This is a genomic window from Flavobacterium johnsoniae UW101, assembly GCF_000016645.1.
Taxonomy (GTDB): domain Bacteria; phylum Bacteroidota; class Bacteroidia; order Flavobacteriales; family Flavobacteriaceae; genus Flavobacterium; species Flavobacterium johnsoniae.
Genome location: NC_009441.1, coordinates 1,267,584 through 1,498,269, shown reverse-complemented (window position 1 = coordinate 1,498,269; position 230,686 = coordinate 1,267,584). Strand labels below are relative to the sequence as shown.

At 33.6% G+C, this 230,686-nt stretch carries 190 protein-coding genes, 4 tRNA genes and 1 pseudogene (2 of these 195 only partly in view); 100 read left to right on the top strand and 95 right to left on the bottom strand.

What is annotated here, in order from left to right:
• On the bottom strand, window positions 1-3,636 hold the 5' portion of the coding sequence (dnaE, locus tag FJOH_RS06805; RefSeq protein WP_012023390.1) for a DNA polymerase III subunit alpha. Its footprint begins 897 nt before the window's first position; only the first 3,636 of its 4,533 coding nucleotides appear in the window; its start codon is at window positions 3,634-3,636; its stop codon lies beyond the left edge, outside the window.
• Window positions 3,637-4,105: 469 nt separating this feature from the next.
• On the opposite strand from dnaE, the gene FJOH_RS06800 reads away from it, so the two are divergent.
• The 6 genes from FJOH_RS06800 to leuB all read left to right on the top strand — a co-directional run bounded on the left by FJOH_RS06800 (window position 4,106) and on the right by leuB (window position 11,684).
• Window positions 4,106-4,909: an SDR family oxidoreductase gene (locus FJOH_RS06800; protein WP_012023389.1), complete on the top strand. Its 804-nt coding sequence runs from the start codon at window positions 4,106-4,108 to the stop codon at window positions 4,907-4,909.
• Between the two features lie 241 nt (window positions 4,910-5,150).
• The gene (locus FJOH_RS06795; protein WP_012023388.1) at window positions 5,151-6,071 is read left to right on the top strand and encodes a helix-turn-helix domain-containing protein; all 921 of its coding nucleotides are present in this window, start codon (window positions 5,151-5,153) and stop codon (window positions 6,069-6,071) included.
• A 519-nt stretch (window positions 6,072-6,590) separates the two neighbouring features.
• Window positions 6,591-7,985: a 3-isopropylmalate dehydratase large subunit gene (leuC, locus tag FJOH_RS06790; RefSeq protein ID WP_012023387.1), complete on the top strand. Its 1,395-nt coding sequence runs from the start codon at window positions 6,591-6,593 to the stop codon at window positions 7,983-7,985.
• Window positions 7,986-8,154: 169 nt separating this feature from the next.
• Window positions 8,155-8,751 (top strand): 3-isopropylmalate dehydratase small subunit, encoded by a 597-nt coding sequence (leuD, locus tag FJOH_RS06785; RefSeq protein WP_012023386.1) that lies wholly within the window; start codon window positions 8,155-8,157, stop codon window positions 8,749-8,751.
• 248 nt (window positions 8,752-8,999) lie between these two features.
• Entirely contained in the window at window positions 9,000-10,520 is a 1,521-nt protein-coding gene (locus FJOH_RS06780) for an alpha-isopropylmalate synthase regulatory domain-containing protein (RefSeq protein WP_012023385.1), read from the top strand.
• 108 nt (window positions 10,521-10,628) lie between these two features.
• Complete coding sequence (gene leuB, locus FJOH_RS06775) at window positions 10,629-11,684, top strand: 3-isopropylmalate dehydrogenase (RefSeq protein ID WP_008466229.1); 1,056 nt, start codon at window positions 10,629-10,631, stop codon at window positions 11,682-11,684.
• Window positions 11,685-11,841: 157 nt separating this feature from the next.
• Here leuB and FJOH_RS06770 read toward each other — a convergent pair whose 3' ends face one another.
• Both FJOH_RS06770 and FJOH_RS06765 read right to left on the bottom strand, forming a co-directional pair.
• The gene (locus tag FJOH_RS06770; protein ID WP_012023384.1) at window positions 11,842-12,186 is read right to left on the bottom strand and encodes an RNA recognition motif domain-containing protein; all 345 of its coding nucleotides are present in this window, start codon (window positions 12,184-12,186) and stop codon (window positions 11,842-11,844) included.
• A gap of 126 nt (window positions 12,187-12,312) precedes the next feature.
• On the bottom strand, window positions 12,313-12,804 hold the full coding sequence (locus FJOH_RS06765; RefSeq protein ID WP_012023383.1) for a DUF6252 family protein: 492 nt from the start codon (window positions 12,802-12,804) through the stop codon (window positions 12,313-12,315).
• 186 nt (window positions 12,805-12,990) lie between these two features.
• Between FJOH_RS06765 and FJOH_RS06760 the strand changes: the two genes are divergently transcribed.
• The 3 genes from FJOH_RS06760 (at window position 12,991) to FJOH_RS06750 (ending at window position 14,882) form a co-directional block, all read left to right on the top strand.
• Window positions 12,991-13,557, top strand: coding sequence for a 30S ribosomal protein S16 (locus tag FJOH_RS06760; protein WP_012023382.1), 567 nt, complete (start codon window positions 12,991-12,993; stop codon window positions 13,555-13,557).
• A 15-nt stretch (window positions 13,558-13,572) separates the two neighbouring features.
• Window positions 13,573-14,097 carry a ribosome maturation factor RimM gene (gene rimM, locus FJOH_RS06755; protein WP_012023381.1) on the top strand — a complete coding sequence of 175 codons (525 nt, stop codon included), beginning with the start codon at window positions 13,573-13,575 and terminating at the stop codon, window positions 14,095-14,097.
• A 77-nt stretch (window positions 14,098-14,174) separates the two neighbouring features.
• Window positions 14,175-14,882 carry a tRNA1(Val) (adenine(37)-N6)-methyltransferase gene (locus tag FJOH_RS06750; protein ID WP_012023380.1) on the top strand — a complete coding sequence of 236 codons (708 nt, stop codon included), beginning with the start codon at window positions 14,175-14,177 and terminating at the stop codon, window positions 14,880-14,882.
• Window positions 14,883-14,910: 28 nt separating this feature from the next.
• Here FJOH_RS06750 and FJOH_RS06745 read toward each other — a convergent pair whose 3' ends face one another.
• From FJOH_RS06745 to FJOH_RS06715, 6 genes are all read right to left on the bottom strand, one after another.
• Window positions 14,911-15,837, bottom strand: a complete 927-nt coding sequence (locus FJOH_RS06745) for a DUF6625 family protein (protein WP_012023379.1) — start codon at window positions 15,835-15,837, stop codon at window positions 14,911-14,913.
• A gap of 25 nt (window positions 15,838-15,862) precedes the next feature.
• On the bottom strand, window positions 15,863-17,158 hold the full coding sequence (locus FJOH_RS06740; RefSeq protein WP_012023378.1) for an HlyD family secretion protein: 1,296 nt from the start codon (window positions 17,156-17,158) through the stop codon (window positions 15,863-15,865).
• Between the two features lie 2 nt (window positions 17,159-17,160).
• Entirely contained in the window at window positions 17,161-19,353 is a 2,193-nt protein-coding gene (locus FJOH_RS06735) for a peptidase domain-containing ABC transporter (RefSeq protein ID WP_012023377.1), read from the bottom strand.
• Between the two features lie 219 nt (window positions 19,354-19,572).
• Window positions 19,573-19,764 carry a hypothetical protein gene (locus FJOH_RS06730; RefSeq protein ID WP_012023376.1) on the bottom strand — a complete coding sequence of 64 codons (192 nt, stop codon included), beginning with the start codon at window positions 19,762-19,764 and terminating at the stop codon, window positions 19,573-19,575.
• 612 nt (window positions 19,765-20,376) lie between these two features.
• Complete coding sequence (locus FJOH_RS26935) at window positions 20,377-20,553, bottom strand: hypothetical protein (protein ID WP_159436628.1); 177 nt, start codon at window positions 20,551-20,553, stop codon at window positions 20,377-20,379.
• A gap of 177 nt (window positions 20,554-20,730) precedes the next feature.
• Window positions 20,731-22,179, bottom strand: a complete 1,449-nt coding sequence (locus tag FJOH_RS06715) for a vitamin K epoxide reductase family protein (RefSeq protein ID WP_012023375.1) — start codon at window positions 22,177-22,179, stop codon at window positions 20,731-20,733.
• 260 nt (window positions 22,180-22,439) lie between these two features.
• Here FJOH_RS06715 and FJOH_RS26720 point away from each other — a divergent pair, with 260 nt between their 5' ends.
• Together FJOH_RS26720 and FJOH_RS26715 are read left to right on the top strand one after the other, a co-directional pair.
• Window positions 22,440-22,577: a hypothetical protein gene (locus FJOH_RS26720; protein WP_012023374.1), complete on the top strand. Its 138-nt coding sequence runs from the start codon at window positions 22,440-22,442 to the stop codon at window positions 22,575-22,577.
• A gap of 55 nt (window positions 22,578-22,632) precedes the next feature.
• Window positions 22,633-22,785, top strand: coding sequence for a hypothetical protein (locus tag FJOH_RS26715; protein WP_012023373.1), 153 nt, complete (start codon window positions 22,633-22,635; stop codon window positions 22,783-22,785).
• Window positions 22,786-22,795: 10 nt separating this feature from the next.
• On the opposite strand, the gene FJOH_RS06710 is transcribed toward FJOH_RS26715, so the two are convergent.
• Window positions 22,796-24,553, bottom strand: coding sequence for a helix-turn-helix domain-containing protein (locus FJOH_RS06710; RefSeq protein ID WP_012023372.1), 1,758 nt, complete (start codon window positions 24,551-24,553; stop codon window positions 22,796-22,798).
• Window positions 24,554-24,724: 171 nt separating this feature from the next.
• Here FJOH_RS06710 and FJOH_RS06705 point away from each other — a divergent pair, with 171 nt between their 5' ends.
• The 7 genes from FJOH_RS06705 to FJOH_RS06675 all read left to right on the top strand — a co-directional run bounded on the left by FJOH_RS06705 (window position 24,725) and on the right by FJOH_RS06675 (window position 30,849).
• Complete coding sequence (locus FJOH_RS06705; RefSeq protein ID WP_012023371.1) at window positions 24,725-25,906, top strand: acyl-CoA dehydrogenase family protein; 1,182 nt, start codon at window positions 24,725-24,727, stop codon at window positions 25,904-25,906.
• 85 nt (window positions 25,907-25,991) lie between these two features.
• Window positions 25,992-26,774 (top strand): DUF3050 domain-containing protein, encoded by a 783-nt coding sequence (locus FJOH_RS06700; protein WP_012023370.1) that lies wholly within the window; start codon window positions 25,992-25,994, stop codon window positions 26,772-26,774.
• 62 nt (window positions 26,775-26,836) lie between these two features.
• On the top strand, window positions 26,837-27,601 hold the full coding sequence (locus FJOH_RS06695) for an SGNH/GDSL hydrolase family protein (RefSeq protein ID WP_012023369.1): 765 nt from the start codon (window positions 26,837-26,839) through the stop codon (window positions 27,599-27,601).
• A 65-nt stretch (window positions 27,602-27,666) separates the two neighbouring features.
• Complete coding sequence (locus tag FJOH_RS06690; protein ID WP_012023368.1) at window positions 27,667-28,485, top strand: AraC family transcriptional regulator; 819 nt, start codon at window positions 27,667-27,669, stop codon at window positions 28,483-28,485.
• Window positions 28,486-28,560: 75 nt separating this feature from the next.
• On the top strand, window positions 28,561-29,526 hold the full coding sequence (locus FJOH_RS06685; protein ID WP_012023367.1) for a nitrilase family protein: 966 nt from the start codon (window positions 28,561-28,563) through the stop codon (window positions 29,524-29,526).
• Window positions 29,527-29,600: 74 nt separating this feature from the next.
• Window positions 29,601-30,107 (top strand): GNAT family N-acetyltransferase, encoded by a 507-nt coding sequence (locus FJOH_RS06680; protein ID WP_012023366.1) that lies wholly within the window; start codon window positions 29,601-29,603, stop codon window positions 30,105-30,107.
• A 358-nt stretch (window positions 30,108-30,465) separates the two neighbouring features.
• Entirely contained in the window at window positions 30,466-30,849 is a 384-nt protein-coding gene (locus FJOH_RS06675) for a helix-turn-helix domain-containing protein (RefSeq protein WP_012023365.1), read from the top strand.
• 87 nt (window positions 30,850-30,936) lie between these two features.
• On the opposite strand, the gene FJOH_RS06670 is transcribed toward FJOH_RS06675, so the two are convergent.
• The 3 genes from FJOH_RS06670 to FJOH_RS06660 form a co-directional block, all read right to left on the bottom strand.
• Window positions 30,937-31,431: a hypothetical protein gene (locus FJOH_RS06670; RefSeq protein ID WP_012023364.1), complete on the bottom strand. Its 495-nt coding sequence runs from the start codon at window positions 31,429-31,431 to the stop codon at window positions 30,937-30,939.
• Window positions 31,432-31,599: 168 nt separating this feature from the next.
• A tRNA-Ser gene (locus FJOH_RS06665) sits at window positions 31,600-31,686 on the bottom strand.
• 51 nt (window positions 31,687-31,737) lie between these two features.
• Window positions 31,738-32,619 (bottom strand): LysR substrate-binding domain-containing protein, encoded by an 882-nt coding sequence (locus tag FJOH_RS06660; protein WP_012023363.1) that lies wholly within the window; start codon window positions 32,617-32,619, stop codon window positions 31,738-31,740.
• Window positions 32,620-32,710: 91 nt separating this feature from the next.
• Here FJOH_RS06660 and FJOH_RS06655 point away from each other — a divergent pair, with 91 nt between their 5' ends.
• Complete coding sequence (locus tag FJOH_RS06655; protein ID WP_012023362.1) at window positions 32,711-33,952, top strand: MFS transporter; 1,242 nt, start codon at window positions 32,711-32,713, stop codon at window positions 33,950-33,952.
• A gap of 241 nt (window positions 33,953-34,193) precedes the next feature.
• Here the strand turns inward: FJOH_RS06655 and FJOH_RS06650 are convergent, their stop codons facing one another.
• The 6 genes from FJOH_RS06650 to FJOH_RS06625 all read right to left on the bottom strand — a co-directional run bounded on the left by FJOH_RS06650 (window position 34,194) and on the right by FJOH_RS06625 (window position 40,470).
• A complete protein-coding gene (locus tag FJOH_RS06650; RefSeq protein WP_012023361.1) occupies window positions 34,194-35,222 on the bottom strand; it encodes an asparaginase in 1,029 nt (342 codons plus the stop codon).
• The gene (locus FJOH_RS06645) at window positions 35,212-36,348 is read right to left on the bottom strand and encodes a 1-acyl-sn-glycerol-3-phosphate acyltransferase (RefSeq protein WP_012023360.1); all 1,137 of its coding nucleotides are present in this window, start codon (window positions 36,346-36,348) and stop codon (window positions 35,212-35,214) included. The genes FJOH_RS06650 and FJOH_RS06645 overlap by 11 nt, the downstream gene beginning before the upstream one ends.
• Window positions 36,349-36,412: 64 nt before the next feature.
• Window positions 36,413-37,192 carry a TatD family hydrolase gene (locus FJOH_RS06640; protein WP_012023359.1) on the bottom strand — a complete coding sequence of 260 codons (780 nt, stop codon included), beginning with the start codon at window positions 37,190-37,192 and terminating at the stop codon, window positions 36,413-36,415.
• 197 nt (window positions 37,193-37,389) lie between these two features.
• Complete coding sequence (locus tag FJOH_RS06635) at window positions 37,390-39,033, bottom strand: S41 family peptidase (RefSeq protein WP_012023358.1); 1,644 nt, start codon at window positions 39,031-39,033, stop codon at window positions 37,390-37,392.
• 127 nt (window positions 39,034-39,160) lie between these two features.
• On the bottom strand, window positions 39,161-39,883 hold the full coding sequence (locus FJOH_RS06630; RefSeq protein ID WP_012023357.1) for a tetratricopeptide repeat protein: 723 nt from the start codon (window positions 39,881-39,883) through the stop codon (window positions 39,161-39,163).
• A 2-nt stretch (window positions 39,884-39,885) separates the two neighbouring features.
• Window positions 39,886-40,470 carry an RNA polymerase sigma factor gene (locus tag FJOH_RS06625; protein WP_012023356.1) on the bottom strand — a complete coding sequence of 195 codons (585 nt, stop codon included), beginning with the start codon at window positions 40,468-40,470 and terminating at the stop codon, window positions 39,886-39,888.
• Between the two features lie 128 nt (window positions 40,471-40,598).
• On the opposite strand from FJOH_RS06625, the gene FJOH_RS06620 reads away from it, so the two are divergent.
• The 6 genes from FJOH_RS06620 (at window position 40,599) to FJOH_RS06595 (ending at window position 49,842) form a co-directional block, all read left to right on the top strand.
• Window positions 40,599-40,898 (top strand): hypothetical protein, encoded by a 300-nt coding sequence (locus FJOH_RS06620; RefSeq protein WP_012023355.1) that lies wholly within the window; start codon window positions 40,599-40,601, stop codon window positions 40,896-40,898.
• A gap of 78 nt (window positions 40,899-40,976) precedes the next feature.
• Entirely contained in the window at window positions 40,977-41,966 is a 990-nt protein-coding gene (locus FJOH_RS06615; protein ID WP_012023354.1) for a hypothetical protein, read from the top strand.
• Between the two features lie 111 nt (window positions 41,967-42,077).
• Entirely contained in the window at window positions 42,078-44,030 is a 1,953-nt protein-coding gene (locus FJOH_RS06610; RefSeq protein WP_012023353.1) for a PKD domain-containing protein, read from the top strand.
• Between the two features lie 92 nt (window positions 44,031-44,122).
• Window positions 44,123-46,777, top strand: a complete 2,655-nt coding sequence (locus tag FJOH_RS06605) for a CHAT domain-containing protein (RefSeq protein WP_012023352.1) — start codon at window positions 44,123-44,125, stop codon at window positions 46,775-46,777.
• The gene (locus FJOH_RS06600; protein ID WP_012023351.1) at window positions 46,729-47,166 is read left to right on the top strand and encodes a retropepsin-like aspartic protease; all 438 of its coding nucleotides are present in this window, start codon (window positions 46,729-46,731) and stop codon (window positions 47,164-47,166) included. Before FJOH_RS06605 ends, FJOH_RS06600 begins: the two co-directional genes overlap by 49 nt.
• Window positions 47,167-47,217: 51 nt before the next feature.
• A complete protein-coding gene (locus FJOH_RS06595; RefSeq protein ID WP_012023350.1) occupies window positions 47,218-49,842 on the top strand; it encodes a T9SS type A sorting domain-containing protein in 2,625 nt (874 codons plus the stop codon).
• Window positions 49,843-49,973: 131 nt separating this feature from the next.
• On the opposite strand, the gene FJOH_RS06590 is transcribed toward FJOH_RS06595, so the two are convergent.
• The 5 genes from FJOH_RS06590 to FJOH_RS06570 form a co-directional block, all read right to left on the bottom strand.
• Entirely contained in the window at window positions 49,974-53,150 is a 3,177-nt protein-coding gene (locus FJOH_RS06590) for an efflux RND transporter permease subunit (protein ID WP_012023349.1), read from the bottom strand.
• Window positions 53,151-53,242: 92 nt separating this feature from the next.
• A complete protein-coding gene (locus FJOH_RS06585) occupies window positions 53,243-54,310 on the bottom strand; it encodes an efflux RND transporter periplasmic adaptor subunit (RefSeq protein WP_012023348.1) in 1,068 nt (355 codons plus the stop codon).
• A gap of 9 nt (window positions 54,311-54,319) precedes the next feature.
• A complete protein-coding gene (locus tag FJOH_RS06580; RefSeq protein ID WP_012023347.1) occupies window positions 54,320-55,654 on the bottom strand; it encodes a TolC family protein in 1,335 nt (444 codons plus the stop codon).
• 88 nt (window positions 55,655-55,742) lie between these two features.
• Complete coding sequence (locus FJOH_RS06575) at window positions 55,743-56,342, bottom strand: TetR/AcrR family transcriptional regulator (RefSeq protein WP_012023346.1); 600 nt, start codon at window positions 56,340-56,342, stop codon at window positions 55,743-55,745.
• A 109-nt stretch (window positions 56,343-56,451) separates the two neighbouring features.
• Window positions 56,452-56,973, bottom strand: a complete 522-nt coding sequence (locus tag FJOH_RS06570) for a YceI family protein (protein WP_012023345.1) — start codon at window positions 56,971-56,973, stop codon at window positions 56,452-56,454.
• 266 nt (window positions 56,974-57,239) lie between these two features.
• Between FJOH_RS06570 and FJOH_RS06565 the strand changes: the two genes are divergently transcribed.
• On the top strand, window positions 57,240-58,214 hold the full coding sequence (locus FJOH_RS06565) for a polyprenyl synthetase family protein (protein WP_012023344.1): 975 nt from the start codon (window positions 57,240-57,242) through the stop codon (window positions 58,212-58,214).
• Between the two features lie 138 nt (window positions 58,215-58,352).
• On the opposite strand, the gene FJOH_RS06560 is transcribed toward FJOH_RS06565, so the two are convergent.
• The 3 genes from FJOH_RS06560 to FJOH_RS06550 form a co-directional block, all read right to left on the bottom strand.
• Window positions 58,353-60,218 (bottom strand): alpha,alpha-trehalase, encoded by a 1,866-nt coding sequence (locus tag FJOH_RS06560; protein WP_012023343.1) that lies wholly within the window; start codon window positions 60,216-60,218, stop codon window positions 58,353-58,355.
• Window positions 60,208-61,428, bottom strand: a complete 1,221-nt coding sequence (locus FJOH_RS06555) for an MFS transporter (RefSeq protein WP_012023342.1) — start codon at window positions 61,426-61,428, stop codon at window positions 60,208-60,210. The genes FJOH_RS06560 and FJOH_RS06555 overlap by 11 nt, the downstream gene beginning before the upstream one ends.
• Before the next feature lie 243 nt (window positions 61,429-61,671).
• The gene (locus FJOH_RS06550) at window positions 61,672-64,311 is read right to left on the bottom strand and encodes a TonB-dependent receptor (RefSeq protein WP_044047546.1); all 2,640 of its coding nucleotides are present in this window, start codon (window positions 64,309-64,311) and stop codon (window positions 61,672-61,674) included.
• 164 nt (window positions 64,312-64,475) lie between these two features.
• Between FJOH_RS06550 and FJOH_RS06545 the strand changes: the two genes are divergently transcribed.
• Complete coding sequence (locus FJOH_RS06545) at window positions 64,476-65,501, top strand: LacI family DNA-binding transcriptional regulator (RefSeq protein WP_012023340.1); 1,026 nt, start codon at window positions 64,476-64,478, stop codon at window positions 65,499-65,501.
• A gap of 41 nt (window positions 65,502-65,542) precedes the next feature.
• Complete coding sequence (locus FJOH_RS06540) at window positions 65,543-65,896, top strand: hypothetical protein (protein ID WP_012023339.1); 354 nt, start codon at window positions 65,543-65,545, stop codon at window positions 65,894-65,896.
• A 111-nt stretch (window positions 65,897-66,007) separates the two neighbouring features.
• Here FJOH_RS06540 and FJOH_RS06535 read toward each other — a convergent pair whose 3' ends face one another.
• Window positions 66,008-66,559, bottom strand: coding sequence for a hypothetical protein (locus FJOH_RS06535; protein WP_012023338.1), 552 nt, complete (start codon window positions 66,557-66,559; stop codon window positions 66,008-66,010).
• Between the two features lie 116 nt (window positions 66,560-66,675).
• Between FJOH_RS06535 and FJOH_RS06530 the strand changes: the two genes are divergently transcribed.
• The 6 genes from FJOH_RS06530 (at window position 66,676) to FJOH_RS06505 (ending at window position 74,384) form a co-directional block, all read left to right on the top strand.
• Window positions 66,676-69,450, top strand: a complete 2,775-nt coding sequence (locus tag FJOH_RS06530; RefSeq protein ID WP_012023337.1) for a 2-oxoglutarate dehydrogenase E1 component — start codon at window positions 66,676-66,678, stop codon at window positions 69,448-69,450.
• A gap of 83 nt (window positions 69,451-69,533) precedes the next feature.
• Window positions 69,534-70,781, top strand: a complete 1,248-nt coding sequence (odhB, locus tag FJOH_RS06525) for a 2-oxoglutarate dehydrogenase complex dihydrolipoyllysine-residue succinyltransferase (RefSeq protein WP_012023336.1) — start codon at window positions 69,534-69,536, stop codon at window positions 70,779-70,781.
• Between the two features lie 227 nt (window positions 70,782-71,008).
• Window positions 71,009-71,341, top strand: coding sequence for a hypothetical protein (locus FJOH_RS06520; protein ID WP_012023335.1), 333 nt, complete (start codon window positions 71,009-71,011; stop codon window positions 71,339-71,341).
• A gap of 14 nt (window positions 71,342-71,355) precedes the next feature.
• Window positions 71,356-71,655: a hypothetical protein gene (locus FJOH_RS06515; protein ID WP_012023334.1), complete on the top strand. Its 300-nt coding sequence runs from the start codon at window positions 71,356-71,358 to the stop codon at window positions 71,653-71,655.
• Window positions 71,656-71,660: 5 nt separating this feature from the next.
• Window positions 71,661-73,217 (top strand): PepSY-associated TM helix domain-containing protein, encoded by a 1,557-nt coding sequence (locus tag FJOH_RS06510; protein WP_012023333.1) that lies wholly within the window; start codon window positions 71,661-71,663, stop codon window positions 73,215-73,217.
• Window positions 73,218-73,274: 57 nt separating this feature from the next.
• Entirely contained in the window at window positions 73,275-74,384 is a 1,110-nt protein-coding gene (locus FJOH_RS06505; protein WP_012023332.1) for a PepSY-associated TM helix domain-containing protein, read from the top strand.
• A 47-nt stretch (window positions 74,385-74,431) separates the two neighbouring features.
• Here FJOH_RS06505 and FJOH_RS06500 read toward each other — a convergent pair whose 3' ends face one another.
• Window positions 74,432-74,779: a toxin-antitoxin system YwqK family antitoxin gene (locus tag FJOH_RS06500; RefSeq protein WP_012023331.1), complete on the bottom strand. Its 348-nt coding sequence runs from the start codon at window positions 74,777-74,779 to the stop codon at window positions 74,432-74,434.
• A gap of 210 nt (window positions 74,780-74,989) precedes the next feature.
• Window positions 74,990-75,985, bottom strand: a complete 996-nt coding sequence (locus FJOH_RS06495; protein ID WP_012023330.1) for a TlpA family protein disulfide reductase — start codon at window positions 75,983-75,985, stop codon at window positions 74,990-74,992.
• A 157-nt stretch (window positions 75,986-76,142) separates the two neighbouring features.
• Between FJOH_RS06495 and aspS the strand changes: the two genes are divergently transcribed.
• The 18 genes from aspS (at window position 76,143) to FJOH_RS06405 (ending at window position 96,150) form a co-directional block, all read left to right on the top strand.
• Window positions 76,143-77,894 carry an aspartate--tRNA ligase gene (gene aspS / locus FJOH_RS06490; protein ID WP_012023329.1) on the top strand — a complete coding sequence of 584 codons (1,752 nt, stop codon included), beginning with the start codon at window positions 76,143-76,145 and terminating at the stop codon, window positions 77,892-77,894.
• A gap of 305 nt (window positions 77,895-78,199) precedes the next feature.
• Window positions 78,200-78,394, top strand: coding sequence for a cold-shock protein (locus tag FJOH_RS06485; RefSeq protein ID WP_007137066.1), 195 nt, complete (start codon window positions 78,200-78,202; stop codon window positions 78,392-78,394).
• Window positions 78,395-78,635: 241 nt separating this feature from the next.
• Window positions 78,636-79,001 (top strand): NADH-quinone oxidoreductase subunit A, encoded by a 366-nt coding sequence (locus FJOH_RS06480; RefSeq protein ID WP_012023328.1) that lies wholly within the window; start codon window positions 78,636-78,638, stop codon window positions 78,999-79,001.
• 147 nt (window positions 79,002-79,148) lie between these two features.
• Entirely contained in the window at window positions 79,149-79,697 is a 549-nt protein-coding gene (locus FJOH_RS06475; protein WP_012023327.1) for an NADH-quinone oxidoreductase subunit B, read from the top strand.
• Window position 79,698: 1 nt separating this feature from the next.
• Window positions 79,699-80,220 carry an NADH-quinone oxidoreductase subunit C gene (locus FJOH_RS06470; RefSeq protein WP_012023326.1) on the top strand — a complete coding sequence of 174 codons (522 nt, stop codon included), beginning with the start codon at window positions 79,699-79,701 and terminating at the stop codon, window positions 80,218-80,220.
• Window positions 80,221-80,238: 18 nt separating this feature from the next.
• Window positions 80,239-81,477 carry an NADH-quinone oxidoreductase subunit D gene (locus FJOH_RS06465; RefSeq protein WP_012023325.1) on the top strand — a complete coding sequence of 413 codons (1,239 nt, stop codon included), beginning with the start codon at window positions 80,239-80,241 and terminating at the stop codon, window positions 81,475-81,477.
• 146 nt (window positions 81,478-81,623) lie between these two features.
• Window positions 81,624-82,154 carry a complex I 24 kDa subunit family protein gene (locus FJOH_RS06460; RefSeq protein WP_012023324.1) on the top strand — a complete coding sequence of 177 codons (531 nt, stop codon included), beginning with the start codon at window positions 81,624-81,626 and terminating at the stop codon, window positions 82,152-82,154.
• Between the two features lies 1 nt (window position 82,155).
• Window positions 82,156-83,526 (top strand): NADH-quinone oxidoreductase subunit NuoF, encoded by a 1,371-nt coding sequence (gene nuoF, locus FJOH_RS06455; RefSeq protein ID WP_012023323.1) that lies wholly within the window; start codon window positions 82,156-82,158, stop codon window positions 83,524-83,526.
• Between the two features lie 93 nt (window positions 83,527-83,619).
• Window positions 83,620-84,648 carry a 2Fe-2S iron-sulfur cluster-binding protein gene (locus tag FJOH_RS06450; RefSeq protein WP_012023322.1) on the top strand — a complete coding sequence of 343 codons (1,029 nt, stop codon included), beginning with the start codon at window positions 83,620-83,622 and terminating at the stop codon, window positions 84,646-84,648.
• Between the two features lie 6 nt (window positions 84,649-84,654).
• Complete coding sequence (gene nuoH / locus FJOH_RS06445) at window positions 84,655-85,707, top strand: NADH-quinone oxidoreductase subunit NuoH (protein ID WP_012023321.1); 1,053 nt, start codon at window positions 84,655-84,657, stop codon at window positions 85,705-85,707.
• Between the two features lie 85 nt (window positions 85,708-85,792).
• Window positions 85,793-86,338 (top strand): NuoI/complex I 23 kDa subunit family protein, encoded by a 546-nt coding sequence (locus FJOH_RS06440; RefSeq protein ID WP_012023320.1) that lies wholly within the window; start codon window positions 85,793-85,795, stop codon window positions 86,336-86,338.
• A complete protein-coding gene (locus FJOH_RS06435; protein ID WP_012023319.1) occupies window positions 86,338-86,877 on the top strand; it encodes an NADH-quinone oxidoreductase subunit J family protein in 540 nt (179 codons plus the stop codon). The genes FJOH_RS06440 and FJOH_RS06435 overlap by 1 nt, the downstream gene beginning before the upstream one ends.
• Window positions 86,877-87,197, top strand: coding sequence for an NADH-quinone oxidoreductase subunit NuoK (nuoK, locus tag FJOH_RS06430; protein WP_012023318.1), 321 nt, complete (start codon window positions 86,877-86,879; stop codon window positions 87,195-87,197). Before FJOH_RS06435 ends, nuoK begins: the two co-directional genes overlap by 1 nt.
• Window positions 87,198-87,204: 7 nt before the next feature.
• Complete coding sequence (nuoL, locus tag FJOH_RS06425; protein ID WP_012023317.1) at window positions 87,205-89,088, top strand: NADH-quinone oxidoreductase subunit L; 1,884 nt, start codon at window positions 87,205-87,207, stop codon at window positions 89,086-89,088.
• Between the two features lie 10 nt (window positions 89,089-89,098).
• Window positions 89,099-90,550 (top strand): complex I subunit 4 family protein, encoded by a 1,452-nt coding sequence (locus FJOH_RS06420; RefSeq protein ID WP_012023316.1) that lies wholly within the window; start codon window positions 89,099-89,101, stop codon window positions 90,548-90,550.
• A gap of 79 nt (window positions 90,551-90,629) precedes the next feature.
• The gene (locus tag FJOH_RS06415) at window positions 90,630-92,021 is read left to right on the top strand and encodes an NADH-quinone oxidoreductase subunit N (RefSeq protein WP_012023315.1); all 1,392 of its coding nucleotides are present in this window, start codon (window positions 90,630-90,632) and stop codon (window positions 92,019-92,021) included.
• 163 nt (window positions 92,022-92,184) lie between these two features.
• Entirely contained in the window at window positions 92,185-92,958 is a 774-nt protein-coding gene (locus tag FJOH_RS06410) for a Bax inhibitor-1/YccA family protein (protein ID WP_012023314.1), read from the top strand.
• A gap of 432 nt (window positions 92,959-93,390) precedes the next feature.
• Complete coding sequence (locus FJOH_RS06405; protein WP_012023313.1) at window positions 93,391-96,150, top strand: pectate lyase family protein; 2,760 nt, start codon at window positions 93,391-93,393, stop codon at window positions 96,148-96,150.
• Window positions 96,151-96,212: 62 nt separating this feature from the next.
• Here the strand turns inward: FJOH_RS06405 and FJOH_RS06400 are convergent, their stop codons facing one another.
• From FJOH_RS06400 to amaB, 6 genes are all read right to left on the bottom strand, one after another.
• Window positions 96,213-96,614, bottom strand: coding sequence for a hypothetical protein (locus tag FJOH_RS06400; protein ID WP_012023312.1), 402 nt, complete (start codon window positions 96,612-96,614; stop codon window positions 96,213-96,215).
• The gene (locus tag FJOH_RS06395) at window positions 96,598-97,161 is read right to left on the bottom strand and encodes a LemA family protein (protein ID WP_012023311.1); all 564 of its coding nucleotides are present in this window, start codon (window positions 97,159-97,161) and stop codon (window positions 96,598-96,600) included. The genes FJOH_RS06400 and FJOH_RS06395 overlap by 17 nt, the downstream gene beginning before the upstream one ends.
• Before the next feature lie 6 nt (window positions 97,162-97,167).
• Complete coding sequence (locus FJOH_RS06390) at window positions 97,168-98,211, bottom strand: hypothetical protein (protein ID WP_012023310.1); 1,044 nt, start codon at window positions 98,209-98,211, stop codon at window positions 97,168-97,170.
• A gap of 39 nt (window positions 98,212-98,250) precedes the next feature.
• Window positions 98,251-99,063 (bottom strand): leucine-rich repeat domain-containing protein, encoded by an 813-nt coding sequence (locus tag FJOH_RS26200; protein ID WP_012023309.1) that lies wholly within the window; start codon window positions 99,061-99,063, stop codon window positions 98,251-98,253.
• Window positions 99,064-99,073: 10 nt separating this feature from the next.
• Window positions 99,074-99,820 (bottom strand): hypothetical protein, encoded by a 747-nt coding sequence (locus FJOH_RS06380; RefSeq protein WP_012023308.1) that lies wholly within the window; start codon window positions 99,818-99,820, stop codon window positions 99,074-99,076.
• Window positions 99,821-99,923: 103 nt separating this feature from the next.
• Window positions 99,924-101,477, bottom strand: a complete 1,554-nt coding sequence (gene amaB, locus FJOH_RS06375) for an L-piperidine-6-carboxylate dehydrogenase (protein ID WP_012023307.1) — start codon at window positions 101,475-101,477, stop codon at window positions 99,924-99,926.
• Between the two features lie 182 nt (window positions 101,478-101,659).
• Here amaB and FJOH_RS06370 point away from each other — a divergent pair, with 182 nt between their 5' ends.
• A complete protein-coding gene (locus tag FJOH_RS06370) occupies window positions 101,660-102,619 on the top strand; it encodes an MBL fold metallo-hydrolase (RefSeq protein WP_012023306.1) in 960 nt (319 codons plus the stop codon).
• 407 nt (window positions 102,620-103,026) lie between these two features.
• Here the strand turns inward: FJOH_RS06370 and FJOH_RS06360 are convergent, their stop codons facing one another.
• The 3 genes from FJOH_RS06360 to FJOH_RS06350 all read right to left on the bottom strand — a co-directional run bounded on the left by FJOH_RS06360 (window position 103,027) and on the right by FJOH_RS06350 (window position 105,206).
• Window positions 103,027-103,338, bottom strand: coding sequence for a hypothetical protein (locus FJOH_RS06360; protein ID WP_012023304.1), 312 nt, complete (start codon window positions 103,336-103,338; stop codon window positions 103,027-103,029).
• 138 nt (window positions 103,339-103,476) lie between these two features.
• Window positions 103,477-104,016 carry a 3-hydroxyanthranilate 3,4-dioxygenase gene (locus FJOH_RS06355; RefSeq protein WP_012023303.1) on the bottom strand — a complete coding sequence of 180 codons (540 nt, stop codon included), beginning with the start codon at window positions 104,014-104,016 and terminating at the stop codon, window positions 103,477-103,479.
• 98 nt (window positions 104,017-104,114) lie between these two features.
• Window positions 104,115-105,206: an endonuclease/exonuclease/phosphatase family protein gene (locus FJOH_RS06350; protein ID WP_012023302.1), complete on the bottom strand. Its 1,092-nt coding sequence runs from the start codon at window positions 105,204-105,206 to the stop codon at window positions 104,115-104,117.
• A 139-nt stretch (window positions 105,207-105,345) separates the two neighbouring features.
• Here FJOH_RS06350 and FJOH_RS06345 point away from each other — a divergent pair, with 139 nt between their 5' ends.
• The 12 genes from FJOH_RS06345 (at window position 105,346) to FJOH_RS26195 (ending at window position 124,627) form a co-directional block, all read left to right on the top strand.
• Window positions 105,346-106,419: a serine hydrolase domain-containing protein gene (locus tag FJOH_RS06345; RefSeq protein WP_012023301.1), complete on the top strand. Its 1,074-nt coding sequence runs from the start codon at window positions 105,346-105,348 to the stop codon at window positions 106,417-106,419.
• Window positions 106,420-106,558: 139 nt separating this feature from the next.
• Window positions 106,559-107,458 carry a S66 peptidase family protein gene (locus tag FJOH_RS06340; RefSeq protein WP_012023300.1) on the top strand — a complete coding sequence of 300 codons (900 nt, stop codon included), beginning with the start codon at window positions 106,559-106,561 and terminating at the stop codon, window positions 107,456-107,458.
• A gap of 163 nt (window positions 107,459-107,621) precedes the next feature.
• Complete coding sequence (locus FJOH_RS06335; RefSeq protein ID WP_012023299.1) at window positions 107,622-107,993, top strand: YraN family protein; 372 nt, start codon at window positions 107,622-107,624, stop codon at window positions 107,991-107,993.
• Window positions 107,994-108,112: 119 nt separating this feature from the next.
• The gene (locus FJOH_RS06330; protein ID WP_012023298.1) at window positions 108,113-108,769 is read left to right on the top strand and encodes a hypothetical protein; all 657 of its coding nucleotides are present in this window, start codon (window positions 108,113-108,115) and stop codon (window positions 108,767-108,769) included.
• A gap of 387 nt (window positions 108,770-109,156) precedes the next feature.
• A complete protein-coding gene (locus tag FJOH_RS06325) occupies window positions 109,157-109,720 on the top strand; it encodes an RNA polymerase sigma factor (protein WP_012023297.1) in 564 nt (187 codons plus the stop codon).
• 555 nt (window positions 109,721-110,275) lie between these two features.
• Window positions 110,276-111,454 carry a FecR family protein gene (locus FJOH_RS06320; RefSeq protein WP_012023296.1) on the top strand — a complete coding sequence of 393 codons (1,179 nt, stop codon included), beginning with the start codon at window positions 110,276-110,278 and terminating at the stop codon, window positions 111,452-111,454.
• Between the two features lie 190 nt (window positions 111,455-111,644).
• Entirely contained in the window at window positions 111,645-114,857 is a 3,213-nt protein-coding gene (locus FJOH_RS06315; protein WP_235023001.1) for a TonB-dependent receptor, read from the top strand.
• Window positions 114,858-114,865: 8 nt separating this feature from the next.
• The gene (locus FJOH_RS06310; RefSeq protein ID WP_012023294.1) at window positions 114,866-116,374 is read left to right on the top strand and encodes a RagB/SusD family nutrient uptake outer membrane protein; all 1,509 of its coding nucleotides are present in this window, start codon (window positions 114,866-114,868) and stop codon (window positions 116,372-116,374) included.
• Between the two features lie 13 nt (window positions 116,375-116,387).
• The gene (locus FJOH_RS06305; RefSeq protein ID WP_012023293.1) at window positions 116,388-117,470 is read left to right on the top strand and encodes a SusE domain-containing protein; all 1,083 of its coding nucleotides are present in this window, start codon (window positions 116,388-116,390) and stop codon (window positions 117,468-117,470) included.
• A gap of 105 nt (window positions 117,471-117,575) precedes the next feature.
• Window positions 117,576-118,958: an alpha-amylase family glycosyl hydrolase gene (locus tag FJOH_RS06300; RefSeq protein ID WP_012023292.1), complete on the top strand. Its 1,383-nt coding sequence runs from the start codon at window positions 117,576-117,578 to the stop codon at window positions 118,956-118,958.
• Window positions 118,959-119,039: 81 nt separating this feature from the next.
• The gene (locus FJOH_RS06295) at window positions 119,040-121,187 is read left to right on the top strand and encodes a glycoside hydrolase family 97 protein (protein ID WP_012023291.1); all 2,148 of its coding nucleotides are present in this window, start codon (window positions 119,040-119,042) and stop codon (window positions 121,185-121,187) included.
• Window positions 121,188-121,510: 323 nt separating this feature from the next.
• A complete protein-coding gene (locus FJOH_RS26195; RefSeq protein WP_012023290.1) occupies window positions 121,511-124,627 on the top strand; it encodes an Ig-like domain-containing protein in 3,117 nt (1,038 codons plus the stop codon).
• A gap of 102 nt (window positions 124,628-124,729) precedes the next feature.
• Here FJOH_RS26195 and FJOH_RS06275 read toward each other — a convergent pair whose 3' ends face one another.
• From FJOH_RS06275 to FJOH_RS06245, 7 genes are all read right to left on the bottom strand, one after another.
• Window positions 124,730-125,284 (bottom strand): DUF5683 domain-containing protein, encoded by a 555-nt coding sequence (locus FJOH_RS06275; protein ID WP_012023289.1) that lies wholly within the window; start codon window positions 125,282-125,284, stop codon window positions 124,730-124,732.
• A gap of 166 nt (window positions 125,285-125,450) precedes the next feature.
• Window positions 125,451-125,918 carry a hypothetical protein gene (locus FJOH_RS06270; RefSeq protein WP_012023288.1) on the bottom strand — a complete coding sequence of 156 codons (468 nt, stop codon included), beginning with the start codon at window positions 125,916-125,918 and terminating at the stop codon, window positions 125,451-125,453.
• Window positions 125,919-125,944: 26 nt separating this feature from the next.
• Window positions 125,945-126,406, bottom strand: a complete 462-nt coding sequence (locus FJOH_RS06265; RefSeq protein WP_012023287.1) for a hypothetical protein — start codon at window positions 126,404-126,406, stop codon at window positions 125,945-125,947.
• A gap of 29 nt (window positions 126,407-126,435) precedes the next feature.
• Window positions 126,436-127,098: a hypothetical protein gene (locus FJOH_RS06260; protein ID WP_012023286.1), complete on the bottom strand. Its 663-nt coding sequence runs from the start codon at window positions 127,096-127,098 to the stop codon at window positions 126,436-126,438.
• 433 nt (window positions 127,099-127,531) lie between these two features.
• Window positions 127,532-128,140 (bottom strand): hypothetical protein, encoded by a 609-nt coding sequence (locus FJOH_RS06255; protein WP_044047542.1) that lies wholly within the window; start codon window positions 128,138-128,140, stop codon window positions 127,532-127,534.
• Window positions 128,141-128,299: 159 nt separating this feature from the next.
• Window positions 128,300-131,665 carry a transcription-repair coupling factor gene (mfd, locus tag FJOH_RS06250; protein ID WP_012023284.1) on the bottom strand — a complete coding sequence of 1,122 codons (3,366 nt, stop codon included), beginning with the start codon at window positions 131,663-131,665 and terminating at the stop codon, window positions 128,300-128,302.
• On the bottom strand, window positions 131,658-132,266 hold the full coding sequence (locus tag FJOH_RS06245) for a hypothetical protein (RefSeq protein WP_012023283.1): 609 nt from the start codon (window positions 132,264-132,266) through the stop codon (window positions 131,658-131,660). Before FJOH_RS06245 ends, mfd begins: the two co-directional genes overlap by 8 nt.
• Before the next feature lie 297 nt (window positions 132,267-132,563).
• On the opposite strand from FJOH_RS06245, the gene FJOH_RS06235 reads away from it, so the two are divergent.
• The 3 genes from FJOH_RS06235 to FJOH_RS06225 all read left to right on the top strand — a co-directional run bounded on the left by FJOH_RS06235 (window position 132,564) and on the right by FJOH_RS06225 (window position 136,223).
• The gene (locus tag FJOH_RS06235; RefSeq protein WP_012023282.1) at window positions 132,564-133,502 is read left to right on the top strand and encodes an L-threonine 3-dehydrogenase; all 939 of its coding nucleotides are present in this window, start codon (window positions 132,564-132,566) and stop codon (window positions 133,500-133,502) included.
• A gap of 176 nt (window positions 133,503-133,678) precedes the next feature.
• On the top strand, window positions 133,679-134,875 hold the full coding sequence (locus tag FJOH_RS06230) for a DUF418 domain-containing protein (RefSeq protein ID WP_012023281.1): 1,197 nt from the start codon (window positions 133,679-133,681) through the stop codon (window positions 134,873-134,875).
• A 148-nt stretch (window positions 134,876-135,023) separates the two neighbouring features.
• On the top strand, window positions 135,024-136,223 hold the full coding sequence (locus FJOH_RS06225) for a DUF418 domain-containing protein (protein WP_012023280.1): 1,200 nt from the start codon (window positions 135,024-135,026) through the stop codon (window positions 136,221-136,223).
• A gap of 236 nt (window positions 136,224-136,459) precedes the next feature.
• Here the strand turns inward: FJOH_RS06225 and FJOH_RS06220 are convergent, their stop codons facing one another.
• From FJOH_RS06220 to FJOH_RS06185, 8 genes are all read right to left on the bottom strand, one after another.
• On the bottom strand, window positions 136,460-137,371 hold the full coding sequence (locus FJOH_RS06220) for a hypothetical protein (RefSeq protein ID WP_044047540.1): 912 nt from the start codon (window positions 137,369-137,371) through the stop codon (window positions 136,460-136,462).
• A complete protein-coding gene (locus tag FJOH_RS06215) occupies window positions 137,356-137,622 on the bottom strand; it encodes a hypothetical protein (RefSeq protein WP_012023278.1) in 267 nt (88 codons plus the stop codon). Before FJOH_RS06215 ends, FJOH_RS06220 begins: the two co-directional genes overlap by 16 nt.
• Before the next feature lie 398 nt (window positions 137,623-138,020).
• A complete protein-coding gene (locus FJOH_RS06210; protein ID WP_012023277.1) occupies window positions 138,021-138,947 on the bottom strand; it encodes a hypothetical protein in 927 nt (308 codons plus the stop codon).
• A gap of 15 nt (window positions 138,948-138,962) precedes the next feature.
• Entirely contained in the window at window positions 138,963-143,006 is a 4,044-nt protein-coding gene (locus FJOH_RS26190; RefSeq protein ID WP_012023276.1) for a PAAR-like protein, read from the bottom strand.
• A 5-nt stretch (window positions 143,007-143,011) separates the two neighbouring features.
• The gene (locus FJOH_RS06200; protein WP_012023275.1) at window positions 143,012-143,857 is read right to left on the bottom strand and encodes a hypothetical protein; all 846 of its coding nucleotides are present in this window, start codon (window positions 143,855-143,857) and stop codon (window positions 143,012-143,014) included.
• A gap of 241 nt (window positions 143,858-144,098) precedes the next feature.
• Window positions 144,099-144,653, bottom strand: a complete 555-nt coding sequence (locus FJOH_RS06195) for a hypothetical protein (RefSeq protein ID WP_012023274.1) — start codon at window positions 144,651-144,653, stop codon at window positions 144,099-144,101.
• A 188-nt stretch (window positions 144,654-144,841) separates the two neighbouring features.
• Window positions 144,842-146,722, bottom strand: coding sequence for a M1 family metallopeptidase (locus FJOH_RS06190; protein ID WP_044047539.1), 1,881 nt, complete (start codon window positions 146,720-146,722; stop codon window positions 144,842-144,844).
• A gap of 64 nt (window positions 146,723-146,786) precedes the next feature.
• On the bottom strand, window positions 146,787-148,421 hold the full coding sequence (locus FJOH_RS06185; RefSeq protein ID WP_012023272.1) for a S8 family peptidase: 1,635 nt from the start codon (window positions 148,419-148,421) through the stop codon (window positions 146,787-146,789).
• A gap of 276 nt (window positions 148,422-148,697) precedes the next feature.
• Between FJOH_RS06185 and FJOH_RS06180 the strand changes: the two genes are divergently transcribed.
• Both FJOH_RS06180 and FJOH_RS26185 read left to right on the top strand, forming a co-directional pair.
• Window positions 148,698-153,737, top strand: coding sequence for an RCC1 domain-containing protein (locus FJOH_RS06180; RefSeq protein WP_012023271.1), 5,040 nt, complete (start codon window positions 148,698-148,700; stop codon window positions 153,735-153,737).
• 182 nt (window positions 153,738-153,919) lie between these two features.
• Entirely contained in the window at window positions 153,920-158,089 is a 4,170-nt protein-coding gene (locus tag FJOH_RS26185) for a T9SS type A sorting domain-containing protein (RefSeq protein ID WP_012023270.1), read from the top strand.
• 79 nt (window positions 158,090-158,168) lie between these two features.
• On the opposite strand, the gene FJOH_RS06170 is transcribed toward FJOH_RS26185, so the two are convergent.
• Window positions 158,169-159,026, bottom strand: a complete 858-nt coding sequence (locus FJOH_RS06170) for an MBL fold metallo-hydrolase (RefSeq protein WP_012023269.1) — start codon at window positions 159,024-159,026, stop codon at window positions 158,169-158,171.
• Between the two features lie 84 nt (window positions 159,027-159,110).
• Window positions 159,111-160,037, bottom strand: a complete 927-nt coding sequence (locus FJOH_RS06165; RefSeq protein ID WP_012023268.1) for a hypothetical protein — start codon at window positions 160,035-160,037, stop codon at window positions 159,111-159,113.
• A 375-nt stretch (window positions 160,038-160,412) separates the two neighbouring features.
• Here FJOH_RS06165 and FJOH_RS06160 point away from each other — a divergent pair, with 375 nt between their 5' ends.
• The 6 genes from FJOH_RS06160 to sufD all read left to right on the top strand — a co-directional run bounded on the left by FJOH_RS06160 (window position 160,413) and on the right by sufD (window position 165,377).
• Window positions 160,413-160,742 carry a HesB/IscA family protein gene (locus FJOH_RS06160; protein WP_012023267.1) on the top strand — a complete coding sequence of 110 codons (330 nt, stop codon included), beginning with the start codon at window positions 160,413-160,415 and terminating at the stop codon, window positions 160,740-160,742.
• A gap of 79 nt (window positions 160,743-160,821) precedes the next feature.
• Window positions 160,822-162,270 carry a Fe-S cluster assembly protein SufB gene (gene sufB, locus FJOH_RS06155; RefSeq protein WP_012023266.1) on the top strand — a complete coding sequence of 483 codons (1,449 nt, stop codon included), beginning with the start codon at window positions 160,822-160,824 and terminating at the stop codon, window positions 162,268-162,270.
• Between the two features lie 7 nt (window positions 162,271-162,277).
• On the top strand, window positions 162,278-162,766 hold the full coding sequence (locus FJOH_RS06150; protein ID WP_012023265.1) for a flavodoxin family protein: 489 nt from the start codon (window positions 162,278-162,280) through the stop codon (window positions 162,764-162,766).
• Between the two features lie 11 nt (window positions 162,767-162,777).
• Window positions 162,778-163,524 (top strand): Fe-S cluster assembly ATPase SufC, encoded by a 747-nt coding sequence (gene sufC, locus FJOH_RS06145; protein ID WP_008466070.1) that lies wholly within the window; start codon window positions 162,778-162,780, stop codon window positions 163,522-163,524.
• Window positions 163,525-163,574: 50 nt separating this feature from the next.
• Entirely contained in the window at window positions 163,575-163,943 is a 369-nt protein-coding gene (locus FJOH_RS06140; RefSeq protein ID WP_012023264.1) for a four helix bundle protein, read from the top strand.
• A gap of 117 nt (window positions 163,944-164,060) precedes the next feature.
• Window positions 164,061-165,377 carry a Fe-S cluster assembly protein SufD gene (gene sufD, locus FJOH_RS06135; RefSeq protein ID WP_012023263.1) on the top strand — a complete coding sequence of 439 codons (1,317 nt, stop codon included), beginning with the start codon at window positions 164,061-164,063 and terminating at the stop codon, window positions 165,375-165,377.
• Window positions 165,378-165,423: 46 nt separating this feature from the next.
• Here sufD and FJOH_RS06130 read toward each other — a convergent pair whose 3' ends face one another.
• Window positions 165,424-166,773, bottom strand: coding sequence for a serine hydrolase domain-containing protein (locus FJOH_RS06130; protein WP_012023262.1), 1,350 nt, complete (start codon window positions 166,771-166,773; stop codon window positions 165,424-165,426).
• Window positions 166,774-166,992: 219 nt separating this feature from the next.
• On the opposite strand from FJOH_RS06130, the gene FJOH_RS06125 reads away from it, so the two are divergent.
• From FJOH_RS06125 to FJOH_RS06100, 6 genes are all read left to right on the top strand, one after another.
• Window positions 166,993-168,207 (top strand): aminotransferase class V-fold PLP-dependent enzyme, encoded by a 1,215-nt coding sequence (locus FJOH_RS06125; protein WP_012023261.1) that lies wholly within the window; start codon window positions 166,993-166,995, stop codon window positions 168,205-168,207.
• A 13-nt stretch (window positions 168,208-168,220) separates the two neighbouring features.
• Window positions 168,221-168,646, top strand: coding sequence for a hypothetical protein (locus tag FJOH_RS06120; RefSeq protein ID WP_012023260.1), 426 nt, complete (start codon window positions 168,221-168,223; stop codon window positions 168,644-168,646).
• 2 nt (window positions 168,647-168,648) lie between these two features.
• Complete coding sequence (locus tag FJOH_RS06115; RefSeq protein WP_012023259.1) at window positions 168,649-169,074, top strand: SufE family protein; 426 nt, start codon at window positions 168,649-168,651, stop codon at window positions 169,072-169,074.
• Between the two features lie 168 nt (window positions 169,075-169,242).
• Complete coding sequence (locus FJOH_RS06110; RefSeq protein WP_012023258.1) at window positions 169,243-169,566, top strand: SUF system Fe-S cluster assembly protein; 324 nt, start codon at window positions 169,243-169,245, stop codon at window positions 169,564-169,566.
• A gap of 82 nt (window positions 169,567-169,648) precedes the next feature.
• Complete coding sequence (locus FJOH_RS06105; RefSeq protein WP_012023257.1) at window positions 169,649-170,158, top strand: DUF2480 family protein; 510 nt, start codon at window positions 169,649-169,651, stop codon at window positions 170,156-170,158.
• Window positions 170,159-170,235: 77 nt separating this feature from the next.
• Window positions 170,236-171,186 carry a DUF3078 domain-containing protein gene (locus tag FJOH_RS06100; protein ID WP_012023256.1) on the top strand — a complete coding sequence of 317 codons (951 nt, stop codon included), beginning with the start codon at window positions 170,236-170,238 and terminating at the stop codon, window positions 171,184-171,186.
• Between the two features lie 53 nt (window positions 171,187-171,239).
• On the opposite strand, the gene FJOH_RS26930 is transcribed toward FJOH_RS06100, so the two are convergent.
• The 14 genes and pseudogenes from FJOH_RS26930 to FJOH_RS06045 all read right to left on the bottom strand — a co-directional run bounded on the left by FJOH_RS26930 (window position 171,240) and on the right by FJOH_RS06045 (window position 187,216).
• A complete protein-coding gene (locus FJOH_RS26930) occupies window positions 171,240-171,395 on the bottom strand; it encodes a hypothetical protein (protein ID WP_165768436.1) in 156 nt (51 codons plus the stop codon).
• Window positions 171,382-171,966 (bottom strand): annotated as a pseudogene (locus FJOH_RS06095) (zeta toxin family protein). The gene FJOH_RS26930 and the pseudogene FJOH_RS06095 overlap by 14 nt, the downstream one beginning before the upstream one ends.
• A gap of 78 nt (window positions 171,967-172,044) precedes the next feature.
• Complete coding sequence (gene hflX, locus FJOH_RS06090; RefSeq protein ID WP_012023255.1) at window positions 172,045-173,274, bottom strand: GTPase HflX; 1,230 nt, start codon at window positions 173,272-173,274, stop codon at window positions 172,045-172,047.
• Window positions 173,275-173,421: 147 nt separating this feature from the next.
• Window positions 173,422-174,279: a hypothetical protein gene (locus FJOH_RS06085; protein WP_012023254.1), complete on the bottom strand. Its 858-nt coding sequence runs from the start codon at window positions 174,277-174,279 to the stop codon at window positions 173,422-173,424.
• A 126-nt stretch (window positions 174,280-174,405) separates the two neighbouring features.
• Window positions 174,406-175,755: a DUF5689 domain-containing protein gene (locus tag FJOH_RS06080; RefSeq protein WP_012023253.1), complete on the bottom strand. Its 1,350-nt coding sequence runs from the start codon at window positions 175,753-175,755 to the stop codon at window positions 174,406-174,408.
• Window positions 175,756-175,774: 19 nt separating this feature from the next.
• Window positions 175,775-178,594, bottom strand: a complete 2,820-nt coding sequence (locus FJOH_RS06075) for a carboxypeptidase-like regulatory domain-containing protein (protein WP_012023252.1) — start codon at window positions 178,592-178,594, stop codon at window positions 175,775-175,777.
• Between the two features lie 234 nt (window positions 178,595-178,828).
• Window positions 178,829-180,046 carry an MFS transporter gene (locus FJOH_RS06070; RefSeq protein ID WP_012023251.1) on the bottom strand — a complete coding sequence of 406 codons (1,218 nt, stop codon included), beginning with the start codon at window positions 180,044-180,046 and terminating at the stop codon, window positions 178,829-178,831.
• A gap of 307 nt (window positions 180,047-180,353) precedes the next feature.
• On the bottom strand, window positions 180,354-181,394 hold the full coding sequence (locus tag FJOH_RS06065) for a Gfo/Idh/MocA family oxidoreductase (RefSeq protein WP_012023250.1): 1,041 nt from the start codon (window positions 181,392-181,394) through the stop codon (window positions 180,354-180,356).
• A 187-nt stretch (window positions 181,395-181,581) separates the two neighbouring features.
• Complete coding sequence (locus FJOH_RS06060; RefSeq protein WP_012023249.1) at window positions 181,582-182,652, bottom strand: NADH:flavin oxidoreductase/NADH oxidase; 1,071 nt, start codon at window positions 182,650-182,652, stop codon at window positions 181,582-181,584.
• A gap of 116 nt (window positions 182,653-182,768) precedes the next feature.
• A complete protein-coding gene (locus tag FJOH_RS06055; RefSeq protein WP_012023248.1) occupies window positions 182,769-184,919 on the bottom strand; it encodes a peptidase domain-containing ABC transporter in 2,151 nt (716 codons plus the stop codon).
• A gap of 1 nt (window position 184,920) precedes the next feature.
• Entirely contained in the window at window positions 184,921-186,060 is a 1,140-nt protein-coding gene (locus tag FJOH_RS06050) for an HlyD family secretion protein (RefSeq protein ID WP_012023247.1), read from the bottom strand.
• 476 nt (window positions 186,061-186,536) lie between these two features.
• Window positions 186,537-186,701, bottom strand: coding sequence for a class IIb bacteriocin, lactobin A/cerein 7B family (locus tag FJOH_RS26515; protein WP_012023246.1), 165 nt, complete (start codon window positions 186,699-186,701; stop codon window positions 186,537-186,539).
• A 12-nt stretch (window positions 186,702-186,713) separates the two neighbouring features.
• Entirely contained in the window at window positions 186,714-186,866 is a 153-nt protein-coding gene (locus FJOH_RS26510) for a class IIb bacteriocin, lactobin A/cerein 7B family (RefSeq protein ID WP_012023245.1), read from the bottom strand.
• A gap of 65 nt (window positions 186,867-186,931) precedes the next feature.
• Window positions 186,932-187,216: a hypothetical protein gene (locus FJOH_RS06045; protein ID WP_123875669.1), complete on the bottom strand. Its 285-nt coding sequence runs from the start codon at window positions 187,214-187,216 to the stop codon at window positions 186,932-186,934.
• Window positions 187,217-187,592: 376 nt separating this feature from the next.
• On the opposite strand from FJOH_RS06045, the gene rseP reads away from it, so the two are divergent.
• The 5 genes from rseP (at window position 187,593) to FJOH_RS06015 (ending at window position 191,052) form a co-directional block, all read left to right on the top strand.
• The gene (rseP, locus tag FJOH_RS06040) at window positions 187,593-188,936 is read left to right on the top strand and encodes an RIP metalloprotease RseP (protein ID WP_012023243.1); all 1,344 of its coding nucleotides are present in this window, start codon (window positions 187,593-187,595) and stop codon (window positions 188,934-188,936) included.
• A gap of 83 nt (window positions 188,937-189,019) precedes the next feature.
• Window positions 189,020-189,093, top strand: a tRNA-Asn gene (locus FJOH_RS06035).
• 38 nt (window positions 189,094-189,131) lie between these two features.
• Window positions 189,132-189,205, top strand: a tRNA-Asn gene (locus FJOH_RS06030).
• A 1,070-nt stretch (window positions 189,206-190,275) separates the two neighbouring features.
• Window positions 190,276-190,557: a GIY-YIG nuclease family protein gene (locus FJOH_RS06020; RefSeq protein ID WP_012023242.1), complete on the top strand. Its 282-nt coding sequence runs from the start codon at window positions 190,276-190,278 to the stop codon at window positions 190,555-190,557.
• A gap of 168 nt (window positions 190,558-190,725) precedes the next feature.
• A complete protein-coding gene (locus tag FJOH_RS06015) occupies window positions 190,726-191,052 on the top strand; it encodes a DUF4870 domain-containing protein (RefSeq protein WP_012023241.1) in 327 nt (108 codons plus the stop codon).
• A gap of 71 nt (window positions 191,053-191,123) precedes the next feature.
• Here FJOH_RS06015 and FJOH_RS26180 read toward each other — a convergent pair whose 3' ends face one another.
• Complete coding sequence (locus tag FJOH_RS26180) at window positions 191,124-191,822, bottom strand: hypothetical protein (protein ID WP_012023240.1); 699 nt, start codon at window positions 191,820-191,822, stop codon at window positions 191,124-191,126.
• Window positions 191,823-192,103: 281 nt separating this feature from the next.
• On the opposite strand from FJOH_RS26180, the gene FJOH_RS06005 reads away from it, so the two are divergent.
• The 3 genes from FJOH_RS06005 to FJOH_RS05995 all read left to right on the top strand — a co-directional run bounded on the left by FJOH_RS06005 (window position 192,104) and on the right by FJOH_RS05995 (window position 195,542).
• The gene (locus FJOH_RS06005) at window positions 192,104-192,493 is read left to right on the top strand and encodes a helix-turn-helix domain-containing protein (protein ID WP_012023239.1); all 390 of its coding nucleotides are present in this window, start codon (window positions 192,104-192,106) and stop codon (window positions 192,491-192,493) included.
• Window positions 192,494-192,714: 221 nt separating this feature from the next.
• Window positions 192,715-193,794 carry a DUF4297 domain-containing protein gene (locus FJOH_RS06000; protein ID WP_012023238.1) on the top strand — a complete coding sequence of 360 codons (1,080 nt, stop codon included), beginning with the start codon at window positions 192,715-192,717 and terminating at the stop codon, window positions 193,792-193,794.
• A 47-nt stretch (window positions 193,795-193,841) separates the two neighbouring features.
• Window positions 193,842-195,542: a hypothetical protein gene (locus FJOH_RS05995; RefSeq protein ID WP_012023237.1), complete on the top strand. Its 1,701-nt coding sequence runs from the start codon at window positions 193,842-193,844 to the stop codon at window positions 195,540-195,542.
• A 187-nt stretch (window positions 195,543-195,729) separates the two neighbouring features.
• Here FJOH_RS05995 and FJOH_RS05990 read toward each other — a convergent pair whose 3' ends face one another.
• Window positions 195,730-196,926, bottom strand: coding sequence for a C1 family peptidase (locus FJOH_RS05990; RefSeq protein WP_012023236.1), 1,197 nt, complete (start codon window positions 196,924-196,926; stop codon window positions 195,730-195,732).
• Between the two features lie 244 nt (window positions 196,927-197,170).
• Here FJOH_RS05990 and FJOH_RS05985 point away from each other — a divergent pair, with 244 nt between their 5' ends.
• Window positions 197,171-197,968: an AraC family transcriptional regulator gene (locus FJOH_RS05985; protein ID WP_012023235.1), complete on the top strand. Its 798-nt coding sequence runs from the start codon at window positions 197,171-197,173 to the stop codon at window positions 197,966-197,968.
• 77 nt (window positions 197,969-198,045) lie between these two features.
• Window positions 198,046-198,906 carry a CPBP family intramembrane glutamic endopeptidase gene (locus FJOH_RS05980; RefSeq protein WP_012023234.1) on the top strand — a complete coding sequence of 287 codons (861 nt, stop codon included), beginning with the start codon at window positions 198,046-198,048 and terminating at the stop codon, window positions 198,904-198,906.
• A gap of 86 nt (window positions 198,907-198,992) precedes the next feature.
• Here FJOH_RS05980 and FJOH_RS05975 read toward each other — a convergent pair whose 3' ends face one another.
• From FJOH_RS05975 to FJOH_RS05915, 13 genes are all read right to left on the bottom strand, one after another.
• Window positions 198,993-200,180, bottom strand: coding sequence for a BamA/TamA family outer membrane protein (locus FJOH_RS05975; RefSeq protein WP_012023233.1), 1,188 nt, complete (start codon window positions 200,178-200,180; stop codon window positions 198,993-198,995).
• 55 nt (window positions 200,181-200,235) lie between these two features.
• Window positions 200,236-201,210, bottom strand: a complete 975-nt coding sequence (locus tag FJOH_RS05970) for a SphA family protein (protein WP_012023232.1) — start codon at window positions 201,208-201,210, stop codon at window positions 200,236-200,238.
• A gap of 53 nt (window positions 201,211-201,263) precedes the next feature.
• Window positions 201,264-202,457 carry a helix-turn-helix domain-containing protein gene (locus tag FJOH_RS05965; RefSeq protein WP_012023231.1) on the bottom strand — a complete coding sequence of 398 codons (1,194 nt, stop codon included), beginning with the start codon at window positions 202,455-202,457 and terminating at the stop codon, window positions 201,264-201,266.
• Between the two features lie 131 nt (window positions 202,458-202,588).
• Window positions 202,589-203,167 carry a DUF4136 domain-containing protein gene (locus tag FJOH_RS05960; RefSeq protein ID WP_012023230.1) on the bottom strand — a complete coding sequence of 193 codons (579 nt, stop codon included), beginning with the start codon at window positions 203,165-203,167 and terminating at the stop codon, window positions 202,589-202,591.
• Window positions 203,168-203,454: 287 nt separating this feature from the next.
• On the bottom strand, window positions 203,455-204,852 hold the full coding sequence (locus FJOH_RS05955; protein ID WP_012023229.1) for a DUF2252 domain-containing protein: 1,398 nt from the start codon (window positions 204,850-204,852) through the stop codon (window positions 203,455-203,457).
• A gap of 99 nt (window positions 204,853-204,951) precedes the next feature.
• Window positions 204,952-205,767, bottom strand: a complete 816-nt coding sequence (locus FJOH_RS05950; protein ID WP_012023228.1) for a hypothetical protein — start codon at window positions 205,765-205,767, stop codon at window positions 204,952-204,954.
• A gap of 93 nt (window positions 205,768-205,860) precedes the next feature.
• Complete coding sequence (locus FJOH_RS05945) at window positions 205,861-206,877, bottom strand: HAD family hydrolase (protein ID WP_012023227.1); 1,017 nt, start codon at window positions 206,875-206,877, stop codon at window positions 205,861-205,863.
• A gap of 67 nt (window positions 206,878-206,944) precedes the next feature.
• Entirely contained in the window at window positions 206,945-208,612 is a 1,668-nt protein-coding gene (locus tag FJOH_RS05940) for an arylsulfatase (RefSeq protein WP_012023226.1), read from the bottom strand.
• Between the two features lie 446 nt (window positions 208,613-209,058).
• Window positions 209,059-210,492: a pyruvate kinase gene (pyk, locus tag FJOH_RS05935; protein WP_012023225.1), complete on the bottom strand. Its 1,434-nt coding sequence runs from the start codon at window positions 210,490-210,492 to the stop codon at window positions 209,059-209,061.
• A 5-nt stretch (window positions 210,493-210,497) separates the two neighbouring features.
• On the bottom strand, window positions 210,498-210,986 hold the full coding sequence (locus tag FJOH_RS05930; protein ID WP_012023224.1) for an IPExxxVDY family protein: 489 nt from the start codon (window positions 210,984-210,986) through the stop codon (window positions 210,498-210,500).
• 125 nt (window positions 210,987-211,111) lie between these two features.
• Window positions 211,112-211,852 carry a ribonuclease III gene (rnc, locus tag FJOH_RS05925; protein ID WP_012023223.1) on the bottom strand — a complete coding sequence of 247 codons (741 nt, stop codon included), beginning with the start codon at window positions 211,850-211,852 and terminating at the stop codon, window positions 211,112-211,114.
• Window positions 211,853-211,861: 9 nt separating this feature from the next.
• On the bottom strand, window positions 211,862-213,115 hold the full coding sequence (fabF, locus tag FJOH_RS05920; protein ID WP_044047537.1) for a beta-ketoacyl-ACP synthase II: 1,254 nt from the start codon (window positions 213,113-213,115) through the stop codon (window positions 211,862-211,864).
• A 241-nt stretch (window positions 213,116-213,356) separates the two neighbouring features.
• Entirely contained in the window at window positions 213,357-213,593 is a 237-nt protein-coding gene (locus FJOH_RS05915) for an acyl carrier protein (protein WP_007137004.1), read from the bottom strand.
• 175 nt (window positions 213,594-213,768) lie between these two features.
• Between FJOH_RS05915 and purN the strand changes: the two genes are divergently transcribed.
• Window positions 213,769-214,338 carry a phosphoribosylglycinamide formyltransferase gene (gene purN, locus FJOH_RS05910; RefSeq protein WP_012023221.1) on the top strand — a complete coding sequence of 190 codons (570 nt, stop codon included), beginning with the start codon at window positions 213,769-213,771 and terminating at the stop codon, window positions 214,336-214,338.
• Window positions 214,339-214,406: 68 nt separating this feature from the next.
• Window positions 214,407-214,883 (top strand): ribonuclease HI, encoded by a 477-nt coding sequence (rnhA, locus tag FJOH_RS05905; protein WP_012023220.1) that lies wholly within the window; start codon window positions 214,407-214,409, stop codon window positions 214,881-214,883.
• Window positions 214,884-214,938: 55 nt separating this feature from the next.
• Here rnhA and FJOH_RS05900 read toward each other — a convergent pair whose 3' ends face one another.
• Entirely contained in the window at window positions 214,939-215,286 is a 348-nt protein-coding gene (locus tag FJOH_RS05900) for a DUF6249 domain-containing protein (protein WP_012023219.1), read from the bottom strand.
• A gap of 304 nt (window positions 215,287-215,590) precedes the next feature.
• On the opposite strand from FJOH_RS05900, the gene FJOH_RS05895 reads away from it, so the two are divergent.
• The 4 genes from FJOH_RS05895 (at window position 215,591) to FJOH_RS05880 (ending at window position 219,690) form a co-directional block, all read left to right on the top strand.
• Window positions 215,591-216,178 (top strand): RNA polymerase sigma factor, encoded by a 588-nt coding sequence (locus tag FJOH_RS05895; protein WP_012023218.1) that lies wholly within the window; start codon window positions 215,591-215,593, stop codon window positions 216,176-216,178.
• Window positions 216,162-216,566 (top strand): hypothetical protein, encoded by a 405-nt coding sequence (locus FJOH_RS05890; RefSeq protein WP_012023217.1) that lies wholly within the window; start codon window positions 216,162-216,164, stop codon window positions 216,564-216,566. Before FJOH_RS05895 ends, FJOH_RS05890 begins: the two co-directional genes overlap by 17 nt.
• A gap of 219 nt (window positions 216,567-216,785) precedes the next feature.
• On the top strand, window positions 216,786-217,709 hold the full coding sequence (locus FJOH_RS05885) for a PfkB family carbohydrate kinase (protein ID WP_012023216.1): 924 nt from the start codon (window positions 216,786-216,788) through the stop codon (window positions 217,707-217,709).
• Window positions 217,710-217,791: 82 nt separating this feature from the next.
• Window positions 217,792-219,690, top strand: coding sequence for an amidophosphoribosyltransferase (locus FJOH_RS05880; protein ID WP_012023215.1), 1,899 nt, complete (start codon window positions 217,792-217,794; stop codon window positions 219,688-219,690).
• An 845-nt stretch (window positions 219,691-220,535) separates the two neighbouring features.
• Here the strand turns inward: FJOH_RS05880 and FJOH_RS05875 are convergent.
• The 4 genes from FJOH_RS05875 to FJOH_RS05860 form a co-directional block, all read right to left on the bottom strand.
• Window positions 220,536-221,147, bottom strand: a complete 612-nt coding sequence (locus FJOH_RS05875; RefSeq protein WP_012023214.1) for a superoxide dismutase — start codon at window positions 221,145-221,147, stop codon at window positions 220,536-220,538.
• 140 nt (window positions 221,148-221,287) lie between these two features.
• A complete protein-coding gene (gene pth / locus FJOH_RS05870; RefSeq protein ID WP_012023213.1) occupies window positions 221,288-221,965 on the bottom strand; it encodes an aminoacyl-tRNA hydrolase in 678 nt (225 codons plus the stop codon).
• 310 nt (window positions 221,966-222,275) lie between these two features.
• A complete protein-coding gene (locus tag FJOH_RS05865) occupies window positions 222,276-222,887 on the bottom strand; it encodes a 50S ribosomal protein L25/general stress protein Ctc (protein WP_012023212.1) in 612 nt (203 codons plus the stop codon).
• A 119-nt stretch (window positions 222,888-223,006) separates the two neighbouring features.
• Entirely contained in the window at window positions 223,007-223,948 is a 942-nt protein-coding gene (locus FJOH_RS05860) for a ribose-phosphate pyrophosphokinase (RefSeq protein WP_012023211.1), read from the bottom strand.
• A gap of 288 nt (window positions 223,949-224,236) precedes the next feature.
• Between FJOH_RS05860 and FJOH_RS05855 the strand changes: the two genes are divergently transcribed.
• Together FJOH_RS05855 and FJOH_RS05850 are read left to right on the top strand one after the other, a co-directional pair.
• Window positions 224,237-224,316 (top strand) — tRNA-Leu (locus FJOH_RS05855).
• 169 nt (window positions 224,317-224,485) lie between these two features.
• Window positions 224,486-224,905, top strand: coding sequence for a helix-turn-helix domain-containing protein (locus tag FJOH_RS05850; protein WP_012023210.1), 420 nt, complete (start codon window positions 224,486-224,488; stop codon window positions 224,903-224,905).
• 62 nt (window positions 224,906-224,967) lie between these two features.
• Here FJOH_RS05850 and FJOH_RS05845 read toward each other — a convergent pair whose 3' ends face one another.
• From FJOH_RS05845 to araA, 4 genes are all read right to left on the bottom strand, one after another.
• Complete coding sequence (locus FJOH_RS05845; protein WP_012023209.1) at window positions 224,968-225,432, bottom strand: OsmC family protein; 465 nt, start codon at window positions 225,430-225,432, stop codon at window positions 224,968-224,970.
• 26 nt (window positions 225,433-225,458) lie between these two features.
• Window positions 225,459-228,752: a T9SS type B sorting domain-containing protein gene (locus tag FJOH_RS05840; RefSeq protein WP_012023208.1), complete on the bottom strand. Its 3,294-nt coding sequence runs from the start codon at window positions 228,750-228,752 to the stop codon at window positions 225,459-225,461.
• A gap of 188 nt (window positions 228,753-228,940) precedes the next feature.
• Window positions 228,941-230,119 (bottom strand): aldose epimerase family protein, encoded by a 1,179-nt coding sequence (locus FJOH_RS05835; RefSeq protein WP_012023207.1) that lies wholly within the window; start codon window positions 230,117-230,119, stop codon window positions 228,941-228,943.
• Window positions 230,120-230,226: 107 nt separating this feature from the next.
• On the bottom strand, window positions 230,227-230,686 hold the end of the coding sequence (gene araA, locus FJOH_RS05830; RefSeq protein ID WP_012023206.1) for an L-arabinose isomerase. The gene runs 1,049 nt beyond the window's last position; only the last 460 of its 1,509 coding nucleotides appear in the window; the start codon falls outside the window, past its right edge; its stop codon occupies window positions 230,227-230,229.

The window sequence follows — 230,686 nt, the reverse complement described above, 5'->3', positions numbered from 1 at the left end:
CGATCCATAACGCATCGCTTTTTCGTAGAATGTAATTCCGTCACCATCGTCGTGGAAATACTGCGCTCTGGTTGTTCCTTCAAATGAATCGAAACCTCCGGCAAGCGCTAAGTTTTCAATCGCTTTTTTATTGGCGGCACGCAAATCAATTCGTTTCGCCAAATCAAAAATCGATTTATATCTTCCGTCTTTTCTGTTTTCTACAATTGTTTCTACAGCTCCGGAACCCACACCTTTGATAGCTCCCATTCCGAAACGAACTGCGTAGTCATCGTTTACAGTAAATTTATAGTACGATTCGTTTACGTCAGGCCCAAGAACCTGTAATCCCATACGTTTACATTCTTCCATGAAGAAAGAAACTTGTTTGATATCGTTCATGTTATTCGAAAGTACCGCCGCCATATATTCAGCAGGGTAATGCGCTTTCAAATAAGCAGTTTGGTACGCAATCCAGGCATAACAAGTCGAGTGCGATTTGTTGAAGGCGTAACTCGCAAAGGCTTCCCAGTCTTTCCAGATTTTCTCCAAAATCTTGGCGTCATGTCCTTTTTGTGCTGCTTGTTCAACAAACTTGGGCTTCATTTTATCCAGTACGTCTTTTTGCTTTTTACCCATCGCTTTACGCAAGACGTCGGCCTCACCCTTTGTAAATCCTGCCAAAGACTGAGACAAAAGCATTACCTGCTCTTGGTAAACTGTAATTCCGTACGTTTCTGATAAATATTCGGCACAGGCATCTAAATCGTATTTGATTTCTTCATCACCGTTTTTTCTTCGAACGAAAGATGGAATATACTCCAAAGGTCCCGGACGATACAAGGCGTTCATGGCAATTAAATCTCCAAAAACCGTCGGCTTCAGATCTTTCATGTATTTCTGCATCCCGGGTGACTCATATTGGAAGATTCCAACAGTTTCACCTCTTTGGAAAAGCGCATACGTTTCTTCATCATCAATCGGGAAATTATCTGGATCGAGATCAATTCCTGTTCTGTATTTTACCAGTTTTACGGTATCTTTTATCAGCGTAAGGGTCTTCAGACCCAAGAAGTCCATTTTAAGCAATCCGGCACTTTCTGCAACCGAGTTATCGAACTGTGTTACATATAAATCTGAATCTTTTGCAGTTGTTACAGGTACGTAATTCGTAATATCCGACGGTGTAATGATTACCCCGCACGCGTGAATTCCCGTGTTACGCATCGATCCTTCCAGAATTTTTGCCTGCTGAATGGTTTCTCCTGCTAAATCATCTTCATTGGCAATCGCGATTAATTCTTTTACATTATCAAATTCGTCAGAACGAAGCGCTTTTTTAACTTCCTCTTCACTCTCCGAAATAAAACGCGCTAAATTCCATTTTGACGGCATCATTCCCGGAATCAGTTTCGCAATTCTATCGGCTTCAAATAAAGGTAAATCCAATACACGCGCCGTATCACGAATCGCCGATTTAGTCGCCATTTTACCATAAGTGATAATCTGTGCTACCTGTTTTTGACCGTATTTGTTGATTACATAATCCATTACACGTCCACGACCCTCGTCATCAAAGTCGATATCAATATCGGGCATCGATACACGGTCAGGATTTAGGAAACGCTCAAAAAGCAAATCGTACTTAATAGGGTCAATATTTGTAATCCCCAGACAGTAAGCAACGGCAGAACCCGCTGCAGATCCACGCCCAGGACCTACCGATACGTCCATTTTTCTTGCCTCGGCGATGAAATCCTGTACAATTAGGAAATAACCCGGATATCCTGAATTCGAAATCGTCATTAATTCAAAATCCAAACGCTCCTGAATTGATTCGGTAATTTCGCCGTATCTTCTTTTCGCACCTTCCATCGTAAGGTGTCGCAAGTATTTATTTTCCCCTCTTACACCACCATCTTCTTCATCTTCAGGAACCATAAATTCGTCAGGGATTTCGAATTTAGGAAGCAATACATCACGATAAAGTGAATACCCTTCAACCTTATCAATAACTTCCTGAATATTGATAATGGCTTCGGGTAAATCGGCGAAGAGCTTTTTCATCTCTGCTTCCGACTTGAAATAATATTCCTGATTTGGAAGTCCGTAGCGGTAACCGCGTCCACGTCCAATAGGTGTTGCCTGCTTTTCACCGTCTTTTACACAAAGTAAAATATCATGCGCATTTGCATCTTCTTTATTTAAGTAATACGTATTGTTTGTCGCAATTAATTTGACATTGTGTTTTTGCGAAAATTCAATCAGGGTTTTGTTGACACGATTTTCATCTTCCTGATTATGACGCATAACTTCCAGATAGAAGTCTTCGCCAAATTGTTCTTTCCACCAAATCAATGCTTCTTCGGCTTGGTTTTCACCGATGTTTAGGATTTTACTCGGAATTTCTCCGTATAAATTCCCAGACAAAACCATAATATCGCCTTTGTATTTTTCGACGATGTTTTTGTCGATTCTCGGTACATAATAAAATCCTTCAGTATAAGCAATCGAAGCCATTTTAGCTAAGTTGTGGTAACCCGCTTTGTTTTTGGCCAGTAATACAACCTGATAACCGTTGTCTTTTTTACTTTTATCTAAATGATTTTCGCAGATATTAAATTCACAGCCTACAATTGGTTTTATTTCGGTTTCTGTTGGTTCTTCTCCTGCTTCAACCAAAGCTTTGTTTTTTCCAGATGCTGCTTTGTTATGATTCATTACGGCACTCACAAAATGGAAAGCTCCCATCATGTTTCCAGTATCAGTCATCGCTACGGCAGGCATTCCGTTTTTAGCTGTTGCTGCTACAATATTTCCAATTCCGATAGTAGATTGAAGTACCGAAAACTGCGTATGATTGTGTAAATGCGCAAATTTTGCTGCTTTGAAATCAGCTTTATCTTCTTCTGAAACAACGGTCTGCTGCCCTTCTCCAGCTAAAGCTTTAAGCTGTTCCCTGATTTTATCTGAAGCAGCTTTTAAATTAATGTGTTTTAAACCAATTAACTTAAATGGCTCAGCATTTCTTTCTTGAAATTCTTTGAAATATTCCTTCGGAACGTCTAATTCTTCTTTTGTAAAAACCTCTCTTCTAACCAATTCCAAGAAACAACGCGTAGTTGCCTCAACGTCGGCAGTTGCATTGTGCGCTTCCGCGAAAGGCTGATCGAAAAGATAGCTGTGTAATTCGGTCAGAGTCGGCAATTTGAATTTTCCTCCACGACCTCCAGGAAGCTGTAATAACGAAGCCGTAACTTCGGTACAAGTATCCAAAACAGGCATTGAAGCCATTTGAGACTCCACTCCCATTCTATGGAATTCAGCTCCCATAATATTAACGTCGAAACCTAAATTTTGTCCAACGATAAATTTAGTTTTGCTTAAAGCAATATTGAATTTCTCCAGAACTTCGGCCAAAGTGATTCCATCGGCTTCAGCCAATTCAGTTGAGATTCCGTGAATACGCTCGGCATCATACGGAATATTAAATCCTTCTGGTTTTACCAAATAATCCTGATGCTCAATAAGCTGTCCCATTTCGTCATGAAGCTGCCACGCAATTTGTATACAGCGAGGCCAGTTATCAGAATCGGTTATCGGGGCATCCCAGCGTTTTGGTAATCCGGTTGTTTCGGTATCGAATATTAAATACATAGAGTTGTAAAAGTCAAATTTTAAAGCTCCAAATTCCAAATCACTCACATTGCAAAACATTGACAACATGAAACATAACAAAATGCGAAATGAAAAATCGGAGGAATTCAAATTTACGCTTTTTTTAGAGAAATAAAGAAGCGAAAGTTGTTAACAAAAACGTTAATTAAAACTCCTCGATTGCAATACTTAAAATTTTAAACACATAGAAACATAGATTTCAATTTTATAAAAAGAAGCCTAAAAAAAATCTAGATTTTTAACACATAGCTATATAAGTGAAACGTCTTTGTAGACAAAGAAAAACTATGTCTCTATGTGTTTAAAACAAATTACACTCAAAGTTTTTAATCCAAAAAACTTCGATTATTCATTTTGGATACTCATTGTACCAAAATGAACACTTTTAAGCTGTACTGTATTCTGAACTTTGCTTCATCAAATTATAACAATTAAAAAAACAATAATCATGAAAACAATTTTTATCACAGGCGCATCATCAGGTTTAGGAAAAGCAACAGCAAAATTATTCCACGAAAAAGGATGGAATGTAATTGCAACCATGAGAACTCCAGAAAAAGAAACAGAACTTTCTCAATTAAAAAATGTAACGCTTTTACCATTAGACGTCACCAATTACGATCAAATTCAAAACACAGTAAAAAAGGCATTGGAACTAAGCGATATCGACGTTGTTTTTAATAACGCGGGATATGGATTAATTGGGCCTTTGGAAAGTCTTTCTGACGATCAAATCACCAAACAATTAAACACTAACTTATTAGGAGTTATTCGAGTTACCAATGCTTTTATTCCATATTTCAGAGAAAGAAAAAGCGGTTTATTTATCTCAACAACTTCTATTGGCGGATTAATCGCTTTCCCTTTAGGATCTGTTTATCACGCAACGAAATGGGGATTGGAAGGTTGGAGTGAAAGCATGGCTTACGAATTAAATCCGTTTGGCGTACATATTAAAACGGTTTCTCCGGGTGGTATTAAAACAGAATTTCTTCACGGCTCTCTTGACACAGGAGCAAAACCAGAATACGAAGCTATGACCAACAGTATGTTTGCAAGTGTTGACACGATGTTTGAAATGGCATCAACTCCAGAACAAATTGCCGATGTGGTTTATGAAGCTGCAACTGACGGAAAAAATCAGCTAAGATATGTTGCTGGTGAAGATGCAAAAGCACTTTACAAACAAAGATTAGAATTAGGCGCAGAGACTTTCCGTACTGAATTTGGAAAACAGTTTCTTGGAGCATAATAACTCCTAATAAGTCTGTCCAAAAAGCTTCCAATATTCTTTTTTTAAGCTCCAGCGGAGCGAAATTATGTATAGAAATTCAATAATCCAGACACAAAAGAGCTCCAGCGGAGCAAAATATTTATCGCAATGAATATGTCGCTCCGCTGGAGCTTTGTTCTCAATAATAAACATGATTTCTATAAATATTTCGCTTCTCCGAAGCTGATTTTAGTCTCTCAAATTTTCATACTTTTATATCATGGAAAGAAAAAACAATAATCCGGAAAAAATCTCTTCTATATCGCAGTTTCATGACCTGCTTCGACTGCCAAAACCGCTTCATCCGATGGTCAGTTTGGTAGACAATACGCTATTGGTTATCAATGAAGATTTGGCAAATCATGCTTTTTTGCTTGATTTTTACAAGGTGTCTTATAAATTTTCCACTAATAGCAAAATGGGTTATGGACAAGGTTATTATGATTTTAACGAAGGCGGACTTATGTTTGCTTCTCCAAATCAGTTGATCTTTACTGAAAATGAGGAAGGTGCTGCATACGGTGGTTATACACTTCTATTTCATCCTGATTTCATTCGAAATTATCCTTTGGGAAAAAGCATCAAAAAATATGGTTTCTTTTCTTATGACACCAATGAAGCTCTGCATCTTTCAGACGGTGAAAAAACAATTATTATAGGATTATTACAAAGCATCGACAATGAACTCAATACGGCAATTGACGAAATGAGCCAGGATGTGATTGTTTCTTATATTGATGTTTTGCTGAATTACAGCAATCGTTTTTACAAACGCCAATTTATTACCAGAAAAACCATCAGTCACGATTTGTTATTAAAAGTCGAAGAAACTTTAGACAACTACATCAGCAATGCAGAAACCTTGAAAAAAGGATTACCAACAGTAGAATTTCTGGCTTCACAAATTAATGTTTCAAGTCATTATCTCAGCGACATGCTTCGTAACTTAACTGGATTAAATGCGCAACAGCACATTCATTCGAAATTAATTGAAAAATCAAAAGATTTCCTGATCACTACCAATCTTTCAGTAGCCGAAATTGCTTATCAATTGGGTTTTGAATATCCGCAGTCATTTAGTAAATTATTCAAAAAGAAAACGAGCCTTACTCCGTTAGAATTTAAAAACTCTTTGAATTAATTTTTAAAAATTATTGTCTTTAAAAAATCAGTTTCTGCCTCAAAAAATCATAAAATTTGATAAAAATACACTTCTTGGATGTCGTAGTATTTTGATGTTTTATTGAATCTAAATAACGTCTTAAAAACTCCTTTAAAAGCTTTCAAAAACCCAAAAAGCATTCTTTTTGCAAAAATTTCAAAACTAACAATTATTACTATTTTTATACATTTTGTTAGATTTTTTCAATCAAATTCTTATATTTTATAGTGATTATGAGATAAATTTGCAAACTATTAAAACAAAAAACAAACAAGAAAAATTAAAGCCGAAAAAGAAAAAGCAAATCAATTTCTTAATCATTTTTCTTTCAAATTTTAGTCTGCAAAAGCCGTTTGGCAATTTGTAATTTAGTTTGGGTATCGTATATAATGAAATATCGAAATTGACGCTTTTTTATCTTTTTTTACTTTTGTTTTGCTATTATAATGAACAGGAAATTGCTGTGGTTATAGAAATTACAATTAAAAAAAATAAAAAATGAGTAAGACATTATTTGACAAAGTATGGGATTCACATGTTGTGCGTAAAATTGAAGATGGACCAGATGTGTTTTTTATTGACCGCCATTTCATTCATGAAGTTACGAGTCCTGTTGCTTTTTTAGGATTAAAATCAAGAGGCGTTAACGTATTATATCCGGAACGTACTTTTGCAACTGCCGACCACAATACACCAACCATAAACCAACATTTACCAGTTCAGGATCCACTTTCTGCTAACCAGCTTCAAGCTCTTGAAGACAATGCTAACGAATACGGAATTTCGCACTGGGGATTAGGTCACCAAAAAAATGGAATTGTACACGTAGTAGGTCCTGAAAACGGAATTACTTTGCCAGGTGCTACTATTGTATGCGGGGATTCGCATACGTCTACTCACGGTGCTTTTGGAGCTATCGCTTTTGGTATCGGTACATCTGAGGTTGAGATGGTGCTTTCTACTCAATGTATTATGCAGCCTAAGCCAAAGAAAATGCGTATTAACGTAAACGGTAAATTAAGCAAAGGTGTTGGTCCAAAAGACGTTGCGCTTTATATTATTGCTCAGTTAACTACTTCTGGAGGAACAGGATATTTTGTTGAATATGCTGGTGATGTTTTCGAAAACATGACTATGGAAGGTCGTATGACAGTTTGTAATTTAAGTATCGAAATGGGTGCTCGCGGAGGAATGATTGCTCCTGACCAAACTACTTTTGATTTTCTTGAAGGAAGACTTTACGCTCCAAAAGGAGAAGCTTGGACAAAAGCTGTTGAATACTGGAAGACTCTTAAAACTGATGCTGATGCTGTGTTTGATGCTGAATTAAACATCAAAGCGGAAGACATCGAACCAATGATTACTTATGGTACTAACCCTGGAATGGGAATTGGTATCACAAAACATATCCCAAGTGCAAAAGAGGTTGAAGGCGGCGAGGAAACTTACAAAAAATCTTTGGCTTACATGGGCTTCAACGAAGACGATGTAATGATTGGAAAACAAATCGATTACGTTTTCTTAGGAAGCTGTACAAATGGACGTATTGAAGATTTTAGAGCTTTTGCTGAAATTGTAAAAGGAAGAAAAAAAGCAGAGAATGTTACCGCTTGGTTAGTTCCGGGTTCTCACGTTGTTGAAGCGCAGATTAAAGAAGAAGGTATTTTAGATATTTTGACTGAAGCTGGTTTTGTATTACGTCAGCCGGGTTGTTCAGCTTGTTTAGCAATGAACGATGATAAAGTTCCTGCAGGAAAATATGCAGTAAGTACTTCAAACAGAAACTTTGAAGGTCGTCAAGGTCCTGGTTCAAGAACGCTTTTAGCAAGTCCAATTATGGCTGCTGCTGCTGCTGTTACAGGAAAACTAACAGACCCAAGAGAGCTTTTTTAAAGATTTAGGAATGAAGATTAACGATTTTTGATTTCAGATTTCGATACGCTTCATTAAAAAATCTTCTAAAATTTCAATTTACATTTTACAAAAAACATTAACGATTACAATTTTAAGACACAACAACAAATCTAAAATCAGAAATCGTTAATCAAAAATCAAAAATCAAATGGCATACGATAAATTTAATATACTTACGAGCAGTGCAGTGCCACTGCCAATTGAGAACGTAGATACAGATCAAATCATTCCAGCTCGTTTCTTAAAAGCTACAAAACGTGAAGGCTTTGGAGATAATCTTTTTAGAGACTGGAGATATAATGGAGATGATACTCCAAAAGCAGATTTCGTTTTAAACAATCCAACTTACAGCGGAAAAATTTTAGTTGGAGGAAAAAACTTCGGTTCTGGATCTTCAAGAGAGCACGCTGCATGGGCAGTTTACGATTACGGATTTAGAGCTGTAGTTTCTAGTTTCTTTGCTGATATCTTCAAAGGAAACTGTTTAAATATTGGTGTTTTACCAGTACAAATCAGCCCAGAATTTTTAGCAAATATTTTCGAAGCTATCGAAGCTGATCCAAATACTGAATTAGAAATCAACCTTCCAAACCAAACGATTACTTTATTGTCAACTGGTGAGCAAGAATCATTCGCTATTAACGGTTACAAAAAAAATAACATGATTAATGGTTTTGACGATATTGATTATTTACAAAACATGAAGGAAGATATTAAGGCTTTCGCCGATAAACTTCCGTACTAATAGAAATATCATTCAGTCTATTAGACCCGGCAGGCTTTAAAAACCAGTCGGGTCTTTCTAGAATATAGAACGCGGATAAAACAGATTTACTATCGCAAAAGCACGGATTAACGCAGATTTTATTTCATTTAATAATAAAAAATCCGTTTTTATCAGCGTCTTCGCAAAGCGAATCCGTAAAATCAGCGTCAAAAATTAGAATACGTTTATCTGTTGCATTCAAACAGTTAGAAATTAGAAATATCAATATGGAAAAAAGAAAAATTGAAATAATGGATACGACACTCCGTGATGGCGAACAAACCTCAGGAGTATCTTTTTCTGCTGCAGAAAAATTAACCATTGCGCAATTGTTGTTGGAGGAATTAAATATTGATAGAATCGAAATTGCTTCTGCCCGCGTGAGCGAAGGAGAATTTCAGGCCGTAAAAGGCATTACTTCATGGGCCGAAGAAAAAGGATACATTGACAGAATTGAAGTTTTGACGTTTGTTGACGGAGGCGTTTCAATTGACTGGATGAAAAAAGCCGGTGCCAAAGTACAGAATTTATTGACCAAAGGTTCAATGAATCACTTAACACATCAATTAAAGAAAACTCCGGAACAGCATTTTTCTGAAATCGCTCAAATCATTGCTTTAGCTAAAGAAAACAATATAGAAACCAATGTTTATCTGGAAGACTGGAGCAACGGAATGCGAAATTCTCCAGATTATGTTTTTCAATTTCTAGATTTCTTAGCAACACAGCCAATCAAAAGAGTTTTACTCCCTGATACTTTAGGTGTTTTAATTCCATCTTTAACTTTTGAGTTTATTTCAAAAATCAGAGCAAAATATCCAAACATTCACTTTGATTTTCATGCACACAACGACTACGATTTAAGCGTTGCCAATGTTATGGAAGCGATAAAAGCGGGAATCAACGGACTTCACGTAACGGTAAACGGAATGGGAGAACGTGCTGGAAATGCACCTCTTGAAAGTACTGTTGCTGTAATCAACGATTATTTACCACAAGTAAAAATCAATGTAAAAGAAACTTCTCTGTATTCTGTAAGTAAACTTGTTGAGACTTTTACAGGCTACAGAATTCCTGCCAACAAACCAATTGTAGGCGATAACGTTTTTACACAAACAGCTGGAATTCATGCTGATGGAGACAACAAAAACAACTTGTATTTTAACGATCTTCTTCCAGAACGTTTTGGAAGAAAACGTAAATATGCTCTAGGAAAAACTTCTGGAAAAGCCAATATTGAAAAAAATCTTCAGGAATTAGGTTTAAAACTTAACAACGAAGATTTGAAATTGGTTACCCAAAGAATTATCGAACTAGGCGACAAAAAAGAAACCGTAACTAAGGAAGATCTTCCATACATTATTTCTGATGTTTTAGACAGCCATACTTACGAAGAAAGAATCACAATAAATTCTTATATGCTGGTTCATTCTAAAGGAATGCGCCCATCTACGACTTTATCTTTGAATTTAAACGGAGAAATAATCGAAGAAAATGCACAAGGAGACGGTCAGTTTGATGCTTTTATGAATGCTTTATCAAAGATTTACAAAAGCAAGAAACTTACGCTTCCAAAATTAATTGATTACGCAGTTAGAATCCCACCAGGAAGTAGTTCTGATGCATTGTGCGAAACCATTATTACATGGACAAACAACGGAAAAGAATTCAAAACCCGCGGATTAGATTCTGACCAGACCGTTGCTGCGATTATTGCGACACAAAAAATGCTTAACATTATAACTTAATAATAGGTACAAAGGTTCAAAGTGACAAAGCGACAAAGGTCTATACCTGCTTTTAAAACTTTGAACCTTTGCAACTTTGTCACTTTGAACCTTAATAACACATATAGAATGAAATTAAACATAGCCCTTTTAGCCGGCGACGGAATCGGACCAGAAGTAATAAATGAAGCTGTAAAAGTATCTGATGCTGTTGCAAAAAAATTCGGACATGAAATTACATGGAAACCGGCTTTAACTGGAGCAGCTGCAATTGATGCAGTTGGAGAACCTTATCCAGATGCAACACACGAAATTTGTAAAAATGCTGATGCGGTTCTTTTTGGAGCAATCGGCCACCCAAAATACGATAACGATCCTTCTGCACCAGTACGCCCAGAGCAAGGTTTATTAAAAATGCGTAAAGCTTTAGGTTTGTTCGCAAACGTAAGACCAACTTTTACATTCCCATCTTTATTAGATAAATCGCCGCTAAAAAGAGAAAGAATTGAAGGAACTGATTTAGTTTTCTTAAGAGAATTAACTGGAGGTATTTACTTTGGTGAAAAAGGAAGAAAAGACAACGGAGACACAGCTTACGACAACTGTGTTTACACAAGAGCCGAAGTACAGCGTTTAGCTAAAAAAGGTTTCGAATTAGCAATGACTCGTTCCAAAAAATTATGCTGCGTTGATAAAGCAAACGTTTTGGAAACTTCACGTTTATGGAGAGAAACGGTTCAGGCAATGGAAAAAGATTATCCAGAGGTTGAAGTCAGCTACGAATTTGTTGATGCGGTTGCAATGCGTTTGGTTCAATGGCCAAATTCTTATGACGTATTAATTACTGAAAACTTATTTGGAGATATCTTAACTGACGAAGCTTCTGTAATTTCTGGTTCAATGGGATTAATGCCTTCTGCTTCTATGGGAGCTGAAGTATCTTTATTCGAACCTATTCACGGATCTTATCCACAAGCTACAGGATTAAACATAGCAAACCCAATGGCTACTATTTTATCTGCTGCTATGATGTTCGAAAACTTCGGATTAATGGAAGAAGGGAAAGCAATGAGAGATGCTGTAAACAAGGCTTTAGAAGCTGGAGTAGTTACTGAAGATTTAGCTAACGGAGGTAAAGCATACGGCACTAAAGAAGTTGGTGACTGGTTAGCTGCGAATGTATAATTAGTTATTTTTGTTTGCTTCGCCCGTTCGGCTAAAGCCTCGGGTCAAGTTTAAGGTTTACCATTACAACAACCTGAAACTTAAAACCTGAAATAAAAACAACATAAAAAAAGGGATCAACTTTCGTTGATCCCTTTTATATTTTAGAAAAAAAACATTAATATTCTCTTCTGTTTCCGCGATCTCCGCCACGGTTGTTTCCGTAACCACCACGATCGTTTCCTCCGCGGTTGTTATTAAAACTTCTTCTTTCGCCTTCTGGTTTTGGCTCAGATTTATTTACAACGATTGTACGACCTGAAACAACAGCACCGTTCAATTCGTCGATAGCTTTCTGAGCTTCGCTATCATTTGGCATTTCAACAAAACCAAAGCCTTTACTTCTTCCAGTAAATTTATCAGTAATAATTTTAACAGAGTCAACTGTTCCATAAGCCTCAAAAGACTCTCTTAAATCTGCTTCCTCAATACTGAATGGAAGGCTTCCAACGAAAATATTCATAGATACTTTTTTATAATAACGACAAATGTAGTCTTATTTTTCTGTAATCTACTATATATTAGTTTATTTAAGTTTTTATTTAGATTTAAAAGCACTGATCAGTAAAATAAAGGGGCTGATAAAAAATTATAAATGAAGAACATAATCGTTCTCTTGAATTGGAACTTTATAAAAAACCCCTTCTGTAAAATTAATATTAGGATTTTCTATATCTGTTTCATCATTATTTAGTGCAGTAAATTTAAATGTCCCTGATATTGTATTATTGACTGCATTGTAGTCTGTAATTGTTATCTGTCCGTTACCAATATTAGTTCCGGTAGAAAATGAAGCCGCTTCAGAAGGAAGTGTATTTTCGTAAACAGCTTTAGAAACATCATTAACACCCAGGGCAAAAGTTTGTTTTTCTTTAGAAGCTGCCTGCAAAGCAACCTTTTCATATCCTAAAGAACCTTCAATTATAATGGCTCCCTGCATGCCTGCATAAGCTTTATAAGTTTGAGCCCTCCAAAAAACATTATTTTTTAAAGTTTGAAAAGCTGGATTATTAAATTTTACATCTTCTGTACAAGACCCCAAAACAAATAGAAGCGATAAAAAATAAAAGATTTTTTTCATAAAAGAAATTTGACACAAAAATATTGCATAAAAACATAGGGTGCTAAAAAATAAAAGTCAAAAAAATGCTAAAAAATGCTTCTCAAATATATTTAATGACTTTAAAACGAATTTTTGACAAAAAAATTATATCTTTGCGCCCTTAATTAACGGAGGTCGAGTACCTCAAAATTTAATCACTAGATTATGTCAGTAAAAATTAGATTACAAAGACACGGTAAAAAAGGAAAACCTTTTTACTGGGTAGTAGCTGCAGATGCACGCTCAAAAAGAGATGGTAAATACTTAGAAAAAATCGGTACTTACAATCCAAACACAAACCCAGCAACTGTTGAGTTAAACCTTGACAGCGCAGTTAAATGGTTACACAATGGTGCTCAGCCAACTGATACTGCAAGAGCTATCCTTTCTTATAAAGGTGCTTTATTGAAACACCACCTTGATGGAGGAGTTCGTAAAGGAGCTTTAACTCAAGAACAAGCTGATGCTAAATTAACTGCATGGTTAGAAGCTAAAGCTGGAAAAGTTGATGCTAAAAAAGATGGTTTATCAAAAGCACAAGCTGATGCTAAAGCTAAAGCTTTAAAAGCTGAAAAAGAAGTTAACGATAAGCGTATCGCTGCTGCTGCAAAAGCTGAAGCTGATGCTATCGCTGCTGCATCTGCAACTGAAGAAGCTGCGACTGAAGAAGTTGCTGAAGCTGCTGAAGAAGCACCTGCTGCTGAAGAGAATAACGAAACAACTGAAGCATAATTTTACTTAGCGATAATGCGTAAAGAAGAATGTTTTTATTTAGGTAAAATCGCTAAAAAATTTAGTTTCAAGGGTGAAGTTCTGATCTATTTAGATACAGACGAACCTGAGTTATACGAAAACCTGGAATCAGTGTTTGTTGAGCACAACAAACACTTGGTTCCTTTTTTTATTGAAACAAGTTCTTTACACAAAGGTGATTTTTTAAGAGTTCGCTTTGAAGATGTAAATACTGAAGAAGATGCCGACGCTATTGTTGGTAATTCTATCTATCTTCCTCTAACTATGCTGCCGAAACTTACCGGCAACAAATTTTATTTCCACGAAGTTATTGGTTTTGAAATCGAAGACAAACGTTTAGGTGTTTTCGGAAAAATAACTTCTATTAATGATTCTTCTGCTCAGCCTCTTTTTGAAGTTTTAAACGGCGAAGTAGAAATCTTAGTTCCAATGATCGATCATTTTCTTGTAAAAATCGATCGTGAAAACAAAAAAGTAATCATGGACCTTCCTGTAGGTCTTGTTGAGATGTACCTTTAATTTAGTGTTCAGTCTCAGTTTTAAGTGTTCAGTTTCTTATCTGAATTCAAAATCTTAATAATAAATTAGAATTTACTATGTTTCAGTTTAAGCAATTTTCTGTTAAACAAGACAAAACCGCTATGAAAGTTGGCACAGATGGTGTTTTGCTTGGTTCTTGGGCTCCTGTTTTTCATAATCCTTTCAGCATTTTAGATATTGGTGCAGGAACTGGAATAATCGCTTTAATGCTGGCACAAAGAACTCACGCAGAACAAATTGATGCTCTGGAAATTGACGAAGATGCTTATGAACAAGCTGTAGAAAATTTTGAAGCTTCTCCGTGGGGTGATAGATTATTTTGTTTTCATGCTGGTTTGGATGAATTTATAGAAGAACCTGAAGACGAATATGATTTGATTGTTTCGAATCCGCCTTTTTATGCCGAAGATTACAAAACGAATGATGAACAACGCGATTTAGCAAGATTTCAGGATGCAATGCCTTTTGAAGAGATTGTTGAAGCTGCTGATTTACTGCTTTCTGAAAACGGAATTTTAGCTGTCATTATTCCTTTTAAAGAAGAAGCAAAATTTACTGCTTTGGCTAAAGATTTTGAATTGTATCCAATAAAAATTACACGCGTCAAAGGCACTCCAAAATCAGAAATTAAACGCAGTTTATTAGCTTTCAGCCGAAACGAAGTTTCTGAAATTGAAATTGACGAATTAGTTATCGAAATTGACAGACATATTTATACACCAGAATATATTGACCTGACTAAAGAATTTTATTTAAAAATGTAAATTCTTAATCCGATTTTGTCTGAGATATTTATTCTGCAGTTTGAGGCTCTTTTTTTTGAATGAAATCTTTTAACTTTTCCCAGTTATCAAGAATTTTTGAATACAGCAATTTGAAAAAACTGTTTTTATTTATCCCTTTTATGTTAAAGTAAAAAACATCAGGAATTGGATAAACTGCTTTTTTATTTTCGCATTTTACTTTATACTCAATCATATCATAGAACATGCATTCGAATTGGTTTTTAAATAGTATTAAACCATTCTGCCATTTTATTTCATCTGAAACGCCTTGTGCTATTATATGATCAAAAAAGACTTTAAAATTACCCTCAAGCTCTCCTTTTACAGCTAAATACGTCATACTCTGAATACTATCCGGATAATCCAGAATAGAATTACCTAAAGCTAAGTCATTAAACAAAAAGCTGCATTCATCAAAAGAAAAATATTCTTCGTTTGTAAAAACATGTTTGTAATCTCTGCTTTGCATAAAAAGCGTATTCAATTTCTCTATATTTCGATACAAACAAAATGTCCCTGTTATAAAATCTACACGGCTATTTAAAATATCAAAATCTGCCAATAGTTCATTAGTCATAAATCCTCTAATGTCCCCGTAAACCATATCAATATCTCCGTGGCCCCAAAAATCATAAGAACCAAGAATTTCAGGAAATAAAAATCTGTAAGCAGGTTTAAAATCACATAATTTATACGGCTTATTTATAACGACTTCAAATCCCAGCTTTTGTGAGGCATTAATTTTAAAATCTTCTAGTGTTTTATATATAACTTTAATATTATCCGGTTTTTCAGGTATTACATTCGTATTGTCTGTAACGATAATAAAATCAATCGAAGGATTGTATTTACAGGATTTTACGAAATAAGGAAAGTACCACGGATAATCTCCATACCAACAGGTCATTATTGCAATTGAAGGCAAATCTTTCATATATAAAATATTTTATTTTGAAATTCTAAACCTGCTCAAAAATACTTTTAAACTGATATAAAATTCTTTCTATTAATCGAAGATCTTCTGTTACAATTTCTGCACTTCCTTTCATTTCCTGCTGAAAAGTAATTTGTCTATTGTATGATGTTTTTAAACCGTTTGGAAGAGCTACATCTATAAGAAGATTTCCATCTTTATCCGGAACCAGAGAAATATTTTGAATTTTTCCTTTTAAAACACCAAATTCCTTATCAGGAAAATTAGCCAGACGTATATTAACCCTCTGCCCTATTTTTATTTTTCCTGAGTTTAATGCAGGCGCTTTTACTTTTCCTATAAAACCATTTTTAGCATCGGGAATAATCGAAAAAACATTATCTCCGGAATTTATAGTTTGGTTTTCTGTCCAGATCTGCAAAAAGGTGACTTTTCCGCTGATTGAAGATTTTAAAGCATAAGCCAGTTCCCAGTCTTTTATAACTTTTTTAAGCTGAAAAAAGGACTGTGCCATATTCCTTCCTAAGTTAACTTCCTCTTTAGTGCTGTTTATATGCGAATTCTGACTTGATTTTGTATTATCAATAAGTGAGGACTTTAATTGGGAAATAGACGACAAAAGCCCTCTATAACTCTTTTGCGCCTGAAGAAAACCTAATTTCTTTGCTTCCATTTCCTGAGCCGAAATAATTCCTTTGTTGAACAAAACTTCAAAACGGGCAATCTCGTTTTTCTGAAGCTGTAATTCGCTTTCATTAATTACTTTTTGCTGTTCTAAAATTTCCAGCCTTTCTTTGATTTGAATTTTCTCTGAAACCTGAGCTCTGTTTTCTATAGCAAAAGGCTGCAGATCATGATTCAATTGCTGCGCCTGGTAATCTTTCTGAAAAACAGCATAAGCACTTTCTATTTCGCCTAACTGCGTGTTTTTTAACTTCGAAAACGGAAATTGGGCTTGCGGATCGTTAATATTGTAACTGTCGGTTATACTTTTCAGCAAAAAAACATCTTTATAATTTGCTGTATTTTCTATAACTGCAAGTGTTTTATTTTTAGACACTATTGCTTTATTTTTCACCAAAATTGCTTCAATTCTTCCAGATGATTTTGATACGATTTTCTCTGGCGGAATATTGGTTGTAATTATAATTTCAGTATTTACAACATCGGGATATTTAATAAACCATGAAACAAAAAAGAGTATGACAATAATCGCAAAAATCATAACTGTTCCCCAGCGTATCATCCAATGAGGCACTTTGGTGAGAATGTCCTGAACTTCTTCACTTCTTAATTCAAACGTATCGTTATTTTCTGCCATAATTAATTTCCTAACTGTAACTGATTTTTAACCAATTCAAAGTAATTTCCTTTTTGCTCTACTAAAGCGGTATGATTTCCTATTTCGATAATTTTCCCTTTGTCTAAAACCACAATCTGATCTGCATTTATCACTGTGCTTAGTCGGTGTGCAATTACGATTACGGTTTTATTTTTAAAGAAAATATCAAGTTTCTGCATAATTTCTTTTTCATTGTTTGCATCAAGAGCCGAAGTTGCTTCATCAAAAAATAAAATTTCAGGATTTTTATATACTGCTCTGGCAATTAACAAACGTTGTTTTTGTCCGGTGCTCATTCCTAATCCTTCTGCTCCAATTTTGGTATTATATCCTAATGGAAGTTCGCTGATATATTGTTTGATATTCGCTACATCCGATGCATAAACCAATCGTTCTTTGTCAACTTTATCTACTCCAAAAGCAATATTATTAGCAATCGTGTCGCTAAAAATAAATCCTTCCTGCATTACAGATCCAATAGAAGAACGCCAGGCCTTTTGTGAAATATTTTTAAGCTGAGAATTTCCAATAATAATCTCTCCTTTTTCGGGTTCATAAAACTTAAGAAGCAGTTTCATGAGTGTTGTTTTTCCGCTGCCGCTTACACCTACGATTGCCGTGACTTTATTGGCCGGAATTTGTAAACTCAAATTATCTAAAACAGGAATATCTGAACCTAAATACCTATAAGAGACATTTTTTAATTCAATATCTGAATCATACGGAACATCATGTGACTGATGTTCTTCTTGTTGTGTTTCATCTTCCTTTTCATGAATTTCAGACAATCTGGCCAATGAAATTTTAGCGTCCTGAAGTTCTCTCACAAACTGAATAAGCTGGGTAATTGGGCCATTTAAGCTCCCTACAATTGAATTAATGGCAAGCATCATCCCTAATGTTATTGAACCATCGATTACTAGTTTTGCAGACAAAAACGTAATAAAAATATTCTTCAACTCATTAATTACTGATGAGCCAATGGTTTGTGACTGTTCTAAAACCAATCCTTTTATCGAAACTCTAAAAAGTCTTGCCTGAACATATTCCCAGCCCCAGCGTTTTTGTTTTTCGGCATTATGAAGCTTTATTTCCTGCATTCCGTTAATAAGCTCCATAACTTTTCCCTGCTCATTAGAAACTTCTGCAAAACGTTTATAATCTAAAGTTTCTCTGCGTTTCAAGAACAATGTAATCCATCCAAAGTAAAGGAGGCTTCCGGCAAAAAACACTAAAAATATTTTGAGATTGAAATAAGCCAGCACAGCTCCCATCACAAACATATTAATAACCGAGAACAAAACATTTAAAGAGGACGTGGTTAGTATTTTTTCGATTCTGTGATGATCATTTATTCGCTGCATGATATCACCTGTCATTCTTACATCAAAGAAAGAAATAGGCAGATTCATTAATTTGATAAAGAAATCTGAAATTAATGAAATGTTGATACGTGTTGAAAGATGGAGCAGAATCCAGCTTCTTATAAGCTCTAAACCGGTTCTTCCTGCGAAAAGGAACAACTGGGCAAAAAGAATCAGATAAATAAAATGAATATTTTGATTTTGGATTCCAACATCAACAATACTTTGGGTTAAAAACGGAAATATCAGCTGTAATAAACTGCTCGCCAATAACCCGATACTTAACTGAAAAAGATATGATTTATAACGAAGTACATATTGCGATAATATGCCAAAACCAAATCCTTTGTTATCTTCTTTATCAAAATCGGTCTGATAAAATTTTGGTGTAGCTTCAATTAATAAAGCAACTCCTTCCTGAGTAAAATCGTCTGCATTGTTTCCTATCCAGAATTTTAAAAAATCTTGCTTATTATATTCAATTAAACCAAAAGCAGGGTCAGAAATATAATAAATACCTTTTTTGATTTTATAAAGTACAACGTAATGGTTTTTATTCCAATGCAGAATACAAGGCAGAGGAGCTTCTTCTAATCTTTCTAAATTTAATTTTACACCCAGAGTCCTAAAACCAACTTTCTCTGCAGCATCACTTAAAAAAAGCAAATTGCTTCCTTCACGAGTTGTTTCGCTGTTGTCTCGCAACTCCTGAATACTGATTGTTTTGCCGTAATGTTTGGCAATAATTTTTAAACATGTCGGGCCGCAATCTTTAAAATCTGCCTGCTTGTAATTTGTGAATTTTTTCAATTCTGTTATTTGGGTTTGTTTATAGCAATATTATACAAAAATTCTTAAAAAAATAAAAAATAGGCTTAAATTATATCAATTCAACTTTGTTATAATTAAATGTTTTAGTTTTTGTCAAACCTTTTGTTTTATACACTTTTTAGTATTTCAGGTTTATAAAAAGAAAAAAGCCTTGTTAAGTAAATAACAAAGCTTTCAACTATTATTTAATAATTTTTTTTAAGATTCTAATGGGCAGTTTTCTTCAATAACTGTGGCACAAGTTTCTCCTTCACCAGGATGTATTACACCAGCAAAAATTCCAGTTCCCGGACAATAACATGCTTCGATACCAGGTCCTCCGCCAATTATATTTTTTCTCTCATTAACGCTTAAAACTTCAACTCCTGCAAGGTTTTTTAATTTTTTCATAATTTGATTTTGTTTGATGTTAATATTTAAGAACGTGCATTAAATTAGTAGAAATTCATTTATAGTATTTTTACTACCCTTTTGTTTTGAGAAAAAAAAAGAGAGAAATTTAATCCTCTCTTATATTCAATATATTTTAGTAATACCAATTTCTCTAGGAGATGGCACTTGATCAGCCCTAACCAAATAAAACCGATCCAAGTGACCAATTATCCTGAGAATCCCGACACCAATCATCAATGTTGGGATAAATTGCTCAATGTTCCACGATCGAGCGCCTACAAATTAAAAAAAACATGACTAAATTTTAAAAAGGCTTTATTGTATATTACTTTAAATAATTTTCAAATTAAACTAGCAGCAAAGACGATTCGTATCGCAGATGCCTGCTTCTGTATTAACCGGACAAACTCCTCCGGCTGGTATTAACACACATCCTGCTTCTATTGCATAAATCCAACATTCAGGAATTCCTCCTTTTATGTTTTTTTGCTCGCTCTTGCTAATATGCTGTGCGTGTTCTAGATTTAAAATCTCTTTTATCATAATTATTATAATTCTTCTTGATCTCTTTAAATTAACTCGATCAAAATCTGTATATTAACGCAAGTTTTAATTTGCATTAGCATAGGTTAACTCTGGATAATATTCTGTACAATCTTCATATAGCATAGAGTTCCACGAATCACATTTTGATGTTATTTCTTTGACATTACTGCTAAGAATTGTTTTTTGTTCACTCGCACTTATTTCTTGTGATCCTTCTAGATTTAAAATATTTTTTAACATAACCATTGTTTTTAATTTTGGGGTATTCCTTTTTCTGAAATACTTACTTTAAATTATGTAAGTATTAGGCCGTCTTTTCTAGAACTGTTGTTTCTTTTTCTTCAACAAAATCATTCAAGAAATATTTCAATTCACTTAACTCATATTCATTTGGAAATAATTTTTCATTTACAATTTTTACTGGTGTGTATTAAAATCATTTTTAGAGCACCATTCGTATTGTTTATTTATTTCCTGATTAATCATAATGCTGACAGAATCAATTGACCATTTTTTAAGCCATTTTTTCAAACTCATTTTTTTAATATGCCAATCTGAAATTGCTTCAACAGTTTTTCCCGGAGTTGATCTGTTTATTATTAACAGACGCTCAACAACTGCTTTATAAGGATTATCTGCATTTTCTGGATTAATATTAAATAAAACGCTTAAAAATATTTTGTCAGGAAATTTTAAAACCAAATCAAAAGCTTCCTGAAATGTTTTATGACAATGTTCACAGCTTGGACTTATAATTATTGACAGTTTAACTACTGCGTTTCTGTTTCCAAAATTTAATCCTCTTAAATCTTCAAACCCATTCGTAACTGGTACTTTTTTAGATAAGAAGTTAAGTAATGAGTAATTTCTTTTAAATTTTTTAAGCTCTTTTAATGAGTATTCATTTTCTAATACATTTTTTGCCACAGATTTTATTACATACCATATTGGCACAAGAAGCACTAATGAAAATAAAAATGGAAACATCGTATTGAAACTAAAACTTAGTGTAAATAAGTCTGATGAAAACCATATTAAACTTTGGGTAAAAATCAAAAACGAAACCATTAAACACATAACACACCATTTTTGAAGTTCAAATTTTTGAATCCATATTGAAGACACAATAATAGGTATCGCCAATAAACTCAAAAACCCAACAAAAACAGAAGAACTTAATGGCTGAACTAGAACTGAAATAAAACTTGCTCCAAAAAACAACAGCGGCAAATCAGAGAAACTAACCCATTTGTTTTCATAATTCTCATTAAAATTAATTACTGAGTTACATGAAGAATTAGTGCTTAGACTGCAAAATTTTAAAATTATGCTGTTTTTAAAACCAAGTTTTTCCTGAGCAATTAAAATGCTCACAACTAACCCTAAAGAAGATGTTAGTAAAAATGTAAAACTAAAAAAGTCAAAAGAGTTATAGAAAAAAGATAAACCTCCTAAAAGTAAAAATGGAACAAGGTATTTTAACCAGCTCAATTCTACCTTTAAATTTTCTCTCGCTACAACATTGTTTGGTTCAATAGCAACAATAACACCATTCCAGTCTAAAAGAAACTTTTCGTATGATATTTTTTGCGAACCTTTTTTAATTGTATTAATTCGAACAAAATCTTTTGCTCTTTCTACCAATATCAATTCATCCTTAAAATAAGCAAGAAAGTTTGACGGTAAATCTACAATTTGTTCTTTTGGAACTCTTATTGCAGCATTCTCAATTGACAACAAATCTAACGAATCTGTTATCGCAAATAGACTTGGAAAATTTGGATGAGAAAGAAATAAATCTTTGAACTCATTTTTCACTTCCGAGTATCTATTTATTTGAAGAAATTTTTGAATAAGTTTTAACATTTTTGGGACTGTTTTAAATCGTATTTCCAGTACAAATATTGTTGTTTTTATTCAAAATATGATGCTCAACACAGACATTTTATTAATTATACTACATACAATTTATAAATTATAGTAGTTTGTATTAGTAATTTAATTTATTGATTTTCAGTTTTTTACATTTAAAAAAAAATCTCAAAAACCTCAAAAACCCAATTCTCGATCAAAGACTTCTCATTTTATTTAGTTTTGACATATCAGTAACCTTAACACATAAAAAGATGGGAAATATGAAATTAAAATTTGAGGATTTTGAATCAGAAAAATTATCAAAAAACGAGAAAAAAATGATTCGAGGAGGTGAGGAACCAGGACCTGATAAAGACCCTATTAGAACTGGAGGAGGTACAGTTGGATAAGAAAATAAATCAATTAAAATTTTAAACTCATACAAACAATTTAAAATATTAAATCATGACAAGTAAAAAATTAAATATAGAAAATTTTAAAGCTGAAAAAATAGATAGAAACCAACAGAAAGCAATTCGTGGAGGCGATGACCCGGTAACTCCTCCAATTGATGGTAACAAAGATCCTATTAAAGGAGGCGGAGGAACACTTGGATAAAAATAAAAACTTAAATATTATTCGCAAATTGAGCTGGAGAAACTCCAGTTCTTTTGCGAAATGATTTAGCAAACGACACAGCATTTTTAAAACCTACACTTTCTGCTATAGCCTGTGTTGAATATTTGCGATACATATGATTCGTAATCATTTCATTGATTACATAATTAATCTTAAGCTCATTAGAGTATTCACCAAAAGATTTGCCAAATCGTTTATTTACAACGTATGACAAATAAGTTGTATTGGTTTTGATTTTTTTGGCCACATAAGGCAGGGTGAAATCGGCATTTAAGTACTCTAATTTACTTTCCAGAGCTAATAACTTTTCGACAATTTTATTCTCTTTTGCTTCATCAATACTTAAAGCGACATTCTCTTTCTTAAGACTAATCTCTTCTAAATCCGGAACTTGCTCCATTTCTTCGATTTCAGAAGCTTCGGCAATACTTTTTTTCTCAAGATTTGCTTTAAACTCTTCAATCAAGGCATTCATTTTTTTATGTGCCTTATTTTTGTCTATTATATTTTTAATAAGCAAAAATACAATCCCTACTACCAGCAGTACATAAAATACCTTTAATGCCTTATTTAACAAAACATCATTTTCGTATTTCTTTTGAATGGTAACCATTTCGTCACTCAAATCGTCGGTACCAAGTTTATAATTTACTTCTAAAGCTTCATTATTTAATTTTGCTTCAGATTTTTCATAATTATCTAAGTATATCTTTGAATGCTTAAAGGCTTCCTGAGGTTCTTTATATATATTGTATATTTTGGCCTGATAGTAATTTGATTTTAAAAAACTTTCGTCTCTTAAATTATCTATTTCTGAAATCGAATCTACTTTCTTAAAAAATACAAGTGCTTTATCATATTTTTTGGTTTCATAATATAAATTCCCCAAATTGTAATTGGCAATCTTATATTCTCTTTTTAGATTATTTTGTTTGGCATAAAAAACAATATTATAATACGTCTTTTCGGCATTCTTATAATCATTTTTCATATAGTAAACATTCCCCAGGCTAATTTTTGCCTTAATATTATTTATGGGTAAGTTTTGAGAATACGAAACCGTCTTTTTATAAAAATATGCTGCAGAATCCAGCAGATACATTGGAGACTGGTTTTTCATATACCAGCCTTCATAAGATGCGGCTAAAGTTAAATTATTACTGCTTTTAACTGTATTAAACTGCTGTTTGGTAAAATAGCTTTCATTATTATCAATAAAAGTATTTAACTGTTTTAAATTTTTAATAGCTAATTGATAATTTCCTATGGCCTCGTTTATAAAAGCAATATTGCTTTTAAATTTTACAATTTGAATAATGTCTCCAATGTTAGTAGAGATCTTCATTCCTGTTTGATAATTTTCAAGGGCTTTACTATAGTTTCCTCTTGCCCCTTCTATTAATCCTCCATAATTATACAAATAAGCTTTGAGCTGATCTTTATCTTTTGAGTCCGGCATTTTCTCTAAGTATTTAAATGCCTGATCGTATTTTTCTTTAGATTTTGCGGTATTATCTTTTAACTGAAGTAAATAAGCTTGTGCGACATTTGCAAAAGCTAAGTGTTTATAATTACCGGATTTTGCCATTTCATTAGCATATACTGCAGCACTATCTCTGTTTGCATTCAAATTTAATCGAATCTTATCCTGCAAGAGTAAATATTCTTGTTCTGTTAATTCTTTAGTTTGTTGAGAAAAAGAGACGTTCACAACAAAAAAAAGTAAAAAAGAAATGATTAGCCTCATTCAATATATGTTTTTTTGGAATCTCAAAATTAGTTTATATATTATCAATAAACTAAAATTAATTCACCTTATTTGTGATTATTTTCTAACTGAGATATAAAAATATAACAATAATGCTTTGTTTTGTTATATTTTTATTGCGTAAATTTGTTTTGCAAAAAACTATCAAAAATGAAACCAGACTTATTTCAAGCTCCAGATTATTATAACCTTGACGATTTATTAACAGATGAACATAAATTAGTCCGCGAATCTGCACGTGCATGGGTTAAAAGAGAAGTTTCTCCTATCATAGAAGAATATGCTCAAAAAGCAGAATTTCCAAAACAAATTATAAAAGGTCTTGGAGAAATAGGCGGTTTCGGCCCTTATATTCCGGTAGAATATGGAGGTGCAGGTTTAGACCAGATTTCTTATGGATTGATTATGCAGGAAATCGAAAGAGGCGACTCAGGTGTAAGATCTACTTCATCTGTACAATCGTCTTTAGTAATGTATCCTATTTGGAAATACGGAAACGAAGAACAACGTATGAAATATTTACCAAAATTAGCCACTGGTGAATATATAGGATGTTTTGGTTTAACAGAACCCGATCACGGCTCTGATCCCGGAAGTATGATTACCAATTTTAAAGATATGGGAGATCATTATCTTTTAAATGGCGCTAAAATGTGGATTTCAAACGCTCCATTTGCAGATATTGCTGTAGTTTGGGCAAAAAATGAAGAAGGACGAATTCACGGTTTAATCGTAGAACGCGGTATGGAAGGTTTTACAACTCCAGAAACTCACAATAAATGGTCGCTTCGTGCTTCTGCAACCGGAGAATTAATTTTTGATAATGTAAAAGTTCCAAAAGAAAACTTTTTACCAAATAAATCAGGATTAGGCGCCCCGCTTGGCTGTTTAGATTCAGCAAGATACGGAATTGCATGGGGAGCAATTGGTGCTGCAATGGATTGTTATGACACGGCTTTGCGTTATGCTAAAGAAAGAATTCAGTTTGGAAAACCAATTGGAGGAACTCAGCTGCAACAGAAAAAATTAGCCGAAATGATTACAGAAATCACAAAAGCACAATTATTAACCTGGCGTTTAGGTGTTTTAAGAAACGAAGGAAAAGCAACAACGGCTCAAATTTCGATGGCAAAACGTAATAATGTTAACATGGCAATTGAAATTGCCCGCGAAGCCAGACAAATGTTAGGCGGAATGGGAATTACCGGAGAATACTCTATTATGCGCCACATGATGAACCTTGAAAGTGTAATAACTTATGAAGGAACTCATGACATTCATTTGTTGATTACCGGAATGGATGTAACTGGAATTCCAGCATTTAAATCATAAACATCTATTAAATTATATATAAAAACAATTTAAAAAGCTTCTTCTAACCGAGAAGCTTTTTATCTTTGCACCAAAATTTACATAAATGAATATTGAAACTATAAACAATAGCATTCAACCTCAAAAAGAACAGCTTTTAAAACACTCATTATACAACAAAATCCAAACCATTGATGATTTACACAGTTTTGTACAAAATCACGTTTTTGCCGTTTGGGATTTTATGTCTCTTTTAAAAGCACTACAAGCCAAACTTACCTGCACAACAACTCCTTGGTTTGCTACTAAAAACCCGGAAACAAGATATTTAATCAATGAAATTGTTCTTGCCGAAGAAACAGATTTGAGCATCGACGGAAGAAGACAAAGTCATTATGAAATGTATCTTGAAGCAATGGAAGACTGTGGTGCAGACACAACAGAAATCAACAAGTTTTTAGACTCTGTAAATTCTCTTCACAATATTTTTGTTGCCATCAAGCAAAGTTCACTTCATCCTGAAATTAAAGCTTTTTTAGACTTTACTTTTAGAGTGATTGAAGAAGGAAAACCGCATCAAATCGCAGCAGCTTTTACTTTTGGAAGAGAAGATTTAATTCCGAGTATGTTTTCTGAAATCCTGAAAAACTTTCAAAAAAACCTTCCGGATACTGATTTAAGCAAATTGGTTTACTATTTCGACCGACACATTGAATTAGATGCTGACGAACACGGACCAATGGCCATGCAGATGATTACAGATTTATGTGAAAATGATGCACAAAAATGGAAAGAAGTAGAAGAAGTTTCGATCTTGGCTTTAGAAAAAAGAATCGGGCTTTGGAATGCCATTGAAGAAGAAATTATAATGAAAACAGAAATGGTTTAAAAAACCAAAACAATACATTTAACGTAACTATTTGTTTAAACAAGCCAAAATTTAAACAAATTATGAAGCCTCAATTTAAACAAATAGTTACTGTTATTCTTTCCATATTCTTATTAAGCTGCAGTACTGACGAATCAAAGCCAGAAATTGCCGTAACTCCGCCAGTTGTTCTGCCGCCGGTAATACCAAATCCAGATAATTCTATTTCAAAATCTGTTAATTATCTCGCTTTAGGCGACAGTTATACTATTGGACAAAGTGTTTGCGAAACCTGCCGATTTCCGGAACAGCTCAAAACCAGTTTAAAAGCACTCTATCCCCAAACCAGTTTTTCTTTAAAAATAATTGCCACTACAGGCTGGACAACCTCTAACTTAATTTCGGCCATAAAAGAGCAGAATCCGGATTCAAATTATGATCTGGTAACACTTTTAATAGGCGTAAACAATCAATATAGAGGGCGGGATTTTTCAGTATATGAAAAAGAATTCCCTGAATTAGTCACCAAAGCAATTACTTTAGCCAAAGGCGATAAAAAAAATGTTGTCGTAGTTTCTATTCCTGATTATGCCTACACTTCTTTTGGAATGATGTATGGAACTGAAAATCAAAAGAAAATTTCAGAAGAAATAGACAAGTACAATGCTTTTGCTCAAAACTACTGTATAAACAAAGAAATAGCATTTGTTTCGATTACTGATATTTCACGTCAGGGACTTACAAATAAAAATCTGGTTGCTTCAGATGGTCTTCATCCTTCAGAAACTGCTTATAAAATGTTTGTAGAACGTATGATGCCAAAGGTAAAAACAGCGTTGCAGGATTAAACGATTTTCAGAAAAAATATAGCTAATTTTGCTAAAGCAGATTATCTTGAAAATCGATTAAATTCATGCAAGTTTCACCTTCAAAAGAGTTATCACATTATATTAAGCATTATCTGTTTTTAGATAATACCGAAACGGCTGTACAAAAATTTCGTCTGTTTTCTGATGGCAATACCGGACTAGTATTTTCGGTAAAAAGCAAACTCATTTCCGGAATTAATAAATATGAAATAAAAGAATATCTGCCTGCGTCATTTTTATACGGACAGCTTAATGGTTTTAAAGATCTTTATTCTGAAAATGAAATAGCGCTGATTATTGTAGTTTTTCAACCCAACGGAATTCACCAATTATTAGGAATCCCTGCCCAAGAATTTCACGATTCTATTATTCCCGTTGAAGATGTATTTGATAAAAAAATTACGGTGCTGCAGGAAAGGCTGTTTGACCAAAATAATCAAATACGAGCAGAACTGCTTAATTCTTTTTTTAGCTCCTTAATCGCCTCAAAAACAACCTCAAATCAATTTTTAGTAGATCATTCCTTAAGCTTCATAATCAAAAACAAAGGGCAATTCTCTATAAAACAATTAGTTGAGTATACAGGGTACACAGAAAGGCATCTGGAAAGAAAATTTAAAGAATGCATTGGACTGAATCCGAAGAAATTTGGAAACGTTGTGAGACTGCATCATTTCCTGAAATTATTAAAAGACAAACCAGAAGACACTAATCTAACAACAATTTGCTACGACGCCGGATTTTCAGACCAATCGCATTTAATAAAAGATTTTAAAAAACATACCGGAATAACTCCGACTGAATATGTACACAGCACTGGCAAATTAACCAATAATCTTATCAAAAGGTTTTCTGTTTCGTGATTTTAAAATGTCGGTTTTATACAATTTCTAAAATATTGATACCGCTATTTTTGACTAAAATTAATAGCATACAATATGAAAAATCTTAAAATAGCCACAGCTCAGTTTGAAAACAAAAGCGGCGATAAAAACTATAATTTATCTGTAATCGAAAAACTTTCTCAAAAAGCATCAATTGAAGGCTGTGATGTGATTTCGTTTCATGAATGTTCTATAACCGGATATACGTTTGCAAGAAGTTTATCAAGAGAACAGATGCTGGATCTTGCAGAATTGATTCCAAGTGGAGAAAGCATTTTAAAATTGACCGAAATTGCTAAAAAAAATGACATCGTAATTTTAGCAGGGCTTTTTGAAAAGGATGAAAATAATAATTTATTCAAAGCGCAGGTTTGTGTCGATAAAAATGGTTTAGTCGCCAAATACCGAAAACTGCATCCGTTTATAAATCCGTATTTAACAGCTGGAGATCGTTATTGTATTTTTGAAATTGAGGGCTGGAAATGCGGTATTTTAATTTGTTACGACAATAATATTATAGAAAACGTACGTGCCACAAAACTTTTGGGTGCCGATATTATTTTTATGCCTCACGTAACGATGTGTACGCCTTCTACGCGACCAGGCGCCGGCTTTGTAGCCCCGCAGCTTTGGGAAAACCGCGAAACAGATCCAACCTCATTACGATTAGAATTTGACGGAATGAAAGGCCGTGACTGGTTAATGAAATGGCTTCCGGCAAGGGCTTATGACAATGCCATTTATGCGATATTTTCGAACCCAATTGGTATGGACGACGACCAGTTAAAAAACGGCTGTTCTATGATTATTGATCCTTTTGGAGATATTCTGGCAGAATGCCGCACTTTTGATGATTCTTTTGCGACAGCTGTACTTACACCAGAAAAATGCATTCAGGCTGGAGGAAATCGCTACATAAAGGCTAGAAGACCAGAATTGTACAGAGATATTATTGGTCAAAATCACCAATCAGAGCAAAATGTTGTCTGGCTGAACTCTGATAAAAAAAGCATAAATTAATTGTTTCACCTCTGTAAAGCTGTTGAAAGATTTATCTTTGAAGATTCATTAATTTACAGAACAAAACCCCAATAATGGAATTTTTTAAAACTACAATTCAGGATATCGATGCTGTTTTCGATATTTATAACGAAGCTACATCTTACCAGAAAACAGTAAATAATAAAAGTTGGAGAGGTTTTGAAAGAGCATTAATAGAAAAAGAAATTGCTGAGAATCGTCATTTTATAATCAAAGAAGGAAACGAAGCTGCCTGTACATTTGTACTTACTTTTAACGATTTAATTATTTGGAAAGAAGCCAGCAAAGATCCTGCAGTTTATTTACATCGTATTGCTACAAACCCGAAATTCAGAGGACAATCTTATGTCAAAAAAATTGTAGAATGGGTTAAAGAATATGCCAAAGAAAATGGCAAAGAATACATTCGGCTTGATACACACAGCGGTAACGAAAGAATAAATAAATATTACACCAGCTGTGGTTTTGAGTACAAAGGAATAAGCACAATCGAGTGGACAAACGAATTACCGGAACATTATAAAGAAGGTTCTTTTAGTTTGTTTGAGATTAAGCTTTAAAACCAAAAACAGACTGTCTCAAAGAAACAGCTCTTTTTGTAAGCTTCAGAGAAGCGAAATATTTATAGCAAAGAATAAATGTTTACAACATAAAGCTCCGGAGGAGTGACATATATCTAGGCTGTAGAAAATCATGTCACTCCTCCGGAGCTTTTTTATTTGTCTTATTGTGGTTCTATAAATATTTTAACCCGCTGGGGTTTTACAGATAAAAAACATTGTTTTTGAAGATTGAGTTTTAATTAAATCTTTCAAAAACTGTATTTTTGTATAAAAAATGAAAACGGTATCTTACAAAAATCAGCTTGTTTTTTACTGAAATCTATTTTACTTTAAGATTTTTAAATACCTTTGATTTATGAGCACAGCAACAAAACCATATCATATAGGAAGAAAAATCAGCCGAATCCGTGAGCTGAAAGACATGAAACAAGAAGCTTTGGCACAAGCTTTAGGAATGAGTCAACAAAGTGTTTCAACTATGGAAAACAGTGAAACCATTGACGAAGAAAAACTTAAAGAAGTAGCAAAAGTACTTGGAATGACCGTTGAAGCCATTAAAAACTTTTCGGAAGAAGCTGTAATTAATTACTTTAATAACATTTATGATCAAGGAGTTTTTAACACTGGTAATTATTGTAATTTCAATCCTTTAGACAAAGTTATTGAACTTTACGAACGTTTGGTTCAGGCTGAAAAGGAGAAAAATGAGTATTTGGAGAAATTATTAAAAGAAAAGTAAGCCTTTTATAAAATATAATTTATTGTGAAAAGAGATTTCAAATTTGAAATCTCTTTTTTAATTTAAAAGGATTAAATCTTTTATAATCTACTTTTTATCTAGTGCAAACGAGGCAATAAAATTGGAACCGTACAATGCAAAAAATTTATTTGATTGTTCATTTTCAATTTCATTTGTTTTAAGCGTTATTTCCTCAAATAGTTTTTGAAAATCATCTTGACTTTTACACTTTAAAAGCTGGCTGTTACTATAATTAACTAAATTTTGAAATGAAATCCTGCCTTCTTCCCTCAGCTTCCATGTTTCAAAAATTTTAAATTGTAAAATAAGCGTTCCTGCTAATGATCCAAATAATGGAATGAGAACACTAATAAGCCTTGTTGTTTCTGTCCATGAATCTTTATCTTGATATGCTATAAAAATTGAAGTCAAAAAACCGCTTAATAATGAAATTAACTGGAGCGAATACCAAATTCTATAATTTAATCTGCATGTTTTAGCATACCAGATTTCATAGTTTTTATGAATTTCCTTTATAAATACTTTAAGTGAAGCTGAATCATTTGATACTGGCTCTGTCATAGTTATTATTTTTTAAGAGTTCACAACACAATCAACTGAAAAACAACGCAATGTATAATTTATTATCAAAGAACAATTAAGTAATAATACCTGTTTTTTTCTAAACCCAAAATGCTCAAAAACAAAAATCCCGCAATTTCAATTTTAGAAATTGCGGGATTATATTTGCAGAGAGGAAGGGATTCGAACCCTCGATATAGTTACCCATATACTAGCTTTCCAGGCTAGCTCCTTCAACCACTCGGACACCTCTCTATTTTGGTCTGCAAAGAACACAAAAAAAATCGAGTTTCACAACGTAAATCTTTAAGATTCGTTTATACTCTTGCTAAATGCTTCCATAAACAATTTTACGGCTTTCTTTTGGTAGCTTCCAATCGTGAGCATAAAAGATTCTCGTTTGGTTACTACTCCTGTAATTTGAATGGCTTTAAGGCTATGTTCCCAGCCTTTTAGTGCTTTTTCTGCCACAATGGTTGCCCAGTCGCTGTTTTCTACCATTTGCAATAAAGCATTAATAGAATTTAACTCTATAGAAATCTTTGGTTTCATATGATGTTTTACAAACAATATTTCTACATATTCTCTGGAATTCGATCCTTTTCCGGGAAGAATCAGCGGTACTTCTTCTATTTTTTTAAATGGCATTTTTTCTAAGGAAGCCAAAGAGTTTGTTTTGGCAACCGCCATTACCATATTTGATGTAAACAAAGGCACTTTTTGAATTGGAGGACCAATTTCATGTGATGAAATTACTAATACTAAATCTAGTTCATTATTAATCAATTTTTGTTCTAAGGCTTCAGTTGTGCCATAATCTACTATAATTTTTAAATTCTGATATCTTTTAGCAAATGCATTAACAACAGGGAGAACTAATAAACCAAAGATATATGTAACCCCTATTCGAAGTTCACCGCCAATCATTTCGTTTAAATCTTCAATTGCCTGTTTTCCATTTTCTACATTTTCTACTACTTTTTTGGCATGAATCAAAAAAACCGATCCCGCTTCTGTAAGCTGCACTTTCTTTCCAATTCGCTTAAACAAAGGCATACCGAGCTCTTCTTCCAGCTTTTTTATTTGCTGCGAAAGTCCGGATTGCGTTACAAAACACAATTCGGCTGCTTTTGTAAAATGCAATACCTCAGCTATTTTAATAAAATATTCGAGTTGATAGATTTCCATATTGATAAGTTTTACTACTTATTATCAGTAAAATTATTAATTTTTCTAATGAAATCATAATCCCGAACTTTGTAAAAAAATATTTCAGATTATGTTTAAAGCGTTAAAATCAAAAAACTTCAAGTTATTCTTTTACGGACAATCCGTTTCGGTTATTGGAACCTGGATGCAGAAAACAGCCGTAAGCTGGATGGTTTACAGCATAACAGGATCTGTATTTTTATTAGGATTGGCAACGTTTTTAAGCATGATTCCGTCCTTATTTTTAGCCCCGCTGGCCGGAAGTATTATTGGCCGTTACGACAGACACAAAACATTAGTTTTTCTTCAGTCTCTTGCCATGCTGCAAGCAGGAACTTTGGCTTTGCTGATTTATTTTAAAATATACAACATCAACTTTATTTTAGCATTAAGTTTAATTCAGGGAATTATCAATGCCTTTGATATGACCTGCCGTCAAACCATGATGATTGATATTGTTGACAATAAAGAGGATCTTCCAAATGCGGTTGCACTTAACTCAACAATGAACAACTTTGCCCGTATTGCCGGCCCTGCACTTGCGGGAATTATTCTGCACGAATATGGCGAAGATATTTGTTTCATTGGAAACTTCGTGAGTTATGTTCCCGTTTTGATTTCTTTAATGTTAATGAAAATCACACCTCATATTAAAGCCGAAAACAAACTAAATATGATTGACGATCTTATTGAAGGTCTTGATTATGTAAAGAAAGAAACCGAAATGGCAAGAATGCTTTTAATGCTTACCTGCAGCAGTCTATTTGTGATTTCGTTTAATACTCTTATGCCGGTTTTTGCCAAAGACATCTTTCACGGAAATGCCGAAACATTCAGCTGGTTTGAAAGTGCTGCCGGAATTGGTTCTGTTTTATCTGCTATTTATCTTGCCAATCTAAAATCTGCTGAAAATATGAGTAAGTTACTGATCGCAGCAAGTTTACTTTTGGGTTTAAGTGTTATTATTTTAGCTGTTTCAAACAGCATTACCGTCGCTTTGATCTGTATGACTTTAAGCGGAATTGGAATGATGGGACAAACCTCATCTATCAATATTTATATTCAGACACACAGTATTGTTAGTATGCGTTCCAGAAGCATCAGTTATTTTATGATGGCCTATCAGGGAATGATTCCTGTGGGAAGTTTAATTATTGGTTATGTTTCTCACTCACTTGGCGTAAGAGCTACTGTTGCTATTCAGGGAATTATCTGTATTCTTTCCGTTATTGTTTATGTGTATTACAAAAAACATAAAGCTTCTGATGAATTGGAGACTTGTCCCGTTGAGTATAGAAATTCGAAATTTTAATTCAAAAGAAAACATTCCGTAGGAATGTCTGCTTGGTAGAATTAAATTTGAATTACGGTTATACGTTCCGTAGGAACGTTTGATTAACGTGGCAGATGCACAAGTGTCCCTATGGGACACAATACAAAACGATATTATTATTTTTTTTCTACCAATGAGATATTCCTATGGAATATTCTCGTCGTGATGAATCTTCAACTTTGTCAAAGTTCTTTATTTCAAAATAGATTGTAATTTAAATTTAAGATATTTCCCCGCGAAGTGCCGTTTCAAAAATATCTTTAAACTCGTTTTGAGGAATATTATGACCCAGTAAATACATCAATTTTGTAATTGCGGCTTCTGTAGTAATGTCTTTTCCGGAAATAACACCTAAAGATTTTAAAGCAGTACTGGTTTCATACTGTCCCATATTCACGCTTCCGCCAGAACATTGTGTTACGTTTACGATATGCATTCCGGATTTAATGGCTTTTTCAATTAAATTTAAAAACCAATCTTCGGTTGGAGCATTTCCTGAACCGTAAGTTTCCAGAATAATTCCTCTTAAACCTTTAGTTGCCAGAATTGAAGCCAAAACAATTTCGCTCATTCCCGGAAACATTTTAATAATGGCTACGTGGTTGTCTAAGTTTTTATGAACGATTAATTTTGCATCCTTATTTACAGGAAGAAATAAATGTTTGTTCAATTTTAGATGAACTCCAGATTCTACCAATTCCGGATAATTTGGCGCTGTAAAAGCTCTAAAATGCTCCGCATTTACTTTTGAAGTTCGGTTTCCACGGTACAATTTGTATTCAAAATACAAACAGACTTCTGTAATAACCGGTTTTCCGTCTTCTAAAAGTGATGCAATCTGAATGGCTGTAATCAGGTTTTCTTTTGCATCGGTACGCAAGTCTCCAATTGGCAATTGCGAACCTGTAAATACAACTGGTTTTGCTAAATTCTCGAGCATAAAACTCAATGCCGAAGCCGAATACGACATCGTATCTGATCCGTGAAGAACAACAAATCCGTCGTAAGAAGCGTAATTTTTCTCAATAATTGTGGCAATTTTAGTCCACATTTGAGGATTCATATTCGAAGAATCAATTGGATGTTCAAATGAAATCGATTCGATTTCGCAGTCCAATTGTTTAATTTCTGGAATTTTCTGAATTAATTTACCAAAATTGAAGGCTTTAAGCGCTCCAGTTTCAAAGTCTTTGCTCATACCGATGGTTCCTCCGGTATAAATCAATAATATTTTTGCTTTAGATGACATCTTGGTATTTTAATTTATTGACAACAGGATTGGCATACATAGCCAAAAATCCTTGTCTGGTAACAGGATTATCGCTTCCAATTCTCATTTCTAAACGACGTTCAAAAAGCTGTTTTTCGCTTTCTTTGTATTTGTCTGCAAATCGGCTGGTGTCGTTTAAAATATCATAAGCAATAAAATTAGTCGGCCATAATTGATAGTTTTTCAAAACAACATCATCAATAGTCTGTGCCAAAGCCTGAACTTGTTTGTTTACATTGTCGTTTTCGGCTACAATCTGATCGATTTCTGTATCTAAAACATCACCAACAGAAATATGTATTCTTTTTTTAGTTCCCATGATACCGCTTAAAATGGTCATGAAATCTTCATTTTTGTCTTTTACGTAAACTTCGTTGTTTGCTTCTGCCATTAATTGCGGCATTTTCAATACATCAGTCGGATCATATTCATAAGAAATAGAAACCGGAACGATTTTTAGTTTCTTAAAATAATCCATTAAGTTTTGTTCGTCAGACCCCATTCCAATCATTTTTAAAACTCCCGGATTGGTTTCATCATTCCCGTCTTTTGTTCTTCCTTCTCTTTGAGCAATCCAAACCGAACGGTTTTCGCGAAGCAGTAACTGTCCCATATATTCTGAAAGCAGTTTAGAACTTTGCAGCATTTCACGAGGAGATAAACCTCTTAAAACCAAAAAGTTTCGGTTTAATTTTGCCAAAGTTGCCAAGAAAGCTTTCTTTACTAAATTATCTCCAATTGCCGAAGCGGTCATTACTAAACCATGTTCGAATAAACAAACATTTAATAATGTTGTATCTAAAAGAATATCTCTATGATTTGAGATAAACAAATAAGAAGTATTGGGTTCTAATTTTTCAAAGCCTGAAGTAGTTAAACCTTCTGAGCTTTTTTCAAGAACTTTTTGGATAGTATTATAAATAAAATTGCATTGAAAATCACGGATAGAGTGTGTTTTCTTTAACTGTTCCTTCCAAACCTCATCTTCTACATCCGGAAAAGTAAAGTTCATCATGGTTTTCATCATTGGGTGATTTACAACATCATGAAGTGCTTCATTTATTTCGGTATCATAAAAAGGTCGAATGGCATCAAATTTCTGCATTATTTATATAGGTTTTAAGTGGGCAAAAGAACAAAAAAAAAATTAAAGTTTTGTAAGGCACAGGTTAAATCCCAAAAACGTCTTTTGAGTTTTGTGTTGTGATTACTGCTATTTCTTCTGCAGAAACGCCATATACTTCGCTTAATTTAGCTATTACGTTGACTAGATAGCTGCTTTCGTTTCTTTTTCCTCTATACGGAATTGGTGCTAAATATGGAGAATCTGTTTCAAGAACGATGTGTTTTAAATCGATTTGATTTAAAAACTGATCAATTTTTCCGTTCTTAAAAGTCACAACACCGCCAATTCCTAATTTCATATTATAAGAAATGGCCTGCAATGCTTGTTCTAAAGTTCCGGAAAAACAATGAAAAATCCCAAATAAATCTTCAGATTTTTCTTCTTCTAAAATTTCGAATATTTCATCAAAAGCTTCGCGACAGTGAATTACGATTGGCAATTTGTATTGTTTTGCCAGGTGAATTTGTCTTTTAAAAGCAATTTGCTGCTCTTTTAAATGTGTTTTATCCCAATACAAATCGATTCCTATTTCGCCTACTGCATAGAATTTTCGCTTAGATAATTCGGTTTCAACATGGGCTAATTCTGCTTCATAATTATCCTTTACGTAGGTTGGATGCAATCCCATCATCAGGAAAATGTTATCAGGATAATTTTTCTCTAAATCGTACATCGATTGTGTCGCCGCTGCATCGATTGCTGGAATAAAAAAACGAGTAACTCCGGCATCAATGGCGCGTTGAATCATTTCGTTACGATCCTGATCAAATTCTTCAGAATATAAATGAGTGTGTGTATCGGTAATAATGGGTGTTGAATTCAAGGCTCTAATTTTAAAATGCCAAAATTACGACAATATTAAAAGAATAGCAATTTCGTGTGAAATGGCACACGGATAAAACGGATTTTTTTATTCTTTTTGTCAGACTGAGTGAAGTCAAAGTCAAATACAGATTATCGCTTATCTTAGTCGATTCAAAATGCAATGCTTCGACTTTTCTCATGAAGACAAACTAATGTTTACTTTCCTGTTTCAATAAACAGCAAAGCACGATCTAAGACCTCATCTTTTCCTTCCTGAATCCCTTTTATGGTTGGTTTTACTTCAATATCTGGTACAATTCCTATACGCTGGGCTTCTCTGCGGTCTGGATAATAAACCCCAAGTCCTGTATATCTGGTATGAAATCCTTTAAAATCAAGATCTACTGCATTTCCATCTGTTCCTGCTGTTTGACTGCCTATAATTGTTGTATTTCCTGCTGTTTGAAAACACATTGCTGTCCATTCTGACTGGCTTAGTGACTTTTCATTTAGCAGTACAATCGCTTTCCCTTTATAATTATCTTTATTATTAAATCCGCATTTTCGTCCATCTACCCATTTGTATTTTCCCGGGTAGTTTAAATAAGGTTCTGTATAATCGCAAAATTTCTTTTCCTCAGCATTTAAAAAATCCGAGATCTCTTTCCAGGTTCCATTTGGATAATTTCTCATATCAAAAACGATTGCCTTTGTAGATTTTAAGGCATCAATCATGTCTGGAATATTTTTAGGTTTTATAGCTCCCATATTTACGTAGCCGACATTATTATCCAAAAGCTTAAACTTTTCCTTTGGTTTTACAGCGCCTTTTTTAAATTCATTTCGATGAGAGTCATGATAATCATGCCAAATCATATTTTTTATTTCATACTTCCCATCTTTTAAAAATTCTACCGAAACATTATCCTGATCAGTACTCAAAATTCTATAAACTACTTTATCTAAAAGTTTAGCTTCGTTTGATGCACATACTAAATCTCTGTTTTGCTCGATTAATTCTTTTATGGTTTTACCATTTATTTTAGTAATTACAGTTCCTATTTTAATATTATCTGCTTCGGCAAGACTATCTCCTAAAATCTCGGTAATAACCAATTTATCATCGATTATTTTGCCTGCTGCAGGGAAATGATTTAATGAGCGATAAACAGTTGGGCCATAAATTGGAGTTTCGACGTGGCTGTCATTAAGTTTTGATGTTAGTTTTTTAAGTGCGAGATAAAAATCAGCTTCATTTTTAGCATCAGCGATAGATGGCAGTGACTGTTCTAAACTCAAATCCCATTTTTGATCCATGATATATTTATATGGAAAATAATATTCAATTAAATTCCAATAGGCAAAAAGCATTAATATTCTGGAATCTTTATTGTTATAATCAAGATCAAAATAGTTTTTTGTCATTTTTAAACCATCAAAACCATGTTCAAAATCTTCATTGCTTTGAAACCTGTTTTCTTCAATAAATTTTAATTTCTTCGAAAGTTTTTTAGAAAACAACTTATTATTAAACCAGGATAAATCGAAATTCTTATCAAAAAGCTCCACATCTTTTGGTGCAGGAATTGGTGCAATTTCTTTTACTGGTCCAAGATCGTCAATCCAGTTTTCAAGAAGCAGTGAAAACTCTTCTTTGGTTTGTGCTTTTTCTATTTTAGGAAGTTTTTCTAAAAGCTGCTTATCCCAATTGACTTCTCCACTGGCTGCTTTTGGATGATAATATTTTAAGAAACCCCAGACTTTGCAGGTTGCAAAGAGTTTTTCGGTTTCAGTAATTTTAGGAGCGCAGAATGTAATTTGTGAAAATGTAATAAAAAGAAATAAAGTAATTTTTTTCATTAATTGAGACTGGTTAGGTTTTGATTGTTTTTGGTTAATGCTGTAAAATAGAAAATCGAATTTAGAATTAAAATTCCAAATTCGATTGAGGTTTTCCGTAAAGGAGAAATATTTTATTAAGAATAATCTAATCCAGCTGATGTAATAGTTCTTCTACCTGATCATAACCTTCGTAATCTTCAGAGATGCTTTCAAGAATTTGTTTACAAGCCTCATAATCTTTTTGTTTCAACTTAGATAAAGCCAAATACCAAAGTGCTTTTTCTTTGTAAACAGAAGTTCCTGCATGTATTTCATTAAAAACAGCTTCGGCTTTTAAATAATGACTTTCTTCTAATAAAGAAACGCCGTAAAAAAACTGAATTTCTGCTGTTTTTTGTTTCTTTAAAACGGTTTCAAAAAGCGGAATGGCTTTATTATATCTTTTTGCGTTATAAGCTTCTTCTGCTTGTTTTAAAGACTCATTGACTGTTCCTCTTACTGTAAATGAGGCTTGTTCCGGATCGTTATAATCTGCAAAAGCCGGATTTTGATTATAGTTGAAAAAGAATAACCCGAATAGAACTGCAACCGAAGCTGCAACTGCTAAATACCATGGTTTTAAACCAATTACTTTTGTTTTGTTATCGAAATGTTTCTCTGATATCTGAGTCAGATTTTGTTTAAAAGCTTCTCGTTCCTGTTCAATTCCAAATTTATTGGCTAATTGAAATTGTACTTCTTTAAAAGTTTCAAATTCCGATGCAAATTCAGGATCTTCCAACAATTGTTTTTCAAAATCATTTTTAGCATCAGCAGTTAATTCGCCCTGAAGATATTGATCAAATAATATGTAACGTTCTTCGTTCATGACTAATTGTTTTTTAAAGATTTAAAGTTTTTTGCTTCCTGAATCCACTGTGTTAACTGACCAACGCATAATGATTTTTTCTTACGGACATAACCATACGTTACGTTTAGTTTTTCGGCCACTTCTTCCATCGATTTAATTTCAAAACTCAGTTTTAAAAGCTCTTTGCATTTGTCTCCCAGTTTCTCAAACATGGTGTCAAAAAGCTCTTGTTTTTCATCAAATTGTTCGGTTTGACCAATTAACTCATGCGCAGATTCATTGATAGATAAAACGTCTTCAATAATTGTTACCCCTTTATTAGATGTTTTTTTCAGTTCATTGAGCCATTTTCTTTTACACAATAAAAAGAAATAAGCATCAAAAGGGCAGGTTAGTTTTAACGAATTGGCTTTGGCCTGATTAAAAAGCAAAATCAATATTTCCTGAACTACATCCTGTGCCTGGTCTCTATCGCCGGAATTGTTCATAATAAACATAACGACTTTAGGAACAAACTTTTTATATATAGACTGAATTACCAGCGAATTATTTTCGGCAAGACCATCAATATATTTTTGGTCAGGATGTATTTTGTTTTTATCCATAAAAAAACTTTTAATCAGATAAAGTTAAAAAGAATCTCAATTAAATTTCAATCAAATGGGTAACAATTAACAATTTCAATTGATATAAGCAGACAGAAATCTTTTAAAACAGTTAAAATTAAGAGAAAATGGAAACGTATCAATTTACAGACGAAAAGACTTTAGATAAATTTTACAAAATGATTTCGGCCAAAACACGTAATGGTTTTGTAATCGTAGAACACAACGAGAAACTGCCGTATGTTGTTTTGTCTAAAGAAAAAAAAGCAGTTAAACATACCTTTCATTTACTGCTTACCTGTCTCACTTTCGGACTTTGGTCTGTTGTATGGATTTATTTAATCATTACGCTTTCGCGAAAGCAGAGCATTCTTGTGGCTGTTGACGAAGATGGAAATCTTTTTGAAGACAAATGTCTTTCGGCATAAATAAAAAATAAAAACAGGGGTAACAAAATATTTACCTCGAACATCTATCAATATAATAATCATTAAAAACCAGAAATTATGAATACAAATTTTAAAACAATCGGCCTTTTATTCCTTTTACTAATCTCTTTTGTAAGCTGTGATAACAGTGACGTAGAAAATGGCAGTGATCTTATTTTACCTCCAACTTCGGCAGCATTTAAAAGTATTAACGAAAAAGGTGTAAAAAGAAATACTCAAAATTTTACCATGACTGCAGGAAATGGTGTGGTAACTTTAACTTCGGCAAAAGGGGTAAAATTATATATCAACGGAGACTGTTTAACTAAAAACGGAAATCCTGTAACCGGACAAGTAGATATTGAATACATCGAGCTTTTTGACAAAGGAAACATGCTGGTAACCAATAAACCAACAATGGGAATTACTGCCGACGGAAAGAAAAACCTTTTAATTTCTGGTGGAGAATTTTTTATCAAAGCAACTCAAGGCGGTGTAGAACTTCAGACTTCCTGCACCATGAACATGATTGTTCCAACTGCTTTAACAGATGGCTATGATAATTTAATGACTTTATGGACTGGAGTAATTGACGATAAAGGAGAATTAGCCTGGAGAGAAGCAAAAGCAAATGCTGACGGAACCGGCGGAAAAGGCGGTGTTCAAGGTGAAGGAAACAATTACTATGTAACTTTTGGAAACTTTGGATGGACTAATGTTGACCGTTTTTACAGTGATCCAAGACCAAAAACAACTATTTTAGTAGATGTTCCGGATGGTTATAATAACACAAACAGTGCTGTTTATCTTTCTTATGACGGCGAAGGAACAAATGCTCTTGCAAAACTGGATACTTATACTGCCGAAGGATTGTTTAGTGAACATTATGGACAAATTCCTGTTGGATTAGCCTGCCACATCATTTTTGCCACAGAAGATAATGGCAGCTGGCGATATGCAATTAAGGGAGTAACAATAACTGCAAATACTACATATACCTTTACACAAGCCGAAACAACAGTCGGTACAGAAGCCCAGCTTGTTGCTGCAATTAATGCCATTCAGTAACTAACAAATGCTTTTTTAAGAAAAAGTGATGATTTGCTCATCACTTTTTTTTACATTTAATCTTGTTTTAAAATTGATTTTTAAGATTTTAGAACCCAAAACTATCTAGTTATGAAACCACAACTGTCTATTTTCTTTATTCTATTCTCGATTTTTTCAATAGGGCAAACCAAAGTAAAAGACACCATAACCCGAAGAGCTGTTATTGGTTTTATCCAAAATGGAAATGCTGTAAATTTTAAACCTGAAACACCGCCATTGATTCCAATTGCGGGTGCTCCAAAACCAAGTTATTCGTATTTATGGGAACTGGGCGACGGTCATTACAGCAAAGAAGCAGAACCTAAGCATGTTTATAAAAAGAAAGGAACTTACACGACAAGGCTTGCCGTAACAAACAATTACGACAACGGAAAACCGCCGGCAACACGTCCGAAAAAAGTCGCTGTAAACGATATTACCGATACTAGTTATAAAGACATTGCTTCTATAGCAGATCAAAACGGTTTTGCAATTTTAAAAAACTGCGATCCTATTCCGGAGCAGGAAATGGTAGTCGTTGTGAGTTATCAAAATCTGGAGAATTATGTTTCCAGCGGCAAGCTTTATTTATTTTATAATGAAAAACAATTCAAACACAATAACTTTGAATTAAGTGATTTTAGAACTTATGCTGACGAACGTGAAATTAAAGAAAACTTAACGGCATCTGTAAACGATCTTGACGATTCTAATAATTATCTGGCTTCTGCCGAAAACAGTTTCAAACTTAAAAAATATAGAAATACAGCTACTGAGGAAGATCTTGATGCTTCACTTTTAGAGGCTCATAAAATCTATCATAATGTTTCGGTTTTAGAATTTGATAATGCTGATCCGGGAGAAACACGAAATGTTTTTTACACATTTAAAACCACTCCCGAAATGATAAAAGATACCAGCGCAACGGTCACGATGCGCGGGATTTTTGTTCCTAATCGAAGCTATAAAAACCATAAGATTAAAAACCTTGAGATGGAAATTGTAACGTCTCACGATCCAAATAAAATGGGCTCGAACGGACGTTTTATGAATTATAGGCTGGTACGTTTTAAAAGGGTTAATTTTAAAACCCGTTTTCAAAATAATGGTGAAGGTCCGGCCCGAAAAATTCGTTTAGAAACTGATATTCCGGATATGTTCGACAAGAAAACTTTCCAGATAGAAAGTATGTATCCAGAATGTCCAATCTGCCCAAAAGGCGAAGAACCAACCGTGAGTTGTCTCGACACGATTATCAAACAAAAACAGATCATTTTTACATTTAAGAATATTTATCTGCCGGGAACTGAACAGAAAAATGTAAAGGAAAAAGACAGTACAAAAGGTTTTGTAAAATATTCTATGAAGTTTGGCGAGGACTTTCATAAAGTAAAAACCAAAAGCCGGACTTCGATTATATTCGACAAAAACGAACCTATAATTACGAACTACGCCACTACCCGATTTCTGCCCGGAATTTCTATTGGCGTAAAAGCCGGATATAATTTTTATCCTGATTTAGACAAATCGACGAGTTATTTTGTGGGCGCGACGCTTTCGCCTTTTAAATCGTATCGCTTTTACTGGCAGGTAGAATGGACAAATGCCTTAAATCAGTATAATCGTGCTGTAACAGTTACAGATCAATTGAATACTAATGCAAACGGAACAAGACAATTGGTACGCACGACAACCTCAACTGAAAACAAAAACATCAATTGGGAAGTTCCTGTTTTAATTCGGTATAACCTTAATAACTATATTGGCATTGGTGCCGGAATTCAGGCTAATATAAATGTTTCGCAAGAGCAGAATCAAAATATAAAAGTTGATACGTATGAAGGCGATAAAGAGAGCTTTTTAATTAATTCGAGTACAACAAGCAATCAAACAAAAACTTCTTTTGCCGATTTTAAAACCGGGCTTTTATTTGATTTAACTGCAGGTTTCGCCAGAATTGGTCCAAGTTTGGGAGCACGTTATGTAATTAATTTTGAACAGAATTTCAATTATTTTCAGGTTTATGGAATATGGAAGTTTTAAAGTTATTACACGAAGATTTTTGGAGAGATTTTCCACGAATCAATGCTGAAATAATTTGTGGAAATCCGTGAAATTCGTGGCAAAAAAATAATATGAACTTATACAACTTATATCGTTTAATCTTTCTTTTCCTAACTCTGAATGCTTTCGGGCAGAATCAGGAAGATAAAATTTACCATGCAATTGATGTTTTTACTGCTCACCCTTCTGCAAAAGCAATACAGGATTTATCAAATGCTGAAGCTGATTTTTGGAGAAATCCAAAACCAAAAACCAAAGATGAATTACTGGCAGTCGTGGTTTTAAACTGCAATAAAGCCTATTATGAAAACCAATTTGGGCAGACACAAAATGCCATTTCAAGTTATGAAAAAGCATGGCAGACTTACCAGAAACAAAAGCTCAGCAATTACGATATTATAGAATTCTGCTTAAAACCTTTAGGGAACTTATATACGATTCTGGGCGATTATGACAGCGCCGAAAACACTATAAAACAATATTATTTTATTGTAAATACTTCTAAAAATTATCCCGACGCACAAAACCAAAAATTTGCTGCAATTTTAAATTTATCTAATGTTTATCAAAGTTCCGGGAAAATTTCTTCGGCAATTGAAGTTTTAGAAAATACGCTGAAAACAGAAAAATTATCGAACTCTCAAAAAGGAATTTTACTCAATAATCTGGGAAATAATTATTGGTTAAATTCTAAACAATTCATTAAAAATGCTCCTCAAAATGCAGAAAAAGCATTCCTGTCTTCAATAGAATATTTGAAAAACGAAAAAGGCAAATCAGAAACTTTATCCAATTCTTATCGCAATTTAGCTTCAATGAACCGGCAATGGCAGCAATTTGACATTGCTGATTCTTATATGCAGAAGGCGGAAAAACTTCTTTTAGAAACAAAAAATCAACAGCCTAGAAAACGGGCCAAACTCTATTATGAAAAAGCTTGGCTGCTTTTTGATGAACAAAAACATGAGGAAAGCGCCAAACAGATTTCAGTCGTTTTTAAAACCCTGATTCCAAATTATAATTCAAAAGATATTCTTCCGAATAAAAATCAATTGTATGCTGAAACTGTTTTGGTTGATGCGCTCGATTTACAGGCAGAAATTCTAAAAATCAAAGATCCTAAAAATGCATTAAAGGCTTTTGAACTTTCGTTCTACATTGAAGATTTATTGATGAATAGTCTGGTTTATGAAAACTCAAAAATCCTGATGCAGCTGCGGTCCCGAAATCGTACCGAAAAATGTCTTTTTGTTTATGATGAATTGTTCAGTAAAGAAGGGAAAACGAAATATCTGGAAGAAGCTTTTCAATTATCAGAAAAAACAAAATCGGGTATTTTAAAAGGTTATCGTTCGAATATTAAAAATGCTTCCGCAGAAGAAAAACAGCTTTTGCAAGACCTGCAAAACCTAAATAATGCGATTTTAAAAGAACAGCAAAAAGGAGATTCGGCCAATATTTCAAAAATCAACACACTTATAAAACAGCAAAATGAAGTCATGATTTCGCTGAAAAAAGTACAGTCTGAAAATACAGATTATATTCCTGAAAAATGCGATGTCAAAGCGCTGCTTTCAAAATTAAAGAAAGATAAAGCGATGATGGTTTATTATTTTATGGGATCTGAAAAGCTGTATTTTTTTGTTTTACAAAACGATCAAATTGTTCTAAATCATATTAATATTGCTCATCTTGGTATTTCAAGAATTGTCCAGTTTATAGATTATTTTAACAGTCCGGATGCTATTACAAATGATATTTCCGACTATAATCATTATGGAAAAGATGTTTATGATTTATTAAAACTTCCTAATAATTCTGGTTACAAAAACCTTGTCATTGTTCCTGACGGAATTTTAAATTTTCTCCCTTTTGAAGCTTTAATTACTCAGGAATCTAATACAACGAATTTTGCTAAAATGCATTATTTACTTAATGATTTCAGGATTGCTTATACTACTTCGGCAAATATTTATCTGAATGCTAAACCTGTTTCAAAATCTAAAAAAACAGTTTTAGGTGTTTTTCCTGTTTTTGAAGGCACATCTTTCGAGCTTAGTTATTCAAAAAAAGAACTAGAATCTATTCGCCGTAATTTTAAAGGGAAATATTTAGAAAATTCGAATGCAGGTTTTGCTGATTTTAAAAATAATGCTTCAAATTATTCTATTCTTCATTTGAGTACGCACGCTTCTTCTGGCGATATTGAAACTCCGGCAAGTATTAAATTTTACGATCAGGAAATCCTGTATTCAGAATTGTATAATCTGCATATAAATCCTGATTTAGTTGTTTTAAGTGCCTGCGAAACCGGAATTGGAAAATTGTACAAAGCCGAAGGCGCGATGAGTATTGCAAGAGGTTTTCAGTTTGCCGGAGCACAGAATTTGTTGTTTTCTTTATGGAAAGTAAATGATTTTACGACTTCGGTTTTTATGTCTGATTTTTATAAAAATGTCAAAAATGATGTTTCTTATTTTGAAGCCAACACTAATGCAAAACGGGAATATTTGAACGATAAATCGATTCCGAATGCTAAGAAATCGCCTTATTATTGGAGTTCTTTTGTGTATTACGGCTCAATTTCGGCTGAAGAAAAATCAGGAAATTATATCTATTACGTGATTAGCTTTTTGATTGTAATTGGCTTATTTTTGGGTTTCAATCATTATCGAAAATGGAAAATCTTCACGAGATTCTCAAAAAAGAGAATTACAAAAAAATAAAGTTTAAAGTTACCAAAACACAGCATCTGCAGATAAAAGCCAAAATTAACGGCATTTCAGGAAATTTCATTTTAGATACGGGCGCTTCAAACACCTGCATTGGTTTTGAAAGCATTGAACGTTTTGAATTGTCTGCCAAAAAATCAAAAACAAAAGCTTCTGGCGCGGGCGGAACTGGAATGGCAACCCAAATTTCATCTCAAAATAAATTACAGTTAGGAAGCTGGAAAAACAAAGATTTCAGCATTGTTATTTTTGATCTTTCGCATGTAAACGAAGCTTTAGAATCGTACAAAGCTAAACCTGTTCACGGCATTATTGGCGCCGACGTTCTGCTTGAAGGAAAGGCGATTATAGATTATTTTAATCATTATTTGTATTTAAAGTAGGATTAAGTTTTTTCGTATATATTTGTTACTCCAATTAACAAACCTATACGTATGAAAAAAACTCTACTCTGTTTTCTTTTTCTGTTTACCAATTTTTTTTATGCTCAAGTCAATAATATTGAGCATTGTTTTGGAGATAATTACTTTGATTTAACGGTCAATAATTCTCTTTTACTTGGTAATTTAAATCCCGCAGAAACCGCTATTAGTTTTCATTTAAGTCAGGATGATGCGAATAATAATTTAAATCCTATTTCGCAGCCTGCGCAATATAACAGCTCTGCACCATCTAAAACAATTTATGCCAGAATTGATAATAACGGAACTGTTACCACAAATTATTTTGATTTAAAAATATATGGACAGTTAAGCATTACACCTCTTACAACGCCTGTTAATTGTAACGGAATGAACAATGGTCATATAACTGTTATTCCATCTGGCGGTAAAGCTCCTTATGCGTATCAAGTAAATGGAGGTCCCTTTACTGTTTATAACGGCGGCTTAAATCCTCTGCAATTAGATAATTTATCTCCGGGAATTTACGTTATTCAGGCAAAAGATGCATTAAATTGTTCTACTGCAGTTTATCCAGTACAAATAGAACAGCCTGCCCTTTTGAATGCCAATGTAATAGTTGATAATCAAAATGTAATTATTGTTAATGCCTCAGGAGGAAAACCAGAATATGAATATTCATTAAATGGTTTAGACTATCAAAAAAGTCAATATTTTACGAACCTGCTGCCAGGTACATATAATGTAACTGTGAGAGATGCTAACCACTGTATATTTCAAACTAATCCTATTATAATTAATCCTCCTCTTACGGTTGCAGCCCAGTCAGAACCTGTTACTTGTAATCATTTAGGTATGATTACAGTTATAGCCGCCGGAGGAATCCCTTCTTATGTTTATTCTATTAATGGAAGTGATTTTTCTTCTATAAATGTATTTCATGATTTACCAGCGGGAAACTATGTAATAAAAGTTCGTGATGTAAAAAATAATGAAATAACTATACCTGTAGTAGTTTCAACAATAAATCTGCCAACGGTTACGGCTGAAGTGCGAAATCTATTTTGCAAAGGATCTAATGATGGATCAATAACATTATTAGCATCTGGAGTTGGAGGCCAATATTTCTATTCTCTGGATTCAGTAAATTTTCAGGTTGATAATACTTTCTACAACTTAGCAGCCGGGACTTACACGGCGGTTGTTAAGGATAACTATGGCTGTACATCATATCCGTTAAATTTTACAATAACAGAGCCAGAAATGCTTACATCGACGGTGGCTGTAAACAATCAAAAAATTACTGTTACCGCAGGCGGAGGAACTGGCACGTACCAATATTCTGTTGATTTCTTAAATTATCAGGATAGTAACGTTTTCGAAAATCTGCCTAAAGGAACTTATTCTGTATATGTTAAAGATTCTAACGGCTGTGTGGTTTCAAAATCAGACATCGATATAAATCCAATATCACCGCTTACAGTACAAGCTACAGCAACTGCGATAAGCTGTATGCCTGGAATAATCACTATAACAGCAAATGGAGGAAGTGGTTCTTATGAATATTCATTTAACAATGGACAGACATTTACAAATTTGAATTTTTATTCTACCACATCTATTGGCAGTTATGCTATTATAGTTAGGGATTCTCAAAATAATACAGCGAATACTTCTGTAGAAGTACAGCAAACACCTTCTTTGGTAATTGTATCTGAACAGCAAAACGTACGATGCAAAGGAGACAATAGTGGATTTATTAAAGTTAATGCATCGGGAGGCCAGCCTTCTTATAAATATTCTATTAATGGCGGAGCATTTGCAGCAGTTGATACTTTTTATGATCTGAGTGCTGGCACATATAACATAATAGGAAGAGATATTGCTGGCTGTGAGGTAATGATAGTTGTTACAATATCTGAACCTGCTGCTCCTTTAGTAACAAACGTAATAGTCGAAGAGCAAACTATTAAAATTGAATCTCATGGCGGAACTGGTCAAGTTCTATATAGTATTTCTCCTAATTTTGCTGAATTTTCTACTAATAACATTTTTACGAATTTAGCACCTGGGAATTATCAAATTATTGCACAGGATGTAAATGGCTGCTTTAACTTATCAGAAGTAGTAATTGAAGCTCCTGCACCATTAATAGACGGAAAAAAAGAGATTATTTTCGAATTTAAACCGGGACAGACTTTAGGAGATATTATCGTTAATGGTCAAAATATCAAATGGTACAGCAGTAAAGGTTTTTCAACTAATAAAACAGGTAAAAAAGCAGTTGAGCCAACCTTACCGCTGACAACTGTTTTGGTAGATGGTGTAACGTATTATGCTTCGCAGACTGTAGACGGAGTTGAAAGCAGAGAACGCCTTGCTGTAACAGCAAAAGTAAATGGTTCTCTTTCTACAGATGATTTTGTTCTGCCGAATTTTAGATATTATCCAAATCCTGTTCAACATGTTTTAAATATCAGCAATGCATCTAATATTGATGAAGTTGAGGTAATTTCGGTTTCAGGAAAATCTATTTTGGTAAAACAAATTAACAACACACATTCTGAAATTGATTTATCAAGTGTTTCTTCCGGACTTTATTTCTTAAAAGTAAAATCAGAAGGACAGAGTAAAACCATTAAGATTGTGAAAAAATAACAGGAGCTAAATTTCAATAAAGAAATTCCAGCTAACATATAAATCAATCCTGAGAATTATCAGAATTGATTCCAATAAAAAATCCCAAATTCCTTTCGGAATTTGGGATTTTTCGTCTAAAATTAAATCAATTAATGGGTATGTTTAGGATTAAAACCGTCTTCGCTTAATTCTGTATGCTCATAATCGGCAACCATTTCAGCTTCGTAGTCAATTTTTTCTCCTTTAGAGAATCTTCTAATAATTTTCTCCATAATATCATAAATAACCGGTACTACAATCAAAGTCAGGAATAATGATGAAATCAAACCTCCAATGATTACCCATGCCAGTCCGTTTTTCCATTCTGCTCCTGCTCCTGCTGCTAATGCAATTGGGAACATACCAAATACCATCGCAATTGTTGTCATCAAGATTGGACGTAAACGAGCGTGGTTTGCCTGGATTAATGCTCTTCTAATCGATTCTCCGGCCGCTCTTCGCTGATTGGTATAATCGACAAGCATGATCGCATTCTTACACACCAGACCAATCAACATGATGACCCCTAAAATGGTAAAGATATTTAATGTATTGTTTGTTAATGCCAATGCAAATAAAACTCCAATGAACGAAAGCGGAATGGCAAATAATACAACAAACGGGTGAACGAAACTGTCATATAATCCAACCATTACAAGGTAAACCAAAATAATAGCGGCTAATAACGCAATTCCTAAAGTACCAAATCCTTCAGACTGGTTCTCCTGATCACCACCCCAGATGTAGTTAACTCCAACTGGTTTTTGCAATTTGTCTAATTTTGCCTGCCACTGCTGAACAATTGTTCCTGCCGGCACCCCAACATTCTGACCTTGTACGGTTACAGAAGCTGTTTTATCTCTACGCTCTAATTTACTTGGTCCAGAACCTTCTGTAATAGTAGCAAATTGGTTTAATTTAATCTGCTGACCTGCATTGTTGATGAAAATCAAATTACTAACGTCTGTGATGTTTTTTCTATCAAATTCGTTGTATTTGATGTTGATGTCGTATTCGTATTCACCAGCTCTAAATTTACCGTCAGTATTACCACTGTAAGCTGTCTGCATGGTTAAACCAACTGTTTGAAGAGTCAATCCTAAAGCAGCCATTTTATCTCTGTCAACCTGAACGTTAATCTCTGGGTTTCCATCTTCAACTGTTAATTTAATCTCAGTTGTTCCAGGAATAGTACGCAATTCAGCTTCAGCCATTTTAGCAAATTTCATAGCACTTTCTACGTTTGGACCTGTTACGATCAAACCTAAAGTTGCATCTTCTGCCGTTCCTAAGATACCTACAGGAACCGTTTTAACTTTGGCACCCACTAATACTTTTTCAAGTTTACGTTTTGTCTTAGCAGCATAAACGTTGGCATCATCTGTACGATCTTTTTGCTCGATCATTTTAACGTCAATCTCAGCTTTGTAAGCAGTTGCCTGAGCAGCTCCTAAACCTTCACTGGTTTGTCCTACTGTTGTAATCTGGCTTAAAACATATTTCTCTCCTTTTAAGAAAGCTTCAGCTTTTTGAGTCATAAAGTTAGTCTGCTCTAAAGAAGCATCTTTTGGCATCTCAATCTGCACTAAGAATTCACCACTATCAGATGCTGCAAAGAACTCTCCTCCAATATAACCGCCTCCCATTAACCAGAAGATTGATCCAAAGAACATTACCAGTACAATCGCCATAGTTTTAATATAGTGATCTAAACACCAGTTTAGTAAGTTTGATACCCAGTCAGTAAAACGAGTTAAATAGCTTTCGAATCCAAGAATAACTTTTCCGAAAAGATTTTTACCTTCAATATGCTCTAATTTTCCAAAACGTGAAGACAACCATGGAATAATAGTAAATGAAGCCAATAAAGAGAACATTGTTGATATAATTACCGTAACACAGAATTGTGTAATAATGTTTGATACCAATCCTGTACTCATTGCAATTGGCAGGAACACCACCACAATTACTAATGTAATCGAAGTTACAGTACCTCCAATTTCAGCAGTTCCGTCATAAGCGGCACGAATTCGGCTTTTACCCATCTCCATGTGTCGGTAAATATTCTCCAGTACAACGATCGCGTCATCCACAAGAATACCAACCACAAGAGATAAACCAAGTAAAGACATTAAGTTAAGTGTATAACCTAATAAATAAATTCCAATAAATGTAGCGATCAAAGAGGCAGGAATAGATACCATTACAATCAATGAGTTTCTAATACTGTGCAGGAAGAACAACATTACAAATGCTACCAGAATAACCGCAATTAATAAGTCATGTACAACAGAATCTGCTGCTTCAAGCGTAAATACAGTACTGTCTTTTGCAATTTCTAATTTTAATTGAGCCGATTTATAATCGCTCTCTAATGTCTTAATTGTTTTAACCAGCTGTTCACTTACCGCAACGGCATTTGCATCTGATTGTTTTACAATTTGAAGTACAATCGCACTTTTTTGATCTACACGCGCAATTTTCTCTGCGATTTTTTGTGTATCCTGAACATCAGCAATATCTCCTAAACGAACCTGGATTCCGTTTTGAGAAGAGACTACTAAGTTTCTTAATTCTTCAACATTTTTATATTTACCCGCTAAACGAATTAATATTTTTTGATTTCGAGTCTGGATATTACCCGTTGGGAAATCCAGATTTGAAGTTAAAATTGTCTGCTGTACCTGAGGAACAGAAAGTCCGTAACCCTGCATTTTTACAGCATCAAGATTTACCTGAATCTCACGTTCCTGACCACCAATAATGTTTACCTGCGCAACCCCTTGTACACGAGATAAAACTGGCGCAATCTTTTTATCGATCAAATCGTAAAACGCTGCTTCGTCCATTTTACCATTCGCTCCAAGTGTCATAATTGGTAAATCACTCAAAGAGAATTTAGTTAACGAAGGCGGATCAGCATCATCTGGCAAATCACTCAAAATCGCATTAATTTTACGCTGAGCATCGTTCATCGAAATATCAACATTCGCATTTGAAGTTAATGTAATCGATACTACAGATAAACTCTCATAAGATTTAGAGTCAATTTTCTTGATATTTTCAAGAGATGCAATCGCATCCTCTATTTTCTTTGTAACAGTATTTTCAACCTCACTTGGAGAAGCTCCCGGATAAACAGTTGAAACCGTAATAACGTTGGTTTCGAATTTTGGGATCAGCTCATAGCCTAACTGGCTGTAACTGAACAACCCACCTAGAGTCAGAATTGTAAACAATACAATTACTAACGACGGACGTTTTATGGATATTTCGGCTAATTTCATATATTTTGTTTTAGGCTGTAGGCTATACGCTGTAGGCTTTAGGCTTTTTTAAAAGGCTTAAAGCTTATTGCTTACGGCTTAAAGCGGTACAATTATTTAATAATTTCTACTGTATTTCCGTCTTGTAAGTTGATCTGACCTGTAATAATTACTACGTCTCCGTCATTTAAACCATTGATGATTTCAACTTTATCTCCTAAAATTCTTCCTGCAACAACTTTTTTCAATTTTGCTACATTATTTTCAACTACGAAAATTTCGTTACTGCTTACACTTCCAACAAATGCATTTCTAGGAACCACTTTTAAGTTTTGTTTTTGGTTGTTTGAACCAAAGTTTGCTGTTCCGTACATACCTGCTTTTAAGTCATTATTAGCATTGTTTGTAATTTCGATTTCAACAGGGAAGTTTAATGAAGCATCTGCTTTTGCAGCGATGAAAGTAATTTTTCCAGAGAATGTTTTATCAGGATAAACACTAGCAGTAATGCTCACTGAGTTTCCTAATTTTAAGCTTGCAACCTGGCTTTCGTTTACTGTAACAGTTAATTTTAATTTAGAAACGTTTACGATATCAAACAAAGCTGTTGCCGGCATTCCTGCTAAAATAGATCCCGGTTCAATATATTTTTTATTGATGTATCCGTTAATTGGAGCTTTTACTTTAGTATCTCCAACGTTGATATTAGCTTGTGTTAAGTTAGATTGTGCATTTGTCAAAGCTAATTTTGCCTGATCTAATTGTTGTTTTGTTACACCGCCTGTTTTAAAAGCGTTTTCATATCTTTCGTAATCAGATTTTGCATTTTGATAAACAGCCTGAGCCTGCTGAGCATTTACATTAATAACATCACCTCTTACTGTTAGTAATGTCTGTCCTACTCTTACATAATCACCTTCTTTGGCTAAAACACTGATTACTTTTCCAGATTTTTCAGCAGAGAAAGTTAATTCCTGAATTGGCACAAAGTTTCCATTTGCAGTAAAACCAAGATTAACATCTTCTGTTTTAACAGTGGCTACTTTTACAGATACTGCAGCATTTTTTTCGGCTACGATAGCAGTTTTACCTTCGTTTTCTGCTTTATTTTTATTTAAGATATAGCTTATCCCGAAAAAAGCTACGGCTATGATCACGATTGTTATAATTATTTTCTTCATTGTAATTTGTTATTTAGTAAGAGATTTAAGTTCGCCTTTTGATTTGATTAGAGATATTTCGGCAATTTTATAATTTAAAACTGCTCTTGTATAATTATTTTGAGCTTCAAGTGATGCATTTTCTGCGTCAAGCAAATCGGTTAAAGATGCTAAACCCTGAAGATAATTGTTTTTAGTATTACTTAAAATTTCAGTTGCTAAACGCATATTTTCTTTCTGATTTTCAATAGTTACCAAGTTATTCTCGATTTGAGCCATGGCATTTCTATAATCTAAATCAAGAGAAAGTTTTGTGTCTTTGATGTCTTCCTGAAGAGATCTGATTTCAACATCAGCTTGTCTTACTTTTGCACGAGTTCCAAAACCTGTAAAAATTGGTACGTGTAAGTTTAATCCAATTGCAGAGAAATCTGACCAGTAAACCCCTTTTTCTGGTTTTGCAAACCAAGGAAATTCAGGTCCCTGACCAATATAATTATAACCTGCAGTTAGAGAAAGTGTTGGATAATATCCTGCCTGAACAGCTTTTTTGTTAAGAACCAAAAGCTCTTCTTGTTTTTTCAAAAGCAGATATTCTGTTCTGTTTTCAATATTTGGCTCTTGAGTTAAGGCAGCCGGAACAACTTCAAATTCTTCTTTTGGCATATCGATTTGAGTTTCAATAGGCATACCCATGTAAAACTTCAATGCGTTTTCCTGTAAAGTAATTTGGTTTTTAATCTGCTGACGCTCTGTATCGATGTTCGACATTTTTACAATGATACGATCTAAGTCAATTTTTTTTGCTAAACCGTTATCAAACTGTCCTTGTACGATGTCACGAACTTTTGTAGTATTTACGTAATTGCTGTCTAATAAAGTTAATCTTTCTTTTTGTACGTAAACTGAATAGTAGTTATTTGCAACTCTTTCAATAACTTGTTCTTCTGTTAACTGATCGTTTATTTGATAAAACTCACGAGTAGATTTTGCAGCTCTTAATCCTGTAAAAACTGATTGGTCAAAAATTGCCTGAGTTAAAGAAACCCCTGCAGTTGATGTCCATTTTTGTCCAAATGCTGCCTGAATTGCAGTTCCCGGCGCACCAAATGCTGCTCCATCAATAACCGTAGTCTGAATAATTGGGTTATACGTTAAATTTCCGTTTGCAGAAATTTGAGGCAATGCTCTTGAACGTACTTCCTGAATTTTATATTCGCTGTTTTCAACCTGAAGTTTTGCCTTTTTTGCATCGGCTTTATTTTGAAGCGCGTAGTTAACGGCGTCTTTCAGAGTTAAAGTAGTGGTTTGTGCGGCGGCAGACAAGCCTATTGTACACAAAACTATAAGAAAGATTCTTTTCATAAGTGTTACTATTTATTTTTAAATTTGAGATGGGACCGTCATTTTTTCTTTACCCTCACAGAAAAATGACGATCAATTTTTGGAATGGTTAATTTTTAATTCGTTTTAATTGCTTTTCTAATTCCTCGACTCCTTTTTCAGTAGCCATTGCTCGAGTATGGTATTCTAATGCTTCTAATTCTATTCTTTGTGCTTCACTTTCTGAAACCGTATTTTCATTAATATGAAAAATTAGTGTGTAATAAAACTTCACATAAACCTCAACATTCAAATCACTTCTGTAAAGCCCTTCTCGAATTCCTTTATCAATATTATCTTTGAAACACTGTGTACATTGATCAATTTCGATTGAAAGGATATTTTGGTAAATCTCCGGATAATGCTTTTTCAACTGGTAAATTGGAGAAGTATCAATATTGTTTTTAAACATATCCCGAAACATTTCTCTAATCTCAAAATTTTCATGAATAGCATTATAATTCTTAGCTATAATAGTATCCATAATTTCGTGAACCTGACTATGAACCATTGAAGTGCTTTCTTCAATCAAAACTTCTTTATTACAGAAATATTTGTAAATCGTTTTTTTCGAAATACACATTTCTCCTGCAATATCATCCATCGTAACACTCTTAAAACCAAGCTTCAAAAAAAGTTCACTTGCTTTTGCTATTATTTTCTCTTTCATTTTAATTTTCCCAATTGCCTTACAAATATAACTAGGAAACTAAAATCTAAAAAAATAGTTTCCATGTTATTTGTAATAATTTTACATTAAATTAATAATCATGTAAGATTTATATGCTAAATTCTAAATTAGCGATTAGTTTAATGTCTTTTCCAAGCGCTAAACCTCCATTATGATGAAAAGAATTGTAGTCAAGACCAAAATCCTGACGTTTAATATCTCCTTTAATTTCAAAAGCAACTTTTTTCTCTCCGTTATATGTATTTACTCCAATAAATTCTGCATCAAGTTCTACAACTCTCGTAACATCTTTTATGGTTAAATCTCCTTTGAAAAAATTAATATTGTTATTTATCTTTTGAAATGAAGTCGATTTAAAACTGATAATCGGATGTTCATCTACATCAAAAAAGTCCTGAAGCTGTAAATTGGTATCAATCTGCTGAAAGCTTTCAGTTTTATTGTTAATATCCAGTGAAAACTCAACTGATGCATCTTCAATTTCATTATCTTCAATATTCACATAACCGCCAAATTTGTTTGTTGTTCCTCCCAAATAAGCAATTATCGAATGTCTCATTTTAATTAAAACATCTGATTGAGTAGAATCTAAGGTCCATGTTGTTTTCATAAATATTTGATTTAAATGAGTTTATAAACTATTAAAACTCTTATGGAAACTTTTACAGTGTTCTAAGTTTCCAAATAACGATGCAAATATAGACAGGAAACTCTAAATACCAAAAAAGTTTCCAAGTTTTTTCAAAATAATTTTAACACCTTAAGAATTAGTGGTTTTCGCAGAGATTTTGAATGGAAACTCATCATTTAAAATTTTAGGAAAGAATTAATTCATAATGAATCGTATCTTTGAGGCTCGTAAATTAGAATTTCATCATGCACGATATTAGCCAGTACCAGGATTTTTTTATTGATTATCTAAAAAATCAAAACATACACAAAGAACCCACAAATCTTTACGAACCCATTGAATATATTTTAGGACTTGGCGGAAAACGTATGCGTCCGGTACTTACCTTAATGGCTGCAGAAGTTTTTGATACTAACTATAAAACGGCTCTTCCGGCTGCAATGGCGGTTGAAGTTTTTCATAATTTTTCGCTTGTTCATGATGATATTATGGATGACGCGCCTTTAAGAAGAGGTCAAGTTACGGTTCATGAAAAATGGGATTTAAATACCGGAATTCTTTCTGGAGATGCCATGCTGATCCTGGCTTACCAGTATTTTGAACAATACGAGCCAGAGGTTTTTAGAGATTTAGCGAAACTTTTCAGCAAAACGGCTCTTGAAGTATGCGAAGGACAGCAGTGGGATGTTGATTTTGAACAAAGAAACAACGTTACGATCCCGGAATATTTAAAAATGATCGAATATAAAACCGCTGTTTTAGTTGCTGCTGCCATGAAAATGGGTGCAATTGTGGCTAAAACTTCTGAAAAAGAAGGCGATTTAATTTACGATTTCGGATTGAATTTAGGTCTCGCTTTCCAGTTACAAGATGATTATTTAGATGCTTTTGGTGATCCGGAAACTTTTGGAAAACAGGTTGGCGGTGATATTATCGAAAACAAAAAAACCTATTTATATCTAAAAGCTTTAGAATTTTCGACTCCGGAAAAAGCTTCAGAATTAGAAAAATTATTCAGTTTGCAATTAGAAGATAATTCAGAGAAAATAGAAACTGCAAAAGCTATTTTTAACGAATCAGGAGCTTCAAAATCAACTCAGGAAGCAATTGAAATGTACACTTTTAAAGCTTTTGAAACTTTAGAAAAAATGGATATTAACGCTGAAAAGAAAAATATTTTAAGAACTTTTGGCGAAAATTTAATGGGTAGAAAAGTTTAATTTATAAAGAGCTTCGACTTCGCTCAGCCTGACAAATGTTGTCATAAAATGAGTGTCATCCTGAGCGAAGTCGAAGGCTTATGAAACAGAAACCCGACAGGTTTTTAAAAACCTGTCGGGTTTCTCATTTTATGAACCTTAAAAAAGTTCATCAGGATCAACTAAATCTGATAATTTTTGTTTTAAATCGTCTTTTAAAATCGTTAAACCGAATTGATACGAAGCATTCATCCATCCAAAACCTTCCTCGGTTATATAATTAAATTCCGTTCCTACGTTTCCGTATTCGGCAAAGATTTTATGCGAGCTTATCGATAAATCAAACTTTTCCGGAATCGTTCCGTTGTAATCAACCGCGTTTCTGGTAATGAGCCAAAGCCAGCGATAGACCATTTCCTGCGCTTCTTCATTAAAATTATAATTCAGAAGTCCTTCCCATAAAAGCATTTGATGCGGCGCCCAGCCAAACGGATAATCCCATTGGCGTATTGGTGCATTTTCATCAACGCCGGCAATTGATTCTTTGGTACTTCCCGTAATTCCGCCTTTCATTTTAAACTTTGGAAGTGTCTTTTTCACCAAAATTTCAGCTTGTTCCGGAGTACTTATTTTTGCCCAAAGCGGATAAAAAGTTGTGGCTGCTTCAAAAACATGCTGTTTTTCATTCACAAAATCATAATCGAAATAAATTCCATTTTCAGAACTCCATAACAATTTGTTTATTTTTTCTTTTCTCGAAGATGCTTTTAACAGCCAATATTCACTTGAAAAGGATTTATCTTCAAAATATTGAAATTCATTTTTAAAGTATTTCTGAATCAAAAAAGCAATATCGGTTTCGTATTTATAAAGCAGACTATTGATCGCAACTGTATTTAAATTGGCACAAACTCCAACTAATCTATTGGTTGTGTCATGACCGCTTTCGCGCATGCTCCGATCGTGAATAAAGTATTTATCGAGTTCTTCATCAACCACTTCCCTTTCCAGATATTTCTTTTCGAATTCTCGCGTAGACAAGTTGTATTTTGGCGCATATTGTTCCAGAATATCATCAAAATGCCCTTCTTCTACCTCAAACGGAAGCCCGATTCCTTCTGCTTTATAACGATTTAAACCATTTGCTGTAAGTCTTTTTCCTTCTTCCATCCAAACGGTTAAATATTCTTTTATAGCCGTTTTTAAATGTCTTTCAATCCAAAAAATATCCGGATTTGACTTTTCTAAAACATCTATAATCAACGATGTATACAACGGAGGCTGTGTTCTGGTTAAATAATAACTTCTGTTAGCGTTTAGAATTTTTCCGTAATGATCTATTTGATATTTAAAGTTCTCGGCAATACCCAAAGCAAGGTCAATTTTATCATCAATTAAAAGTCCTTTAGCAATAAAATAACTGTCCCAGCCGTACATTTCGTTGAATCTTCCGCCGGGAACCACAAACGGAACGCCCGAAACTTCATTGTTTTTAATTTGAAGTGCCAAAGCCAGAATTCCCGGTTTTTTGTTCAGTGATAAAACATATTCAGGAGTAATATTTTTAGGCATCTGCACCACTTTTAATTTTGGTGTTGAGGCTTCTAATTTCTTGAAATAATCAAAAACAATTTCGTCGCCAAAAGGCACATATAAATAAGCAAATTCATTTTCGATTTTATCGTCTTCCAGAATTTTCTTTACGCCAATGGCATCGATTGTTCTGGTAAGGCCGTTCCAATACAAGTCTTTAATTTTTCTTGAAATTCTTTTGACAGGATCTTCGGTGATTTCGTTTAAATCTATCTCCGCTGATTCGACATTGTTTTTCTTAGCCAAGGCCAGTTCCTGCAATAAATTCGAGAGCTGGTAAGTTCCTTTAATAACTGCCGGATTTCCATCTTGATCATAAAGTAAAAAACTTTTTGGACCGTTGTCATCTATCGTAATTTTTTTATCGCCGTCAGTATCTTCCTGAGCCAATAATTTTTCGATGGTTTGGGTTATATGTAGTTTAAATTTCATCTTTTGCAGTTATTTTTTTAAGAATAAAAAAGGAGATCAGTAACAAAGTCATTGGAATGAGGGTAAAATAAAAAGCCTTTTCCGGACCTTCATTTTTAAAAAGCCAGCCTGTAATTCTGGACCCCAATGTGCCGCCAAGAGCCGAAAAAATGACAATTAATCCGGTCATGGAACTTTGCAGATTCTTTGGTAAAGCACTTAATACAATTGAATTTAACAATGGATAAATGGGCGCAATAAACAATCCGATTAAAGGAAATGCAAAACCAATTAATGGTATATCTGAAAGTGTATCAATATTTTTCACTTCTAATCCAACCGTTTTTGGAAGCACAAATGTTACCAAAAGCATGGCTGAAACAATGCAGAAACTTAAAACCCAAATCCAGTTTATTTTTTTAGTTACAATTCCTGCTATAAGTCTTCCAATTGCTAATGAAACTGCCAAAATACTGGCCATCATAATGCTGATGTTTTCAGGCAGATGCAGCACTTTTGTATTAAATGTAGGCAGCCAAGAAAGTATTCCCTGCTCGATCATTACAAATAAAAACACGCTGATGACAAAAATAACGGTCAGCAGTTTTGCCATTAATTTGAACATCTGCAAAAAATCATCTTTAAGGTTTGCTCCTGCTGCGACTTCTGTTTCTTCAAATTTTATAAAGAGTAAAAACAAAAACGATAAAAACGATAATCCTGCCAATAACCAATATACATTAAGCCATGAATTGGGATCATTTTCGTTATTAAAAGCCGGAAATAAAAAATAAGCCAGCGCAATTCCTACCATAAAAAAACCTTCGATACTGCTCATTAAAGCATTGTGCTCTTTTTTGGTTTCGGTTACGGTTCCTATTAACGAATAAACAGAAACTTTAATCAGAGCAAATGAAACTCCAACGGTTGCAAAAAGGATTTTAGCATTGTTAAATGAGTTTCCAAAATACATAGAAATACACGCCAAAGTAACCAAAGCCAATCCTGTTAACATCGCTTTTCTATAACCTATTCGGGGCAGAAAAGAAGCTATAAAAAAGGATACAATGGCAATTGGCATATCTTTAAAGGCTTCTAAAATACTCGCCTGAACCTCGTCGACTCCATAATTTTTCTGCGATTTTAAAATCACAATTCCTACGCTGTTTAATAAAATAGCAAAGACAAAATAATTGAGGTAAAGTGAGATTTTAATTCCTATATTTTTCATTTGTATTTTGTGGTTATGGAACGTAATACGTTTAGTTATGGTGCCGAGACACACAGCAGTGCGTCTCTACAATACCATATAAATTTTAACACATAGAAACATAGTTTAGTGTGTATTCAAAGGCGTTTCACTTGCATTAATCCACATAACTATGTGTGGAAATTAGTTTCTTATTTTGCTCTTTTTTTGAGTGATAAAAATCTATGTTTCTATGTGTTTAATTCTTTTTACTCTTATATAAATTTAGAAATTAATCGCTACCGAAAATCTAAAAGCACGTCCTAAAATAGGTCTTGCCATAAACACATCGCTCGCTGCAGATGTTGTTTGTCTTGGATCTCCTTCTGTTAAACCAATTTCGTTGAATAAGTTTGAAGCATCTACTGCAAAACGAAGATTGTTATACGTGTAATTTAAACCTGCTCCAACTTCTTTGTAAGCCGGTAAAACTTGTTTGTTATCCTGATTCGTGAATTTTTTATCGTAATAAGAAAACTGAACATAAGCTGTAAAATCTTTTGTAATATCAACTTCAGGTCTTAGGTTGCAGAAAAATTTAGGGATTCTTCGTGCAGTATTTCCATTAAAATCAAAAGTAGAACCGTCTGCATTTGTCCCTGTAAAGTTGTCGTATTCTGGTTTTTGAACTGTGAATGTAAAGTTCAGTTTCGCAAATTTATATCTTGCATTCGTTTCTACTTCAAGACCAATATTGTTTACATCGGCAAATTTATTTTCTGAAGATCCATCAGATAAAATATCCGTGAACGCCACATTTTTCAAATTCATGTGAAACAAATTCGCATTTACAGAGAAGAAAGAACTTGAATATTTATAACCCAGCTCAAACTGATTTACTTCTGTATTTTCCAATTTGCTTAAATTGGCTGCATTATCATAAAACGATTCTTCAATTGGAGATCTAAAACCGTGGCTGTAACGCACGTATGAAGCCATATTGTCGTTGAATTTGTAATTTCCCGCTGCAGTATACGACCATTCACTTACATCATATCTCCAATAAGTATAAGGATTTCCTTTTACTGTTGTTACTGCATCATCCGCCGTATTATTATCTAAAATTCCTAAGTTTTCGGCAAAAAATCTGGCGTTGTCTCTGTATCCGGAATATTTGTCTTTGTTGTATCTTAAACCTGCATTAAAGGTTAAATTGTCTGTCGCTTTAATTTCGGCATCAGCATAAATATCATTTAAAAGCCCTTTTGTCTGCGCGTCTCTTTCTAACCACGTAATTCTTTCTACACCATTCCATGTATGATCAACTCCTGTTGTATTATCTTTTACATTTAATAATCTCGGATTGTCTGAAACACTTACCAAATACGAATTCCAGTTCCAGTATTGATTTGATTTCCAGTTAGAATAGTAGTAACCCGCTGTTAGTTTCACCGGATCTAAATCAAAAGAAAAAGAGAAATTATTCGCAAAATTGCTCATTTTCTTCTCGATGTGCCAAAGATCTGCTCTCATAATTAAAGCGTTTGGATCAAGTGCTGCACCATTATCTACATACGTATAAGCAAGGTTTCCTGCTGTTGTATTTTGAACATCTGCTGCATAAGCATCTTGTGTCCAAGGTCCTCCATTAGGAAAAATAGCATTGTAATTTAAATCGATGCTTGTTTGTTTGAAAGCATTTTTGAAAGTAACTTTTTCAGAAATTTTCTTTTTAAATTCAGCTCCAATTGAGTTGATAATTGGATGTGAACCATCTTCTAAATCTGCGCTGAAAGTTCCGCCTCCGTATTGAGGTACATTTAAATGACTGAAATTTACTGAAGTCAATGTTCCGTAATTTGGATTAAAGCCTGGAATTCCTTCCACTTTTCCGTTGTTGCTTTTTAAAGGGATTGGTAAATAGAATGTATTTCTGTCATCAAGATGTTTGAAATTGATTCTTAAATAATCGTTGTCATCAAATTTATAAGTGATGTTTCCTTTTATTTGTCCACCCTTGTTGGCAGTAAAACCAGTATTTCTTACTCCATTGTCAGTTCTGTAAAATCCGCCGACATTAAAAAATAATTTATCCTGAATTAAAGCACCTGATAAATTAAGGTCGGTTCTAAACATTCCGTAATCTGAGGTTGTAAATTTTGCTCTTCCTTGAAAATCATTCTGACCTGTTTTTGAAATAAAGTTGATGATTCCTCCCGGAGCATTGTTGGCGAAAATTGAAGCAGAACCTCCACGAACAGCTTCCATTTTGCTTACTGTTTCGTCTAATCTGTAAAAAGTATCGGCATTGGCAAATTGCAAAGCTCCATCTTCAAAAACCGGTAATCCGTCTTCCTGAATCTGTACATATTCATACGCTCCCGCAGACGGAATTCCTCTTGCAAAAAGGTTGTTTCCAATTTCTCCTCCAGATGCTTCAACTACAAATCCCGGAATAGTCTGCAGCAACGCCGCCGTGCTCGATGGCGCTCGGTCTTCAATAGCTTTGGCTCCCATTGTGGTAATGGCAACGCTCGATTCAAGTTTAGATCTTGGAGCAGATGAACCTGTTACGACAACTTCTTTTAAACTTTGTGATTCGCCTTCAAGAAGTAAGCTTACCTCTATAGATTCTCCCTCTTTTAAGGCAATTTTTTTCTCGAAAGTTTTGTAACCCACATTTGTTGCCATAATAGTGTAGGTTCCTGCTTCGACGTTTGAGAAAGAATATCCTCCGTTTTCGTCTGTAACGGTGCTTTTTCCTGTTTCCTTAAGTGTTACGTTTGCTCCGGGAATTGTTACGCCGCTATCGTCGAGTACTTTTCCTGAAACTTTAGCTGTATTTTGAGCAAACAGATTATTTGGTAAAAAAAATAGGCAAAACATTAAAAATAATGTACCTAAATAATGGTGCAGCTTTTTCATTTTTTTGTTCGGTTAGTTAGTAATTATGGTTATCACTGTCAAACTTAAAAACAAATTATAAGGAATATAAGAATTAAAAATCGAAAACGTTTTCGAAATCACCTAAAACGTTTTCGGAAATTAATTTTTTATCAATGCAGTTTATTTTTTAGTACATTTATTTCATGAATGATACAAAATTAATAGATATAGCCTCGGCATTAGGAATATCGGTTACAACCGTTTCAAAGGCATTAAAAGGGTATACAGATATTAGTAAGTCGACACGCGCCAAAGTTATCGAAATGGCCGAAACGATGAACTATATGCCTAATTCTGTAGCAGTTAATTTAAGAACCAACGAAACCAAAACTATTGGCGTTATTATCCCTGCAACGGTTCATCACTTTTTTTCGAGTGTTTTAAACGGCATTTTAGAAGAAGCTGAAAAAAGAGGTTATCTGGTCATCATTCTGCAATCGAATGAAAAATATGAAATGGAGAAAAAACAGCTTGCTTTATTAATTCAAAAGCGGGTTGACGGCGTTCTAATGTCACTTTCCAATGAAACGGATGATTTCTCTCATATTAATGACGCCATTCGAAAAAATACTCCGGTTGTTTTATTTGATAAAATCGCCAAAAGAGTGGATTGCTCTAAAGTGGTTATTAACGATGCCAAAGCTGCTTTTGATGCAGTTTCGTATCTTATTAATAAAGGGTATAAAAAAATAGCGCATTTTAGAGGTTCATATGTTCCTCAAAATTCCATTGATCGCTTTCTGGGTTATAAACGCGCGCTCGAAGCTCATGGAATTGAATACGATTCGAAACTGGTTTATGTTTGTGATAACAATACTGACTTTGAAGACGGTTACGAAAATGCCCAAAAAATTATGGCTGAACATCCGGATATCGATGCTATTTTTGCTATTACCGATTTAGTCGCTATCGGGATTATAAAATATTTTAATGAGGCGGGAATAAAAACACCGGATCAGGTGGCGGTTTTTGGCTTTAGCAACTGGTTTATGAGTACCGTTATTTCGCCTAAATTAACGACAATTGACCAGCCTGGATTTGAAATGGGACACACCGCCGTTTCTATTTTAATTGATGAAATTGCCGACATAAAAGAACATCGTAAAGTCGAACATCAAATTATAGAACTTCCAACAAGAATCATAGAACGAGAATCGACTGTAAAATGATTTTTTAGTTTTAACTTTGCTCAAATTCTTAAAAAGCATTAATGTTTCCGATTCCTGAAAATACCGATTTTTTATTGGCTGATGCCGAAAAAGAAAATTTATATTTAAGTCTGATTGAGCAGATTAATAAAGACTTTAATCTGGCGAATGAAGGAATTGATTTTCCGCTTAGTATTTCTCCTGAAGAATTAAAAATTCAGCTTCACGAAAAAATCTACCGCATGATTCAGTACAAATTTGCTGAATATTTAAATCTGCTTTACATTATTGATGTTCCCGAAAATGAAATCAAACAACTAGATGGTTCTGATTTGGTAATTCTGGCTGAACAAGTTGCTTTTCTAATCTTAAAAAGAGAATGGCAGAAGGTTTGGTTTAGAAATCATTATAGATAAAGATGCAAAGGTACAGAGTTACAAAGCAACAGAGGTTTCCTCACTTTGCGAGTAATTTTAAGCCCAATAATAAAACCTTTGAACCTTTGCCCCTATGAATCTTTGAACCTGTTAGAAATAAACCCTCACAAAAGGCATAAATCCAGATCCGTAAAGACTTTTATCAGGATTGTATAATACGTCATAACGGGCGCCAATTGTAACATTTCCAGTTCTGTAACCTGCTCCAAGATATAGAGCCGTATTCCAGTAACTATCAGAAAAAGCTGGTCTGTTGATATTCGATTCATATCTTGTATCTACTCTTACCTGTTCCAATTCGGCCGATAATTGAACTTCCGGAATTGGGTTCACAAGCGTGATTAAACTTCCGCCGTAAACATAGGATTCGTAATAATTTTTTGAAGACAAATAGCCGAATTGTAATCCAACTCCAACGGCAAAAATTTCGTTAACATTGTAAATCGCACTTGGCATTACAGAGATATCCGTATAACCGGAACCAATTCCTAAACCAAGTCCGCCTCCAAACTGAACTTTATCCCAAAAATGGTTTTTGTTATCAATAACATAGGTTTGTTGTGCCTGTGCATAACTTGAGAATAAGACTGCCAAAATCACAAAAAAATATTTGCAATCGATTGAAAATTGAATTTTATTCATAGTTAACGTTTATTTTAACAAATTTTTACGTAAAAGTACGTAAAAAAAAGATTTAAATAAAGGCGATTGTTGTACTTTTGCCATTCTATTTAACAAAAAGTATATTCACTAATATTATGGATAGGTTTTCATTTTTAAATGCAGCGCATACCGAGTTTTTTGCACAATTATACGATCAATATTTAGTTAACCCAGACAGCGTAGAGCCTAGCTGGAGAAGTTTCTTTCAAGGTTTTGACTTTGGACAAACTACTTATAATGACGAAAATCCAGTGCAGACCATTGTTGAGTATGTGACTAGCCCAAACACAGATTACAGTCAGGTTTCAGACAAACTGCAAAAAGAATTTAACGTTCTAAAATTAATCGATGGTTACCGTACGCGCGGGCACTTGTTTACAAAAACAAACCCAGTTCGCGATCGCAGGCAGTCTTCTCCAACTTTAGATATCGAAAACTTTGGTTTATCAACAGCTGACCTTTCAACTGTTTTTGATGCTGCACAGACAATTGGAATGACACCTTCTTCTTTAGAAGCTATCGTAAATCGTCTTAAAGCTATTTACTGCCAGCATATTGGAATTGAATATATGTATATCAGAAATCCTGGTGTTGTAAAATGGATTCAGGATAAATTAGCTGTAAATGTTAATCAGCCTAATTTCTCTACAGAAGAAAAGAAAACAATCTTAAATAAATTAAACGAAGCTGTTTCTTTTGAAAACTTCCTTCATACTAAATATGTTGGACAAAAACGTTTCTCATTAGAAGGCGGGGAATCTATCATCCCGGCTCTTGACGCTTTGATCGAGCAGGCTGCAGAAAAAGGTGTTGAACAATTCGTAATGGGAATGGCTCACCGTGGTCGTTTGAACGTTTTAGCAAACATCTTCGGAAAATCTACTCAGGATATCTTTGGTGAGTTTGATGGAAAAGATTACGATCAGGAATATTTTGACGGTGACGTAAAATACCACTTAGGTCTTACGGCTGACAAAAAAACAAGATCTGGAAAAAGCATCAACATCAATTTAGCACCAAACCCTTCTCACTTAGAAACAGTTGGAGCTGTAATTGAAGGTATCACAAGAGCAAAACAAGATAAATATTACAATGACGATTTCTCTAAAGTATTACCAATCGCCGTTCACGGAGATGCTGCAATTGCAGGTCAGGGTATTCTTTACGAAATCATTCAAATGGCTCAATTAGACGGTTACAAAACCGGAGGAACAATCCATATTGTAATCAACAACCAGGTTGGTTTTACAACTAACTACTTAGACGCTCGTTCTTCTACTTACTGTACAGACGTTGCTAAAGTAACTTTATCGCCGGTATTACACGTAAATGCTGATGATGCTGAAGCTGTTGTACACGCTGTATCTTTTGCATTAGACTACAGAATGCAGTTTGGACGTGACGTATTTATCGATTTATTAGGATATAGAAAATACGGTCACAACGAAGGTGATGAGCCTCGTTTTACACAGCCCGTTTTATATAAAATCATTGCTAAACACAAAAACCCAAGAGACATCTACGCAGAGAAATTATTATCTGACGGTGTAATCGATGCTTCTTATGTAAACGGTTTAGAAAAACAATACAAATCTCAATTAGAAGAAAATTTAGAAGCTTCTCGTAAAAAAGATTTGACTATCATTACGCCATTCATGAAAAACGAATGGGAAGGATTTGTTCAGGTAACTGATACACAAATGCTTCAAAAAGTTGATACTACTTTTGCTAAAGAAGGTTTAGATTCTATCATCAAAACCATCTCTACTTTACCAGAAGACAAAAAATTCATTAACAAGATAACTAAAATTGTTACGGATAGAAAAGTTGGATACGACAACAATACTCTTGATTGGGGAACTGCAGAAGCACTTGCTTACGGATCTCTTTTAACAGAAGGATTTGATGTTCGTATTTCTGGTCAGGATGTTGAGCGTGGTACATTCTCTCACCGTCATGCTGTTGTTAAAGTAGAAGACTCAGAAGAAGAAGTAATTCTATTAGATGCAATTGAAAACAAAAAAGGAAAATTCGGCGTATTCAATTCACTTTTATCTGAATATGGTGTTCTAGGTTTTGATTATGGATATGCATTAGCAAACCCAAAAGCCTTAACAATCTGGGAAGCACAGTTTGGAGATTTCTCTAACGGAGCTCAAATCATGATTGACCAGTATATTTCATGTGGAGAAGACAAATGGAACAACCAAAACGGTATTGTTTTATTATTACCTCACGGATATGAAGGACAAGGTGCTGAGCACTCTTCTGCAAGAATGGAGCGTTATTTACAACTTTGCGCAAGACATAATATGTATGTTGCAGATTGTACAACACCGGCTAACTTCTTCCACTTATTGAGAAGACAAATGAAAACGAACTTCCGTAAACCATTGGTAGTTTTCTCTCCAAAAAGTTTACTTCGTGATCCAAGATGTGTATCAACTGTTGAAGAATTAGCAACTGGAAGTTTCCAGGAAACTATCGACGATACTACAGTAAACAAAAAAGATGTTAAAACTTTAGTTTTCTGTACAGGTAAATTCTACTATGATATTGTGGCAGAAAGAGAAAACAACGGAAGAAAAGACGTTGCAGTTGTTCGTATCGAGCAATTATTCCCTTTCCCAGTTGAGCAGATCAAAGAAATCATTGCAAAATATCCAAATGCAGATGATTATGTTTGGGCACAGGAAGAGCCTAAAAACATGGGAGCCTACAGCTTTATGTTAATGAACTTTGACCTTGTAAAATGGAGATTAGCTTCATTAAAAGCATACTCTGCTCCTGCATCAGGAAGTTACACACGTGCAAAACGTCGTCACGCAGATGCAATTAGAATGGTATTCGATAAAAATTTATTCAGATAATTAAAAAAATTGTTTCAAGTTTAAAGTTTCAAGTTATGCGAAACATGAAACTTTAAACTAACTAAACTTTAAACAAAAACAAGATGATTTTAGAAATGAAAGTCCCATCACCAGGGGAATCAATAAAAGAAGTTGAAATTGCAACTTGGTTAGTAAAAGACGGAGATTATGTAGAAAAAGATCAGGCTATTGCTGAAGTTGATTCAGATAAAGCTACTCTTGAATTACCTGCTGAAATGAGCGGTGTAATTACATTAAAAGCTGAAGAAGGTGATACAGTTGCTGTAGGCGCTGTAGTTTGTTTAATTGATACAGATGCTGCTAAACCAGCAGGAAGCGGATCTGCAGCTCCAGCAGCTGAAGCTCCAAAAGCAGAGGCACCTAAAGCTGAGGCTCCAAAGGCAGAAGTAAAAGCTGAAGCTCCAAAAGTAGCTCCGGCAGCCACAAGTTATGCAGCTGGAACCCCATCTCCTGCAGCAAGAAAAATATTAGACGAAAAAAATATTGCTCCGGCAGCAGTAACTGGAACTGGTAAAGGCGGCAGAATTACTAAAGATGATGCTGTAAATGCAGTACCGTCTATGGGAACTCCAACTGGAGGAAGCCGTGGAACTGAGCGTACAAAATTATCTATGTTACGTCGTAAAGTAGCAGAAAGATTAGTTTCAGCTAAAAACGAAACTGCTATGCTTACTACTTTCAACGAAGTAAACATGACGCCAATTAACCAAATTCGTAACGAATACAAAGATGCTTTCAAAGCTAAACATGGTGGTTTAGGTTTAGGTTTCATGTCATTCTTTACAAAAGCAGTTACAAGAGCTTTACAATTATATCCAGATGTTAACTCTATGATGGACGGTGATTACAAAATCGCTTACGATTTTGCTGATATCTCAATCGCAGTTTCTGGACCAAAAGGATTAATGGTTCCTGTTGTTCGTAATGCTGAATTATTAACCTTCCGAGGCATTGAAGCTGAAATCAAAAGATTAGCTTTAAGAGCTCGTGATGGTCAAATTACAGTTGATGATATGACTGGAGGAACTTTCACAATTACAAATGGCGGTGTTTTTGGAAGTATGTTATCTACTCCAATCATCAACCCTCCACAATCAGGTATTTTAGGAATGCACAACATTATCGAGCGTCCTATTGCTGTAAACGGAAAAGTTGAAATTCACCCAATGATGTACGTTGCACTTTCTTACGACCACAGAATCATTGACGGACGTGAGTCTGTTGGTTTCTTAGTTGCTGTGAAAGAAGCATTAGAAAACCCGGTAGAATTATTAATGAACGGTGATGCTAAACGTGCTTTAGAATTGTAATCATTATAATTTTCAATATATCTAAACCTGCTCATTTGAGCAGGTTTTTTTATTTTAAAGCTATTTTATAAGTGAACACTTATATTTTAAAAAATTAATTTAGAATGAATAAGAATAACTTGCTTTGTTTCGTCTGATACCTTAGATTTGCACAATCGAAAATAATTTTAAACTATTCTAAATCTATTTACAAAAAAAGAATAGTATCAATTTAATTCTGCAAAGACATGATAACAATAGCAAGCCTTATCGTTTTTTTAGCTTTTTACACACTTTATTATACCTCAAAAAGAGCGGTTTTATCGTATGATTTAGGTTTTGAAAAATGGATGAAAAAAAATCCGAAACAAACCAAAATCACTGGATTAGTGCTTCTTGTTTCAGCTTATGCAATCTGGCTTTTTACACAGTCTTTAGGCTGCGGTACTTTGATGTTTTTTATTCAGCTGATGACCATTGGAAGCCTTATTATCATTCTTGCACCATTAAAAAAGGTAAACAGTAAAGCACTTTTGGCACTCTTGGTTATCGCTGCCTTATTAGAACTTTATTACAACTAAATTATAACTGACCAATGCCAGCAAATCCAAAATATTTAAACCCATCTTTTTGGCCTCGTTTTTCTAAAATTACAGCAGCTATATTAGGCGGATACTTCGTTTCAGTAACTTTTCATCTTGCTATAGCTTCATGGTTTAACCGCCCCGAAGTACTAATGACAACAGCCTTTACTGGATTTATACTTTGGGTTGTATTAATGGTTCTTGCATTTTTGGCAAAAAGCGGCTGGAAAATCTGGGGCATTTATATTTTGCTCAGCTTAGTTTTTTTGCTTCTTATTTACCTTGGCCAAACTTATAACACTACCGCATAATCCTTATGAATAACCGTCATTATAATATCTATTTTCACACACATACTGTCAGCGGTATTGTGATCAGCGTTGTGCTTTTTGTAATTTTCTTTGCAGGATCTTTTTCTTTTTTTAGAGATGAAATCATCAATTGGGAAAGAAGTGAATCGACTGCAGTTACCAGAGAAATTAAACTAGATTACAACAAAGCTTTAGAAAATCTTGATAAAAAATACGTTTTACACGGGAGAAAGATAACTATATCAAAACCATCTATAGAAAATAGAGTTGCGGTTTACATGGAAGGTTCCAGAGACACTTTGGCACCTGCCAAACAAAAAGAAGGATCATTCTTTTATTTAGACAACAAAAACTTTAAATCCTATACTTACGAAGAATCTTATTCTTTAGGAGAACTTTTATACCGTTTACACTTTCTGGCACAAATTCCTTATCCGGTTGGCTATTACCTTTCCGGATTTACCGCCTTATTTTTCTTGTTTGCTATTGTAACCGGACTTTTATTGCACTGGAAAAAAATCGTATCTAATTTTTATGTTTTCCGTCCAAAGGAAAAACTAAAAACATTATGGACAGATGCTCATACTGCGCTGGGAATGATAGGACTTCCATTTCAGTTTGTTTATGCCGTAACCGGAGCTTTCTTTATGATTAAACTTTTAATCGTTGCCCCGGCTGTAATGGCATTGTACAAAGGAGATCAGGATAAACTTTACAAAGAATTAGAATACACAGATACCGATTATAAATTTGAGTACAAAAAATTAGCCAATCCGTTCGATGTAGAACAATTGATTAATAAAGCCAAAAGCAATTGGGCAGATTTTGAAATTACACGTGTTGTTATTCAAAACTATGGCGATGTCAATATGCACGTTTTAGTTGAAGGAGAACTGCCGAGCCATAAAAAATTTACCGGAATTGGAAAAGTCGTTTACCGCGTTTCTGACGGAAAGGAAATTGCCCGAAAAAATCCAATTACCCAAAACGGCTATCTTGATGTTGTGAAAAATGTTTTATACAGAATACATTTTGGCGACTATGGCGGTTATGCCTTAAAAATTGTGAGTTTCGTTTTAGGAATTATAACTTGTTTTGTCATCATTTCAGGAGTAATGATTTGGTTAGTAGCAAGACAAAAAAATAATCTGCCTGAAAAGAAAAGACGTTTCAACGCAGCTGTTGTTCGCATTTATCTGGCTATCTGCCTGAGTATGTATCCTATTACCGCTTTAGCATTTATTGGTTCAAAAATATTTTATCCTTTAAGCCAGTCTAACTTATTCCGTTTATATTTTGGCGGATGGTTATTGCTTGCAATATTCTTTATCATCAAAAAGAATGATGCATTTACAAATAGATTCTGCTTAATATCAGGAAGTATTTTAGGATTTTTAATTCCAATTACAAACGGAATTGGTTCTGGACAATGGTTCTGGACTTCATTTATGGAAAATAAAATTCAGATTTTCTTTATTGATGTTTTCTGGATTGTTTTGGCTTCAATAACACTTTATACAGCTTATCATTTAAAGCCTAAAAAAGAAGCCGCGAAAAATTAGCTTAAATAATTTGCCCTCTATTGATTTTGCTTATACTTTTACGGCTTTAATCAAAAAATGGGATTCAAAACGCAAATACGTTTTCTGCATAAATGGCTCGGATTAATTTCCGGGCTTATTGTTTTTATAGTCTGTATTACGGGTTGTATCTTTTGCTTTCATGATGAAATAAAAGACATTACCCGAAAAGAATGGCGTTTGGTTGAACCTCAAAACAAACCTTTTTTAATGCCTTCGGTTTTGCAGGAAAAGGCAAAAGAAATTGTTCCAAAGAATAAAATAAGCATGACGGCGTATTACGGAAAAAACCGTTCGGCTATTGTTTACACCTATTCTGATACTGAGAATTTATATCTGTACTTTAATCCTTATTCCGGTCAATATTTAAAAACAGAAAATCCCGAAACTGACTTTTTCATTATTGTCGAATATATTCACCTGTATTTGCTTCTGCCGGATTATATCGGAAAACATATTATTGGCGGAGCTACTATCATATTTATTCTTTTATTGATTTCGGGAATAATTCAATGGTGGCCAAAACGAAAAAGCGATATTAAAAGAAGTTTCACCGTAAAATGGTCGGCAAAATGGCGTCGTGTAAATTACGACTGGCATAACACGTCAGGATTTTATATTGCGCTTATTGCACTTACTCTTGCCATAACTGGTTTAACTTTTACTTACGAATGGGTTGGTGACGGTATTTACAAAACTTTCAATTTTGGAGGAGATAAAGCCGCAGAAACAAAAATACCTGTTATTGACACAACAAAATTCGAATCAAACTCGATTACCGCAGTCGATCGTGCTTTTATTCAAACCATGAAATTACAGCCAAAAGCCGAAATGTTCTTTGTAATGATTCCGCAGCAAAAAGGCGATATTATAAGTACTGGAGCATATCCGCATACATTGCGTTACGATCATCAAAGCAATTATTATTTTCATCCCAACGACGGAAAATTAATTCAAAGCGATCCGTATCATTCAAAAACTCTCGGTTTACAGGTTGTCGAAATGAATTACGGAATTCACACAGGACAAATTTTAGATCTGCCCGGAAAAATAATTGCATTTACAGTAAGTTTAATTGCTTCGGCTTTACCTGTAACTGGTTTTGTAATTTGGTTTGGAAGAAGAAAAAAATCTAAAAACAAGAAATAAAAAAACCGCCTTAATAAAAGCGGTTTCTTTATAATTGTCGAAATTTATTAATTTCTGTTTGCTAAAGCATTTTTCTGCAAATTTTTAACTGAACTTACTTTGTTATCTACATAAGCAACTTCACTTAAATTGTTTTCATTAAAGTAAATCCATTTTCCGGTTTTCACTCCTTCTGTGTATTCTCCAACAGCTTTTTTATTTCCTTTTTCGTCATAAGATACCCAGACACCATCTAATTTACCATCCTTAAAAAAGCCTTCTTGTTGTACTTTACCATTATCATAATAATAGGTAGCTTTTACTTTGTTTCCAACAGCTTCTAATTCAGGTTTTACTTCTTGTGCAGCTAATATTCCAGAGAACAATACTGCTGCTAAAATTACACTCTTTTTCATATCTTTAGGTATTAATATTAAGAAATCATTATCAAATATAGTTAATTGTTTACATAAAAAAAACTTTTACTTAACAATTTGGTAACATTGAATAAAAACTTAACATTGGAAATTTCCTAAAAACAAAAAAACCAGCGCTCAGGCACTGGTTTTACTGGTATTTTAGTTAAAAACTAAAATTACGATAACGTTATAAATTTCGTAAATAAATTAGTTCAATAAAGTGTTTAACTGATCCTGAAGCTTTGGATCAGAGGGTCTTGTAGCATCAGAACTTACAATGTTGCCATTTGGGTCTAAAAGAATAAATCTTGGAATTCCCATTACACCATAATTGACTACGAATTCAGATTCCCAGTCTTTATCTGCAAATAACTGAACGCCTCCTAATTTTTTATCAGTCACAAACTTTTTCCATTTTTCATTGTCTTTTGCTTTATCAATAGAAATACTCACGAACTCGATGTTTTTTCCGTGATACTTTTCTTCAATTTTTTGCAAATATGGAATCTCTGCTCTGCAAGGCGCGCACCAGGTTGCCCAAAGATCAATATAAACGTATTTTCCTTTTAGATCTGAAAGTTTTGTTTTTCCTCCTTTAAAGTTTTCGTAATCAAATTGAGGAGAAGGTTTTCCAACCATTTTTCTTGCATTTGCAGTTCTTTCATATTCCTGAACTGCATATTGATTAAAACTTTCAAAACTCATTTTTAAAGCAGTTTTAAATTCCGGATCAAGATCACTTTTTTCCAGATTCTCAAAATCAGTTTTTTTCTTGTTTTCTAAAAGCGATGTAAATTCAGCTGCTTCTTTAGCAAATGCTTCATTCTGAAATTTTTCATCTTTTAAAGATTGCTGTGCAAGGAAATTACTTTCGTTTACACCTTTACCTTTATAAACAATTGTTTCATCAAATTCTTTGGCATTCATCGTTAAATTAACTTCAGAATCTGGTTTTAAGTAAATGTTTGAAGATTCAGTTCCGTCAGAAAACATATAAAATCCTTTTGGAGCTTCAAAAGTTGCAGCAAAAATTCCCTTTTTGTCAATTGGAATAACTTGTTTAAAATTATTTCTTCCTTTAATAACTAAAGTATCGCTGTTTCTATTATCGATTTTAGCTGTAAATTTTATTTGATTTTTGGCTTGACCTATAACATTCAAAGCACTAAAAATCAACAGACCCGTAACAAAAAGTTTTTTCATACTATTTAAAGTTTGTTTTTAGTGATTCAAATCTAAAGAAATAACAGCTTCGAAATTTCAGAATTAACAAAATATTTAAAATTATACGTATCAAGTTTACCACTTTACTATATTATCTTGAATTTTGTATTTACTTTTGCAGTCTAAAATTGAGATTATGTATAGAAGTCATAATTGCGGCGAATTAAACGCTTCAAATATTAATACCGAAGTTACACTTGCGGGCTGGGTTCAAAAATCACGTGATAAAGGATTTATGAATTGGGTCGATTTACGCGACCGTTATGGAATTACACAACTTATTTTCGACGAAAGTCGTACTGATAAAACTGTTTTTGAATTAGCAAAAACACTTGGACGTGAATTTGTAATTCAGGTAAAAGGAACTGTTATTGAGCGTGAAGCTAAAAACAAAAACATCCCGACTGGTGAAATCGAAATTTTAGTTTCTGAATTAACGATTCTAAACACTGCTTTAACTCCTCCATTTACAATTGAAGATGAAACTGACGGAGGTGAAGATATCAGAATGAAATACCGTTATTTGGATATTCGTAGAAATCCTGTAAAAAACAGTTTATTGTTCCGTCACAAAGTGGCAATGGAAGTTCGTAAATATCTTTCTGATTTAGATTTCTGCGAAGTTGAAACACCTTATTTAATCAAATCAACTCCAGAAGGAGCAAGAGATTTCGTTGTACCAAGCCGTATGAACGAAGGACAATTTTATGCATTACCGCAATCGCCGCAAACTTTCAAACAGCTTTTGATGGTTGGTGGTATGGATAAATATTTCCAAATCGTGAAATGTTTCCGTGACGAAGATTTGCGTGCAGACCGTCAGCCTGAGTTTACTCAGATCGACTGCGAAATGGCATTTGTGGAGCAAGAAGACATTTTGAATGTTTTTGAAGGTTTGACAAGACATTTATTAAAAGAAATTAAAGGTATTGAAGTAGATAAATTCCCAAGAATTACTTACGACTATGCCATGAAAACATACGGAAATGACAAACCGGACATTCGTTTTGGGATGAAATTTGGTGAGTTAAACGAATTTGCGCAGCATAAAGAATTCCCTGTATTTAATGCAGCTGAATTAGTTGTCGGAATTGCTGTTCCAGGAGCAGGAAATTATACTCGTAAAGAAATCGACGGGTTAATTGACTGGGTAAAACGTCCTCAAGTTGGCGCATCTGGAATGGTTTATGTAAAATGCAACGAAGACGGAACATACAAATCATCTGTAGATAAATTCTACGATAATGATGATTTAGCAAAATGGGCAAAAGCTACAGAAGCAAATCCCGGCGACATGATTTTTGTACTTTCTGGTCCGGCAAACAAAACAAGAGCTCAGCTTTCTGCTTTACGTATGGAATTGGCAACTCGTTTAGGATTACGTAACCCAGAGGAATTTGCTCCATTATGGGTTGTAGATTTCCCATTATTAGAGCTTGACGAAGAAAGCGGTCGTTACCACGCAATGCACCACCCGTTTACTTCTCCAAAGCCAGAAGACATGGCATTGTTAGAAACAGAACCAGGAAAAGTTCGTGCAAACGCTTATGATATGGTTTTAAACGGAAACGAAATTGGCGGTGGTTCTATTCGTATTCACGATAAGGCAACGCAGCAATTAATGTTCAAATATTTAGGATTTACCGAAGAAGAAGCAAAAGCGCAATTTGGTTTCTTAATGGATGCTTTCCAGTTTGGAGCACCGCCTCATGGTGGTTTAGCATTTGGTTTAGATAGATTAGTTGCTATTTTAGGAGGTCAGGAAACTATTAGAGATTTTATTGCCTTCCCTAAAAACAATTCCGGACGTGATGTAATGATTGATGCACCTGCTGCAATCGACGATGCTCAATTGAAAGAATTACACATTAAAATTGATTCTATATAAATATTATAGAGTTTAGATACAAAAAAGCGGCTGAAAACATCAGCCGCTTTTCTATTTTGTTTAAAACTGTAAAAATAATCCTAAAACATTCATTTTTGGTTTTATCAAATTCCTACAATTTGCCTTTTTTTATATTCTTACAATTAATGATTCTCAAATATTGGTGTTTTATAAACAAATTGACGCAATAAACCACGTAAAAACACTGTAAATCAATAATTTTTACAAAATTTTAACAGGTATATGTCTTTTGTATGAATTTAAATATTACATTTGTTTTATTATAAATTATTATTACAATTACAATGCGTACAGGTACAGTAAAATTTTTCAATGAATCTAAAGGTTATGGATTCATTACAGACGAAGAAACAGGAAAGGACATCTTCGTTCACGCTTCAGGAATTAACGCGGAAGAATTACGCGAAGGAGACCGTGTAAGCTATGAAGAAGAAGAAGGAAGAAAAGGGAAAGTTGCTGCTAAAGTAGCAGTAATCTAAGAAAAATATAGCAATTTATTTTTTTTGCCTCTGAATGGTTTTAAAAACGTCCCGAAGTATCGGGGCGTTTTTTTTTGCCCAATTCTTAAAAAAATATTAAAAAAACCGAATGTTATTTATAATCAATAAAAATTACATATAAACGCGGTTTCATAGCCTACTTATATCCCCCTTTAGTTTGTGATTTACATCGTTGAAAGTTATCTTTGTGGCTTATTCTTTAAGTAAAAAAGTTAAGCTTATGCAATCTGATCAATACAGTTACATTCCTATCTTAATGCAGTTAATTCTTGCTGTTGGTTTTGTGGTAGGAACAATCATTATTTCTGGAAAATTAGGCCCAAAAAGAAACTCAGAGGTTAAAGATAAAAACTTCGAGTGCGGTATCGAATCTGTTGGTAATGCCCGTATTCCTTTTTCTGTAAAATATTTCCTTGTTGCAATCTTATTTGTGTTGTTTGATGTAGAGGTTATTTTCCTTTACCCATGGGCAGTAAACTTTAAAGATCTTGGTATAGAAGGAATGTTGAAAATGATTGTTTTTATGTCACTTCTTCTTGTAGGTTTCTTTTACATTATCAAAAAGAAAGCATTAGAGTGGGAATAAATTCGATTTTAAATTTTAGATTTCTGATTTTAGATTAAATCCGGAATTAAAATTTAATCTCACCAAATAAAACTGATTTAAAAAAATTGATTTTACTTTTTACGATTTTAAAAAATCTAAAATCTAAAATCAGAAATCTAAAATAAAATGAGCGATTCAAAAGTAAATATGGTGTCTCCTCCAGAAGGTCTTACTGGTGAAGGATTCTTCGCTACAAAACTTAATGATGTTGTAGGTTTGGCACGCGCGAATTCTCTTTGGCCTTTACCATTTGCAACTTCTTGCTGCGGAATTGAGTTTATGGCAACAATGGCAGCACATTACGATTTAGCACGATTTGGTTCTGAGCGTGTGAGTTTCTCTCCTCGTCAGGCAGACATGCTGCTGGTAATGGGAACCATTTCTAAAAAAATGGCGCCAATTTTAAGACAAGTTTACGAACAAATGTCTGAGCCACGCTGGGTAATTGCTGTAGGAGCTTGCGCTTCTTCAGGTGGTGTTTTCGACACTTACTCAGTTTTACAAGGAATTGATAAAGTTATTCCGGTTGACGTTTACGTTCCAGGATGCCCTCCTAGACCAGAGCAGATTGTTGACGGTGTAATGAGACTGCAAGAATTGGTAAAAAGCGAATCTGTTAGACGCAGAAGTTCACCAGAATACCAGGAATTATTAGCTTCCTATAACATTTCATAAGATGGCTTTAGAAAACACCCAGATTCAAAATAAACTTACGGAAACATTTAATAATGATGTTTTCAACTTTCACGAAGAAAGAGATATTTTTACTTTAGAAGCTTCTGCTGATAAAATTACAGCATTGATTCTATTCTTAAAAAACGATTCTGAACTGCAATTTCACTTTTTAACAGATTTATGCGGCATTCACTATCCTGATAACGAATCAGAACGTCAGTTTGCAGTTGTATATCATTTACACAATTGGTTCGAAAACAAACGTATTAGAATCAAAGTTTACCTAAACGGTGAAAAACCAGAGATCAAAACTATTTCAAATATTTTCTTAAGTTCAAACTGGATGGAAAGAGAAACGTATGATTTTTACGGAATCAATTTCGTTGGCCACCCGCAGTTAAAACGTATTTTAAATATGGATGAAATGGTGTCTTTCCCAATGAGAAAAGAATTCCCAATGGAAGACAGCGGAAGAACTGACAAAGACGACAGATTCTTCGGAAGAACAGTATCAAATTGCTAAATAATTCAACATTATAAAATGTCAGAACTATTACTACCACCAGAGCATCGTTATGCTAAAATAATTAAGGAGCGACACAATGAAGACGGAAGCGAGCTTTCAGTTCTGAATTTAGGTCCGACTCACCCTGCGACCCACGGTATTTTTCAAAATATCCTATTGATGGATGGTGAAAGAATTCTAGAAGCTGAACCAACCATTGGTTACATTCACAGAGCTTTCGAAAAAATCGCCGAAAATCGTCCTTTTTATCAAATTACACCTCTTACAGACCGTATGAACTATTGTTCCTCTCCTATTAATAATATGGGATGGTGGATGACATTAGAAAAACTATTAGGTATTGAAGTTCCAAAAAGAGCACAATATTTAAGAGTTATCGTTATGGAGCTGGCTCGTATTACAGACCATATTATCTGTAACTCGATCTTAGGTGTAGATACTGGTGCGTATACAGGTTTCTTGTACGTTTTTCAATTTAGAGAAAAAATCTACGAAATCTACGAAGAAATTTGTGGAGCTCGTTTGACTACAAATATGGGAAGAATTGGTGGTTTTGAAAGAGACTGGTCTCCAGAAGCTTTCAGAAAACTAGACAAATTCCTGGAAGAATTCCCACCTGCCTGGAAAGAATTCGAAAACTTATTCGAAAGAAACAGGATTTTCCTTGACAGAACTGTAAACGTAGGCGGAATTACAGCTGAAAAAGCAATGGCTTACGGATTTACAGGTCCAAACTTACGTGCAGCCGGAGTTGATTACGACGTTCGTGTAGCACATCCTTACTCATCTTACGAAGATTTTGATTTTATTGTTCCTGTTGGAAAATCAGGTGATACTTACGATCGTTTCTGTGTTCGTAATGCTGAAGTTTGGGAAAGTTTAAGCATCATTCGTCAGGCTTTAGAAAAAATGCCAGCCGGAAACGAATACCATGCAGAAGTTCCGGATTATTACCTTCCTCCAAAAGAAGATGTATATAATTCAATGGAATCTTTAATTTATCACTTTAAAATCGTTATGGGAGAAGTTCCTGTTCCGGTTTCAGAAATTTACCATGCTGTTGAAGGAGGAAATGGAGAACTTGGTTTCTACTTAGCTACAGACGGAAGCAGAACTCCATACAGATTACATTTCAGAAGACCTTGTTTTATTTACTATCAGGCATTCCCTGAAATGATCAAAGGAGCATTGCTTTCTGATGCGATTATCATTTTATCAAGTTTAAATGTAATTGCCGGAGAATTAGACGCGTAATAAAGATTGCAGATTTTAGAATACAGATTTGAGATTAACAAATCTAAATCTGAAATCAAAAATCTAAATTAATACAGATTGCAGAATATGGATTTAAAGACAACAGATTAAAATCTAAAATCTTAAATCTAAAATCTAAAATAAAAATGGAACGTAAACATTACAAACAAGAAATAAACATGACTGAGGCATTGATCGCACGTATCAATGAATTGATCAGTCATTATCCGGAAGGCAAACAAAAATCGGCTTTACTGCCTGTTTTGCACGAAGTGCAGGATGCGCATAACAACTGGCTCAGCATTGAATTGCAGGACAAGGTTGCCGAAATTCTTCAGATAAAACCAATTGAGGTTTATGAAGTGGTTACTTTTTATACCATGTTCAACCAAAAACCAATTGGAAAATATATGTTTGAATTCTGCCAGACGTCTTGTTGCTGCTTACGTGGTGCAGAGGATTTAATGGATTATACTTCTGAAAAACTAGGCATTAAAATGGGTGAAACTACTCCAGACGGAATGTTTACCATTGCTGGTGTAGAATGTTTAGGTGCATGCGGATACGCTCCGATGATGCAGCTGGGTGATTTCTACAAAGAAAAACTAACAGAAGAGAAAATCGATCAGATCATTGCTGATTGTAGAGATGATAAAATAATATTACACGATAAATAAGATGTCACAAAAAATATTATTAGATAAAATCAATGTTCCTGGAATTAAAACTTACGAAGTGTATCGCCAAAATGGTGGTTATGCTTCTGTAGAAAAAGCTTTAAAAACACTTACGCCGGACGAAGTTACTGAAGAAGTAAAAAAATCAGGATTACGTGGTCGTGGTGGTGCAGGTTTCCCTGCCGGAATGAAATGGAGCTTTATTGATAAAAAATCAGGAAGACCAAGACATTTAGTTTGTAATGCCGACGAATCTGAACCGGGAACTTTTAAAGACCGATTCTTGATGGAATACATTCCTCACTTGTTGATCGAGGGAATGATTACGTCTAGTTACGCTTTAGGAGCAAACCTTTCGTATATCTACATTCGTGGAGAATATATGTGGGTTTTCAAAATTTTAGAAAGAGCAATCGCCGAGGCTAAAGCTGCAGGCTGGTTAGGAAAAAATATATTAGGTTCAGGTTACGACCTTGAACTTCACGTACACTGTGGTGCCGGAGCTTATATCTGCGGAGAAGAAACTGCACTTATTGAATCTTTGGAAGGTAAAAGAGGAAATCCTCGTATTAAACCGCCTTTCCCAGCGGTTTCAGGACTTTGGGCAAATCCTACAGTGGTAAACAACGTTGAAACAATTGCAACGGTGCCTTGGATTGTAAACAATTCTGGTGACGATTATGCAAAAATTGGTATTGGACGTTCTACAGGAACTAAATTAATTTCTGCTTCTGGACACATTAAAAACCCTGGGGTTTACGAAATTGAATTAGGTTTAAGTGTTGACGAATTCATGAATTCTGATGAATACTTAGGAGGAATGTCTTCAAGCCGTCCATTAAAAGCATTTGTGCCAGGAGGTTCTTCTGTGCCAATTTTACCAGCTGAATTAATTTTCAAAACAGCAAACGGAGAAGATCGTTTAATGACTTACGAATCTTTAAGTGATGGTGGTTTTGCTACCGGATCTATGTTAGGTTCTGGAGGATTTATTGTTTATAACGATACAGCTTGTGTCGTAAGAAACACTTGGAACTTTGCTCGTTTCTACCACCACGAATCTTGCGGACAATGTACACCTTGCCGTGAAGGAACAGGATGGTTAGAAAAAATCTTATGGAGAATCGAAAACGGTCAAGGCCGTGAAGAAGATATCGAATTATTGTGGAGCATTCAAAGCAAAATTGAAGGAAACACAATTTGTCCTCTAGGAGACGCCGCTTCTTGGCCAGTAGCAGCTGCGATTCGTCACTTTAGAGATGAGTTCGAATACCACGTTCGTTTCCCTGAAAAAATCAAAAATAGAGATCACTTTGTTGCTGAACCTTTCTCACAAGTAAAGCATTTAGTAGGCGGTAAAGTAATCGTATAAAAATAAAAAGCAGAAAGTTATAAAGTTCATAATGTTAAAAAGGACAGCAATTCTTTTCAATATTTCGACTTTCAACATTCAAATCATATAGAGATGAAAGTAACGATAGACGGTCAAAGTATAGACGTAGAGCCAGGAACAACAATCCTGCAGGCTGCACGTATGATTGGTGGAGATTTGGTGCCGCCAGCCATGTGCTATTACTCAAAATTAAAAGGCAGCGGTGGAAAATGTCGTTGCTGTTTAGTTGAAGTTTCGAAAGGAAGCGAAGCTGATCCAAGACCAATGCCAAAATTAATGGCATCTTGTGTAACAGGATGTATGGACGGAATGGAAGTAAATAGTAAATCTTCTGCCAGAGTTATGGAAGCCCGTAAGTCTGTAACAGAATTTTTATTAATCAACCACCCATTAGACTGTCCTATTTGTGATCAGGCTGGTGAATGTGATCTTCAAAACCTAAGTTTTGAGCACGGAAACCCAAAATCACGTTACATTGAAGAAAAAAGAACATTTGAACCAGAAGATATTGGTCCAAATATTCAACTGCATATGAACCGTTGTATTTTATGTCAAAGATGTGTACAAGTGGCAGATCAATTGACAGACAACCGAGTTCACGGAGTATTAGATCGTGGAGACCACGCTAATATTTCAACCGGAATTTCTAAAGCAATCGACAATGAGTTTTCTGGAAACATGATTGACGTTTGTCCAGTTGGAGCTTTAACAGACAAAACTTTCCGTTTTAAATCAAGAGTTTGGTTTAACAAACCTTATAACGCACACAGAGAATGTACAACTCCTGGATGCTGCGGTAAAACTACCGTTTGGATGTTTGGAGGAGAAATTCAGCGTGTAACTGGTCGTAAAGACGAGTACCATGAAGTAGAAGAATTTATCTGCAACAGCTGTCGTTTTGATCACAAAGATGTGAATGACTGGGTAATTGAAGGTCCAAGAGAATTTGAAAAAGATTCTGTAATCAACCAAAATAATTACACTCAGAAATTAGAAAAAGTTCAAATCGATACTGAAAAGAACATTCTTTTAGGCCGTGATATTGACCGTAAAAAAATTAGTATGGCATCAATTCCATTAACTAATAAAGATAAAAAATAGTAAGAAATGGAAAGTGCATTTATTATAGAAAAAAGTGTTGTTATTGTTGTCGTTTTTGCGGTAACAATGATTATGGCAATGTATTCTACATGGGCAGAACGTAAAGTTGCTGCTTTCCTTCAGGATCGTGTTGGTCCAAACCGTGCCGGATGGGGAGGTTTATTACAACCGCTTGCCGATGGTATGAAATTATTCTCTAAAGAAGAGTTTTTTCCAAATACACCAAATAGATTTTTATTTGTTGTAGGTCCTGCAATTGCCATGAGTACAGCCTTAATGACAAGTGCTGTAATTCCGTGGGGAGACAGACTTCATCTTTTTGGAAAAGATATTATTCTTCAGGCAACTGATGTTAACATTGCTTTATTATACATTTTTGGAGTTCTTTCTGTAGGTGTTTACGGCATCATGATTGGTGGATGGGCTTCTAACAACAAGTTCTCATTAATGGGAGCTGTTCGTGCGGCTTCTCAAATGGTTTCTTACGAAATTGCAATGGGATTATCTATGATCGCTTTATTAATGATGACAGGAACAATGAGTTTAAAAGTTATTTCTGAGCAGCAAGCCGGAATGAACTGGAACGTTTTCTATCAGCCATTATCTTTCCTAATTTTCTTAATTTGCTCATTTGCAGAAACAAACAGAACTCCGTTTGACTTAGCAGAATGTGAAAACGAATTAATTGGAGGTTACCATACAGAATATTCATCTATGAAAATGGGATTCTATTTATTTGCTGAATATGCGAGTATGTTTATCTCTTCTACTATTATTTCTGTATTGTTCTTTGGAGGATATAACTATCCTGGAATGCAATGGATGGTTGATAATGTAGGTGTAAATACAGCTAACTTATTAGGAATCGCGGTATTGTTTGTAAAAATATGTTTCTTCATATTTTTCTACATGTGGGTGCGTTGGACAATTCCAAGATTTAGATATGACCAGTTAATGAACTTAGGCTGGAGAATTTTAATTCCGCTTTCGATTATTAACATTATGATTACAGGTGCAGTTATATTAAGACACGATATCGCAGCAGCTTTAGGATTCTAAAAAACTGTAATCAGCTTCAAATAAAAAACAAAATAGATTTGAATTTGAACCATCAAATTTTGAATCATAAATTATAATAGTAAAAATGTCAATAGAAACTATATCATTATCGGGTAGAAAAAAAGTGGTCTCTAATAAAGAGATGACTTTTATTGAGCGATTGTATCTTGTGGCGATTGTAAAAGGTTTGGCAATTACGCTTAAACACCTTTTTAGAAAAAAAATTACCATTCATTACCCAGAGCAGGTTCGTGAAATGAGCCCTGTTTATCGCGGACAACACATGTTGAAACGTGATGAACAAGGACGTGAGAACTGTACTGCCTGCGGATTATGTGCTTTATCATGCCCTGCAGAAGCTATCACAATGAAAGCTGCTGAACGTAAAGCAGATGAAAAACATTTATACAGAGAAGAAAAATATGCTGAAATCTATGAGATCAACATGCTTCGTTGTATTTTCTGCGGTTTATGTGAAGAAGCATGCCCGAAAGATGCGATCTATTTGACAACATCTAAAGTATTAGTTCCTGCTAATTATGACAGAGAAGATTTCATTTTTGGAAAAGATAAATTAGTGATGCCTTTAGAAATGGCAATTAAAAATACTCAACTTAATAACGCTAACTAATGATACACATTCCAGATCTTGCAAACGCAACTCCTGTAGGAGTGATATTTTGTATCTTAGCGTTAATTACGGTAATCACCGCTTTCCTGACTATTTTTAGCAGAAACCCTATTCACTCCGCTATTTACTTAGTGATTTGTTTCTTCTCTATTGCTGGTCATTATTTATTATTGAATTCTCAATTTTTAGCAGTCGTACATATTATAGTTTACTCTGGAGCAATCATGATTTTGTTCCTGTTTACGATTATGTTGATGAACCTTAACGAACAAAAAGACGTTCACAGGCCTAGAATTACACGTTTAGGAGCTATTGTATCTTTCTGTTTAATAGTTATTGTTTTAATCGCAATTTTCATCAACTCTAAACCTATTGTAGGTGATTACGATTCAACAGGAGAGGATTTCCAGTCTATTGAAGTATTGGGTAAAATATTATTGAACGAATATATGGTGCCGTTTGAATTTGCTTCAATCTTACTTTTAGTAGCAATGATTGGAACTGTATTATTGTCTAAAAAAGAAAAATTAAATAAGTAATGGGTAATATATTAAATCAAATAGGTATTGAAAATTACATCTTTTTAAGTGTTGTACTTTTTTGTATTGGTGTTTTTGGTGTATTGTACAGACGAAATTCAATTATCGTTTTCATGTCTATCGAAATTATGCTGAATGCAGTAAACCTTTTATTTGTGGCTTTTTCAACTTATCATCAGGATGCACAAGGACAAGTTTTTGTATTCTTCTCGATGGCTGTTGCTGCTGCCGAAGTTGCGGTAGGTTTAGCGATTTTAGTTTCTATTTTCAGAAACATCGGCTCAATTAGTATCGATAATTTAAAAAACTTAAAAGGATAAATAAAAAATGGATACCAATTTAGCTTTACTTTTAGTATTAACTCCTTTTTTAGGATTTTTAATTAATGTTTTCTTTGGGAAAAGCTTAGGAAAAACAGTTTCTGGATTTATCGGAACTGCTGCCGTAGCGATTTCTTTTATAGTTACTCTTGTACTTTTTAATCAAATAACTTCTACCGGAAAAGGAATTGAAGTTACTTTATTTGACTGGATTCAGATTAGTAACTTAACAATCAATCTTGGATTTTTATTAGATCAGTTATCTGTTCTTTGGTTATTGTTCGTAACCGGAATTGGATCTTTGATTCACTTATACTCTATCAGTTACATGCATGATGACGAAAACATGCACAAATTCTTCTCTTACCTGAATTTGTTCGTTTTCTTCATGATCACACTTGTAATTGGAAGCAACTTATTAGTATTATTTATCGGTTGGGAAGGTGTTGGACTTTGCTCTTATTTATTGATCGGGTTCTGGCATAAAAACCAGGATTACAACGATGCGGCAAAAAAGGCTTTCATCATGAACAGAATTGGAGATTTAGGTCTTTTAATCGGAATGTTCATCATCGGTTCAATGTTCTCTACTTTAGATTATGCAACTTTAAAAACAGCAATTGCCGGAGCTGCTAACTTAGATGTTTCATTACTTTCTTTAGCTGCTTTATGTTTGTTTATTGGAGCTTGTGGTAAATCTGCTCAAATTCCGTTATACACTTGGCTGCCAGATGCGATGGCGGGACCAACTCCTGTTTCAGCTTTGATTCACGCTGCAACGATGGTTACAGCTGGTATTTTCATGGTAACAAGATTAAACTTTGTTTTTGATTTAGCTGTTGACGTTCAAACTGTAATTGCAGTTATTGGCGCCATAACTTCTTTAGTTGCTGCTACGATTGGTTTAGTACAAAACGACATCAAAAAAGTATTAGCTTACTCTACAGTTTCTCAATTAGGTTTAATGTTTTTGGCATTAGGATTTGGAGCTTATGAAGTAGCGGTTTTCCACGTAATCACACATGCTTTCTTTAAAGCTTGTTTATTCTTAGGTTCTGGTTCTGTAATTCACGGATTACACGGAGAGCAGGATATGCGTAACATGGGTGGATTGCGTAAAGCAATGCCAATTACGTTTTGGACTATGCTGATTTCTTCATTGGCAATCTCAGGAGTTCCGTTTTTCTCTGGATTCTTTTCAAAAGATGAAATTTTATTGACTGCTTTCCACCACAGTATTCCATTATACGTTGTTGGATCTGTAGCTTCAATCATGACGGCTTTCTATATGTTTAGATTAATGTTCTTAACTTTCTTCAAAGAATTTAGAGGAACTGAAGAGCAAAAACATCATTTACACGAAAGCGGTTCATTAATTACTATTCCGCTTATCATCTTAGCTATTTTAGCAGCTTTTGGCGGATTAATCAGTTTACCTGGAAACAGCTGGTTAAATGAATATCTTGCTCCTCTTTTCACTAAAGCGGCTGGCGAAGAACATCATTTAGGTTCAACAGAATATACTTTAATGGGTGTAGCTGTATTAGGCGGATTGTTAGGTATTTTAATTGCTTACGTTAAATACTTTAAACAAGATAATGTTCCTGAAACAGATGAAAACATTACAGGCTTAACAAAAGTGTTGTATAACAAATATTATGTAGATGAAGCTTACGATGCGATTTTTGTTCGCCCGGTAAATGCATTATCAAGATTCTTTAGAGACTATATTGAAACGGGATTATCGGCAGTTGTTTTTGGATTAGGAAAAGCAGCAAACGAATTAGCGTTTCAGGGTAAAAAACTTCAAACCGGAAGTATCGGATTATATCTTTTCGCTTTCGTTTTAGGTCTTTGCGCCATTGTTTCTTATATATTTTTAGCTCAATAATTTTATAACTATGAACGTTTCTCTTATATTAATTATTCTTTTAGTTGGTGCATTTGTCACTTATTTCGCTGGTGATAAAATCGCTTCAAAAGTAGCTTTGTTCTTTAGTTTGGCAGCTTTAGGCTGTTCGGTTGTATTGTTAAACCATTTTAATGCTGGAGAAAACATCAGCCTTATTAATGCGTGGATCACTCAGCCTAAAATTTCTTTTGCGCTAAATGCTGACGGATTAGCTCTTGCCATGCTTTTATTGACAACAGCTTTAACTCCGATTATTATATTCTCTTCTTTTGGAAATGAATATAAAAATGCAAAAGCTTTTTATGCTCTAATTTTATTTATGGCGTTTGCAATGACAGGAACTTTCCTTGCTGCAGATGGTCTTTTATATTATATTTTCTGGGAGTTAGCTCTTATTCCTATTTACTTTATTGCTCTTATCTGGGGTAATGGAGATGCTGAAGAACGCAGAAAAGCAGTAGTTAAATTCTTTATCTACACACTTGCCGGTTCATTGTTCATGTTAACTGCTTTTATTTATCTATACCAAAAAGCAGGTTCTTTCTTAATTGAAGATTTATACAAAGTACAATTATCTGCCTGCGAACAGTTTTGGATTTTCCTGGCTTTCTTTCTTGCTTATGCTATCAAAATCCCAATTATTCCTTTCCACACATGGCAGGCAAATGTGTACCAAAAAGCACCAACTGTTGGAACTATGCTTTTATCTGGGATCATGTTAAAAATGGGATTGTACAGCGTTATCCGCTGGCAGTTACCAATCGCAGCTGATGCGGCAATAGAATTCAAAAATATCTTTATAGCTTTAGGAATTGCCGGAGTTATCTACGGTTCAATCGTAGCTTTAAGACAAAAAGATTTAAAGAAATTATTAGCGTATTCATCTCTTGCTCACGTTGGATTAATTGCAGCTGGAGCTTACACTTTAACTCTTGATGGTTTCCGCGGAGCTGTATTACAAATGATCGCTCACGGTTTTGTGGTTGTTGGATTATTCTATGCAGCAGAAATTATCTACAGAAGATTTGAAACTAGAAATATTAGTGAATTGGGCGGTATTCGTACACAATCTCCAAAGTTTACTTCAATGTTTTTAATTTTGGTTTTGGCATCTGTTGCTTTACCAACTACATTTAACTTTGTTGGAGAATTTACAGTATTATACAGCCTTTCTCAAATTAATATCTGGTTTGCAGTTTTAGGAGGTACAACTATTATTTTAGGAGCTTATTATATGTTGAAAATGTTCCAGAATGTAATGTTAGGTGAAACAAATTCAAAAATATTTGCTGACGTTTCTATAAACGAAGGAATTTCTATGGCCGCGATTATTGCTGTTTTAATATTCTTTGGATTTTATCCAAAACCAATTACAGATTTGATCACACCAAGTTTAGAAACTATATTAAGTGTTATTGAAAAAAAATATAGTACACTTTAAGTTGTAATACACAAAATAAAATATATTTTAAATAAAATAAATTAGGGCGTTTTAGATTTCCTAAATCAAAAAAACAAAAATGAATACATTAATAGCTATAACAGGATTGGGTATTTTCTGCCTATTGTTTGAAATTCTAAATTTTAGAAAAGGCATCGTTCCGTTTACCATTTTGGGTTTATTGGGTGTCTTAGCACTTAATTTCTATGAATTTGGAACAACAGCAAGTTATTACAATAATATGATTACAGTAAGCAAGTTCTCTACTGCATTCTCTTCATTATTTATTATTTTGACTATTTTCCTGGTAGCATTAAGCCATAATTTTTACGAAAATCATCAGACAAAAATCTCTGATTTTATTGCCATAAAAGTATTTTTATTGGCAGGAGCTGTTGCAATGGTTTCTTTTGGAAACTTAGCAATGTTTTTCCTTGGAATCGAAATTCTTTCTATAGCATTATATGTTCTTGCAGCGAGCGATCGTTTGAATATTAAAAGTAATGAGGCTGGTATGAAATATTTCTTAATGGGATCTTTCGCATCTGGAATTATCTTATTTGGGATTTGTTTGATTTACGGAGCTATGGGAACTTTTGATATTGCAGAAATTCACGAAAGTTCTTTATCTGCTGAGCTGCCAATCTGGTTTCCTATCGGTATGATTTTAATGACTATTGGAATGTTCTTTAAAATAGCGGCTGTACCATTTCACTTTTGGGCACCGGACGTTTACGAAGGTTCTCCAGCTTTAACAACTGCTTTAATGAGCACTTTGGCAAAAGTAGTAGCGATTGCAACTTTATTTAAATTAGTTTCAGGATTAAACTTAATTCCTTCTTTAGAAAATCAGGATCTTTCAAACACATTTACAAACGTTATCCTAACTATTTCAATTGCTTCTATGACAGTTGGTAATATAATGGCGTTACGTCAGGTAAACGTAAAACGTATGCTTGCATTTTCTGGAATTTCTCACGCAGGTTTCATGTTAATGACATTCTTAACCATCGCAACTTCTGCTGGTGTTCTTTTATATTACACTGCTGCTTATGCTTTAGCCGGAATTGCTGCATTTAGCGTTATTTTATACGTTTGTAAAAATCAGGATAACGAAGATATCACAAACTTTCACGGTTTAGGAAAAACAAATCCATTATTAGCTGCGATTTTGACTGGTTCATTATTGTCTATGGGTGGTATTCCAATCTTCTCAGGATTCTTTGCAAAATTATTCTTGTTTAATCAGGCGCTTCATGCCGGTTATGTAGCAATCGTAATTGCAGCAGTAATCAACTCTATCATTAGTGTTGGATATTATTTCAAATTAATTTTGGCAATGTATTCTAAAGAACCTAACGAAGAGCGTACAGGAAAACCATTTCTTATTTATGCTGTTGCTATAATTTCTATTGGTTTAAATATTGCTTTAGGCTTATTCCCTTCATTAGTTTTAGACTTATTGAATTAAAAATTCAAACTAAAAATATACAAATCCATCGAGAGTTTCTTTTGATGGATTTTTTGTTTTAAAGCTGTTTTTTCAAAAGAAAATTTCATGTTAAAAATTTCAGCTTAATCTTTAGACTTCGAAAAAACTCCATATATTTGGGTTCACTAAAAGCATAAAAACTATGGCCTTTAATTCAAAAAATCCATTTTTAAGTAACAAGCGTTTTTCATCAAATGCTGTTTCGAGAGCTGAAGAAGTACACGAAGCAAAGATTATTGACTACAATCAGGAAATGACCTTGTCTGGTACAATAAATAAAACAGCTATTTTATTTTTAATTTTATGCGGTTCTGCAATGGTAACATGGTGGATGGCATTTAACGGAATGAATATTATGATTCCTGCTATTGGAGGTGCAATTGTTGGATTTGTTTTAGTACTTATTTCTGCATTCAAACCACATTTATCACCATACTTGGCTCCTGGTTATGCCTTATTTGAAGGATTATTTATTGGGGGAATCTCAGCTATTTTTGAAGCTATGTACCCTGGAATTGTAATTAATGCAGTAGGCGCAACTTTGGTTACTTTCTTGGTATGTCTGGGATTATATAAATTTAGAATCGTAAAAGTTACAGAACAATTCAAATCGGTTGTTATTGCTGCTACACTGGCAATCGCTACTTATTATTTAATTTCATGGATTGTTTCTATGTTTATAAACTATCAGCCTGTTCATCACGGAAATTCAATGATGAGTATTGGAATCAGCATTTTTGTAATCGTAATTGCTGCTTTGAATTTATTCTTAGATTTTGATCAAATCGAAAAAGGAGTTGAACAAAGAATGCCAAAATTCATGGAATGGTACGGTGCAATGGGATTAATGGTAACATTAGTTTGGCTGTATATTGAATTTTTAAGATTACTATCTAAATTTGCAAGCAGAGATTAATTATTTCTCAACTAAAAATATAAAAGCCTTTTTGAAATTCAAAAAGGCTTTTTTTATGTTCAAAACTTTACTGCACAACAATTTGAATCATCTAAAGTGAATTGTTTTTTAATAAAACTGAAAATTTCACAAAAACATAAAAAAAAGACGTAAAAATAACATTTAAGAATTGTTCACTTTTTTGTAAGTAGAAAAGTCAGTAAAATCGATGCTTCAGAATAAAATCCGAATTATGTAATAAATTACAATTGATGCAATTTATTACATTTTAACCAAAATAAACAAATTATTTTTTTCATATACATTTTTTTATAGACATTAAACTGAGAATATGTAAATTTTACATAGCTTTGTGTAATCGATTACAATTAACTTGTGTCGACAATCACAAATAACCACAAAAACTATTATTAATGTCTAACTTAAACAATTATGAAAAAAAACCTACTTTTTCTGACTATGCTTCTAATTGCTTTTCAAACATGGTCACAGCAGATTAATGAAGCAAGCGGATGGCTTGAATCAGTATTTGTAAAATGGCAGCCCGTAAGCAATGCCCAAACCTATAATGTGTATTATACCGGTGGCGGACTTGTAGATCAAAAAATAGACAACGAACTTATTAGAAGTTACGGAACTTATTTTCGCGCGGACATTCCGGGTTTAAAAGCCGGATCTTATACAGTAAAAATTAAACCGGTTATTTCTGGTGTTGAAGGAACTGGAACCACAACAAGTTCTTTAACGGTTAAAGCTCATGACCGATCTGGATTTGCGTTTGCAAATTCACGCATTCCCGGCGCATACAATGCAGATGGAACGCCAAAAAGCAACGCAGTAATTCTTTACATTACACAGCAAACCAAAAACACAGTTTCTTTAACGGTGACTGGCGCATCAGCAAACCCATGTGTAGGATTACAAACAATTCTTGACGGTTATAAAAAAGGGAAAGACACAAGACCTTTAATTATTCGTCTGGTTGGTCAAATTACTGATTTATCGTATATGATGAATGGTGATCTTGTAATTGAGAACAACAATAATGCTGCAAGCTATATCACAATGGAAGGAATTGGAAACGATGCTACAGCAGAGGGATGGGGAATTAGGGTTAAAAACGCGTCAAACATAGAAATCCGAAACATCGGAATTATGAATGTAGACAGTGGCGAAGGCGACAATATTGGATTACAGCAGGACAACGATTATGTATGGGTTCACAATTGTGATTTCTTTTACGGAAAACCTGGAAGCGATGCTGACCAAATAAAAGGTGACGGAGCTTTAGACTGTAAAAAATCAACTTATGTAACCTTTTCATACAATCACTTTTGGGATAATGGAAAAAGCAATCTTTTGGGTTTAAGCGAAGGAACTACCGAAGGTTTATTTATAACTTATCACCACAACTGGTATGACCATTCAGATTCTCGTCATCCAAGAATTCGTTATTATTCAGCTCACGTTTATAATAATTATTACGATGGTAACTCTAAATACGGTGTAGGATCTACATTAGGTTCTTCGGTATTTGTAGAAGCAAACTTTTTTAGAAATTGTAAATATCCTATGCTGACTTCAATGCAGGGAACTGATGTTTACAATGGCGCAACAGGAACTTTTTCAAGTGAAGACGGCGGTACAATTAAAGCCTACAATAATACTATGAGCGGACAAAACCGTTTTGTTGGGTATAATGCTACAACGTATCCTGTAGAATTTGACGCTTATGTTGCGGCAACAAGAAATGAAACTATCAGCAGTACTATTAAATCAAAAAAAGGAGCAAAAACGTATAATAACTTTGATACCAATTCGAGTGTAATGTATACTTATACTCCTGAAAGTCCTGAAAATGCAAAAACAACAGTTATGCAATATGCAGGTCGTGTTTCTGGCGGTGATTTTCAATGGACATTTAACAATGCTGTAGATGATACTGCCGATGGCGTAAACATAGGTTTAAGAGATGCATTAAATGCTTACCAGACTAGTTTAGTTTCTATACAAGGCGGAACAAATCCTCCGGCCGGAAATCAAACTTTAACCTCAACTTCAAATAATAACCAAACTGTTACAAGCGGTACAGCAATTGGAACAATCGTTTTTACATGGGGAGGTGACGCAACAGATGCAACAGTGACAGGACTGCCAGCATCCGGATTATCATTTGTAAAAAATACAACAGCAAAAACAATCACAATTACAGGAACTCCAACTGCCGCAGTAACGTATTCTATTGCTACAACGGGTTCAGCTGGAACTCCGGCAACGGGAACTGGAACTATTACGGTTAATGCTGCGGGAACTCAAACGCTCACATCGACTAACAATAACAGCCAGACTGTTGCCAGCGGAACTGCAATAAATTCAATTGTATTTACTTGGGGAGGCACTGCTGCAGATGCTGCTGTAACTGGTTTGCCGGCTTCCGGCATCAGCTTTGTGAAAAATACTTCGGCTAAAACCATTACGATTACCGGAACACCTACGGCAACGGTTTCTTATTCTATTACAACAACCGGAACAGGAACTGCAGCAACAGGTTCAGGAACCATTACAGTAACTACCGGCAATCCTGCCGGAGATGAAATACACAATTTTACAACATCGGGCAAAACAAGTGATTTCTATACCATAACGGGTAATCTTTCTACCACTAAAGGAACTGTTACTTACAATGGTTTGACTCTTACACAATGTTTAAAAATAGAATCTGCTACAAGTATTACTTTTACAACGACTCAGGCCAGCACACTGACTTTAGTTTTTGTAGAAGCTGCAGGTACAATAAAAGTTGATAATGTAGATAAAACAGCTTCAAATGGAATTGTGACGGTATCACTTGCGGCAGGAAATCATACAATAGCCAAAAAAGATACTTCAAACCTATTCTACATGGTTACGGCTTACAATACTGCAACGCTTAAAACGGTTCACCCAGAATCTCTGGATACAGCAAGCTCTAAACCATTTTTATATCCAAATCCAGTATCTGGAACGTTATACTTATCTGATCAAAATCAGAAAGTTGAAAAGGTACAGATTTACAATGTTTTAGGAGTTTTAGTCAAAACATCTCAAAAAGGAAATGAATCTATCGATTTGGGCAGTTTAGCTTCTGGAACTTATCTAGCAAAAATATTTACTACAGATGGTTCGATCAGCCAGACAATTGTAAAAAAATAGTAATTAGAATATTTTCTAAAAAAAAGGCTTCCAATAATCTGGAAGCCTTTTCTATATTATATTTATCTTTTTCTATTTCTAAATTCCTGCTGTTCGGTCATTTTACCAAATTCTTTAAAAAAACTTTTAATAGTTTCAAGATTGAACATTACATACAAAACCATTCCGATAAAAATGGTAATCCAGCTGTACACGATTTTTACGCCCGAAATATCCAAAGCCACAACATACAAAATAATCGTAGGCAGAATTGATACTAAAAGTGTTAAACCCAAAGCCAGCATTAATGGATTAACAAAAAAACTGTTTATAGTATTTAAACCAATCTTTCTTAACAATACAGCAATAAACAATAACCCAAGAATACCAAAAATTATTCCGGCAAAACCATAAATCAAAACCTGATCTTTAAGTTCGTTTATTTGATTTTCGTAACCAAAAAAAGTATTAAAGCTGAATCCCATCGTATTTTTTTTCCTCTGGTGAAACGTCAAATAAACTTTGTGTTTTGTATCCGGCTATTTTGGCCAGAATAAAATTAGGAAACTCCTGAATTCCTACATTGTAAAGATTAACACTGTCGTTGAAAAACTCACGTCTGTCTGCAATTTTATCTTCCATCTGCGAAACTCTTTTTTGTAATTCCAAAAAATTAGCGTTAGAAGCAAGAGTTGGATAATTTTCAGAAACCGCAAAAAGATTTTTCATTGCTTTTGAAAACTCATTCGCATTTTCAATTTTTTCATCGACTGTTTTTGAGTTTAGAAAATCTGTTCTTAATTTAGTCAAACTAGTGAGCATTGCTGTTTCGTGCTCCATAAATTTAGAAACTATTTTTACCAACTCCGGTACTTCATCTGCTCTCTGCATCAAAATAACATCGATATTTCTAAAGGCTTTTTCGTAGTTGTTTTTCAGCATAACCAGCTTATTATAAATTCTGATAAATAAATTAAAAAATATAATCAGAAGCAGTATTCCGGCAATTAATGCAATATTTTGAACAGTCATAATTCTTTAATTTAAAATGATATAAATGAGTATAAGCGTTATAAAAAACAAGGTTGTTAAAAGAGAATCTAAAAGCGGTTTGTATTTATTTCTAAAAGAAATACTTCTGGGAAGCGCAATACCAAAAACAGAATCTGAATCGCCTTTTTTGATAAATACGTCTCCATTATCTGAAGAAGCATAACCAATAAGCAGCATATAATCGTTGGTTTTCAAATACGTTTCAGTATGCCTCGTTTTACCGCCCTGCTGGTTATCAATTCGGTCAAAATAATACTCCAGTCCTTCCCCATCCACAATTACAGATCCGGTTTCATCTTTTATTTTAAACCTGCCCGTTTTGCATTCAGTAAATATGGTGCTGTAAGTTGTTCTTCCATCATCATCCGGCTTGCTTTCTTTTTCAATTTTATAATAATAACCAATACATGGCTTGCTGAAATAAGGCGAAATAATAGGTTCTATTTCTTCTAAATCTCCTACAACTTCAACCTGTCCCATTGCTGCAGAAGCAATTTTTGAAGTCGGCAGAATAGATTGAAGCCTCATAAACTTACTCTTTTTACTTGGAAAAAAGATATTACTGATAATAATAAAACCAGGAATAATTAGAAATAAGAGTTTTAAATTACCACTTTGCGCCAAATAAAAGAAAGCACCGATAATGCAGGCACCAACCAAAAAACCAAGAAGTTTTTTATCTAAAGGTGTTTTTTGAATATTATGTTTAGTATTGAATTTTTCTCTTTCTTCCTTTTCTTGTTTACTGCTTCGAATGCCGGAATAAATCATTCCGATAATGGCAAATAAAAAAACAGAAGCAAATAAGAATAAAATAACCGCAAAAGGATAACTTTTATGAATCAGGAAACTGATTCCGACAAACAAAGGAGACACAATGAAAAAAAGCCAGTCCGGAAATTTTAGATTAAATAAACCTGAAAAAATAACCGTTTGAAAGAAGGCAATTCCCAAACTGAAAATCATCAGGAATATAACACCCGCTCCGTCTATTTCGTTTTGAGTAAGAAAATCCAAAAATTCATTCATCTTAAAAAAAGGTTACATTTAATTTTATTGCATTAATTTCTAAAATACAATTTCGACTTCGTTTGAAAGCAGTCTGCGGATCTTATTTCTTTCAGCATCAGAAATTGGGTTATGACTCAAATCAAGACCAATAAGCTTATGCAGTTTATTGATATCATTAGGAATTTCACTGATTTCATTATGACTCAAAATAAGAAATTTCAAGTTTTTAAATCCTAATATTTCTAAAGGAAACTGGTTCAGTTTTGATTTTGACAAATCCAGCTCTACAACTGATTCTGGTTTTAGTTTTGCTTCTTTTAGATTATAAAAAGTCGATTTTACTTTTTTAGTTTCTTCTTTATTTTTGTTTAAAAGCCCGAAACCTGCTAAAATAAGCGACGCTAAGAAAAAGATGCACAAGAAGGCAGGCCAAACTGGATCTTCATTTTTTTCTGTTGTAAAGAGTCTCTGGTACACATAATAAGCCATTCCGAAGAACAGAACCAGAAACAATCCTAAGACGATTAAATAAAACAAGTATTTAAAAAACGTGAAAATAAGATTTTTAACGCTGGCAGTATTTTTTGCAAATTTGAAATAGAGAACCAAAAGCAAAACTAAAAACCAAAAAACGCCAGTTCCTATTTTAGCAGCTGTGTTTCCGTTTTCAATAACAGAAAAAGTAATAAAAGTGGGAAACATTAAAATAAACCAAATAATGATTGCAGCAAAACCAATTGAAATACAACCTGGTTTACTCTCTTTTTTGTTTGATTTCAGCCAAAAATAGGCCAATATAAACGACAAAAGAAGTACTCCTATAAATCCGTATCCAAATGGGGTAAGTCCGGCTAAAAAGATTAAATTCATTTTTTATGGTTTACCAATCGGCATGCGGAAGTTTATTTAACACATTATCCGGATTGTCGTTTATAAAAAGCTGCTGTCTGTCGAGCTTAAATTTTTTCTTTTGAGTTGTACTCGGCATACTGTCAACCATTGTATTAATCAACTCTGCTTCTGCAACTCCGTTAATCAAATCATAGTCAACTCCTATCTGCGATCCCGCTCCCATATTAAAAGTATGAATCTTGGTAAGAACGAGCTCGTTATTTATGTATTTGTATTCTGTTTCTCTTGTTCCAACAGGTCCAATTCCCTGTAATGTAACACGAAGTATCCTGTCTTTATCAATATTAATATTTTCATAATCATAGGTTTTATAACCATCATACGAATATTCTGCATTCAATGCATGCCAGGAAGTTTCCTGCTGTACATAACCTCCTGTTTGTTGTTTGATAAGTACCAAAGCTGCACGGATATCTTTATTGTCGTTTTTGTTTTTTAAAACAATAACAATGTCTTTTAACTCATCATCATTTAAAAGACCTTCCGCTTCAAGTTGTATTTCATAAGGTTCTATAACGAAATCCTGAACTTTTTTTCCGGTTTTAGGAAAGACAGCAAGAACACCGCTGTCAAAAATTTCACCTTCTTCGCCATCAGATAACGAATCAGCAGCATTTTCTGTTGTTGGTTTTGCAGTTTCAGAAACTTTTACTGTTTCTTTTTTACAGCTTACGGCTAAAAATATAATTATAAAGGCAAGTAGAGTATGTTTCATTGATTTCGGTTTATTTACAAATCTAGATAAATTACTACAAATTTTGCATAAAAAAACCACTTCTTCTTAATAGAAAAAGTGGTTTTTGTGTTAAATTATGTTTTTACAAATCAAATTTAATCCCTTGTGCCAAAGGAAGATTTGTTGTATAATTGATTGTATTAGTCTGACGTCTCATATAGATTTTCCAAGCATCAGAGCCAGATTCACGTCCGCCTCCGGTTTCTTTTTCACCACCAAAAGCACCTCCAATTTCTGCTCCCGAAGTTCCGATATTTACGTTTGCAATTCCGCAGTCAGAACCTGTTACAGACAAAAATCTTTCAGCTTCACGTAAATTATTTGTCATAATTGCAGAAGATAACCCCTGTGCTACTCCATTTTGAAGTTCGATAGCATTATCAACATCTCCAGAATATTTAATTAAATATAAAACCGGAGCAAAAGTTTCATGCTGTACAATAGCAAAAGAATTTTCGGCTTCGGCAATAGCAGGTTTTACATAACAGCCGCTTTCATAACCTTCGCCAGAAAGCACGCCTCCTTCAACCAGAACTTTTCCGCCTTCTGCTACTACTCTGTTCAAAGCAACCGCATATTGTTCAACCGCATGCGTATCGATAAGCGGTCCAACGTGATTGTTTTCGTCTAGCGGATTCCCAATTCGTAATTGTTTGTAAGCGGCAACAAGCGCTTCTTTTACTTTATCGTAAATACTTTCGTGAATGATTAATCTTCGAGTTGAAGTACAACGCTGTCCTGCTGTTCCTACTGCTCCAAAAACAGCTCCAATAACGGTCATTTTAATATCAGCGTCCGGTGTTACAATAATGGCGTTGTTTCCTCCCAGCTCTAATAATGATTTTCCTAATCTTCCTGCCACTGTCTGCGCCACGATTTTCCCCATACGAGTAGATCCTGTTGCAGAAATTAACGGAATACGGGTATCTTTTGTCAACAACTCTCCTATTTGGTAATCTCCGTTTATCAAACATGAAATTCCTTCCGGAAGATTGTTTTCTTTAATAACCTGAGCGATTATATTTTGGCAGGCAATCCCGCAAAGAGGTGTTTTTTCAGAAGGTTTCCAAACACATACATCTCCAGAAATCCAGGCCAAAGCCGTGTTCCAAGACCAAACAGCAACTGGAAAATTAAAAGCAGAAATAATCCCAACAACTCCTAATGAATGATATTGCTCATACATTCTGTGTCCTGGTCTTTCTGAATGCATCGTTAATCCGTGTAACTGACGTGATAATCCAACAGCAAAATCGCAGATATCAATCATTTCCTGAACTTCGCCGTAACCTTCCTGTAATGATTTCCCCATTTCGTAAGAAACCAGTTTACCCAAAGCTTCTTTGTTTTGACGTAATTTTTCTCCAAACTGACGTACAATTTCACCACGCTGAGGCGCAGGAATCAATCTAAAGGTTTTAAAAGCTTCTGTCGCTGCACGCATTACTTTTTCGTAATCTTCAAGTGTAGATGTTTTTACCGATGCGATTAATTTTCCGTCTACAGGTGAAAAACTGTCTAGAATTTCGCCCGATGAAAAGTTCTCTGTTCCTGTTGAAGTTCCTTCATTAACCAGTTTAATTCCCAGTTGTTCCAAAGCTTCATTCATGCCAAATTGTGATGCTATTGTTGTCATTGTAACTTTTTTAGTTAAAATTGTTATATTTTTATGTAAAGATATTGTTTTAGAATTAATTTCAAATCGAATTGAAGTATTAAAAACAAAGTAAAATTAGTGTTATTATATAAGTATTAACGCAAATCAACGATGATTTATTCAGTAAATTTGATGAAATTTGCATTCCTAAAATTATAAATATGACCCATTTCAGCCGTCTTTTGCTTTGTTTTATATTGGTTTCGTTTAATTCTTTTTCTCAAAAAGAACATAAAGCATCTTTTCAGGTTGTGCCTCTTGGGATAAAAGGAGGAATCGACGAAAAAAATCTTTCGGCTTATTTATTAGCGCCTTCTAACTCAAAAGATTTTATTTGTTTGGATGCGGGAACCATAAATGCCGGAATTGAGAAAGCAATTGACAACAAAGTCTTTAAAGTTTCGACGAGCGAGGTTTTAAAAAAATACATAAAAGGGTATTTGATTTCGCATGCGCATTTGGATCACGTTTCGGGTTTAATCATCAATTCTCCAGCTGATTCTTCTAAAACGGTTTATGCGACTGAAAAATGTATGGAAATGATGGAAAACCATTATTTTAATGATCAGACTTGGGCTAATTTTGGAGATAAAGGACCAGGCTTTCCGTTGAAAAAATATCATTTTCAAACTTTAAATTTAAGTGAAGAAACACCGCTTTCAAATACAACAATGTCGGTTAAGGCTTTTCCTCTAAGCCATGTGAATCCGTTTGAGAGTACCGCTTTTTTAATCAAAAATGATAATGACTATGCTTTATATCTAGGTGATACTGGACCTGATTCTGTTGAAAAAAGTGATAAGTTAAAAACTTTATGGACTGCTGTTGCGCCTTTGGTTCAAAGCAGACAATTGAAAGGGATTTTTATTGAGGTTTCGTTTCCTAATGAACAGCCTGATAAATTTTTATTCGGACATTTAACTCCAAATCACTTAATGACTGAGCTTCATGTTTTAGAAGAATTAGCGGGAAAAGGTTCTCTAAATAATTTTAAAATTATTATAACCCATTTAAAACCTCCTGCAAAAAGTATTGCCAAAATTAAAGAACAGTTAAAAAATCAAAATAATTTAGGATTGAAGATCATTTATCCTGAACAGGGGAAAAAAATTGAGTTGTAGCTTTTTGTACAAGCCACAGATTAGACAGATTCAACGGATTTTATTAGCGAAGATTTGAATTGTAAATACAAACTATTTGTAAGTTAATTTTTATATTTTAGCCAAATAAATTTTTTATTAATGAAAATTGTTTGGTCTTCAAGGGCAACTTATACGTTTTATACAACAAGGAATTATCTAAAACAATTCCGAAATAATGAAATTGCACAAAAATTTGTAAATGAGGTTTTACATATTATTAGTTTAGTTGAAATAAATCCTCATTTAGGAAAATTTAGGCATGACTTAGAATGTAATGAAATATTAATTACAAAAAATATTTCTCTTTATTACATTCTAAATCGTGATTTTATTCATTTAATAGAATTTTACGACAATCGTCAAAAACCCTTGACAATCTTAAACTTTTAAATTATGTTTTTCTTTTTTAATTCAAGTAACATTTCCTCATGAGTCATAAAATTTCCTTCTTCATATTCACGTTTTGCATTTTCTATTTCTGCCTTTAATCGTATTTTAAAATCTTCTTCTGGTGAAAGTATTTTTGCAATAGACAATACTTCATCTGGAGTAAATGACTGGGTTTTTAATTTTCGATAAAATGTTGGACTTGAAATGCCTACTTTTTCAATAATATAGTTTTTTTTATAAGGAGATTTGTCCATTAAAGATTCAATATTATCTACTATATTCTTATATGCGATTATTTCTTGTATCATAATTGATCTTTTTTAATATCATATTTAATACAAATATATATCAAAAATGATACACGTGATTTTCTTTAACATAAAAATAAACCCGACAGGTTTTAAACCTGTCGGGTTACTATTCGATTCATATTCGAGATAAATAAATTATTTCTTAGCCGTAAATCTAGGGTCTGTTTCCATTACGGTGCCGCATTTATCGCAGGTTCTTAATTCTTCTGAATTATAGAAATGTTCGAAATGAGGAAGAAAGTCTTTTTCAATATTATGTAACTCAAAATACACTTCGTACAATTTATGATTGCAGTTATCGCAATGCCAAAGAAGCCCGTCGGTATATCCAAGTCCTGCACGTTTGCGCTCAATGACCAATCCTATTGAACCTTCGGAACGAACAGGCGAGTGCGGTACTTTTGCAGGATGTAAATACATATCTCCTGCATTTAATTCCATTTCCTTACGTTCGCCATCTTCCTGAATTACCACTTTAATACTGCCTTCTAACTGATAGAAAAGTTCTTCGGTTTCATTATAATGATAATCTTTTCGTGCGTTTGGTCCGGCAACAATCATTACAATATAATCGCCTGAATCAACATATAGATTTTTATTTCCAACTGGTGGTTTTAGTAATTGTCGGTTATCTTCAATCCATTTTGTTAGATTGAATGGTTTTGCTATAGCCATTTTTTTCAGAATTTATGAAAAGCTAAGGTAGTGAAAAGTATTCAGTATACAGTTGCGGTCACAGCATTCAGATGCAACCTTTGATCAAAAACTGTGACTTATTTTATTTCTCGTATTAAATAAATATAAACCGGAAAATGATCACTAAAACCTGCTTCTGTTAATGTATTTCGCAGCGGATAGCCTTTGTATTTTCCAGAAGCCTGAATAAGATAGGATCTGTTGAAAATACCTGCTTTCCAAAATTTAAAATTTGAAAAATCAGGTTCAATAAAAGATTTCGTCATTATGATCTGATCAAAAATATCCCAGGAATCACGAAAAGCGATGGTTCCTAATCCTCTTTCTGCCATTTCTTCAAATGGATTATAAACACCAAACTCCGGAACGTCAGCCTTTTTTGCTTTTGCTCCTAATTCTATTTTTACACTTTTATTAAAAGGGCCGTCGTTTAAATCTCCCATTGTTATAACTTTTGCCATTGGGTTTATCTGCTGTAAGGAATCAATTATTTTTCGGTTTAATCTTCCCGCAGCCTCACGAAACGGACTGCTGGCTTTTTCTCCTCCAGATCTTGAAGGCCAGTGATTGACAATAATATGAATTTCCTCATTTTCAAGAAACCCCGTAATCAAAAGCTGATCTCTGGTAAAAACCCTGTTTTTGGTGTCGATTTTGATCTCAACATCACCTAAATCTTCATTATTTGTTTCTTGCGTCACAGGTTTGTTTTTGTAAATCAATAATGGAATATTAGAGTAGGAAGTCGGTCTGAAATATTTCTTTTGATACAAAAGTGCCACATCAATTCCGCGTTGGTCAGGCGAATCAAAATGAATGATTCCGTAATCGTAATCAGCTATTTTTTCTTCTTTTATTAAATCTTCGAGAACACCTCGATTTTCAACTTCAGAACAGCCAATTAAGGTTGGAGCATTTGAGTTTTCCGGTTTTCCAATTTCTGAAATTACCCTCGAAAGATTTTTAAGTTTTTGTTCGTATTTTTCTTTTGTCCAATGCTGAGCGCCCGTTGGAGTCCATTCGTCATCATTTGTACTTGCATCATCATAAATATCAAAGAGATTTTCGAAATTGTAAAATGCAGCAGTATGTATACTATATTTTTTAGATTGTGCGTTTGAATTAAAAAGACAGAAAAGAATCAAATAAAAAGAAAAAATACGGCGCATATCTTTTAATGAATTAAAAAAAGCCAATTTATAAAATTTTATACATTTGTAAGAATTTTCTAAATATTTAATTTTTGCATTACTTTTTTTATTTTCAATTTCTCATGTAACTTGCCGGCTTAATTTGTCTCTTTTAAAGATGAAAAAAAATCATTTATTCTTATTGCTTTCTTTATTCTTCAGCTTCGCTTATTCGCAAAAGAACAATAGGTTTGTTGACAGTATTCGAATACAACATAACATTCCAGAAGTGGCTTATGCAGTGGTTTCAGCTGATTCTATTTTAGAAATAAGTGCACTGGGAAATAAGAAAATTGGAACTGATTTAAAAGCCGATTTGTCGGATAAATTCCGTTTGGGTTCTATCACCAAAACAGTAACAAGTTATATCGCGGCTGTTTTGGTTAAAGAAGGCAAAATAAATTGGGATACTAAGTTTTTTGACTTATATCCTGAATTGAAATCAAAAAGCAATGCTGATATTGATTTTACCTTAAAAGATTTTATAACTTTTAGAGCCCATATTCCAACTTGGTCTTATGGAAATGAAACTCCAACGCAAAAAGAAATAAAAGGAAACGACCAGCAGCAGCGTTATGAGTTTATGGCGTGGTTTTTTAAGCAGAATAAAATAATTTCTGAAAAACAGGAAGTATATTGGTCAAATCCCAGTTATGTTGCCGCAGGACTTATGCTCGAAAAAGCAACTGGCAAAAGTTATGAAACACTGGTAAAAGAATTGGGAAGGAATTTAAATATTGATTTCGGGTTTGGCCAGCCAAATGTAATGGATGTTAACCAGCCTTGGGGTCATGATGAAAACCTAAAGCCTGAAAAACCAGCCTTAAATTATAAATTAAACTGGCTTTCATCTGCAGGAAATATAAACGTCAGCCTGCCTGATTATTGTAAATTTACACAAATGCATTTACAGGGTTTATTAGGAAAATCAAAAGTATTTTCAGCTTCTGAATTTGATATGATACACAATGGTTTACCTGAATTTTCGTTTGGATGGTATTCTGAAACTGATAAAAAAACGGGCATAAATTATTCTTTTCATTATGGAAACCCGGGAACTTTTTTAACCAAAGTGTATATTTGTAAAGCATCCAACAGAGCTTTTATCATCTTTGCAAATGTACAATCTGAGGAGGCAGATAAAGGCTTAATGCTTATCTTAGATGAACTGAAAAGAAAATATAACGGCTGACTATTTAATAAAAATACAATTAAGCAATAGGACTATGACACTAAAACCATTACAAGACATAAAGAAACACTTTACTATTTGTAAACTGGCATTTCTTATTTTTGCTTTCCAATCATTCACCTGTCAATCTCAACAAATCATGATAACACCGCCTTATTTACAAAAAGGAGATACTGTCGCTCTTGTGGCAACAGCCAGAAAAAATATCGACGATAATTTAAAACCTACAATAGACCTGCTTAAAAGCTGGGGTATCGAAGCAGTAATTGGAAGTTCAATTGGACTCGATTATCACCAATTAGCAGGAACAGATGAACAGCGCGCTGCCGATTTCCAAAAGCAGTTAGACAATCCAAACATAAAAGCAATCTGGTGCGTTCGAGGCGGTTATGGAACCGTTCGAATGTTAGATTTATTAGATTTTACAAAATTCAAGCAACATCCAAAATGGGTCATTGGTTTTAGTGATGTTACGGTACTGCACAACCATTTAAATACCATGGGCTACAAATCAATTCATGGTGTTATGCCTGTTACGATTCCGCGTGCGACACCTGCTGCGATCAGCTCAATGAAATCGAGTTTGTTTGGTGAGCCGTTGTCTTATTCAATTCCTCCGCATGCAATGAACCGATTTGGTCAGGGAACGGGAGAAATTGTGGGCGGTAATCTTTCTATTTTGTATAGTTTATTAGGTTCTCCATCGGCAATTGATTGTAAAGATAAAATCTTATTTATCGAAGATCTGGATGAATATCTGTATCATATTGATCGTATGATGATGAATTTAAGACGTAACGGATGCATTGAAAACTTAAAAGGAATCATAATTGGCGGTATGACCAAAATGAAGGATAATGAAGTGCCTTGGGGCAAAAATGCATTAGAAATTATTGATGATGTTACCAAAAAATACAACATTCCGGTTATTTTCAATTTCCCGGCAGGACATATTCAGGACAATCGTGCCTTAATTATGGGAAGCACAATTTCTATTGATGTAAATGCATCCGGAAGTACGGTTACTTTTCAGAAATAACAGCATTATAAATTCAATTTAAGAAAGTCTCTTAAATACCACACATAAAAAATCTCACAGAGACGCAAAGTTGCAAAGTTTAATTCTTTGTGACTTTGCGTTTTCTATTTTAAATAATCTTATATCCATCAGAAGAAACTGAAAGACTGAAACTTTAAAAAATATGGCAGAACACAATGAATTAGGAAAACTTGGAGAAGATCTTGCCGCAGAACATCTTGAAAAAGAAAATTATAAAATTCTAGAGCGAAACTGGGTTTATAAAAATGCAGAAGTAGATATTCTTGCTCAAAAAGAAAACATTTTGGTAGTTGTAGAAGTCAAGACAAGATCGAGTTTAGATTTTGGTTCTCCGCAGGATTTTGTGAAACCAAAAAAAATTCAACTGCTTATTAAGGCAGTAAATGCCTACATAAACTATAGGGAAAAGGATTTTGAAGAAGATATAAATGTTCGTTTTGACATCGTTGCGATCCATAAAAACGGGGAATCATTTGCAATTGAACATCTTACTGATGCTTTTTATCATTTTTAACATAATTTTTTATTGTTATAATTGTAACAAATTGTTTTTTTATTTATCTTTGCAAAGATTTATAACATCAAATTAACTAAACCAACCCAATTAAGTTACAAAAAAAAAGAAAAAAAACTATGAAAACCGTTTCTTCAATCGTCGAAAATTACATCAAAACGAAACCATTTCTCTTAAACGCTTTATCTCTAGGGATTATCAACTTAACTTCTCTCTCTCGGAATATTATGACTGAGTTGGAAAATGAGTTTGGTAAAGAGGTAAAACAGGGTGCAGTTGTAATGTCTTTAAAAAGACTTACTGAAGAATTAGATTTTAAATTAAACCACAAAATCAACAAAGTAATTAAAAACATTGGTGAGATTACTGTTAGATCTGAATTGACAGATTACACTTTTGCAGCTTCTGAAACTGTTTTAAACAAACAAGCCGATTTAATTTCAGACATCAATGCTTTATCTGATATTTTCTACACCTCATCTCGCGGGGTAAACGAAACTAATATTGTGGTGAGCAGCAGTGTTAATCATTTAGTTGAAAAACACTTTATGAGAGAAAAACTAATTCAGAAATTAGATAATCTGGCTTCAATTACAGTAAAATTACCAAAAGAAAACATTGTTGTTCCTGGTATTTATTACTTCATTTTCCAGCGTTTGGCTTGGGAAGGAATCATCATCAACGAAGTAATTTCTACTTCAAACGAATTTACTATTTTAGTAGGTGAAGACCAGGTTGACGTTGCTTTTAAAGTAATCAAAGACCTAAAAAACTAATTAAAATACATCTAAATTTTAGATCTTATTAATATTTCAATTTCGAGAATCCTTTTGTCTTTTGATAAAAGGATTTTTTGTTACAACTATTTAGCAAACATTCCGTTCTGTTTTCTCTATAATAGGAATATTCTCAAAAATCGAATTGCAAAATAGTTAATTTTTAAAATTTCAGCCAAAAATTTACCAACTTCATAAAATGCAGATACTACCGTGTTTACTGAGATTTTAGAGATAATCACTCAAAAAAAACACAAATAAGTTTTTTTTACCACTTTTTTATGAGAATATTATTTTTATATATTTGTTAACCTCTCAAAGCATTAGAGTATCGATTTTTGATAGTATCGTAATATAATTAGATTAAAATAGAAACTAATTAATTTAATGTTGGAAGCCAAAGACTATAATGACAAATTATTGGTGAGCGAACTCAAAAATGGCAGCGAAAAGGCATTTCGTTTTCTTTTTGATTTGTATTATCAGGATATTTATGGTTACAGCATAAGTTTATTAAAATCGAGAGAGGCGGCAGAAGAAAATGTTCAGGATGTTTTTATGAAAGTGTGGCAGCATCGTGAAAACCTAAATTTAGAACAGTCTTTTAAAGCATATATTTTTACAATTGCCCGAAATCAGGCTTTTAATATATTAAATAAAGCTGCAAATGATCTGGCATTGAAAGAAGCTGTTTTTTATGAAAGCCAGAAATCGCATGAATACGGAGATTATGCGATTCGCGAAGAGGATTGCAAAAAACTCCGAAAACAAGCAATAAAACAACTGCCTCCAAAACGGAAGCAGATTTTTAAAATGTCACGAAAGAAAGGCATGAGTTACGAAGAAATAAGTCAGGAACTCGGCATTTCTATAAATACTGTCAGGAACCAAATGAGCAAAGCATTAGAATCTATGCGGGTCTTTTTTCAAGTTCATGATGAAATTATCTAACCAAAACCACATGTTAACCAATTAAAATCACTCCTTCCAGAGTGATTTTTTTTTGCTCATTCTGAAAATGATGGACCACAGATTGGACTGGTTGAAACAGATTTACACAGAGTTTTATTAACTTGCTCTTTATGCATATTTTTCTCCATTTAACGAAGAAAATTTACTCAAAAAATTCGTAATCATGATCAAACATAGCCCGTGGTTTCAACCACGGAAGCGCAATATATATATAATTCGTAGTATCCCCGCGGTTGAAACCACGGGCTATGTTTTAATATAATTGTGGAGATTCTGTGAAAATCTGTTTTTAAGATGAATCAAATGCAATTAAAACTCTGTGCAAAATCTGTTTTATCCATTAAATCTGTGGGCAAAAAACATCTCAAGTTATTTTTTTCAGAAAAAACTTCATTTAAAAACCTTCTCAAAAACAACCACTTAAAACGGTTTTCACTCTTTTAAATGTTAAAATTTAAAAATTTACAACGTTTGAGTAGTACTCAAATGCTTTTCAACTGTATTATACTAAAACCCCACCAAAAACAATTCGTAATGAATTCAAATTCTGAAATAAAAAGTCTTTTAGAAAAGTTTGTTTTAAACCAATGTACACCCGAACAAATAAACGAGGTCGTGGCTTATTACAAAAAAAATCAGCTTACAGATGATTTTCCAACTGTAGAAGATATTCAACAACTTCTTGGCGAAATGCCAAAAATGGATCAAAAGACTGCCGATGCTATTTTTATGAATATCCTTTCAGCTTCAAAAGAAGAAGAAACTGTGATTGAAATGCCTGAAAGAAAATCAAATTTCAGAAAATATATTTCAATTGCAGCCTCAATTGTGGTTTTACTTGGAATTGGCTTTTTCTATAAACAAAGCCTTGCTGATAAACCGGCTGAAAAAGAATTCGATTTCAAAAGTTCTGACATTGTACTTCAATTAGAAAATGGTGAAACCCAAATTTTATCTGAACACAATTCTGCTCAGGTAAAAGACGAAAAAGGAAACATTATTGGAAATCAAAACGGAGATAAAATCGTTTATGAGAATAGTTCAAATCCTGAAAAACTGGTTTACAATACACTTAAAATTCCGTACGGAAAAAAATTCCGCCTTCAGCTTTCAGACGGAACATTTGTACACTTAAACTCAGGAACAACTTTAAAATATCCGGTAAAGTTTATTGCTGGCGAAAACAGACAGGTTTATCTGGATGGAGAAGCTTATTTTGATGTTGCAAAAGATAAAAAACACCCTTTTATTGTAAATGCCGATGAGTTAAATGTACGTGTTTTAGGAACGCATTTTAATGTGTCAAACTATCCCGAAGATGCTTCTACAGATGTTGTTTTAGTTGAAGGATCAGTTGGAATGTATAAGGCAGATGAAGAATTTGATGCTTTAAAAAACACGATTTTAAAACCGGGTTTTAAAGGAACTTTCAATAAAGGAAATGCTGCAATTTCGACCAAAGCGGTTATCACAGATATTTATACTTCATGGATAAACGGCGGACTTACTTTTAGAAATATGACTTTTAAAAACATTATTACCAAGCTTGAAAGACGCTATAATGTTACAATTGTAAACAAAAACGAAAAACTGGCCAATGAAAAATTCAATGCAAGTTTTGGAGACGAATCTATTGATAAAGTGATGAGTTATTTCAACGACATTCACGGTATTAATTACACGATAAAAAACGATCAAATACTAATTAAATAACCACTAAAACCAATACAATATATGATGAAATAACATTACGGGAATAAAAAAATCGGAAAGAGCTGCGAACAATTTCCGATTAACTAAGTGATTGAATATAACGAATTAACTACAATCAATTAACAAAATTATGAAAAAAAAATCTAAGAATAATGGGTTTCTATACTCATTGTTCCAAAATGACCTAAAATTGAAACTAACTACTCTACTTCTTTTGGTCGCCATGTTTAATATTAGAGGGAATACTTATGCCCAAAAAACAAAAGTTACTCTTGAACTAAACAATTCAACAATCGAAAAGGTTATTGAGACCATTGAACAAAAAACTGACTTTAGATTTATTTACAAATTGAACGATATCGACTTAGATCGTACGGTTTCGATTTCTGTAAAAGATCAGTCTATATATGTCGTTTTAGACAAACTTTTTAAAGGAACGCTGACTGAATTTAAAATCAGGGATACTCAAATTATCCTCAAAAAACCGGAACTTAAAACTGAAGTTATTAAGTTTCAAAAACAAACCGTTACCGGAATTATTACCGATGAAAATGGTCTGCCTTTACCCGGCGCTTCTGTTATCGAAGAAGGAACAAAAAACGGAATGGTAACTGATTTTGACGGAAAATACAAACTTACTGTAGAAAGCAGCCAATCGGTTATTATTGTCTCTTTTGTGGGGTACAAAGAGAAAAAAGTAACGGCTAATCAAACGGTAATAAACATTCAGCTTTTTCCAGACGCTACAGATTTACAGGAAATTGTTGTTGTAGGTTACGGTACAGCTGCTAAAAAAGATGTAACGGGAGCGGTTTCTTCAATCGCTGCAAAAGACATGAATCAGGGTGCCATTGTAAATCCTCTGCAATTAATTTCTGGTAAAGCAGCCGGGGTTAATATTACGCAAATAGGCAGTGAACCGGGTTCTGGACCAAGTGTTCGTATTCGCGGTATTTCGTCTTTAATTGGGGGAAACGATCCTTTGGTGGTTGTAGATGGAATTCAGGGAAATATGGATTTGCTAAACCAGGTTCCGCCAAGTGAAATTGAAAGCATAGATGTTTTAAAAGATGCTTCGGCTACTGCTGTTTATGGATCAAGAGGAGCACCTGGAGTTATCATTGTTACAACTAAGAAAAACAAAGCAGGAAAAACTACAATAGAATATACTGGTTCTACATCTGTAGATTTTATCCCGAAAAAACTAGACATGCTTAATGCTGACCAATGGTGGCAGACTGCTCAAAGTGTAGGCGTTCCGGCATCTTCTAATCACGGTTCAAACACGAATTGGTATGGTCTTTTGACTGAAACCGGAATTACACAGACTCATACTTTGTCTTTTGGAGGCGGAACTGATAAATTTAATTACAGAGCTTCTATAACGGCTATTATGCAGGATGGTGTTGTAATTAATTCGAGTAACCAAAAATACATTGGACGCATTCAGGCGACACAATTGGCTTTAAATGATAAATTAAAACTAACCTTTAATTTAAACAGCGGTGTAAATAATATCACAAGCAGCATTGGAAGTATCGGAACAGTTGCTTATACATCAAACTTAATTACAAATGCGTTATTAGCAAGACCAACAGATCCTGTTTATAATACTGATGGAACGTATTTTACAGATCCAACTGTGTTTCATTATTTAAATCCTTATGCAGCTGCGCAAGAAGTAACAAATGAAAGACAAGAAGATAATTTATTTGGAAGCTTAAAAGCTGATTTGGATTTAGGAAAAGGTTTTTCAGCAAACTGGTTTGGAAGCTGGAGAAAAACAAACTATACAGCAGGTTATTATATGCCGGCAGAATCAACAGATTTTAATGCAGTTGAACAGCATGGTTTTGCCAATATAGATAATAAGAAACAAAACGAAAAATTAACCAATTTAAGTCTTACCTATAAAAAAACTTTCGGAATCCACAGCTTTAATGCTTTGGCTTTATACGAATGGCAAAGTCAGACTTATCAGGGAAATTATACACAGGCTAGAGGTTTTATAAGTGACGAAGCTACTTACAATGCGCTTCAGTTTGGCGATTTGTCTAAAGTAAGAACCGGAGATATCAGATCTTATAAAAATGACAGATCATTGGTTTCTTATTTAGGAAGATTAAACTACTCTTTATTAGATCGTTATTTACTTACAGCAAGTATCAGACGTGATGGTTCATCTGTATTTGGCACCAATAACAAATGGGGGAATTTCCCTTCTGTATCTGTGGCATGGCAGATTAACAAAGAGCCTTTTATGATGAATCAGACTTTATTCAGCGAATTAAAACTACGTGCAGGTTATGGTGAAACTGGTAATCAGCAGGGTCTTTATCCGCAGACTTCACTGCCGTTAGTAGACAGTGCCGGAAATATTTATTTTGGAGGATCTATTATTACAAATTTTGGTATTTCTCAAAATGCAAATGCTGATTTGAAATGGGAAACTAAAAAACAAACCAATATTGGACTTGATTTTGCTCTTTTAGATAATCGATTAAGAGGAAGCATCGATGTTTACGATTCGAGAACAGATAATCTTCTATTCGATTATACTGTACCTCAGCCTCCTTATCCGTACAATAAAATCAAAGCCAATGTAGGAAGCATTTCAAACAAAGGTTTAGAAGCAGCTCTTGCTTATGATGTTATTAGAACAGATAACAGCACACTGACATTAGCAGGAAATGTATCTTTTATGAAAAATGAAGTGCTTAATTTAAGCGGCAGTATTAACGGTATTCCTTTAAATACAAACTTCGTAAACTGGGGAGCGCCAAATTCTTTATTAGTACAGGGAAAACCAATTGGTTCCTTCTATATTTTAGAAAGTACCGGTACAAATGAAAATGGTGTCGAAACCGTAAAAGACCGCGATGGAGACGGTAAAATCGATCAGGGAGCTACAAGTCCGGATCGTTACTATGCAGGTTCTGCTCTCCCAACTTACACTTTTGCATTTAACCCATCTTACAGATACAAAAATTTTGATGCATCTATGTTAGTAAGAGGTTCCGGAGGAAATAAAATTTACAACAATCTTAACCAAAGATTGAGCATGCTGGAAAATACAGGTAGTTCAAACGTATTAGCCAGTGCTGTTGACAGAGGAATATTTTCTTCTCCTTATGGATCTGATGCATGGTTAGAAGACGGTTCATTCATTCGTTTAGAAAACGTAACTGCAGGATATACTTTCCGTTTTACTGATAAATATGTAGACTCAGTTCGACTTTCGCTTACTGGAAACAACTTACTGTTAATTACAGATTACACAGGTGTTGATCCTGAATTAAATATAAGCGGTAGCGGCGACCCTAATGATAATTTTGGAGGCGATAAAGGAATTTATCCTCGTACCAGAAGTGTTGCATTTGGTTTGACTGTAAAATTTAAATAGTAAAAGAGATGAAAATTAAAAATATAGTAGCAGCAGGAAGCGTATGTTTCCTAACACTTTTCAGCTGTACAGATATCAACGAAAATATATACGACAAATATCAGCCGGACAGTTTTTATGGAACACCGGAAGGAGCTAATATTGCTCTTGCGAGTGTTTATGCCGAAATTCCGGGAGACTTTGAACGTAAAGGCGTACCTGGTGTAGGTTATGCCGGAGCAGATAACGGCTGGTACGACATGAACTGTATGTCATCAGATGAGCAGGTAATTCCGCATAGAAATGACGGAAACTGGCAGCAGGATTTTGCGCGTTTGCACAAACACGAATGGCTGCCTTCTGAATTCATTATCAACAATACCTGGAACTGGTTATACAAATCTGTTTTCAATGCCAATTTAGCTGTCGAGCTATTAGAAAAATCAAATGCCGATCCTTCAAAAATTGCCGAAGCTAAAGTATTACGAGCTTTCTTTTATTATTTATTGATTGATGATTTTGGTAATGTACCTTTTTACACGGACAACAATATTACCGTTGATAAAATTCCACAGGCAAGCCGTAAGGAAGTTTTTGATTTTATAGTTAAAGAACTAACAGATAACGTAGAATTACTTTCGGTAACAAAAGGCGGTAATTATTATGGAAGATTCAACAAATGGGCAGGTTATACTTTATTAGCAAAAGTATATTTGAATGCTGAAGTATATACCGGAGAAGCAAAATGGACTGAATGTTTAGCGGCCTGCAACAAAGTGAGCGAAGGCGGTTTTACGCTGCATTCAGGTGAGGCAAACGATGCCAGTCCATTAAAGAATAAATATTATGAGTTATTTGGAGATGTGCTTCCAGATGATGAAACTATTCTTCCTATTTATGCTACGCTTGACGTTGTTTCTCGTAATGTTTATGCAGTTCGAAGTGTATACGGTCCGCAGGGTACAAATATGTTTGGATTAAGCGGCTGGAACGGAACTATTGTCCCAAAAGATTTCTACTTAAAATATGCAGCAAATGATATCCGAAGAAACCAATTTTTGGTTGGAGAACAGCCGGGAGGATTCAATTATACACTTGAGGTTGCTTCATTAGACAATCCGGGAGCTGCTCCTCAGGCGGGAGTTCGTAACGTTAAATTTTATCCTGCAGGGGTTAAAAGCGGTGGCGGCGCTTCAAATGATTTTCCTATTTATAGATATGCTGATGTAATTTTAATGATGGCTGAATGTAATGCGCGTTTAGGAAATCCTGCCGCTGCAAAACCTTTTATAGACCAAATCAGACAACGTGCAGGTTTAGACGCTCTAGACCACAATCCTACTCTTGATGATATCTACAACGAAAGAGGATTTGAATTAAACTGGGAAGGCCACAGAAGACAAGACATGATTCGTTTTGACAAATTTTTATTAGCAAACGAGTTTAGACCAGCATCTCCTGCTTACCGAAAATTGTTCCCAATTCCAACATCTGCTTTAGATGCTAATCGCGGACTTAAACAAAACCCAGGTTACTAAAAACAAAACTATCATGAAAAAATATATCAATAAATTATTCTTACTGGGAAGCCTGCTTTTTTTAGCAGCTTCCTGTGAAAGTGAAGGCGTAGTAACGACACTCCAATCTGTAAGTTTTCCTTCTGCAATTGAAGTATCATCGACTTCAATAGTTCTTAAAGAAGATACTTCAGATGATGCTGCCTTACTGGTGTCCTGGCCAAAAGTTACGTTTCCAATTGCAGCACCGGTTACTTATGCCGTACAATTTGATTTAACTACAGATATTAAAGGAAGTGAAGCATGGCTGCATGCCAAACGAATTGTTGTAGGCGAAGATGTTTTAAGCAAATCATTTACCGGAGCAGAATTAAATAAAATTGCCACCGATTTAGGTCTTAAAACAGATGTTTCGGGAGAATTAGTAATTCGTGTAGAAGCGGCTATGGATCATAAAGTGTACTCTGCTCCTATTACCATAAATGTTACTCCTTACCTGAAAACTGTTGTTATGGGCGAAATTTATATGCCGGGAAGTTATCAGGGAGAATGGGATGTAGAAACAGCCGCAACATTGAATGAAATTCAATTGGGAGTGTATCAAGGATATATGACTCTTGCACCAGACAGAGATCCTATTTTTAAATTTAATAAAGCCAGAAACTGGGCTCAATTCTACGGTGCGGGTAATACAAATTTTGATTTGAAAAACATGAGCGATGCCAACTTTGTACTTCCGGGAGCAGGCTCTTATCAAATAAAAGTAAATTTAAATACTTTAAAATGGAGCTCAACGCCTTATTCATGGGGAATTGTTGGAACTTCTCAAGCCGGAGGTTGGGACAACAGTACACCTATGAGTTACGACCATCAAACTAAAACATGGAAAATTACTGCCAATTTAGTAACAGGAGCATTAAAATTTAGACTAAACAATAGTTGGACTATCAATTATGGACCAGCAGATCCTTCAACAAACACAATTAACCTGGATAATGGAGGTGCTTATGACATCCCAGAAGCGGGAGTTTACGAAGTAACTTTCAAAATTGATGAAGTAGATCCTTTAAGCAATGGTTACCCAAAAACTGCAACTTGTACGATAGTTAAAAAATAATCTAACATTGTAATATAGCTAGATTAGTTTGAGTGATACCTGCCTTTTTTGAGCGAAAGGCAGGCTATCTAAAAGTCTAAGCGATTACAAAAAAATCAAAAAAACATGAAATCAAATATAAAGATCGTTTATATACTGCTGCTGGCATTGGCTTTTATTTCCTGCAGTTCTTCTGATGACGATAACAAAACGCCGGATTCTCCTTATACACAATATGGAGCGCCATTTGAAAAAATGCCCAAAAAAGAAGACGCCATAATCTATCAGGTAAACATTCGTGCTTTTAGTCAGGCAGGAACATTAAAAGGAGTTCAGGAAAGACTTTCTCAAATTCAGGAACTTGGTGCAAATGTGATTTACTTAATGCCCATTTATCCTGTTGGAAAAGAAAAAGCATCTGGCGAATTAGGGTCTCCTTATGCTGTTAAAGATTATAAAGCCGTAAATCCAGATTTTGGAACTTTACAGGACCTTCAGGCTTTAGTTGAAGAAGCACACAAGAAAAATATAGCTGTAGTTTTAGACTGGGTTGCCAATCATACTGCATGGGACAATGCCTGGATTACACAGCATAAAGACTGGTATCAGCAGGATGCGAGCGGCAATATCATTATTCCGCCGGGAACAAATTACAATGACGTAGCGCAGTTAAATTTCAATAATACTGAAATGAAAGATGCTATGATCGATGCCATGTCGTATTGGGTTTATAATGCCAATATTGACGGTTTTAGATGCGATTATGCAGATTTTGTTCCGAACAATTTCTGGGCAGATGCCATTTCAAAGCTTCGAAAAATCAAGAAGAACCAGACTATTTTAATGCTGGCTGAAGGTTCAAAATACAACCATTTTGCATCAGGTTTTGATTATACGTTTGGATTCAATTTCTTCAGCACTCTGGAAAAACTTTTCAAAGAAAACAAATCAGCTGTAACTATTCAGGAATCTAATACAACTGAATATGCCAACAATTACAATCCAGAAAACAGAGTCGTACGATACACAAGTAATCATGACGTTAACCTTTCTGACGGAACGCCGTTAGAACTTTTTGGAGGCAGAAACGGATCTATCGCGACGTTTGTTGTTGCTGCGTATTTAAAATCGGTTCCAATGATTTATAACGGACAGGAAATTGGATACAATAAAAGATTAAATTATTTTGCTAAAACACCAATCGACTGGACTACTGCTGATAATGAAATGCTGGCTGAATACAAAAAAATCATCGCCTTTAGAAACACAAGCAAAGCCATTAAATCAGGAGAATACACAGGTTACAGCAGTGATGCCGTAAGTGCTTTTACTATGGAAAAAGACACTGAAAAAGTTTTTGTGCTTTCTAATTTAACCAGTTCTGCAGTAAAACATCTTATTCCAAATACTTTAAAAGGAAACTGGAAAGATGCATTTACCGGAGCGTCTGTAACTGTGGGTGCAGATATAAATTTACAGCCTTTTCAATACATAATATTGAAAAATTAATACCAATGCAGCTTCTAATAAAACTAGATTTGCACAAAACTAAATAACATGAATTTTCAATCCCAAAAATCATTGCTTCAAATGCGTTTGAGCAAAAAAACAGCGTTTTTATTTTTTATATTCCTAAGTACATTTTGGCTTCAGGCACAAGAAATAACTTCGCCAGACAAAAATCTTTCTCTAAAATTTGAATTAAAAGAAGGCGGCATTCCGTCTTACCAATTATCATACAAACAGAAACCGGTTATTAAACCAAGTTCTTTAGGTTTAGAACTTCAAAACAACGCTTCGTTTATGGATGGTTTTACCATTACAAACACAGCTCAGTCTTCTGTTGATGAAAATTGGAATCCGGTTTTAGGAGAAGAAAAAACAATTCGCAATCATTACAACGAATTGGTTGTCACTTTAGCTCAGGCAAAAAACAACAATAGATTTATCCGCATTCGTTTCCGTTTATTCAACGACGGATTGGGATTTAGATATGAATTTCCTAAACAAAATGACCTGAATTATTTTGTAATTAAAGAAGAGCGCACCGAATTTCAATTGGCAGGAAATCATAAAATTTTCTGGATTCCGGGAGATTATGATACCAACGAATACGCTTATACAACTTCGAAGATTTCAGAAATTCCTTCGCTGATGAAAAAAGCAACAATTGAAATCAATGCACAGCAGCCAATCAAAGAATTGTCTGTACAAACACCATCAATGATGAAATCTGATGACGGTTTATACATCAACATTCACGAAGCAGGATTAATCAATTATCCGGCAATGTACCTTGAAGTTGATGCCAAAACCAACAAAATGACAAGTCATTTGGCACCAGATGCCGTTGGTGCAAAAGGATATATGCAGACTGATACTCAAACGCCTTGGAGAACCATTGTAGTAAGCGATAAAGCAGCCGATATTTTAGCTTCAAAACTAATTTTAAACCTTAACGAACCAACAAGTTACAAAGATGTTTCATGGATTAAACCTGTGAAATACATTGGAATTTGGTGGGAATATTTCGTGGCAGGAAGAAGTACTTGGGCTTTTGGAAAAGAAAACAACGTAAAAATGACGGATGATTTCACCAAACTTACTCCAAACGGAAAACACGGAGCTACAACAGAACGCGCAAAAGAATACATTGATTTTGCTTCTAAAAATGGCTTTGATGCAATTCTTATTGAAGGCTGGAACATTGGCTGGGAAGACTGGATTGGCAACTGGAAAGAAGACGTTTTTGATTTCGTAACCGCATATCCAGATTTTGATGTAAAAGCAGTTCATGTTTATGCAGCTTCAAAAGGTGTAAAAATTATCATGCACCATGAAACTTCAGGATCGGCAACCAATTACGAACGTCGTTTGGATCGTGCTTTTCAATTTATGAACGATAACGGTTATGATGCCGTAAAAACAGGTTACGTAGGACAAATTATTCCTCGCGGCGAACATCATGACGGACAATGGATGGTAAATCATTACATCAATGTTGCCAAACGTGCTGCCGATTATAAAATTATGATTAACAGTCACGAAGCCGTTCGTCCAACGGGATTAAACCGTACTTTTCCAAACTGGATTGCTCAGGAATCAGCGCGCGGTACTGAGTTCGAATCTATGGGTGGATTAGCTCCGGATCATACTACAATTTTACCATTTACCCGTTTAATGGGAGGTCCAATGGATTATACGCCTGGAATTTTCCAGACCGATCTTTCGTATTACGGAACAGGAAGTTCACAACGAGTAAACACAACTTTAGTAAAACAATTGGCTTATTATGTAACCATGTACAGTCCGCTGCAAATGGCTGCTGATATTCCGGGGAATTATGAGCGTTTTCCTGATGCATTTCAGTTCATTAAAGACGTTGCTGTAGATTGGGACAACAGTTATATTCTGGAAGCTGAACCTGGAGATTATATTACAATTGCACGTAAAGCAAAAAGCAAAAACGAATGGTTTATTGGCGGAATTACAGATGAAAATGCCAGAACAGCAAACATTTCATTTGATTATTTACCTGCAGGAAAAAATTTCGTTGCCACTATTTATGCCGATGCTAAAGATGCCAATTGGAATCAGAATCCACAGAAGTATACCGTTACTAAAGTTATTGTAAACTCAAAAAGCAAACTGAAGCAATATTTAGCTCCGGGCGGTGGTGCTGCCATCAGCATTAAAGAAGGAACTGCTTCAGATTTAAAAGGATTGAAAAAGTTATAATTCTTCGTTGAGCATAATTATTTTAACACATAGAAACATAGATTTTGTAAACTCCAAAAAAAGACATTTCATTTATTTAAAACGCACATAGCCATCTATGTGTGAAGAAATTTGTTTCTTTTTCTGAACCCTTTTACATCATAATATCTATGTTTCTATGTGTTAGATAAAATCGTTATGCAGTATACTCAACGATTATAATTAGATTAAAATTTTACTACTTGAAAACTATTAACCACAAAATGTTTGTCGAATTTAAAAACAATGCGAGTGAGAATGAATTTTAGTTAAAAATGCCGACAAGCATTCAAAAAACTATTATTATGAAAATCAAAATTACCACTAGATTATTTCATATTACCAAAGCATTAATTTGCTTCCTACTATTATTTGCAAGTTCAGTGTATGCGCAGGATCCTCCGCAATACGGAACACCATTTGCAGGAGTACCAGACACTAGAGACATCAATATGTATCAGGTGCATATTCGTCCGTTTAGTGCCAGCGGAAATTTAGCCGGAGTAACTGCCAGATTAGACAATATAAAAGCACTTGGCACCAACGTAATTTATTTAATGCCCATTTTCCCACACGGCACCGATTCCCGAAGTTCGGCTTCGCCCTATTGTATCAAAGACTTTAAAGCCGTCGGTTCTGAATACGGTTCACTGGCTGATTTAAGAACTTTGGTTGATGGCGCTCACAGCCGCGGTATGGCCGTTATTTTAGATATTGCCATCAACGGAACATCATGGGATCACGGATGGACCGTTTCACATCCTGAATATTACAAACGAACGGGAACCACAATTCAGCAGTTAGGAAACTTCTCTGATATTGCTGCGCTGGATCTTAATAATTCAGCTACCCGAAATGCCATAAAAGACGCTATGCGTTACTGGATTTTTGCAGCAAATATTGACGGTTACCGCTGCGATTATGCCAACAATCCCCCTTTAGATTTTTGGTCAGAAGTCAATTCAAACCTTCGAAGTATATCTTCTCATAATTTATTAATGTTAGCCGAAGGAGACCGACAAGAAAACTTTCAGGTTGGTTTTGACATGAATTATGGAGACAGATGGTTTCACAGCGGTTTGTACGATATTGCCAATGGCGGACCTGTTTCTCAAAGACTCCAGGATCAGTCTACTTATGAATATGCTAAAGCAACCGGAAATCAGCAGATCGTTAGATACACAGGAAACCATGACACGTATACCAATGATGATGGCGTGCGAAGACCATTTGTTGTCTTTAAAAATCACAACGGAATTGTTGCTAACTTTTTAGTTTCAGCATATATGAAAGGTGTTCCTTTTTTAATGAGTGGACAGGAAATTGACTACGAACCCAAAACAGACTGGCCTTGGACAAACTTTAAATTCAACTGGTCTCAAAATCCAACTGCTGCTGCAGACTTCGCTAAAATCTTAAATTTCAGAACTGCCAGTGCAGCGATCAGACGAGGCGATTTAACGACGTATGCTAATGATGACATCAGCATTTTCACCAAAACATTAGGTTCAGAAAAAGTTATTGTAATGTCGAATTTGAGAAATGCATCAAAATCGTATGTTATTCCCGCAGCTTTGGCAGGAACTTATGTAAATCCGTATAACAATAATGCTTCAGTAACTTTAACAGCAGGTTCTACACGCAATTTTGCTGCTTTCGAATATTTGGTTTTAACCAATACAAATGCTCCGGCTGTAGCCGTTACAGGAGTTTCAGTTAGTCCGGCAACGGCAACTGTTGGTTTAGGGACAACACAGCAGTTAAATGCAGCAATTGCTCCTGCAAATGCCACAAATCAAAATGTAACCTGGACATCAAGCAATACAGCTGTAGCAACCGTAAATGCTTCTGGATTGGTTACGGCAGTTGCAGCAGGAACAGCAGCCATTACGGTTAAAACGGTCGATGGAAATAAAACAGCTACATCTGCTATAACTGTTGCTGCAATTCCGGTTTCTTCTGCAGCAGTTTCTCCAGCTTCTGCAAGTTTGTATGCCGGAAACACACAACAGCTTTCTGTGACAATTTCACCTGCAAATGCAACAAACAAAAATGTAACCTGGTCTTCAAGCAACAGTGCAGTTGCAACTGTAAATTCAAGCGGACTTGTAACAGCTGTTTCTGCTGGAACAGTAACAATTACAGCAACAACACAAGACGGAAACAAAACAGCGTCGGCAGCAATTACAGTAAATCCAAATACGAATTTTACAGTTTATTTCTATAAACCATCAAATTGGGGAACTGGAATTAAAATTTACTATTGGAATGCTTTACCAACAGGAGTTTTGGCAAATGCGACATGGCCGGGTGTAAACATGACCGATTCTGGAAATGGCTGGTACAGCTATACGTTCACAAATGTAAACTCAACAAACTTAATTTTTAACGACGGAACCAATCAAACTGCCGATTTAAGCCGAAATAAAACAGGCTGGTATATGAACAGCACTTGGTACGATTCTAATCCGGGAACGGGTATTGCGGTAACCAGCGTTAGTTTAAGTCCAAGTTCAGCATCATTAAATGCTGGCGGAACACAACAATTGACTCCAACGGTTCTTCCTGCAAATGCGACTAATAAATCAGTAACCTATAGTTCAAACAATACGGCTGTGGCAACCGTAAACAGTTCTGGTTTAATTACCGCGGTTGCAAATGGAACTGCAACAATTACCGTTTCAACAGTTGATGGAAACAAAACAAGTACTTGTATTGTAACGGTTTCAACTACTTCTGGAGGAGGAAATTATTATACCATAAAAAACAGATGGACGGGCGCTTATTTATCTGATGCCGGAACAAACACAGGTTACGGAACAACCGTTTCTGGTAATAATTATAAATGGCAGAAAATCGCAATCGATGCCACTTATTTTGTTCTAAAAAATGTTGCTACAGGAGAATTAATGAATATTGAAGGTCAAACCGGAAGCGTTCAATGCAACATAACCGATACTACTTTCTGGAGTGCACAATGGTCAAGCGATTATATAGATGGAACCTGGGTTCGTTTAAGAAACAGATGGCAGACAGGAAATATTATTCATGTTGAAAACCAGACAGGTTCTGCACAATACGGAAATTCGCAGGACGGCTGGTACAGCGCGCAATGGCAATTAGAACCAACAACTGTTGGAACAGGAAAATCGGCTTTAAAAATTGATGCTGTTTCAGAAACTGAACAAGTAATCAGTATTTATCCAAACCCATCTGTAAACAATGAATTTAATGTTGTATTACCAGAATTGGAAAGCGGAGACATGGCTTCAATTTCTGTTTCAGATATAAACGGAAGAACTGTTTTAACCGAAAGACTTTCTTCTTCAGGAAAAATCGATCATCGTTTGGCTTCGGGAATATATATTGTAAATATTGTTTCTAAAGAGTATAAAACAACTAAAAAACTAATCGTTAAATAATCTCATTTAGTTTAAAAATTAAAAGGCGTATGAAAAAATCATACGCCTTTTTGTTTTTTTTACTTTGCTTGTTCGCTATTGTTCGATTCGCTGCGAAAAAACTTAAAATGAATAATTTAGAGCAACGCCAAAATTGTTATCTAATGTTATCTCATTTTTTATAACAGCAGGTTTAAACGCCAGTTTTTCATCTACATTAAATTGCGATAAAGCGGCATCTATATTGGCGTCAATAATATTTAGGACATAAAAACCAACCATAAATAAAGCCGATAAATCCCGGTTTCTTTGAAATCCTTTTTGAGCAGTAATTAATCTGCTGTTATCTAATCTAGCTAAACTTGGTGTTTCACTTGGATTTCCTGCTAATCTGTTTTTATATTCGTTTCGATACAAATTATATTTCTTTTGATTGTCAATATACAAATAAGTACTTGTTCCAATTGCTCCATAAACTAATGGAACTTTCCAGTATTTTTTATTGTAAACTTGTCCTAATCCCGGCAGGATTGCCGAATAAAACGATGCTTTTGCCGGACGAAGCGGATCAATAGCTTCTAAAGTAAGAGTGTCTTTTGATATGATTTTAGTCTTTTCCTGAGCAAAAATTGAAGTTAATCCAAAAAATAAGAATAGAAGAATGAGTTGATTCTGCATATAAAGCTGGCTTTGAAAATTTTGCTCAAAGAAAACTTTTTAGTTCTAAGATATTTCTTAAATAAAAGATAAAGAAAACTTAATTTTCAGTAGAACTAACTAACGCTTTCTATTTTGGGGATTTTCTTCATCTACAATCAAACAGCTTTATCGTGAAATATCACAATCATTTCAACGAATTAATATCATTATAAATAACTGTTATTTCTTTAGCATATTTTTTTGCATTTGGAATACGGATAGCGCGAACATATTTTTCAATCTCTAATGGATTCTCTTTTAATATCCAATATTCTAACAGATAACCAATAAGAAAGTTTTTGTAAAATGGAAGATTTACAACTTTATCATCTTCTTCTTTTTCAAGATTATAACCTTTTGGATATTCTTGTTCTGTATCATCGGCATATTTCCTGAGTTTTACTTCTACATAAACCGATATTGAATCCATATATAATTCGATTAGAGATTTCAAATCATCTGTATTAACGTTTGCTAAATTTAATTCTTCAATATACAAATCCCAAATAACAGAAGGACTATCATGATCAATTTCAATCTCAATTCTTGATCTAACATTTTCTAATAAAACATTATAATTTGTTGAGTTGACTAAATCTACTAAAGTTTCCATAGTATGTGTTTATTATCTTTCTATTTCTATTCAAACAAATTTTCAACTGCATCTGCGAGATCTTCTTTATAAAATCCTAACTTAATTAAATATTCAAAAAATAACATAAAACAGTCAATATTTTCATCAGTAGATTCACTATCATATTTTTTAAACAATAATCTAATAATGCGAAGATGTAATTGAGCATTATCATTTTTTTCAAAATCTCTTCTTTTGCTCAGATTGATAAACTCAAAATCAATTTCTGAAGTAGGATAATTTTCATTTGGTATAAATGCGTTCCAATATTGTTCAGCAATTAGAAGCTTATCTTGAAGAAAAGGACTCATTTTTTCTTTAAAACTCTCTACAAGCTTAATCCTGCAGAGCATCTGCTTTTGATAAAAATATTCACTGTTATTTTCAGTCATTTCATCTCTGCATTTTCCTAAAAGCAAATCTAAACGATCAGTTTCTGGTGGTCTATATTTACTCTGTCCAAACATAATAGTACTCTTTCAAATTGATGACCTGTTTATTGAACACCCTTTTTATATTCATATTCAATAATTGCTTTACCTTCTCCATAGTATAAGTCTACAGTTTCCTTTTTAGGATATTTTTTATTAACAGGCGTACTATAATTCGAAACATCAAATGGTTCAATAGAATGTGTTTTAATACTATTAAATGTTATTCTTTTTTGATTTCCATATTGGTAACCATGACCAGTAACAACCTGCCAGAAAATAACATTCCCTACTAAATTGTAAACATTAGCATATACGGTATCTTTTGGCGTACGCCTCTCCGTCATACAGCTTTCTTTTTCATAAATATCTCCATCTTTATCATATTCAAAACAAGATTCTTTTTCGAGTTCTATTCTTCCTATTTTATCTTTTTGAAGATTAATAGTAAGGGTATATTTTCTTTGAGATTGATTATTCTTTTCTATTCCAATTTTACTAATTATAATTCTGTTTGATAGATAACTAACCGTAGATTTAGTAATTCCGTATATACCTGATTCTCTAAAAGAAATAACCCGCCCTGACTGATCGTAAACGAGAGAATCGACTTCTGTTGCATCTATATGTAATTTTTTTAAACGATTATGATCGTCGTATGAAAAAAAATTGGAATCCTTGGTAACCTCATTTTTGTATACAATTGTCCGTTTTACTTTACTCAGCAAAAGAGGTGATTTTTCATTATTTTTAGATTCGTTTTTAGAGGAATTACAAGATACAACTGCTAGTATAAGAAACAGAAATAGATTTTTTTTCCATTTTGATTTTATTATGATTGTGAAAAAACTGATCTTTTAGCGCACATATCGAATACTCTAAAAAAAAACAAAAATATTTTAGTCCATAAGAAAAAACATCCTTTAAAAGTTTTAAAAACAAAAGTTTAAGACATTTTATAACATAAAAAAGGCTTCTGATTTTAAAGAGTCATTTAAAATGATTTTACTTTTTCCCTGAGCGAAAATCGAAGTAAATCCAAGAAGTAAAAAAAGAACAAGAAAGTGATTTTGCATAAAAGTTATCTTTGAAAATTTGACTCAAAGAAAACTTTTTAGTTCTAAGAATTTACTTAAACGAAAGATAAATAAACCTTAATTTTTAATAGAACTGTTTCACCGTTTCAATTTCACCCGTTTTCTCATCTACAAATAAATAAACTGCTCCATCATCATGAAAAATATCACAATTCTTAATTTCAAATTGACCTAAAAAGAAAAGAGGTTTATTATTTTTAATAATCCAATTTGGGCTTTGAATCCATTTTGGTGGTTTCGTTTGATATTTAAATAAAGCTGAAAATCGATCTTTCATCTCTTTTTTAAATTCTGATTTAGATTTATTTGCTTCTGCTGGTAAAATATACTTTTCAATAAAATCTAAATCTGTATTAATATATTTTGGTTGAGAATCTAATATAAGACCATAATCATCACTATATTTCTCATACTTTTTAAAACTAATTCCCTTTTTGGTCAAAAACAATTGTACAGCCCCTTGCGCATTCAATTGACCTCCTATACTTTGTATTTTTTGTTCAACTAAATATAAAAATATTGTCGAATTTCCTATATATGTATTTTGCAACTTTAAAGTATCATCTAAAAGCAGTTCTTGTAATTTTGTATTTTCAAACAGTACTTTTTCAAAATCTTTAGGAGTTATAATTCCCTCTACAAAATCTTTTAATATTTTAATCTCGTTTTCCATGTTATTACTAATCATTTAATAATGTTGCAAATGTACATTTCTCTAAAAGTAAAAACATCCTTTAAAAGTTTTAAAAACAAAAGTTTAAGACATTTTATAACAAAAAAAAAGGCTTCTGATTTTTAAAAACCAAAAGCCTTTTTCTTTTTTAATTTAAGTCTACTCCTCAAACAATTCCATTAACTCTAAAGCTCGTTTTATCGACTTCACATTTTCAAAAGTCAACAATAAACGTAATCCGTTTACAGTTTGTTTTTCTTTCATTTTGCAGAGCGAACTATGTTTTTGAACAAAGTTCAGGACGTTTCTAAACTTCACAGACTGATAATAATCTGACTGCTGATCGGATACGAAATAGCCAATCATTTTGCCTTGTTTCAAGACTAATTTCTCGATTCCGACTTTTGTTGCAATCCATTTTATTCTAATGCTGTTTAACAATGCTGTCGCTTGTTTTGGCAAAGGCCCGAAACGGTCAATTAGTTTTCTTTCAAATTCCTGTAATCCTGCTTCGTCTTTTATAGCGCCTAATTCGTTGTATAAAACCAAACGTTCTGAAACGTTATTGATATATTCATCCGGGAATAAAAGCTCAAAATCGGCATCGATTTGAATGTCTTTTACATATTCTTTGGTATCAATATCATTTTCTTCAGGATATAAATCTTTGAATTCGTTTTCCTTCAACTCTTCAATGGCTTCATTCATAATTTTCTGGTACGTATCAAAACCAATTTCATTAATGAAACCGCTTTGTTCTCCGCCCAATAAATCTCCCGCGCCTCGAATTTCAAGATCTTTCATCGCAATGTTGAAACCGCTTCCTAATTCACTGAATTGTTCCAACGCCTGAATGCGTTTTCTGGCATCTTCGGTCATTGATGAATACGGAGGACAGATGAAATAACAAAATGCTTTTTTATTGCTTCGCCCTACTCGGCCTCGCATTTGATGCAAATCTGATAATCCGAAATTATTAGCGTTGTTGATGAAAATCGTATTTGCATTTGGAACGTCCAAACCACTTTCGATAATTGTGGTTGCTACCAAAACATCAAAATCTCCGTTCATAAAACCTAACATCAATTCCTCAAGTTTGGCACCGTCCATTTGTCCGTGGCCAATTCCAACTCTTGCATTTGGAACCAAACGCTGAATCATTCCAGCCACTTCTTTTATGTTTTCAATTCTATTATTGATAAAGAAGACTTGCCCGTTTCTCTGAATTTCATATGAAATCGCGTCACGAATAATTTCTTCATTAAAACCAACCACATTGGTTTCAATTGGATAACGGTTTGGTGGAGGCGTTGTAATTACCGATAAATCCCGCGCAGCCATTAATGAAAACTGCAAAGTTCTCGGAATTGGCGTTGCAGTTAATGTCAGCGTATCCACATTTGCAGCAATGGTTTTCAGTTTATCTTTTACGTTAACTCCAAACTTTTGTTCCTCATCGACAATCAATAAACCTAAGTCTTTAAAAACTACATTTTTATTGACCAGTTGATGTGTTCCAATTACAATATCCAGTTTTCCTTCGGCTAAATCTTTTAGCGTTTGTGTTTTTTGTTTTGCCGTTCTAAATCGGTTTAAATAGCCAATTGAAACTGGCATGTCTTTTAAACGTTCAGAAAAAGTTCTGTAATGCTGATACGCCAAAATAGTTGTCGGTACCAAAACTGCCACTTGTTTACTGTTGTCAACGGCTTTAAAAGCTGCACGAATGGCAACCTCTGTTTTTCCGAAACCAACGTCACCGCAAACCAAACGATCCATTGGACGATCGCTTTCCATATCGGCTTTTACTTCCTGTGTCGATTTCATTTGATCCGGCGTATCTTCGTAAATAAACGAACTTTCTAATTCGTTTTGAAGATAACTGTCCGGCGCAAACTGAAACCCTTTTTCTAAACGACGTTTTGCATACAGCTGAATCAAATTGAATGCAATATGTTTGACGCGCGCTTTGGTTTTCTGTTTTAAAACCTTCCAGGCGTTCGATCCAAGTTTATAGATTTTCGGAGGCGTTCCGTCTTTTCCGTTGTATTTCGAAATTTTATGAAGCGAGTGAATGCTCACATACACAATATCATTATCGGCATAAACCAGTTTTATGGCTTCCTGGGTTTTGCCTTCAACCTGAATTTTCTGCAATCCGCCAAACTTTCCAATTCCATGGTCTATGTGTGTTACATAATCGCCGACAGAAAGTGCAGTTAATTCTTTAAGCGTGATATTCTGTTTTTTAGAATATCCGTTTTTAATGTTGAATTTATGATAACGCTCAAAAATCTGGTGATCGGTATAAGCGGTTATTTGATTTTCTTCATCAATAAAACCTTGATATAAAGGCAATACAATGGTATGATAATGCTTTCTAATATTTTCTGAATTGGCTTCGTCTAAGCTTTCAAAAATATCGTGAAAACGCTTTGCCTGCGTTTCATTCGAACAAAACAGATAATTGACATATCCGTTAAAATGATTATCGCTTAAATTATTCAGCAATAAATCAAATTGTTTGTTGAATGACGGCTGAGGCTGAATATGGAATTCGAATTTTTTAGTGGTTTTAAAAACTGGTCTTGAAGCCAATTCTACAACCGAGAAATCCAATGCTCGTTTTATAAACGAAGCCTGATTTAAAAACAACTGTTCTGGTGCAGCGTGTTTTATTTCTTTAGACAATTTCTCAAAAGCTTCTTCTGCCCTTGCAAATTGTTTGTCTAACTGACTGAAAAGTCCTTCGGTATTTTGAATAAAAAGAACTGTTTTTTCGGCAATATAATCTAAGAAACTTTCACGGTTTTCCTGAAATATCTTGTTTTCAACATTTGGGATAATCGTAATCTTTTTATGTGTTTCTACAGATAATTGTGTTTCTACATCAAAAGTTCTAATGCTGTCTACTTCATTTCCAAAAAACTCAATTCTGTAAGGATGGTCGTTTGAAAATGAGAATACATCGACAATTCCCCCGCGAACTGAAAATTCGCCGGGTTCTGTAATAAAATCGACTCTTTTAAATTCGTATTCAAATAAAACTTCGTTAATAAAATCAATCGAAATTTTATCGTTTAAAGAGACTTTTAAAGTGTTTTTATCTAATTGCTGGCGCGTTACTACTTTCTCAAAAAGTGCTTCAGGATAAGTAACAATTACAGCTGGTTTTTTTCTTGAATTGATTCGGTTTAAAACCTCAGCGCGAAGCAGAACATTGGCATTGTCTGTTTCGTCAACCTGATACGGACGGCGAAATGATACGGGATAAAACAAAACGTCCTGTTCGCCAATCATCTGCTCCAGATCGTTTAGGTAATATGCGGCTTCTTCTTTGTTGTCTAAAACAATCAAAAAAGGCAGTTCGGTTTTCTTAAAAACGGAACGAATTATAAATGAAACAGCAGATCCAAGTAATCCGCTGATATTCATTTTTATCTGATTCCCTTCTAATAAACCTGATGCAATCTGCTGTGCTTTTGGCAGATTATCGTATGTTGTATATAATACGTTTTTACTCAACTCTTGGTAAATTTGGATCTATTGGTACTGATGCGTTTGGAATAGCGCGTGTTGTGTCTAACATTTTAAGAAAATCTTCTTCTCCCTGTTCTTTTGGAACTTTACTTCTCTCTACAATTTTATCCATTTGTCTTTCTAAAGAGACAAGTTCTTTATTAATTTCGCCAATTAAAAAAGCAACTTTATCATCTGGAATCTGGCTTAAATGAATAAACAAATCCATCATTTTAATTTTGGTAATCAAAACTGAAATTCGGCTTTTAATTGCCGGCTGATTAAATTCGTTTGGAATGCTATTGTTTAAAGCCATTGCTTTTTTTGAAATAGCAGTAGATTTTTTCTGAAATGCCCCTATTGTTTTTCTGGGTTTATCTCCAATTTCTTTTATAAAATCGCGCCATTCTGTCCAGGTTTTTATATTTTGTTCTGAAACCTCATTAATAGGTTCATCAATAAAAATCCAGGCTTTATTTATATTGTTAAAAATCTTAGCATTTTTTTTAGCTTCTTTCGCATTTTCAGCAAGACGTTTTTGATTCTCATCCTGACAGGATTGAAGTGCAAAAATCAAAAGTAAAAACAGCGCTATTTTATATTTCATTTGATAATAATGTTAGACCGCAAAGTTACAAAGTAAATTTACAATTACGAATTGTGTTTTTTGCTAAAGATTCTATAAATCAAGGTTATTTTTTTGTCACAGATTTTAATGATTTAATGGATTATTTCTTCAAAAAAATCATTTTTAATCTGTATAAATTGCAGCTAAACTAAATACACACAGTCAGAGAATAATCTAAAAAACAATCTTTATTGTTGTTGATTTTATAATTTAATGTTATAAAAAACGTTGATATTTGCGAAAACGTTATATTTGCAAGACTAAAATCTAAACAAAATGAATCCAAAAATATTAATCATTGGTGCCTGTGGGCAGATTGGCACTGAGCTTACTCAAAAACTTCGCAAATTATACGGGACCGAAAATGTCATTGCATCTGATATTCGAAAATTAAATACGGATGTGGTTAATTCCGGACCTTTTGAAGTGGTAAATGCTTTAGATTTTAACCAGATTGAACATCTTGTTGAAGTTCATAAAATTACTGATGTTTATTTGATGGCTGCGCTTTTATCTGCAACTGCTGAAAAAAATCCGGCTTTTGCGTGGGACTTAAATATGAATTCGCTTTTTCATGTTTTGAATTTAGCGAAAGCCAAAAAAATTCAAAAGATTTTCTGGCCTTCGAGTATTGCGGTTTTTGGACCGACAACTCCAAAAGAAAATACGCCTCAATATACGATTATGGAGCCTTCTACGGTTTACGGAATCAGTAAACAATCTGGCGAAAGATGGTGCGAATACTATCATAATATTTATGGTGTTGATGTTCGAAGCATACGTTATCCTGGTTTAATAAGCTGGTCGACTCCTCCGGGCGGCGGTACTACAGATTATGCAGTTGATATTTTCTACAAAGCAATCGCAGATAAAAAATACGAATGCTTTTTGTCGTCTGAAACCAAAATGCCAATGATGTATATGGATGATGCAATCGATGCGACGATTAATATTATGAAAGCTCCTGTTGAGCAGATCAAAATACATTCTTCTTATAATTTAGCGGCAATGAGTTTTACTCCAACTGAAATTGCTGCCGAAATTAAAAAGCATATTCCTGAATTTGAAATTACCTACAATCCAGATTTCCGTCAGAAAATTGCAGACAGCTGGCCGGCAAGTATCGACGACAGTTCTGCAAGAGAAGACTGGGGATGGAATCATAAATTTGATCTGGAATCGATGACAAAAGATATGATTGAACATTTGAGTTAATCTAAAAACAATAAAATTTTAAAGCGTGTTATTCTGAGAGTAACACGCTTTTTTTGTAAAATTTATTTATAGAAAAAACTTTGGCTGTATAATTTATCTATTTTTGAATATGTTTAAACATTAATCAGGTTTATACTAAAATCATCAATAAAAATCACAACAAAAATATCAATCAAATGACAAATTCTTATTATCCTGTCGAGCAGAGCAAAAGAACTGCAATTGTTGACATACTTCGAGGCTGGGCTTTATTGGGTGTTGTTATTGGTAATTATTCTGGTTTTCTGCTCATTGGTGTACCGCACGAAACTAAGGATAGTATTTTGTCTGAGATATTATCTTACTTTGATCAGTATTTTTTAGCTGGAAAATCCTGGACTTTATTAACAGTGTTGTTTGGATATGGTTTTGCGATTTTAATTAATAATGTTGCGGCAAAGGGCAAAAATCCGGTTATCTTTTTTAGCTGGCGAATGATACTGCTTTTTGGTCTGGCTTTTATAGATTCTTGTTTTTGGTTTGGCGACATCTTAAAAGATTATGCTTTTTTAGGACTCATACTGCTGTTTTTTTACAAATCCTCAGCAAAAACATTAGCCTGTATTTGTACAGTAATTATCCTTGCCATTCCTTTTATAATGTCTTACATTAAAGGTCTTAATATAGAAAGAACAGCAATTACTACAAGTCCAGAATATTTAAAGTTATATTATTCAGGAAATTGGCTGGACTTTTTTAGGTTTAATTTATTGGCTTCTTTTTATCAGCAGGTTATTGTTCCCGGCTATGCGATTACGTCGCATCTTGTTATGCTGGCTTGTATGCTTTTTGGGGTTTGGCTGCAAAAAATAGATTTTTTCGACCGCTTAAACGAAATGAAAAAACGATTATTATATGTACTTGTAATCAGCTTAGTTATTGCTGTTATAATGGGTATTATTTTTTATTCTGCAATTGAAAGGAAAGCCGGGTTTCTTCAATTCTTCCATCCTTATTTCTGGTTCATTTTGAGTACAATGATTTTTATCGCATCTGGACTTAGTTTATTGTACAGTCATAAAAAACTAAAAACAGTATTCAACTATTTTAGAGCAGGCGGAAAAATGACATTAACCAATTACATCGCCCAAAATATTTTAGGTGCATTTATTTTCTCCGGAATTGGTTTGGGTATTGCTGATACAATGCCATATTGGTTTTACTTTTCGCTGGCGGTTGTCATTTTTGTTCTCCAGTTATTTATAAGCAAATGGTGGCTTTCAAAATACAATTACGGCCCCATTGAATGGTTATGGAGATCAGCTAGTTATCGAAGATTATTTCCTTTTAAGAAAACTGAAATCCATGTAGTTACAGAGATAAAAGCAATTTAATCTCTAAAAAACATAATACCTTAAGAACGTTTAAGGACTTTAATCAATAACACAGTCAAAACACAATTTCTACATTCTCTTATGCGTTAAAAAATTTCAAGTTTATTCATAAATCATCAATCAAAATCACAACAAAAACATCAATCAAATGACAAATTCTTATCATCCTGTCGAGCAGAGTAAAAGAACTGTAATTGTCGACATCCTTCGAGGCTGGGCTATACTGGGCGTAGCCATTGGCAATTATTTAGATTTTTTATACATCGGTATAGAAAAAGATATTAAGTACGATACTTTTTCGGAAGTACTTCAAACTATTAACCGCTATTTTTTTGCGGCAAAATCCTGGACATTACTGACTCTTTTATTTGGCTACGGATTTGCGATTTTAATTAATAATGTCGCTTCCAAAGGAAAAAATCCCGTTGCATTTTTTACCTGGCGAATGGCTTTACTATTTATTTTAGCCTTTATTAATTCTTCTTTCTGGTTAGGTGACATCTTAAAAGATTATGCCTTTCTAGGACTTGTATTATTGCTTTTTTACAGATGTTCTGCCAAAACTTTAGCCGTTATTTCTACTGTGATTGTACTTACAGTTCCTTTCTTAATGGCTTATATAAACGGATTGAAAATAGAACATACTGCAATTTCTTCAAATCCTGAATACTTAAAACTATATCATTCTGGAAACTGGATTGATTTTTTCAGATTTAATCTGCTGGCTTCATTGTATGAGCAGATTATCGTTCCGGGCTATGCGATTACGGCTCATTATGTAATGCTGGGATGTATGCTTTTTGGTTTTATGCTGCAAAAACTAAACTTTTTCAACCGCTTAATAGAATTGAAAAAACTGCTGCAATATGTTTGTATCATTAGTTTTCTGTGTGCTGTTGTTATTGGAATAGGATTTAATATTGCTATAATCTACAAAGCAGGATTTTTAAAATTTTTCCATCCGCTTTACTGGCTGGTTTTAAGCACGATGATTTTTATATCAACAGGAATCTGCCTCTTATATATTAATGGAAAATTAAAAACGATTTTTAGTTATTTTAGTGCAGGCGGAAAAATGACGCTGACCAATTATATAAGTCAAAATATATTGGCTGCCTTGATTTTCTCAGGAATTGGTTTGGGTATTGCTGATACAATGCCGTATTGGTTTTACTTTTCGGTGGCGGTTTTTATTTTTGTTGTCCAGTTATTTATCAGCAAATGGTGGCTTTCAAAATACAACTACGGCCCAATTGAATGGTTATGGAGATCTGCCAGTTACAGAGAATGGTTTCCTCTAAGAAAAATACAGCCGGAGGTTACTCCTGCTGATATAAAAACAATATAACCTTTACGATTTTGGAATAAACCTGAAAATAAAAAAAGCCCTTAAATTTAATTTTAAGGGCTTTAATACCACGAGATTTTCCATAGAAATAACTTAGTTGGTTGTAATCGACATGATAATGTCTTTGTTTGGCATCTTGTGACCCAATTTGAGCAGAATAAATTTCGCGTTTATCCTAAACATCAAGTCGATTTTTAGACTTAAAAACATTATTTTCATTTTATTTAAGACAATGATTATTCATCACATTTCTTCAAAATTATTTCTTGTTGATCCTTGCTTTTTTCTTGTTGAAATTCACACTCTACAAACTCTCTTTTTTGTTTTTTTTTATTAAAAAAACCGTACCAATAAAAATATAGGGTATTCTTATCAATTACTTTTACATATGCAATTGGTTTATTATTTAAATACTCATTCCAATTTAATTTTGCTCCAAAACTACCTCTATCTTCAGGTATTTCTTTTAATTTATATGCTATTCCGTTTTCTGAATTATATCTTTTTAATTCAACTAATTCTACATAAATTTGATTAAACATAACTTCTAAAAATGCAGTCTTATTAGTTATTGTCATACTTGCATTTCCATTTATGCAATTAATCTTCCAATAGCCATTAAGTCTTTGATTATCAAGTCTTATTTGTGGCTTAGCATCATCACAATTACCACATTCTTCACATGATTGTTTTATATGAGGAATCGTCTTTATAAAAGTACTATCAATATAAATTTTATCATTTATAGAAAAGTATTTACTATCAATCTTTTTAATGCTTAGTGTCGAAATGTTCTGAGTTGGATCAGTATTTTTTATTTTAAGCTGGTAGGTATCTTTATTCTTTGATATATTTAAAATCCTATATTTAAAATCACCATCTTGTGCACTTGTGTACAATAAAATTGAATCTTTTAAAAGATATTTTTTATTTGATGCGTCACAAGGCTCATAAATACTATTTACTGAATTAATTTTTTTTACTTCATAAAATGAATGATTTTTAATTTCTGTAAAATCATTTTTAATTTCTTGACAGCTTGAAAAAGTGCTAATTAATAATAGTAACTTAAATAATTTTTCCATCTTTAAAATTTCTTGCAATTTGTGTAACTGTAAATATATTATTGTCATTATTCCCTTTTCCATGAGCATTTGTATCCATCAATTAATTGAAATCTATAATCAGCTGATTCACCTCTTTTTGTGCCGACATCCCAATATAAATACGTGAGTGTTCCCTTATCACACTTTCTTCCAACAATTACTACATAGTGATCAGTTGTTGGATTGTCTTCTTCGTTATAATCTAGACCCAGCGTATGATTAATACCGGCTCTTAATGGATAACCTCTTTCTAAACATTCATCAACATATGCAATAGCTGCAATACCCAACATTTGCTAGATTCCTGATGTATCCAATGAACTGGTTTTGCATTATTATAATGAGTTTTTATCTTCAGATCCCTGATTGTTTTTTTAAGTAGTGTTTCAGTTTTTTTGGCTGGAATTTCTCTAATGTTTTTTGTATTACTTTTTTGTCTTAGTTACACTTACATGATAGAATGGACAACAATGAAATTATCGCGATAATACTTTTCATTAATTTAATATTTTAAGTTGTTTTTACTAATCCATGGGGCATTTTTCTCTTTACAATAAAGTAGCCATCCAAAATTATATTCCCCTATCAATGAAAAGAAAAAACATAGGTGTTATCTTTTTTACTGAATAAATACAACCTGTTTATCTATTTTTTAATTTAAAGGCTGTTTATAAAAGTTTTTTAGTAAATATTAATTTTTATCTAATAATAACCAACCTTTACGATTTTCAAAAGAATCGGATTGAATATAAAATTTTCCTCCATCTTCTTTTATAATATAACTTGGTTGTTTATTATCACCTTCAAAGAGTTCCAATTGATTATTTCTTTCTAATCCTTTATACTCGGATTCTATTGGTAATTCTGAATCACTCTTAAAAACTACTTTGTTACTTTCTATAATGAAATAGTAGACCCAACTACTATTACTACCATCATTAAACTTTTCGGTAAAATTTCTACTGAATTTTCCCTGCCATTTTTGAGATATTTTTATTTTATCTTCACTACTATTATTAGACGATTCGTTTGATTTTTTTACAATTGAATTTATATAATTTTCTCGCCAATTATTAAAGTTGCTTTCGTCCTTTTCATTATTTATATCAATTACATCAATCACGTCCCATCTTTTTAACTTTTCTTTATAAAAACAAACTTGTACTTTCCTTGGATTTACTGGAGAATAGGGAGAATCCATATCAGGGTTCCTTTTTAGAAATTTAACATCTACGTAAAATACCCAAATATTAAAATCTTTTTCTAAATTGGAAACTAAGCATTTATTAATTTGTTCAAGAATTTTATCTTCTTTTTTCCACACATCTTTAACAGAAAAATTGTTCATCTGTTTATTGTACCAATTTTCAGCTCCTCCTTTTGGTATTATTATAAAAAACATATGCCCCTTATCTGTAAATAATTCATCACAGTTTTTAAAAACCCCTTTATGTCCTTCCCAACATATCTCATCTAAAAAAGATAAAAAATTTATACTCGTTGTAGGTTTGTTCTCAATACTCTCTTTTATTTCATTATTCTTTTTTATTTCATTTTGCTTACATCCAGCAATTTGAAAAATAAATAGTAAAAATAAAAACAATACATTTTTCTTCATTTTCTCATTTTTAAATTATAATTCTTTTGAATAATTAGTAGGTCTGTAATATCCAAACCAATTTGAATGATTTACTAATGCTTTTCCTTTTCTTTGATATACAGCTGTCCTTGTACAACCTGTTTTTTGCCATCCTCCATTTGCATTATTAAAGCTATCATCTCTACTTCCACTACTTCCAATTGATTCAAGTATTGTTACTGTATCTTTTGTTTCATCATATTCATAAACGATACCAGTATGTCCTTGCCAACTTCCATTTTTAGCATAACCCCAAGCGAAAATATCTCCTCTTTGTGGTTTAAAACTTTCTTCTTTACTTCCTTTAACTAAATCAATATTATTATTTCCTATAATTTTCCTAAAGGAACTTTCACTGACCATATTAGCAGTTGTCATATAAATTGGTTTTGTCGTTATACCTAATTCAAATAGATAACGACTCACGAATTCTGAGCAATCCATTTTTTCCAGACCTTCAACAGTATTATCAGTTCGTAAATTATTAGTTTCTTGAGCATATTCATGATGTTCATCAGCGATTCTCTTCATTTTTGCCAAAACGCCTTCACCATATAAATTATCTTTATCTTTTCCTCCAATATTTCTGCAATCAAAAAGTTTAGTTTTATTTTTAAAACCTAAAACCTCTTTAACTTTTAATCTAGGATACAATTCTCCTCTACTAATTTCCTTATTTTTTTTACCACTTAAAACATTGTTTCCCTTTTCATTATAATACTCTCCATCAATACTTTTATTTGCATCATAAGGTTGTGTTGCTTTAGGATCTAATTCTCTTCTTTTTTTATCTTTTTCTTCACTATAACAAATAAATGAATCTTCTTTTCCAACGGCAGCTGGACACCAAATACACATATACATATCAAGGGCATTTCTAATAACCTTTTTAGAATCAATCCACATTTTAAAATATAACTCAACATATTCTAATTGTTCCAAAACAGTCATTTTTGACAATCTTTCTTTTGTTAATTTAGTCCCTTTATTGTACTTGTTATCCTTATTCATTCCATTAATTGCATCGCTTGTCCACTGCACTAATCCCGTAGCTCCGCCAGAACTATATCCTTCATAAGGCTTAAATGAGTCTGCTGTTTCCAATGCAATACAATTCATTAAATGATTTGCCATTTGTTTCTTATTTTCTTCTCCCCATAAATTTGAACATATTTGTACTACTTTTTTTCTTTCTTCACATGTAAATTTATTTCCCCATGCTAAATCATAATCTTTACAAACACAAGTTCCTGTTTTATTATTGGCATTACTCTCAGACTTCTTAACCAAAACAGCACTTTTATATTCCGCCAAACCAAGCAAAGCGCTTTTTTTAGTAATCGCAACCCCGCCATTAGCTGTTTTATTGCCATTATATAAAATCTTATCTTCACCATCTTGTACCACTGCATATACTGCGCGCGATGGCAATTTTTCGCTAATTCTATCCCATTGTAACTTTGCTTTTACAGCACCGCTTGTATCGACTGCAACATCAGTTACTTCAAATAACTTATTGCCTTTTTCGTAAATTGTGATTTTTAGTTTTTCTCCGGCTTTTATACCACGAGACTTTCCATAGAAATAACTTACTTGGTTGTAATCGACATGATAATGTCTTTGTTTGGCATCTTGTGATCCAATTTGAGCAGAATAAATTTCTCGTTTATCCTGAACATCCAGACGATTTTTAGATTTAAAAACACCTTCGGTATTGGCAAGTTTCAATTTTGGTGCACTAATTTTTACATACAGCATAGCCCAATCTCCTGCTTTATTTTTTACGTAGCTGTCTAATGTAAACGGGATAAGATTTCCGTCGTAACTTTTTACAGTAATTGCTTTGCAGTAATCATCTTTAAAAGCATCATTATCCCAAATTTCAATCGTGAGGTCTTCTCCTATAAGATGTTCCTGCTGTACCCAAATATTTACGGTTTGGTGCCAGCCCGACTTTTCGATCTCTATGCCATTGCTGTCGGTAAACATCATTCCCAGTACTTTTGCCTGTTTTACATCTATACTTAATGTTTTGCCCTGCTGCCTGTTTATACGGCATTTTACTATTTCTTTTCCAGCTTTAAGAGGCTTTATGGATATTGTTTTTTTATCTGTCGTTTTATGTGGTATTGCGGTATCCCAAATTACTGTTTCGTTTGCAGTCAAATCTGGAAACACTAAATGATCCGCTTCTAAAAAAGTGGTTTTACCTACTTTGGGAACTCCTGTATAACTAAAAGAAATAACATCATTTTCTTTTACTTCAAAATGCCAGTCGTCTTCTTCATGTTTGGCATTCTGCCCATAAGCATTTGCTAGTGTAACATAAGCTTCTACAACATATTTACCAAAATTCATTAATTCATGCCCTGGTATGGTTATACTTTTTCCGTTGCCAATCAGGCGTCCGTTTAGATTCCATTTTACAGCTTGCACTTCTTTAGCTACAGCTTCCTGCTCATCGGGGATATAAAGACTAAATGTGCTTTCTTTCACAGCAAAATTCATAGGGGTTCCTGGTCTTATTACTTCGGCATTATGCGTTATCTGAGAAACAGAATTGGTAATTGTTTCTGCTGAAAAACTTTGTTTCTGTACTTCCTCGGCAGATAATTTATATTGAGCAGTAATTGTATACTTTGCTTTTGTATTTACAGGAGTAAACGATATGGTATTTTCAATTCTAGTCGATTTTAAAACGCTTCCTGAAGCATCTGTAACATATATTTTCAAATTTTCAAGCTCCTCATCTGTAGGAGGCATTAAAAAATTGGCTTTAAAACTAGCAGGAAAGTTTTGTCTTAATCTCATTTTTCCTCCAATCATTTTGGTAAAATTACCACCGTCAATTGGCAGGAGTTCAGTTCCTTGCAGTTTGTTTAAAATCACTTCGATGTCCAGACAGCAGTCCGGATAACTTTTATATGCTGTTTCGGCTTCGGGATCGTCTTGTTTAGGTTTTCCGTAGCCTTCAATTCGGTACTTCCCAACTGTTAAAAATGTGTACGTAAAACGTGTTCCTATTTGTTCTTCTGTGTATAATCTCTTGTCTTTATCTCCGTCAAACCCCTCATAAATTACCCATGAAACAAAATCGACATTGCCTTTGCTTACTTTTGCTTCAAACGTACATTCCTGATTAGGGCGTATAACTATTTTCTCAACATTCTTTGTTTGTGTTGATGATACTGCTTTGAAATCAGGATCATTTTTTAAGCTTTTTAAAGCAATGCTTGAAACACTTGGATATGCTGTTTTTAAATTGGGCATTTTTACTGCCGGGTTAATTAATGCAAGCGCCGCCGGATTTGTTTTCTCGGCATGCTCTTTCATAACGGTATTGGTTTGTCCGTGTTTGGCAACTTCTATTTTTCCTCCAACAGTGCATTGCAGTGTTGAAATCTCTGTAAGTACTTTGTTGCCAAAAATACTTGTTTTATCGTAGACCTTTGTCCATTTTGGTGCGGGCGCCAGCGCACAAGGCTGATTACCACCTGAAGATGGTTTTAGGGTGCATTTACCAAAAGTCGCGGCGGCCGGATCGAAAGTTTTATCAATCTCGGTAGCAAAAAATTTTCCTGCCTCGGCATTTAGAATTACTTTATTGTGAGAAGTAACTAATAATTTGGCTGTCTGTTTTGGATTTTCTGCCTTATCACAAGAGCACAAACTTCCATGCACCACAAAATATTTATCGTTGTGTGCATTTTGGACAGTTTCTTTTTCTTGTTTTTCTTCCTGTTCTTTTTCTTCTTTCTGTTGTTTATGTTGTTCTTCTTTTACTTGTTCTTCCTTTTGTATTTCTGCTTCTTCGGCTTCATCAAGTTTAGCTCTTTTGGCATTTATTTCCTTTATTTTTTCTGGAGAAGGAGTCAGCAGTGTTTTCCCCTGAACTGGTTCCTGACCAATTCCATCATTTATTTCTGCGTTCATATTATGGTAATGACGCAAATCATAAGGATCTGTTATTCCAAGTTCTTTAGCAATACTTTCAAGTGTATCTTCTTTTTTTACTAAATAAGGTATTGAACTATTCATGGTGCTTATTTTTTATTAATGGCTGATATGTAAATGGTTTCTTTATAATCATAAAAATCATGTTTAATTTTTACGTTCATTTCAAAAAAATCAAAAAGAGATTTTTCTAAATCAAAATGTACTTCATGCTTTAATTCTGAATAGATCAGCTTTTCTCCTTCTATCTTATTTAACCAATATCCTTCTAATTTTGCGTACTTCTCAAATTGTTCAAAAAGTTCATTTCTATCTTTTATCTGCCCAATATATATTACACTATGAATATCATCTTCGGATATTTTTTTGCATTCCCACTTTATCTTCTCATTAAACGGGCTAAGGTTAAAAAGTAAGTCGTAACTTTCATAATCTCTTATCTCATTAAGACTAAAAAGTAAAAGTTCCATTATTCCTTTGGAACAGGAGTTCTCCAGAATATAATCATCAATTGCATTTCGCAAAAAGGCCCCTTTTATATCATCTATAACATGATGTCTGGTTATATTCTTAATTTTTGCGGTATCTTCATCAATAAGATATTTTGGATTGACCCTTAATTGATTATTTTTACTCTCCAGTCTTTTAATTATATCGCCTTTATTTTTTATAAAACAGGTATCTTCTTTTATATCTAACAAAACAGGAAAGAATACAGCATCATACTGTTCAATCATATTTCGAACAACAGGTGTTGCTTGATTCTTTGCATAATCTGTATATGAAAAATTACTTATTTCTACTGTAAATTCTTTTTCTCCTATTGTTTTAAATTGAATTTCATACGTATATACAATTTCATCTCTCTTTTGATTTAATCTATAGTGTATATTTCTAACAATCCTAAACTTGTAATCTCCATTAACCTGATCCATGTTCACTATTTTTTAATTAGAATTAAATTTTCTCTGTAATTACAATAAGAATTGCTGATTTTGATATTTGTTTCAGATAATTCAAAATCAAGCTGGGTGGTATTATACTGTGTTTCGTGAGTAATTGATGTAGTAATTACAGATTCCTGATCTGTAACTGTGTCGGGATATTGATATGCGTTACCAGCAGTTTTTATATGCTGAAAAAGTGCATCATTTTGATTATCTTCTCCTTTGTATTTTAGGGTATAGTTTGAGGGTCAAAACTTTTTTGGCCTTCCCAGAAAACATCATTGTCTAATAGCGGGATTTTCCAATTAAAATGGTAATTATTGTCGTTTTCGGGTTTTTCTACACAAAACAATAGTATTCTTATCAATTCAAAAGAATATATATACTCAGCCATGGCATAGCCGTCTTTTCCTGTTTTTTCAAAAAAATTATTTCGAATATATTCTAACCCTGGACCTTGATGTTTATATCTGAGCTCTTGATCTTTTTGAGCTATTCTTTCTGAAATACCATCAAAATTAGCAAGTAAAAATTTCCCATTTCGTACTTCAAACAAAACAGGAAACAGCGCATCATTATAAGCATGAGCTATTTTTTCAAACTTTGCTTCTGGATTATGATCGTTTATCTTAAAATTATGACGGTTTAATTCTAATCTAAAATTGTAGTTTTCAAATTTTTTAATTTCAATTTCATAAGCAGCAGCGGCTTCATGTTTTTTGTCAAATAGCTCATAATTTATTTTATGTTGAATTTTGAAATTATACTTTTCCTCTCCACTCATTTTTAAACAATTAAAAATATTAACGGCTAAAAATATGGATCAATTATTCTATATTTTATCCCTTAAACGGTATTTTTGCAGCATTATAAGACTAACTTATTTAGATAATTATATTATTCATTTGAGTATAAAACAAAAAAACCAACGCTGACAGCGTTGGTTTTTTTGTTGAAAAAATTGAGATTTTTTTATTTTACCTCAAAAACGTTATTTGTCTGTTTTACATCAGCCATTAATCCGCTTGGATCGATAGTGATTTTTTTGATTGACGCTTTGTTTTTGTCAATTGTAAAACTATAGTTTTGCTGTGCCCAGGCCCAGTCATCCAAAACAGTTCTTTTTTCGCTTGGATTTGGATTTGGTTTAATGAAATTCATCATTCTTAACGGAATATAGAAAGTTTCAGAAGTTCCGTCAGTATAATCAACTTTTAAATCGATAGGCATTGGCATTCTTCCTATTCTCTCTAAAGTTACAGTTGTTTTTCCTGCATTATCTGCTACATCTTTAATTCCGTAGTCAATTGTATTAGTTGTCTGAGCCCAGTCTGTTAAATACCAGTCTAATTCGGCACCAGAAACTCTTTCTGCACTTCTTTTAATATCGTTTGGAGTTGGATGTTTGAATTTAAAATCGTTGAAATATCTTTTTAAAGCAGCATCAACATTCTCTCTTCCAATTACGTATTCTAATTGTGATAAAAAGATACTTCCTTTTACATAAGATGAAATACTATATGGACGGTTTTCGTCATAACGATCTCCATGCGTTGTTTGCGGCTGTTCTTTTCCAGAATTTACTAAACTGTAATACGCTTTATAATTTCCTGTAAAAGGATTTACTTCTTTTTTGTCTCCTTTTAATTCATTCAAAGCACTATCTTCGATGTAAGTGGTAAAACCTTCATCCATCCAAGGGTGTTTTGATTCATTTGATGCTAAAATGTGCTGGAACCAAGAGTGTCCTAATTCGTGAGTTGCAGTTCCAAGAATTCCTTCAAGAGTTCCGTTTCCTAACATCAAAGTACACATTGCATATTCCATTCCGCCGTCGCCGCCTTGAATAAATGAATATTGTTTGTACGGATATTGTCCTACTCTATGGTTATAATAATCCATAACTTTTACCATTAATGGTTCTAACTGTTTCCAGTTTGCTGTAGTTTTTGGATTGTTTTTGTAGAAGAAATGCAAATCGACATCGTTTGGTCCTTTTACGATATCATGCGTGTATTCTTTGTCGGCTGCCCATGTAAAATCGTGGACATTTGGTGCGATAAAATGCCAAGTTAGAGTTTTTGTTTTTTTAGGATATGTAACCGTTACGCCTTCATCTTCATAACCATGTCCGATTGAATTTTTATCCTGCAGATATCCAGAACCTCCAATTGTATAGTCTTTATCAATTGTAATTTTAACATCAAAATTACCCCAAACACCGTGAAATTCTCTTGCAATGTATGGATCTGCATGCCATCCTTCGAAATCAAATTCGGCTAATTTTGGATACCACTGAGACATTGAAAGTTCAACTCCTTCAGAATTGTTTCTTCCTGAACGACGAATCTGAACCGGAACCTGACCATCAAAATCTAAAGTAAAAGTAGTTTTTGAATTTGGCAGGATTGGTTTTGCTAAAGTTACTTCTAAAATTGTTCCTGAAACTCGTGTCTGTGCAGTAACTCCGTCTTGTTTGAAATCAGAGATTTTTAAAAATCCAATTTCATTCGGCTTTAAAGTTTCTATTCGGCTTTGTTTAACCTCTTTTCCGTCGGCACCTTTTACTTTATTGACCATTCTTCCGTCAGGATCTTTGATAAAATGGAGACGTGCATCCATTTCACTTCCCGGCTGAAAGGCATTTGGGAATAAATGATAAAAAACTTTTTTCAGGGTATCAGGAGAATTATTGGTGTAAACCAGCTCTTGTTTTCCTTTGTACTGATAGTTTTTTACATCCATTGAAACCTCCATTTTATAATCGGCATGTTGCTGCCAATATGGAGCGCTTTGTGCAAATGTCGAGTTTATACCCAAACTCAGAAATGACAATAAGATAATTTTTCGCATGTTTATATGTAATAGAAAATGGAAGAGTGCGAACTCTTCCATTAGATTAATAGTGTATTATTCTTTATTTTTTAGACATTTTCTCTGCCATTAATAAAGCATTGTAAGCGTTTACCATTTTAGCTGTTTTTGATGATTCTGCAGAAGATACTGCTGCAGGTTTCTCACCTGGATTTTCACCTTTACCTAAAACAATTTGTGCAGGAAGTGCAACTCCTGAATCCATTAAAATATGTTTTACCTGAGACGCTTTTAATTTTGGATAGTAAGAACGAATCAATGCTGCAACACCTGCTGCATTTGGAGATGCCATTGATGTTCCTTGTAAAAACTTGTATTTGTTGTTTGGAACTGTTGCATAGATTTCTTCTCCCGGAGCAAAAACGTCAACGTTAATTTTTCCGAAGTTAGAAAATCCTGCTACAACATTTTCTCCGTATTGTTTATTAATTGCTCCAATTGTGATTACGTTATCAGCAAATTCTTTTACGTTATCTTCAGAGTCATTTGGATAGTTGATGTTTTTTGTTTCATCAATATTGTATCCGTCATTTCCTGCTGCGTGAACGATTAAAACATCTTTTTTTGCTGCATATTTGATAGCATCGTAAACCCATTGTTTGTGCGGAGAGAAGCTTTTTCCAAAACTACCGTTGATTACTTTTGCGCCGTTGTCAACTGCATAACGAATTGCTAAAGCGATATCTTTATCATATTCATCTCCATCCGGAACAGCTCTTACTGTTAAAATTTCAACATTATTTGTTACTCCGTCTCCTCCTAAATTATTACCGCGAATTTGCGCAATAATTCCGGCTACGTGTGTTCCGTGAAGTGCTTTTTCTTTGTCTGGACCAAAAACGATGTTATTTCCATAACGAGTGTTTTTAATATCTTCAGGATTATCGCCTACGATTTTTCTTCCGTCAAATTCTTTATTTAAATTGTAATTTAACTGATCGTAAACCTGCTCGCCATATTCTTTTAGTTCAGACTCAGGGTCAAAAGTTGAACCTGCGTTTGTAAAAATCTGCGTCATTACTTTTTTACTTTGCAGAACTTTTGGATCTGCCGAAGTAATGGTGCTTAAGTCTTCTAACTTATAAGTCGTTTTGTTAAGCTCTTTTTTGATTGTATTGTGCACATCAAGTAAAAAATCTACTTGTTGTTTATCCTGCAAAGCTTCTTCGTATTTTTCAGTATATTGAGCAAGGGCAGCTTTATATTGTGCTGAACCGTCGTCTCCTTTTTTAACGATACGTGTTAACTCCAGATTTTCGTGAACAGCATCTCCAAGAAAGTTCCAGCCGTTTACGTCATCAATAAATCCGTTTTTATCATCGTCAATTCCGTTACCAGGAATTTCTTTAGGATTTGTCCAGATCATTCCTTTTAGATCTTCGTGTTCGATATCAACACCAGAGTCTACAATTCCTACGATTACTTTTTGTCCTTTTTTTCCTTGTAGTAATTCAGCGTAAGCTTTATCAACACTCATCCCCGGAATAGAATCTTTTAATAAATCAAGGTGACTCCATCTTTTTAATTCATTTTCGCTTACAGGCGCTTTTTTAACAATCGCCGCAGGCGCTTTAATAAACTCTTTTTGAGTAGAAACTTGCGCTTGTACCGTAGCGCTGCATCCTGCTAAAACAAGCAATGCAAAAGCAGATAATTTAAGAGGTTTTATATGACTCATGTATCTAATTATAATTGTAAAGTTAAAAGATGGGTCTAAATTATGCTTTTTTGTTACAAAAAACTAACTGTTAACACTGTGTTATGAAATTTTGATTAAAAAATGATTTCTAAGCAGATTTTTCTTAAGCATTACGATGTTTAATTCTAACTAGCAGATTAACAAAGTTTAAAGGCTCGGCAGATAAAAAAATATTTCTTATTAATACGTCTTCCCGTAATAAGGTTTAGGATCTATATTGTATTATTGCACTGCCAAAAAACTAAAAAATACTTTATGAGAAAAACTTTACTTTTAATTTTAATCTTTTCTTTCATACAAATAAAGGCACAATGCTGGAAAACAGCAGCTGCCGGATACAGTCATACTGTTGCTGTAAGAAATGACGGCACTTTATGGACCTGGGGAAATAATGATGAGGGACAACTAGGCAACAGTACGCCTGCAGCAATAAATATTCCCACAAAAATGGGAACTGCCAATAACTGGAAAACAGCAGCAGCAGGCTGGGGACATACTGTAGCACTTAAAACTGACGGAACATTATGGGCATGGGGATATGGTCGTTTAGGACAGTTAGGAAACGGTAATTATAATACTAATTTTAATCTTCCTCAACAAATAGGAACAGAAAATGACTGGCAGACAATAGCCGCTGGGCATGGTCATACAGTCGCCTTAAAAAACGACGGCACTTTATGGGCCTGGGGGAATAATTTTTCTGGACAATTGGGTAATGGAACTTCTTTTGACAGAAACACTCCAACGAAAATAGGATCTGATTCTAACTGGCTGGCTATTTCCGCAGGTGGGCTTTATACAATTGCACTGAAAAAAGACGGAACTTTATGGGCTTGGGGGAAAAATACTTATGGCACATTGGGAGACGGCACTACAACAAATAATCGTGTACCAAAACAAATAGGAACAGATACTGATTGGAAAACAATAGCCGCAGGAAGTGATCATACTATTGCTATAAAAAATGATGGCAGTTTATGGATCTGGGGAAAAAATACTTATGGCGCATTAGGAGATAATACCACAATAGATAAAATTGTTCCAACAAAAATTGGAACAGATACAGATTGGAAATCTGCAGAAGGCGGTGTAGATTATACTGTTGCTATAAAAACAGACGGTACTTTGTGGGCATGGGGCTATAATGCTGACGGAGTATTTGGGAATGGTTCAAAAATTAACAGTTTAATCCCTGTACAAATAGGAACAGAAAAAAACTGGCAAATGGTTAGTGGCGGTTCAGTTCATACAGTTGCTGTAAAAACAGATGAAAGTTTATGGTCTTGGGGAAATAATTCTTATGGTCAATTAGGTGATGGTACATCTATTGAAAAAAATATTCCTACACTTTTAAATTGTGCAGGTTCATTGATAGTAACTGTATCTCAAACCAATGTACGTTGTGCTGGCAGTAATGAAGGCTCCGCTTCAATAACATCAGTTTCGGGCGGAACAACGCCATATACTTATCTTTGGTCTAATGGAAAAACAACTGCTTCGATTACAGAATTGGCTGCAGGTGATTATTCTTGTACTATAACAGATGCTTCTTCACTATCCATTACAAAAAACATTACTATTACACAGCCGCCAGCACTTTTTTCTACTGTAACAGTTATTAATACAAATTGTAACAACAATAATGGCAGCATTGAAATTATTGCAAATGGAGGAACATTACCATATCAGTACGAAATTTGGTCAAATGCAATTTACCAAGATTCTAATGTTTTTACCGGCCTGCCATCAGGAAATTATCAAGTAATAGTAAAGGACAGTAAGGGATGTTTAGTAAGCTCCTATGTAGTTATTGAAAAAGAAAGTACTCCTATTCCAACCGTAAGTGCACAAACGCTGAGTGCTTCTGCAACTGTTGCTGATTTAAAAGCTACCGGCAGTAATCTAAAATGGTTTACAACACTTACAGGAGGAAATGCTTTAGCGTCATCTGTTTCACTGCAAACAGGTAAATATTATGTTTCTCAAACAATTAACGGGTGCGAAAGTGTAAGAGCTGCTGTTGATATAACTATTCTACCTGCATCATATGGAGAAATACCAACAAATGGTTTGGTTGCTTATTACACATTTAATGGAAATGCAAATGATACAAGCGGAAATGGATTTAATGGAAATGCTGTAAGTACAAATCTGGCATCTGACCGATTTGGAAACAGCAATAGCGCCTATAGTTTTAATGGAGCCGGCAGTTATATTGATGCTCCTATTGCCAATATTCCTCAAGGCAATGCTGCAAGAACAATTTCTGGCTGGTTTAAAACAAATACTCCAAATCCAGGTGAAAATGGAGATGTATGTATTTTTAATTATGGCGCGTTATCAAGATTACAAAGATTTGGACTTACTGTTTATTCAAAAGGTTATCTTGAAACTTCAACCGGACCAAATGCCATAGGCGATGATTTTTATGTAAACAACTTTAATTACTTAAGTAATGACTGGTATTTTTTTACACTTACCTATAACGGAACCAAAGTATCTTTATATGTAAATGGTGTATTTGTTTCAGAAAAAAATGCTGCCTTAAATACTACGAACAATCTTTTTAGAATAGGAAAACGAATTTCAGGAGATACAACTAATGAGTATTTTAAAGGACAAATCGATGATATTGGTATCTGGAATCGTGTTTTGACTCCGGAAGAAATTGCGGCTATGTATACCCCTGGTGAGCAGCCTGCTTATACTTTAATTCCAGATCCGAGTTTTGAACAAAAATTGATCAATTTAGGAATTGATTCCGGAGTTGTAGATGGAAAAGTCCGTACTTCAGATATCGCTTCAGTGGAATCTCTTGATGTGTCTTCTTCTTCTATTTCAGATTTAACTGGAATACAAGACTTCATATCATTAACTAATTTGAATTGTGGTCAAAATAATCTGAAAGCATTAAACGTAAGTAATAATACTGCTTTGACAGTTTTAGATTGTAATAACAACCAGATTGCATACTTAGATGTAAGCAATAATCTCGCCTTAACTGACTTAGCTTGCTACTCAAATAAATTAACCTCTTTGGATGTTAAAAAAAATACAGCTTTAACAAAATTAGATTCTGGTTCAAACCAATATACTTCATTGGATGTAAGCCATAATACAGCTTTAACATTTTTGGGATGTAATACCAGCCAATTAACTACTATAGATGTAAGCAATAATACCGCTTTAAAACTTCTGGATTGCCGTGAAAATAAAATCACCTCCTTGGATGTTTCTAAAATAACTACATTAACAGAGTTGTATTGTCAGTCTAATGAATTAAAAGATTTAGATATAAGTAAAAACAAAGTTTTAGAATTTTTAAATTGTTCAAAAAATCAACTAACCACTTTGGATATTAGCACAAATACTGCCTTAGTTGGTTTATTCCCTAATTATAATCAATTAATAAATCTAAATTTAAAGAATGGAAACAATGATAAACTTATATATCTAAATTTTAAAAACAACCCTAATTTAACTTGTATTCAGGTTGATGATGTGGCCTTTGCTAATGCAAACTGGACAGATAAAAAAGATGCCGGCGCTGCGTTTAATGTTAAATGCGATAATTATACTTTAATTCCAGATGTTAATTTTGAAAACAGGCTGATCGCTTTGGGTTATGATTCTGGTAGTGCAGATGGAAAAGTACTTACTGCTAATATTTCAAACATTACAAGCTTGAATGTGTCTTCAAAAAGTATTTCTGATTTAAGCGGGATACAAGATTTTAAATCTCTTACTACTTTAAATTGTGCAAAAAATAATCTTACATCATTAAATCTTTCAAATAATAAAAATCTTAAAACTTTATATTGTGAACAAAATCAGCTGACTGCTTTAGATCTTAGTAATAATGTTAGTTTGATAACAGTAGAATGCAGTTACAATAAATTGCAAAATGTAAACATTTCAAAAAATCTGGTTTTAAAGAATTTATACTGCATAAATAACCAGTTAACAAATATTGATGTAACTAATAACACTGCATTAGAACAATTCTATTGTTTTGGCAACCAGCTAACTTCATTAAATGTTAGTAAAAATTTAAACTTACTTGGATTAGAATGCGGATTGAACAAATTAACAACTCTTGATGTATCGAACAATACTTTAATGTATTATTTAGAGTGTTATTCTAATCAATTAACTAGTCTTAATGTTACTAAAAATATTGCATTATTCCATCTTAACTTTTTTAATAATCAGTTAACTTCGATAGACTTATCTAATAATCCTCTTTTAAAAGAATTGTATTGTTTAAACAATCAGCTCACAAGTCTTGACCTATCAAAAAATAATGCACTTACTAATTTAGACTGTAAAAACAATAAGCTGACAGCATTAAATTTAAAAAATGGAAATAACACATTATTAGCAACTATTGATTTAAATTTTACGCAAAATCCTGATTTAACTTGTATTCAGGTTGACAATGCTGCATATTCTAATACAAATTGGCCGGCAGCAAAAGATGCTGCAGCATCTTTCAGTGAAAACTGTGGTTCTATTTCAATTCCAGATTCAAATTTTGAACAAAAATTAGTTGATTTAGGAATAGATACTGATGGTTTAAACGGAAAAATTACGATTGCAGATGCAAGTGCTGTGACTATTTTAAATCTTTCAAACAGTAATATTAAAGATCTAACTGGGATTGAATATTTTACCTCTTTAACTTATTTAGATGTAAGCAATAATCAATTGACAACTTTAGATGTAAGTAAAAATATTCTATTAGAAACATTAAATGCTTCTTCAAATCAGCTTACTATATTAGATTTATCTAAAAATACTAAACTTAGAATTGTGTATGTAGTTAATAATCCTTTGGTTTCATTAAATCTGCGAAACGGAAACAATACAAACTTTATTCTGCCGCCAAATACCGGAAAAAAATCAGTTTCTGGATTGTACACTTCCTTTTTAGGGCTTAAAACTCTGGGTTGTATTCAGGTTGATGATGAAAGTTATTCAAATGCAAATTGGTCAAATATCAAAGAATCGACTACAACTTATTCTAATACTTGTAAGACACTGGGTGTTCCTGAATCTGCTCTTAAAAATGTTGTTATACATCCTAACCCAACCAAAGGAGAATTACATATTCAAAATGTAAACCTTGAAAAAGCAAACGTTTATAATGTTTTAGGACAGCTTGTAAAATCATTTACATTAAATTCAAATAATACAGATAACACAATCAATTTATCTGGATTGCCAAAAGGAGTTTACTATGTGTATTTAATCAATCAGGATGCCGCTTCGGCTAAAAAAGTGATTGTAGAATAAATCAAAAAATATCTTGTAAAAATCCCTTTTTCATTTAATGAAGAAGGGATTTTTTTATTTACTAATATCTGTTTTAGAATTCTCAAATAATATAAATAAAAGAAGCTCTGCTTTACGGTTTCCCGTAAGGAATATCCGTTTAAATTTTGTACAATTGCGCGACCTAACCATAAATTCAATCTATGAAAACAAAACTACTCTTATTGCTATTATTAGCAAGCTTTTCTATTCATGCCCAACAATACACTTCTATTCCTGATGTGAATTTTGAAAACAAGCTGATTAGCCTGGGTATCGATTCTGGTGCTCCCGATGGGAGGGTTCTAACATCCAATGTAGCTTCTATAATTTATTTATATGTTGATACAAGTTCGATTACAGACCTCACCGGTATTGAAGATTTTATATCTTTAAAAGAGTTAAAGTGTTCCTCAAATCGATTGACACAGTTAAATCTGTCTAAAAACAGAGCTTTAACCTCTTTAGAATGCAGTAACAATCTATTAACTGCATTGGACATATCCAATAATCCATTACTGCTGAAATTAGACTGCTCTCAAAATAAACTTACAGCACTTGATTTTTCTAATAACACGGCACTTAAAACTATTTATTGCTCCAGTAATCAACTTACAGCGTTAAATGTTTCTAAGCAGTTAATGCTGGAGCAATTTTTTTGTTATACCAATAAAATCGAAATTCTTGATTTGTCTTCTAATGTGAATTTGTCTGGCTTAGCATGTCACACTAATCTGCTAAAGAATCTTGACCTAAGCAAAAATACTAAAGTCCATTATGTACAAGCTCATAACAATCCTTTAATCAGTTTCAATATCCAAAATGGTACAAACTATTTGTTTGATGCACCTCTTTCTACATTAACCTTCAACAGTCCAAATCTAAAATGTGTTCAGGTTGATAATGTCGAAGAAGCAAATGTTCGCTGGGCCAGTGTAAAAGGAGATGTACAATACAGTACATATTGTTCTCCATATACGACAATTCCTGATATCAATTTTGAAAAAAAACTAATTGCTTTGGGTATTGACAAGGATGGTGAAAATGGTAAAGTTCTAACAGCAGATATTACCTCTATAACTTCTCTTAATGTATCAAATAGTTCCATTTCTGATCTGACTGGCATTCAAGACTTTCACAATTTGACCAATTTATCCTGTGACGGAAACCTACTTGTCACTCTGGATATTACCAAAAACGTTTATTTAACAGATTTAAACTGTAATCAAAATAAAATAACAGCTCTAAATCTGTCTAATAATAGAGCCCTAAAAACGCTATACTGCTCTTCCAATCAATTGACAAAAATTGACTTGTCTTATAATAGTTCTTTGCAGGTTTTGGACATCAGCCAAAATAAACTTGATAAGTTAGAAGTAAACCACAATGGAGCATTAACTTCTTTAAAATTAGATGAAAATTTAATAACAAGTTTAGATTTATTAAACAATAGAGCATTAACAACTTTATCTTTAGAGAAAAATAAATTAGCAATTTTAAATCTTACTAATAATACTTTACTTACCAATGCAGTCTCTTTTAAATCAAATCCAGAATTGTATTGCGTTCAGGTTAGTGACTTAGCATTTGCAAACACAAATTGGTTCGATAAAAAAGACCCAATGACATCATTTTCGTCAACTGCTTGTTTACTCTTAGAATATTTTACCTTAATTCCCGATAGTAATTTCGAAAACAAACTGATTAGTTTGGGTATAGAATCAGGAACTGCCGATGGAAAAATTTTAACTTCTAAAGTAGCTTCTTTGACTTCTCTGAATGTATCACAAAGCTCCATTTCAAATCTTACCGGAATTGAAGCTTTTGTTGCTTTAAAAACTTTAAATTGTTCGAACAATCGACTGACTCAATTAAATGTGTCTAAAAACACTTTACTAACCTCTTTAGAATGCAATAATAATCAGTTAACCGCACTGAATCTGTCTAATAATTCAGCGTTACTGACATTGGAAGTTTCTAACAATAATATATTTGGACTTGATTTTTCTAATAACACAGCACTTAAATCCATTAGATGCTACAACAATTTTATTTCTAATATAAATGTTTCTAAACAATTAGCATTAGAAAGTCTGGATTTTGGTTATAACAGAGTACAAAATATCGACCTGTCTTTCAATGTAAATCTGCAGTCTCTGCTCTGTAATGCTAATAGCTTACAAAGTCTTGATTTAAGTAAAAATAACAAATTGACTACTATGGTTGCCAATATTAACAGCCTAAGTAGTTTAAATATCAAAAATGGAGCAAATAATCTATTCTATAATTCCGGTTCCCTCATACGCTTTGATAATAATGATTATCTGGCATGTATTCAGGTCGACAATGTAGAAGAAGCAAATGCACGCTGGTCAAACCAAAAAAACCCAAAAGCAAGTTTTAGTACAGATTGCAGACCTTATACTTTAATTCCTGATCTCAATTTTGAAAATAAATTAATTAGTTTAGGAATCGACTCAGGATCTCCAGATGGAAAAGTTTTAACCACAAATATTGCTTCTATAGCTAACTTAGACCTTACAGATTCTTCTATTAAAGACCTAACGGGAATTGAAGATTTTAGAGAATTAACAGGACTCTATGCAAATAAAAATCAAATAACAACATTAGATCTTTCTTCAAATCCAAAATTAACCTCATTACTTGTTAGAGAAAATAAATTGGAAAATGTAAATGTTAGAGAAAATACTCAATTAACCAATTTATCAATTGGAAAAAATAAATTAACGACACTAGATCTAAGTCAAAATACAAAATTAACTTCTTTAAATGCAGAGTATAACAACTTAACAACTTTAGACTTATCTAACAACAAACTGTTATATGTTACAAATCTTACATATAATCAATTAACAACTTTAGATTTATCTAAAAATACTATTCTGGAATATCTGCAATGTGGTAATAACAAATTGACAAGTTTAAACATCAAAAATGCTTCGATTCTCTCTATGTTAGAATGTCAGCAAAATTTATTGACTTCCTTAGATTTATCAGACAATATTGCTTTAAGAAATTTGATCTGTTCAAAAAATGCTTTAACAAGTCTTAATACTGCAAATAATATACAATTAGGTTCTATAGATTGTTCTGAAAACAATCTTACCTCTCTTGATCTTTTAAAGAACATTAACTTATATTCTTTATATTGCGATGTAAATCAATTGACAGCTTTAAATGTATCAAAAAACATATTGCTCTCATCCTTAAGTGTTTACGGCAATTCTTTGACAACTCTTGATGTTTCAAAAAATACTGAATTGAATACTTTTTATTGTTATTCTAATCTATTAACAAGCATTGATATTTCTAGCAATACGAAAATAACTCGTTTACAGGTCGATCTAAACAACTTAACATCATTGAATCTAAAAAACGGAAATAACACTATATTAGACCGCAAGTATACAAATTTCAACAATAACCCAGATTTAACTTGTATCCTTGTTGATGACGTTACTTATTCTAATGCAAATTGGGCACATCTAAAAGATGCAGCAGCAAAATACAGTCTAGATTGTTCTATTGAATTTGTTCAAATCTCAGATTCAAATTTTGAACAAAAACTAATTGATTTAGGAATAGATACTGATGGTTTAAACGGAAAAATTACGATTGCAGATGCAAGTGCTGTTACTACTTTAGATCTTTCAAACAGCAGTATTAAAGATCTAACAGGGATTGAATATTTTACCTCTTTAACCTATTTAGATGTCAGCAGTAACCAATTGACAACTTTAAATGTAAGCAAGAATATTAAATTAGAAACATTAAACGCTTCTTCAAATCAGCTTACCACGATAGATTTATCAAATAATACTAAGCTCAGAATTGTGTATGTAGTTAACAATCCACTGGTTTCATTAAATCTGCGAAACGGAAACAATGCAAACTTTATTCTGCCATCAAATACTGGTAAATCTGCATCTGGTTTATACACTACATTTTTAGGACTTAAAACTCTTGGCTGTATACAAGTTGATAATGAGGCTTATTCGAACGCAAATTGGTCAAACATCAAAGAATCAACTACCACCTATTCAAATACTTGTAAGACTCTAAGTGTTCCAGAATCTGCTATTAATAATGTTGTTATACATCCAAACCCAACCAAAGGCGAATTAAACATTAAAAATGTAAACCTGGAAAAAGCAAATGTTTATAATGTTTTAGGACAGCTTGTAAAATCATTTACACTAAACTCAAATAACACAGATAACACAATCAATTTATCTGGATTACCAAAAGGAGTTTACTATGTGTATTTAATCAATCAGGATACAGCTTCGGCTAAAAAAGTGATTGTAGAATAAAAATTAGAATTTAGTTAAACTAAAAATCCCATTTTCATAATTATTTGAAAATGGGATTTTTTATATCTTAAACTTTTTTCTACAGAATATCTTCGCAAGTGAAAACGTCTTTTAATCGAACGCCTTTTTCAGTATGCTCAACCGTTATAATTTGATTATGAGCATCATGTTCCAGAAACAAATAATAATTATTATCTGCAGCTGAATTTAAAAATTTTGCTTTTTCATCTAAAGTCAAAAGCGGTCTTGTATCATATCCCATTACATATGGAAGCGGAATATGTCCGGCTGTTGCTAATAAATCGGCACAAAAAACAATTGTTTTATCCTGATATTGAATATGCGGAATCATCTGTTTTTCGGTATGTCCGTCTGCATAAAAAATTCCAAAACCCAATTCTTTTGAAAAACCAAAATCGCTTTCAGGTCTTTCAATAAAATTCAATTGGCCGCTTTCCTGCATTGGGATAATATTCTCTGTTAAAAATGAAGCTTTTTCACGGGCATTAGGTTTTACTGCCCATTGCCAGTGATTTTCATTTGTCCAAAATTTTGCATTTTTGAAAGCCGGTTCATAAAAAGTCTTATCAGAATTCCACTGAACGCTTCCTCCGCAATGATCAAAATGCAAATGTGTCATAAAAACATCCGTAATATCATCTCGGTTAAAACCATATTCTGCCAGCGATTTATCTATTGAATGTGATCCCCAAAGTGAGTAATATCCGAAGAATTTTTCAGACTGCTTATCTCCCATTCCGGTATCAATTAAAATCAATCTGTTTCCGTCTTCAATTAACAAACATCTCGCGGCTATATCTATCAGATTATTTGAATCTGCCGGATTAGTTTTATTCCAAATTGTTTTAGGCACAACACCAAACATAGCGCCGCCATCTAATTTAAAATTTCCGGATTCTATTGGGTAAAGTTTCATGAGTATAAATATCTAATAAGAAAACAAAGCTAGGAAATCCAATTTCGTTATGCTAAAATTCTATTTAAAAACTCAAAACAGCCATTACTCTAAAGTAACAGAAGCACTTCCCATTATTTCCTGCTTGTCAAAAAAGTTAACAAAGTAAGTTCCCTTTTTAAATTCATTTCCATCAGAATTTAAAACGCCATAGGCATTTAGGGGTTTTCCCTGAAAATCTACAGCAACGATAAAACTGTAAACCAAAGCTTTATCATTTTCAAATTCGATTAATTTATTCTCCCCTAAAACTGTATTTTTTTGATCTAAAACCTGAATGTAGAACACTCTTTTTCCGGTTTTTGCAATTGAATTTCCATTAACAGAAAAACTTACTTTTAATTTTTGAGCATTTCTGGCTTTTTCAGTTTCAAGTTCTTTTCCTGATTTTTTTTCGCGAAATGCTGCTACTTTAAAATTACTGAGAGAAAGTTTCGCAGCATCTTTTATCGCTAATTCTAATTTTTTTTGATGTAATAAGAGTGTATCATTTTCTGTTTTCTGCTTATACATTACCACATTTTGGCTTTCGATTTCAGTAAGTAGACTTTTATTCTGAGATTTTAAATTTTTAATTTCTACAATTTTGGCTGCTAACGCCGTTTTTAAATCTAAAAGCTGTTTTCTGTAAATTTGTATTTGAACAATCGAAGGATTTTTAGAAACTTTTATAATTTCCATTAAATTTTGAACATTTTTACGTTCAAGTTCTAATTGCTCAGATAACGATGTTTTTTCAAGAAGTGCTACATCGTATTCTAATTTTAAAATATTTAAAGAATCCAGTATGCTTTTTTGTGCGATTGTTTCATTACTGGGTCCGGTAAGTTCAGACTTTTTGGTGATTATTTTAGCCTTCTCTGCACTTTCTTTTAGTTCATTACTAAACAAAAAAAATGTAGCTCCTATTCCTAAAATAAAAAATATAGCTAAAAATGCTCTTAACCATTCATTAGTGTAGTTTTTCTTCATGATTCGTCACAATTTCTTGTAAAAATAATATTATTTTATTCGACAAAACAAGTAGAAATACTGTTTTTTATCATTTAACGATAACTTAATCATCATAATATCAGTATTTTACATAAAAATAAAGCTTTTCTTTCAAAACATTTAATTGTTGTAAAATAAAAGAGACTTCAATTGATTTCTTTTTCGCAAAATAACTTCTATCTATTTTAACATTTGTTATAATAATGTGAACCGTTATGGAAAAAGGTTTTTAAGTCGTATCTTTGCAGACAATTTCATTTGAACATTGAAATTGGCATTTAAATTTTCTGTAATAATTTGATTATTATCGAAATGCAAATTAAAATGATCTTTTAAAAACAAATACCATAAACAATGATAAAGGTTTCTGATACAGCCAAAAAGAAAATCATCGATTTGATGACTGATGATGGTTTTGATGCCGCAAGCGACTACGTAAGAGTCGGCGTTAAAAGCGGTGGATGCTCTGGTTTGTCTTATGATTTAAAGTTTGACAAAACCAAAGGAGAAGATGATAAAATATTCGTAGATAACGACATACAAATTGCAGTTGAAAAAAAATCATTTCTATATTTAGCCGGAACAATTTTAGAATTCTCTGGCGGATTAAACGGAAAAGGATTTGTTTTCAATAATCCAAATGCAAGCAGAACTTGTGGCTGCGGTGAATCATTTTCACTATAAATAATAGAGAATACCAAGACTAATAAAGATTAATTCTTTGAAATTTCTGAATTAAATCTTTGAATCTTTAAAATCAACAATGAGCAAATACACAGAAGACGATTTAAAAATCGAACTGGAAACTAAAGAATATGAGTACGGATTTTATACCAATATTGAATCCGAAACTTTCCCTATTGGCTTAAACGAAGAAATTGTAAGAGCTATTTCGCTTAAAAAAGAAGAACCTGAATGGATGACCGAATGGCGCATCGAGGCTTTCCGTGCCTGGAAAGAAATGATCGAGCCAGAATGGGCAAACGTACAATACGAAAAACCAGATTTTCAGGCAATCTCTTATTATTCAGCTCCAAAACAAGTAGATCCTAATAAAACGCTGGATGATGTTGATCCGGAATTATTAGAGATGTACAAAAAACTGGGGATTTCTGTTGATGAGCAAAAAAAGATGAACAATGTCGCTATGGATATTGTTGTCGATTCTGTTTCAGTAGCAACGACTTTCAAGAAAACACTGGCTGAAAAAGGAATTATTTTCTGCCCGATTTCTGAAGCAATTAAAGAACATCCAGAATTAGTAAAAAAATATTTAGGTACTGTTGTTCCTCAAAAAGACAACTTCTACGCAGCATTAAACTCAGCAGTTTTCTCTGATGGAAGTTTCTGTTATATTCCAAAAGGTGTTAAATGTCCAATGGAACTTTCAACTTATTTTAGAATCAATCAGGCAGGAACTGGGCAATTCGAAAGAACGCTGGTTATTGCCGATGAAGGAAGTTATGTTTCTTACCTTGAAGGATGTACTGCCCCAAGCCGTGACGAAAATCAATTACACGCTGCTGTAGTTGAATTAATCGCTCTTGACGATGCAGAAATTAAATATTCTACAGTTCAAAACTGGTTCCCAGGAAACAAAGAAGGAAAAGGTGGTGTTTACAACTTCGTAACCAAAAGAGGTTTATGCGAAACTAACGCTAAAATTTCTTGGACACAAGTTGAAACAGGTTCTGCCGTGACTTGGAAATATCCTTCATGTGTACTTAAGGGAGACAATTCAGTAGGAGAATTTTATTCTATTGCTGTTACTAATAATTTCCAACAAGCAGATACTGGAACAAAAATGATCCATTTAGGTAAAAACACTAAATCGACTATTATTTCTAAAGGTATTTCGGCTGGAAAATCACAAAACAGCTACCGTGGTTTAGTGCAGATTTCTCCAAGAGCAGAAAACGCAAGAAACTTTTCGCAATGCGATTCATTGTTAATGGGTAACAATTGCGGAGCACATACTTTCCCATATATCGAAAGTAAAAATCCAACAGCAAAAATCGAGCACGAAGCAACTACAAGTAAAATTGGAGAAGACCAAGTATTTTACTGTAACCAAAGAGGTATCCCGACTGAAAAAGCGATTGCCTTAATTGTAAACGGTTTCAGTAAAGATGTATTGAACAAACTTCCAATGGAATTTGCGGTTGAAGCGCAAAAATTATTAGAGATTTCTTTAGAAGGTTCTGTAGGATAATTTGAAGATGGAAAATAAAAAAGTCATCATTTTAGGTTCTTCCAGAAAAAACGGAAATACAACAAAAATTGTAGATGTTCTTTCAAAAGAACACAACATTGATGTAGTTAATTTAAGTGATTATAATATTTCGTATTATGATTACGAAAGCAAAAATATAGACGATGATTTTTTGCCTTTAATTAGAGGAATTATCGAAAAATATGACACTCTTATTTTTGCAACGCCTGTTTATTGGTATAATATGAGCGGGATTTTAAAAGTCTTTTTCGATCGGTTTTCAGATTTAATTCGAATTGAAAAAGAAACAGGAAGAAAGCTGAGAGGAAAGAAAATTGGAGTGATATCAAATTCACACGACAATATAATTGAAGACAGTTTTTACATTCCGTTCAAAAAAACGTCTGATTATTTAGGCATGGAATATTTAGGACATGCGCATTTTAATGCCAATGTTCTAAACCAAACAACAAAAATAGAATTGACATTTATATAAAATAAAAAACAATGTTATCAATAAAAAACCTTCACGCCGCAATTGGTGATAAAGAAATCCTTAAAGGAATTAACATAGAAGTAAAAGCTGGTGAAGTACACGCCATCATGGGACCAAACGGTTCTGGAAAAAGTACGCTTTCTGCTGTTATTGCAGGAAATGAAAATTATGAAGTTACAGATGGAGAGGTTATCCTTGATGGAGAAGATCTTGCAGATTTAGCTCCTGAGGAGAGAGCACACAAAGGTGTTTTCCTTTCTTTTCAATATCCGGTAGAAATTCCTGGAGTTAGTGTAACTAACTTTATGAAAACTGCTATCAACGAAACTCGTAAAGCAAATGGTCAGGAAGAAATGCCTGCAAACGAAATGTTGAAAGTTATTCGTGAGAAATCTGAGTTATTAGAAATCGATCGTAAATTTCTTTCTCGTTCTTTAAACGAAGGTTTTTCTGGAGGAGAGAAAAAAAGAAACGAAATTTTCCAAATGGCAATGTTAGAGCCAAAATTAGCTATCCTTGACGAAACAGATTCTGGTCTTGATATCGATGCTTTAAGAATCGTTGCAAATGGTGTAAACAAATTAAAAAGCGACAAAAACGCAATCATTGTTATCACGCACTACCAGCGTTTGTTAGATTATATCGTTCCTGATTTCGTTCACGTTCTTTACAACGGAAGAATCGTAAAATCTGGCGGAAAAGAATTAGCATACGAATTAGAAGAAAAAGGATACGACTGGATAAAGGCAGAAAACTAATTCTAAGTCGTAAAGTCGAAAGTCGAAAGTCGTAAAGTCGGAAATACAATATGAGTAAGTTCAAATCTTTTGAGGAAATAAATTCTTGGCAAAAATCTCGAATCTTCAATAAGAAAATATATTTGATTACCGAAAATTCTAATTTCAAAAAAGACTTTGATTTTGTTAGACAAATAAGACGCGCATCACTTTCTATATCGTCAAATATAGCAGAAGGTTTTGAGAGAAATACAGACAAAGAGTTTATTTACTTTTTATATGTAGCCAAAGCATCCGCAGGAGAAGTAAGATCTCAATTATATTTAGCTTTTGATTTAGAATATATTATAAAAGAAGAATTTGAAATGCTTTTAGAATCGATAACAGAAATATCGAAACTATTAAGCGGTTTCATTAAATATTTGAGCCCAAAGTCATAAAGTCGAAAGTCATAAAGTCTCAAACTTTATGCTTTAAATTTTTAACCTTTTGGCAAAACAGTCGACAATCCAAAGTCTTTCGACTTTCGACTTTCGACTTTAAGACTAAAAAGAACAATGGATTTAAAAGAAAAATTAGTATCGTCTTTTATGGCTTTTGAAGAGCGTGTCGATGTACATTCAGATTTACATGACATACGCACAAATGCTTTAAAAAACTTCGAAAATAAAGGTTTCCCAACCAAAAAAGAAGAAGCTTGGAAATATACATCGCTAAATGCCATCTTAAAAAATGACTTTACGGTTTTTCCTAAGCAGGAAAATGCAATCGAATTCAATCAGGTAAAAAAATACTTTTTACACGAAATTGATACTTACAAATTAGTATTTATCGATGGCGTTTTCAGTTCGCATTTGTCTTCTACAACGCATGACGGAATCGATGTTTGCTTGATGTCATCGGCATTGACCAAACCAAAATATAAAATGGTTATTGATACCTATTTCAACCAAATTGCAAGTAAAGATGACAGCTTGACCTCATTGAATACTGCTTTTGCAATTGAAGGTGCTTTTATCAATATTCCGAAGAAAAAAGTGGCTGACAAACCAATTGAGATTATGTATTTCTCAACAGGAAATGAAGCTGCATTAATGGTTCAGCCAAGAAATTTGGTTATTGTGGGTGAAAATTCACATGTTCAAATTATCGAGCGTCACCAAAGTTTGAACGAAAATCCAGTTTTAACAAACTCTGTTACTGAGATTTTTGCTCAAAAACGTGCCATTGTTGATTATTATAAAATTCAAAATGATAATAACGAAGCGAATTTAATTGACAACACTTACGTTTCACAACAACAAGAAAGTCACGCTTCTGTTCATACATTCTCATTCGGAGGAAACTTGACACGTAACAATTTAAACTTTTACCACTACGGAGAAAGATTAACAAGTACGTTAAACGGAATTTCGATCTTAAATGACAAACAACACGTTGATCACTATACTTTGGTAAACCACGCACAACCAAACTGCGAAAGTTTCCAAGATTATAAAGGAATTTTTTCTGATCGTTCAACAGGAGTTTTCAACGGAAAAGTTTTGGTAGAAAAAGAAGCTCAAAAAACAAATGCTTTCCAAAAAAGCAACAACATTTTGTTGAGTGATAAAGCTACAATCAACGCAAAACCTCAATTAGAGATTTTCGCTGATGACGTAAAATGTTCTCACGGATGTACAGTTGGACAATTGGATGAAACAGCAATGTTCTACATGCAGTCACGCGGAATCCCGAAAAAAGAAGCTAAAGCTTTATTGATGTACGCATTCTCAAATGCCGTTATCGAAAGCATCAAAATACCTGAATTAAAACAAAGAATTACTAAAATCATTGCTACGAAATTGGGCGTGAATTTAGGATTTGATTTGTAGATATTCTTAACCGCAATCCCGATAGCTATCGGGATTGCGGTTAAACCTATTTCCCAATAGAAGCAATCACTTCTTTCAAAAACCCATTAAAATCAAATCCCGGTTCTTCTTCTCTTACTCCCATTCTCACGATTACCATATCTTTTGACGGAATAATCGCCACCATTTGACCTTGATAACCACTGCAATAAAACATATCTCTAGGAACATCTGGAAATTTCCCTCCAGCGTTTAACCAAAATTGCGCCCCATATTTTCCATCAGAAGTATTTGTTGGAGTTGCAGTATATTTTACCCAACTTTCGTCAAGAATTTGTTCGCCATTCCAGTTTCCTTTATGAAGATATAACAATCCAAATTTTGACCAGTCTCTTGGTGTTGCCCACCCGTAAGACGAACCTACAAAAGTTCCCGACATATCTTGTTCCACAATCATCGAGTTCATTCCGATTTTATCGATTACAGCGCTGTACCAAAAATCAAGATATTCTTGTTGGGTTTTAAACTGTCTTCTTAAAATCAGGGATAATAAATTGGTTGTTCCCGACGAATAATTCCAATGTGTGTTGGGTTTAAATTGTGCTGGTTTATCCAATTGCACTTTACCCATATCTTCGGCCTGAAAAAGCATTTTTGTTGCGTCGCAGATTGTGCTATAATTTTCTTCCCATTCTAAACCAGAATTCATATGAAGTAAATCGTTAAGCGTAATATTTTTACGCTCATCATTTTTCCATTCTACAACTGGAGCAGGTTTATAAATATCAATTTTCCCTTGTTTCGCCAAAACTCCGAAAGCTGAACTTGTGATACTTTTTGTCATTGACCAACCCAGAATTTTACTATCTTTATTAAAACCTGTATCGTATTTTTCGGCAATCAATTTATCTTTATATAAAACTACAACAGCGCGAGTTCTTTTAATTCTTCCACCTGTTTTGTCAAAAGCATTATCAACTGCTTTTTTTAGTTTCGAATAGTCAACATTAGAAAATGAAGTATCTTTTGGTTCATTATCTCCATAAGGAAAAGGAAGATTGTTTTCTAATTTCGTTCTTTTTGGAAGCAGATACGGTTTTGAAACATCAAAATCATCATTAATCAAAGTCGCTCCTAATCCTTCACGATAAATCGCTTTTCTTTCTTTTAACCCATAAACAGAAGAAATGGCATATTTTCCAGCATCATCAATTGAGTTTTTAGCCAAGTCAACCAAATTGATATCATTGTCGGTTTTCTGAATTAAATCCAACGGGCGATTATCTATAAAATGCCCAGACGCAACACTTTTGGCAGAGAAACCTGAAATTAAATCAAGCTTTGGATAAGTCGTAAATCCAAAATATAAAAAAGCAAGAACCACAACAAGCAAAAGTACTTTGAGAAATTTTTTCATGATAGTTAGTTATTTTTAATGCAATATAAATAATTTATGTTCACGATTTTAGAACCCAAATTATAAATCTGTTTCGGATAATTCAGAAAACAGAATTGATTTTTAAGGAATCAGCATTTAAGCCCTGTAACAATGGTATCATAAAAGGAAATTATAGAATTGCTGTATAAACAAATTTAGTTTTAGTACTTTTGTAAATAGATTTTTTCTAAATAAGACATGCTAGATATTCAAAAAATAAGAGCTGATTTCCCGATACTTTCTCAAACTGTAAACGGAAAGCCATTAGTATATTTCGACAACGGAGCTACTTCGCAAAAACCACAAGTTGTGATTGATGCAGAAGTAAAATATTATCAGGAAATCAACGCCAATATTCACCGCGGCGTTCACACTTTGAGCCAGTTAGCAACTGATGCTTACGAGGTTGCTCGCGGAAAAGTAAAAGATCACATCAACGCAAAACATGCTCATGAAGTACTTTTTACTTCGGGAACAACTCACGGAATTAACTTAGTTGCAAACGGATTTGCTTCGATTTTAAAACCAGGCGATGAAGTTGTAGTTTCTTCATTGGAACATCATAGCAACATTGTGCCTTGGCAGATGTTATGCGAAAAAACTGGAGCTGTTTTAAAAGTTATTCCAATTAATGACAATGGAGAATTAATCATTGAGGAATTTGATAAACTGCTTTCTGATAAAACGAAAATTGTTACCGTAAATCATATTTCAAATGCATTGGGTGTAATTAATCCAATCAAATATATTATTGATAAAGCTCACGCAGTTGGCGCTGCAGTTTTAATTGACGGTGCTCAAGCAGTTCCACATTTAAAACCAGATGTTCAGGAATTAGATTGTGATTTTTATGCTTTTTCGGGTCATAAAATGTGCGGTCCAACCGGAACTGGAATTCTTTATGGAAAAGAAGCTTGGTTAAACAAACTTCCTCCTTATCAAGGCGGAGGCGAAATGATTAAAGAAGTTACTTTCGAGAAAACGACTTACGCTGATCTTCCTCATAAATTTGAAGCAGGAACGCCAAATATTGCTGGCGGAATTGTTTTAGGAACTGCAATTGATTATTTAAACGAGATTGGTTTTGATAAAATTCATGAATATGAAAATGAATTGTTAGAACACGCTACAAAACGCCTTAACGAAATTGAAGGTATCCGAATTTACGGAAACACTAAAAATAAAGCTTCTGTAGTTTCGTTTAATATTGATGGAATTCATCCGTATGATGTTGGTTCTATTATAGATAAATTAGGAATTGCCGTTAGAACCGGACACCATTGTGCACAGCCAATTATGAATTTCTTCTGTATTCCGGGAACAATTCGTGCTTCTTTCTCTTTCTATAATACAAAAGAAGAAATCGATCAAATGGTTGATGCTGTTAAGAAAGCACAAACTATGTTAAGCTAAAAAAACAAATTATATGCGAATAGTATCATTATTGCTCCTGACACTTTTTATTGCTACGGGATGCTGCAGTCAAAAAAAAGCAGATATGACATCAACTCAAATTGAATATTCTGCAATGTCCAGAGGTTATTACAAGAGTATTTTAGTACAAGACAAATCTGTTTCTGTTGTTAAACAACGTAACGGTGAAGCTGTTCAAAGCAAGATTGATGACGCAAAATGGAGCGAGATTGTTTCTGCATATTCAAAAGTGAATTTAGACAGTCTTTCTTCCTTAAAAGCGCCAACAGACAAACGTACTTATGATGGTGCTGCAATAGGAAATTTAAAAATAACTAAAGATGGAAAAACATACGAAACACCAGGTTTTGACAATGGTTTTCCACCAAAAGAAATTAAAAAACTAGTAGATTTATTAGTTGATTTTTCTAAAGAATAATTATGACGATAAAAGAAATACAAGACGAAATAATAGACGAATTTTCAATGTTTGATGATTGGATGCAACGTTATGAATACATCATCGAACTAGGAAAAAGTCTTCCGTTAATTAAAGAGGAATACAAAACCGACGATAATTTAATCAAAGGCTGTCAGTCAAAAGTTTGGCTGCAAGGTGAACAAAACGATGATAAAATTGTTTTTACAGCAGACAGTGATGCTATTTTGACCAAAGGAATAATCGCGATTTTAATTCGTGCTTTCTCTAATCAAAAAGCAAAAGATATCTTAGAAGCTGATACTGATTTTATAGACGAGATTGGTTTAAAAGAACATTTATCTGCAACACGTGCCAACGGTTTGGTTTCGATGATAAAAAACATCAAAATGTACGCTTTGGCTTTTGATGCTAAAAACAAAAATTAAATTTTAATTAAACCATTAAGAAATTAAGTTTCATAAAGATGACATGCTTAATTTCCTTAATAGTCAAAAGTAAATTAAGCTTACCGTTTTGACACAAAGCAAAACTTAATTTTCTTAATGTCTTAATGGTAAAAAACAAAAACACTTAGTGTTCAAAAACAAAAAACAATGGAACAAGAAATAGACACAAACGAATTAGGAGAATCAATCGTAAGAGTTTTAAAAGGCATTTACGATCCTGAGATTCCTGTAGATATTTACGAATTAGGATTAATTTATGACGTAATGGTAAACACAGATTACGAAGTAAAAATCCTTATGACACTTACTTCACCAAACTGCCCAGTTGCAGAAAGTTTGCCAAGAGAAGTAGAAGAAAAAGTAAAAACAATCGAAAACATTAAAGATGTTGACGTTGAAATTACTTTCGATCCGCCTTGGAGTAAAGATTTAATGAGCGAAGAAGCTAAATTAGAATTAGGAATGCTTTAAAAAATAGTCATAAAGTTGAAAATCATAAAGTCCAAAGTAAAAGACTTTATGACTTTCGACCTTTGACTTTAAGACTTAAAGAATGGAAGAAATCATCAATAAAGTTGCTAATAGTGCTTTAGAAGTTTTTGATCTTGAGGATTATTATCCAAAAGGTTTGCGTGTGCAGATTGACATTTCGCAATGGCTTTTGGAAGGATTTTTATTGAAAGAAAAAGACTTTAGAGAGCATCTTAAAAATCACGACTGGTCGCAATATCAGGACCAATACGTTGCTGTACACTGCAGTACAGATGCCATTATTCCCGCTTGGGCATTAATTTTAGTTGGCGTTCATTTAGCTCCTTTTGCAAAAAAAGTAGTTAACGGAACTATCGAAGATCTTGATGCAAGTCTTTACGAAGAAATTTTAAGCAAAATAGATTATTCTGTTTACAAAAGTAAACCCGTTATTGTAAAAGGCTGTTCTAGAAAACCAGTTCCAATGCGTGCCTACATTTTGGCTACAAACTATTTACAGCCATTTGCCCGCAGTATTATGTATGGCGAAGCATGTTCTGCAGTACCTTTGTACAAAGAATCTAAGAAATAACCTGCAATTACAAGAGATTATCATTTAGTTTTCCATTCGTTTTTAGTATATTTGGTAATACACTAAACTAAACAACCATGAGAAAGCTGGCGTTATTACTATGCATTTTAGCGAACTTTGCTATTGTTCAGGCACAAAATTCAGAAAAAGAATTAATTCAAAATACAGAAAAAGCCGTAAAAAAAATCAATGATACCATCGAAGAAGAAGGCTGGAAAGCAAAAGGAATTGTATCACTTTTATTAAATCAATCCAGCTTTAATAACTGGATTGCAGGAGGCGAAGATAGTTTCTCCGGAACTTTAGGAATAAACTATGACTTTAACTACAAAAAAGACGATGTAACCTGGGATAATAAAATTCTTGCTTCATACGGTCTTCTACAAACTAAAAATACCGATTTTGGAAAAAAGACTGATGACCGTTTAGAGTTTAATTCAATTGTTGGAAAAAAAGCTTTCGGTGAATGGTATTACTCATTCTTTTTAAACTTTAGAACACAATTTACAACGGGTTATATTTATGGTCAGGATGCCAACGGCAAAGAAATTAGAACCGAGCAGACTAAATTTATGTCTCCTGGATATCTTACCACTGGACCTGGTATTTACTGGTCTAAAGATGAAAACCTGAAAATAAACTTCGCACCGCTGACTTCAAAATTCACTTTTGTAGACAACGCTTATACAAGCGGTATAGATAGGTTTACTGGTCTCCCTTATGTAGATGGTGATTATTTTGGGGTTGACGAAGGCAAAACTATGCGATATGAGCTCGGTTTTTATGCTTCAGTTTATTATAAATTAGCCATTATGACCAATGTAACTGCCGAAAATACGCTGAATTTATATTCTAATTATCTGGAAGATCCTCAAAACGTAGACATCAATTACTCTTTAAATATTGTCATGAAAGTAAACAAGTTTTTGTCGGCTAATTTAGCTTTCCAAGCCATTTATGACGACAATGCTTTTAGAGGTCTTCAAACAAGAGAAGTATTTGGTTTAGGAATCAATTTTGGATTTTAATAAATAAAAAAAGATAAAGCCTCAATTGAATTGAGGCTTTATCTTTTTTTATTCTATAATGATTTAGGTTTTATCTTCACAATTTTATTATCTTTCATGATAACCAACTCACTATTTGATTTTTTTTTGAATTCAATTAACTTGTCATAAACCTGATCCATTGCATCCAAAATTTTAGTTTGTGTTGCTGATCTTTTATATGTTTTCATTGTAGATATTTTTAAGTTTATCGTATTTCATTTCGTTTATTACATCAATTTCAGTATCTAACATTTTTTCTGCAATCAATTCAGGTTTGCCAAATGAATTATCAAAAATCATAACCTCATCAACTATTGGCAAATATATATTAAATAAGTTTGCTATTCCGTTTATATATCTACGTATAATAACATCTTTTTCAATATTGTGGCCTCCTTCCAAAACTCTTGTTTTTACCCTTTCAATAGCAAGTTCAACATCCTGCAGCCAAAAAAATAAAAGAATAACTTTATAACCTTTTTCTTGGGCTAAAGCAATTTTAGATTTATAACTTTTTGTAGCAAGTGTAGTTTCAAAAGCAAATACCTGGCCACTTTCTAAAAGCTCACTTATCCTGTGAAGCATTATTCTACCAGCCTAAAAAGCCACCTTTTCGGGTTGAAATGGGGAAAGACCTTTTGCAATCTCATCTGCATTTACAAATTCTCTGCAATCTAAAACTTCAGGTAATATAGTAAAAGAAGCAGTAGTTTTGCCTGCGCCATTACAGCCTGAAATTATATATAAATTCTTACTCATTACTACAAAGATAAGAATATAACTTCTAATCTAATTTATAAAAAAACGGCTTTTGAAATTTCAAAAGCCGTTTTTATTTTATTCTTCTTCCTTTTCAATAGCATCCTTATAATCAGGATATAAAAAGTTATTATATGGAAATCGGGTAATATGAATCTGACGAACAGCTTCGTAAACCATTTCTCTAAATTCTTCAAAATTTTCCTTTTGAGTTGCCGAGATAAATAATGCTTTATCATGACCTACATTACTCATCCAGGTTTGCTTCCATTCGTCTAGTGTCCAGTGTTTTCTGGTTCTTTCGGTGATTAAATCATCGTCGTCAATTGTAAGGTGTTTGTAAGCATCGATTTTGTTAAAAACCATAATCGTTGGCTTATCATTACTTTTTATTTCCTGTAAAATCTGATTTACAGATTCAATGTGGTCTTCGAAATCAGGATGAGAAATATCTACAACGTGCAAAAGTAAATCAGCTTCACGAACCTCATCAAGTGTACTCTTGAAGGAATCAACCAATTGAGTGGGCAGTTTTCTAATAAATCCAACCGTATCCGAAAGTAAAAACGGCAGGTTTTTAATTACAACTTTTCTAACGGTTGTATCTAAAGTTGCAAACAATTTATTTTCAACAAAGACCTCACTTTTTCCAATAGCATTCATCAAAGTCGATTTTCCAACATTGGTATAACCAACAAGTGCCACACGAACCATTGCACCACGATTGCTACGCTGAATGCTCATTTGTTTATCGATCGTTTTGATTTTCTCTTTCAATAACGAAATACGGTCACGAACAATACGTCTGTCTGTTTCGATTTCAGTTTCACCGGGACCACGCATACCAATTCCCCCTTTTTGACGCTCAAGGTGTGTCCATAAACCAGAAAGTCTTGGCAGTAAATAAATACACTGCGCTAATTCAACCTGTGTCCTTGCATACGAAGTTTCGGCTCTCTGCGCAAAAATATCCAAAATCAAATTGGTTCTGTCAAGGATTTTACAATCGATAATTCTTGAAATATTTTTTTGCTGAGAAGGTGTCAGCTCATCATCAAAAATAACTGTCGATATTTTGTTTTCTTTTACAAAAAGATTGATTTCATCTATTTTTCCCGTTCCGACAAAAGTCTTCGGATTAGGGCGTTCCATTTTCTGCGAAAAACGTTTAATAACTTCTCCGCCAGCGGTAAAAGTTAAAAACTCTAATTCGTCTAAATATTCATTAAGTTTTTCCTCACTCTGATTTTGAGTTACAATACCTACAATGGCTGTTTTCTCAAAATTTATAACTTCTTTCTCTAGCATATCTTAAAATAATCCTGCAAATTTAATCATTTGTAAACTACTACAATTATAGAATTTCAATTTTAAATTCTATAAAAAAATAAACCATTTACAAATCAGGCATTAACTTGACTTATAAATGGTTTAAAGTATAATTTAAAAACAGTGTTATTCGTAAATAAATGTTTTTTCTGTTTTAACGATTCCGTTTTCTTCAATTTGTGAACAAGAAATTGGGAAATTCAATTTGTTGTATTTGTATTTTCTGCTTACTGCTACCAAAGCTGCAGACGAAGGGCTGAAATTTACTTCATTATTATATGAAATCGATTCAAAGGCAAATTCATCTTCATGATATGAGATCATTGGAACAATTACTTTATAATTATCTCCAAAAAGACTTTGAACAATTAATTGATCTACTGATTTTTTATCATCATAAGTATATGATTTAGATATTTTGTCTCCAACCAATCCTTTATGTTTAGATACATTATCATTTACATAAACGTATTCTAATTTTCCAATAATTGCTTTATTTCTATCGCGTGAAGTACGTCTTACAATAATTCCGTTTTCAACCAGATATTCAATATCATCAACTAAATTCTGGTGGTTTGTACTCTTTTTGGTTGTTACTTTTACTCTTGCTCCTTCATAAACGAATGAAACCACTTTTGTAATATAGTTTGGCCCTTCCTGATATTTTTTTACAAACTTGATAATATTGTTATCAGCATCGTAAGTATAATTGATTACTTCTTTCCAGTCACTTCCTACTTTGTCTTTTACTGTCATATCCAACAGGCCGTTTTTGTTGTAATAGAAATGCTGTACAACATCTGAAGTTGTAATCGTTTGAAGTTTACCATCTTTAAAAACCATTGTTTTATTAACAATCTCGCCGTCTTTAGAGTTTTGGTAATTTGTTTTTACAATGTTGATCTGTTTTAGTCTAACGTTGTCCTGACTATGGATCAAGAATGGAAACACCATCATTAAGATGGCAATAAAGTAGGTTTTCATGTTGTTTTTGTATTGATTTGGGATGACCAAAATACAAAATTCTGTCAGAAATCAACAATTATAAGTTTAAAAAAACAAAAAAACATCTTTATAAAACTAAAAATCAAACACTTAAAAACGCGACACTTATTTCTCGCCAAAAATCTTTATATCATCAACCATAAAAGCCCCATTTAGTGTTTTATCTTTCCCTGAACCTACATATCGAAAAGCAATATTTATATTTCCTGAATAGGCCGATAAATCTATTCCGCCAGAACTCATAAATTCACGAGAAGGATTTGAAAGCGTTGGAACTTTTGCTTCAAGTTTTGTCCATTTTGCTTTCGTTACACTCGAACCGTCAAAATTTGTTGACACGTATACTTCCAGCGTATTTAATGGAGAATCTACTTTTAAATCGTGCTGAGCACTTCTAAAAGAAAGCACCGCATTTTTGTAACCTGTTAAATTAATTTTAGGAGAAACCAACCAGGCAATATTTTCTGCAGCTGTTGTACTTGTTGTATTAAATTCGGCATAACCATTTCCGGCATATACCATGCTTTTCCATAATTTTGATGCTTTTTCTACAATGTTGCTCCATCCCGGCAAAGCAAAATTCACATTGTTTTTAACCGATTGGAAGTCTTCTGCAAAAAACGGAATATTTCTTTTTCCATTCATTACAATATCACTTTCATATCGCACCATAAATTGATAATCAGTACCAAATTTTGTTAGAATTCCTTTTACTTTTCCGCTTCCTTCAGGAACAAAATGATCTGCAAATTTTGCATAACTGCTGGTTCTAAAAATAATTTGATTTCCTGTTTTATCTCTCAAATACCAATTTGTTGATCCTCCTACATTATTTGATTCTTCAAAATAATGACGTCCCAATGCTGCTTCGGTAAATTCAACATTATTAAGTTCTATTAGAGTATTTAATTTATTATCTGAAAGTGCTTCTTCTACAGAAAGAGATTGTAATAATTCATTTTCATCAATGATTGTACATGATGCATTTAAAACATTCTTGTATTCATTTTGAGAAATCCTTCCTACTGTTGGATCACCCGCATTACTCACATATAAACTTCCAATTCTTAATCCACCATAATACAAATCTGTGAATTGATTTTTAAGTTTCACATATACTTTATTCCCAACTCGATAATCAATATATGTATTTGAAGCATCTACAGGAACACTAAAACCAATTGCAGGATTATTTGCTGAGGCTTTTGTCTGAAGTGATATGCTTTTGAAAAAATTCCCTCCTTCATCACTTGAAACAACGTAGGCTTCAATTATGTCATCATATAAATATTGTTTTGCTGTATTTGCCGAAAGTTCATAAACCTTTTCAACTGTTTTATTGACTTTAAAATCCGGCTGCGTACAGCCTAATACTGGTGTTTCTATTTCATTATTACAGCTGCAGACAGACAATAATGCTATTCCAAAAAATAAATTTAAAACGATGTTTTTCATAACAAATTAAAATTTCGGTTTATAAACCGATAGTAAGATTTAAAAAATAAGTTCTTCCGTAACCGTAATAATATTTGGGTCCAAATGAAGGTGTTCCGCTTGATACATCTTGGTTTAAAGCTCTAAAATTGGCATTTCTCGCCTGTTCAAAGCCACCGGTTTTATATATTGCATTCAAAACATTATTAACGCTGGCAAAAAGACCAATGTACTTTTTATGAACTCTCCATGATTTTCCTCCATTGATATTTAATAAGGTTACAGGGTCAAATTTTTCTTGTTTCAACAATTCATTTCCTCTTTCAGAAGATGCTTCAGGAAAAGGAAATCCGTTTGCCGGATTAATGTAAAATTGAGAGGTTCTGGAAATAGGCGAAACATCAATATAATTATCTGTCAAATAGTTAATATTGGTTCCAATCCACCAAAATTTAGGGTCACGGTATTCCAACCCCAACGAAAGTGCATTTTGCGGTGTTCCGGACTGTTTGTAGTTTTTAAGATAAGCTTTGCCAAAATCAAAAGTAGTCTGTACTCCATCTTTTGATGCATTTGCATCATTTGTAATCGAAACATTTGGATTGCTGTTGTAAATATAATTTCCGTAAGCAGCACTTAAAGTTGATTTTAAAGTAGATGTAATCTGATATTCAAAACTCAATTCTGCACCAGTATTTTTCTTGTCCAATTTTGTCAAAGTCTGACTTACAAAAGCGTCTGTTGGATCATATCCGGCTCCGTTATCAAAAATTCCTTCGGCATAGAAAAAAGACGTTTTTGAAGAATTTTTAATTAAAGTGTAATAAGCCGTTAACCTTAATTTAAGTTTTGGAGAACTATAGACATAATTCGCCTCAGCGCTGGTAACATTTTCACTTTCAATTCCATTTACTACATTATTATTTAAGCGTGAATTTGCAAATGTATTTCGAAGTGAAGGCGCTCTTGTTAAATGTGCTGCATTAAAAAACAGCCATTGTTTACCTGAAACCTTATAGACGAATCCGCCTTTAAAGCCAAAATTCTCAAAGTTTACTTTTTCACTTTTCCCTAAAGATGCTGTTGGATAAAGTCCGTTTTGGTATAAACCTTCTCTTTGATAATTTGACATTGAATAAGATTGAGCCAAATAAAATTCGGTTTTATTATATGAAAATTTAAACTGTGTAAAAACATCAATTGTATTGGCTGAAAAATTATAATTGTAACCGTAAATATCTCCTTCTTTTACCTGTCTGTTTGGATTTTGTAAATCAGATTGAGAAAGGTCTCCTTTATAAAACGGATCAATATCTTCGAAATATTTTCCGCCAAGAAGATCCAGTAAGTATTGAAAATTATGTGATTTTAAATTTCGATACATAACTCCTCCATCAAAAGAAATATTTGGAGTAAGCTGCGTATTTAAGTTAGAATTTACTGCAAAAGTTTTATCATCGGTTCTGTCTTCATATAAAACATAATGACTCTGCGAAGGTTCGTAACCGTTTTGACCTGATTTTTGATTGGCCAGATACATGGCGTTCCAATCAATTTGGGAATTGGCTAAAAATGTCGTTCTGCTTTTGTCTGCATTTTCATAATCCGGAGTAAAGTCTCCAGAAAATTCACCTTTGTCTTTTCCATAAAGTGAACTAAAATAACTTGGCATTTTTCGATAGTAAACCGGATCTGGACTGTCAGCATTTTGATAATCAATATTGCTGTTTCCAACTTTTCCAAATTGATACATTACACCTGAATTCAGCTTTGTTTTCTCATCTATTTTAAAATAGTGATTCAGCATAAACAAAGGCTCTTCTACCTTTTTTACTCTTGCATTTCGTCTTTTTCCGTTCTGAAACCCCCAGTATGAATTGTACTTTTCTCCCATCAAAGCTGTCACTTCGTTTGTATTTGGAGAATTTTTTCCACGTGAATTCGGCGTGTAAAATCCGGTAAAATTGATTGAATGTTTGCTATTTAGTTTCTTTTCAACAGTCATAAAAAAGGAATCGGCATCGAAATTTGTTCCTTCAAAGTAACCTTCGTCTGCCCATCTTTTACCGGCAGAAACCACATAAGCCCAGCCCGAAGTACTCATTCCTGAAGCATACGTTCCTATAGCACGCAGAGTGTAAGAGGCATTACTTCCTGAAAAGGTAAGCTGTGTACCTTTTCGATATAAAGAAGCTTGTGTAAATATTTGCTGTGTTCCTAAAACACCGCCAAAAGTATAATTGGATGCTGCATTTCCAACTGAAAATTCCTGATTACGAAGTACATTATTTAATCCGCCCCAATTGTTCCATTGTGGTCTGCCATCGTAGATTTTATTCATGGTCATACCGTTGAGCATCATCGTTCCGTTCTCGCTGTCGAGACCGCGCATTCTAAATCGGGCCTGACCCCAGTTAAATGCCGACGCCTGCATAAAAGCATCTCTTGAAGACTGCAATAAACCCGATGTCATTTCTGAAGAGCTGTTATCATCAGAAAAATCATTATCTGACAAAGTAATCAAGGCAGCAGGAACTTCATCTGTATAAGTATCTTCTAATTGCAAAATACCAAGATTTATATTTTCTCCTGAATTGTATTGAAGTTTTAAAAGTAAATCTTTGTACCCCTGACTTCTCAGCAAAAGCAGTTTTTCTTTAGTTGGAAATACATGAAGCTCAAATTTTCCTTTTTTGGAAGTAAGCTGCATTACTGCTGTATTCTGTATAGTTACCACTACATTTTCCAGCGGATTTTGTGTGCGGGCGTCAATAACAATTCCCGTCACTGTTATTTCCTGCTGTGCAAATGCCAGATTAAAAGACCATAAAATAAGGAAGACTGCGTATTTTTTTACCATTAAAATTCCAATTAACTTTCAAAATTGTTTTCGGATATTCATCCTATTCAAAAGATAAAATTGGTTTTTGGAAAAAGTTTTGTCTCGTTTATAATACAAACGATAGAAGTTTCAAATATAGATAAATTATTGTAAAAGAAAATAAATTCTTACAAAAAGAATTTATTATAGACTTTTAGAATAAAAAAAATGCAGAGTAAATCAGTTTAATCCGTTAAATCTGCGGTCAATAAATTAAGCAGATGTTCTAATTTTAGAAACCATAAAAGCGATTAGAACACCAAAGATTCCGATAAAAGCAAAAGAAAACTGAAGCCCAAAGTTTTGTGCAATGTGCCCAATTACAGGCGGCCCCATTAAAAACCCTAAGAAACTTACGCTTGAAACTATTGTTAAAGCTTCGCCTGCCGGAACTGTTGGATTTTTCCCTGCCAGACTGTAAACGGTTGGCACAATAGTCGCAACGCCCAGACCCACAGCCATAAATGCAATTGTACAAGGAATAATATAAGGTAGAAAAACTGCTGTGAAAAGTCCGGCAGAAATCATAACGCCGCTAATCTGCATAACACGTTCGCGCCCAAATTTATTGATTAAGCCGTCGCCCAAAAATCTTCCGCCGGCCATCATAATCATAAATGAAGTATATCCTAAAACTACTAAAGGTCCCGGAGCCTGTACAATATCTTTAAAATAAACCCCGCTCCAGTCAAACATTACGCCTTCGCTGGCCATACTGCAAAAACCAATAACACCCAGCCAGATTAAAGCGCTGTCTGGTTTGGTAAACATTTTTTTCTTTTCTGTACTATGTTTGATTTTTTCTTTGGCTCTAATTAAAAATTTAAAGTTAAAAGCAATCATCAAAAGCACTATTCCGCCCACAATAAGGAAATGATGTAAAGGAGATAATTTTAAAGCCAGCATTCCTAAACCAACTAATGCTCCTGTAAATCCGGCAAAACTCCACATTCCGTGAAAAGAAGACATGATTGTTTTTTTGAAAAGCACTTCGGTGTAAACGCCTTGTGTGTTTACGGCAATATTTGCCAGATTTCCGAATAATCCAAACAAGAATAATCCAATTGATAACTGCAGACCAGTTGTAGCCAAACCTAAATTTGCCAGACACAAAACATACATTATTAAGGAGAAAATCAAAATACGATGACTTCCAAATTTTGTTACCATTTTTCCCGAAAAGGGCATTACAATTAATTGTCCCATTGGCAGGGCAAAAAGTATAGAACCCAAATCGCCTTCGGTTAAATGTAAAGCAGTTTTGATATCCGGAATTCTGCTTGCCCAGGTTGCAAAACTTAATCCCATTCCAAAATAAAACATTCCAACAGCAAAACGAATTCTGTTTAGATAAGATGCTTTTGCTTCTCTAAAAACTTTCTTGATTTTTCCTTTTGTCTGAAAAAGTTGTAACGGATTGAAGTTTATCAAAATAGTGTATTTACGGGATTATGTTATAAAATTACAAAAAAGCAGCATATTTACTTAAAAGTACAAATTGTTCGATTATTTACAACGTTATTGTTTATAAATTGCTTGGTTTTGCACGCAGACTTTGACAAATTTTGCACGCAGATTTAGCAGATTAAACGGGTTTACGCAGATGCTATTTTTATTTTGTGCATAAAAAAAGACGCACTATGGTGCGTCTCTACGATTGTTTGTTATTTATCAACACAAATTATAAATCAAACCAGTGTAAACCTGTTCAATCTGTAAAATTTGCGGGCTATAATCGTTACAGATTAATTACAGTACGCTGCGCGTTACTTGCAATGGCCGCTTCGATAATCTGCATTACTTTTACGCCGTCTTGTGCAGTAACAGGTTCTGCAGCATTGTTTGTAATAGAATTGAAAACACCGTCAAAAAATGAGAAATAATTTCCCTGAAGTGTCGGCACTTTTTTGCGAACCACTTTTCCGTCGATTTCTGTGTGCAGAATTCCCTTTAAATCTTCAGATTCTGTTCCCCATGTTTCTAAATTTGGTTTGTTTCCAAGTTTCAATTCGTCTTCCTGAACGTCTCCGCGAGGTTTTAAGAAAGATCCTTTTTTTCCGTGAATTGTATAAGCAGGATTTGCTTCTCTCACAAAGAAACCAGCTTTTAAACGTACTCTGAAATCTTCGTAAATTAATAACAAGTCGATCCAGTCATCGACTAATGAATTTTCTCTTGTAATTCTGATATCCCCAAAAACCGACTTTGGTGAACCAAATAAACAAACGGCCTGATCGATAATATGCGGACCTAAATCTTTTAAAACTCCTGCGCCGTCGTTTGCTGTTTCTTTGTGTGCTTTCGGACTTAATAACGGATTGTATCTGTCAAAATGGATTTCTGCTTCAACCAAATCTCCCAAAACACCTTCGTCTATAATTTTTTGAACGGTTTTAAAATCGCTGTCCCATCTTCTGTTTTGAAAAACGGCTAATTTTACTCCTTTTTCTTCTGCAATTTTTGCCAATTCCTGAGCCTCGGCTACAGTTGTGGTGAATGCTTTTTCTACAACGGCATGTTTACCTGCCAAAAGCACTTTTTTTGCATATTCGTAATGTGTTCCAACCGGCGTATTTACGATTACCAAGTCTACATCATCTGCCAATAAATCGTCGATTGAAGGATAACTTTTTACATAGGGATAATCTTCCTGAATAAGTTTTTTACTTCTTTCCCAAGATCCTAATAATTCAAAACCGGGATGAATATCTAAAAAAGGCGCATGAAAAACCTTTCCCGACATTCCGTATGATAATAGTGCTGTTTTTATTTTTTGCATGTTGTGTGTATTTTTTGCCACAGATTAATGTGATTAAAAGGATTTTTTCTTTTGTCGCAAATTTCACGAATTATCACGAATTTTTAAGCCTTTTTAAACGTACCGATTTGTGCAAATTAGTGAAATTTGTGGCAAATAAAACTAAATAAAATCACTTTAATCTGTGCAATCTGCGGCCAATAAAAATTTAAATTTTAGCTCTTTCGTATTGTTTTGGCCATTGAATATCGTCGTTTAACTCTTTGGCGAAATCTAATGGCAGGTTAGGATTTCTAAGTGATTCTCTGGCAAACAAGATTAAATCGGCCTGACCTTTATTTAAAATTTCCTCGGCTTGTTTCGCTTCGGTAATCAAACCTACAGCGCCTGTAAGAATATTGGCTTCTTTCTTGATTTTTTCTGCAAAAGGAACCTGATAACCCGGACCAATTGCAATTTTTTGATGTGAAACTAATCCGCCAGACGAAACATCGATTAAATCTACTCCTTTTTCTTTTAGAATTTTCGAAAGCTGTACAGATTCTTCAGGATTCCACCCGCCTTCTGCCCAGTCTGTTGCTGAAATTCTAACAATTAAAGGTAAATCTGAAGGCCATTCGGTTTGAACTGCTTCTACAATTTCGAGTGTAAAACGGATTCGGTTTTCGAAACTTCCGCCATATTCGTCGGTTCTGATATTTGTTAAAGGCGATAAAAACTGGTGCAGTAAATAACCGTGCGCACCGTGAATTTCTAACACTTTGTATCCGGCTTCAACGGCTCTTTTTGTTGCTGCTTTAAAATCGGAGATTATTTTTTGGATTCCGTTTTGGTCTAAAGCTTCGGGAAGAAAAGGTTCTCCTTCGTGATACGGAACCGCACTTGGTGCAACTGTCTGCCATCCGCCCTGAGCAAAATCTAATTTTTTATTTCCGAGCCACGGAGCCGAAACACTTGCTTTTCTTCCGGCATGTGCCAGCTGGATTCCGGGAACTGAATTTTGAGAAACAATAAAAGCATTGATTTGTTTGAGTTTTTCGATATGTTCGTCTTTCCAGATCCCAAGGTCTGAAGGAGAAATTCTGGCTTCGGGAGAAACGGCAGTCGCTTCCTGAATAATTAAACCAACGCCACCGCTTGCACGGCTTCCTAAGTGAACCAGATGCCAGTCGTTTGCAAATCCGTCAACGGCTGAATATTGGCACATTGGCGAAATAACGATTCTATTTTTTAAGGTGATGCTTTTTAAAGTTAAGGGAGAAAATAATTGTGAAGCCATACTTGTAACTTTTAATAGATTAGTGCTGCCAATTAAAAATAGTAGCCTTTATAAAAAGTAAAGTTACGGCATCTTGCTAAAACGAGAAATTGAAATGTTTATTAATTAACAAACATTTAAAGCAAATTCTGTTTATTCCATAAATTATAATATTCTGATTTTTGTTCCAACAATTCTAAATGATTTCCTGATTCAATAATTTCTCCATTTTTCATAACTAATATTGTATCGGCATTTGCGATTGTACTTAAACGATGTGCTATAACTATTATCGTTTTCTCTTGTGTTTTGAATTTGTCAATCACTCTTTTTACTATTCCTTCTGAATTAGTATCTAACGAAGCTGTTGCTTCATCCATTAGTAAAATTTCTGGTTTTTTATATAATGCTCTTGCAATGGCAATTCTTTGTTTTTGTCCTCCCGAAAGCATTGTTCCGTTTTCACCAATCTGCGTTTCAAAACCATTTGGTAGTTTTTCTACAAAATCAGTTATTCCTAATTCTTTCGATAAATCTAAGACTCTTTGAATATTTGGAAACGAATCTCCCAAAGCGATGTTTTCGATAATATTTCCTGAAAATAAATTCAACTGTTGCGGAATAACTCCAATCATTTTTCTTAAACTTTGATAATGAATAAATTTAATATCATATTGGCCAATTAGAATTTCCCCTTCTTTTATTGGGTATAAGTTCTGAAGTAGTGAAATCAATGTTGTCTTCCCACTACCACTCTCCCCAACTATAGCTGTTGTTTGATTCTTTTTAAATACTGCATTAAATTTTTTAAAAACTTCTAATCGTGATCCATAACGAAAAGAAACGTTTTCAAATTTTATATCTCCTAAGTTTTCTTTTTGTAATTCGACTTTATTTTCTGTTTCTTCTCTTTCTAAATCCATAATCTCAAAAAGCCTTTCTGCAGCGATTAAGGCGTTTTGTGATGTTTTGTTCATATTAATCAGCGAAGCAACTGGAGAAGTAAAATATCCAATTAACGCATAAAATGAAAATAATTCCCCAGGAGTAATCTCTCGATCTATAACATAACCGGAGCCAATCCACATTAAAATTATAGTAAATAGAGAAGCAAGAAACTGCGTTGAAGTTGCCGCAAAAATTCCATTTAAACCCGATTTATAAGTAAAGAATAAAAGTTTTACAAATTTGTTTTCAGTTTTAAAATTCGAAAACTCTTCGATTCCAAATTCTTTTACTGTTCTGATATGGGTAATGCTTTCTACTAATTGAGTTTGTAATTCTGCAGCATTTTCCATAATGCTTCGTTCTACTTTTTTATTAAATTTATTTAATAAAAAATATATAGAAATGTAAAAAGGTATAACAAGAATAATAACTAAAGCTAGTTTCCAATAATAGGTAAACATCAATACAAATGAAAAAATGACAATAAAAACATTTACAATCATTTCTATTGCCACTTCATTTATAAAAGAACGAATTTTTACCGCATCGTTTATTCTGGATGTAATTTCTCCTATTTGCATAGTATCAAAAAAACGTTGCGGCAAATGAAGTAAATGCTTATAATAACCAAGAATTAATTGAGCATCTATTAATTGCCCCGTTTTCATTACAAATATGCTTTTCTTTGAATTAATATAAGATTGAAGCAAAATAAGTGTAATCATAGAAACACTTAATAAATTTAATAGTTTTCTATTTCCATCTACTAAAACATAATCTGTAATTTTTTGTATGTAAACTGACATTGCCAATCCTAAAACGGTAAACAATATTGCTCCGACTAAAGCCTGAATTAAAATCGTTTTATGCGGCTGAATTAAGTTCCAAAACCTTTTTAGTGGTGAAGTTTTTTCGTTTCTAATTTTAAAATCATCATTTGGAGCAAAAAGTATTAGCACTCCTGACCATATTTTTTGAAATTCATCAAAATTATAAACTTCCATTTTTCCATACCCAGGATCCATGACTGTAATTTTCGATTTTTCGATTTTATAAACTACAACATAATGATGAAGCTGCTCTTTTGTAACAATATGTGCAATAGCTGGAAGCGGAATTTTATTTATGGCATCTAAATTTCCTTTTACGCCTTTTGCCATAAAACCCATTTTTTCAGCAGCCTCAATTATTCCCAGCACATTTGTACCACGTTTATCCGTATTTGCATAATGACGTATTCTAGCTATGGGCAAATTAACTTTAAAATAGTTCCCAATAGAAACCAGACAAGCAGCGCCACAATCTTTAATATCATGTTGTTTTATTTTTATTGAAGCCATTTTATATTTTATTTGATAATTTGGGGTTTAACCAATCGTCAATTTTATCAAACAGCAAATCAAACAAACTTCTTTTAGTGATTATATATCTTGTAGTTAAGGTCATTCCTTTTGACACGTTAGTTTTGTCACCTGATTTTAATTGTAAAGTTTTTGAGTTTAGAGAACATCGCACTTTAAAAAATGCCTGATCACCCTGTATCGTAATATTATGATCAATGTCGATTACTTTTCCATCTAATAATCCCCATTGATTATAATTGAAAGCATCTAACTGAAACTTCACTTTTTGGTTTTTCTTTATCAAACCAATATCATTGGGCGAAACATTATTTTCGACTATAAGATTGTCTGTTGAGGAAATTATCGCAATGGTTTGTGATGCGCTTACAAAAGAGCCTTTTTGAATCCCTGAAAAACTTTCTATAGTTCCCGAAATGGGAGCTGTAACAACATAATTATTTGATTCTGCATTTATTTTAAAAACCGTTCCGTTAAGGTTTTTTAAACGTTCTTCTAAATCTCTTTTCTGATTTTCCCAAGTTGCTTTTTGCTGACTTATAAAACTTTGCATTGCCTGTTCTGTTAAACGTAATTCATATTCAAGTTTTTCAAAATCTGCCTTAGCAATAATATCTTTATCGTAAAGAATTTTATTGCGATCATAATTTATTTTAGCTTGTGAAATTTTACTTTGAAGTTCATTTTTTCCAGATTGGAATTTGAATAAATCTTCGCGTGCAGTAGAAGTTTGTAGATGTGTTGTTTTATTCTGTAAAAGATTTGAAATGTCTCTTAATAATGCAAGAACAGAAACTAATAAGGTGTCTTGAGTTCTTTTATCACTTTCCAGATTTTCTTTAGATATTTTTAAAAGTGTATCTCCTTTTTTTACAAAAGCATTATTTTTTAAAAATATCCAGCTAATTCTCCCGTTTACAATCGTTGAAACGGGAACATTTTCAGCTTTACCACGAATAATGCCGCGACTTTGACTACTTATATCTACCTTAATTATAGGCAGTAATATCAAAAAAGTTAGAATTGCTATAATAACAATCAAGTAAATAGAAAAACTCTTGGATTTGTTTTTTGCAATAAGATTTTCAAGAGTATGTATTGGATCTGAACTGAAATTCATATTCAAGGTAAAAAGAATATTCTCTTTATTAAATAAAGAGAATATTATAAAATTATTAGCGTATACCAAAGCATCGTCTTATTAAAATGCTATTCTCATTTTTTTTTAAAATTTTGATTTTTAATATTAATCATATATATAAAAAATACTACAGTTAATGCACAAGAAAGTCCGATTAAAAAAGAGCAAATATGGTTTTCTGGATATTTTCTAAGTATAATAATAGTAAGTAAATACGCTATCATTATAAGAACAAGAAATAGTTTTTTCATAACTATAAAATTTGTTATTCAAAAAATCTCTCTTCAAACATTTGAGTTGAAGAGAGAGATTTCCAAATAAAATTAAAACAACATTTTACTTAAATAACCTATAAAATAACCTAAAACGTATAATGCCACAGATGCTAATACACATAGCCTTATAATTTTTAAAAATTTAGATGATTCCATAAAAATTGTTTTTAAATTTATTATTTAGTGTGTAGCATTGTAGTATCCTAAAGCACAACAACCTGGTGCAAATCCAACCATAAAAGCTGCTGCAACCATCCATTTCTCTATTCCACCATCAATTGAGACCATTTCATTCAATGTCAATTCTACTATTTCGTTTTCTTTTTTTTCTATTAAGTTTTCCATAATATTAAATTTTTAATGACTCATAAAATAACCTACTGCGTATCCAGCTGCATAACAAGCTCCCGCTATTTCAACTGCTGCAAGAATTGCTGGTAAAATTCCTCCTTCAATTTCTAATATTTCCTGAACATTAAGTTCAACTAGATTCAATTCTTCTAAATTCATAATACTAAAATTTAAATGGTTAATTAATAAATTCAACAAAATTCATTTTCTCGAGAAATATTTTGTTAAGGCAAACTTATCAGAGTTCCGTCTAATAAACTTGGACGGAAGTTAGTACCTCCAAAAATTTCTTTAGTTTCATCCTCTTTAATTACTTTTAAGGAAAAATTAAATATTAATTCAAAAGGTGCTGTGTAATAAAAACTCTCTCTCTTTTTACAGTACCTAACTGGCGCATCAAGTTCTTTTATAACATCTAATTCGTTATAAAGCTGACTTCTGCTTAAGGATAATTTTTTAGCAAAAATCTCTGGTGTCCCTGTTTTTTCAGAACTAATTAATTTATGCATTTTTGTAATTCTTTTAATTTGTTTAATAAAATTCATATTCTCACTGTAAAAAATTAATAAAACAAAACAGATCTTAATAATTTCAAAATAGTTATGTTAACTATTTAAGAATTACTCATACAAGATCAAAAAGATGAAATTAGAATAGTGTTTTAAAAAAAACATCCTGTAAAAGTTTTTAAAATATCAAAATAAGACATTTGTAACATTATCATCGAATGAGATACTAATTATATAGACATGAGATAAGTTCAGCTTAATTTAAAAGTAAGGACATTTATTAACAAACATTTAAAACCTTAAGTATTATCTTGCGGTCTTATATTAAATAAGAAAACGCTACTTTTGTGCGTTAAATACGAATTAAAAATACAAAATGGATATAGTTATCAAACTCTCTCAATTTTTATTGAGTTTATCTTTACTTATTATTCTTCACGAATTAGGACATTTTATTCCTGCTAAATTATTTAAAACGAGAGTTGAAAAATTTTACTTATTTTTTGATGTTAAATATTCGCTGTTAAAAAAGAAAATCGGCGAAACTGAATATGGTATCGGATGGTTACCGCTTGGAGGTTATGTAAAAATTTCTGGAATGATCGATGAAAGTATGGACAAAGAGCAAATGGCGCTTCCTCCGCAGCCGTGGGAATTTCGTTCTAAACCAGCTTGGCAGCGTTTAATTATTATGCTTGGCGGTGTTACCGTAAATTTTATTCTTGCATTTATCATTTATATAGGAATGGCATTTGCTTATGGCGATACGTATATTGCAAACTCTGATTTAAAAGATGGTGTGGCAATAGACAATCCTGCAATGCTTAAAGCCGGATTTAAAACCGGAGACAAGATTATTTCTATTGACGGAAAAAAAGTAGAGAATTTTGACAGTGATATGAATATGAATATCATTATGGCAAAACAAGTTCTTATAGAAAGAAACGGCGAACAGCAGACTATTAAAATGCCTACTGATTTTGTCGATCAGTTGTCTAAACATGAAAAAGGCTTATTAGTTGGTATTAGAATGCCATTTGTTGTGGGCAAAATTTCTGAAGAATCTGAGAATACTGCTCTAAAACCAAAAGATTTAGTTGTAAGCCTGAACGGACAGAAAATTAAATATTTTGATGAAGCTAAAGCTATCTTAGAAAGCAATAAAGGAAAATCTATTCCTGCAGTTGTTTTACGTGATTTAAAAGAAACTCCTATTACCGTAAAAGTATCTAATGCAGGGAAACTTGGGGTTGCTGTGGGCGGTTTAGGAATGGACTCTTTAGAAAAATTAGGTTACTATAAAGTAAGCACAAAAGAATATGGTTTCTTCGAATCGATTCCGGTTGGTCTTGAAAAAGGAAAAGATCAGTTGGTAGGTTACGGAAAACAATTAAAAATGATTTTTAATCCAGAAACAAAAGCTTACAAACAAGTAGGTGGTTTTGCTGCGATTTACAATATTTTCCCTAGTTTTTGGAGCTGGGAAACTTTCTGGTCAATTACGGCTTTATTATCAATTATGCTTGGAGTTATGAATTTATTGCCAATTCCGGCACTTGATGGTGGTCATGTGATGTTTTTATTATATGAAATGATCAGCGGTAAAAAACCGAGCGATAAATTCCTAGAGAACGCACAAATGGTTGGTTTTGTTTTACTTATTTCACTACTACTGTTTGCTAATGGTAACGACATTTACAAGGCAATTGTAGGCAAGTAAAAAAAAGTCAAAAAAAGAGCGAAAATGTTTTTGAGAAACTAAAAATAGTTTTATATTTGCACTCGCTAAAAAGAGCAACAACTTCCTCCTTAGCTCAGTTGGTTAGAGCATCTGACTGTTAATCAGAGGGTCCTTGGTTCGAGCCCAAGAGGGGGAGCAACTTTTTTTAGCAAACATATTTACCTTTAAGGTGATTCCTCCTTAGCTCAGTTGGTTAGAGCATCTGACTGTTAATCAGAGGGTCCTTGGTTCGAGCCCAAGAGGGGGAGCTTATTAAATACCACTTACAAATTGTAAGTGGTATTTTTTTTTGACGTTAATCAGAGCCCCGATAACTATCGGGGTTGATTGGAGATCAAGAGGAATCTTATAAAAGAACTTACAAATTGTAAGTGGTATTTTTTTTTTGGCGTTAATCAGAGCCCCGATAGCTATCGGGGTTGGTTCGAGACCAGAGGGAATCTTATAAAAGAATTACAATTTGTAAGTGGTATTTTTTTTTGACGTTAATCAGAGCCCCGATAACTATCGGGGTTGATTCGAGATCAAGAGGAATCTTATAAAAGAATTACAATTTGTAAGTGGTATTTTTTTTTGACATTAATCAGAGCCCCGATAGCTATCGGGGTTGGTTTGAGACCAGAGGGAATCTTATAAAAGAACTTACAAATTGTAAGTGGTATTTTTTTTTGACGCTAATCAGAGCCACGATAACTATCGGGGTTGATTCGAGATCAAGAGGAATCTTATAAAAGAATTACAAATTGTAAGTGGTATTTTTTTTGACGTTAATCAGAGCCCCGATAGCTATCGGGGTTGGTTCGAGACCAGAGGGAATCTTATAAAAGAATTACAAATTGTAAGTGGTATTTTTTTTGACGCTAATCAGAGCCCCGATAACTATCGGGGTTGATTCGAGATCAAGAGGAATCTTATAAAAGAATTACAAATTGTAAGTGGTATTTTTTTTGACGTTAATCAGAGCCCCGATAGCTATCGGGGTTGATTCGAGATCAAGAGGAATCTTATAAAAGAATTACAAATTGTAAGCGGTATTTTTTTTGACATTAATCAGAGCCCCGATAGCTATCGGGGTTGGTTCGAGACCAGAGGGAATCTTATAAAAGAATTACAAATTGTAAGTGGTATTTTTTTTTGACGTTAATCAGAGCCCCGATAGCTATCGGGGTTGGTTCGAGACCAGAGGGAATCTTATAAAAGAATTACAAATTGTAAGTGGTATTTTTTTTGACGTTAATCAGAGCCCCGATAGCTATCGGGGTTGGTTTGAGACCAGAGGGAATCTTATAAAAGAACTTACAAATTTTGAGTAGTATTTATGAACGTTGTTTACATTATTTTTTCTGCCAAATTAAACCGATTTTACATTGGATTTACTTCTGATTTTGATGTGCGAATGGAGTTTCATAAAAATGCTGAATCACATAAGTTTACTGCTAATGCTCAAGATTGGGAATTATTTCTCAAAATAGAATGCGAAAACAAAACACAAGGTCTGGCTATTGAAAAACACATTAAAAAAATGAAAAGCAAAACCTATGTCGAAAACCTTATTAAGTATCCGGATATTATTTCTAGACTCAAAGAGAAGTACAAATAAAATCTTAATCAAACTATCAAAACAAAAGAGCAAACCTTATGTGTTTCATTTTAGAAAAAACTCCCGTTTAAAAAAGTCTTATTTTAATACATTAAAAACCTATACGGCATAATTAAAGACGCTGCTGTCTATATTTTTGCGCAAAAATTAAATTTAATATTTGTCAAAATGAACAACAAAACATTAGCGATTGTATCTTATATAACCATAATTGGCTGGTTAGTATCTTTTTTTTCATCAAAAACGCCTAGAAATCCGTTGGTGAAATATCACTTAAAACAAAGCTTTGGATTATGGATTGCCGCAATTATTTATAATGTCATTATTCAAATACTTGCTACTATAGTTCCTACCTTAGTTTCAATTTTAAGTTTAGTGTCGTTAGTTTTTTTAATCCTTTTAATTATTGGAGCAATTAACGCAAGTAAAGAAAAAGAAACTCCGCTTCCTTTAATCGGGAAACTTTTCGAAAACAAGTTTGGTTTTATCAGCTAATCCTGCTTAAGAAAGATAAAAATAAAAAAGACGATCAAATGATCGTCTTTTTTTGTTTATACTATTTTGGTTTAGTTTCTCGCCACTTTACTGTGTTTCATCACATCATTACCAATATTTTTACTTTCAAATAAAAGCATCGCTTCATTAGCCTTATCCATTTGGTTGATTGCTTTTAAAGATTCAACGTATCTAAAGTAATAAACTGCTTCTAAATCTGGATCGAGGCTTATTAATTCAGCATAGTATTTTGCTGAGGCTTCGTAATCGCTTTCAAAATAACGCTTGTCTGCGACTTTTTTGAGCATTTCTATAGATTTATAGCCTTTGTCTAAAACATTGGCGTAGGTGTCTAAAATATCTACCTTAACGAATTTCTCTGTGTATGCGGGGGCCGTAACCTCAACTTCTACTGGCTGAATCTCGGCACTGGCATCGGCAATTGCTTTTGGAGGAACAGCACCTGCAGATCTTACTTTTTTCTTTCTGTATATTGGTGTGACGGTTCTGGTATTATTTGGTCCTAAATCGTTTGTATATACCATATCGAGTTTTGATACTTCGTATTTGGTTGTACGCTTGCCAAAAGGCATATTGATTACTTCTACAACCAGATAAGAATCAATAATAAGATCTTCATCTGATTTGTCATCAAACTTTGAAGCTGTTTTTTTAGTTTCTGCATCGATAATGGTATAATTTGTCTGGGCAAAACTACTTATAGAAAAAACACTTGCGATAATAGTAAAATATGCTGCATACCTTTTCATGATGATTTAGATTTTACAATGCATTAAAAACATATAAAATTACTGATTTTGTGTTAGTTATGTTTTATTTTAACTATAAACTGCCTGGAAAAACGATAAAGTGTGCAATTTGCTTTTTGAAGAACTGCCGGCTGTTTTATAATTTTGGTTTTTAATCGCAAGGTGTGCGAAAAATTGTATTTTTGTGCTTTCGTGAAACAACAGAAAATGTATCTCACAAATTCACATTTGTAAATTACAACACCCATACATTTTCACGAATTTTTAAATATCTTTGAATTATGAGCACACTTACAAAACCAAACCATATAGGACGCAAAATAAGCCGTATTCGTGAACTTCGTGATATGAAACAGGAAGCATTGGCGTATGCTTTAGGTATGAGCCAGCAGTCTATTTCGATTATTGAAAACAGCGAAACTGTTGATGAAGAAAAACTTAAAGCAATTGCCGAAGTTTTAGGTGTTTCTGCTGAAGGAATTAAAAATTTCTCCGAAGAAGCGGTTTTAAATATTATTGGAAATACTTATCACGACAGCAATGTTGTCAATGGAAATGCATATAGCTGTAATTTCAATCCACTTGATAAAATGGTTGAGCTTTTTGAGCGTTTGGTTCAGGCTGAAAAAGATAAGGTTGAGTATTTGGAGAAGTTGTATAAGGGAAAGTAATTTCTTTTGAAAATATATAAAAAGAGGCTTTTAATTAAGCCTCTTTTTTTATGTATATACGGAAAACCGTAAACTAAGTATAAACCAATATCTTAAATTTGATTTCATCATAAACAGGTATTTATACTTGGAAGATAAATTATATAAAATACTTAATTTACAATTTTATTTAATCACAAAGAGGTGTATATTTATGACTTACTATCATTTAAACTAAGATAATGGCTGATGCAATTAATCCTTTATTTGAATCTCAAAGAGAAAAAGCCGGTTCACAAACTAAAGGCAAGTACAATTATCAATATCATTGGGCACTATACAAAGTCTTAAGCGAACATCAATTAAGAAAAGAATACGCTGTGTTTGTTGAATTACATGAAGATGTAGTTATATGTGATTCTTTGAATGCTGAGAAGGCTAAATTTGAGCTAAATCAAGTTAAAACTACTAGTAAAAACATGTCTCATAATGAATTAACAAAACTAAAAAAAGGCGTAAAAGGCTCTTCTGTTTTAGCTAAACTTGTTGATAATACTAATAAAAAAGGTTATTCTCCTAAAATAAACAGCCTTAATTTAGTTTCCGTTTATCCTTTTACTTTAGAGTTAAAACAAAAAGGAGTGATTCTTGAGAAAATTACATTAGAGGATTTGTCAGATTCTCAAGTAAAAAAACTTGAGGATGCAATTGAAAAGGAGTTAGGGGAAGGAGTTGCCTTGCCAAAAAATCTTCAGTTTATTGTTTCAAACCTTTCTGAGAAAAATTATCAGAATGATGTTATTGCTACAATCTCTTCATTAATCGAAAAGATGCATCCAGAATCTTATTGTAAACCTAACGATATTTATAGATTATTAATTGACGAAATAGATCAAAAGGGAGTTGTAGAATATGATTTTGTTAAATGGAATGATTTATTAAACAAGAAAGCATTAACTTCTATAACAATCAACAATGTTATTAATCAATTCATCAACGTTAAGGACGAAGGACAAGTACAATCTGATTTTCACGAAATATCTAAAGAATTGGGACTAACAGTTATTGGACGAAAAAAATTAAAAAGTGGTTTTGAAAGATATCGTTTGTCTCGTTTAGGTAACAATAGTGTTCTACAACTCGAAACCTCTCAGGAAATTATTAAATTAATTAGACATGAGGTAGGTATTGGAGAAGAAAATATTAATGAATTAATAGAAAACGTAATTAAAAAACTTAATGCAAAATATCAAGATCCATTTTCAACAATTGAAAATTTAAAAGGAGCAATAATTTGCGAATATATATTAGATAATGAATAACACTGAAAACTACAAATTACTAATTCACAATTTACGCACGAAAAAAAATGTCACACTTAAGATTCAGACAACTGCTAGTAATATCAAATTCAGCAAAATCCGCAAATCAGTTTCAATTCGAGAGACTAAACTTAATAACGGCTGATGATAATAGTGTAGGTAAATCTACACTTGCAAAATTATTGTTTTGGGGCTTAGGTTGTGAACCAGAATTCGATACAACTTGGGCAACTTTTGATTGCAGTACTATAATAATGTTTTCGATTGAAAATCGTGAATATGAAATTAAACGATATAAGAATAGTATATCGCTTAAAGAACAAAATACTATAGTGCATTTTCCGAAAATTACAGGGGATTTTTCTGTAAAACTAGCTGAAATAGTTGGTTTTAAAGCACTATTGCCCAACCAAAAAACTGGAGAATTAGAAACTCCACCACCAGCATATTATTTCTTACCATTTTATATTGATCAAAAAAGAAGTTGGTCAAGAGCGTGGGATAATTTTAATAATTTAGGTCAATATAGATCTTGGAAAAAAACAATTATTAAATATCATGTTGGACTACTAACTTCAGATTATTTCGAGTTGGAAATAGAGAAGGCAATTAAAAAAAACAATAAAATAATTTTAAATTCAGAAGTAGACAAAATTAATTCAACTCTTGAAATTGTGGAAAGTTATCTTCCTCCAGCAACTATAGCCACTTTTGTTAAAAATGACTTCGACGACATAACTGTAGAAATTGAAAAAGACTTAGAAGAACTATCTATACAACAGGAAAACGTTTTTGACAAATATTCAACTTTACAAATTACTAAGTCTCATTTAGAACACCAAAAATTAATTGCAGAAAATTTAATTCAAGAACTTGATAAAGATTATGTTTTTGCAGTAGAAAACATACCAGAAAACCATCTTAAGTGCCCATTATGCGGAACTAATTATGAAAACTCAATAGAAAACAAAACCGCAATATTAACAGACAAAAGTCAGGCCGAAGACCAACTTGATAATATCAATTATGATCTTATAATCACGAATAGAAAATTAGCAAATACTTCGAATGAATTGAATCAAATTAGGGAAAAAATTGATAACCTTAGCGATAAATATTTAAAAAAAGAGGATAACGAACATTTTACATTTTCTAACTTAATAGAAAGTATAGGAGGCCACTCAATTAAAAAGAATGTTAGCGAATCAAGAGATAGCAAATTAGGATCTATTCAAGATTTAGATAGAGATATTAGGCTGGCAACAAAAAGCCAAAAAAATCTATACAAACAAGATTATATTGACGATATTAATGGCGACTTTCATTCTTTTCTTAGTTCTCATATAAAATCATTAGATGCACAGGCGGTTAATCTTTCACAAGTAATATCCCCTTTATCATATAGCAAAATTATTTCTGAGGGTGGCGCTGCCGAGAATTCAAGAGCAATATTAGCATATTATATTGCTATTTTTTCATTAGTAGAAAAGTACAAAAATGAAGTGGTTTCACCTTTAGTTATTGATACACCAAATCAACAAGAACAGTCTGAAAATAATTATTCAAACATTGTAAGTTTAATATTAAATAAAATCTCTAAAAATAATCAAGTAATTATTTGCGCTATGACAAATCCTCAGCTTGCTCCTTTAGCACAAATAGCTCATATTATTAAACTAGATAATTCTAAACTTTTAGATCCTAAAAAATATATAGATATCAAAAAAATCTTTGATAGTTGGGAATAAATAATTTTAAAGACTTTTTTAACTATTTAAGAAAGGAATCGAGTTTTTTTACTGCTTTATTAAAAATAAAAAAATGATAATCTACCATATTTTAATTCCATCGAATTCGATGGAATTAAAACATCAAAAAAGCGCTGCAATCTAAAGATCACAGCGCTTTTCTATTTTATTAAAAACTAGCCTAAACTTACACCCCTAATTTCTTAGCGATATCAGTTGGGATTCCGCCTTTGTTTACCATTAAGGCAGTAGTTTTATATTTTACGAAATTTTTGGTTACAAACAAGAAACCTTTGTAGTCGTTTGTTTCTCCCCAAGAATTTTTTACGATATAATATTCTTTTCCGGTTTGATCTTTTGCAAGACCAATAATGTGCATTCCGTGGTCGTCTGTAGTTGTGTAGTTGTCAAACGCAGCCTGACGCATTTCTGGAGTAATTTCCGGTTCTGCTTTTGGTCCGTTAAACATATCTGCTTTTTCTTCGGCAGTCATTTCGTCAAATTTCTTTGTTGGCACATACGCTACACCGTTTTTCCAGCTAAAGCTTTTCTCGCTTACGTCTGTTGCCCAGGCTACAGTATATCCTTTTTTCAATGCATTGTCAATAACATCTGTCATGTCGTTTACTTTTACGTTGTAAACCTGATCAAATGACCAGTTGTCCGGCACCATCATGGTTGTTTTTTGGTAGTATGGAGATGTTGTAAACGATGACATTTCGATGTACTCATCTGGATTAATTCCTACTACTTCTTTAGCAAAAGACTGTGGTGTATAGTTTTTTCCTTTGTAAGTAAAGTTTTCCGGCACTTTTCCTAAGTAAGAATCAATAACGGCTGCATAGGCTTTTTGCCAGTTTGGTGTTAATTCTCCGTTTGGATTTTTAACCACCGCTGCTAAAACACCTTCGATAAGTGCTGCCATTTCGGCAAATTTATTTTTATCTGTTCCGTAGTTTAATCCTGTGTAAACTTCTCTAGGAACTGCTCCGTATTTTTTGTACATGTTTGTAACATCATGCAAAGCACCACCGTCACCCAAAGTAACAGCTCCGTGCATACGAACGTAGTTAATTCCTTTTTCTACATACACGTTTCTTGCCGAAAAAACCTGAGAAAGCTCAACAGGCTGTTTTCCTAAACGAATCATTTCTGACTCTAAAAATGAGTTTGTAGAATAGCTCCAGCAAGTTCCAGATGAACCTTGATTTTTTACAGATGTAGTTCCTAAGTTAACTACTTCGGTAAATTTAAAAGCTTCTTTACTTTTATCACTTGCATTTAACTTTAATGAATTTACCAAAATGTCTTGTGCAAAACAGCCGCTTACTCCCACTAAAAAAGCAGATGCAGCAAAAACTGATTTCATCGTATTTTTATACATAATATAAAGATTTAAATAGTTGACTAATTTGTCGCCCTTATTATATTTTTGTTACAAAACAATTAAATATTCGGTAAAAAAACTATTATTTAACAGTTAATCTTTATACAATGTTTTTATTATACATTTAAATCTTACAAATTACATAAAAACGACTAATTCAGTAGAATCAAAATAGTTTTGATTTTTTGTTTTAAAATAAATAGTATTTTAGTTCCAGAAATGCCACGCAACAGATCCCGAAATGTACGAACTCGAAAAAGAGAAATACTTAGGCAATACCAAAAACAGTTTTGATACTGCGCAGGGAATTGCTGTGGTCGAGACTGAATATCAAAACAAGGTTTACGAAGGCTGGCATTCGCACAATAATGCACATATAACGCTTTTCTTAAAAGGCGGTACGACCGAGAAAAGAAAAAATTTCAGCGAAACGGTTGGCGCGGGATCGCTGTTGTTTTATCACAGCGACGAACTGCATTTAAACCAAAATACGCTTTTTCCTTCCCGAAATATTAATATTGAAATTGAAGAAAACCTCATCAAGGAACTTCAAATTTCCGAAGCTGTTATCGAAAAATCAATTCAAAATGAAGCTTTTACCAAGTTTTTGATTTTAAAGATTTTTAAGGAAACGCTTACCGCCGATACTTTTTCTGCTGATACAATTAAAATGTTGTTCTCTCAGTTATCGAACGCCAATACTCATTTGGATCGATTTGAGAAAAGTCCGTTTTGGGTAAAAAGTTTAAACGAATTATTAAACGACTGCTGGAACGAGAATCCCAATCTTCAGGATTTGGCATTGGTTTTAAACCTCAACCCTATTACCATTTCAAAGCATTTCCCTAAATATTTTGGCTGCACATTGGGCGAATATATGCGCCGTATTAAAATTAATCGGTCGCTTTCGCTGATACAATCCAGTGAAAATAATTTAACCGAAATTGCCCTCGAATGCGGATTTGCTGATCAAAGTCATTTTATAAGAACTTTTAAAACGCAAACGGGATTTCTGCCAAAACAGTTTCAAAAATTATAAAGAGGCAAATTTCATTCTATTTTTTGTTTTTGATGCGGGATATTTTTGTCTCATCATAAATCATTAAAATAAATCAAATGGAAACTCTTACCCGAAAACAAAAAATATTTAATTTCCCCGTTGTTAAAATCGTACTTGCGCTGCTTACTTTTATGGCTGTTGTCATTATTGGCCAGCAGATTGCCGTAAAATTACTAGCCTTAACACCACTTGAAAAAGACTACCGAAATCTCTTAAAAGGTCTTTTTGTTTCTTTTTCGTGTATTTTGAGTTATATCCTTTTCTTTAAGAAATACGATAAAAGAGCCATAACGGAATTTTCTGCAAAAGGACTTGCCAAAAATCTTACCATTGGAATTTTGATTGGTTTTGTTTTACAGTCTTTTACTATTTTAGTAATGTACCTTAACGGAAATTACAGTGTAGTAAATATCAATCCTGTTTCGTTTATCCTGATTCCATTTGCCATAATGTTTACTGTTGCCATTATTGAAGAAATATTGGTACGCGGCATTATTTTTAGAATTGTAGAAGAAAAACTAGGAAGTTATATTTCTCTTACGATTTCTTCTGTACTATTTGGTGTTTTTCATCTGGCGAATCCTCACGGCACAATAATTTCAGGAATATGTATCACAACTGCAGGTTTTATGCTGGGAGCTGCTTTTATTTACAGCCGTAATTTGTGGTTTCCAATTGCTTTGCATTTTGCATGGAATTTTACACAGTCGGGAATTTTTGGAGCGATAACATCTGGAAACGAAAAAACAAGCAGTTTATTAGAAGCCAAAATACACGGTCCTGAATTTATAACAGGAGGAGAATTTGGTCCCGAAGGATCAATACAAGCAATTGTATTTTGTGCATTAGGAACCATTTTACTATTGGTTTTGAGCCAAAAACAAAATAAAATCATTACACCTTACTGGAAAAAATAATTTTTTACCGCCAGTAAAGCAAGTCCACGAATTATATTGAATTCTCGATAAATAATTATCGGGAATTTAATTTTCAAAATCAACAATCATCTAAGCCAATTGCTTCCAAATACAATATAATAGGCCCAGTCTTCATTTCCTCTTGCAACATCGATACCCATGCGGAGTTTAAATTTTCGGGCAAGTAAATATCTAAATCCTGTTCCGTAACTGTACACGACTGGTTTAGCAAAAGCCTGATCCCAATTGTTAAAAGCACTTGCCAGTCCGCCGTAACCCATAAGACTCCATCTTCGGTACAAATCCCATCGCAATTCGGCTTCGGTAACAATACTGGTTTTTCCCTGATAACGTGCCGCGGGAATTCCTCTTAAATTAATTCCGGGTCTTAAATAAAATGGCGGACTCCCAAACGCCTGCTCTCCTTCTACCCTAAGCCCGCCAATTAATTTTTTTGTTAATGGATAATATCCTATTGCCGATAAATTGACGCGCCAGGCATCGTAATCGCTCCCAATGGCATCATCAGACCAAAAGAAATCTGACTGAAGCCGTATTCCTTTGTCTGGTGTAAATATATTGTCACGTCCGTCAAATTGAATAGCTCCTCCAAATTGACTTACTGTACTTTTAATATCGCCCGGTTTTACAAATGGCGGCGGGAGGTTAATATCTGGGAGTTTAATTTTAGAATTTAAAAATAAATACTGCACTCCGGCACTCCATTTTGCATTTCTAAATTGTTTGAGCCATTGTGTATAAAAAATTGTCGATTTAAAATTGAGTTTAAATTCCTGATCGCTTCCGTTGGGCAGATTGTTTTCATAAAATGACAAATTCATGTCGCCATAACCTGCCATAACACGGTATAAAATTTTGGGTTTTACTAAAGTGGCAGAACGAAATCCTCCTGCCATCCAGCTTTTGTTTCCGGTATACATTCCAATTCCCCCGGTTATATCCGGATTTATAAATCGTTTTTTACCATTTTCGTCTACAACAGGCGGACGTTTTTTTAGAAATACAGGTACAACTGCACCTCCAATATTTCCTAAAGCCGGCTCTGTAATAATGGTTGGCACAACAATAAAACCATGTGCATAAATAATATAATCGCTTAAATCGAAAGCGCCGTCGAGAGAATCTTTTACACTTATATGCTGTTTCTGTGCAATGGCGGCTTGAAAAGAAAAAAGGAAAAAAGCAGCAACAAAAACGATTTGCTGCAAAAGTTTTCTGTTTTTTATAGAAGAATCTGAATGTATATTTCTCATTTAAGTCAATTTAAAATTTATCGTATTCATTAAAAAACATCAACCTGATTTTTGCTTATCCTTTCTTTTCTTTTGCTAAGCTAAATACGTGTGCCAGTGTGAGGAAAAAAGTACTTCCCTGAAAACGGTTTTCGGCACCAAATTCTGAAACCCATCTTAAACCTGCAGAAGTCATACAGCCAATATGAAGATAATTAACCTCAGCGCCGAGTCCGCCAATTTGGTCTTTGTCTGGTTCCAGCACAAAATTGCCCGCCGGAATTTTATCGTTAGATACCTTGTATTGGAAATAATAAATTAACCCCGCATTTAAAATAGATTTTGGTGCTGTTTTTTCGGCATTAAGCATATAAAAGGTTTTCCCAAGTCCTCCTTCTACACTTAAAATATCTCCGGTTTTTATATCGGTATCTTTCTTTTTGCTATTGATTTCATACGATGCCAAAGCCGAGAAATGAAACGTTTTTTTATCATTAAAAAACAAAGTTGTTCCTGCAGAAAATTCGTTTATAAACATTCCTAAACCGGCATTATCTGAAGCTCCTGCTGTAAATCTTCCGGTTGGAAGATACATTTGATAGCTGAAAACAAAATCGGCTCTTTTGTTATGCCAGCCCAATTGTAAAGGCTGTACATACATGTCTGTAAAAGCAAGCGAGTTTTTAGAATCGATTGTGTTTCCCTGAATTGTATTTGAGGCAAAGGCGACTAAAATTGTAGCTCCGTAATTGGCTCCTAAAATTTTAAAATCGCTTACATAATTGGCTCCTGCACCTGTTAAAAACATGGTTATATCTGGATTTGCAATCGATTTGTCTCCGTTGGCATCCCGCAAAGAAGATGCATCATATAAATAACCCGGCACATAAACACTTAGTGTATTAGCCGGTGTCTGCGTTCCTGACTGAAGCCCCATCGCCCCCAGAATATGACCGCCTTTAAGCTGGGCATTTCCCAGAAAACAAACGAAAAAAAAGAATAATAGGAATATAGATTTTAGGTTTTGTCTTTGCTTTATTATCGCTTTCATGGTTTCTGTTTTAAAATTAATTACACTTCAAAACCAGTCTTAACAAACTATTTTCAGTTTGTAGATTGTTTAAGGAAGTAGGAATTTGTTTTTTCAGGACTAATCCTGATTATTTTGAAGTATTCTGAAGGAGATTTTCCGGTATGTTTTATAAAAGCTCTAAAACAGGTTGTTCTGGATTTAAAACCAGAAGCCCATGCCATTCCTTCGAGTGATAAATCTTTCCAGTCTGCATCGTTTATTTTTTCTTTAAAATATTCGATTCGCTTTAGATTTATATAATCCTGAAAATGTAAATTAAATTCTGAATTAATTAAATTAGAAAGATTATTTACGGTAATTCCGGTTTCTTCTGAAATGTCGCGAATCACGAGATCTTTCTTTAAAAAGAGTTTTTTTGAATCAAATATGCTCTCTAGTTTAGACAGGTATAATTCTTTTTTTTCAGGAGTTAATTCTTTGACCATCGGGAGTGAATTTTTAGTTTCTTTCGATGTAAAAATTTCTAAGTTTTCTTCTATAATTTTAAACTCATCAATTTCATGCGGATCATAAAATATCTGCGGTTTAAAATAAAGCCAGCATACCGTAAAAAGGAGCACCGACGAAATCAAAACATAACAGGAATAATCTATGCGGTCGACTTTGTTCATTAAAAAGAAGTGGACAAAAAGTGTAGAAAACAAAAACAGAATCATTAAATTATAAACTCTGATCCAGTTTAAAATTTTTATTTTTTGAAAATGATTTTCCTTGAACTTTTTTAAATCATAATTTAAAATCATCATGGTCTGGCAAAAAGCATATAAAAGCCACACACTCAGGCTGAATATAGAAAACGGACTTTTTATTTTTACAGAAAGGTATTCAACAGAATAAAAGTTTGTGAAGTTTCCAATCCAAACAACAATTGTAAGCGAGAAATAAATTAATAATGGCAGGAAATGAAGCCAGTCGTAATTTTTAAAAGCAGAATAGGGAAACAACACACTCCGAACGTACAAAAATGCGCACGGGGCAACAAGAAATATAAACGATTTTGTGATCATGATAAGATCTGGGAAATCTTTAAAATCGTGTGCCGACAAATAAAAATTGTAAATACTTACGACTGCAAGGCTAAACAAAAATAGTCCTAAGAAAAAACTCTTAGTATAGTTTTTCTTTGAAAAAAGAACCATAAATGAAGTAGCAAATCCAACGATTGTAGCTATAAAAAAGAAAAGCGAAAGTACTATATCCTGCATAATTTTGATCTTAAATTATAAATAGATATCCTGTTCTTTTGAAGAAATCAAAAGAAAATAAGGTGTTTTTATAAATGCTGCACTTTTTCTTGTTTGAGAAAAAGTACAGCTGTTTTTTATAAAAACTTTAATTATTTTTTTTCTGCTCCGGGAGGAAAACCGGCTAAGATTTTTTTGATAGAGTTATTAATAAATTCCTCCGGATTGTCTGGCTTGCTGTCGATTTCAGCATTACCAATTCCCTGCCACACTAGTTTTTGAGATTTTGTAGAAACAATATCAATTACAAGTGAGCCGTCAACGTAATCGTATGTATTAAATGTTGTATTAGCGCCGCCCATCATGGCACCGCCTCCCCAATATCCGTATGGTCGATACATACCGCCGTAACCGTAGAAATTGGTATCGGCAGATACTGAAGTTTTATTTTTTAAGATTGAAACTGCATTTACTTTTAAATCCGGATTGTCACTTTCTTTAAATCCTTTGGCGATCATTTCTGCACGAATTGCATTAGTAACACGGTCTACATTTAACTGATTTACCTGACCCTGTTTTGCTTTTAAATCGTAGACTGCAAAGGTTTTATATTCACCAAAATTTGCTGCATGATCGTAATCAGTTGTCACTCTTACAGTTGGAGAACAGCTGTAAATTAAACCCAAAAACAGTATTGGGATAATGCGAAGATTTGTTCTTTTGATATTCATCTTGTAGAATTTAAATTATTGATTAATTGGCTTAACTCGAAATTATTAATTCTGAAAATCTTGAATGAACGATAAAAGGCTTCGAAAATGCGTTATCAAAACACAAAGAACTATATTACAGGCTTTTACAAAACACTCAAAGATAAATCATTTATTTTAATTAGCATCATACATTGTGTAAATTTCTTACTTATTTATTTTTAGGCTTTTTTCTTTCATTTCAAATAAAACAGCAGATTCTTTTTTACTTTGCAGAGCTACATGATGTATTTTTTAATTACTAAAATTTATATTTCTGCAGCAATTGGCAGTCTGCCTTCTTTTACTGCTTTAACCATTTTATTATAATCTGATTCGTTTTGGTCTGCATATAAAAGAGAAAATTTCGAAATTGAATTAGCAAATTCATTACTGTCTCCTATATATCCGGAAAGCATAGAAGGATCGCCAGAACGTGCGTGTGCTCTTGCAAGTGCCCATCCGCAGGCTTTGGCATAATCTATCATGTTTTCTTCTTTCATAATTTCAAGAACCGGTTTTACCTTGGCATCTCTAAGCTGACGGATATAGAAAAATCGGCCTTTATCGTCATTTGTCCATCCTAAAAACATATCTGAGGCTGACTGCATTAACTTTTGTCCTATTACAATTCTTTCGCCTTGATGCGTGTATTTAGCTTTGACTTTTACATGTTGTTCCAAAACGCTTTTTCTTGCCTCTTTAAACTGCAGAAAGATAGGTTCTCCTGTTGCCGACATTAACAAACTAATACCGCAGAGTGTGCCAACACTTCCTACACCTACTACTTTTATGGCAAAATCATGCATCGAATACCGGCTTAATAAAACCTGTTTGTCTTCTGGAAGTGATTTTAAATATCGTTTATGAACTATCTCTGCTTCTTTTAAAATTTGATCTTCTTCGTTTCCGGAGGGATGATAAATCAACGGCGGTTCGTCTTTAATTCTTGCCCGCACACCATCGCGATACGTCATCTTTGCAAACTCTTTTTCATGTGCTGTATATTCTGCGGCTTTTTTTATTCTTTTTTGATGAAACTCTTTTATCTCTTCATCTTTTCCTAATTCTATTAATTCTGCCAGATCTATATCGGCATACCAAATTTGCAGTGCCGATAATTTACTATAATCCAGCATATGTCTTTTGTAACTGTCTGCAACATTCCAGGCAAATTCTTTACAGTTTTTTTTAGAAAATTTTCTCCATTTTCCGGCAATAACAAAACTTGCCGCTAATCGTTTTACATCCCATTCCCAAGGTCCCGGAAAAGTTTCATCAAAATCATTAATATCAAAAACCAGTTTGCGTTCTGGCGTTGCAAATCCTCCAAAATTCATTAAATGACAATCACCGCAGAGTTGTAAATCTATTCCTGTATTGGGCGTCTGCTCAAGATCTGCTGTCATAATTGCGGCGGCTCCGCGAAAGAATGCGAAAGGCGATTCCATCATTCTGGTATATCGGATAGGCAGTAAACTTTCGATTCTTCCTATACTGGTTCTTATTAAAATGTCTACAGGATCTTCGCGATTTTCTGACGGCACATATTGCTGATGAGAGGAGCGGGGCACAATTTTTCTAATCGCTCTGCCTTTTTCATAGCGTTCTGTTTTTGATGCCGTTGGATCAAATAAAATCTCGTTGTTATCCGTTTTTTCGGTCATAGGAATGATTTATTTTACTTCTGTCACGTCTCTAATTTTCCATGGAATATGTCATATCTTTAATTAAGATGTGAGTTCCTATTTTTTTATTAGACGGTTTTAAGATCCCGGAAATACAAATGCTACAACAGCTCTTAGACCCCAATCAGGTTTTATAGATTGATGTCCTACAATTGGAATTAACGGCATCACAGCAAATTGCATTGTCTGACTGCCTAATTTTGTAATTGCGCCAACATTTGGACTAAGCGTAATAAGTGTTGTGTTTCCCTGCCAGTTTTGTGTAATTTCTGAACTGACCCCTAAACTTGCACCGCTTTTATAACTATGTGTTAGAAATATCTGAGTGTAAAATTGATTGAAATCAGCGCGATCTGATGCTCCTGCTACTGACCAAATTTGATTGGCTAAAAAACCTATAGATAGTCCTTTTCCCTGATGCATAACCAAAACACTTGGCCCAATTCCAAATTTTTCTGTTCCTAAAAGTTTTTCTGTAGCGGTTGGTACTAAAAAGGCCGGACCAGCCCCAAAGATGATTCCTTTTGTTTTAGGAGCAAAAAAGGCTGTTATTGTTGCATCGCTTAAACCAAACTCGTGCGTGTTTGCTCCCGTTACATCCTGCTGATCTACAACCGGGAGAATATAGCGAGTAATTAAGTTGAGATTCTCACTCAATTTAAATGGAACAACAGGTTGTATATTAATCTGATATTTTATTCCATTGTATGGACCAATCCCGTAAGTAAGATTATTTTGCAGCGGGACACTAATTAAACTTGCGACGGGATTAGCCAGTTTATCTGCCAGTTCCTGTGCGCTTGCTCCTGTTTTTGGCGGTGCATCTTGTGCACAAACATTAAATGACAATATAAAAAAAGCCGTACTGAGAAATAATATCGTAATTCGTTTCATAGTAATTCATTTAAGAAATCATTCATCGCAAAATCAAAATGAAACAACTTTTGGCCAGCAAAAGCTGTCTCATTAATCTTAACTAATTCAAAATTATTTATCTGCAAACACCTTTTTCCAATCGTCTTTTATGCTTACTACATGCCACTTGTTTTTTGCGGCTGTACTTAAGGATAAATTATCTTTTTCCTGGTAACTGTATTCTCTAATAGAATCGTTGTGGTTTATAAGCAGCTGAAATGAAGGATATTTATTTCCCTGCGAATATTTGAGCATGGCAATGTCTCCGGCTCCGCCTTCGTTACCGCAGGCAAAAACAGGACGCTGTCCAATATGCAGTTGTATGCCCACAGGTTTTCCTTCTTTATCATTAAAATGATCTAAAGCCGGTTCTCTTTGTACTGCATTTTTTGCATCATCGTATTTGTATTTGAAAGAAGTACCTACAACCTGATCTTTTGGAATCCCGTAAAAATCCTGAGATATTGCTCTCACGACTTCTATTGTTCCTCCAGTTACGATATAGGTTTTAAACCCGTTTGAGCGAAGATAATTTAACAGTTCCAGCTGAGGCTGATAACGTATTTGTTTTACGGGAACATTTTTTCCCGGATATTTTGCATCCTTAAAAAATGCATTAACCGAGGTTTCAAATTCATCTTCTGTCGTTCCGGTATGTGTTGCACCAACAAGCTGTATAAGAGCTTTGTCTCCGCCTTTTTCAAAGTAAGTTTTGTCTTTTTCGATCACGGCTTTAAAAGGCTGCTTTTGTGCCAATGCGGGATTAGCTTCAACCATTTTTTTTACCTGATAAAAAGCAAATAATTCCTGAACATACGGTTTTTCGGCCCATAATGTTCCGTCGTTATCAAAAGTGGCGATTCTGTCTTCTATGGGAATAAAATCCGGGCTGCCTTTTTTGGTTACTTTTTCTACATAAGAAATAATATCTTCTTTTAAAGGTCCGTTATTCCAGCTTGGCAGCGGATCGCCTGCTATAACCGCAGAACTGTCTTTTGGATTAACACTTACCGCTTCTTCTGATTTGTTTTTACAGGAAAAAAGAAAAAAAGGCAACAGTGCTAATACATATATTTTTTTATGTATCATGGTGTCGATTTTTAATTTATAGAGCTTGAAACAGGGAGATTCAAGCTCTATTAAAATTTATATTTCTTTATTTTTTCTTTTTCGTTTCTGCTTCTTCTTCTTTTAATTTAGGCATCACATTTTTTTCAATATATTTTTGTGCCTTAATTGCTTTCATCTCTTCTTCCATAATGGTATACGCAGAGAAACTTGGCGGGATTGATCTTGGAGGAAATTCTTTAAAGGTTTCTGCAAATACAACCACATCCTGAATAGCTCCATACATTAACTGTACATGATTCATCTGCCAGTCCCAAAATGTATTTGAAGTTATATCTGCTCTTTCAAAAGGATCTTGGTATAGATTAAATATTTTTTGCAAACGCAGTTTAGTAAAAGGTTCTGCCCAAACTCCCATTGTACCACCTAGACGCTGTTCTGCGAAAACATATTTATAGTCTCCTTCTCTTAAACCAACCAAAAGGCCGTCATCATCTGTGTAAAAGAATTTATCTCTGGCACTTTTTTGCGTTTTACCTCGCAAGAAATTACTTTGATCAAAACCGTCTAAATGTACTTTATAGGTTTTTCCATTAGCATTATATCCTTTCAAAAGTTTATTTGTAATATCAGGTTCTCCTGCAATTGAGGCAAAGGTTGGAATCCAGTCATTATGACTCATCAACTCAGTTGTAACAGTTCCAGGTTTAATTACACCCGGCCAGCGTACAATACATGGTACACGGAAAGCTCCATCCCAGTTGGTGTTTTTTTCAGAACGAAATGGTGTCATGGCTCCATCTGGCCATGTATTCATGTGTGGTCCGTTATCTGTAGAATACACTACAATTGTATTATCAGCAATTCCTAAATCGTCTAATGCTTTTAAAATACTTCCTATTGTTTCATCGTGTTCGATCATACCGTCGATATATTCACTGTCTCCGTGTGTGTATCTTCCTCTGTGTTCTGCTCTAACATGCGTACGCAGGTGCATACGTGTAGCATTGAACCAGCAGAAAAATGGTTTGCCTGCTGCGTTTTGTCTTTTTATAAAATCGATAGCTGCTGCAGATGTTTCATCATCTACTGTTTCCATTCTTTTTTTAGTAAGAGGTCCTGTATCTTCAATTCTTTGTTTTCCAATTTTCCCAAAACGAGGATCAACTGTACCATCATCTGTATTTGTAGCTGTACATTTTAATACTCCTCTTGGTCCGAATTTTTTCAGGTATTCTGGATCTTTAGGATAATCTGGTAATTCTGGCTCTTCTTCAGCATTTAAATGATACAGATTTCCAAAAAATTCGTCAAAACCATTTACCGTTGGCAAATTTTCATTACGATCTCCTACGTGGTTTTTACCAAACTGACCTGTTACATATCCTAAACTTTTCATGATACCGCCTATAGAAGGATCTAATTGACTCATACCCATTGGCGCACCAGGGAAACCTACTTTTGTAAGCCCGGTTCTAAGACCGTGCTGTCCTGTTAAAAAAGCAGCGCGCCCGGCTGTACAGCTTTGTTCTCCGTAATAATGAAGGAAACGTAATCCCTCATTAGCTAAACGATCTATATTAGGAGTTGTATATCCCATAAGTCCGTCACTGTAGGCACTAATATTTGTAGTTCCAATATCATCACCCCATAATACTAAAATGTTGATTTTTTTATTCTGAGCTTTCACCTGAACAATTGTGAAGCATACTAATGCAAAGAGCATTAAGGCATTTCTAAGTTTACTTTGTTTCATGGTAATAAGATTTGTTAATAAATTCGTTCTATAATGGTTTTTTATGTAATCGAACTAATTTTTTCTACTAACATTTTGTAGAAAATAACCTATACTAAAAAAGTAGCTTGTTAAGCATTTCACTGTTGGATAAATAAGGGGGAATTTCAACAGTAATTTTTTTAACGTTTTGTTAAGGATCTCAAAATTAAAAAATAAAAAACCTAACAACCTTATTTTTAAGACACTACATTGTTGCAAATTATAACTTGCAACATCAAAAAGGCGTTATTCTGCCCTAAAACATTTTAATTTATGGTTTGGAGCATCTGCTAAAAAACAAGAGTTTGGATTTTTTGTTTGGAAAGTTTAAACTGAAACAATTTTCACTCAGGGTATAAAAGCAAAAAAGCCACCCGATTTACCGGATGGCTTTTTAAAAGTATATTTAGGATCTTTTACAGAAACTATTCTATCTCAGAAACTCTCATGGTGTTAACCATTCCTTTATCTTTAATTGGCATTGCAGCAAGGTTGATTAAATAATCTCCTTTTTGTGCATAACCTTTTTCAATTGCAATTTGATTTACATCAGTTACAGTATCATCTGTACTTTCTTCATTATCATAGTAGAAAGATTTAACTCCCCATAATAAATTCAATTGTGTTAAGATTCTTCTGTTTGAAGTAAATACTAAAATATGAGCCGTTGAAGGTCTCCAAGCCGAAATTTGGAAAGCTGTGTAACCACTGTTTGTTAAAGTACAAATTGCTTTAGCTTCGATTTCATTTGCTAATAAAGCTGCCTGGTGGCAAACTGTTTTAGTAACAAAACGTTTAGTTTTAATTTGTGGTGTATTTTGAGGCACTTGAATAAGCGGAGAGTTTTCTACAGCTTCGCAAATTTGTGCCATTCTTTGAATTACTTGTACTGGATAGTTTCCTGTTGCAGTTTCTCCAGACAACATTACTGCATCTGCTCCGTCCATTACTGAGTTTGCAACGTCGTTTACTTCTGCTCTTGTTGGAGTTAAACTTGTAATCATTGTTTCCATCATTTGTGTAGCAACGATAACAGGAATTCTAGCTGTTTTAGCTCTTCTGATCAAATCTTTTTGTACTAATGGAACTTCGTGAGCAGGAAGCTCAACACCAAGATCTCCACGAGCCACCATTAAACCATCGCAATATGCTACAATTTTATCCATGTTCTCTAGAGCTTCCGGCATTTCAATTTTAGCAATAATTGGAATTTTATATTCTGAATGCTTCGCGATTAATTCTTGTAAATCTTGTAAATCGCGCGGTGTTTTCACGAATGAAAGTGCGATCCAGTCTACTTTTTGTTCGATTGCAAAAATGGCATCAGCAATATCTTTTTCAGTTAAAGCTGGTAAAGAAATTTTTGTATTTGGAAGATTAACTCCTTTTTTAGATTTTAATTCTCCGCCCTGAATAACTTTAGCAACAACTTCTGTTTTTTTATCTGTTGAAACAATTTCGAAAATAAGTTTACCATCATCAAGCAAAATACGCTCTCCAACATTTACATCATTTGGGAAATTCTGATATTTCATGAATGCTTTTTTTGCATTTCCGATAATATCTTCTGCAGTTGTAAAAGTAATTTCATCTCCATCATGTACAACAGTACCTTCTTCCATTACACCAACTCTAAGTTTTGGTCCCTGCAAATCTCCAAGAATCGCTGTAGTATAACCAAACTCTTCGTTTAATCCTCTAATGATGTCAATTTTTTCTTTTACTCCTTCGTAATCTGCATGCGAAAAATTGATTCTAAACACATTAACCCCTGCATCAATCATATCTTTAATGATCTCTCTTGTACTACAGGCAGGCCCAAGTGTAGCAACAATTTTGGTTTTCTTATTTGTTAACATTTTTTTTAAAAAATTAGATTGTTTTTTGATTTTATTTTATTGGTATCTACAGCATATATTGCTGCGATACTTTCTATTGAATTTAGTTTTTGCTGAATTTCTGAAAAATCAACAGCCTCTTCGCTGTTATCGATTTTCAGGAAAAAATCTACTTTTTTGAATTCAGGAAGTAAATGAATTGTTGTAGAAACCTCACTTGTTTCATTAGAAAACAAATTCTGGAAATCATTTGTACTCACAGAAATGATCTCATTTTTATTCTGAATCAAATTCCATGATACAGCTTTCTCAGAATCATAATAATAAAATCTCGAAAAATTTGCCTCACCTTCTTTAGTCTGAGCATGGATCTCGTTTTTGCTCTTACTTAAGTTAATCGGAAGGTTCTTATTGATAAAATAGGCCAATCTATAATCTTCTAATGAAGTATGAATTGCCATTAAATAATAATCAATTTCGTCAAATTCATCTAAATCCAATCTATGAATAGCCATGTCATGAAAAATCAAGTTGTAAATATACTATTTCTAACGGAGCATCAATAGTTATAAGCAGCTTGTTTTTATTAATTTATAAACGAAAACGATTTAGCGTTAAGAAAACTACAGCATTTTTGTAATTATTTCTTGTCAATTTTTTCCTGAAATGCAAAATAGGCTCTTTGCGAAGCTTTTTCTTCTGCTTTCTTTTTTGAAGTTGCCCGCGCTCTTGCGACCACTTTATCGTCTATACTTAATTTGACACCAAACAAACGCTGTCCGTCGATGCCATTATCTTCAAAAATGTCGTAGTGAAAGATTCTCTTTTCTTTCTGACACCATTCGATAACTAAACTTTTATAACTAATTACTTTTCCTTCGAGTCTCGCAATATCAACATAAGGCGTAATTACTCTTTTTTGAATAAATCTTTCGCAGTACGAATATCCTTTATCTAAATATATAGCTCCAATAAGCGATTCGAAAATATTACCATGAATGTTTTCTCCAAAATGCTGTACTGGTACTTTGCTCTCTACAAAACGCACTAAATTCAAATCTTTGCCAAGTTCATTTAAATGTTCGCGGCTCACGATTTTTGAACGCATTTTTGTTAAATAACCTTCGTCTCCATTTGGCGCCTTATTAAACAAATGTGCAGCAATTACAGCACTTAACATTGCATCTCCTAAAAATTCAAGTCTTTCGTAATTTATAGGATGTCCTGCTTCATCTAATTTGTTTGATGATCTATGTGTAAAGGCTTTTTTATAAAATTCGATATTTATAGGCTGAAAACCAAGAATTTTCTGAATAGTGTCAAAAAAAATCCCGTCTTCTAGAGAACGGGATTTAGAAAATATTTTTTTGATAATATTCATATCCGAAAATTAGTCAGCTAATTTTTTAAACAATACACAAGCATTGTGTCCGCCAAAACCAAACGTGTTACTCATAGCAACATTCACTTCTCTTTTTTGAGGTTTGTTTAAAGTAAGGTTTAATGATGGATCAATATTTTCATCAACAACAGTATGGTTAATCGTTGGAGGAACAATTCCGTGCTGCATTGCCAAAATAGAAGCAATTGCTTCGATAGCTCCGGCAGCGCCAAGTAAGTGTCCTGTCATTGATTTTGTTGAATTGATGTTAATGTTTTTAGCGTGTTCACCAAAAACATTACTGATTGCTTTTAATTCAGCCACATCTCCAAGTGGAGTAGAAGTTCCGTGAGTGTTGATATGATCAACATCTTCCGGGTTCATTCCGGCATCTTTTAGTGTATTTTTCATTACTGCGATAACTCCAATTCCTTCCGGATGCGGTGCTGTTAAATGGTAAGCATCAGATGACATTCCGCCGCCGCCAATTTCACAGTAAATTTTTGCGCCTCTTGCTTTTGCGTGCTCATAATCTTCAAGAACTAAAGCTCCTGCTCCTTCTCCTAAAACGAAACCATCTCTGGTTGCATCAAAAGGTCTTGAAGCTGTTTCAGGACTTTCATTTCTTGTAGATAAAGCGTGCATTGAACTAAAACCACCCATACCTGCAATGGTAACAGCAGCTTCAGAACCACCAGACACAATAACATCACACATTCCTAAACGAATGTAGTTAAAAGCATCGATTAATGCATTTGCAGAAGATGCACATGCAGAAACGGTAGTATAATTTGGTCCCATATACCCGTTACGCATTGAAATATGCGCAGGAGCAATATCGGCAATCATTTTAGGTATAAAAAACGGATTGAATTTTGGAGTTCCGTCACCTTTTGCATAATACATTACTTCTTCCTGGAAAGTTTCTAAACCTCCAATTCCAGCTCCCCAGATAACACCTACTCTAGTTTTGTCGATATTATCATTTGTTAGACCAGCATCTTTAATAGCTTCGTCACTGGCAGCAATTGCATACTGAGCAAATTTATCTAGTCTGCGAGATTCCTTGCGATCCATGTAATCTTCAATGTTGAAGTTTTTTACTTCGCAGGCAAATTTCGTTTTATGCTTCTCTGTATCATAATATGTGATAGGAGCGGCTCCGCTTACCCCATTCACAAGTGCATTCCAATATTCCTGGATATTATTCCCGATAGGAGTAAGTGCACCTAATCCTGTTACAACAACTCGCCTTAATGCCATAAAATATGTATTTTGTGTCTTTAAACAAATAAAACCCATGCTTTCTTAACTGTATTGCTACTTAAGAGCCATGGGTATTACAATATAAATATATCTTTTTGATTGAAAATCAATCGAAATTTAAATTTTAAAAAATAATAACACCCGATTTCTAGAAATTTCAATTTTTTAGAAAACAAACTCCAATTTTGGAATTTGGATATTCAAACTTTGGAATTTTTAAAATTCGGGTGTGGTATTATTATTTTTTAGCTTCCTCGATATAAGAAATAGCTTGACCTACAGTAGCAATGTTTTCTGCTTGATCGTCTGGAATTTGAATATCAAATTCTTTTTCGAATTCCATAATAAGCTCAACAGTGTCTAATGAGTCAGCTCCTAAATCATTAGTGAAGCTTGCTTCTGTTACAACTTCGTTTTCGTCAACACCTAATTTGTCTACGATAATCGCTTTTACTCTTGATGCAATGTCTGACATAATCTTTAATTTTAGAATTTAATTTGTTGGCAAAAATAAAAAACTTTATTTTAAAACAACTATTTAGTTTATAAATGTGACACTAATTTATAAAATTAATTTCAAGAAAGGTCTTTTAAAGCTATTTATTTTCGATTTTTATTCCGTTTTTTGCATTCTAAAAATAAATTCAATCATGAAAAAAATTATCGTTTTTGCCTCAGGATCAGGAACTAACGCAGAAAACATTATAAAATATTTTTCGAATATCGAAATTGCCAAGGTCGTTTCGGTTTTTACAAATAATGCTTCGGCAAAAGTTATTGACAGAGCAAAAAATCATCAAATTCCGGTCGAAATCTTCTCAAAAAACGAACTTTTAGAACGAAATATATTACAAAAAATACAAAAAATCGACCCAGATTTGATTGTCCTTGCCGGTTTTTTACTCAAATTTCCTGAAAACATAATTGAGCAGTATCCGAATAAAATAATCAACATTCACCCTGCACTTTTACCTAAATATGGAGGCAAGGGAATGTACGGAATGCACATTCACAGGGCGATAGTGAATAATAAGGAAAAAGAAACCGGAATTTCTATTCATTATGTAAATGAGAATTATGATGAAGGAGGTATTATATTTCAGCAAAACGTTCTTTTAACCGAAGAAGACACTCCTGAAACTGTTGCTGAAAAGATTCATGAATTAGAACAAAAACATTTTCCTGAAATCATCCATAGATTATTAGATGCAAATTCTTAAATATAAATTCAAATTTTAGATAAAGCCATATAATCTGCAATCTAAAGTCTACAATCTAAAATAAATAAATGAGTCACGAAGTACATATATATACAGATGGTGCAGCAAAGGGAAATCCCGGCAATGGCGGTTACGGCGTGGTAATGGAATTGGTAGGCACTCCTTATAAAAAAGAATTCTATGAGGGCTTTCGCCTGACTACCAATAACCGAATGGAACTTCTGGCTGTAATTGTGGGTTTAGAAAAACTCAAAAATCCCAACATGAAAGTCTTAGTAATTTCAGACTCCAAATACGTTGTTGATTCTGTCGAAAAAAAATGGGTTTTTGGCTGGGAAAAAAAAGGATATACGGGAAAAAAAAATCCTGACTTGTGGAAACGTTTTTTAATTGCTTACCGAAAACATAAGGTTGATTTTAAATGGATAAAAGGACACAATAACCATCCGCAAAACGAACGCTGCGACCAGCTTGCTGTAATGGCATCAATGCAGCCAAAACTTTCTGTTGATGTTTATTACGAAACCATAGGATCTAAAGAATAAAAAAGGGCATCAAATATTTGATGCCCTTTTTTACTAACTTAAACTTTTACTTGTCTTATTCTTTATCCAGATCTTTGGCAGTTTTAAATCCTGTTAAAAGTCCAATTCCGGCCATTATAAAAATAATCGAAGGATAAACAGCTCCATCATTAAGAGAAGTATAGGTTGTGATTAGTAAAGCCAGAAAAATTCCAACTCCGCTTCCTATTAACAAGAAAGCCAGATTCACAACAAATATTTTCCAGGCCGGAACGCCGCTTCCTTTTCCCTGCAAAAAGATACTTGCATCTACTCCTTTTTCTATAAGAGCCAGACGTTCTCTGTTTCTGGTTGAATAAATTAAATAAACGATCCCGAAGATCATTAAGAAAAAACTAACTGGAATTAAAATTTTGTCGTCCATAATATTTACGTTTTTAAATTGATTGATACTCCATATGACGAGACTTTTTAAATTGAGGTTACAGCTTTTGGAAAAAAAATTCAAATTTTAAATTCGAAACCCCAAAACCAACTGATAATCAATTAATTTTGATTTGATTTTATTTCCCGACACAGCTTTGCCAAACTTTAAAACCTTGTCAAAGTTCAACTCCTATACTTATTATATATTAAAGAGTGGAATTTGGAATTTGAGTTTTAAAAAATTTAGAATTTATTTTCAACTTTCTTGTAACCCAAACAAACAACTTGTCGTCCTATATAATATGAGCACAATAAATGATCAGCATTATATCGATAAAATTCTGCAGGGCGAGACAAATGCGTTTGCCGTTCTTGTGGATCGTTATAAAGATATGATCTTTACATTAGCACTCAAAATGGTAAAAAACCGGGAAGAAGCTGAAGAAGTTGCACAAGACACGTTTATAAAGATTTATAGTTCACTGAATAAATTTAAAGGCGATTCTAAATTTTCGACTTGGATTTATAAAATCGCTTATAATACTTGTCTGGACAGATTAAAGAAAAGTAAAAAAGAGGATTTAAATATTTCTATTGATGACTTTTCTTCGCACTTAATTAAAACGATGGATAATGCTTTGAGCACTTTAGAAGAAAAAGAACGAAAGCAGACCATTCAGAAATGTTTAAATTTGTTACCCAATGAAGAAAACTTCCTTTTGACTTTATTTTATTTTGACGATCAGAATTTAGAAGAAATTGGAAAAATCATGAATATATCGGCAAATAATGCTAAAGTAAAATTATTTAGAAGCCGACAAAAATTAGCCGTAATTTTGAGACAGCAGTTAGAACCCGAAATAATAGAATGTTATGAAAGAGAGCGATAAAAATATAGAACAACTTATTGAAAAAGTGATGGCCGAAGACAAACTGCAGTCGCCATCAATAGATTTTACTTCTAAAATTATGGCAAATATTCAAGCTTTAGAAGAGAAAAAATTAAGTGTATACAAACCTTTAATTTCTAAACCAATCTGGATTTCGATTGGAATAGCTGTGGCTTTATTGGTGATTTATATTTCGCTTTTTTCAGTTTCAGAAAACAATATTGAAATTGAACAAGTCGGGAAATTATATTCTGATAAGATCGCAAATTCATTTTCAGGAATTCATTTCTCTAAAAACATCATGTACGCGATATTGATTGTTCCTTTTATGATTTTGATTCAAGTTGGAATTTTGAAAAATTATTTTGATAAGAAGTATGAGTTGTAGACAGCTTTAAAAATATCGGAATTTTCCAAAAATAAAACTTGCGATTTAAATCCAAAAAATATATTTTAAGCACTAATTAAACCCAAATATAATTCATTCATTTACACCATAATTAGACCCGAAATCGATATTATTTTTTTATGAAAATTTTGAGAACCTAAACCGTTGCAAGATTGTAACTTATAGAGTATCTTTGCACCCTAATTCGAAATTCATAAAATGAATAAATTATTGATTGTTGGAACAGTTGCTTTCGACGCGATTGAAACTCCTTTCGGAAAAACAGATAAAATTTTAGGTGGTGCTGCAACGTACATTGGTTTATCAGCTTCATTTTTTAACTTGCAATCGGCCATTGTTTCTGTAGTTGGCGACGATTTCCCTCAAGAACATTTAGATCTTTTAACTTCAAAAAATATTGATATCTCTGGTATCGAAATTGTAAAAGGAGGAAAGACTTTTTTCTGGAGCGGTTTGTACCACAATGATTTAAACTCTAGAGACACTCTTGCAACTGAGTTGAACGTTTTAGCTGATTTTCAGCCAAAAGTTCCTCAAAACTACAAAGATGCTGATGTTGTGATGTTAGGAAACTTACATCCATTAGTACAAAGCAGTGTTTTAGATCAAATGGAGAAAAAACCAAAATTAGTAGTTTTAGACACTATGAACTTTTGGATGGACTGCGCTCTTCCGGAATTATTAGACGTTATTAAACGTGTAGATGTAATTACAATCAATGACGAAGAAGCAAGACAACTTTCAGGCGAATATTCATTAGTAAAAGCGGCATCCAAAATCCAGGATATGGGACCAAAATATGTGGTAATCAAAAAAGGAGAACACGGCGCACTTTTATTCCACAATAGAGAAGTTTTCTTTGCACCAGCTTTACCATTAGAAGAAGTTTTCGATCCAACCGGAGCCGGAGATACTTTTGCAGGTGGTTTCTCTGGATTTATTGCACAAAGCGAAAACATTTCTTTTGCAAACATGAAAAACGCAATTATTTACGGATCAAATTTAGCTTCGTTCTGCGTAGAGAAATTTGGAACCGAAAGGATGGAAACATTAAGCAAAGCCGAAGTAGCGATTCGATTACAGCAATTTAAGTCGTTAACTCAGTTTGACATAGAAATATAATGCCTAAGAGCCTCGATAAAACGGGGCTTTTTTATTACGTTAATACACACAACTTACAACACAACAAAAAAATAAAAAAACAATGAGCGACGCTTTAAAACACGAATGTGGTATAGCCTTAGTCAGACTTCTTAAACCGCTTGAATATTATAAAGAAAAATACGGAACTGCATTTTACGGAATTCAGAAAATGTATTTAATGATGGAAAAACAGCACAACCGCGGACAAGACGGAGCTGGTTTTGCTAGTATTAAATTTGATGTTGAGCCTGGACAACGCTACATCAGCAGAGTTCGTTCTAATCATTCACAACCTATCCAAGATGTTTTCAAACAAATCAATGAGCGTGTTAGCGAAGAACTAAAAGCTCATCCTGAATTGGGAGACAACATGAAAGATTTAAAAGCAAATATTCCTTATGTTGGAGAATTGTTTTTAGGTCACGTCCGTTACGGAACTTTTGGAAAAAACAGCATCGAAAGTGTTCACCCATTTTTACGTCAAAGTAACTGGATGCACCGTAACTTGATTTTGGCAGGAAACTTCAACATGACAAATGTTAAAGAGCTTTTCGAAAATCTGGTTGAATTGGGTCAGCATCCAAAAGAAATGGCTGATACTGTTACCGTAATGGAAAAAATTGGTCATTTCTTAGACAAAGAAGTAATGCAATTGTACCAAGATTGTAAAGCTGAAGGATATTCTAAAAGAGAAGCTTCTCCAGTTATTGCAGAACGTTTGGATATTGCTAAAATATTAGCTCGTTCGGCTAAAAACTTAGACGGTGGTTATGCTATGGCCGGTTTATTAGGTCATGGTGATGCTTTTGTTTTTAGAGATCCAGCCGGAATTCGTCCAGCTTATTTTTACCAAGATGACGAAGTTGTTGTTGTAGCTTCTGAAAGACCAGTTATCCAAACTGTATTTAATGTTCCTTTTGAAAGCGTTCAGGAAATTGATCCGGGGAATGCTTTGATTATCAAAAAGAACGGAAATGTTTCTATGAAACAAATCCTGGAACCAACAATCAAAAAAGCTTGTTCATTCGAAAGAATTTATTTCTCAAGAGGAAGTGACGCCGAAATTTACCAAGAACGTAAAGATTTAGGAAAACTAATTTTACCTGCTGTTCTTAAAGCAATTGACAGCGATACAGATAACACTGTTTTCTCATATATTCCTAATACAGCTGAAACTTCATTTTATGGTTTAGTCGAAGCTGCACAGGATTTCTTAAATCAGAGAAAAAACAATTATATTCTAGAAAATAGAAATACGTTAACCGCTGAAACACTTCAGGAACTTTTAGCTGTAAAAATACGTACAGAGAAAGTTGCTATTAAAGATGCTAAACTCAGAACCTTTATTACAGAAGACAGCAGCCGTGACGATTTAGTAGCTCACGTTTATGATGTTACCTACGGAGTAATTAAACCAGAAGATAATTTAGTAATTATCGACGATAGTATTGTTCGTGGTACTACATTGAAAATGAGTATCATTAAAATGATGGATCGTTTGAAACCAAAACGTATCGTAATCGTTTCATCTGCTCCGCAAATTCGTTATCCTGATTGCTACGGAATTGATATGGCAAAACTTGAAGGTTTAGTTGCTTTTAGAGCAGCACTTGCTTTATTAAAAGAAAGAAACCTTTACCATATTGTAGACGAAGTTTATGCTAAATGTAAAGCACAAGAAAATTTCGAAGATAAAGATGTTGTGAATTATGTTACAGCAATATATGATCAATTTACTGACGAAGAAATCTCAGATAAAATTGCAGAAATGCTAAGCTCTCCGGAAATTAATGCCGAAGTAAAAATCATATTTCAAACTGTAGCTGATTTACACATAGCATGTCCTAAAAATTTAGGCGATTGGTACTTCACTGGAGACTATCCTACTCCGGGTGGAAATCGTGTCGTAAATCGTGCTTTTATGAATTTTTACGAAGGAAAAGACGCCAGAGCGTATTAATAAAATACTAACAAAAGGTTAAATTGTGCATTTCATCGGTTTTTTTTGCCGTTCATCCTGTTTCTTTGGTAGAATTGAAAAGCTGCGATACTTTTGAGATACCATAACATTAGTAGGTTAAGTTTATGGTAGATTTGGGGCAAAAAGGGTGGAAGAAATTCCACCTTTTTTATTGGAATAAACTGAAACATTTCAATTTTAGACAATTATCTTCATTTTGTCGGATATATTTACCTTTCATCAGAATTTTTTTTTTCACAAAAATAGCTGCCATACATTTACTAAACCATAACATTAGTAGGTTAAGTTTATGGTAGATTTGGGGCAAAAAAGGTGGAAGAAATTCCGCCTTTTTTATTTTCTTCTTATTAGGTATTGCTCTACAGAGCTTACATTGACTTTATCGAATATATTTGCTTTTTATCTAAAAAGTTTTTTTCATAAAAATAGTCACCATACATTTACTAAACCATAACATTAGTAGGTTAAGTTTATGGTAGATTTGGGGCAAAAAAGGTGGAAGAAATTCCGCCTTTTTTATTTTCTTCTTATTAGGTATTGCTCTACAGAGCTTACATTGACTTTATCGAATATATTTGCTTTTTATCTAAAAAGTTTTTTTCATAAAAATAGTCACCATACATTTACTAAACCATAACATTAGTAGGTTAAGTTTATGGTAGATTTGGGGCAAAAAAGGTGGAAGAAATTCCACCTTTTTTATTTTCTTCTTTTAAGAGAGAGGAGTAAAGATTATAGAAGAAACACTCTAAAAAATATGAACCAAAAAAAACGAGCACCTTTAGGCACTCGTCTTTTTTCTATAATCTTTATTCTATTTTTTCTTACTTGTCTAAAGCAAATCTTCTTGCAACTTCTGTCCAGTTAATTACACTGAAGAAAGCTTCAATATAATCTGGTCTTCTGTTTTGGTAGTTTAAGTAGTAAGCATGTTCCCAAACGTCCATTCCTAAGATTGGAGTTCCACCGTGACCAGCAACTTCCGGCATTAATGGGTTATCTTGATTTGGAGTACCTACAACTTCTAATTTTCCTCCTTTTTGAACTGTTAACCAAGCCCATCCAGAACCAAACTGAGTTGCTCCGGCTTTAGCAAATTTTGCTTTAAACTCTTCGAAACTTCCAAAAGAAGATTCAATAGCAGCTAATAAATCTCCTGTTGGCAATCCTCCTCCGTTTGGAGACATTACAGTCCAGAATAAATTGTGGTTATAAAAACCTCCACCATTGTTACGAACTGCTGCGTTAGATTTATCTAAGTTAATTAAGATGTTTTCGATTGTTTTTCCTTCTAAATCTGTTCCAGCAATAGCTGCGTTAAGATTAGTAGTGTATGCATTGTGGTGCTTTGTATGATGGATTTCCATTGTACGTGCATCAATATGTGGTTCTAATGCATCGTATGCATAAGGTAATTGTGGTAATTCAAAAGCCATGGTAATATGATTTTTATGGTTTATAAATAATTTATCCCAAATTTAGACATTTAACTTTGGAATTGAAAATACTATTTCGTTATAATTGAATTAAATTCACTGATAATTTACATTTTTACAATATAAACATCTGAAAATCTTTATTTTCCATTAAATGTCGTCATGGTATTTTCTAAACCTGCCGTTCCAAAAGTTTTTATAATTTCTGCTGAAACTTCTAAACGCTCAGGCAGTTTTGCTTCTTCTTCAGCATTCCATTCTCCTAAAACATAATCTATCTGCTGTCCTTTTTTGAATTGATCGCTGATACCAAATCTATATCGGGTATAATTTTGTGTATTTAGAACTAAATTGATGTTTTTAAGTCCGTTGTGACCACCATCGCTTCCTTTTGGCTTGATACGAATTGTTCCAAAAGAAAGATTTAAATCGTCTGTAATAACCAAAATATTCTCTAATGGAATATTTTCCTTATCCATCCAATATTTTACAGCCTTTCCGCTTAAATTCATGTAAGTATTTGGTTTAAGCAGAAAGAAAGTTCTGCCTTTGAATTTGTATTCAGCCAAAGAACCTAATTTTACGGTTTCGAATGAAAGTCCTTCTTTTTTGGCCAAAAAGTCTAACACTTTAAATCCAATATTGTGTCGCGTGTTTACGTATTCAGCGCCTATGTTTCCTAATCCTACGATTAAATATTTTTTACTCACGTTTTTTATATTGTTTTTTTGGTGTTCGTGAACTTCCGGTTTTATATTATCTTCTGTGTTCTCTTCTTTTGGTATTGATGAAAACAGTTTTGTTATCCATTTTATCATGTTTGCAAAAGTAAGATTAATTAGAGAATGTGGCAATTGGATAATTAGATAATTTGGGAATGTAGGAATTAGATAATTGTTTACCATTTGTGATTTAACCGCAAAGCACGCAAAGGTTTACGCTAAGAACGCAAAGAAAATGTCTCTAGTAGATTTATACAAAGTTATATTGATTTACTATTTTATTGGACTAAGCAGACTCGAAGTACTTTCACAATAAAAACCTTAGCACCTAAGTATCTTAGAAACTTAGCATCTAAAAAAAAGCCCCAATCGTAAGATTGAGGCTTTTTGTATTGAGTGAAAAAAATTATTTTTTCTTTCCTTTTGCAGGAGCTTTTGCAGCTTTTGCAGCTTCTTGAGCAGCTTTCATAGCAGCACGAGAGATTCTTACCTGAGCAACAACTGTGTTGTCTGGGTGCATAATTTTGTACTCTGGTTTTCCAACTTTAGTAACATATAATTTGTTACCCATTTCAAGTGGAGTAATGTCAGCTTCAACAAAATCAGGAAGATTTGCTGGTAAAGCTTTAACTTTTAATTTACGTTGGTTTAAACGTAAAACACCTCCCGCAAGAACACCTTTAGATGTACCAACGATTTTCACAGGAACTTCCATTGTGATTTCTTTATCATCAAATAATTGGAAGAAGTCGATGTGTAAAATTTTGTCAGTTACAGGGTGAACCTGGATATCTTGCAAAATTGCATTGAATGATTTTCCTTTTCCAAGCTCAATCACAACTGTGTGTGCATTTGGAGTGTAAACCAAGTTTTTGAACGCTGCAGCGTCTGCTGAGAAGTGTACTGCCTGATTTCCTCCGTATAACACGCAAGGAACCGCTCCAGCATTACGTAAGGCTTTAGTTGACACTTTGCCCACGCTTTCTCTTTCTGATCCTTTAATTGTAATCGATTTCATTGTAAAAAAATATAGTTATTAAATAAATATTCTTAATTGTTGTAAGCTTTAGGCCATACGCTTTAGGCTTTTTTTGTAATTTCTACCAGCTTATGGCTTATTGCCTAAGCTTATAGCTTTTACATAATGAATTTTCCACTAATGGAATTGTTGTGGTGCACCATGTGCATAACTTCTGCGAAAAGAGGTGCACAACTCACTACTCTAATCTTGTCTGAATGTTTCTTTAACGGAATAGAATCGGTTACGATCAACTCAGTTAATTTTGAATTTTCAATTTTTTCATACGCACCGCCAGATAAAATAGCATGTGTACAAATTGCTCTTACACTTAGCGCTCCTTTTTCGATCATAAGATCTGCAGCTTTCGCTAAAGTTCCTCCTGTATCGATCATGTCATCTACTAAGATTACGTTACGACCTTTTACTTCACCAATCAATTCCATAGTGTCGATAACATTGGCAGCTTTTCTTTGTTTGTAACAGATTACTACATCTGATTCTAAAAACTTAGAGTAAGCATAAGCTCTTTTTGATCCTCCCATGTCTGGAGATGCAATCGTTAAATTTTCTAAATTTAAACTCTGCACGTAAGGCAAAAAGATTGTAGATGCAAATAAATGATCTACCGGTTTTTCAAAGAATCCCTGAATTTGATCTGCATGCAAATCCATCGTCATGATTCTTGTTGCTCCTGCAGCTGTTAATAGGTTTGCTACTAACTTAGCTCCAATCGGCACTCTTGGCTTATCTTTTCTATCCTGTCTTGCCCAGCCAAAATAAGGCATAACAGCTGTAATATGTCTTGCTGATGCACGTTTTGCTGCATCAATCATTAATAACAATTCCATCAAATTATCTGCCGATGGAAAAGTTGAACACACGATAAAAACGCGTAAACCTCTAATTGATTCTTCGTAAGACGGCTGAAATTCTCCATCACTATACGTTGACATCGTTACTTTTCCTAACGGAATTCCGTACTGTTCTGCAATTTTTTCTGCAAGATAAACACTTTGTGAACAAGCAAAAATTTTAGCTTCTGGTTCTAGGTGCGACATTATAATTTGTTGTTTTATTCCGTTACGCTTATAAAAATCCAGCAATATCTTTTAAGATAAAGCAGAATACGCATAAATGTCTCGGATGTAGTTAGTTGTGTGTGCTTCGTTTTAACGAGCTGCAAATTTATAAAATTAATCGAACACTGAAAGTAAATATTTGAGATTTTTTATTAGAATTTATAATTTTATTTTTTACATTTGCACCGTGTTAAAGGAATGGGCACATTATTGGTTCATTCTATTGCGTTAAAATAATTGATTTATCATTATTTTTTCGTCTGCTAAGCCCGGATGGCGGAATTGGTAGACGCGCTGGTCTCAAACACCTGTGGGAAACCGTGCCGGTTCGACTCCGGCTCCGGGTACATTAACGGAAAAGCTGTCAAAAATGACAGCTTTTCGTTTTTTAATACCTCTCCAAATCTTCATTTTTTTGATATCTGATTATTTTACAGGATATTTTTTATCTTTGAAACTCAGATTTTTTAATTCGAACAGCTCTACTTTTGAGCTTTCCGGAAATTAATACTCATTATGGAACAAAAAATACATCAGGGAAGAAACGTTAAACGTTTTAGAGAAATGCTTGGAATAAAACAAGAAGCTTTAGCTTTTGACCTTGGAGATGATTGGAATCAAAAGAAAATCTCTTTACTTGAGCAAAAAGATGTAATCGAAGAAAATTTATTAAAGCAAATCTCCGTTTCATTGAGAATTCCCGTTGAAGCATTTCAGAATTTTGACGAAGAACAAGCTGTAAATGTTATTGCGAATACTTATTCTTTCCAAGATTTCAAAGATAATGCTGTTGCTTCTGGATTTACCTATCAGCCTTCTTTCAATCCTCTTGATAAAATTGTTCAATTATACGATGAGAAAATCTCATTATATGAGCGTATGTTGAAAGAGAAAGATGAAATGATGCAAAGATTTGAAAACCTATTCAATAAATAAATTTAGATATAAATCTCAACAATAAATTAATAAGCTTTCTCAATCTGAGTCAGCTTATTTTTTTATAACACTTCACAACTCGCTTCATGCAAAACAGGAAAATTGCAGGAATTAGCTATAAAACATAATTGGTTTGCTTTAAAGTGTAAATTCAAAGCCAATTCTATTTGGTCTGAATTTGAGATTTTCACTTTTGGAAATAATTTTACCTCAACAAAACGCCCGCTTCCGTCTGGATTTACTTCCAAAGTTGCTTCTGCGTTGTCTAAATATTCAAGAACTTCTATTCCGTTTTGAGAACATATATATAAATATGACATCATGTGGCAGGAAACCAAACTGCTTAACAATAAATCTTCCGGATTATATAACTCCGGGTCTCCTTTGAATGCTTTTGCTGCTGAAACTTCTAAAATTGGTTTTCCTTCAATTTTTACCTGATGGTTCTTACTATAGATTTTTAAAGACGAAACTTCTTTTTTTGAAGTCCAGTTTAACACTGCTTTGAATAAATGTTTGAATGCCATCTCCTTAATATTTCTCTTTTTAAATTTTATCTTTTTAAAGAAAAATGACCCGAAAAATTAATGTTTTCATTAAAATTAGCCTTAAACCAGTAATCGTCTGCTGGCATTTGACTTCCATTATAAAAACCATCCCATCCATGATCATTTGCAAAGAGTTCTTTTATTAATTTACCATATCTATCAAATATTGATATTTTAGAATTTGGAAATTTACTCGTGTTTTTTATATGCCAAAAATCATTATATCCGTCATTATTTGGAGTAAAGAATTTTGGATAATCAATTACGGTAACTTCTTTTGAATCCTGTCCACATCCTTCTTTATCTCTTAAATATACCACATAAGTTCCACCCTGAATATTAGAAAAATAATTGCTATTCTGATAATTTATTCCGTCTATAGAATATTCCAGACTTCCATCTGTTGTTGGAATAATTTCAATAAAATTATTATCTGATAATTCCTGATATCTTATTTGTTTGATTGTTGGCAAAACGGATCTTACTAATTCGAACTCAAATTTGTTTTCACAATAAATATCATTTTGAATTTTACCAACTGTCAACGTATATTTTCCTGCATTAATTAAATCGGCTTCGTATGTATTTGAAACAATATCTGTATCATTGAACTTCCAGGTATAACTGTCTAAATTATTAGCAACATTTACATGCAAAGAAGCTTCCAAATTGCACAAAAAATAAGTTTTTTCAATCATTACTGTTGGCAGATCATTTACGAATAAGTCTAAACTTGTTTCAGAATTGCAAAGTCTATTTATTTCATTCTCTACTCTTATTTTTATTGTTTGTGATTTTGCGTGAGTGTTTTGAAATAAAGCCGGTAGCGGACTTGGCAACGAATTTCCGTTAGCGTCAAAATACATCACTTTAAGCCCTGTTTGATTTCCTATAATTTCGGCTGTTAAATTGGACAAATCAAAAGTTGCAAAACCATTTCCTTCATCACACGCATATTTGTTTGACGGTTTATTTATGCTTGGTTGTGAAGATGTTTTTAAAATTAATGCTGTTTCTGCATAACAATTGGTTAGATTATTAGTTACTCTGACTTTTATAAAGTCTTGATTCTTAATAATATTTGTGTATGGATTAGGTAACGGACTTATTAATGGATTTCCATTGCTGTCAACATAAGAAACTTTCATTCCTTGTTGATTTCCCAAAACAGCAGATTCAATATTTGAAGTATCAAAGTATTCCGAAATGCCATCATTATTATCATCGCAACCTACTAACTCCTGCAAAGAATTTGCTACAGGCACCGGACTTACTATTAACTTAAATGTTGATTCGTTATAACAGTTCGTATTGGTATTGATCGCTCTTACTTTAATAATTTCTTCTTTTGCGATTAAATTCGTAACTGCATTTAAAGAACCCGATATTTTTTGTCCGTTTTGATGATAAAATTCAACGTTTAAGTCTGTCGAGATTCCTAAAATTGTAGTTTCAACGGACTTTAAATTAAACTGTGCAAAACTATTTCCGTTATCACAAACGATTAAATCGCTGACTGTTGACAAATTTGGCAATGGATTTACAATTAAGTCAAATGTAGTTTCAGAATAACAACATAAATTATCTTTATGACTTACTCTTATTGTTATAGTTTCTCTATCTTTAATCGTATTGGTGAACGGATTTGGCAGAGAACTATATTTCTTTCCGTTACCATCTATAAAAGAAACATCTTTATCTGTTTGTCCTCCTAAAACTTGCTGCATAACTGCCGAAACATCGAATGATTTTGAAATACCTGTTCCAGCTACATCTTCGCAAGCATAGATATTATTAATCCCATAAGCTTTTGGAGGTTCTTTTGCATTTATTGTTTCCGATAAATTTTCAACAGTTCCATCTTTACCTGTAACCTTTGCTGTGACAGTATATTTTCCATCTGCCGAAAAATCATGAAAAGGAGATAAATCTGTAGATATATTATCCGCCCCAGAAGCAGGATCTCCAAAATTCCATTCGACTGAAGCTACTTTTGACTGATCATCAATACTGAATTCTTTTAAAAATTCTGAGCATATATTTGAAAAATTCATTTCAAAATGGTTCGAAACATTTTTTACATTTCCCGTTACATTTATGTAGAAATTAGCATTTTGTATTCCGTCATCAACGGTAGAGAAATATTTATTATATCCAATATCAGGCGAACGACTACAGCCTCTAAACCATGAAACACCATTGTCTTGTGCTGAGCCGGCTATAAAAGCAACTTGTGATCCACTGCCTAACACAGGATTACTGCCTTTTTTAACTTCAACTAGTATTTTTTCAACACCTGCAGGTATTTTAATTGGGGTGTTAAAATCTATTTGGATTATTTGAGAATTATAACCTATAGCTGGAGGAACATCTATAATTTGACTGCTTCCAATTAAATTCGTTTCTGAAAAAGAAGCTGGAAAATTATCGTCAATTTTATAAATATTAAAACTAACAGTGGCCCCCCATGCTGTATTATTAACCCCAACCTGCCCAGAAGTAATAGTGAATTCTTCATTAGATGATATGCCAAAATCTTTCAGGTTAAAATCTCTAGCCCAATAATAAGTTGATCCATAACAGCCATACATGTCTGTCTTCACTAAATCATCACAAATGTTATGAGAGATGCGTGTAACTGAACCTGAACTTTTTGAATCAAATACTTCACCCGTTACTGTGATGTAAAAATTTGCATTTGGAACAGGGATGGTTAAATCTGTAGTACGGGAAAAAGGAAGCGTTTTATCACAACCTAAATACCAAGAATCTCCGTTATCTTGCTGCGTACCTGCTACAAAAACTTCTGACGATGTGTAATTAGTATAATCTTTTCCCTTACCCACCATTACCAGAATTTTTTCAACTCCAGCTGGAACAATAATTGGTTCATCAAAATCTATTTGCATCAATTCTGGATTTCCATGAATGGTTTTTGTTGGTATAAGGGCTCTAGATCCAAGTAATGGTTTTTCAAAATAAGTTCTAAAAAGCTCAGGAAATCTGTCGTCAACAATATAAACTGAAAATGACAAATTTGCACCAACATCCGATTTTGCAATTCCAACCTGTCCTGATTTAATAATAAATTGTTCATTTGGTTTTATACCAAAATCTGATAATTTAAATACTCTTGACCAGCTTTCATCATCTTTGCAAGAATACATATCAGTTTTAACAAGAGTTGTCCCAATATTATTGGTCAATGTTATTTGCGCATATGACTGTTGAAAAAATAGAAAAAATAAAAACGAAATTGCTGTATTAAATTTGCTTTTTTGATTCGTAATGAGTTTCATTTAAGTAATTTTTGCCCCTCTCTTTTAAATTTTAGGTTTGATAATTAAATTCAAATATAAGAATCAAATGACACAAACTAGGTTAAAAAAACAGTTTTGCTAACAAAATAGTTTTCAAATAAAAAAACCTCGAAAGTCTTACTTTTCGAGGTTTCTTAGAGAATTGAACTAATAAACAAATTCTAAAACTATTTTTTTACCGAGAATTTAAAAGTAGTTTTAGTTTTATAATTTTCTCCCGGGTTTAAAACCGTTGTTGGGAAATTTTTCTGGTTTGGAGAATCTGGATAGTGTTCTGTTTCCAGACACAATCCTGTTCTGTGAGCAAAAGTTCCTCCGTTTGGCGTTGGCAAAGTTCCGTCAAGGAAATTTCCTGAGTAAAACTGAATTCCAGGTTCGTCAGTTGTTACTTCCAAAACTCTTCCGCTTGGTGCGTGGTATACTTTTGCAATAATTGTTTTTCCTTTTTCCGGATTATTTAATACCCAGCAATGATCGTAACCTTTTCCTTTTTCTAATTGTTCGTTTTTAGCTTCGATATCTTTTCCAATTAACTTTGGTTTTCTAAAATCGAAAGGTGTATTAGCAACATCTTCTAATTTTCCTGTTGGAATCAAAGTCGCATCAACCGGAACAATTTTATCTGCATTTAAAGTCAATTCGTGATCTAAGATTGTTTTTGTAAAATCTCCTGATAAATTGAAATATGAATGCTGTGTTAAGTTCACAACCGTTGTTTTATCAGTCGTCGCTTCATATAAAACTTCTAACTGATTATCATTTGTTAATGTATAAGTCACAAAAACTTTAAGGTTTCCAGGATATCCTTCTTCCATATCTTTACTTAAATAAGATAATTTTAAAGAAGCTGTTTCGCCAGATTTAACCTCATCTGCTTTCCAAACCACATTGAAATATCCCTGAGGTCCACCGTGCAAAGCATTTGGCGCATTGTTTATCGCTAATTGATATTCTTTTCCTTCTAAAGTAAATTTACCTTTAGCAATTCGGTTTCCGTATCTTCCAATTAAAGCTCCAAAAAACGGGTTTTCTTTTTCGTATTGTGCCAAAGAACTAAATCCAATTACAACATTTTCTGAAACACCCTCTTTATTTGGTACTTTTAAATCTGTAATTCTTCCGCCAAAAGTGATGATGTCAACCTCCATCCCATTTTGGTTTTTCAATTTATAACTATCTACTTTTTCTCCTTTTGAAGTTGTTCCATAAGAAGATTTTTCAATTGTTACTGCTGCTTTTTGATCTGAAACTGTCGAATCCATTTTTTTATCGTTTTTGCATTGAACTGAAACCAAAGCCAGACTTAACAGGCCGATTCCAAAAATACAACGTTTTAATACATTCATAAATGATAATTTTTTAAGTTAGTAAAGTCTTAAAATCAAAAGTCATAAGTCTTTTCTCCAAAGTAACTAAAACTTTCGGACTTTATGACTTTCGGCTTTTGACTAATTTAAAGTCCATGCTGAAACAAATGGAAATACGCTTCGTTAGCATTAATCTTATCTTTAAACTCTCTTACGGTTGTTTTTTCGTCTATAACTAACAACTCAATTCCAGCAATATCTGCGAAATCTTCCATATATTCTGTTGTGATTGACTGGCTGTAAACCGTGTGGTGCGCTCCTCCGGCAAGAATCCAGGCTGTTGCTGCAACTTCTAAATTTGGCTTACAATCCCAAAGAACGCGTGCTACAGGAAGTTTTGGTAATTCTGCCATTGGTTTAACTGCTTCTACTTCGTTTACAATTAAACGGAAACGAGTTCCCATATCAACCAAAGATACATTGATCGCATCACCTGCAGGCGAATTAAATACCAAACGAGCCGGATCTTCTTTTCCGCCAATTCCTAATGGGTGCACTTCACAAGAAGGTTTTCCATCAGCAATCGATGGGCAGATTTCCAACATG

Excerpts from the sequence above, each read along its gene's own strand:
- FJOH_RS06800 (WP_012023389.1), top strand. The coding sequence starts at position 4,106 with ATGAAAACAATTTTTATCACAGGCGCATCATCAGGTTTAGGAAAAGCA.
- FJOH_RS06795 (WP_012023388.1), top strand. The coding sequence starts at position 5,151 with ATGGAAAGAAAAAACAATAATCCGGAAAAAATCTCTTCTATATCGCAG.
- leuC (WP_012023387.1), top strand. The coding sequence starts at position 6,591 with ATGAGTAAGACATTATTTGACAAAGTATGGGATTCACATGTTGTGCGT.
- leuD (WP_012023386.1), top strand. The coding sequence starts at position 8,155 with ATGGCATACGATAAATTTAATATACTTACGAGCAGTGCAGTGCCACTG.
- FJOH_RS06780 (WP_012023385.1), top strand. The coding sequence starts at position 9,000 with ATGGAAAAAAGAAAAATTGAAATAATGGATACGACACTCCGTGATGGC.
- leuB (WP_008466229.1), top strand. The coding sequence starts at position 10,629 with ATGAAATTAAACATAGCCCTTTTAGCCGGCGACGGAATCGGACCAGAA.
- FJOH_RS06770 (WP_012023384.1), bottom strand. The coding sequence starts at position 12,186 with ATGAATATTTTCGTTGGAAGCCTTCCATTCAGTATTGAGGAAGCAGAT.
- FJOH_RS06765 (WP_012023383.1), bottom strand. The coding sequence starts at position 12,804 with ATGAAAAAAATCTTTTATTTTTTATCGCTTCTATTTGTTTTGGGGTCT.
- FJOH_RS06760 (WP_012023382.1), top strand. The coding sequence starts at position 12,991 with ATGTCAGTAAAAATTAGATTACAAAGACACGGTAAAAAAGGAAAACCT.
- rimM (WP_012023381.1), top strand. The coding sequence starts at position 13,573 with ATGCGTAAAGAAGAATGTTTTTATTTAGGTAAAATCGCTAAAAAATTT.
- FJOH_RS06750 (WP_012023380.1), top strand. The coding sequence starts at position 14,175 with ATGTTTCAGTTTAAGCAATTTTCTGTTAAACAAGACAAAACCGCTATG.
- FJOH_RS06745 (WP_012023379.1), bottom strand. The coding sequence starts at position 15,837 with ATGAAAGATTTGCCTTCAATTGCAATAATGACCTGTTGGTATGGAGAT.
- FJOH_RS06740 (WP_012023378.1), bottom strand. The coding sequence starts at position 17,158 with ATGGCAGAAAATAACGATACGTTTGAATTAAGAAGTGAAGAAGTTCAG.
- FJOH_RS06730 (WP_012023376.1), bottom strand. The coding sequence starts at position 19,764 with ATGAAAAAATTAAAAAACCTTGCAGGAGTTGAAGTTTTAAGCGTTAAT.
- FJOH_RS26935 (WP_159436628.1), bottom strand. The coding sequence starts at position 20,553 with ATGTTAAAAAATATTTTAAATCTAGAAGGATCACAAGAAATAAGTGCG.
- FJOH_RS06715 (WP_012023375.1), bottom strand. The coding sequence starts at position 22,179 with ATGTTAAAACTTATTCAAAAATTTCTTCAAATAAATAGATACTCGGAA.
- FJOH_RS26720 (WP_012023374.1), top strand. The coding sequence starts at position 22,440 with ATGGGAAATATGAAATTAAAATTTGAGGATTTTGAATCAGAAAAATTA.
- FJOH_RS26715 (WP_012023373.1), top strand. The coding sequence starts at position 22,633 with ATGACAAGTAAAAAATTAAATATAGAAAATTTTAAAGCTGAAAAAATA.
- FJOH_RS06710 (WP_012023372.1), bottom strand. The coding sequence starts at position 24,553 with ATGAGGCTAATCATTTCTTTTTTACTTTTTTTTGTTGTGAACGTCTCT.
- FJOH_RS06705 (WP_012023371.1), top strand. The coding sequence starts at position 24,725 with ATGAAACCAGACTTATTTCAAGCTCCAGATTATTATAACCTTGACGAT.
- FJOH_RS06700 (WP_012023370.1), top strand. The coding sequence starts at position 25,992 with ATGAATATTGAAACTATAAACAATAGCATTCAACCTCAAAAAGAACAG.
- FJOH_RS06695 (WP_012023369.1), top strand. The coding sequence starts at position 26,837 with ATGAAGCCTCAATTTAAACAAATAGTTACTGTTATTCTTTCCATATTC.
- FJOH_RS06690 (WP_012023368.1), top strand. The coding sequence starts at position 27,667 with ATGCAAGTTTCACCTTCAAAAGAGTTATCACATTATATTAAGCATTAT.
- FJOH_RS06685 (WP_012023367.1), top strand. The coding sequence starts at position 28,561 with ATGAAAAATCTTAAAATAGCCACAGCTCAGTTTGAAAACAAAAGCGGC.
- FJOH_RS06680 (WP_012023366.1), top strand. The coding sequence starts at position 29,601 with ATGGAATTTTTTAAAACTACAATTCAGGATATCGATGCTGTTTTCGAT.
- FJOH_RS06675 (WP_012023365.1), top strand. The coding sequence starts at position 30,466 with ATGAGCACAGCAACAAAACCATATCATATAGGAAGAAAAATCAGCCGA.
- FJOH_RS06670 (WP_012023364.1), bottom strand. The coding sequence starts at position 31,431 with ATGACAGAGCCAGTATCAAATGATTCAGCTTCACTTAAAGTATTTATA.
- FJOH_RS06660 (WP_012023363.1), bottom strand. The coding sequence starts at position 32,619 with ATGGAAATCTATCAACTCGAATATTTTATTAAAATAGCTGAGGTATTG.
- FJOH_RS06655 (WP_012023362.1), top strand. The coding sequence starts at position 32,711 with ATGTTTAAAGCGTTAAAATCAAAAAACTTCAAGTTATTCTTTTACGGA.
- FJOH_RS06650 (WP_012023361.1), bottom strand. The coding sequence starts at position 35,222 with ATGTCATCTAAAGCAAAAATATTATTGATTTATACCGGAGGAACCATC.
- FJOH_RS06645 (WP_012023360.1), bottom strand. The coding sequence starts at position 36,348 with ATGCAGAAATTTGATGCCATTCGACCTTTTTATGATACCGAAATAAAT.
- FJOH_RS06635 (WP_012023358.1), bottom strand. The coding sequence starts at position 39,033 with ATGAAAAAAATTACTTTATTTCTTTTTATTACATTTTCACAAATTACA.
- FJOH_RS06630 (WP_012023357.1), bottom strand. The coding sequence starts at position 39,883 with ATGAACGAAGAACGTTACATATTATTTGATCAATATCTTCAGGGCGAA.
- FJOH_RS06625 (WP_012023356.1), bottom strand. The coding sequence starts at position 40,470 with ATGGATAAAAACAAAATACATCCTGACCAAAAATATATTGATGGTCTT.
- FJOH_RS06620 (WP_012023355.1), top strand. The coding sequence starts at position 40,599 with ATGGAAACGTATCAATTTACAGACGAAAAGACTTTAGATAAATTTTAC.
- FJOH_RS06615 (WP_012023354.1), top strand. The coding sequence starts at position 40,977 with ATGAATACAAATTTTAAAACAATCGGCCTTTTATTCCTTTTACTAATC.
- FJOH_RS06610 (WP_012023353.1), top strand. The coding sequence starts at position 42,078 with ATGAAACCACAACTGTCTATTTTCTTTATTCTATTCTCGATTTTTTCA.
- FJOH_RS06605 (WP_012023352.1), top strand. The coding sequence starts at position 44,123 with ATGAACTTATACAACTTATATCGTTTAATCTTTCTTTTCCTAACTCTG.
- FJOH_RS06600 (WP_012023351.1), top strand. The coding sequence starts at position 46,729 with ATGGAAAATCTTCACGAGATTCTCAAAAAAGAGAATTACAAAAAAATA.
- FJOH_RS06595 (WP_012023350.1), top strand. The coding sequence starts at position 47,218 with ATGAAAAAAACTCTACTCTGTTTTCTTTTTCTGTTTACCAATTTTTTT.
- FJOH_RS06590 (WP_012023349.1), bottom strand. The coding sequence starts at position 53,150 with ATGAAATTAGCCGAAATATCCATAAAACGTCCGTCGTTAGTAATTGTA.
- FJOH_RS06585 (WP_012023348.1), bottom strand. The coding sequence starts at position 54,310 with ATGAAGAAAATAATTATAACAATCGTGATCATAGCCGTAGCTTTTTTC.
- FJOH_RS06580 (WP_012023347.1), bottom strand. The coding sequence starts at position 55,654 with ATGAAAAGAATCTTTCTTATAGTTTTGTGTACAATAGGCTTGTCTGCC.
- FJOH_RS06575 (WP_012023346.1), bottom strand. The coding sequence starts at position 56,342 with ATGAAAGAGAAAATAATAGCAAAAGCAAGTGAACTTTTTTTGAAGCTT.
- FJOH_RS06570 (WP_012023345.1), bottom strand. The coding sequence starts at position 56,973 with ATGAAAACAACATGGACCTTAGATTCTACTCAATCAGATGTTTTAATT.
- FJOH_RS06565 (WP_012023344.1), top strand. The coding sequence starts at position 57,240 with ATGCACGATATTAGCCAGTACCAGGATTTTTTTATTGATTATCTAAAA.
- FJOH_RS06560 (WP_012023343.1), bottom strand. The coding sequence starts at position 60,218 with ATGAAATTTAAACTACATATAACCCAAACCATCGAAAAATTATTGGCT.
- FJOH_RS06555 (WP_012023342.1), bottom strand. The coding sequence starts at position 61,428 with ATGAAAAATATAGGAATTAAAATCTCACTTTACCTCAATTATTTTGTC.
- FJOH_RS06550 (WP_044047546.1), bottom strand. The coding sequence starts at position 64,311 with ATGAAAAAGCTGCACCATTATTTAGGTACATTATTTTTAATGTTTTGC.
- FJOH_RS06545 (WP_012023340.1), top strand. The coding sequence starts at position 64,476 with ATGAATGATACAAAATTAATAGATATAGCCTCGGCATTAGGAATATCG.
- FJOH_RS06540 (WP_012023339.1), top strand. The coding sequence starts at position 65,543 with ATGTTTCCGATTCCTGAAAATACCGATTTTTTATTGGCTGATGCCGAA.
- FJOH_RS06535 (WP_012023338.1), bottom strand. The coding sequence starts at position 66,559 with ATGAATAAAATTCAATTTTCAATCGATTGCAAATATTTTTTTGTGATT.
- FJOH_RS06530 (WP_012023337.1), top strand. The coding sequence starts at position 66,676 with ATGGATAGGTTTTCATTTTTAAATGCAGCGCATACCGAGTTTTTTGCA.
- odhB (WP_012023336.1), top strand. The coding sequence starts at position 69,534 with ATGATTTTAGAAATGAAAGTCCCATCACCAGGGGAATCAATAAAAGAA.
- FJOH_RS06520 (WP_012023335.1), top strand. The coding sequence starts at position 71,009 with ATGATAACAATAGCAAGCCTTATCGTTTTTTTAGCTTTTTACACACTT.
- FJOH_RS06515 (WP_012023334.1), top strand. The coding sequence starts at position 71,356 with ATGCCAGCAAATCCAAAATATTTAAACCCATCTTTTTGGCCTCGTTTT.
- FJOH_RS06510 (WP_012023333.1), top strand. The coding sequence starts at position 71,661 with ATGAATAACCGTCATTATAATATCTATTTTCACACACATACTGTCAGC.
- FJOH_RS06505 (WP_012023332.1), top strand. The coding sequence starts at position 73,275 with ATGGGATTCAAAACGCAAATACGTTTTCTGCATAAATGGCTCGGATTA.
- FJOH_RS06500 (WP_012023331.1), bottom strand. The coding sequence starts at position 74,779 with ATGAAAAAGAGTGTAATTTTAGCAGCAGTATTGTTCTCTGGAATATTA.
- FJOH_RS06495 (WP_012023330.1), bottom strand. The coding sequence starts at position 75,985 with ATGAAAAAACTTTTTGTTACGGGTCTGTTGATTTTTAGTGCTTTGAAT.
- aspS (WP_012023329.1), top strand. The coding sequence starts at position 76,143 with ATGTATAGAAGTCATAATTGCGGCGAATTAAACGCTTCAAATATTAAT.
- FJOH_RS06485 (WP_007137066.1), top strand. The coding sequence starts at position 78,200 with ATGCGTACAGGTACAGTAAAATTTTTCAATGAATCTAAAGGTTATGGA.
- FJOH_RS06480 (WP_012023328.1), top strand. The coding sequence starts at position 78,636 with ATGCAATCTGATCAATACAGTTACATTCCTATCTTAATGCAGTTAATT.
- FJOH_RS06475 (WP_012023327.1), top strand. The coding sequence starts at position 79,149 with ATGAGCGATTCAAAAGTAAATATGGTGTCTCCTCCAGAAGGTCTTACT.
- FJOH_RS06470 (WP_012023326.1), top strand. The coding sequence starts at position 79,699 with ATGGCTTTAGAAAACACCCAGATTCAAAATAAACTTACGGAAACATTT.
- FJOH_RS06465 (WP_012023325.1), top strand. The coding sequence starts at position 80,239 with ATGTCAGAACTATTACTACCACCAGAGCATCGTTATGCTAAAATAATT.
- FJOH_RS06460 (WP_012023324.1), top strand. The coding sequence starts at position 81,624 with ATGGAACGTAAACATTACAAACAAGAAATAAACATGACTGAGGCATTG.
- nuoF (WP_012023323.1), top strand. The coding sequence starts at position 82,156 with ATGTCACAAAAAATATTATTAGATAAAATCAATGTTCCTGGAATTAAA.
- FJOH_RS06450 (WP_012023322.1), top strand. The coding sequence starts at position 83,620 with ATGAAAGTAACGATAGACGGTCAAAGTATAGACGTAGAGCCAGGAACA.
- nuoH (WP_012023321.1), top strand. The coding sequence starts at position 84,655 with ATGGAAAGTGCATTTATTATAGAAAAAAGTGTTGTTATTGTTGTCGTT.
- FJOH_RS06440 (WP_012023320.1), top strand. The coding sequence starts at position 85,793 with ATGTCAATAGAAACTATATCATTATCGGGTAGAAAAAAAGTGGTCTCT.
- FJOH_RS06435 (WP_012023319.1), top strand. The coding sequence starts at position 86,338 with ATGATACACATTCCAGATCTTGCAAACGCAACTCCTGTAGGAGTGATA.
- nuoK (WP_012023318.1), top strand. The coding sequence starts at position 86,877 with ATGGGTAATATATTAAATCAAATAGGTATTGAAAATTACATCTTTTTA.
- nuoL (WP_012023317.1), top strand. The coding sequence starts at position 87,205 with ATGGATACCAATTTAGCTTTACTTTTAGTATTAACTCCTTTTTTAGGA.
- FJOH_RS06420 (WP_012023316.1), top strand. The coding sequence starts at position 89,099 with ATGAACGTTTCTCTTATATTAATTATTCTTTTAGTTGGTGCATTTGTC.
- FJOH_RS06415 (WP_012023315.1), top strand. The coding sequence starts at position 90,630 with ATGAATACATTAATAGCTATAACAGGATTGGGTATTTTCTGCCTATTG.
- FJOH_RS06410 (WP_012023314.1), top strand. The coding sequence starts at position 92,185 with ATGGCCTTTAATTCAAAAAATCCATTTTTAAGTAACAAGCGTTTTTCA.
- FJOH_RS06405 (WP_012023313.1), top strand. The coding sequence starts at position 93,391 with ATGAAAAAAAACCTACTTTTTCTGACTATGCTTCTAATTGCTTTTCAA.
- FJOH_RS06400 (WP_012023312.1), bottom strand. The coding sequence starts at position 96,614 with ATGGGATTCAGCTTTAATACTTTTTTTGGTTACGAAAATCAAATAAAC.
- FJOH_RS06395 (WP_012023311.1), bottom strand. The coding sequence starts at position 97,161 with ATGACTGTTCAAAATATTGCATTAATTGCCGGAATACTGCTTCTGATT.
- FJOH_RS06390 (WP_012023310.1), bottom strand. The coding sequence starts at position 98,211 with ATGAATGAATTTTTGGATTTTCTTACTCAAAACGAAATAGACGGAGCG.
- FJOH_RS26200 (WP_012023309.1), bottom strand. The coding sequence starts at position 99,063 with ATGAATTTAATCTTTTTAGCCGGACTTACCCCATTTGGATACGGATTT.
- FJOH_RS06380 (WP_012023308.1), bottom strand. The coding sequence starts at position 99,820 with ATGAAACATACTCTACTTGCCTTTATAATTATATTTTTAGCCGTAAGC.
- amaB (WP_012023307.1), bottom strand. The coding sequence starts at position 101,477 with ATGACAACAATAGCATCACAATTTGGCATGAATGAAGCTTTGGAACAA.
- FJOH_RS06370 (WP_012023306.1), top strand. The coding sequence starts at position 101,660 with ATGACCCATTTCAGCCGTCTTTTGCTTTGTTTTATATTGGTTTCGTTT.
- FJOH_RS06360 (WP_012023304.1), bottom strand. The coding sequence starts at position 103,338 with ATGATACAAGAAATAATCGCATATAAGAATATAGTAGATAATATTGAA.
- FJOH_RS06355 (WP_012023303.1), bottom strand. The coding sequence starts at position 104,016 with ATGGCTATAGCAAAACCATTCAATCTAACAAAATGGATTGAAGATAAC.
- FJOH_RS06350 (WP_012023302.1), bottom strand. The coding sequence starts at position 105,206 with ATGCGCCGTATTTTTTCTTTTTATTTGATTCTTTTCTGTCTTTTTAAT.
- FJOH_RS06345 (WP_012023301.1), top strand. The coding sequence starts at position 105,346 with ATGAAAAAAAATCATTTATTCTTATTGCTTTCTTTATTCTTCAGCTTC.
- FJOH_RS06340 (WP_012023300.1), top strand. The coding sequence starts at position 106,559 with ATGATAACACCGCCTTATTTACAAAAAGGAGATACTGTCGCTCTTGTG.
- FJOH_RS06335 (WP_012023299.1), top strand. The coding sequence starts at position 107,622 with ATGGCAGAACACAATGAATTAGGAAAACTTGGAGAAGATCTTGCCGCA.
- FJOH_RS06330 (WP_012023298.1), top strand. The coding sequence starts at position 108,113 with ATGAAAACCGTTTCTTCAATCGTCGAAAATTACATCAAAACGAAACCA.
- FJOH_RS06325 (WP_012023297.1), top strand. The coding sequence starts at position 109,157 with ATGTTGGAAGCCAAAGACTATAATGACAAATTATTGGTGAGCGAACTC.
- FJOH_RS06320 (WP_012023296.1), top strand. The coding sequence starts at position 110,276 with ATGAATTCAAATTCTGAAATAAAAAGTCTTTTAGAAAAGTTTGTTTTA.
- FJOH_RS06310 (WP_012023294.1), top strand. The coding sequence starts at position 114,866 with ATGAAAATTAAAAATATAGTAGCAGCAGGAAGCGTATGTTTCCTAACA.
- FJOH_RS06305 (WP_012023293.1), top strand. The coding sequence starts at position 116,388 with ATGAAAAAATATATCAATAAATTATTCTTACTGGGAAGCCTGCTTTTT.
- FJOH_RS06300 (WP_012023292.1), top strand. The coding sequence starts at position 117,576 with ATGAAATCAAATATAAAGATCGTTTATATACTGCTGCTGGCATTGGCT.
- FJOH_RS06295 (WP_012023291.1), top strand. The coding sequence starts at position 119,040 with ATGCGTTTGAGCAAAAAAACAGCGTTTTTATTTTTTATATTCCTAAGT.
- FJOH_RS26195 (WP_012023290.1), top strand. The coding sequence starts at position 121,511 with ATGAAAATCAAAATTACCACTAGATTATTTCATATTACCAAAGCATTA.
- FJOH_RS06275 (WP_012023289.1), bottom strand. The coding sequence starts at position 125,284 with ATGCAGAATCAACTCATTCTTCTATTCTTATTTTTTGGATTAACTTCA.
- FJOH_RS06270 (WP_012023288.1), bottom strand. The coding sequence starts at position 125,918 with ATGGAAACTTTAGTAGATTTAGTCAACTCAACAAATTATAATGTTTTA.
- FJOH_RS06265 (WP_012023287.1), bottom strand. The coding sequence starts at position 126,406 with ATGTTTGGACAGAGTAAATATAGACCACCAGAAACTGATCGTTTAGAT.
- FJOH_RS06255 (WP_044047542.1), bottom strand. The coding sequence starts at position 128,140 with ATGGAAAACGAGATTAAAATATTAAAAGATTTTGTAGAGGGAATTATA.
- FJOH_RS06245 (WP_012023283.1), bottom strand. The coding sequence starts at position 132,266 with ATGAAATATAAAATAGCGCTGTTTTTACTTTTGATTTTTGCACTTCAA.
- FJOH_RS06235 (WP_012023282.1), top strand. The coding sequence starts at position 132,564 with ATGAATCCAAAAATATTAATCATTGGTGCCTGTGGGCAGATTGGCACT.
- FJOH_RS06230 (WP_012023281.1), top strand. The coding sequence starts at position 133,679 with ATGACAAATTCTTATTATCCTGTCGAGCAGAGCAAAAGAACTGCAATT.
- FJOH_RS06225 (WP_012023280.1), top strand. The coding sequence starts at position 135,024 with ATGACAAATTCTTATCATCCTGTCGAGCAGAGTAAAAGAACTGTAATT.
- FJOH_RS06220 (WP_044047540.1), bottom strand. The coding sequence starts at position 137,371 with ATGGAAAAGGGAATAATGACAATAATATATTTACAGTTACACAAATTG.
- FJOH_RS06215 (WP_012023278.1), bottom strand. The coding sequence starts at position 137,622 with ATGTTGGGTATTGCAGCTATTGCATATGTTGATGAATGTTTAGAAAGA.
- FJOH_RS06210 (WP_012023277.1), bottom strand. The coding sequence starts at position 138,947 with ATGAAGAAAAATGTATTGTTTTTATTTTTACTATTTATTTTTCAAATT.
- FJOH_RS26190 (WP_012023276.1), bottom strand. The coding sequence starts at position 143,006 with ATGAATAGTTCAATACCTTATTTAGTAAAAAAAGAAGATACACTTGAA.
- FJOH_RS06200 (WP_012023275.1), bottom strand. The coding sequence starts at position 143,857 with ATGGATCAGGTTAATGGAGATTACAAGTTTAGGATTGTTAGAAATATA.
- FJOH_RS06195 (WP_012023274.1), bottom strand. The coding sequence starts at position 144,653 with ATGAGTGGAGAGGAAAAGTATAATTTCAAAATTCAACATAAAATAAAT.
- FJOH_RS06190 (WP_044047539.1), bottom strand. The coding sequence starts at position 146,722 with ATGCGAAAAATTATCTTATTGTCATTTCTGAGTTTGGGTATAAACTCG.
- FJOH_RS06185 (WP_012023272.1), bottom strand. The coding sequence starts at position 148,421 with ATGAGTCATATAAAACCTCTTAAATTATCTGCTTTTGCATTGCTTGTT.
- FJOH_RS06180 (WP_012023271.1), top strand. The coding sequence starts at position 148,698 with ATGAGAAAAACTTTACTTTTAATTTTAATCTTTTCTTTCATACAAATA.
- FJOH_RS26185 (WP_012023270.1), top strand. The coding sequence starts at position 153,920 with ATGAAAACAAAACTACTCTTATTGCTATTATTAGCAAGCTTTTCTATT.
- FJOH_RS06170 (WP_012023269.1), bottom strand. The coding sequence starts at position 159,026 with ATGAAACTTTACCCAATAGAATCCGGAAATTTTAAATTAGATGGCGGC.
- FJOH_RS06165 (WP_012023268.1), bottom strand. The coding sequence starts at position 160,037 with ATGAAGAAAAACTACACTAATGAATGGTTAAGAGCATTTTTAGCTATA.
- FJOH_RS06160 (WP_012023267.1), top strand. The coding sequence starts at position 160,413 with ATGATAAAGGTTTCTGATACAGCCAAAAAGAAAATCATCGATTTGATG.
- sufB (WP_012023266.1), top strand. The coding sequence starts at position 160,822 with ATGAGCAAATACACAGAAGACGATTTAAAAATCGAACTGGAAACTAAA.
- FJOH_RS06150 (WP_012023265.1), top strand. The coding sequence starts at position 162,278 with ATGGAAAATAAAAAAGTCATCATTTTAGGTTCTTCCAGAAAAAACGGA.
- sufC (WP_008466070.1), top strand. The coding sequence starts at position 162,778 with ATGTTATCAATAAAAAACCTTCACGCCGCAATTGGTGATAAAGAAATC.
- FJOH_RS06140 (WP_012023264.1), top strand. The coding sequence starts at position 163,575 with ATGAGTAAGTTCAAATCTTTTGAGGAAATAAATTCTTGGCAAAAATCT.
- sufD (WP_012023263.1), top strand. The coding sequence starts at position 164,061 with ATGGATTTAAAAGAAAAATTAGTATCGTCTTTTATGGCTTTTGAAGAG.
- FJOH_RS06130 (WP_012023262.1), bottom strand. The coding sequence starts at position 166,773 with ATGAAAAAATTTCTCAAAGTACTTTTGCTTGTTGTGGTTCTTGCTTTT.
- FJOH_RS06125 (WP_012023261.1), top strand. The coding sequence starts at position 166,993 with ATGCTAGATATTCAAAAAATAAGAGCTGATTTCCCGATACTTTCTCAA.
- FJOH_RS06120 (WP_012023260.1), top strand. The coding sequence starts at position 168,221 with ATGCGAATAGTATCATTATTGCTCCTGACACTTTTTATTGCTACGGGA.
- FJOH_RS06115 (WP_012023259.1), top strand. The coding sequence starts at position 168,649 with ATGACGATAAAAGAAATACAAGACGAAATAATAGACGAATTTTCAATG.
- FJOH_RS06110 (WP_012023258.1), top strand. The coding sequence starts at position 169,243 with ATGGAACAAGAAATAGACACAAACGAATTAGGAGAATCAATCGTAAGA.
- FJOH_RS06105 (WP_012023257.1), top strand. The coding sequence starts at position 169,649 with ATGGAAGAAATCATCAATAAAGTTGCTAATAGTGCTTTAGAAGTTTTT.
- FJOH_RS06100 (WP_012023256.1), top strand. The coding sequence starts at position 170,236 with ATGAGAAAGCTGGCGTTATTACTATGCATTTTAGCGAACTTTGCTATT.
- FJOH_RS26930 (WP_165768436.1), bottom strand. The coding sequence starts at position 171,395 with ATGAAAACATATAAAAGATCAGCAACACAAACTAAAATTTTGGATGCA.
- hflX (WP_012023255.1), bottom strand. The coding sequence starts at position 173,274 with ATGCTAGAGAAAGAAGTTATAAATTTTGAGAAAACAGCCATTGTAGGT.
- FJOH_RS06085 (WP_012023254.1), bottom strand. The coding sequence starts at position 174,279 with ATGAAAACCTACTTTATTGCCATCTTAATGATGGTGTTTCCATTCTTG.
- FJOH_RS06080 (WP_012023253.1), bottom strand. The coding sequence starts at position 175,755 with ATGAAAAACATCGTTTTAAATTTATTTTTTGGAATAGCATTATTGTCT.
- FJOH_RS06075 (WP_012023252.1), bottom strand. The coding sequence starts at position 178,594 with ATGGTAAAAAAATACGCAGTCTTCCTTATTTTATGGTCTTTTAATCTG.
- FJOH_RS06065 (WP_012023250.1), bottom strand. The coding sequence starts at position 181,394 with ATGCAAAAAATAAAAACAGCACTATTATCATACGGAATGTCGGGAAAG.
- FJOH_RS06060 (WP_012023249.1), bottom strand. The coding sequence starts at position 182,652 with ATGGCTTCACAATTATTTTCTCCCTTAACTTTAAAAAGCATCACCTTA.
- FJOH_RS06055 (WP_012023248.1), bottom strand. The coding sequence starts at position 184,919 with ATGGCTTCAATAAAAATAAAACAACATGATATTAAAGATTGTGGCGCT.
- FJOH_RS06050 (WP_012023247.1), bottom strand. The coding sequence starts at position 186,060 with ATGAATTTCAGTTCAGATCCAATACATACTCTTGAAAATCTTATTGCA.
- FJOH_RS26515 (WP_012023246.1), bottom strand. The coding sequence starts at position 186,701 with ATGGAAAACTTAATAGAAAAAAAAGAAAACGAAATAGTAGAATTGACA.
- FJOH_RS26510 (WP_012023245.1), bottom strand. The coding sequence starts at position 186,866 with ATGAATTTAGAAGAATTGAATCTAGTTGAACTTAATGTTCAGGAAATA.
- FJOH_RS06045 (WP_123875669.1), bottom strand. The coding sequence starts at position 187,216 with ATGCATAAATTAATTAGTTCTGAAAAAACAGGGACACCAGAGATTTTT.
- rseP (WP_012023243.1), top strand. The coding sequence starts at position 187,593 with ATGGATATAGTTATCAAACTCTCTCAATTTTTATTGAGTTTATCTTTA.
- FJOH_RS06020 (WP_012023242.1), top strand. The coding sequence starts at position 190,276 with ATGAACGTTGTTTACATTATTTTTTCTGCCAAATTAAACCGATTTTAC.
- FJOH_RS06015 (WP_012023241.1), top strand. The coding sequence starts at position 190,726 with ATGAACAACAAAACATTAGCGATTGTATCTTATATAACCATAATTGGC.
- FJOH_RS26180 (WP_012023240.1), bottom strand. The coding sequence starts at position 191,822 with ATGAAAAGGTATGCAGCATATTTTACTATTATCGCAAGTGTTTTTTCT.
- FJOH_RS06005 (WP_012023239.1), top strand. The coding sequence starts at position 192,104 with ATGAGCACACTTACAAAACCAAACCATATAGGACGCAAAATAAGCCGT.
- FJOH_RS06000 (WP_012023238.1), top strand. The coding sequence starts at position 192,715 with ATGGCTGATGCAATTAATCCTTTATTTGAATCTCAAAGAGAAAAAGCC.
- FJOH_RS05995 (WP_012023237.1), top strand. The coding sequence starts at position 193,842 with ATGTCACACTTAAGATTCAGACAACTGCTAGTAATATCAAATTCAGCA.
- FJOH_RS05990 (WP_012023236.1), bottom strand. The coding sequence starts at position 196,926 with ATGTATAAAAATACGATGAAATCAGTTTTTGCTGCATCTGCTTTTTTA.
- FJOH_RS05985 (WP_012023235.1), top strand. The coding sequence starts at position 197,171 with ATGTACGAACTCGAAAAAGAGAAATACTTAGGCAATACCAAAAACAGT.
- FJOH_RS05980 (WP_012023234.1), top strand. The coding sequence starts at position 198,046 with ATGGAAACTCTTACCCGAAAACAAAAAATATTTAATTTCCCCGTTGTT.
- FJOH_RS05975 (WP_012023233.1), bottom strand. The coding sequence starts at position 200,180 with ATGAGAAATATACATTCAGATTCTTCTATAAAAAACAGAAAACTTTTG.
- FJOH_RS05970 (WP_012023232.1), bottom strand. The coding sequence starts at position 201,210 with ATGAAAGCGATAATAAAGCAAAGACAAAACCTAAAATCTATATTCCTA.
- FJOH_RS05965 (WP_012023231.1), bottom strand. The coding sequence starts at position 202,457 with ATGCAGGATATAGTACTTTCGCTTTTCTTTTTTATAGCTACAATCGTT.
- FJOH_RS05960 (WP_012023230.1), bottom strand. The coding sequence starts at position 203,167 with ATGAATATCAAAAGAACAAATCTTCGCATTATCCCAATACTGTTTTTG.
- FJOH_RS05955 (WP_012023229.1), bottom strand. The coding sequence starts at position 204,852 with ATGACCGAAAAAACGGATAACAACGAGATTTTATTTGATCCAACGGCA.
- FJOH_RS05950 (WP_012023228.1), bottom strand. The coding sequence starts at position 205,767 with ATGAAACGAATTACGATATTATTTCTCAGTACGGCTTTTTTTATATTG.
- FJOH_RS05945 (WP_012023227.1), bottom strand. The coding sequence starts at position 206,877 with ATGATACATAAAAAAATATATGTATTAGCACTGTTGCCTTTTTTTCTT.
- FJOH_RS05940 (WP_012023226.1), bottom strand. The coding sequence starts at position 208,612 with ATGAAACAAAGTAAACTTAGAAATGCCTTAATGCTCTTTGCATTAGTA.
- pyk (WP_012023225.1), bottom strand. The coding sequence starts at position 210,492 with ATGTTAACAAATAAGAAAACCAAAATTGTTGCTACACTTGGGCCTGCC.
- FJOH_RS05930 (WP_012023224.1), bottom strand. The coding sequence starts at position 210,986 with ATGGCTATTCATAGATTGGATTTAGATGAATTTGACGAAATTGATTAT.
- rnc (WP_012023223.1), bottom strand. The coding sequence starts at position 211,852 with ATGAATATTATCAAAAAAATATTTTCTAAATCCCGTTCTCTAGAAGAC.
- fabF (WP_044047537.1), bottom strand. The coding sequence starts at position 213,115 with ATGGCATTAAGGCGAGTTGTTGTAACAGGATTAGGTGCACTTACTCCT.
- FJOH_RS05915 (WP_007137004.1), bottom strand. The coding sequence starts at position 213,593 with ATGTCAGACATTGCATCAAGAGTAAAAGCGATTATCGTAGACAAATTA.
- purN (WP_012023221.1), top strand. The coding sequence starts at position 213,769 with ATGAAAAAAATTATCGTTTTTGCCTCAGGATCAGGAACTAACGCAGAA.
- rnhA (WP_012023220.1), top strand. The coding sequence starts at position 214,407 with ATGAGTCACGAAGTACATATATATACAGATGGTGCAGCAAAGGGAAAT.
- FJOH_RS05900 (WP_012023219.1), bottom strand. The coding sequence starts at position 215,286 with ATGGACGACAAAATTTTAATTCCAGTTAGTTTTTTCTTAATGATCTTC.
- FJOH_RS05895 (WP_012023218.1), top strand. The coding sequence starts at position 215,591 with ATGAGCACAATAAATGATCAGCATTATATCGATAAAATTCTGCAGGGC.
- FJOH_RS05890 (WP_012023217.1), top strand. The coding sequence starts at position 216,162 with ATGAAAGAGAGCGATAAAAATATAGAACAACTTATTGAAAAAGTGATG.
- FJOH_RS05885 (WP_012023216.1), top strand. The coding sequence starts at position 216,786 with ATGAATAAATTATTGATTGTTGGAACAGTTGCTTTCGACGCGATTGAA.
- FJOH_RS05880 (WP_012023215.1), top strand. The coding sequence starts at position 217,792 with ATGAGCGACGCTTTAAAACACGAATGTGGTATAGCCTTAGTCAGACTT.
- FJOH_RS05875 (WP_012023214.1), bottom strand. The coding sequence starts at position 221,147 with ATGGCTTTTGAATTACCACAATTACCTTATGCATACGATGCATTAGAA.
- pth (WP_012023213.1), bottom strand. The coding sequence starts at position 221,965 with ATGATAAAATGGATAACAAAACTGTTTTCATCAATACCAAAAGAAGAG.
- FJOH_RS05865 (WP_012023212.1), bottom strand. The coding sequence starts at position 222,887 with ATGAAATCGATTACAATTAAAGGATCAGAAAGAGAAAGCGTGGGCAAA.
- FJOH_RS05860 (WP_012023211.1), bottom strand. The coding sequence starts at position 223,948 with ATGTCGCACCTAGAACCAGAAGCTAAAATTTTTGCTTGTTCACAAAGT.
- FJOH_RS05850 (WP_012023210.1), top strand. The coding sequence starts at position 224,486 with ATGGAACAAAAAATACATCAGGGAAGAAACGTTAAACGTTTTAGAGAA.
- FJOH_RS05845 (WP_012023209.1), bottom strand. The coding sequence starts at position 225,432 with ATGGCATTCAAACATTTATTCAAAGCAGTGTTAAACTGGACTTCAAAA.
- FJOH_RS05840 (WP_012023208.1), bottom strand. The coding sequence starts at position 228,752 with ATGAAACTCATTACGAATCAAAAAAGCAAATTTAATACAGCAATTTCG.
- FJOH_RS05835 (WP_012023207.1), bottom strand. The coding sequence starts at position 230,119 with ATGAATGTATTAAAACGTTGTATTTTTGGAATCGGCCTGTTAAGTCTG.